Below are 228,798 nucleotides of genomic sequence, written 5' to 3'. Positions count from 1 at the left end.
GCGGTGGTGGCCTACAAGAACGGCCGCCCGGTGATGCTGACCGACGTGGCCAAGGTGATCGCCGGCACCGAGAACACCAAGCTCGGCGCCTGGGTCGATTCCGAGCCCGCGATCATCGTCAACGTGCAGCGCCAGCCGGGCGCCAACGTGATCCAGACCGTCGACGCGATCAAGGCGATCCTGCCCAAGCTGCAGGAGACGCTGCCGGCCGCGCTCGACGTGCAGATCGTCACCGACCGCACCACCATGATCCGCGCCGCGGTGCGCGACGTGCAGTTCGAGCTGGCGCTGGCGGTGGTGCTGGTGGTGCTGGTGATGTACCTGTTCCTGGCCAACATCTACGCGACCATCATCCCGAGCCTGTCGGTGCCGCTCTCGCTGATCGGCACGCTGGCGGTGATGTACCTGGCCGGCTTCTCGCTGAACAACCTCTCGCTGATGGCGCTGACCATCGCCACCGGCTTCGTGGTCGACGACGCGATCGTGATGATCGAGAACATCGCGCGCTACGTGGAGGAGGGCGAGGGGCCGCTGGAGGCCGCGCTCAAGGGATCGAGGCAGATCGGCTTCACCATCATCTCGCTGACGGTCTCGCTGATCGCGGTGCTGATCCCGCTGCTGTTCATGGGCGACGTGGTGGGCCGGCTGTTCCACGAGTTCGCGATCACCCTGGCGGTGACCATCGTGATCTCGGCGGTGGTCTCGCTGACCCTGGTGCCGATGATGTGCGCGAAGCTGCTGCGCCACACCCCGCCCAAGGGCGAGCACCGCTTCGAGACGCGCGTGCACGTGGTGATCGACAAGGTGATCGCGCGCTACGGCACGGCGCTGCGCTGGGTGCTGGAGCGCGAGCGCTCGACCCTGGTGGTGGCCCTGCTGACCCTGGCGCTGACCGCCCTGCTCTACGTGTACGTGCCCAAGGGCTTCTTCCCGGTGCAGGACACCGGCGTGATCCAGGCCATCACCCAGGCGCCGCAGGCGGTCTCCTACGGCTCGATGGCCGAGCGGCAGCAGGCACTGGCCGCCGAGGTCCTGAAGAATCCGAACGTCGACGGCCTGACCTCCTTCATCGGCGTGGACGGCTCGAACATCACGCTCAACAGCGGGCGCATGCTGATCAACCTGAAGAACCGCGACGACCGCAGCGAATCGGCCACGCAGATCATCCGCGACCTGCAGAAACAGGTGGCGAACCTGCCCGGCATCCAGCTCTACATGCAGCCGGTGCAGGATCTGACCATCGACTCGACGGTCAGCCCGACCCAGTACCAGTTCCTGCTGACCAGCCCGAACCCCGACGACTTCGCCACCTGGGTGCCCAAGCTGATGCAGCAGTTGCAGAAGGAGCCCTCGCTGGCCGACGTGGCCACCGATCTGCAGGCCAACGGCAAGTCGGTCTATGTCGAGATCGACCGCGCCACCGCGGCGCGCTTCGGCATCACGCCGGCCACCGTCGACAACGCGCTCTACGACGCCTTCGGCCAGCGCATCGTCTCGACCATCTTCACGCAGTCGAACCAGTACCGCGTGATCCTGGAAGCCGAGCCGCAGATGCAGCACTACGTGGAATCGCTCAACAGCATCTACCTGCCGGCCTCGGGCGGCGGCCAGGTGCCGCTGTCCTCGATCGCCACGTTCCACGAGCGCCCCGCGCCGCTCCTGGTCACCCACCTCGGCCAGTTCCCGGCCGCCACGGTGTCCTTCAACCTCGCGCCGGGCGCCTCGCTGGGCGAGGGCGTCAATGCCATCACCGCCGCCGAGAAGGCGATCGGGCTGCCGGCCTCGTTCCAGACCCGCTTCCAGGGCGCGGCGCTGGCCTTCCAGTCCTCGCTGTCGAACCAGCTGTTCCTGATCCTGGCCGCGATCGTGACCATGTACATCGTGCTGGGCGTGCTCTACGAGAGCTACATCCACCCGATCACGATCCTCTCCACCCTGCCCTCGGCCGGGGTGGGCGCGCTGCTCGCGCTAATGATCACCGGCCACGACCTCGACATCATCGGCATCATCGGCATCGTGCTCCTGATCGGTATCGTCAAGAAGAACGCGATCATGATGATCGACTTCGCGCTCGAGGCCGAGCGCAACGAAGGGAAGTCGCCGCGCGAGGCGATCTACCAGGCCTGCCTGCTGCGCTTCCGGCCGATCCTGATGACCACCCTGGCCGCCCTGCTCGGCGCGGTGCCGCTGATCGTCGGTTCGGGCGCGGGCTCGGAGCTGCGCCAGCCGCTGGGGATCGCGATCGCCGGCGGCCTGATCGTCTCACAGGTGCTGACGCTGTTCACCACGCCGGTGATCTACCTCGGCTTCGATTCGCTGGCGCGCCGTGTGCGGCAGGCCTTCGAACGGCGCCGGCCGGCCGCCGGCGGCAACGGAACGGGCGCGTAAATGAACCTGTCGCGCCTGTTCATCGAGCGCCCGATCGCGACCACCCTGCTCGCGCTCGGAATCGCGCTCTCGGGCCTGTTCGCCTTCGTCCGGCTGCCGGTCTCGCCGCTGCCGCAGGTGGACTTCCCGACCATCTCGGTGTCGGCCTCGCTGCCCGGGGCCAGCCCCGACACGGTCGCCACCAGCGTGACCAGCCCGCTGGAGCGGCACCTGGGCTCGATCGCCGACGTCACCGAGATGACCTCGACCAGCTCGGTGGGCAGCGCGCGCATCATTCTGCAGTTCGGGCTGGACCGCGACATCGACGGCGCCGCGCGCGACGTGCAGGCCGCCATCAACGCGGCCCGCGCCGACCTGCCCGCCAGCCTCAAGAGCAACCCCACCTACAAGAAGGTCAACCCGGCCGACTCGCCGATCATGGTGCTGGCCGTCACCTCCGACACGGCCTCGCCGGCGCGCCTGTACGACGCGGCCTCCACCGTGCTGCAGCAGGCGCTCTCGCAGATCGAGGGGATCGGCGAGGTGGACGTGTCGGGCTCGGCCAACCCGGCGGTGCGCATCGAGCTCGAGCCGCACGCGCTGTTCCACTACGGCATCGGCCTGGAGGACGTGCGCGCCGCGCTCGCCTCGGCCAACGCCAACAGCCCGAAGGGCGCGATCGAATACGGGCCCGCCCACTACCAGCTCTATACCAACGACCAGGCCTCCCAGGCTTCGCAGTACCGCGACCTGGTGATCGCCTACCGCAACAACGCGGCGGTGCGGCTCGACGACGTGGGCAGCGTGGTCGACTCGGTCGAGGACCTGCGCAACGTGGGCCTGGCCAACGGCAAGAAGGCGGTGCTGGTGATCCTCTACCGCTCGCCGGGCGCCAACATCATCGACGCGGTGGATCGCGTCAAGGCCTCGCTGCCGCAGCTCACCGCCGGCATGCCGGCCGACGTGGACGTGGCGCCGGTGCTGGACCGCTCGCGCACCATCCGCGCCTCGCTGACCGATACCGAGCACACCCTGCTGATCGCGGTGGGCCTGGTGGTGATGGTGGTGTTCCTGTTCCTGCGCAACTGGCGCGCCACCCTGATCCCGAGCGTGGCGGTGCCGATCTCGATTATCGGCACCTTCGGCGCGATGTACCTGCTCGGCTTCTCGCTCGACAACCTCTCGCTGATGGCGCTGATCGTCGCCACCGGCTTCGTGGTCGACGACGCGATCGTGGTGCTGGAGAACATCTCGCGCCATATCGAGAGCGGCAAGCCGCGACTGCAGGCCGCCTTCGAGGGCGCGCGCGAGGTGGGCTTCACGGTGCTGTCGATCAGCCTGTCGCTGGTGGCCGTGTTCCTGCCGATCCTGCTGATGAGCGGCATCGTCGGGCGGCTGTTCCGCGAGTTCGCGTTGACGCTGTCGCTGGCGATCTTCGTCTCGCTGTTCGTCTCGCTCACGCTCACGCCGATGATGTGCGCGCGCCTGCTGCCCGAGCACGATCCCAAGCGCGAGGAAGGGCGCGTGGGACGCTGGCTCGAGCGCGGCTTCGCGCGCCTGCAGCGCGGCTACGACGTCACCGTGGTGTGGGCGCTGCGCCATCCGCGCCTCATCATCCTGTCGCTGGTGGCCACCGTCGCGCTGAACGTGCTGCTCTACGTGAAGATCCCCAAGGGCTTCTTCCCGCAGCAGGACACCGGCATGCTGATCGGCGGCATCCAGGCCGACCAGTCGACCTCGTTCCAGGCGATGAAGCTCAAGTTCACCGAGATGATGAAGATCGTGCAATCGGACCCGAACGTGGCCACCGTGGCCGGCTTCAGCGGCGGACGCGCGACCAATGCCGGCTTCATGTTCATCACCCTCAAGGACAAGCCCGGCCGCAAGCTCTCGGCCGACCAGGTGATCGCCCAGCTGCGCCCGCGCCTGGCGCGCGTGGCCGGCGCGCGCACCTTCCTGCAGGCCGCCCAGGACCTGCGCGTGGGCGGCAGGCAGTCGAACGCGCAATACCAGTTCACGCTGTTCGGCGACTCCACCGCCGAACTCTACCAGTGGGGGCCGAAGCTGACCGAGGCGCTGCAGGGCAAGCCGCAGTTGGCCGACGTCAACTCCGACCAGCAGCAGGGCGGCCTGGAGGCGATGGTCAACATCGACCGCGCCACCGCCGCGCGCCTGAACATCCAGCCGGCCGAGATCGACAACACGCTGTACGACGCCTTCGGCCAGCGCCAGGTCTCGACCATCTACAACCCGCTGAACCAGTACCACGTGGTGATGGAGGTCGCGCCGCGGTATTGGCAGGACCCCGAGATGCTCAAGCAGATCTGGATCAGCACCACCGGCGGCTCGGCCAGCGGCTCGTCCTCCACCAACGCCACGGCCGGCACCTTCGTGGCAGGCAGCGCGGCGGGCACCGGCACGGCCGGCACCAGCACCAGCAGCGCGGCGGCGATCGCCTCCGATTCGGCGCGCAACGCGGCGCTCAACTCGATCGCGGCCACCGGCAAGTCGAGCGCCTCCTCGGGCGCGGCGGTCTCGACCTCGAAGTCGACCATGGTGCCGCTCTCGGCGATCGCCAGCTTCGGGCCGGCCACCACGCCGCTGTCGGTCAGCCACCAAGGTTTGTTCGTGGCCACCACCATCTCCTTCAACCTGCCGCCGGGCGTGGCGCTGTCGGACGCCACCCGGGTGATCTACCAGACCATGGCCGAGCTCGGCATGCCGCCCACCATCACCGGCAGCTTCCAGGGCACCGCGCAGGCCTTCCAGAAGGCGCTGCAGGACCAGCTGCTGCTGATCGCGGCGGCCATCGCGGCGATCTACATCGTGCTGGGCATGCTCTACGAGAGCTACATCCACCCGGTGACGATCCTCTCCACCCTGCCCTCGGCCGGGGTGGGCGCCCTGCTCGGCCTGCTGCTGTTCAAGACCGAGTTCGGCATCATCGGCTTGATCGGCGTGATCCTGCTGATCGGCATCGTCAAGAAGAACGCGATCATGATGGTGGACTTCGCGATCGAGGCCACGCGCCAGGGCCGTTCCTCGTTCGACGCGATCCACGAGGCCTGCCGGCTGCGCTTCCGGCCGATCATGATGACCACCATGGCCGCCATGCTCGGCGCGCTGCCGCTGGCCTTCGGGCACGGCGACGGCGCCGAGCTGCGCGCGCCGCTGGGCATCGCGATCGTCGGCGGGCTGATCGTCTCGCAGGTGCTGACGCTCTACACCACGCCGGTGGTCTACCTGTACATGGACCGCATCCGCGTGGCCGCCGAGCGGCGCCGCGCGCGCCGCATGCCGCCGCCGCGGCCGGCCGGCGCGAGCGAATGAGGCGCGCGCCGCGATGAGCCAGCGGGAAACCGCCCGCGCCGCGACGCACCTCGAAGCGGACGCGCTGACGATGCGCGCGCTCACGCGCGAGGCCGACGAGGCCGCCGTGCTGCGCCTGTTCCTGGCCGCCCCGGTCTATACGCTGGCCGTCGAGGGCCGCATGCCTTGCCAGGACGATGTCGACGACTTCTTCGAGGGCATGCCGCCCGGCAAGCGCGCGGCCGACAAGTTCATGCTCGGCTTCGAACTCGGCGCCGAAACCATCGGCTGCGCCGACCTGATCCGCGCCCACCCCGAGCCCGACTGCGCCTTCCTCGGCCTGCTGCTGTTCGACCAGGCGCGGCAGGGCCGTGGCCACGGCCGCGCCGCGCTGGGCCTGATCGAGACGCTCGCGCGCGGCTGGGGCGCGACGCGGCTGCGGCTGGCCGCCGTGTCGAGCCATCCGCGCGCGGTGGCGTTCTGGCAGCGCGAGGGCTTCGCGCTGTGCTCGCGCGTGAGCCAGCCGCGCTTCACCGGCGAACTGCTGGTGATGGAACGCGCGATCGGCTGAAGACGCGGCGCCGTCGTCCTCTCGCCTGCTGCTCGCATCCCATTGCATCGCGGCGCCCTTCTCCGCTGCCGCGCCGCCGCTTCCTCGCCATCGCCTTGCCGTGGGCATTCTGTAAGATATCGGTCGATCCACCGCCCTCGGCCATCCGGCCGGGCGCCACCGCCCACGCCTGCGTGCGGGGACGGATTCGGCATACACTGGTGGATCCTGCGTCGCCCGGCGCGGCCGGCGAGGACGCGGCGTCACGAAGGAGCGGTTCCATGTCGATGAAGGTATTGCTGATCGGCGCGACCGGCCGGACCGGCCATGCGCTCGCGGACCTGCTGCTCAAGCAGCGGGATTTCGAACTGACGGCGCTGGCGCGCCGGCCCGGCTTCGCCCTGCCCGGCGCGAAGCCGGTGGTGGCCGACCTGAACGGCGATTTCTCGGCCGCGTTCCAGGGCATCAGCCATGCGATCTACGCGGCCGGCTCGGCCGAATCGGAAGGCGAGGCCCAGGAAGCCGCGATCGACCGCGACGCGGTCGGCCGCGCCGCCGAATACGCCAAGGCCGCCAACCTGCAGAAACTGGTGGTGATCAGCTCGCTGAGCGCCTACGAACCCGAGCGCGGCCCCGCCGAGCTGGCCCATTACTCGCGCATGAAGCGCGAGGGCGACGATCGCGTGATCGCCTCCGGCGTCGACTACGTGATCCTGCGCCCCGGCCCGCTGTCGGACCAGCCCGGCGTCGGCAAGATCGCGCTGACCGACCGCTGGCAGGAAGACGCCACGCCGGTGGCCCGCCAGGATGTCGCCTGGGCCGCCGTCGAGGCGATCAAGCTCGGCATCTCGCGCAAGATCATCGGCTTCATCGGCGGCGGCAGCCCGATCGAGCAGGCCTTGCGCGCCTGAAGCGCGTCGCCTGCCCTCCATGAAAAAAGCGCCCGAAGGGCGCTTTTTTGTCCGGCTCGCGGCCGCGCTTACTGCGTCTTGTGGGCAGCCGCCCAGGCCTTGACCGCGTTCATGGTGTTCTCCACGTGCTTGTCCGGCGACATGCTGGTGTACTCGTAGAGCACCTTGCCTTCGGGCGAAATCACGTAGGACACGCGGTTGGCGCGGTCCACGGCCGGCAGCTTGGCGTCGTACTCGCGGATGATCTTCGCGTCCGGGTCGGCGGCCACCGGGAATTTGCTGCGGCACTCGCTGACCGAGAACTTGGTCAGCGTGTCGATCTTGTCGGCCGACACGCCGATCACGGTCGCGCCGTACTTCTTGTAGTCATCCACCGCATCCGCGAAGGCATGAGCCTCGATGGTGCAGCCGGTGGTGAAGGCGGCCGGGTAGAAGTACAGCACCACCGGGCCCTTCTTCAACTGGTCGGCCAGCGAATAGTCGTAGGTCTTGCCGCCGATCGAGGCCTGCGTGGTGAAATCGGGCGCCGCGTCGCCCGCCTTCAGCACCGCCTGCGCGGCCAGCGCGTGCATGGCCAGCGCCGCCACGGCCAGGGTCGACAGAATTTTCCGCTTCATTTTGTTCCTCGTTTTCAATAAAGTCCGAGAGTGTCCCGCCCCCGCTCGTTCGCCTGTCGAACGAATCGCCAGCCAAATCAAGCGATTTGCATACCAGTACCGCACCACTGGCTAAAGAATCGGAGCCGATAGCCGTTATTGCAACCGAACCAACGGTTCCAGCCTCACCAGCCAGCGAGAAACATGGAAGCCAACAGGAACACGTCGCCGCACAAGCGCACCTGGCGTCACGCCCTACGCGCGCTGCGCCGACTCGCCTGGTCCGGCGGCGCCTTGATGCCAGCCCGGGCCAGCGCGCCACGCGACGATGATACCGTCCGCCACTGGCTCGAACAGACCGTCGGCGCGGTCGATTTTCTTGCCCACGTCGACCGCGACCTGCGCTTCCTCTACGTCTCGGAAGCCAGCCTGCGTTTCATCGGCTATCACCGCGACTACCTGCGCACGCTGACCCTGCGCGACCTGATCCCCGAGCAGGATACCGCGACGCTGGAGGCCTTGCTCGCCCGGGCGAGCCAGACCGGCCATGTCGAGAAGGCCACGGTCTGCATCGTCAAGTCGCTGACCTATCCGCTCGACGTGGAACTGCGCGCGGTGCGCAGCCATCACGCCGGCGTCGACGGCTACGCGATCGCCGCCTTCGACGTGTCGGCCTGGCGCGCGCTGGAGGCGCGCCTCACCTACGAGATGCACCACGACCCGATGACGGGGCTCGACAACCTGTCGGCGCTGATCCCCGGGCTGATGGAGGCGCAGCGCGCGGCTGACGAGGACGGCCGCTGCGCGGCCCTGCTGCTGCTCGACCTGGACGACTACCAGCGCATCAACCGCGGGCTCGGCTACGACGCCGGCGACATGCTGCTGCGCGACACCGCCCAGCGCCTGCGCGGCGCGATCGCCGACGAGGAGCGGCTGGCGCGGGTGGCCAGCGACAAGTTCGCGATCGTGTTCAACGCGCCCGACCGCGAGGCCGCGCGCGAGCGCGCCCAGACGCTGGCGCGGCGCCTGCAGGCGGCGATCCAGCCGCCCTACCGCTACGACGGCCAGTCGGTGCACCTGTCGGCCAGCATCGGCATCGCGCTGTACCCGGACGAGCGCCCGGCCGCCACCCGCCCGCATCATCACAGCCCGCTGCTGCGCCGCGCCGACCACGCGCTGACGCAGGCCAAGGCGCTCGGCGGCAATACCCTGGCCTTCCACCAGAGCGCGGCCGACCCGACCGACGCCGAGCGGCTCAAGCTCGAATCCGATCTCTACGACGGCGTGCGCAACGGCGAATTCTCGCTGCACTTCCAGCCGATCACGGAAAGCCGCAGCGGCGCGGTGGCCGGCGTGGAGGCGCTGATCCGCTGGCACCACCCGGTGCACGGGCTGGTGCCGCCCGCCACCTTCATCCCGCTGGCGGAATCAATCGGCCTGATTCATTACCTCGGCAACTGGGTGCTGAAGGCCGCCTGCATGCAGCTGGTGTCCTGGGACGACCAGGGCATCGTGCTCGAATACGTGGCCGTCAACGTCTCGCCGCAGCAGTTTCGCGACCCGCGCTTCGTGCAGGGCGTGCGCGAGGCGATCGCGCTGACCGGCATCAGCCCGCAGCGCATCGTGCTGGAGATCACCGAGAGCCTGCTGATGCACGACCCGGTCGGCGCCAAGGCCCTGCTCGAGGAGGTGGCCGCGCTGGGGATTCGTTTTGCCGTCGACGACTTCGGCACCGGCTACTCCAGCCTCGCCTACCTGCAACGTTTTCCTCTTGCGCGCCTGAAGATCGACCGCAGTTTCGTCGAAAATTTGTTGACGTCGCGCAATGATCGCGCGATCGTGTCGGCCGTCGTCGGACTTGCGCAGACGCTCGACCTCGAACTCGTCGCCGAAGGCGTCGAGACCGAGGCCCAGCGCGCACTGCTGACGGAAATGGGTTGCGACCATATCCAGGGCTGGCTCGTGTGTCGTGCGCTACCATCCGACGAACTCGCCCAGCGTTTCGAGGCTCGTCTGCTTCACCTGCGCGAAACGGCCTGAGGGCCGGCACCGAGCCATTAACCGTATGACGACATACACCGAACACCTGCCGAAAGCGGCGCTGCTCGACAAGCTGTGGGCGCGCATGAACGACCGCGGCGATTTTCCGATGCTGTCGGATTCGCTGCGCGCGACCATGGCCGCGATCGACAACGACAACCTCGACTTCACCGCGCTGGTGGGCGTGGTGCTGTCCGATTTCGCGCTCACGCAGAAGGTGATCCGGCTCGCCAACTCGGCGATGTACATCGCGTTCGGCGGCAACATCACCACCGTGACCCGCGCCCTGATGGTGCTGGGCATGGACGCGGTCGGCCACCTGGTGGTCGGCCTGAAGCTGGTCGACCACTTCCATCAGGGCGCCTCGCAGCGCATCGACGCCAAGCTGGAGCTGAACCGCGCGCTGCTCTCGGGCTGCGTGGCGCGCAGCCTGACCGAGGATGCGGAGCTGCGCGCCGGCGAGGAGGCGATCGTCTGCACCCTGATGCGCCAGGTCGGCAAGCTGCTGGTGGTGTTCTACCTGGACAGCGAGTGGGACGCGATCCGCCGCCGCGCGGCCGAACTCGGCGGCAACGACGCCGCGGCCTGCGTCGACGTGCTGGGCGTGGGCTTCGACGAGATCGGCCGGGAGGCCGCGCTGCGCTGGCGCCTGCCCGAGTCGATCCGCGCCAGCATCGCGCCGTTCGACCCGGCCGACGAAACCAGCACGGAAAGCATCCAGTGGCTGCGCGCGGTCAGCGACTGCTCGACCGAGGTGGCCGCGGTGATGACCACCCCGGGCCTGAGCGCCGGCCAGCGCGACACGCGCCTGCTGGCGCTGGCCCAGCGCTTCGCCGCCACGCTCGAGATCGAGCCCGACGAATTGGTGCGTATCGCCCGCGAGCTGGCCCACGACGAGGCCAGCGACACGGTGCTGCGCGAGATCGTGGCGCTGCGCGCCAACGCGGCGGCGCTCGAACGCGCGGCCGCCGAGCCGCAGGCCACGCTCGACACCGGGCTGGCCGACCTGCGCGCGCTGCCCACCGAGAACCAGCAGGAACACGTGCTGGCGCTGGCCTCCGAAAGCGTGCTGGCGGGCCTCGCGCTGTCGCGCACCATCATGTTCGTGCGCGATGCCGACGGGGTGTTTTTGGCCAGGCTGGGTTTCGGTTTCGGCGTGGAGGCCGCGCTGCCGCGCATGCGCTTTCACGAGACCTTCGAGCCCGACGTGTTCCACCTGGCGATCTCGAACTCGGTCGGGATCTTCATCGAGGACGCGCACGAGCCGAAGATGCGCCGCCGCCTGCCCGCCTGGTACCGCGACGCGCTGCCCGACGTGCACGGCTTCGTGCTGCTGCCGGTGCGCAGCGGCGATCACTGCGCGGCCCTGCTCTACGGCGATTGGTCGGGCCCGCAGCGCACCCAGCGCATCGCCCATCGCGAGATGGCGGTGCTCAACAATATCGGCGCCGAGCTGAGCCGCTTCTTCTCGCTGCGGGACGGCGAGGCGCACTGAGCCGCGCCCGCTGCCCGCGACAGACAAAAAAAACGGCCGCCCCCTGACGGGAGCGGCCGGTTTTTTCTTGTCGCTGGCTGCGGCGGCTTACTTCAGCACCACCGGCACGCTGAAATACTTCTTCGCCAGGTTGTCGATCGTGCCGTCGGCCTTCAGGTCCTTCAGCGCGCCGTTGATGGCGTTGCGCAGGTCGGTGTCGTTCTTGCGCAGGCCGAAACCGACGCCCGAGCCGAGGATCTCGGCATCGACCACCTGCGGGCCCGCGAACGCGAAGCCGGCGGCCTGCGGCTTGGCCAGGAAGCCCTTGGCGGCCGCTTCCGAATCCTGGAAGGTGGCGTCCAGGCGGCCCGACTTCAGGTCCTCGTAGGCCAGGTCCTGGGTCTGGTAGGGCACCACCTCGACGCCGGCCGGGGCCCAGCGCGCCTTGGCGTAGGACTCCTGGATCGTGCCCTGCAGCACGCCGACGCGCTTGCCCTTGAGCGAGGCGGGCGTGGGCAGCAGGCCGCTGCCCTTCTTCGCGATCAGCTGGTTCGGGATCGAGTAGATCGGATCGGTGAACGCGACCGCCTTCTTGCGCTGGTCGGTGATCGTCATGTCCGAATTGATCGCGTCGAACTTGCGGGCCTGCAGCGCCGGGATCAGGCCGTCGAAGTCGTTCTCGACCCACACGCACTTGACCTTCAGCTTCGCGCACACGGCATTGCCGACATCGATGTCGAAACCGGCGAGCTTGCCGTCGGGCAGCTTGTACTCGAACGGCGCATACGAGGCCTCGACGCCGAAGCGGATCTGCTTCAGGTCGGCGGCGCTCGCGCCGGACAGGGGGGACATCGCGGCGGCCGTCGCCACCGCGCCCGCGGCCATCTTTCGCCAGTTCAACTTCATCGGAAGGTTCTCCTCGAGATACAGATCGGTTCTTGGACAAACGGGCGCGCGCCCTCGTGGGACGGGCGCCCGGACACTACGCACGGGTCAAGCCGTGATGCGGCGGAAAACGCCGCAAGGGCGCGATTGTACCGCCGAGCGCGCCGCGCCCCGCCGCGAGCGGGCCGGCTTGCCGCGCGACGCGGCGCGCGAAGGGCCGCGCCGCATCGAGCCAAACCGCGCCGGGCCGCCTTCAGCCGAGCGAGGCCAGCGTGGCCTCGGTGGTCTCCACCACCATCAGCCCAGCTCGCAGGCCCGGCTTGACCGCCGGGTTCGGGAACACGATGCGCTCCTCGTCGTGCGAGACCAGGTAGCGATAGTCGCCGTCGCGCGCGACCAGGGTGCCGCGCGCCAGCGGCGTGAAATTCGCCACGTCGCCGGCCACCAGCAGCTCGAAAGCCTCGCTCTGCTTGGTGAGCTGGCCGATCACGGTGAACACGCGCGGCAACAGGGGCGCCGCGGCGGCGGCGTCCCCGGCTGCGCTGCCGACTTCACCCGCGACCAGCGCGCGCACCGCCGCGTCGGCGCCGGCGAAGCGCGACAGATCGTTCTGGCCGAACGGGCGCACCTTGCCGAGCTCCAGCGTGCAGGCCAGCGCCCCGCAGGCGCTCGCGCAGAACTGCGAATAGGTATTGCCGGGCTCGGTATGCAGCAGCACGGCCGCGATCCGCGCGCGCGCCAGCCAGTCGATCATGGCGCGCGCCGGCGGCTCGCCGATATGCGGCAGCAGCGCGAACTGCTCGAAGGCCGAGGCGCGGATCGCCGTGTGCATGTCGAGGTGCCAGCGCGCCTGACGCGACTCGGGGGCGGCGGCGAAGAACTCGCGCGCCGCGGCCTCGAGCGCGGCCGCGCGCGGTGCGTCGCGGCTGCCTTCGCGCTGCGCGTGGCGGCCGTTGAACAGGCGGTTCAGGTCGTCGTCGAGGTAGCGCGTGCCGGCACGCATCGCCGCTGGGTGGCCCAGCACCACCAGCAGGCGGTTCGCCAAGGGCAGCGCGCCGCGCGCCAGGTCGCGCACCATCATCGACAGCAGTTCGATCGGCGCGGTTTCGTCGCCGTGCACACCGGCCGATACCAGCAGGCTGGCCGACGCCGCGGCCCCCGCCGCCGAAGCTGCCGGACCAAGTTCCAGCAGGCCCTCGCCTCGCCAGGCGTAGCGCACCGCCCCGCCGGCGCAGACGCCCTCGCGTGTGTCCGGCGTCCCGCCGGCCAGCGTGAAGGCCAGGAAATCGTCGAGCCAGGCGGACGCGCCGCCGCGATCAGCGCTGGAAGTCATACAGCGAACCGAGCTTGAGGATCTGCGTCAGCTCGTCGAGCGCGGTGCGCGACTCGTCGAGCAGAGCCGGGTCGGTCAGGTCGGACGGCGCGAGGCGGTCGCGATAGTGCTTCTCGATCCAGGCGTCGAGCGAGCCGAACAGCGCGTCGTCGATCCACACGTTCGGCCGCACCGCGGCGCGCTCGGCCTCGTTCAGTACCACGCGCAGGCGCAGGCAGGCCGGGCCGCCGCCGTTCTTCATGCTCTCGCGCAGGTCGAACACCAGCACCTCGCCGATCGGCCCGTTGCCGGCCGCCAGCGCGTCGAGATAGCGTCCCACGCGCTCGTTCTCGCGGCATTCCTGCGGCACCACCAGCACCTGCGAGCCGTCGGCGCGCGACAGCAGCTGGCTGTTGAACAGGTAGGAGCCGACCGCGTCGGCCACGCTCACCGCCGCCTCGGGCACCTCGATCACGTTCAGACGCGCGCCGCGCGCCGCGAGCGAGGCGGTCAGCGTGTCGTACACCGACTTGCGCTCGGCGAAGGCCAGTTCGTGGCAGAACAGCGTGTCGCGATTGCCGACCGCGATCACGTCGTTGTGGAACACGCCCGCATCGATCACATCGGGGTTCTGCAAGGCGTAGACGGTCGCGTCCTCGGCCAGGCCGTGGCGCTGCGCCACCGCGCGGCTCGCCTCGAAGGTCTGGCGCGCCGGGAAGCGCTTGGGCTCGGGCCCGCGCCGGTATTCGCTGCGGCCGTAGACGAAGAACTCGACGCCGGCGCTGCCGTATTCGGCACAGAAGCGCGTGTGGTTGGCCGCGCCCTCGTCGCCGAGCGCCGGCGTGCCGGGCAGCGCGTCGTGCACCATGAAGCGCGACTCGTCGGCGAAGATCGCCGACAGCGTGCGGCGCGTCGATTCGTGCTCGATCGCGCGATGCAGCTTGCTGCACAGGTTGGCCGGCGTGAAGTGGACCCGCCCGTCGCCGGTATCGGCCGAGGGGCTGACGGTGGCCGCGTTGGCGGTCCACATCGCCGAGGCCGAGCTCGCGGCCGCCAGCAGCTCGGGCGCTTCCCTGGCGGCCTTGGCGATCACGTCGGCGTCCTTGCCCGAGAAGCCCAGCTCGCGCAGCAGGCGCAGCGACGGGCGCTCCTGCGGCGGCAGCACGCCCTGCGCGAAGCCGAGATCGGCGAGCTGCTTCATCTTGCGCAGCCCCTGCTTGGCGGCGGCCTTCGGGTTGGCCGCCGACTTCTCGTTGCTCAGCGAGGCCACGTTGCCGAACGACAGCCCCGCGTAGTTGTGGGTCGGGCCGACCAGCCCGTCGAAATTCGCCTCGATGGCGTTGCGCGTTGCGTTCATGGTCGTTTCCTGCTCAGAAATGGAGGCCGGGCGAGAGGCTTGCCGGCATGTTCAGCCGTTCGCTCTCGACCGAGGCCATCGGGTAGGCGCAGTAGTCGGCCGCGTAATAGGCGCTGGGCCGATGGTTGCCCGAGCGGCCGGTGCCGCCGAACGGCGCGGCGGAAGACGCGCCGTTGGTCGGCCGGTTCCAGTTGACGATGCCGGCGCGGATGCTGCGCTGGAAATGCGCCCAGGCATCGGCGTCGTCGGACAGCAGCCCGGCCGACAGGCCGTAGGCGGTGTCGTTGGCCAGCGCGATGGCCTCGTCGAAGCTGCCGTAGCGGATCACCTGCGCGAGCGGGCCGAAATATTCGGTGTCCGGCAGATCGCGCACCGCCGTGACGTCGAGAATCGCCGCGTTGACAAAGCCGAGCTTCGGGTCGCGCTGCTCCATGGCGATCAGCGCCTGCGCGCCGGCGCCCAGCAGTGAGGCCTGCGCCTCGACCAGGCGCGAGGCCGCGCGCGCCGAGATCACCGCGCCCATGAAGGGCTGCGGCTCGGCGTCGTAACGACCGGCGCGGATCCGCGCCGTGACCTCGACCAAGCGCGCCAGGAAACGCTCGCCATCCGCGCCTTCCGGCACGAAGATGCGGCGCGCGCAGGTGCAGCGCTGCCCGGCCGACAGGAAGGCCGACTGGATGGTGTGATGCACGGCCGCATCGAGATCGGCCACTTCGCCGATCACCAGCGGGTTGTTGCCGCCCATCTCCAGCGCCAGCACGATCTCGGGCCGGCCGCCGAACTGGCGATGCAGCAGGGTGCCCGTGTCCGAGCTGCCGGTGAAGAACAGCCCGTCGATCTGGCGATGATTGGCCAGCGCCACGCCGGTATCCTTCTCGCCCTGCACCATGTTCAGCACGCCGGCCGGCAGCCCCGCGTCGCGCCAGGCCTCGACGGTGGCGCGCGCCACGCCCGGCGCCAGCTCGGAAGGCTTGAACACCACCGTGTTGCCGGCGATCAGGGCCGGCACGATATGGCCGTTGGGCAGGTGGCCGGGGAAGTTGTACGGCCCGAACACCGCCACCACGCCATGCGGGCGATGCCGCAGCACGGCCGTGCCGTCGGCCATCGCGGTGCGCTTCTCGCCGGTGCGCTCGTGGTAGGACGTGATCGAGATCTCGACCTTGGCGGCCATGGTCGCCACCTCGGTGCGCGCTTCCCACAGCGGCTTGCCGGTCTCGCGGCCGATCGCGGCGGCGATCGTCTCCTTGCGTTCGCCGAGGATCGCGGCGAAGCGCTTGACGATCGCCACCCGCGCCTCGAAGTCGAGCGCCGACCAGGCCGCGAAGGCGCGGCGCGCGCTGGCCACGGCGAAGTCGACGTCGGCCGGCGAGGCGCCGGCGCCCTGCCACACCACCTCGTCGGTGCCGGGGTTGCGCGAGGAGAATTCGGGACCGCTGCCGGCGACCCAGTCGCCGTCGATGAAGAGTTCGGACATGGTGTTATCTCGGTTGTGACTTCAGCGCGTAGACCCGCAGCGTCTCGCCCGCGGCCACGCCGAGCGCGGCGGCGTCCTCGGCGCTCAGCACGAAGCGGCCCGCCTCGGTGACGGCGCCGCTGGCCATGCCGACCCGGAAGTCGGCCAGCGAGGTGTTCGAGACCAGCGCGCGCGGCGCGCCCTCGCCCGCCTCGGGCGTGCCGATCTCGACCGGCACCAGCACGCTGTCGCGCACCGTGCGCAGGTCGCCAACGTGGCATTCGAGCACCGGGCCGGCGTCGAAGATGTCGACGTGGTTCTGGTAGCGCAGGCCCTCGGCCTCGAGCATCTTGCGCGCCGGCAGCGTGTCGCGATGGGTCAGGCCGATGCAGTCCTGCGCGTCCTGCGGCAGCAGATCGACATAGACGGGAAAGCGCGGCATCAGCTCGGCCAGGAAGGACTTGCGGCCGTGCGAGCTGAGGTAGTCGGCGGCGTTGAAATCGATCTGGTAGAAGTGCGAACCGACCGCGCGCCAGAACGGCGAGCTGCCGTGTTCGTCGAAATGGCCGCGCAACTCGGCGCAGATCCGCTCCGGGAAGCGCTCGCGGAACTGCGCGATGAACATGAAGCGCGAGCGCGAGAGCAGCCCGCCCACGCCGGCGGTGCGATAGCGCGGGCTCAGGAACAGCGAGCAGACCTCGGCATAACCGGTCAGGTCGTGCGAGATGTTCAAGAGCGACATGCGGGTCCACACGCCCAGGTCCTGGCTGGCATGCACCACCGTGCTGACGCGATAGTTGTAGAAGGGCTGGGCCAGGCCGACCTCGGTCTCGATCCCGCACACGCCGGCGATATCGCCGCTGGCGGTGTCCTCCATCACGAAGAAGTAGCCGGCCTCGGCGGGCGAGGCCGCGCCGTCGATGGTGCGCCGCGCGCGCTCGATGCGCGCGGCCAGCGCCTCGCGGTCGGGCTTGAAGGTGGTCAGACCCGGGCCGGTTTCCTGCGCGAGCGCGACCAGCGCATCGACGTCGCCGGTCTGTACCACGCGAACCACGATCATCGTGCGTCTCCCGAAAGCGTGTTGGTCTCGTCGCGGCGATGCAGCGGCACGCAGCGCACGGTGTCGCCGTCCACCACGCCGAGCGCGGCGCGCGCGGCCGCGTCGAGCGGCGCGTCGATCGCATTGCCCGCGGCCGCGTCGGGCAGGTCGGCCAGCACACAGCGGAACGCGTCGCCCTCGCCGGTGGCCACCAGGTGGGTGAGGCCGGCGGCATCGGCATCGGCGCTGCTGCCGGCTTGGCCGGCATTGCGCACGGTGCGCGCGCCGTTATGCGTGACGCAGGCGGTGCGATCGATCTGCGCGGTCAGCACCGGGCCCGCATCGAAGATGTCGACGTAGCGATCCGGCTCGAAACCTTCCTCGAGATGGATGTCGTAGGCCAGCAGGCCGTGCTGGTTGGGCTCGCCGAGCACGCGCTGCGCCGCTTCCGGCAGCAACGGCACGTAGACGGGATAGACCGGCATCACCTCGGCGATGAAGGTGCGGCTGCGGCCGCCCGATTCGACCTCGATGTCGGCGAAGTCGCGCCGGAAGAACTTGCGGCCCACCGCCTCCCAGAACGGCGAGGCGCCGTTCTCGTCGGTCACGCCGAGCAGCAGCGAGAACACCTCGGGCGTGAAGCGGCGGCGATGCGCGGCGATGTACATCATGCGCGCGCGCGACACCAGGTGCGCCGCCGCGTCGCCGCGCAGGGAGGGATCGACGTAGAAGCCCGCCAGCCGGCTCTTGCCGGTCAGCTCGTGCGACATGGTCAGCGCGTGGATCTTGCGGTTCACGTGCAGTTCGCGCGAGGCGTGGATCAGCGCGTCGTTGCGGAACGCGTAGAACGGCTCCGAATAGCCCGCCGCGGCGACGATGCTGGCCGTGCCGAGCAGGCGCCCCGTCTCGCTGTCCTCCAGCACGAACAGGTAGAACTCCTCGCCGGGGAAATCGGCGTCGGCGCGAAACGAATCCTCGGACAGCGCCACGCGCGCCTCCAGTGCGCGACGGTCGTGCGGCAGCGAATGCAGCACCGGCCGCGCGGTGCGGGCCATCTGCGCGAGCGCGTCGAGATCGGCAAGCCTGCCGGGGCGTACGAATAGCATCGTCGTTCCTGTGGACGGAGGAAGGCGGGACTCAGCGGCCCGCGGCGATCGCCGCAACCACCGCGTCGACCGCGCGCGCGAAGCGCTCGAGGCCCTCGTCGAGCACCTCGAGCGGGATCACCAGCGAGGGCACGAAGCGCAGCACGTTGGGCCCGGCAATCAGCATGATCACGCCGTGCTCGGCGGCGGCCGTGACGAAGTCCTTGGCGCGACCCTCGAAGGCCGGGTTCAGCTCGGCGCCGAGCAGCAGGCCCTTGCCGCGGATCTCGCTAAACAGGCCGTGCCTGCCGTCGAGCTCGCGCAGCTTGGCGCGGATCCGCTCGCCGCGCTCGGCCACGCCGGCCAGCAGCTTCGGGTCGCTGACCAGTTCCACCACCTTGTCGGCAATCGCCGAGGCGAGCGGGTTGCCGCCGTAGGTGGTGCCGTGCACGCCCACCTTGAAGTGCGCGGCCAGTGCCTCGGTGGTCAGCATCGCGCCGATCGGGAAGCCGTTGCCGAGCGCCTTGGCGGTGGTCAGGATGTCGGGCGTCACGCCCGTGTCCATGTAGGCGTAGAAGTGGCCGGTGCGGCCCACGCCGGTCTGCACCTCGTCGAAGATCAGCAGCGCGCCGTGCGCGTCGCAGGCCTCGCGCAGCGCCTTCAGGAAGGCCGGATCGGCCGGGATCACGCCGCCCTCGCCCTGCACCGGCTCGACGATCACCGCGCAGGTGCGCGGGCCGATCGCGGCGCGCGCGGCCTCGATGTCGTTGTAGGGCAGATGGTGGATGCCGGCCGGCTTCGGGCCGAAGCCGTCGGAATACTTCGGCTGGCCGCCCACGCTGACCGTGAAGAAGGTGCGGCCGTGGAAGGACTGCGCGAACGAGACGATCTCGTATTTGTCCTCGCCGAAGCGATCGAAGGCGACGCGGCGCGCCAGCTTCAACGCGGCCTCGTTGGCCTCGGCGCCGGAGTTCGCGAAGAAGGCGCGATCGGCGAAGGTCAGGCTCTCGAGGCGCCGGGCCAGGCGCAGCACCGGTTCGTTGGTGTAGCCGTTGCCGATGTGCCAGAGCTTGCGGCCCTGCGCCTCGAACACCTTCAGCACTTCCGGGTGGCCGTGGCCGAGCGCGGTCACCGCGATGCCGCCGGCGAAATCGACGTAGTCCTTGCCGGCGGTGTCCCAGACGCGGGAACCCTCGCCGCGGTCGGGCACGAACGGGGCCGGCGAGAATACCGGCACCATCACGTCATCGAAAGTCTGTCGGGTCACGTTCTCGGAGGTCATGGCGGTTCCTTGGTCCAGAAATCACAGCGTTCAGTGTAGGCAACGGGGCGCGATACGTCTTGCGCAATTGCGACGGGTTCTATCGGCTTGGCCGGGGGCGCCTCGCGCCGGGCGCGCGGCGCCGGCCGGCATCACGAAACATGCCCCGGCGGCGACGCCGCAAGCCTGGCGGCATCGGCCCCCGCCGCGTCAATCCTCGTCGCCGCGCTCCACCAGCGCGCCGGCGCGCGGCTCGCTCGCGCCGCCATGCTGCTTCTCCAGCCAGGCGCGGCGATCCTCGCGCGGCGTCACGCCGAAGCGCTCGCGGTAGGCGTTCGAGAAATGCGCGGCCGAGGAGAAGCCGCAGGCCAGGCTCACCTGCACCACCGACTTGCTGGTGCGCTGCAGTTGCGTGCGCGCCTTCAAGAGGCGCAGGTTCAGGTAGTACTTGGACGGCATCGCGCCGAGATACTGGCGGAACAGCCGCTCGAGCTGACGTCGCGAGATGCCGACCAGGGACGCGATCTCGTCGGTGGTGAGCGGGTCCTCGACGTTCGCCTCCATCAGCTGCAGCGCATCGTTGAGGCGCGGATGGCGCTCGCCCGGCGCGGTCACGAAGGGAATCCGCTGGCGCGACTCGCCGCTGCGCGGCGTGCCGCAGCCGAGCGCGTCGGCGATCCGCTCGGGCAGCTCGGGACCGTGGTCGCGGCCGATCATGGCCAGCATGAAATCGATGCTGGCCTGGCCGCCCGCGCAGGTGGCGCGATCGCGGTCGATCTCGTAGATCTGCTGGGTGACGATGGTGCGCTCGAACTGCTCGGCGAACTGCTGGTAGGTCTCCCAGTTCACGGCCACGCGATAGCCGGCCAGTTGCCCCGCCATCGCCAGCCACCACACGCCGTGATGGATGCCGCTGACCAGCGGCGTGCGCTGGCCCACCCGCGCCAGGCTGGCGAGGAACAGGCGGTAGTCGGCGAACTGCTGGAAGCGCTCGCTCACCACGATCAGCCAGTCGCAGGCGACAGCGTCGTTGAAGGCCGCGTCGGCGTGCCAGCTCGCGCCGCCCGCGAGCGGCACCGGCTTGCCGTCCCAGGAGCAGACCTGCCAGCGATAGAGCGCCCGGCCCTCGATCTCGTTGGCCAGCGCGAGTGCATCGACGATCGGGCCCACGCCCGACATCGACACGGGCGGCAGCGCGACGATCGCGACCTGCGTCGCGCGCGCCGCGCCGCCGGGACGACCGATCGCTGCCACCACCGCGCCGCCCCTTACTTGAGGCTGCCCGACAGGAATTGCCTGAGGCGCTCGCTCTGCGGACGCGACAGCACCTCGGCGGGATCGCCCTGCTCCTCGGTGCGACCCTGGTGCAGGAACATCACGTGGTTCGAGACGTTGCGCGCGAAGCCCATCTCATGCGTCACCACGATCATGGTGCGGCCTTCCTCGGCCAGCTTCTGCATCACCTTCAGCACCTCGCCCACCAACTCGGGATCGAGCGCGGAGGTGGGCTCGTCGAACAGCATCACGTCGGGATGCATGGCCAGCGCGCGGGCGATCGCCACGCGCTGCTGCTGGCCGCCCGACAGATGCGAGGGATACTGCTTCTCGACGCGCGGCGGCAGGCCCACCTTCTCCAGGTACTCGCGCGCGCGTTCCTCGGCCTCGCGACGGGAGAGGCCCAGCACGTGCAGCGGCGCTTCCATCACGTTCTCGAGCACGTTCATGTGCGCCCACAGATTGAAGTGCTGGAACACCATCGCGAGCTTGGTGCGGATGCGCTGCAACTGCTTGTGGTCGGCCACCTCCAGCGCGCCGCTCTTGTCGGCCCTGGTGCGCACGGTCTCGCCGTCGACCACGATCTGCCCCGCATTGGGCCGCTCGAGGAAATTGATGCAGCGCAGGAAGGTGCTCTTGCCCGAGCCGCTGGCGCCGATGATGCTGATCACGTCGCCGGCCTTGGCGTCGAGCGAGACGCCCTTGAGCACCTCGTTGTCGCCGTAGCGCTTGTGGATGTCGTGGGCCGCCAGCTTGCTGGCGGCGTTCGGCTGCGTGGTCTCTACCAACTGGCGTCTCCCGGGATGAGGTCGATTCAATGACGGCCGGCCGCGAGATACGCGAGCCAGTGGCGCTCGGCCCGGCGAAACGCCGCGACGAGTGCGAACGATACCGCAAGATAGATCAGCGCGGCGATCCCGAACGACTGGAACGCCATGTAGGTGGCGGAGTTCGCGTCGCGCGCCACCTTCAGGATGTCGGGCACGGTGGCCGTGAAGGCGACCGTGGTGGCATGCAGCATCAGGATCACCTCGTTGCTGTAGAGCGGCAGCGCGCGGCGCAGCGCCGAGGGCAGGATCACGCGGCGATACAGGGTCCAGCCGCCCATGCCGTAGGCGCGCGCGGCCTCCACCTCGCCGTGCGAGGTGGCGCGGATCGCGCCGGCGAAGATCTCGGTGGTGTAGGCGCAGGTGTTCAGCGCGAAGGCCAGGATCGCGCAATGGAAGCCGCTGCGGAAGAAGGCGTCGAGCAGCGAGTGCGATCGCACGAACTCCAGGCTGTACATGCCGGTGTAGATCAGCAGCAGTTGCACGTAGAGCGGCGTGCCGCGGAACACGTAGGTATAGGCGCGCACCGGCATCGACAGCCAGCGCTTGCGCGAGACGCGCGCCACCGCCAGCGGAATCGCGCAGACGAAGCCGATGCCGATCGAGGCGACCAGCAGCCACAAGGTGACGGCCAGGCCCGAGAGCCGCTGGCCGTCCCAGAACAGGAAGGCCTTGCCGAATTCCTGGAGGATCTCGATCATAGTTCCGCGTGCCTCACGCCCAGCGAGTAGCGCCGCTCGAGCTGCCGCAGCACCAGGTTGGAGACCGTCGTGATCGCCAGGTAGATCAGCGCCGCGACGAGGATGAAGAAGAACATGTTGAAGGTGCTCTTGCCGGCGTCCTGCGCGGCCTTCACCACGTCGGCCAGGCCGATGATCGAGACCAGCGCGGTGGCTTTCACCAGCACCTGCCAGTTGTTGCCGATGCCGGGCAGCGCGAAGCGCATCATCTGCGGGAACAGGATCCGCGTGAACACGCGCAGGCCGCTCATGCCGTAGGCGGCACCCGCCTCCAACTGGCCGCGCGGCACCGACAGGAAGGCGCCGCGGAAGGTTTCCGTGAAGTAGGCGCCGTAGATGAAGCCGAGCGTCAGCACGCCGGCCACGAACGGGTCGATGTCGATCTGGTCCCAGCCCAGCAGGTCGGTCAGGTCGTTGAGCCAGATCTGGATGCTGTAGAACAGCAGCAGCATCAGCACCAGGTCGGGCACCGAGCGGATCAGGGTGGTGTAGGCGGTGCCGATGCCGCGCATCACGCGGTTGGCGGACAGCTTCGCGACGGCGCCGAGCAGGCCCAGGATCACCGCGGCGGCCAGCGACAGCACCGACAGCTCGATGGTCTGCACGGTGCCCGCCCAGATGACGGGGCCGAATCCGTAAAGGAACACGCGCGTCTCCTGAGATTGTCGAGTCGAATGGGGCCGTCGCGCGGACGGCTTCGGAATGGGGCGGATACTCGCAAGCGAAAAAAACCGGCTCAAATGGAGCGCGGCCGGAATGCTGCAGCGCAGCAACGGCTTGCGATGAGCTTGCGGGAAGCCGGGGCGCCCGCAATCAGGGGAACCGGGCGAGCGCGTGGGCGGGCGCGCCGGCTGCGGGCGCTGTTGCCGCCGCGCGTGTTTTTGCAAGTTTCGGGTCGCTTTTTCGATAGCGGGCGCGGCATGATCCGGCGACGCATGACGCATTTCGTCTTGACAGAGTTGCGGAGCGCAACCAATACTGTTGCGACTCGCAACCATTGGACGCCAGCATGGATTTCATCGACCTCCCCGAGCAGAGCCGCGACGCGACCATCCTCGAATTGCGGGACTTCTCCCGCAAGCTGGTGCGCGAGCTGGGCTTCATGCGCACCACGCTGGCCGACAGCGAACTCGCGCCCTCGGCGGTGCACGCGATCCTGGAAATCGGCATGGCGCCCGGCATCAGCGCCAAGGACCTCGGGCAGCGGCTGCGCCTGGACAAGTCCAATACCAGCCGGCAGCTCGCCCGCCTGGAGGCGGCAGGCTACGTGGAGCGACACGCCGACAGCGAGGACGCGCGCATCTCGGCGCTGAGCCTGACGGCCGAGGGCAGGAGGCTGCGCAGCCGGATCGACCGCTTCGCCACCGAGCAGGTGTCGAACGCGCTGCGCCACCTGGCACCGGCCGACCAGCAGAACCTGCTGCGCTCGTTCGCGCTCTATGCCGATGCGCTGGCCCGGGACAACGACGCCAAGCCCTCCCCTACCCGCGCCGAGGCCTCGAGGATCGTCGAGGGCTACCTGCCGGGCTGCATCGGCGACATCGTCGGCCTGCATGCGCGCTTCTACGCCGAGCATTACGGCTTCCCGGTGTTCTTCGAAAAGCTGGTGGCCACCGAGCTGGCGGCATTCGCCAACCAGTTGCCGGCCGCGGGCAAGGCGCTCTGGCTGCATGTCGAGCAAGGCCGCGTGCTGGCCTCGCTCGCGATCGACAGCGATCTCCAGACGGGCATCGCGCGCCTGCGCTGGTTCATCGTCGACGAGGCGCTGCAAGGCAGCGGCGTGGGACGCGAGCTGATGACGCGGGCGATGCGTTTCGTCGACCAGCAGGGCTTTCGCGAAACCTGGCTCAGCACCTTCAAGGGGCTGGACGCGGCGCGCCATCTGTACGAGTCCTTCGGTTTCGTGCTGAGCGAGGAACACGAGGGAACGCAATGGGGCAGCAGGACCATCGAGCAGCATTTCACCCGCGCCAGGACGGCATCGTGATGCGCGCGACCGAGCCCTTGCCGCCGTCTGTCGAGGAACTGCTGGCGTTCGATACGCTGACGCTGCGCGAGCATACCGAGCAAGCCGGCGACGCCTTCGATCCCGATGCCCAGCGCGAACGGCTGCGGCAGGCACTGGCCGCCTACGAGATCCGTTCAGTGCGACGCGACGGCGAGCTGGTGGCCTACGCGATGCTGCGTCCGGAATCGGCGAGCTGCTGGTTCGTCGGCGCGTTCGGCATCCACCCCCGGCATCGCGGTTATGGGGTGCTCGGCGAGTTGCTGGCGCAGCTGGCCGAGCTGGCCGGCGCGCGCGGCATCCGCGAATTCAGGAGCCACGTCTACCGCACCAACCGCCTGTCCATCGCCTTCCATCGCAAGCTGGGATTTCGCGTCACGCGCGAGAACGACAAGGGCTTCGAATTCGTCGTCACGCTGGACGAGCTGGCCAATCACGCCGCCATCCTGCGCGCGACCCGCGCGTGAGCACCCGCCGGTTCCCATTCAGGCCGTGCCGACCGGGAGTTCGACGAGGTTCGGCAGGCCCGAGGCGATGCCGTGTTCGACGGCCGCCGCGATTTCGCCGGCGCGCTCGATACGACGTGCCGGCAGGCCCCAGGATGCCGCCAGCGCCAGGAAATCGATCGGCGGTTCGTCGAGGTCCATGCCGATGAAACGGCCGGCACGCACGCTGGCGAAGTGATGCTGCGATTTCATGAAGTTCTTCAGGATGTCGTACGAACGGTTGTTGACGATCACGAAGGTCACCGGCAGGCGCTCGTGCGCGGCCGTCCACAGGGCTTGCGGCGCGTAGAGGGCGGAGCCGTCGCCGATCACCGCCACCACCGGCTGCCGGCCGAGCCCCAGCGACACGCCGACCGCCGCGCCCATGCCCCAGCCGAGGATCGCCCCGCGATTGCCGTAGTACTGCCGCGTCGCGTCCGTGTCGAGCATGCCGCGGATCAGCGGCATCGTCGCGGGCGACTCGTCGACCAGCGGCGTGCCGCTTCCCAACGCCCTGGCCAGCTCGTGCGCCGCCGCCCAGGGCGTCGTTTCGGGCCGGCGCAACTCGGATTCGGCACGCGCGCGAATCTCGCCGCGGCGCCGCGCGCGCTGGTCCGCCGCGCGGGCCAGCACGGCTTCGATCTCCTGACGCCGGCCCTCCAGGCTATGGGACAGCAAGGGCAACAACGCGCGCAGCGATTCGCGGATGCCGCCGACGCAAGCCAGCTCGCATGCATGGGTGCGGCCCGGCTGGTGCGGATCGGACGTCAGTTGAAACAGCCGGCAGGAGGACGGCACGGCCGGCCCTTCGGTGTAGAGGATGGAAATCGAGAAATGGCCGCCCAGCACGAGCATCGCGTCGAAGGGCGCGAGAGCCTGGCGGATCGCCGATGCCGTGCCGGGCAGGTTGCCGGCCCACAGCGGATGCGAGCTCGGGAACGGCAGATGAGTGGGCCAGGACGAGCCGAACACGGTCGCGCCGAGCGCCTCGGCAAGCTGCGCCACCTCGTCGCTCGCGCCCGCCACGAACACTTCGTCGCCCGCGAGTATCGCGATCCGCCCCGGCGCGACGGATGCCAGCGCCTGCGCCAGCTCGGGCAGCGCGGCCGCGATCGCGCCGTGGTGGATCACGGAAGCCGCCGGCGGCACGGCGGTGCCGGTGCGCTCCATCACATCCATCGGCAAGGACAGGAACACCGGCCCCGAAGGCGCGGCGCAACTGTCCTGGAACGCCCGCCTGGCGAACACGGCGATCTCGTCGGGATGCCGGATTTCATGCCCCCACTTGACCGCCGGCCGGGCGATATCGAGCAGCTCGCCATGCAGCAGCGGCCCGGTATGCACGTGCCGCGTGTCCTGCTGGCCGGCCGTCACGACCAGGGGCGTGTTTGCCTGCCTCGCGTTGAGCAGCGCGCCCATCGCATGGCCGAGCCCCGCCATCGTGTGCAGATTGACGAAACCGGGACGCCCGGAAGCCTGGGCGTAACCGTCCGCCATCGCCACCACCGCGGCCTCCTGCAGGCCCAGTATGTAGGACAGGCCATCGACGCCGGTCAGCGCGTCGACAAAGGACAGCTCGGTCGTGCCGGGATTGCCGAACACATACTCCACGCCTTCGCTGCGCAGCACCTCGACGAGGATGTCGGCGCCGCGACGCGACTTGCCGGGTTCGGGCGCGGCAGGGCTGCCGCCGGTGGATGGGATCCCCGTCATGGGGCCGGCCTGCTGATTCACGGTCATGGTGTCCTCCTGTCGAAGCGAGGGTAGACCGCGATCCGCGACGGCCGCTTGAACGTTATTGCGCTGCCTCGGCCGGCCCGTTCAGCGCGACCGGCTCCAGCGGCCCGGCGATACGCCGTGGACCTTCTTGAAATGGCGGCTGAAATGGCTCTGGTCGGCAAAGCCGAAGGCGACGGATACCTCGGTGGCCGATGCGCCCGAGCGCAGCGCGTCGCTGGCCCGGGACAGGCGTACCTGGTTGCGCCAGGCGTGCGGGGCCATGCCGACCTCGCGCGTGAAGATCCGCAGCGCATGAAACTTCGACAGGCCGACGGCCTCGGCCAGCACCGACAGTTCGAGCGAGGCCGTCAGGTCGTCGAGCATGCGCGCCTTCATGCGCGCCACCCGCGCCCCATCCTGGCCGATCGGCCGTGAAGGGGGCCGCGCCTGCGCGTACCGCACCAGCAGCGTCGAGACCGCGTCGAGCAGCATGGATTCGGCGGCCAGCCGGTCCGCGCCGGCTTCCAGCGCGCGATGCGCGCGCAAGGCACGCCTCGCCAGATCGGGGTCCCTGATGATGTCCGAGCCGAACCAGGGCGGCTCGGTGCCGGCCAGCCCGGCCTCGTCGGCGACCTGCCGGACGAAGCCGGTCGGCAGATAGAACGTGCGGCACTGCCAGCCGGCATCGGCCGCGCTCGACCCGGTGTGGATTTCGCCGGGATTGATGATCGGCAGCGAGCCGGCATCGGCCACGTGGCGCGTGCCGCGGTAGTCGTAGCGCTCCGCGCCGCCCTCGATCAGCGAAATCGTGTAGGCCTCGTGCCAGTGAGGCGAATAGGCGTGATCGGTGAAGCGGGCCGTCACCATGTCGGCGCCGGGAATCAGCGCCGAGCGCCAGTAATGGGCATCGTTTCGGGGGCCAGCCTTCATCGTCGTCACCATCAGCGTGCCTCGCTCAGCGCCCCGTTGGCAGGTCCGAGCGCGAGGTCGTCGATACCAGCCCGTCGGGACCGAAATGCGCGTTGAAGAACGCGTCCTGGTTCACGCCGTCCTCGCGCCAGCGCCAGCTCCAGACCGTTTCCGGCTTGAGCGGATACTGGGCGACCTCGGTTGGCTTGCCCAGCAACTGGCGCACCTCGTCCTGCGTCATGCCGGGGCGGATCATCGCGAAGTTCTCGGCCGTCAGCACCTGGGTCGCGCCGAGGAACAAGCCGTTGCGGTCGATATCGACCATGTAGGTCTCGTCGCCCATCGGCCCGCGCGGATACTCGAGCCGCTTCGAGCCGTCGATCGCCTGCCGCTCCGTCTCCGGCTTGCCCAGGCGCGAGCGCACCTCCTCCTCGGTCGACACGCCGGGCTTCAGGCCGCGCAGCAGCAACGGTGCCGGCTGGATCGCACGAAAGAATTCCTTGAGTCGATGCACGACCACCTCGTTCTCGTGGCTGTCGCAGCCGCCGAGCAGAAACGTCGCGGCAAGTGCCGAGGCGAGCAGCCAGGGCCGGGCCGGCCGGATTACCGATTCCATCATCGATTGCGGGCGCGCGGTTCGCGCGGGGAAAAGGACAAGCTGGAAGGATACGCGCCTATGGGGGCGTGCAACAACATCGGTCGCCGGATTCGGACCGGGCCGGGCGATCAGGACTGCTTCGGTCCGGGTCGCCCATGCTGCGACCGCGCTCGGGTGGGGCGGCCTTCAGGCATTCCCGGTCGAGCCGCCTCGTCGGTCGCGATTGGCGGTCTCGTGCCTGGCTTCGTGCTTTGTCTCGTGCTTTGTCTCGTGCTTTGCCTCGTGTCTGGCCTCGCGACGCGCCACGACGATCTCCGCGCCCTGCCACGACACCAGCGCCAGGGCGCCGAACAGCAACTCGCGGGCACGCTTGACCAGCGCCAGCGACAGCGCCGTCTCGCGATCGACGCCGAACATCTGCGCGAGCAGCACCACCGTCGCCTCCTGCACGCCGAGCCCGCCCGGCACCATGAAGGCCGCGTGCCGCACGGCCTGCACCATGGCCTCGATGGCGATCGCCCCGCCCGTGGACACGGGATGCCCGAGCAGGGCCAGCGCCCAGTAGATTTCCAGCGCCCCGCTCACGTAGCCGGCCAACTGCCAGCCGAAGGCGCGCAGCAGCAGGCCGCTGCGCGACATCAGCGCCTCGATGGCCGCGTCGAGCCGCTTGCCGTCGACGCCCTGCAGCAGCGCGCCGGTGTCGCCGAGCAGCCGGCCGGCGAAACGCTCGATCGCGTGGAAGATCCCGCCGCGCCGCAGCAGCGCGAAGGCCAGCACGGGTACCGGCACCGATAGCACGAGCGCCAGTGCGATGGTCCTCGCGCCGCCGCCGAGGCCCGTGCCGGCCAGCAGCAGCACCAGCCCGAGCGCGGAGAACGCGTACTGCACGGCCACCGTGACCAGCACCTCGACGATCACCGAGGCGCTCACGAGCGCCACGTCCGGTACCCGCCAGCGCGCGAGCCGGATCCCGACGATCTCGCCGCCCACGCCGACCACCGGCAGCAGGCGATTCACCGCCTCGCGCACCGTGGCGACCCACCAGAGGAAGCCCAGCGGCGCGCGCCGGTCGAGCAGCAGGCGCCAGGCATGCGCGTCGAGCAGCAAGGGAAATGCGTGGAAGGGCACCAGCCAGAGCAGGGCGAAACCGGCGCGTCCGATGATGCGAACCACGTCGCCGACGCCTTCGTGGGCCACCAGCCCAAGCAGCAGCGCGATGCCGAGCGGCCAGCCCAGCCGCCGGACCCACTTCGTCATCGCGAGCTCGCGCGGGAAGCGCGCTCCGCATTCGCCTGCGCATCGCCCTGGCGCGATGCCGCGCCCCGCCCTGCCCCGTTCGCGCCGCCCGCTTCGCCGAACACGGCCGCGAAACCGCCGCGCGCCACGCCGGCCGCCTCGAGCGCGGCCGCCACGCGCGGCGACAGCAGCGCCGCGAGTTCCTCGCCGGGACGGTAGTCGTGCATCGAGGGCGTGATCGGGCCGTCGCCGGGCTCGGCCGGATGCGAGTAGATCTCGCCGACGCCCGAGGGCGGCAGCGCCGCGATCGCATCGAGCAGCGCGCGCTCGTCCATGTGCCCGGTACGCTCGATCCCGACCACGTAGTCGTTGTGCGCGATTCCCGCCCGGTCGAGCCTGGCGCGCACCAGCGCGATCCAGGGGCGCAGCCAGGCCGGCGCGGAACGCTCGAAAGGCAGGCGCACCGCGCGCAGCCCATAGTCGCGCCCGATCTCGACGATCATCGACAACACGGTGGGATGCAGGTGGAAATGCTTGTGCGCGTTGACGTGATCGAGCGGCAGCCCGCTCGCCGCGAAAGCCTCGAATTGCGCGCGGATCTCGCGACGCAGTTGCGCGCGCACCCGCGGCAGGAAGAAGAAGCGGCAGCCGTCCCTCGCCATCGCGTCGCCGAAGCGGCCGTCGGCCCCCACCAGCGCCGGGATCTCGCGCGCCGGCAGCATCGCCGCGCCATCGGCCAGCACCAGGTGCAGCCCGACCGCCAGCGAGGGCAGCCGCCGCGCGCGCGCTACCGCGTCGTGCGCGGCGGGCGCCGCCACCATCAGGCTCGCGGCCGTCAGCACGCCCTCGCGATGCGCGCGCTCGACCGCCGCGTTGACGCGCGGATGCAGGCCGAAATCGTCGGCGGTGAAGATCAGCGCGCGCGGCGGCGACGTGGCCATCGCGTTCAGGCCTCGTGCGCGCGCAGGAAGCGGAAGAACTCGACGCCTTCGCGCAGGCGCCGCTTCATCATCTCCCAGCTGCCCAGCATCTCGCGCACGATCTCCCAGATCTTCGCGGGCCGGAAGTAGAAGGCCCGATAGAAGTGTTCGAGCTCGTGGTAGATGTCTTCCCTCGATAGGTGCGGATAACCGATCGCGGCGAGCTGCACGCCTGCCTTGCTGACCAGGTTGATGGTCTTGTTCTCCTCCAGCCAGCCGTTCTCGATCGCCTGCTCGTAGAGCCGCGTGCCCGGATAAGGCGCCGCCAGTGAGACCTGGATCGTGTGCGGATTGATTTCCTTTGCGTATTCGATGGTCTTACGAATGGTGTCCCTGGTCTCGCCGGGCAGGCCCAGGATGAAGGTGCCGTGGATCTTGATGCCGAGCTTCCTGCAGTCCTCGTTGAAGCGGCGCGCGATATCGGTGCGCAAGCCCTTCTTGATGTTCAGCAGGATCTGGTCGTCGCCCGATTCGTAGCCCACCAGCAGCAGGCGCAGCCCGTTCTCCTTCATGATCTTCAGCGTCGCGTACGGCACGTTCGCCTTGGCATTGCAGGACCAGGTCACGCCCAGCTTGCCGAGCCCGCGCGCGATCTCCTCGACGCGCGGCTTGAAGTCGGTGAAGGTGTCGTCGTCGAACATGATCTCCTTGACTTCCGGCATGTTGTCGCGAATCCACTTCACCTCGGCCAGCACGTTCTCGACCGAGCGCACGCGATAGCGATGGCCGCCCACCGTCTGCGGCCACAGGCAGAAGGTGCACTTCGAGCGGCAGCCGCGGCCGGTATAGATCGACACATAGGGGTAGTTCAGATAGCCGATGAAGTAGTTGTCGATCTTCAGGTCGCGCTGATACACCGGCGCCACGAACGGCAGCGCGTCCATGTCCTCGATCATCGGGCGCGCGCCGTTGTGCTCGATCGCGCCGTCGGCGGCGCGGTAGCTCAGGCCGAGGATGTCGGCGAAGGGCTTGCGCTCGGCCACGTCGCGGCAGGTGTAGTCGAATTCCTCGCGGCAGACGAAGTCGATCGCGTTGGAGGCCACCAGCGAGTTGTGCGGATCGACGGCCACCTTGGCGCCGACCATGCCGATCAGCACCGAGGGATTGCGCTGCTTGAGGTCCTGCGCGAAGGCCGCGTCGGTCGGGAACGAGGGCGTGCTGGTGTGGATGATCACCAGCTCGTAGTCGGCGGCGATCTCCAGCGTTTGCGCCACCGACAGATCGTCGGCGGGCGCGTCGAGCACGCGGCTGCCGGGCACCAGGGCGGCGGGCTGGGCCAGCCAGGTGGGATACCAGAACGAGCGGATCTCGCGCTTGGCCTGGTAGCGCGAGCCGGCGCCGCCATCGAAGCCGTCATAGGACGGCGCCTGCAGGAACAGCGTCTTCAGTGGGGTTGCGTTTGCTTGCATGACTCGTCTCGATACGATCAGGTTCGTCAATCCGCGCGGCGGGCCGCGCGCCCGTTCAGTCCAGTTCCGTCGAAACGCGTCGCGCCGGGCGCGCGCCGCGCCGCTCTCATCGTCCGTCGCCGCCCTCGCCGAAGCTCGCGCGCGCGCCGCCGGCCACCGCGATGCGCGCGCCGCGCCAGATCACGTGGGTGCCGAACGCCGCCGCGATCCAGACGCAGAACAGCAGCGCGTCGCGCACCGGCACCAGCGGCAGGTCGCGCCAGAACACCAGCCGGCTCGGCGAGCCGCGCGCATGCAGCACCAGCCGCGCCAGCACGCCGGCACTCGCCGCGCAGGCGGCGATCAGGCCGGGCAGCGTGGCTTCCAGGCGCACCGCCAGGTGCGCGCCCACCAGCAGCCAGGGCGCCGTGAAGGTGATCAGCAGGCTGGCGAAGCCACCGCCCTTCAGCGAGCGGATGGTGCGCAGCCAGCGCGTCTCGCGCGCCCACAGCGCGGCGAAGCTGGCCTCGATCACGTCGGTCCTCACGCTCACCTCGGACAGCACGGTGCGACGCCCCACGCGGCGCGGCAGGGCGGCCAGCCAGTAGTCGTCGGCCAGCTCGTCCTTGAGCGCGGCGAGGCCGCCGATCCGATCGAGCGTGTCGCGGGTGAGCGCCAGTGTCGCGCCGAAGCCGAAATCGGACGAACCGCCCAGGTGCGCGACGCGCACCGAGGGCGCGAACCAGGCGTCGACGAACTGCGCGCCGATGCGCGCCCAGAAACCGCCGACATCGCGTGCGTGATAGAGGCAGGTGACCACGCCGATCGACGGGTCGGCCAGCGGCGCGCTCACGCGTTCGAGATAGTCGGGGCCGACGGCGATGTCGCTGTCGGCGATCACCAGGCGGTCGTAGCGCGCGCGCTGGGCGATGTTGATCAGGTTGCTGACCTTGAGGTTCTTGCCGTGCACGCGCGAATCGATCACCAGTTCAAGATCGCAGCCGGGGAAATTGGCCTGCACGCGACGCACCACGGCGATCGCCGGATCGGTGGGCGAAGCCACGCCGCAGACGATCTGGTAGCGCGGATGGCGCTGCGAACAGAAGGTGGCGAGGTTCTCGTAGAGACGCGGCTCGGCGCCATAAAGCGGCTTGAGCACGCTGACCGGGGCGCGCCAGCCCTCGCGTGCCGCCGACGAGGGCGTGCGCGGCGCGGGCGCCAGCGCCGCGAACCAGGCATAGGCGCAGGCCGCGCAGGTCAGCGCGACCAGCAGCCAATCCACCACGCAGGACAGGCCGGTCATGATGCGCTCCGGGCGGCGGCACGGCCGGTTCGGAGCAGGAAGAAACGCGATGCGGTAACGACGACTGCGACTGACACGGTCCCGACTCCTGGCGCCCGGGACGAGGCCCCAGGCGATGGTGGTATCGATCGTGAACGCCGCCGATTCAGCGATTGCGACTTGATCCGGCCATCGCTTTTCAGGAATCCCGCGGCGTGTCTTGAATATCGGGACCGAGTGTATCAGCGAACTCCGAAACCCTGCCCGGAGCCACTCACGACACGGCAAAAACTGCACATATCGACACAGATGGTCGACTTTTCGACGCAATAACGAGGGCGATAACGTAAGCGATTCGCATGTCGATTGCCAGCTTTCTTGTCAGACTTATGTAGCATTTCAACTAAAAATCTGTCGATTCAAATGGATTTCGACAAATATTTCGGCGCATTACCGCTGATTCCGCGCACGTTATCGAAGAAATATGACAGTCGCATATCGTGCAATTGATGTGCTGTTCTGTCGCACTTGCGGAACCTTCAGCGCCGAGCGTCACGTCGCTGCCGCCGGCAGGCTCACCCTGCGCGCGACAGGGTTATCGGCGCGCCGTCAGCGGGCTCGACAGGGCTTTGGCACAATCGGCGGCACCCGACGTCACGCCGCGCAGCACGGCAGTCGCATCGCCAGCAGGCCGCGCCCGCGCCGCCCGGCAGCCGTGACGCCCCACTTTCCGATACCCACCCGCCCATGATCCCGTTCTCCGTTCTCGATCTCGCGCCGATTCCCCAAGGCGCCGATGCCGGCCAGGCGTTCCGCAACTCGCTCGATCTCGCCCAGCACGTCGAACGCTGGGGCTACCAGCGCTACTGGCTGGCCGAGCACCACAACATGCCCGGCATCGCCAGCGCGGCCACCGCCGTGGTGATCGGCCATATCGCCGGGGGCACCAGCACGATCCGCGTCGGCTCGGGCGGCATCATGCTGCCGAACCACGCGCCGCTGGTGATCGCCGAGCAGTTCGGCACGCTCGCCTCGCTCTACCCGGGCCGCATCGAGCTGGGCCTGGGCCGCGCGCCCGGCACCGACCAGACCACCGCGCGCGCGTTGCGGCGCGACCTGGTCGGCAGCGCCGATTCGTTTCCCGACGACGTGGTGGAGCTGCAGCGCTATTTCGCCGAGCCGGTGGAAGGCCAGCGCGTGCGCGCGGTGCCGGGCGCGGGGCTGAACGTGCCGCTCTGGCTGCTCGGCTCGAGCCTCTTCTCGGCGCAGCTGGCCGCCATGCTCGGCCTGCCCTTCGCCTTCGCCTCGCACTTCGCGCCCGACTACCTGATGCGCGCGCTGGAGATCTATCGCGCGCAGTTCCGGCCATCGGCCACGCTCGACAAGCCGCATGCGATGGTGGGCATCAACGTGTTCGCGGCCGACACCGACGACGAGGCGCGGCGCCTGTTCACCTCGCTGCAGCAGCAGTTCCTGAACCTGCGGCGCGGCGCGCCGGGCAAGCTGCCGCCGCCCGTCGAGGTGCTCGAGGGCAGCGAGTTCGAACTCGCCAACGTGGCGCAGGCGCTGTCGTTCGCGGCGGTGGGCTCGCGCGACACGGTGCGCGAACGGCTCAAGCGCCTGATCGCGCAGACCGGCGCCGACGAGCTGATCGTCGCCGCGCAGATCTACGATCACGCCGCGCGCGTGCGCTCCTACGAGATCACCGCGCAGGTACGCGACGAGATCGCGGCGCAAGGCGCCTGATCCAGAGGAAGGGAAATCGCGCGCGACGGCCGCTCGGGCGCCGCGCGCGGGGCGAACGCCCCTTATTTCGCGGCCTGGCCGCCCGCGGGCGCGGCTGCCGCGTGCGGTGCCGCGAGCCAGCCCAGCAGCGCCTTGTGGAAGGCCGCCGGATCCTGCATCTGCGGCGCGTGGCCGAGCGCGGGAAACTCGATCAGCGTCGAGCCCGGAATCGCCGCGTGCGCGCGCTTGCCGAGCTCGGGATAACGGCCCAGCCTGGCGTGCACCTCGGGCGGCGCGACATCCTTGCCGATCGCCGTGGTGTCCTTGTCGCCGATCATCAGCAGCGTCGGCACGCGGATCAGGCCGAATTCATATACCACCGGCTGGCTCAGGATCATGTCGTAGAGCAGGGCCGAATTCCAGGCCACGATATCGCGGCCCGGGCCGCGGTACATGCCGGCCAGCATCTGCACCCAGCGCTCGTAGTTCGGCGACCACTCGCCCGCGTAGTAGGTGCTCTGCTCGTAGCGGCGAATACTGTCGGCGGTGGTCTTCAGCTCGCGCGCGTACCAGTAGTCCACCGTCAGCGGCGGCACGCCCAGCGCCTTCCAGTCCTCCAGGCCGATCGGGTCGACCAGCACCAGTTGCTGGGTCGCCTTCGGATACATCAGCGCGTAACGCACGGCGAGCATGCCGCCGGTGGAATGGCCGATCACGGTCGCCTCCTTCACGCCCAGCGATTCGAGCAGCGCATGCGTGTTGTGCGCGAGCTGCTGGAAGCTGTACTGGTAGCGCTCGGGCTTGGTCGACTTGCAGAAGCCGATCTGGTCCGGCGCGATCACGCGATAACCGGCGCGGCTCAGCACCTCGATCGACCCTTCCCAGGTGGCCGCGCAGAAGTTCTTGCCGTGCAGCAGCACCACCGTGCGGCCGTTCGCGTGCTCGGGCTTGACGTCGAGATAGGCCATCTGCAGCGGCTCGCGCTGCGAGGTGAAGGCGTAGCGGTGGACCGGGTAGGGATACGCGAAACCCTCGAGCTCGGGGCCGTAGGCCGGCCCCTCGTTGCCGGCCGCGGCCGAGGCGCCCGCTGCCAGCGAGGCGGCCGGCAGCGTGACCGCGCCCGAGGCGAGCGCCTCGGACTCGGCGGCGAGGCTCGCCGAGGCGGGCGCGAGCAGCGCGGCGGCAAGCGCCGCGCCGCCGAGCATGCCGGCCGCGACGCGGCGCGCCGGGAAGCGTGCCGACGAGCACGCCGATAGGCGCGAGGAAACAATCGTGCGGATCGAAAACATCGTGGGATACCGGACAAGAGGAAGGGAACGGCGCGACGTTCGCGATTTTACGTTCAGTAAGCCAGGGCTGCCGCGAGGCGCGCCGGCGCCCGTATTACCGCGTGTTTCCGCGCGGCTGCGACTTAATGTATCGTTCATGACAGCCCCGAACCCGCGACGAGCCGCCGACCATGAAGAACGTCCTCAGCATCCAGTCGCACGTGATCTACGGACATGCGGGCAACAGCGCGGCCGTGTTCCCGATGCAGCGCCTCGGCGTCAACGTCTGGCCGCTCAACACGGTCCAGCTTTCCAACCACATGCAGTACGGCAACTGGGCCGGCAGCGCGATCGACGCGGCCAAGATGGAGCAGTTGGTGGACGGCATCGCCGCGATCGGCGCGCTCAAGCGCTGCGACGCGATCCTCTCGGGCTTCCTCGGCTCGCCGGCGCAGGCGCATGCGGCGGTCGACATCGTGCGCACCGTCAAGTCGATGAACCCGAACGCCTGGTATTTCTGCGATCCCGCGATGGGCCAGACCGGCGGCATCCGGCCCGAACCCGGCGTGGAGGAGTTCATCGTCACCGAACTGCCCGCGCTCGCCGACGGCATGGCGCCCAATCACAGCGAGCTGCAGAAGCTGGCCGGGCGCCGCGTCGAGACGGTGCGCGAGGCGGTCGACGCCTGCCGCGAGATCATCCGGCGCGGGCCCAAGGTGATCCTGGTCAAGCACCTGCACGATCGCAACAGTCCCGCCGATCGCTTCAACATGCTGGCCGTCACCGAGCACGAGGCCTGGATCGGCCAGCGCCCGCTGTATGCCTTCCCGCGCCACCCGGTCGGCGTGGGCGACCTGACCAGCGCGGTGTTCGTGGCGCGGCGGCTGCGCGGCGACTCGGTGCGCGCCGCCTTCGAGCACACGCTGGCGGCCGTGCACGCCGTCGTCAAGGCCACCTACGACGCGCGCCGCTACGAGCTCGAGCTGGTCGCCGCGCAGGACGAGATCGCCAATCCGAGCGAGTGGTTCGGCGCCTGGGTCACCGATATCGAGTGAGGCGCCGGCTGTTGGCCGCGCTTTCATCAACCGCCTGATCCGGCTTCGCCGCGCCGCCGGCTCGTCCACCCTGCCTCGCCCCTCCCGTCCCGATTCCCACGCGATCCACCCCGCTCGACCAGTTGGATCCCGTCGCGTCGCAAATGTGTCATTTTTAGGCAATACGATGCGTTTTGTTGCAATCGACCGAAACTCGCGATGACCGCCTCCCGCTCCGCCCTTCCCTCCCATGCCCGCGTCGTGATCATCGGCGGCGGGATCATCGGCTGCTCCACGGCCTACCACCTGGCGCGCGCCGGCATCACCGACGTGGTGCTGCTCGAACAGGGCCAGCTCTCCTGCGGCACCACCTGGCACGCCGCCGGCCTAGTCGGCCAGTTGCGCACGCAGCGCAGCCTGACCCAGCTGGTGCGCTACTCGACCGAACTCTATGCCTCGCTGGAAGCCGAGACGGGGCTGGCCACCGGCTGGAAGCGCTGCGGTTCGCTGTCGGTGGCGCGCACCGCCGAGCGACTCACCCAGCTCAAGCGCAGCGCCGCCACGGCGCGCGCCTACGGCGTGGAATGCGAGCTGATCGACGCGCAAGCGGCCGGCGAGCTGTGGCCCGCGATGCGCAGCGACGATCTCGCCGGCGCGGTCTGGCTGCCCGGCGACGGCAAGGCCAATCCGACCGACCTCACGCAGTCGCTGGCGCGCGGCGCCCGCCAGCGCGGCGTGCGCATCGTCGAGGGCGTGCGCGTCACCGAACTGCTGAGCGAGCGCACCGGCACGCGCCGCCGCGCGAGCGGCGTGAGTTGGCGCGACAAGGATGGCCAGGGCGGCACGCTGGCCGCCGAGATCGTGGTCAACTGCGCGGGCCAGTGGGCCAAGGGCCTGGGCCGGCTGGCCGGGGTCACGGTGCCGCTGCACTCGGCCGAGCACTACTACATCGTGACGGGCCGGATTCCCGGCGTGCATCCCGAGCTGCCGGTGATGCGCGACCCCGACGGCTACATCTACTTCAAGGAGGAAGTGGGCGGCTTGGTGATGGGCGGCTTCGAGCCCGACGCGAAACCCTGGGGCATGGACGGCATCCCCGAGGACTTCGAATTCCAGCTGCTGCCCGACGACTGGGACCAGTTCGAGATCCTGATGCGCAACGCGCTGCATCGCGTGCCCGAGCTGGAGACGGCCGAGGTCCGGCAGTTCTACAACGGCCCCGAATCGTTCACGCCCGACAATCACTTCATCCTCGGCGAGGCGCCCGAGCTGGCGAACTTCTTCGTCGGCGCCGGCTTCAACTCGATGGGGATCGCCTCGGCGGGCGGCGCGGGCCGCGCGCTGGCGGAATGGATCGTCGGCGGCGAGCCGGGCATGGACCTGTGGTCGGTCGACATCCGCCGCTTCGCGCGGCTGCACGGCAACGACGCCTGGCTGCACGACCGCGTCAAGGAAACGCTGGGGCTGCACTACGCGATGCCCTGGCCGAACCGCGAGCTCGACAGCGCGCGCGGCGTGCGGCGCGCGCCGATCCATGCGCGGCTGGCGGCGGCCGGCGCCTGCTTCGGCAGCCGCATGGGCTGGGAGATCGCCAACGTGTTCGCGCCGCCGGGCCAGGCGCCGCGCATCGACTACCGCTTCGGCCGGCAGAACTGGCACGACTGGAGCGCGGCCGAGCATCGCGCCGCGCGCGAGGGCGTGGCGCTGTTCGATCGCAGCGCGCAGGCCAAGCTGCTGGTGAAGGGGCGCGACGCCGAACGCGCGCTGCAATCGCTGGCGGCCGCCGACCTGGCGGTGGCGCCCGGCACCGTGCTGCGCGCGGCCATCCTCAACGCGCGCGGCGGCTACGAATCGGATCCGGACGTCGCGCGCCTGGCCGACGACCAGTTCCTGCTCGTCACGGGCGTCGCGCAGGTCACGCGCGACCTCGACCTGCTGGAGCGGCATCTCGATGCCACCGGGCTGCACGGCGTCGCCGTCGACGTGACGGGCCAGTACGCGCTGTTCTCGCTGCTCGGGCCGCGCTCGCGCGCGCTGCTGCAAAGCGTGTCGAAGGCCGCGCTCGACGCGGCGGCCTTCCCGCTCGGCACGATGCGCGAGATCGACCTGGGCCATGCCACGGTGCGCGCGCTGCATCACCCGATCGTCGGCGAGCCGGGCTGGGACCTGCTGGTGCCGGTCGAATCGGCGCTGCTGGTGTTCGACACGCTGCAGGCGGCCGGCGCCGCCTTCGGCCTGGCCTGCGCGGGCGAGTACGCGCTCGAGTCGCTGCGCATCGAGAACGGCCGCGCGAGCTGGGGCCGCGAACTGTCGCCGGGGCTCGACCCCTTCGAGGCGGGTCTAGCCGGGCTCTGCAAGCATGCCGCGCCGGGCGCCTTTCCGGGCGCGGCCGCGCTCGCGACCAAGGCGGGGCAGCCCTGCGCGCGGCGGGTGGTGGCGCTCAGTGTCGACGGCCGCCCCGACGTCACGCTGTGGGGCGGCGAGGGGATCCTGCGCGACGGCCGCCCGGTCGGCACGCTCAGCTCGGCCGCGTTCGGCCACACGCTCGGCGCGCCGGTCGCGCTGGGCGTGGTCGCCTGCGATCCAAGGCAGCCCGACCCGAGCCTGGACCGCTACGAAATCGAGCTGGCCGGCGAGCGGCTCGCCGCGAGCCTGCGCTGGTTTTCCCCGACTGCCGGACATTCCGGGGAAAAGTGAAAATAAGCCGGCTTTCAGGCGATTTTTATTTTGTTTCCTGCGTCGCAAACGTTATCGTCATTCACGCGAATGACACCGTTTGATCGCTATTCTCGCCACCACATTCGCGGCGCAAGGGCACGCCGCGATCGTAGCCTTTCCCAGCGGCCGTACTGGCACGGCCGTCCCTCACCGCCGCACAGGAAGAAACAAATGACGACGAAGCATCGCCGTGACTTTCTGCGTTTGGCCGCCGGCACCGCCGGCGCCGCCGCGCTCAGCGTATTTCCCCCCGTGATTCGCAACGCGCTCGCGATCCCCGCGAACCGCCGCACCGGCACTATCCGCGATATCGAACACATCGTGATCCTGATGCAGGAGAACCGTTCGTTCGACCATTACTTCGGCACGCTGCGCGGCGTGCGTGGCTTCGGCGATCCGCGCCCGCTGGCGCTGGCCAGCGGCAAGTCGGTGTTCCACCAGCCGGCCGGCACGGGCGAGCTGCTGCCCTTCCACCCGAGCGCCGCGAACCTCGGCATGCAGTTCATCCAGGATCTGCCGCACGGCTGGCAGGACATGCACGCGGCCTGGAACCACGGCCGCTACGACCAGTGGGTGCCCAACAAGGGCACCACCTCGATGGCCTACATGCAGCGCGGCGACATCCCGTTCCACTATGCGCTGGCCGATGCCTTCACGATCTGCGATGCCTACCACTGCTCGATCCCGAGCTCGACCGACCCGAACCGCTACTACATGTGGACCGGCTACGTCGGCAACGACGGCCAGGGCGGCGGCCCGGTGCTCGGCAACGAGGAAGCGGGCTACGGCTGGACCACCTATCCGGAAGTGCTGGAGAAGGCCGGCGTGTCGTGGAAGATCTACCAGGACATCGGCGAAGGCCTGAATGCGGCGGGCTCGTGGGGCTGGACCAGCGACAACCCCTACATCGGCAACTACGGCGACAACTCGCTGCTCTACTTCAACCAGTACCGCAACGCGCAGCCGGGCAACCCGCTGTACGACAAGGCCCGCACCGGCACCGACATCAGCGCGGGCGGCACGCTGTTCGACGTGCTGAAGGCCGACGTGGCGAACGGCACGCTGCCGCAGGTATCGTGGATCTGCGCGCCGGAAGCCTATTCCGAGCACCCGAACTGGCCGGCCAACTACGGCGCCTGGTACGTCGAGCAGGTGCTCGCCACGCTCACCTCGAACCCGGAGGTCTGGAGCAAGACCGCGCTGTTCGTCACCTACGACGAGAACGACGGCTTCTTCGACCACGTGCCGCCGCCGTTCGCGCCGCAATCGCGCGACAACGGCCTGTCGACGGTGGCGACCACCAACGAGGTGTTCCCCGGCGATGCCACCCACGTGGCCGGCGCCTATGGGCTCGGGCCGCGCGTGCCGATGATCGTGGTCTCGCCCTGGACCAAGGGCGGCTGGCTGTGCTCGCAGACCTTCGATCACACCTCGCTGCTGCAGTTCATCGAGGCGCGTTTCGGCGAGCAGTACGACATCCCGGCCTCGAACGTGTCGCCGTGGCGTCGCACCGTCTGCGGCAACCTGACCAGCGCCTTCGACTTCCGCGATCCGGACGCGCGCCTGCCGCAACTGCCGGACACCAGCGGCTACGCGCCGCCCGATCGCAACACGCACCCGAGCTACACGCCGATCCCGCCGAGCACGCAGGCGGTGCCGAAGCAGGAATCGGGGCTGCGTCCGGCGCGCGCCCTGCCCTACGAGCTGTTCGTGTTCGGCCGCGTCGATTCCACCACCGGCAAGTTCAAGCTGTGGTTCGCCAACACCGGCCGCGCCGGCGCGGCGTTCCAGGTGCAGGCCGCCAATCGCACCGACGGCCCCTGGGCCTACACGGTCGACGCCTATCGCCGCTTGTCGGACAGCTGGAGCACGGCCGCCACGCTCGGCCTCTACGACCTGTCGGTGCATGGCCCGAACGGCTTCTTCTGCCAGTTCCGCGGCACCACCTCGGCGGGCGAGGGGCGCACGCCGAACCCGGAAGCGCTGTACGGCTACGACGTGATCAACGGCAACCTCACGCTGCGCCTGTCGAACCGCGGCCGCACGGCGGTGCGCCTGACCGTGTCGAACGGCTATGGCGGCCATACGCGCACCTACGAGCTGTTCCCGGGCCAGCGCATCGACGACTACTGGGACCTGCGCGGCAGCCACGGCTGGTACGACCTGACGGTCAGCGACGGCACCTCGGCGGGTTTTCTGCGCCGCTTCGCCGGCCACGTCGAGACCGGCCGCGCGAGCACCAGCGATCCGGCAATCGCCACGCTGTAAACGGCAACGGCGAGCGTCGCGTGATGCGACGCTCGCCGTCTGCCGGGTCTCTCGCGCCGCCGCGGCGATCGTGCTGTCGATCGATCGCCGCGAGCGCCGCCCCGCTACCCCGCCGGCCCATCGATGGCCGCCGGGGCAGCGGCTTTTCCGCGGTCCTTACCGGGTGATCTTCGGCTCGCCCATCGGCTCGCCGACCACGAAGGCGCCGCCCTGGTAGCGCTGCGCCGGATCGTCGAGATTGCGGTCCGGGCCGCTGGCGGGGAACAGGTGCTCGAACGGCGCCGAGCTGTCCTGCGGGCGAAAGCCGAGGAATTGCGCCTTGCCGTTGTCGATCCACTTGGTGCGATTGTCCGACACGCCGTAGACGATCGCATGGCCGACGCGGTTGGTCATCAGCGAGCAGCGCACCAGCTCGATGAAGTCGCGGAAGCTCAGGAAGGTCACCAGCATGCGCGGGTTCTTCGGCACGTCGAACGAGGAGCCGATCCGCAGGCACACCGTCTCCAGGCCGAAACGGTCGTAGTAGTAGCGCGACAGCGATTCGCCGAAGCACTTGGTGACGCCGTAGAGCGAGTCGGGGCGCATCGGCGAATCGATGTCGACCACCTCGGTGACGGGGTGGAAGCCCACCACGTGGTTCGAGCTGGCGTAGACCACGCGGCGCACGCCGAACTGGTGGGCGGCGGCGTAGAGGTTGTAGACGCCGCGGATGTTGGCTTCGATCAGCGCATCGAAGGGCGCGTCGACCGAGATGCCGCCGAGGTGGATGATCGCGTCGACGCCCTCGACCAGCGCGTTGACGGCCGCGCGATCGGCCAAGTCCGCCACCACCACTTCCTCGTGCGGGGCCGCGTCGCCGAGCGGGGCGATGTCGCTGACGCGGACGATGTCGGCCCAGTCGCCGAGCGCGGCGCGCAGCTGGCGACCGAGATTGCCCGCCGCGCCGGTCAGCAGCAGGCGGCGGAACGGCTTGGCGGTCGTGGAAGTCGGCGAAGTCACGGCGGGATCCTCTCTGAAGGTCGGTGTCGATACGGTGGCAAGGCGGGCCGCGAACGCAGCCGAACGCCAGAACCGCGATCTTATACGATGACTGACGTTTTGGACACTGAGCGAGAACCCGTAGCCGGAACCGCGGCCGGCAATGGCCGCCCGCGATTCACCTCAGCAGCGGCTTGGGAGCGACGCCGTGACGGCCTGGGCGCCGCCAGCCGGCTCACTCGTGGCCGTCGCGGCCGGCTTCAGCCGCTTCGTGCGCGCGGCGCAGGCGCTCACGGCTATTGGTCAGGTGGGTGCGCATCGCCGCGCGCGCCGCTTCCGGATCGCGTCGCGCGATCGCCTCGAAGATCGCCTCATGCTCGTGGTTCAGACGTCCGACGTAGCGCTCCAGGTCGTCGCCGGCGAAGCGCGCCGAATTCACCCGCGCGCGCGGGATGATCGAGGTGCCGAGCTGGGTCATGATGTCGACGAAATAGCGGTTGCCGGTGGCTTGCGCGATCTGCAGGTGGAAGTGGAAATCGAGCTGGGCGGTGTCGCGCCCGCTCGAGGCGCTCTGCGCGATCGCGTCGAGCGCGCGGCGCAGCGCGACGAGATCGGCCTCGTTGGCGCGCTGGGCAGCCAGGCTGGCACATTCGCTCTCCAGGCTGATGCGCAGCTCGAGCACGGCGAGCACGTCGCGCAGCGTGGTGATGGTGGCCGGGTCGATGCCGAGCGCGCGGCGGCGCTCCGGCGCCAGCACGAAGCTGCCGATGCCGTGGCGCGTCTCGATCAGGCCGCTGGCCTGCATCCGCGAGATCGCCTCGCGCACCACGGTGCGGCTCACACCCTGGCTGGCCATCACCTCGGTCTCGGTCGGCAGCTTGTCGCCGGGCCGCAGGGTGCCGTTCTCGATCTGCGACGTCAGTGCGTCGACGACGTCTTGCGCGAGGCTGCGAGCGCGGCGACGCGGGGGCACGGGAAGCGCGGGCACGGACATGGGGCCTGTATCCTTAAAATGATGATCCGATCGTGAGCGGATGAGGTCGAATTGGCGCGGCCATTATACTGCCTCGCTAGTCGTCCGATGACTGATGTTTCCCCCAATCCTTTGTCGACGGGGATCTGGCGGGATCGCGCTGCACGCGGTCGGATGTCGAATCATCGCACTTCTGGAGCGGCCTATACAAGCCAGTCTCGGGAACGTGCCGTGCTCACTCCTGGGCTTGAACCGCGGCGTGGCGGAGGCGAAAACAACGCCATCGCGCAGCCCGAACGGAAAGCCCGTCGAAAGAATCGTCGACCTGCCCCGTCGCGGTTCAGCCCGCGAACACGCCGCGCGCCATGCCGGCCGCCGCGAACACGATGACGATGATCAACGCGGCCTGCGCGTGGCAGATCCGCGAATAGCCATGGGCACGCGAAACGTCGGGCATGCCGCCGCGTGCCACCGCGCCGCGCCAGCGGATCAGCGCCAGCATCGGCCGGATCTCCAGCAGCAGGATGATCACCAGGGCCGTCATCTTCAGGTGGAACAGGGGCGCATGCAGATAGTAGGCGCTGCCCTTCTCGAAACCGCCGAAGGCGCGCATCAGGCCCGTGACGATCAGCACCAGGGCCGTCAGCCCCCAGCCCGTATCGGCCCGGAACAGCGCGCGCAGGTCGGCGACCTGCGGCGAGTCGGTCGCCGCGATGCGCTTGAAGGCACGATTGCGCGTGGCGATCGCGGCCAGGGCCAGGCCGAATGCGCTGAGATGGATCGCGGCCAGCAGCCAGTGGGTGATCATGCTCGTCTCCTCGGGGCCGGTGCGAACGCGTTCAGACGAACTGCCTGAGCGTGGCGTCCAGCGCGCGGGCGGCCGCCCGATCGCCTTCGGTGGCGAGCGGCGCGCGCATCACGCTCTTGCGGTTGTGGCCAACCGCCGCCGGCGAATTCCACAGCAGCTCGACCTTGGGCCGCGAGAACGGCCGGCCGCGCGGGATATCGCCGGCCAGCGGCACGCCGGGGCGGCCATAGGCGGCCTGGGAGTTGGGCGGCGTCGCGGCAGTGTCGGCGCTTGGGGCCGAGGCGGAAACGTCGATCGAAGCGGTATCGATCGGAAGATCGGGCTGCGCCGAGGCGGCCTCGACGGTTGCGGCCGGCGCGGAGGTTTCGACATCGGCGGGCTTGTCGATCGGCAGCGCCTGCTCCGTCGCGGAAGAATCGATCGCGGGCGCGGCGGCGGCTTGCGGTGCGATCGCGCCCGGCTCCGGCTGGATCGCCGAGGACGCGTCCAGCGGCACCGCAGTCGAAACCGCGGCCTGGGCCGCCGTTGCGGGCGGCTCGGCGGATTCCGCCCGTGCCCCGCCCTCGCTCATCGGCGACTCGGCCGGAAGCACCGCCTCGGCTGCCATCGCAGAATCAGCCACCGGCACGGCGGTACTGACCGCCGCACCACGATCGCTTGCCCCCGCCGGCATGCCCGGCACGAAAGGCTCGGCCGCGCCCGCCGGGGCCGGCACGAAGGCCGCCGCCGGCGGCAGCATCGTGCCGCGCGGCCAGCGCACCGCCAGCTCGCGCGCGTCGTACTGGCCGACCTTGCGGCTCTCCATCCAGACCACCACGGTGCGCGTCAGCACATCGATCGAGATCGCGTAGCGGCCGATGGCGAAACGGCGCGCGGCGATATTGGTACGCCACAGCGGCTGCGGCCGGCAGATCCAGACCACCGCCGCATACAGCAGCGGGGCCGCGACCAGCCAGCCGTTGCTGGCCACCACGGCATGCATGCCGCGCCGCCAGCCGGCGAACCAGATGAAGGCGCCGACCGACCAGGCGGCGAACAGGAAACCGAGCAGGGCGAACAGTCGCAAGGCCTGGCGCAGCCATTGCGGCAGCGGATGGGCGGGCCGCTCGGCGCGCGCGACGGCGCCGGGCAGGGTCAGCAGCAGGAACAGGAATACCAGGTTGACGCAGGCCCAGGGCGAGGATGCCATGGTCGAGACCGTCGACCAGTCCATCTGGGCCATCGCGTGCAACCAGCGAACGAGCAGCACGAGACCGATCGCGCGCAACGCGAAGATGACGCCGGCACCGGGGGCCGGACTTGCGCGCGTGGTTTTCGTTCTCGCCAAAACAACTCTCCTGTCGATCTGCCTGCGGGTGCCGGATTTTACGGCACGGCCATTATAGGGGCATGACCTGCTCGCCCATGCGGAAACCCCGCGGCTCGACGGCGTTTCGCCGGGTCGCGCGGCGCGGATACAACACCGCCCGCACCGGTGCGGGCGGGGTGCCCCGCCCGGCGCCGGCGTGGCCCGAAGGCAGGCACCGGGCGAGCCTGGCGCCCGCTCCCGCCGCCGTGCGCGGGCCGCCCAAAAACACGACGCCCCGCAGGGCAAACCCTGCGGGGCGTCGAGACCGGCGTCGAAAAGCGCGCGCTTAGTTGGCGTTGACTTCGCGCAGCACCGTGCGACGGCTCTGGCGCAGCAGCTCTTCGTAGACCTTGATGTAGTTGGCGGCCATCACCTTCGACGAGAAGCGCGACTCGAACGCGCCGCGAACCTTCTCGCGCGGCAGCGTGTCCAGTCGCTTGACGGCGGCCACCGCCGAGATCTCGTCCTCGACCACGAAGCCCGACACGCCGTTGTCGATCACTTCCGGCACCGAACCGCGATTGAATGCGATCACCGGCGTGCCGCAGGCCATCGCCTCGATCATCACCAGGCCGAAGGGCTCCGGCCAGTCGATCGGGAACAGCAGCGCGTGCGCGTTGCCGAGGAACTCGGCCTTCTGCGATTCGTTGATCTCGCCGATGTACTCGACGTGCGGCAGCGCGAACAGCGGCTTGATCTTCTCTTCGTAATAGGCGCGGTCGGCCTTGTCCAGCTTGGCCGCGATCTTGATCGGCAGGCCGGCCTGCTCGGCGATGCGGATGGCCGTGTCGACGCGCTTTTCCGGCGAGATGCGACCCAGGAAGGCCAGGTAGCTCGGCTTGGCGTCCTTCGGCGGCGTCAGCAGGTTTTCCGGCAGGCCGTGATAGACGGTCGGCTGCCAGTTCGCCTGCGGCAGCGGGATGCGCTGGTTGTCCGAGATCGACACCACCGGCACGGTGTTGAAGGTATTGAAGATCGGTTGCAGTTCCGGCAGGTCCAGGCGGCCGTGCATGGTCGTGACATGCGGCACCGGCTGGCGCGAGAACAGCGAGAACGGGTAGTAGTCGATGTGGAAATGCAGCACGTCGAACTCGTCGGCGCGGCGACGCACTTCTTCCAGCAGCAGCATGTGGGGCGCCATCACGTCGCGGATGGTCGGATCCAGGCGCAGCGCCTGCGGCCAGAAGGCTTCGAGCTTCGCCGAGGTCTGCGAATCGCCGCTCGCGAACAGCGTCACGTCATGGCCCATCTCGACCAGTGCCTCGGTCAGGTAGGACACCACGCGTTCGGTGCCGCCGTAGAGCTTGGGGGGAACCGCCTCGTGCAACGGAGCGATTTGAGCGATTCGCATCTGGGAAACTCCTAAAAAATCAGACTAAGTGGGCCGTAAGCCCTGCCGTCCGGCGAGCCGGACATGGTTCAAAAAGTGGGAAGACCCACCACCGGCTCGCGGCATCGAGGCACCATCGGCTGACGGCGCACTTGCATTCAACGGATCTCGACGTCCCGCGTTGACAGCATCCCGTAAAAATTCCTGCGTACTCCGGAACCGCTGCCGGCCCGCCCTGTAAAAATGACTCAGGGTTAGCCCGAGGCGCATTATCGGACCGAAAGCTGGGTCCGGCGCGGAACATTTCAAAGAATTTACCTTGTTACAAAGGCGCAACATTTTGCAACCCTTGGATTTTCAAGGCGGAATTAGAGTAGGACCATCACGGGCGGCGCTGCGGCACCATTAGGGTCGGCGTCGCCTTTCGTTTTGCCGACTGACCGACGTCCGCGCAAGCCGCGCGGAAAGAGTGCGAGCCGCCGGATTTTATCCCAAAATGCAGCGCGGACTGCAGATCGGATGCGATCCGGTGCGGCACAAACGTCGGGCTTGTTTACAATGCCGGCTTTCGTCCGCATCGCGGACCATCGCGGCGCGCGACGCACCCACGCCCCGCTCAACCTCCGTTCGACCACACGCACACATTTTGGAAGCTCTCACACCTGCCCAGCGCAACGCCCACAACGCGAAGCTCTCGAGCTATGCGAGCCGTCCCCTTGCGTTTCTGTTCCGCTATATCCGCAAGCATCCCGTCGCCCACCTGATCGTGCTGGCCAGCGTGCTGGCCGCGGTCGGCTGCGCGCTCGGCTCGCAATACGCGATCAAGCACCTGATCGACGTGCTGGCCGGCGGCCGCCATCATCCGGGCCCGCTGTGGGGCGCGTTCGCGCTGCTGGTCGGCCTGATCGCGGCCGACAACCTGCTCTGGCGCGTCGGCGGCTGGTTCGCCGCGCATACCTTCGTGGCGGTCACCGGCGACCTGCGCCGCGACCTGTTCCAGTACCTGAGCGGCCACTCGCCCACCTACTACGCGGAGAAACAGCCGGGCACGCTCGCCAGCCGCATCACCGCCACCTCGAACGCGGTCTACACGTCCGAGAACACCATGGCCTGGAACGTGCTGCCGCCGTGCATCGCGGTGATGGGCGCGATCGTGATGATCATCGTGGTCAACCCGCTGATGGCGCTGGGCCTGTTCACCGCCTCGGCGATCCTGGCCGTGGTGCTGTTCAAGCTGGCCGGGCGCGGCTCGGCACGCCATCACACGTTCGCCACCAAGGCCGCGGCGGTGGACGGCGAGCTGGTCGACGTGATCGGCAACATGGCCCTGGTGCGCGCCTTCGGCATGACGCTGCGCGAGCAGAAGCGCTTCGGCCAGACCGTCAAGGCCGAGATGGACGCGCGTCAGCAGAGCCTGCTCTACCTGGAGAAGCTTCGCCTGCTGCACGCGGTGATCACCGCCATGCTGTCGGCCGGCCTGCTGGGCTGGGCGCTGCTGCTCTGGGACCAGGGCAAGGCCACCTCCGGCGACATCGTGCTGGTCAGCTCGCTCGGTTTCACCATCCTGCACGGCACGCGCGACCTGGCGGTGGCACTGGTGGACGTGACCCAGCACATCGCACGTCTGGCCGAGGCGGTGCAGACCATCCTCGAGCCGCACGGCATGCCGGACCGCTCGGATGCCGTCGAGCTGAAGTCGCGCGGCGGGCGCGTCGAATTCGACCGCGTCACCTTCGCCTACCCGCATCGCCGCCCGATCCTCGATCACTTCGACCTGCGCATCGAGGCCGGCCAGCGGGTCGGCCTGATCGGCAAGTCGGGCGCCGGCAAGTCGACAGTGCTGGCGCTGCTGCAGCGCTTCTACGACGTGCAGGACGGCGCGATCAAGATCGACGGCCAGGACATCGCCGCGATCACCCAGGACAGCTTGCGCCAGCAGATCGCCCTGGTGCCGCAGGACATCTCGCTGCTGCACCGCTCGATCTACGAGAACATCGCCTACGGCCGCCCCGAGGCGAGCCGCGAGCAGGTGCTGGCCGCGGCGCGCGACGCGCGCTGCAGCGAGTTCATCGAGGCCATGCCGGATGGTTACGACACCGTGGTCGGCGACCGCGGCGTGAAGCTCTCGGGTGGCCAGCGCCAGCGCATCGCGATCGCGCGCGCGATCCTCAAGGACGCGCCGATCCTGCTGCTCGACGAAGCCACCTCGGCGCTCGACAGCGCCTCCGAGGAAGCGATCCAGGCCGCGCTCGACCGGTTGATGGTGGGCCGCACCGTGATCGCCATCGCGCACCGGCTCTCGACGCTGCGCAACTTCGACCGGATCATCGCGATGAGCACCGGCAAGGTGATCGACGACGGCTCGCCCGAGGAACTGCGCAACCGCCCGGGTCTCTATCGCGACCTGCTCGCCAAGCAGCACGGCCGCGACCTGATCGACGACGACGGCGACGACGAATCGCGCAGCGACGAGCGCGTGGCCTGAGCGCCCCTGCCCCTCGCCCCCAAAGAAAAACCGCCGGCTGGACCGGCGGTTTTTCATGTCTGCCCGAGGCTCGCGGCAACGCGGGCCGATGTTTCAGTGCGTGCCGCCGCCCGCCTGCTGCAGGTCGCGCAGGAAGTTGTCGCGCCACACCGAGACATTGTTCTCGCGCAGTTGCGCGATCATGTCCTCGTAGCGCGCGCGCCGCTCGGCCACCGGCATCGACAACGCGCGGGCCAGCGCCTCGGCCATCCCGTCGATGTCCATCGGATTGACGATCAGCGCGCCGGTCAGCTCGCGCGCGGCGCCAGCGAAGCGCGACAGCACCAGCACGCCCGGATCCTCGGGATCCTGCGCCGACACGTATTCCTTGGCGACCAGGTTCATGCCGTCGCGCAGCGGCGTGACGAACCCGACGCGCGCGAGCCGGTACAGCGCGGCCAGCAGCGGACGCTCGTATTGCCGATGGATGTAGAGGATCGGCGCCCAGTCGAGTTCGGCATAGCGGCCGTTGATGCGCCCCGACTCGCCCTCGAGCTGCAGGCGGATGTCCTGGTAGGCGCGCAGGTCGGCGCGCGTGGACGGCGCGATCTGCAGGAACGACACGCGGTTGCGGTAGGCAGCCTCGTGTTCGAGCAGCTTCTCGAAGGCCCGGAAGCGCTCGACCAGCCCCTTCGAATAGTCGAGCCGGTCGACGCTCATCACCAGTTGGCGGCCATGCAGCGAGGTGGCCAGCGTGCGCACCGCGCGGCCGTTGGCGCCGGCCTGCGCGAGCGAGGCGATCTCGTCGGGATAGATGCCGATCGGATAGGCATGCGCGCGCAGCCGGCGGCCGAAGGCCTCGATGGTGGCCGGGCCGCCGCCCTCGCGCCGCGCCGTGCCGCCCGCCTCGGCGTCGATGTAGTCGCAGAAGGCGCGCAGGTCGGGATCGGTCTGGAAGCCGAGCAGGTCGTAGGAACACAGCGCCTCGACCAGCTCGCGGTGCGGCGGCACGTTGACCAGCACCTGCGCGGCGGGAAACGGGATGTGCAGGAAGAAGCCGATGCGGTTCTTCACGCCGGCCGCGCGCAGGGCCTGCGCGAACGGGATCAGGTGGTAGTCGTGGACCCAGATCACGTCGTCGTCGCGCAGCAGCGGCACCAGTTGCTGCGCGAGCCAGACGTTGACGCGCGCGTAACCCTCGAATTCGTGGCGGTCGTACTGGATCAGGTCGGTGCGGTAGTGGAAGGCCGGCCACAGCGTGGCGTTCGAGAAGCCGCGGTAATACTGGTCGTAGTCGCGGCGCGCCAGGCCGATGGTGGCGAAGGTGACGGGCCCGCGCTCCTCGACGCGGATCTGCGGCGCGCCCGAGGCCACCACTTCCCCGCTCCAGCCGAACCACATGCCGCCGGTTTCCTTCAGCGCGTCGTAGACGCCGATCGCGAGACCGCCCGCCGCCGGTTCGCCCTCGGAAATCGGCGCGACCCGATTCGATACGATGATCAGTCGGCTCATGCCTGCGCGCGCCCCGCCGCGATCCATTGCGCGATCTGCGCGCGCATCGCCTCGACCGAATCGAGGCGCGTCTTCGCCGAAGTATCGCCGGCGCCGATCTTGATCGACAGCCCGCCCGCCGCGTCGACCACCGCGAAGCCCTTCTCGTCGGTCAGGTCGTCGCCGGCGAACACCGGGCGGCGCCCCGCGAAGGGCGGCTCGCCGAGGAAGGCGGTGATCGCGCGGCCCTTGTCGACGCCCTTGGGCTTGATCTCGAACACCATCTTGCCGGGCTGCAGCACATAGGCATCGGGATACTCGGCCACCAGCCGCTCGGCCGCCTCGCGCGCCACGCCCTCGCGTTCGGGCGCATTGCGGAAATGCAGCGCGACAGCCGCGCCCTTGATCTCGAGCAGGGTGCCGGGATTGCGCTCGACCACCGCGGCCAGCTCGCGCTCGATGCGCAGCAGGCGTTCGTCGTTGAAGCCGACGCGCATCGTGTCGCCGTTGGCGTCGCGCCGCTCCGCGCCGTGCAGGCCCGCCACCGGCAGGTCGGCCAGGCCGAGGAAGCTGTCGATGCTGTCGATGCCGCGCCCCGAGACGATCGCCACCGCGCCGCGCGCGAGGGTGCGCAGCTCGCTGAGCATGGCGGGCAGCGAATCGGGTACGTGGATGCCGTCGGGGGTGGGCGCGAGATCGACCAGCGTGCCGTCGAAGTCGAAGAAAAAGGCGGTGTCGGTCAGGGAGAGGGAAGCCGGGACAGGTTGCATCGGTTCTCTGATGAGGGTGGCGGCTGGCGGCAATCTTGCCGAAAGAATGTGCGCATCTTACCGCGCCCGCGCGGCCGAGCGCAAAAGGCGCCGGCCGGCTGCGCGTGCATGGATAAGGGTTCGCATGGATGCGGACGGTGCGTCCGGGATGATTTTGTCGGCCGATTGCAAGCCCGCCGCGCGCGCGGCTATCGCCGGCATGCGGCGGTGCACATCCCTCGTATGAGGAATTGCGCTACAGTCGGCGCGTTCAGGTGCGGCCGCGGGATTGCCGGATCCGCCGCCGCGACACCGGATCGAACGCCCTGCCGACGAGCCGATCGATGCCCTTCCCGTTCCCGTTCCCCTTCCTCGCCGCCGCCGCGCGCCGCGCCTGGCCCCGGCCGCGCCTCACCGCGCCGCCAAGACCGCTCGGCCGCCTGGCGAACCTGCTGGCCGCCAGCGCGGCCGTCCTCGCGCTGGCCGGCTGCGCGCCGCGTGGCGGCCCCTACACGCTGACCGACGTGAGCGGCCACCTGCCCGACCTGGCCTTCTCGCTGACCGGCGAGGACGGCCGGCCGATCGATGCCGCGGCGTTCCGCGGGCGCCTCGCGCTGGTCTATTTCGGGTACACGCATTGCCCCGACGTCTGCCCCGAGACCATGGCACGGCTGATGCAGGTGCTGGCCCGGCTCGGCCCCGCGGCAAGCCGGGTGCGCATCCTGTTCGTCTCGGTCGACCCGGCCCGCGATACGCCGGCGCTGATGCGCGCCTATGTCGGCGCCTTCGATGCCGAGCACGCGGTTGGCCTGACTGGCAGCCAGGGCGAGATCGAATCGCTGGCCAAGCGCTATCGCGTCGCCTACCAGATGGAGCAGCGCGATGCGAGCGGCGGCTACGAGGTCACCCACAGTTCGGCCGTCTATGTGTTCGACACCGGCGGCCATGCCCGGCTGCTCGCCACCGAGCAGGACCAGCCCGAGGCGATCGCGATCGACCTGCGCCGGCTGATCGAGGCCGGGCCCGCCTGAGCCCGCCGCCGCGCATCCCTTCATTCGCCGATATCCGACCATGAACCCGCTCTACTGGCTCGATCCCTGGGAACCCTCGCCAACCGTGGTGATCGCGATCCTGGCCGCCGCCGTGCTGTTCCTGCGCGGTGCCCGCAAGGCGCGCGTCACGCCGCTGCGGCGCCTGTCGTTCTGGTTCGGGCTCGGCGCGCTCTACGTGGCGCTGCATACGCGGCTCGACTACTACTTCGAGCACGAGTTCTTCATGCATCGCGCCCAGCACCTGGTGCTGCATCACCTGGGGCCCTTCTTCATCGCGCTGTCCTATCCCGGCGCCGCGCTGCGCGCCGGCATCCCGTTCGCCTGGCGGTGGCGCTGGCTGCGCCCCCTGCTCGCGGCCGCGCCGACGCGCCTGGCGCTGCGCGTGCTGTTCCACCCGGTGGTGGCGGTGCTGCTGTTCGTCGGGCTGATCTATTTCTGGCTGCTCTCGCCGATCCACTTCGTCGCGATGCTCGACTGGCGGCTCTATCGCGTCATGAACTGGAGCATGGTGATCGACGGGCTGCTGTTCTGGTGGCTGGTGCTCGACCCGCGCCCCGCGCCGCCGGCGCGTCTCGCGCCGGGGCGCCGGATCCTGGTCGCGATCGCCGCGATCCCGCCGCAGATCCTGCTCGGCGCGCTGATCTTCTTCACCTCGCACGAGCTCTATCCGATCTACTCGATCTGCGGGCGTGCCTTCACCTGGCTGAGCCCGATGCGCGACCAGCAGATCGGTGGGCTGCTGCTGTGGATTCCCGGTTCGATGATGAGCGTAATCGGCGCGCTGGTCGCGTTGCGTCACTGGATGCGGCTGTCGGCGCGCGGCCGGCTGCGCGAGCGGGCACGGCCCGGGCCGCGGCGCGCGGCCTCGCCGGCCGATGTCGCGGCGCGCCAGGCCGCGCGGGGGGAAGGTGCGGGGAATTAAGCCGAGCGCATCCAGATGTGCGGGATGCCGTCGTCGTCGTGGACCTCGGAGCTCGGCGAGAAGCCAAAGGCACCGTAGTACTTCTGCAGGTGCGCCTGCGCATGCAGGCTGATCGGCGTACCCGGCCACTGGGCGCGGATCCGTTCGAGCGCCTGGGCCAGCAGCGCGTTGCCCAGGCCGATGCCGCGAAACGGCGCGGTGGTCAGCACGCGGCCGATGCGGATATCGGGCGAGCCGGCATCGGGCAGCAGCACGCGCAGGTAACCGGCGAGCCGGCCATCGGCGTGATGCGCGCCGAGATGCCAGGCAGCCTGGTCGGCATCGTCGATGTCCTTGTAGATGCATTGCTGCTCGACTACGAACACGGCGCAGCGCGCCTCCAGGATCGCGTAGAGATCGCGCGCGGACAGCGCCTCGAAGGCGCGCCAGCGCCAGTCGAGTTCGGCGAGGGAAACCGGCGAGGACGCGGCGGGGGTGGAGGCAGAACCGGAAGCGATGGAAGGCGTGACAGACATGCGGCGGGCCCGAATCAAACGCGCGCCCGGGCGGGCGCGCTCAATCCGGACATTATGCCCGCCGCGCGGCTGCCTGGGCAGGCCGCGCGGCGGAACCGGGCTCAGGCGGGCATGCCGCCGAAACGGCCGCTGTTGAAGTCGTCCACGGCCTGGCGGATCTCGTCCTCGCTGTTCATCACGAACGGGCCATAACCGACCACCGGCTCGTCGATCGGCTCGCCGCTCAGCACCAGCAGGGTGGCGTCGTTGTTCGCCTCGATCTCGACGCCGCTGCCCTCGCGCGCCAGATGCACGACCTGCGCCTCGCGCGCCACCTCCTTGCCGTTCACCAGCACCGTGCCGTGCAGCACCGCCAGGGCCAGCGTGCGGCCTTCGGCAATCTCGAAGCGCGCCTGGCCGCCCGCCGCGAGGCGCACGTCCCACACGTCGATCGGCGTGAAGGTGCGCGCCGGGCCGCGATGGCCGTCGAACTCGCCCGCGATCACGCGCACCCGGCCGGCGCCATCCGGCAGCGGCACCGAGGGAATCTCGGCATCGCGCAGCGTCTGGTAGCCCGGCTCGGCGAGCTTGTCCTTGGCGGGCAGGTTCACCCACAGCTGGACCATCTCCAGCGCGCCGCCGCGCCGCGCGAACGCATCCGAGTGGAATTCCTCGTGCAGGATCCCGCTCGCGGCCGTCATCCACTGCACGTCGCCGGGGCCGATATGGCCGCCCGCGCCGGTCGAGTCGCGATGGTCGACCTCGCCGTCGTAGACGATCGTCACGGTCTCGAAGCCGCGATGCGGATGCTGGCCCACGCCGCGCCGCTGCGTGGTCGGCTCGAAACGGGCCGGCCCGGCATAGTCGAGCAGCAGGAACGGGCTCAGGTGCGAGCCGGTGCTGTGATAGCTGAACAGCGAGCGGACCGGAAAACCGTCCCCGACCCAGTGGGAACGCGGTGCGCTGTAGGTGCCGACGATCTGCTTCATCTCGATTCTCCTGATCTGCTTGCCCGAACCGAAACGTCCGGGGCGATAGGAAGTAGCATAGTTGCGCAACGATAACGGCGGTAGTGTGTGAAAATCACACTCAGCGTTCTATCTGGCGAACGATGATGCGAGATCTGAACGACCTTTATTTCTTCGTGCAGGTGGTGGACCACGGCGGTTTCGCGCCGGCCGGGCGCGCCCTGAACCTGCCGAAATCGCGCCTGAGCCGGCGCATCGCCGAGCTCGAGGAGCGGCTCGGGATGCGGCTGATCCAGCGCTCGACGCGCCGCTTCGCGCTGACCGAGATCGGCGCCACCTATTACGCGCATTGCCGCGCGATGCTGGTGGAGGCCGACGCGGCCGACGAGGCGGTCGCGCTGCTGCATGCCGAGCCGCGCGGGATCGTGCGCGTGACCTGCCCGATCGCCCTGCTCGACGCCGAGGTCGGCCAGATGCTGGCGGCCTTCATGGCGCAATGCCCGCATGTCGAGATCCACCTGGAGGAAACCAACCGGCGGGTGGACGTGGTCGGCGAAGGCGTCGACGTGGCGCTGCGCGTCAGGCCGCCGCCGCTCGAGGACAGTGAGCTGGTGCTGCGGCCGCTGGCCGAGCGCGGCCAGTGCCTGGTCGCGAGCCCCTCGCTGCTGGCCGGCCACGAGGCGCCGCGCGTGCCGGCCGACCTGGCGGCGCTGCCGAGCCTCGCGCTCGGCGCGCCGCAGGACGACCATGTCTGGAACCTGCGCGGCCCGGCGGGCGCCAAGGCGCTGATCCCGCATCGGCCGCGCCTGGTCACGCGCGGCATGTTCGCGCTGCGCGCGGCCGCGATCGCGGGGGTCGGCGTGGTGCAGTTGCCGACCATGATGGTCCGGGAGGCGATCGAGCGCGGCGCATTGCAAGTGGTGCTGGCCGACTGGGCGCCGCGCCGCGAGGTCGTGCATGCCGTGTATGCCTCGCGCCGGGGGCTGATGCCGGCGGTCCGCGCCCTGCTCGATTTTCTCGCGGCGCGCTTCGCCGAGCGAGAGGCCGATTGAGGCTCGCGCCGCCCGGCCATGGCCGTTCCGGCCATTGAAACCGTTCGGACGACCGGATCGAGCACCGCGCGCCGATTTCTTTTAGACTGCCGGGACTTCTCGCGGCCCGCGCCGCTTCTCCGATTCCAGTGCAAGCGATCATGTTCGAACTCTCCACTTCCCCGGCCGCCACAAAATCCGAGCTTTACGAGACGCTGGTCGCACAAGCGCGCTCGCTGATCGAATCGGAAACCGACCTGGTCGCCAACGCGGCGAATTTCTCCTCGCTCGTCTATCACACGCTCGAAGGCCTGAACTGGGCCGGGTTCTACCTTTTCGACGGCGCCGAACTGGTGGTTGGCCCGTTCCAGGGCAAGCCGGCCTGCGTGCGGATTCCGCTCGGCAAGGGCGTGTGCGGCACGGCCGCCCGGACGCGCGAGACCCAGGTGGTGCGCGACGTGCACGAATTCCCGGGCCATATCGCCTGCGATTCGGCCTCGCAATCGGAAATCGTGGTGCCGCTGGTGGCGGACGACGGCGCGCTGATCGGCGTGTGGGACGTCGACAGCCCCGAACTCGCGCGCTTCGACGACGAGGACCGGCGCGGCATGGAAGCGCTCTGCCGCGTGTTCGTCGAGTTGGCCTGGGCGCGACGCGCGACACGCTGAATCGAGGGCCGGTTCTCCGGCCGTGGCTCCCTGCTGCCCCGAACAGCCCCGTCCAGGACGGGGCTGTTTCGTTTCCGCCTTTCCCGGCGCGATTTCCTCATATCAAACGCCGCCCCGCTCGATCGACGCGACCGTATTTCGTCGACGCGCCACAATATCCGCCCGCGCCGTTCGTCTTCAGGCGCATGGACTCGCCAACGAACCCGGACCCGATGACCGACCGAGACCGCGACATGAGCGCGACGATCTCGCGCGAACGCACCAAGCTCGGAAACTTCATCCGGCGCCGGGTGCGCGACCCGAGCGACGCCGAGGACATCCTGCAGGACGTCTTCCACGACTTCGTGCAGGCCTACCGGCTGCCCGCGCCGATCGAGCAGGCCAGCGCCTGGCTGTTCCGCGCCGCGCGCAACCGCATCATCGACCGCTTCCGCAAGAAGAAGGAACAGCCGCTGGCCGAGCTCGTCGACCAGGGCGAGGATAGCGACGACTATCGGCTCGACCTCGCCCTGCCCGCCCACGACGCCGGCCCGGAAGCGCTGTATGCGCGCGGCGTGGTGCTCAAGGCCCTGCAGCAAGCGCTCGACGAATTGCCGGCCAACCAGCGCGAGGTGTTCATCGCGCACGAACTCGAAGGACTCAGCTTCAAGGCCATGGCCGCCGACAGCGGCGTGGCCGTCAACACCTTGCTGGCGCGCAAGCGCTACGCGGTCCTGCATCTGCGCGCGCGGCTGCAGGCCACCTATGACGAACTCGATATCTAGGAGTGGAAGGATGAATTGTCGAATCAGATGGATTGCCAAGGCGGTGTTCGCGCTGGTGGCTATCGTCGTGCTCGGCTGGGCCGTGATGATGTTGTGGAACTGGGTGATGCCGGCGCTGTTCGTCGGCGCGCGCAGCATCGATCTTGCACATGCGCTTGGCCTGCTGGTGCTGAGCCGCATCCTGTTCGGCGGCTTTCGCGGCCATGGCGGCTGGCATCGCCGGCGCCACTGGCGCAAATGGGAAGCCATGACCCCCGAGGAACGCGAGCGCTTCCGCACCGCCTGGCATGCGCGCCGCAGCCCGCGCGCGAACGAGGGAGAGTGAGCATGCGCGATACCTTGAAGGTCGTCTGCAAACAGGAGCCGGGCGTGATCGTGCCGGTGGTCGACCTGCGCCGCTGCGAGGGCAAGGGCGATTGCCTGGATGTCTGCCCCGAGGACGTGTTCGAGATCCGGCGCATCGACGAGGCCGATTATCGCGGGCTCGGCATGCTGAATCGCTTCAAGCTGCGCGTGCACGGCATGAAGGTGGCCTATACGCCCAATGCCGATGCCTGCCGCGCCTGCGGACGCTGCGTGGAGGCCTGCCCGGAACACGCGATCAAGCTGGCCCGGGCGCGCTGAGCGCCGGCTGCCCGGCGGCGTGCTATATCGATACGAGGGATGGAGATGACGACATCGAGCCATGTGCTGCTGCAACGCCTGCACGAACAGAATCGCGCCGAGTTGATCGGCCGTGCCCGCGCCCAGTTTCTCGGCGACAGCGCCACGTTCCTGGATCTCGTCAGCCAGTACGAGGCGCTGGCGCCGCGGCTGAAGGGGCAGTTCCTCAGCGATCACGGTTTGTCGGGCGAGGACGACAGCGAGCGCTCGCGTGGCACCAGCCTGTCGCTGGCGATTTCCGCCGAGCTGGGCAGCCTGCTGCGGAATCTGGTGCTATCGCACCGGCCGATGCGGATCCTCGAGCTCGGCAGTTCCTACGGCGTATCGACGCTGTATTTCGCCGACGCGCTGCGCACGCTCGGGCGCGGCACCGTGATCGCCACCGAGCGCGACGCGATGAAGTGCGCGCGCCTGCGCGATCATCTCGCGGCGGCCGAGGTCGAGCGATATGTCGAGTTGCGGGAGGGCGATGCGTTCGAGACCCTTGAACAGCTCGACGGCCCGTTCGACATCGTGTTCATCGACGTCTGGGCCGATCTCTATCTGCGCCTGTTCCAGCGCGTCGAACCGCTGCTGCGGCCCGGCTCGATCGTGCTGGCCGACAATATGTACACGGCCGGCGAGGCGGTGCAGCCGTTCAAGCGCTATCTCGATGCGCATCCGCGCATCTCGAGCACCACGCTCGATTTCGAGTCGGGGCTGGAGTTCGCGGTGGTGACGAGGTGATGCGGCGCGGAGAAGGTGCCCGGGTTAAATGTCGATGAAGCGTGGCAGCAGATCCATGGAAATGAGCCGCACCTCGATATCGTGCGCCGCTACCAGGTGCGCTTCGTTGTCGATCGAGAACGGCTCGTCCTCGATGCTGACGATGATCGTGCCAAGGCGTCGCCCGCCATCGGCCGAGACGACCGGGATCAGTTCCCGTGCCTCCGGAATCTGTTGCGCAGTCAGCTCGACAGGGAGGTATAGCATCCAGCCCACGCCGGGGCGATCGTCGAATGCCTGTTGTGCTTCGTAGTCGTCGGGCGCCGCAGTAATCGCCACCGGTGCAAACTCCTGCGCGCTCCGAGCCACGATGCTCGCGACGATGTTTTTTCGATCGAGAAATGCGCCCCGGGCATCGACCGAAACGGTGTCGGGGAAGGTGCCGCCGCACGCCATGATCTCGATCGACGCACCAAGGCCCTCGCGCCTGCCGTCCGACCATATCCCGATACTCGACACATCTTTTCCACGATACTCATCCTCCAGCTCCGCAAGCCTCGTCCGGTTGACGCCCGAGTCAAGCGCGTAGACGGCACGTGCCTGGGCCTCTTCGAGCGTATAACCCTTCATGCGCCAGTTAGGGCGTGCAAGCAACGGCTCGGCCATCGACATCACATCGATGATCGCCCCGATCCGGGCGAACATCCCTGAGAAATCCGTCGGAGCGATTCCTCCACTCTTGATGATGCAATCGATTTTCATGGCGGCATGATCACGGAAAGTATTCGGATTCGATTCTCAAAAAACGTAGGTGCCGAGCCATCTTTTTATACATCAACCGCCCTTGGAAATAGTATCGAAGTCGAGTCGGCGGATTGTCGTTCACCACCTTTGACCGGTTGATAGCCGACTCGATCATCGGCGCCCATCCCTGGAAGAAGTCCTGCGCCCGGGGAATCGCCCCGTCCAGGAATTGATCATAGTTCCCCTTCGCCTCCTGCAGCAGGCACTCCCCCGGCCTGAAACCATCGTAGTCGTTCCCCAGCCACTTCCACTCGTCGCTCCAGCGGCAGGCTTCCGTGTCGAAGGCGAAGCCGGTCACTCGTGCCTGATATTCATAGGCCGGCCAATTCACACCGTGATTATTTCGGACCTTCGTGCCGCTCGTCGCGGGTGGACACGGTTTGCAGGATTCCTGAGAATCGACGATCGTCCTTGATGCGGCTTGTGCATCGTCCTTCGTTCGCGCCGTACTCCCCCCGATACTAGCCACGCCTGCCGCCGCCGAAACGCCCAACAAGGCGCCGCCAATAGCCGCCAAGACCGGGCCGGCTTCCACCGCTGCCGCTGCCAGCAAGGGGATCAATGGAAGCGCCATGCGGGACTCCTTTCAGACTATCCGGATGTTTGGATCGCCAGGTGATTTCCTGGACGTAGACGTGGAAGCGCTCGTCGGCGCTTCGACCTGGCTTGGACAGCCAGGCCCGCGTCGCAGGTTTGTCGTAAAAGCCATCACGCGAATAAGCCTCGATCGCCAGAAACCGGACGAGATGTTCGCTGTCTTGAATGCCGAGTGTCCAGGCTGCTCGATACGCATGCCAAAGACGGCTATCGAGATCGATGTCCCGCTCCAAGGCAGGATCGTCCCTGGTCAGGTCTCGACGCACGCCATCAACGAAGTTGCGGGCTTCGCCTTCGGCCAGTGCCGATAGATGTGCCGGCGTGAGCTCAAGCCGCATAAGGATGCGCCCTGGACAACTTCCCGTCGATCTCGATCAACCAGTCGAACGTCGGGGAGAAGAACATCGTCCCTTCGCTCGAACCGAGCGCCGGCGCGAGATATCGCATGACGCGGGCGTCGTAGTAGCGGAGCATGGCGTGTCTGCCGTCAGGCAAGGTCGCGTCCAGGCGCTGACGAAGCTCCGATGCAAGCTGTCGCACCTGATATGCGCTGACGATCCAGCTGACGCCATATTCGCTCCGCGCGAGCCTTGCCAACGCGGCTTGCGTATCGCTGTCGATCCGTTCGCAGTCGAACATCCACGGGCCGGCATCCGCAAGTGATGCATCAGGCGTTGCATCGAGCAAGGCCATGGTCGATTCCCCGGTGCGATTCGGGAATGCGCCTGACACTTCGGAATACAGCAGGCCGTCGGCGAGCCCGAAAAGACGTACCGGCAAACGCGCGCGCGCTCGCCATGCCTCGAAAACGATCCGAATGCTCACGGTCGATCACTGCCGCACGATCATCGACGCGGCACACCTGGCGGCGACAAGCATGCAGGAGAGGCAGATGCCGCTGGAAGGCTGGGCAACCTCGGGATCGAGCGCCCGTTGAAGGCCCGGTGAAGTGAAACCCATGCGGCGCAGTTCGTTCGACTCGAACGATTGAAACATCGAGCATTGCGACGCGACCATCGTCGGGCGCGGATCACATCCGCATGCGACCTCATCACCTTCCAGCGCTGCCTGGCGGCCCATCAAGTCATCCGCCCAGCGTGGCCCTGCGGCAACGATGATGCCGGTCTGGCGGCACGCCGGGCAGCTGACCCCGGCGCCTACATAGGTCAGTTCGATACCGTCGCAAGTCATGGACGCAATGCCGTCGACAACCCTCCCGCCGCTGGTCGAACAATCGCCCACCCGGAGATAGTTTCGCTTCATTTGCTGGCCCCTCGGTTGCTGAGGATCCGATTAATAACCGAGGAAGAATGGAGCGTCGAGCGACATAAGGTTACGGGTGCCCGTTGTGGAGACGTGGCCGCTTGCCCCTCTCGAAAAAGACCAGCGCGATCGGGCCGCGCGAATCAGGCGCGTCATCCGGACGCGGACGCTTCCTGCTGGTACTGGGTCCGATGGAGCCGCGCATAACGGCCCCCGGCCTGCAACAACACCGCATGACTGCCCTGCTCGACGATGCGCCCAGCTTCGAGCACCAGGATCCGGTCGGCACGTTCGATGGTCGAGAGCCGATGCGCGATCACGATCGTCGCGCGCCCTGCCATCAAGCGCTCGAGCGCGTCCTGCACCAGACGCTCCGACTCGGAATCGAGCGCCGATGTGGCCTCGTCGAGAATCAGCACCGCCGCGTCCTTGTAGATGGCCCGCGCAATCGCGAGGCGCTGTCGCTGGCCACCCGACAGGCGCATGCCGTCGCCACCGATCATCGCGTCGAGTCCGTCTGGCATGGCCGCCACCGTGTCGGCCAGATTGGCGGCACGCAGCGCCGCCCAGACCCTCTCGGGATCGGGCGTGCTGCCATAGGCGACATTGGCCGCGATGCTGTCGTTGAACAGCACCACGTCCTGGCTCACCATCGCGATCTGGCCACGCAGATCGTGCATGTCCAGCTCCGTGATCGGCACGCCGTCGAGCAGTATGGCGCCGCCGGTCGGATCGAAGAAGCGCGGCAGCAGGTTGGCCAGCGTCGTCTTGCCGCCGCCGGAAGGTCCAACCAGCGCCACCATGTCGCCAGGCCGGATCGTGAAGGAGATGCGCTCCAGCGTCGGCCGCGCCGCGCCTTCGTAGGCGAACGACACCTCGCGATACTCGATCTCGCCACGCGCCTTCTCGATCCGGCGGCCGCCCTGGATCGCCTCGGGAGGTTCGTCGATCAGCCGGAAGATCAGTTCGGCCGCGGTCATCCCGCGTTGCAGCGGCTGGTTGACCGACATGAGCTGCTTGAGCGGCGAGATCGCCAGCAGGGTCGCCAGGATGTAGGTCATGAAATCGTTGCCGTTGCCGTGCCCGTGCAAGGCCTGGTAGATCGAGATGGCGATCACCACGGCGATCGCGATCGACGCCAGCAGTTGCGTCAGCGACTGGGCCAGGCCGCCCGAGGCGATGCCGCGGATCGCATACCCCTTGAGACGGCGGCTCATGGCCATGAAGCGATCGATTTCATACTGCTCGCCGCCATGGATCTTGACCACCTTGTAGCCGGACACGATCTCCTCGACGACGTAGGACAAGTCGTTCGTCATCGCCTGCTGTTCGCGGTTCAAGCGGCGCATGCGCCGGTTGATCTGGCCGGCCAGCCAGCCAATGCCGGGCAGCACCACCGCGATCACCAGCGTCAGGCGCCAGTTGAGATAGAACAGGTAGGCGAGGTAGCCGATCACGGTCAGCGCGCCCTGGACCGAGGTGACGAGCGCGCTGGTCACGATCAGCAGCACCTGGTTGGCTTCGGACACCACGGCATTGATGATCGTGCTGGCGGTCTCCCGCTGGAAGAACGGCGCGCCGGCGCGCACCACTCGCTCGATCATGGCCTCGCGAATCCGGATCACCACGTTGTTCGATACATAGCCGAGCAGGTAGCTGGAGGAGAACTGCGCGACCCCGCGCAGGCAGGCCAGCCCAAGGAAGGCAAGCGAAATGCTCCACCAGGCGGATTGCGGTGCGTGCGGGCTGAATCCCTCGTCGAGCAAGCGCCGCAGGAAAGCGGGCACATAGGCCTCGGTCGCCGCCACCAGGGCCGTGGCGAGGAAGCCGAGTGCGGTGATCCCCGCTACCGGACGCACATAAGGCCATAACCGTTGAAACGCGCTTCTTGCCGAGAGACTCATGATGACCTTGTCGATGCCGCGCAATCCGCGCCTGCCAGGCGGCATCGCGCGACGGGGCGTGACCCTGTCGTGAACGGGCGCGTATTTTAGTACGGCGACTCGCGCGTCAAGGCGCCGGCTACAGGGCTGCAAGGGAGAAACAAGGACGGAAAAACGAAAAGCCCCGCGAACGCGGGGCTTTTTCTGGAGGCGCGAGCCGGAGTCGAACCGGCCTACACGGCTTTGCAGGCCGCTGCATAACCGCTTTGCTATCGCGCCATAAGCGGACTTACGACCGTCGCGATACCGATGCAACGACCGCAGATTTTTATCCGGCGAAACCCGGCAAGCCGGAAAATTCGCCAAACAAAAAGGGAAGCCTGGCTTCCCCTTGTTTTGGAGCGGGAGACGAGTCTCGAACTCGCGACCTCAACCTTGGCAAGGTTGCGCTCTACCAACTGAGCTACTCCCGCATGTCCTGCAAAATCCAGCCCTTGCCGAACCACTACTGCTTCAACAAAACGCTGCTTGAATCTGGAGCGGGAGACGAGTCTCGAACTCGCGACCTCAACCTTGGCAAGGTTGCGCTCTACCAACTGAGCTACTCCCGCGTTTTGCTTCCTGCTGCCATCGCCACATTACTTGCTGGCATCTCCGCGCTTCTGCTTCGTTCGCTGCTGCGTTCGTTTCAGTGCAGCGGAGAAATAAGATTATGTAGAAGCTGTTTCAGTGTGTCAAGCGTTTTTCGCACCCTTTTTCTCGACACCTGCAAAATCTCACATCGCACCGCCTCGCTCGCGGATCTGCGGCCAAGCCAGCTTCATGTAGTACAGCATCGACCAGATCGTCAGCACCGTCGCGAGGTAGATGAGCCAGAGCCCCCACACGCGGGTGTCGATCGCGATACCGCCCCCAATCGGCAGCGCGCCATAGTACAGCAACATCGGGATCGCGACCATCTGGCAGGCGGTCTTGAACTTGCCGAGCGAATTCACCGCCACGCTCTTCGAGGCGCCGATCTGCGCCATCCATTCGCGCAGCGCCGAAATCGCGATCTCGCGACCGATGATCACCAGGGCGATCGCCGCGTCGATGCGCGCGAGCTGCACCAGGATCAGCAGCGCGGCCGTCACCATCAGCTTGTCCGCCACCGGGTCGAGGAAGGCGCCGAACGCCGAGGTCTGGTTCCACTTGCGCGCCAGGAAGCCGTCGAACCAATCGGTCAGCGCGGCCAGCACGAATACCAGCGCGGCCGCGAGGTTGCGGTGCTCGACGCTCATCATCACGTCCGGCAGGTAGAACAGGCCGACTACGAGCGGAATCAGCACGATTCGCACCCAAGTCAGGAAAATCGGGAAATTGAACGGCATGACGGGCTGGACGTGTAAAGGATGTGCAATTGTGCCGCGCCGCCCGGCCTGCCACAAGCCGAGCGGAATCCGCGGCCCGAAGGCCCCGCGCCGCCTCAGTGCAACTGGCGGTAGATCTGCTCGGCCAACGCGTGCGAGATGCCCTCCACGCTGGCCAGCTCCTCCACGCTCGCGGCCACCACGCCGCGCAAGCCGCCGAAGCGCGCCAGCAGGCGCTGGCGCCGCTTCGCGCCAACCCCTTCGAGCTCCTCCAGCCGCGAGGTCTGGCGCGTCTTGGCACGCTTGGCGCGCATGCCGGTGATGGCGAAGCGATGTGCCTCGTCGCGAATCTGCGCGACCAGCATCAGGGCCGCGCTTTCCTTGCCGAGCTCGAGCGGGGGGCGGCCGTCGACGAACACCAGCGTCTCCAGGCCGACCTTGCGCCCCTCGCCCTTGGCCACGCCCACCAGCATCGACACGTCGAGCCCGAGTTCGGTGAACACCTGGCGCGCCACCTCCACCTGCCCCTTGCCGCCGTCGATCAACACGATGTTCGGCAGCAGCGCGGCGGTGGCGCTGGCGCGCGTCGCGTCGCCGTCGATGCCGGCAGCCGCATCGGCCGCGGCCGTCTCGGCCGCCTGCTCGACCATCTTCTCGTAGCGGCGCGTGAGCACCTGGCGCATCGCCGCGTAGTCGTCGCCGGGCGTGATGCCGGTGATGTTGTAGCGGCGATACTCGCCCGACTGCATCTTGTGGTGATGGAACACCACGCAGGAAGCCTGCGTCGCCTCGCCCATGGTGTGGCTGATATCGAAACACTCGATGCGCAACTGGGCCAGGTCCTCGGCCTCGAAACCGAGCACCTCGGCCAGCGCGCGCGTGCGCGCCTGCTGCGAACCCTGCTCGGACAACAGCCGCGCCAGCGCGAGCCGCGCATTCTGCTCGGCCATCGACAGCCAGGCGCGCTTCTGGCCTTGCGGCTGGCGCAGCACCGCCACCTTGTGGCCAGCCTGCTCGACCAGCAGGTCGATCAGCTCGCGATTGGCCGGCGCGTGGCTGACCACCAGCACGGGCGGCACGCGGTTACCGAGATAGTGCTGGGCGATGAAGGCCTCGAGCACCTCGGTCTCGATCGAGATGCTGGCCGGATCGGCTTCCGTTTCCGCTCCCGTTGCTTCGGCTGCCTCGGTCAATTCATCGGCCGGAACAGCGGCATCGTCATCGGCCGCCAAGGGCGCCGGCACCTCGACGGCCGGCGCCGCGCCCGCCGCATCGGCTTCGGCCGCGGCCGCCTGCGCATCGACATCGCCGGGCAGGGTGCCGACCGCCGCCGCCAGATCCTCGACGATCGTCGCCTCCTCGCCGCCGGGCTCGCCGGCGCCTTCCGCCTGCTCGTCGCGCCCCGCCGCCAGCGCGATCGCGCTGTCGGCATGCGCCGGGAAATAGGCCTTGTCGCCGAGATGCCGGCCGCCGCGCACCATCGCCAGGTTCACGCAGACGCGCCCGCCATGCGCCACCACGGCCAGGATGTCGACGTCGCTCTCGCTGCCGACCTCGATGGCCTGCTGGTGCAGCACGGTCGACAGCGAGCTCATCTGGTTGCGCACTGCCGCGGCCTGCTCGAACTTCAGCTCGGCCGCGAAGGCGTGCATCTTCTGCTCGAGCTCTTTCATCACTTCGTTCTGCCGACCGAGCAGGAAGCGCGAGGCGTTCGAGACGTCGCGCGCGTAATCCTCCGCCTCGATCGCGCCGACGCAGGGCGCCGTGCAGCGGCCGATCTGGTGCAGCAGGCAGGGCCGCGTGCGATTGTTGAACACCGAATCCTCGCAGGTGCGCAGCTGGAACACGCGCTGCAGGATCTGGATGCTCTCGCGCACCGCCCAGGCGCTCGGGAATGGCCCGAAATACTGGTTCTTGCGATCGACGGCACCGCGGTAATAGGCCATGCGCGGAAACGCATGGCCGGTCAGCTTCAGGTAGGGATAGGACTTGTCGTCGCGAAACAGGATGTTGTAGCGCGGCGCCAGGGCCTTGATGAGGTTGTTCTCGAGCAGCAGCGCCTCGGCTTCCGAGCGCGTCACGGTGGTCTCGATCTTGCGGATGCGCGTGACCATCATCGCGATGCGCGGCGACAACTGGGTCTTGTTGAAGTAGCTCGAGACGCGCTTCTTCAGGTTGCGCGCCTTGCCGACGTAGAGCACCGCGCCACCGGCGTCGTAGTAGCGATAGACGCCTGGCAGGTGCGGCAATTGCGCGAGGATCGGCTTCGGCTCGAACGGCACATCGGCCGGGGCGGGCACGGGCGGCGATTCGGACTGGCTGGGCGAGGAGGACGGGTCGGACTGATCGGGGGCTGTCATGCGTGATCCGGGCGCCGTGGCGCGCGAACAGGTCATTTAGAATCGCCAGTTTAGAGCATTCACCCCGGTTTCTTCGATGCCCCCGATCCCTGACGCTGCCGCCCTTCCCGAGCCGATCGCCTGCGATATCTTCTGCACCGTGGTCGACAACTTCGGCGACATCGGCGTGTGCTGGCGCCTGGCCACCCAGCTCGCGCGCGAGCACGGCTGGCAGTTGCGCCTGATCGTCGACGACCTGCATACCTTCGCGCGCCTGGCACCGGCGGTCGATCCCGCCGCCAGGCGCCAGCATGTCGAGGGCATCGCCATCGAACACTGGGGCGAGCCCGTCCATGCCGGCGACACGCTGGCGATAGCCGACGTGGTGATCGAGGCCTTCGGCTGCGAGCTGCCGGCCGAGTACGTGGCCGCGATGGCGCGCCGCGAACGCGCGCCGGTCTGGATCAACCTCGAATACCTGAGCGCCGAGGACTGGGTCGCCGATTTCCACCAGCGCCCCTCGCCGCATCCGCGCCACGCCTTGCTGAAGAGCTTCTTCTTCCCCGGGCTCGGCCCCGGCACCGGCGGCGTGCTCAAGGAAGCCGGCCTGGATGCGCGCCGCGAGGCCTTCGAGGCCTCGGCCGAGGCGCGCGAGGCCTGGTGGCGGCGCGCCACCGGCGCTTCGGCGCCGGCGCGCGAGGCCTGCGTGATCTCGCTGTTCGCCTACGAGAATCCCGCCTTGGGTCCGCTGCTGGAACAATGGCGCGACGGCGAACTGCCGATCGTGCTGCTGGTGCCGGAGGGCCGGATCTGCCCGGAAATCGCCGCCTTCTTCGGCCTGGAGCGCTTCGGCGCGGGCAGCCGGGCCACGGCGGGCAGGCTCTGCGCCCACGGCCTGGCCTTCGTCGCCCAGCCCGACTACGACGCCCTGCTCTGGGCCAGCGACCTGAACTTCGTGCGCGGCGAGGATTCCTTCGTGCGCGCGCAATGGGCGCGCAAGCCATTTGTCTGGCATATCTATCCACAGGGCGACGACGCGCACCTGCCCAAGCTCGACGCCGCGCTCGCCCATCTCGTTGCCGGCCTGCCCGAGCCCGCGCGCGAGGCCGCCGCGCGCTTCTGGCACGCCTGGAACGGCGCGGGCACGCCGGATTGGGCCGATTTCATCGCCCATCGCGCCGCCTTCGAGGCGCGCGCCGGCGCCTGGGCGGAAGAACTGGCGGCGGTCGGCGATCTCGCTGGAAATCTGGCGGAATTCACAAAAACTCAGTTAAAATAAGCGGTTATCCAACGGCGGACCACGCAAGCGCGTTCCAGCCCCGGCGCTTCGAGCTACCCGGCGCTACCCGGGCCGGATCGGTCAAGCCCGGGCCCCACCGCCCTCGCTTGCGTTGTCGGCCGTTGCGCAACGTCAGGACAAATTTTTTGCACAGGACAGTTTTGATATGAAAACCGCACAGGAACTCCGCGTAGGCAACGTCGTGATGGTCGGCAGTGACGCGTGGGTCGTCGCGAAGGCCGAATACAACAAGTCGGGCCGCAATTCCGCCGTCGTCAAGATGAAGCTGAAGAACCTGCTGACCAACGCAGGCCAGGAATCGGTCTACAAGGCAGACGACAAGTTCGACGTGGTGGTGCTCGACCGCAAGGAAGTGACCTACTCGTACTTCGCCGATCCGATGTACGTGTTCATGGACGCCGACTACAACCAGTACGAAGTCGAAGCGGAAATGATGGGCGACGCGCTGAACTACCTCGAAGACGGCATGGCTTGCGAAGTCGTGTTCTACAACGAGAAGGCCATCTCGGTCGACCTGCCGACCGTCATCGTGCGCGAGATCACCTACACGGAACCGGCCGTCAAGGGCGACACCTCGTCGGGCAAGGTGCTGAAGAACGCCAAGATCGCCACCGGCTACGAGCTGCAAGTGCCGCTCTTTTGCAACACCGGCGACAAGATCGAAATCGACACGCGCACCAACGAATACCGCAGCCGCGCATAAGTTCGCGCAAACGGCTTGAAAAAGCGCCCTTCGGGGCGCTTTTTCTTTTCCGGAGCCAGATTATTGCGCCAAAGCCGCGATGCACAAAAGCCGATGCGTCGTCATACAGAAAAGGCATCAATTTGTATCTTCGGTAACTCTTTTGCTTTCAACCGCAAATACCGTACGCTAGCGGCGCCGAGGGACATAAAATTCCGACTCTAATCGAACAATAGGGCGCACACGCCCGTCACGTACGGCCGGCCCTTTGAACATTCCGCACACCATGCCACACGCCCTCATAGTCGAAGACGATCCCAACAGCTTGTCCGGCCTGACGGCGCTGCTCGCCGCGGACGGCTTCACGGTCGACACGGCCACCTCGCTCGCCGAGGCCCGCGCCGCGCTGGCGCGGACCATCCCCGACGTGGTGCTGGTCGACCTGAACCTGCCGGACGGCAGCGGCTTCGACCTACTCCAGCACCTGCCCCAGCCGCAGCAGCCGAACGGCGGCCTGCCGGTGATCGTGCTGACCGGCAATGCCACGGTCGAGAGCGCGATCGAGGGGCTGCGGCATGGCATCTGGGATTACCTGCTCAAGCCCGTCAACATCCCGCGGCTGCGCAGCCTGCTGGCGCGGATCCCGCGCCCCTACGAGCTGATCGAGGAAGTGCAGTCGCTGCGCACCACGCTGCGCCGGCTCGGCCGCTTCGGCCCCCTGATCGGCCGCAGCGACGCGATCCAGCACACCTACGACATGATCGAGCGCAATGCGCGCAGCGAGGCCGCGGTGCTGCTGTGGGGCGAAGCCGGCACCGGCAAGGAAGCCGCCGCCCGCGCGCTGCACGACCTGAGCCGGCGCCGCAAGGGCCCGTTCATCAAGTTCGACTGCCGCGCCGCGCTGCAACTGCCGCGCGTGCTCGAACTCGGCAGCATCGTGATCGAGAGCATGCTGTTCGGCCGCGAACGCGGCACCTACGGCGGCGCCGAGCGGCGCGAGCCGGGCCTGTTCGAGCAGGCCAGCGGCGGCACCCTGCTGCTCAAGGACATCACCTCGCTGCCGCTGTCGATCCAGGAAGCGCTGCTGCGCGCGCTCGACTCGCAGTCCTTCATGCGCATCGGTGGCTCGGCCGAGATCGCGACCGACTTCCGGCTGATCGCGACCTCGCGCCGCCCGGCCCGCGAGGCGCTCGACAACGGCACGCTGCGCGAGGACCTGTGGCTGCGTCTGGACGCCGCCTCGATCGCGCTGCCGCCGCTGCGCGAACGCGACGACGACATGCTGCAGATCGCCGAATCCTTCGTCGACGATCTCAACCGCGAAGCGCGCCAGGCCGGCCTGGGCGCGGTCGACAAGCGCATCGCGCCCGACTTCGTGCGCGAATGCCTGGCCTACGAATGGCCCGGCAACGTGCGCGAGCTGCGCGAACGCGTGCGGCTGGCCTACGAGGCCTCGGGCGATTTCATCGAGACGCTGCGCGCCAACGACGGCGTGTTCGTGCCGGGCGCCGCACTCAACGGCAGCAGCGTGCAGGTGCGCGTCGGCACGCCGCTGTCGGACGTCGAGGACCTGCTGATCCGCGCCACGCTCGACGCGGTCGGCGGCACGCGGCACCGCGCGGCCGCCCTGCTCGGCATCAGCCCGAAGACGCTCTACAACAAGCTGCAGCGCATGAAGATGAATTGAGCGAACCGGGCGGCGAAGCCGCTCCGTGCCGCTGGTTAACGACAAAGGCCGCGCCCAGCGCGGCCTTTGTCGTTGATGACGCGAGGCGAGACCAATCAGCCGAGCGTCTCGCGCAGCAGGGCCGAGGCACGCTGGTACTCGGACCGGCGCATCAGCTTGTCCCAGCTGGCGGGCTTGCCGCGCGGGCGCAGGCGGCGGATACGGCGCGCCGACTCGGCCGACACCTCCGCCTGCATCTCGTCGAGCACCTTCTCGGCCTGCTCGGGCTGGTTGCAGACCAGCACCATGTCGCAGCCGGCCTCGAGCGCCGCGTCGGCGGCCTGCGCGAGCGTGCCGCCGGCGCGCGCCGCCTCCATCGAGAGATCGTCGCTGAACACGGCGCCGGTGAAGCCCAGCCGCTCGCGCAGCACGCGCTGCAGCCAGATCGACGAGAAACCGGCCGGGCGCGCATCGACCTGCGTGTAGATCACATGCGCCGGGATCACCGCCGACAACGACAGGCCGAGCCAGTCATAAGGCGCCGCGTCGAGCTTGAGGATCTGCTCGAGCGGGCGGTCGTCGGTCGGCAGCGCGACGTGGGAATCGGCCTCGGCGAAACCGTGGCCGGGGAAATGCTTGCCGCAGTTCGCCATGCCGGCCAGCGCGAGCCCGTGGTTGAGGCTCTTGGCCAGCAGCGTGACCACCCGCGGGTCGCGATGGAAGGCGCGATCGCCGATCACCTTCGAGCGGCCGTAGTCGAGATCGAGCACCGGCGTGAAGCTCAGGTCGATGCCGCAGGCGCGCAACTCGGCGGCCAGCACATAGCCCACCGCGGTGGCGAGCTTGGTGGCGTGCAGCACGTCCTTGTCCCACAGCTCGCCCAGGCGCCGCATCGCCGGCAGCACCGTGAAGCCGTCGGTGCGAAAGCGCTGTACGCGGCCGCCTTCGTGGTCGACCGCGATCAGGATGTCCTCGCGCACCGCGCGGATCGCGTCGGTCAGCGCGCAGAGCTGGGCGCGGTTCTCGAAGTGGCGCGCGAACAGGATCACGCCGCCCGTGCGCGGATGCGCGAGGCGGCGCGCGTCGTCGCGCGTGAGCGTGGTGCCCACCACATCGAGCATGACGGGGCCGGGAGTCGGTTTCATCGAATCGGGTCCGTGGAAAAAGGAAGTTCAGTCGCGGGCGGCAACGGCGGCAGACGCGCCGTCGTCGGGCACCTCGGCGACCACGAACGACACCGCGTAGTCGCGTTCGTCGCTGACCGTCACGCGGGCCGTGATGCGCCGCTCGGCCAGCCACGCGGCGAGTTCGCCGGAAGCCAGCACATAGGGTTGGCCGCTCGCTTCGTTGAGGGTCTGCAGGGCGCGCCAGGTCATCGGCCAGCGCATGCCGAGGCCGATCGCCTTCGAGAACGCCTCCTTCGCCGAGAAACGCGTGGCGAGGAAGGCGATGCCGCGCGCCTCGGAGCGCTTGCGGCGCGCCGCGAACACGCGCAGCTCGTCGGGGCCGAGCACCTTCTCGGCGAAGCGGCCGCCGGTGCGTTCGAGCACCGCCGCGATCCGGCTCACCTGGACGATGTCGGTGCCGATGCCGTAGATGGCCATGAGCGCGGCCCGGGCTCAGCGGCCGCCGTGACGCGCGGCCACGCGCGCGGCGACCATGATCGCCTTCATCTCGCGCACCGCGTTGTCCCAGCCGGTGAAGATCGACTGCGCGACGATGGCGTGGCCGATGTTCAGCTCGACGATGCCGTCGATCGCGGCGATCGCCTGCACGTTGGTGTAATGCAGGCCGTGACCCGCGTTGACCTTCAGGCCCAGCGCGACGCCGGCGTCCACGCCGGCCACCACGCGCTCGAATTCGCGCTGCTGGCCGGCCGCGTCGTGCGCCTCGGCGTAGGCGCCGGTATGCAGCTCGATCACCGGCGCGCCGGCCTCGTGCGCGGCACGAATCTGCTCGGCATCGGGATCGATGAACAGCGACACGCGCACGCCCGCCTCGGCGAGCTGCCGGCAGGCGGCACGCACGCTCTCGAAATGGCCGGCCACGTCGAGGCCGCCCTCGGTGGTCAGCTCCTCGCGCTTCTCGGGCACCAGGCAGGCGTCGTGCGGCTGCACCTCGCAGGTGATGTCGAGCATCTCCTGGGTAATCGCGCATTCGAGGTTCATGCGCGTGGTGAGCAGCGGGCGCAGCGCGCGCACGTCGGCGTCGCGGATGTGGCGGCGATCCTCGCGCAGGTGCAGCGTGATCGCGTCGGCGCCGGCCTGCTCGGCGGCCAGCGCGGCGCGGATCGGGTCGGGATAGGCGGTGCCGCGCACGTTGCGCAGCGTCGCGACGTGATCGATGTTGACGCCGAGATCGATGACGGTCGGCGCGGTCAGGAAGAAGCTCATAGGTTTTGCAGGTCGATCAGGATCTGGCGCGTGGCGAGCGGCGTGCCGCCCAGATAGGTGTTGAGCAGGAAGCGCATCAGCGTCTTGCTTTGCGCGACGGTCTGGGCACGATGGTAATCGTCCTCCTCCATGTCGAGCAATGTCTGGCCCGCGACCACCGGCCAGTGGGCCGGCAATTCGTCGCTGGCCTCGCGCACGCCGCGCTCGGGGTCGAACACGTAGCGCCCCTCGGGCTGCACCGCGCGCCGCGCCGTGGTGCGGTTCAGCGCCCGCGCATAACCGGTCTCGCGCAGCAGCACGCGCTCGAACGAGCGCAGCACCTGCACGGCCGGTTCGTCGTGCGCGAGCCGCGCCAGCGTCACGAGGTAATGCTGGAACAGCGGCGGGAACGGATCCTCGCGTGCGCAGAACTTCACCAGCAATTCGTTGACGTAGAAGCCGCAGAGCAGCGCGTCGCCGCCCAGCGGCAGCATGCCGCCGACCCACTCGGCACCGGTCAGGGTGCGCATCTCGGACTTGCCGGACCAGGACAGCGAGAGCGGCTGGAAGGTCTGCAGCACACCGCGCAGCGCCGAGTGCGGGCGCTTGGCGCCCTTCGCGACCAGCGCGACGCGACCGTGGTCGCGCGTCAGCACGTCGATGATCAGGCTGGTTTCGCGATAGGGATAGCTGTGCAGCACGAAGCCGGGCTGCTCGGAGACGCGGAAGTCGGAAGCGCGCGCGGAAGGACGGCGCGGCTTGCGCGCCGGCGCCGGCTCGGCGGCCGGGGCGGGAGCAGCGGAAGCGGCCGGCGCGGAGGAAGCCGCCGACGCTAACGGCGGCGCCGGATCGACGACGGACACGGGAAGCTCGTCGGCGCCGTGCGTGTCCTCATTCGTACCCATAGGCACGGAGCCCTGCTTCGTTGTCGGCCCAGCCGCTCTTCACCTTGATGAAGGTTTCGAGATAGACCGGTCCATCGAACAGCTTCTCCATGTCGAGCCGCGCCTCGGTGCTGATCTGCTTGAGCTTGGCGCCCTTCTTGCCGATCACCATCGCCTTGTGCGAATCGCGCTCGACCAGGATGGTGGCGAACACGCGCGTCAGGCGCCCTTCCTCCTCGAACTTGTCGATGATCACGGTGCTGGTGTACGGCAGCTCGTCGCCGGTCCAGCGAAACACCTTCTCGCGCAGGATCTCGGCGGCGAGGAAGCGCGAGCTGCGATCGGTCAGGTCGTCCTCGCCGTAGATCGCCTCGCCTTCCGGCAGGTAGGGCTTGACCGTTTCCATCAGGCGGCTGATGTCGTCGACATGCTTGGCCGACAGGGGCACCACCTCGGCGAACTCGCGCAGCTCGCCCATCTGCTTCAGGAACGGGAACAGCGAGCTCTTGTCGGTGATCCGGTCGAGCTTGTTGAGGATCAGCAGGGTCGGCACGCTCTTCGGGATCAGGTCGAGCACCTTCTGATCGTCGGGACCGAAGCGGCCCGCCTCGATCACGAACAGGATCGCGTCGACGCTGGTCAGCGTCGAGGTGACGGTGCGATTCAGCGAGCGGTTCAGCGCGGTGCTGTGGCGGGTCTGGAAACCGGGCGTGTCGACGAAGATGTACTGCGCGTCGGGCAGCGTGTGGATGCCGGTGATGCGGTGGCGCGTGGTCTGCGCCTTGCGCGAGGTGATGCTGATCTTCTGGCCGACCAGCGCGTTCATCAGCGTCGACTTGCCGACGTTGGGCCGGCCGACGATGGCGATCATGCCGCAACGGAAACCGGCGGGGGTGGCGGGTGCGTTCATATCAGGCTGCTGCAATTCGGGGCGGGCCGCACGACGCGGCTCGCGGATGGATCAGGGATTCAATGGCCGGCATCGGCCACGCGCAGGGGCGCGGCGGCGAGATCGGCGTCCGGCTCGCCGGACAGCGTCGCGGCGGTGTCGCGTGCACGCAACGTCCGATCCGGGGCGCCGGCGCCGCGCGAGGCGGCTTCGGGCTTGTCGGCGGCCGGCGCGGTCTTGTCGCCGGCAGGTTTTTCCGTGGATTTCTCGGCGGGCTTGTCAGCAGGCTTGTCGGCGGGTTTGTCGCTGGCGACCAGCTTCTCGGCCACGGCCGGCGCCGGCTTGTCGGCAGGTCTTACCGCACGTTCCGCGCGCTCGCCCTTGTCGGCGCCAGCTTCGGCATGCGCGCCGGCACGGATCACGGCCACCGGCGCGCCGCGCTCGGCAGCCGTTTCCGCCGGTGCCTTGGCGGCCTCGCCCGGCGCGGCGCTCGCCGCGGCAGCGGCGCGCTCCTTGCGTTCCGGCGTCGAGCGCAGGTCCAGCGCTTCCTGCACGCCCTTCACGCCCGGCACGATCTCCGGCTCGGCCTTGGAGGCCCGCGCGCTCTTCGAGCGCTTCGGCTTGGCGGCCGCCATCGGCCGCGCCATCACCTCGTCGAGCGCCTTCTTCGCGGCGGCCTGCTCGGCCGCGCGGCGGCTCGCGCCCGAACCCGATACCTTGATATCGAGCTTGGGGACCGTGCACTCGACCTCGAACTGCTGATTGTGCGCCGCACCATGCGTAGCCACCACGGTATAGGTGGGCAGCGCGATCTTGTGGCCCTGCAGATACTCCTGCAGCAGCGTCTTGGCGTCCTTGCCCAGCGTGCGTGGATCGATGTGGTCGAGGATCGGGATATAGAGGCGCTTGATCACCCCCTGGGCGGCTTCGAAGCCGCCATCGAGGAAGACCGCCCCGATGATGGCTTCGAACGCGTCCGCGAGGATCGACGGGCGGCGGAAGCCGCCGCTGCGCAGCTCGCCCTCGCCGAGCCGCAGGCCTTCGGAGATATTGAGGGCCTGAGCGATCTCGTACAGCGACTGCTGCTTGACGAGATTGGCCCGCACGCGCGACAGGTCGCCTTCGTCCAGCTTGCTGAAGCGCTGGAACAAAAGGGCGGCCACCGCGCAATTGAGAACGGAATCGCCGAGAAACTCGAGCCGTTCGTTATGCGTGGCGCTGTGGCTACGATGGGTCAAAGCCTGACGCAGCAATTCCGCATTGCGAAATTCGTAGCGCAGCCGGCTTTCCAACTGGGACTGAGGCATGTGCAGGAGTATAACGCGGGCGCCGGTGCCGTCGAGTGACGGATGCCGGGCACGAAAAGGCGTGTGGCAGCGGTGTTACCGCCGGTTCTTGAAGTGATTTGCCAGCATTGCGCCCGGCCGTGGCGCAATGCTGGCGAGGATTGCGACGTTCAGTGGAACAAGCCGATGCGCTTGAGATCGCTGAAGTTCATCCAGATGAAGAAGGCGCGGCCGACCAGGTCCTTGTCGGGCACGAAACCCCAGTAGCGGCTGTCCGCGCTGTTGTCGCGGTTGTCGCCCATCATGAAGTAGTGGCCCGGCGGCACCTTGCAGGTCACGCCGTGCTCGTTGTACTCGCAGTTGCTCTTGTAGGGAAAGTCGTCGGCGCCCATCACGAAGGGCGGCACGGCCGGGTTGTTGAGGATCGCGTTCTTGCGGCCGTCGATGCTCTCCTCGTACTGCTTCGCGTAGTTCATGCGCTCTTCGTCGAAGTAGTCGGCCAGCGGCGTTTCGGGCACGGGCTGGCCGTTGATGGTCAGCTTCTTGTCGTAGTACTGGACGGTGTCGCCGGGCAGGCCGATCACGCGCTTGATGTAGTCGACCGACTCATCCTTCGGATAGCGGAACACCACCACGTCGCCACGCGCCAGCGGCCGGCCGGCGGTGATCTTCTGGTTGGTGATCGGCAGGCGCAGGCCGTAGTCGAACTTGTTGACGAGGATGAAGTCGCCCACCAGCAGGGTGGGCACCATCGAGCCCGAGGGGATCTTGAACGGCTCGACCACGAAGGAACGCACCACGAACACCGCCAGGATCACCGGGAAGAAGCTCGCCGTGTACTCGAGCCACCACGGCTGGCGCAGCTTATCGTCGCGCAGCTTGGCGCGCGTCTCGGCGGCGTTCTCGTCGGCGAAGCGCTCGCCGACGCGTGCCTGCTGGCGGTCGAATTCGGCGGCGGCCTCGTCGGCGGCCTTGCGACGGCCCGGCAGGAACACCAGCTTGTCCAGCACCCACGCAATACCCGTCAAGACGACGAGCACAAAAAGAATCAATGCGAAATTCATAAAAGGATCAGTCCTGTTATTTGTCTTCGACACGCAAGATCGCGAGGAACGCCTCCTGCGGGATCTCGACCGAACCCACCTGCTTCATGCGCTTCTTGCCGGCCTTCTGCTTTTCGAGCAGCTTCTTCTTTCGCGAGATGTCGCCGCCATAGCACTTGGCCAGCACGTTCTTGCGCAGCGCCTTGATGTTCTCGCGCGCCACGATGTTCGCACCGATCGCGGCCTGGATCGCCACGTCGTACATCTGGCGCGGGATGATCTCGCGCATCTTGGCCGCCACCTCGCGGCCGCGATACTGCGACTGCGAACGGTGCACGATGATCGACAGCGCATCGACCTTGTCGCCGTTGATCAGCATGTCGACCTTGACCACGTCCGAGGCGCGGTACTCCTTGAACTCGTAGTCCATCGAGGCATAACCGCGCGACACCGACTTCAGGCGATCGAAGAAGTCGAGCACGATTTCCGCCATCGGGATTTCGTAGGTCAGTTGAACCTGGCGGCCGTGGTACTGCATGTTGATCTGCGAGCCGCGTTTCTGCTCGCACAGCGTGATGACCGAGCCGACGTAGTCCTGCGGCATGTAGAGGTTGACCGTGACGATCGGCTCGCGGACTTCCTCGATGCGGCCCGGATCCGGCATCTTGGCCGGGTTCTCGACCACGAGGGTTTCGCCGTTGCTCTGCACCACCTGGTAGACCACGGTGGGCGCCGTGGTGATCAGGTCCATGTCGAACTCGCGCTCGAGACGTTCCTGCACGATCTCCATGTGCAGCAGGCCGAGGAAGCCGCAGCGGAAGCCGAAGCCAAGCGCCTGCGAGACTTCCGGCTCGTACTGCAGCGCGGCGTCGTTGAGCTTGAGCTTCTCGAGCGATTCGCGCAACGCGTCGTACTGGTTCGCCTCGACCGGATAGAGGCCGGCGAACACCTGCGGCTTCACTTCCTTGAAGCCCGGCAGCGGCTCGGGCGCGGCCTTGGCCGCGTGCGTGACGGTGTCGCCCACCTTGGCGGCCGTCAGCTCCTTGATGCCGGCGATGATGAAACCCACCTGGCCGGCCGACAGCGATTCGAGATTGCGCGACTTCGGCGTGAACACGCCGATGTGCTCGACCGGGTACTGCGCGCCGGTCGCCATCAGCTTGATCTTTTCCTTGGGACGCAGGGTGCCGTTGACGATGCGCACCAGCATCACCACGCCGACGTAGCTGTCGAACCAGGAATCGATGATGAGCGCCTGCAGCGGCGCGTCGACATCGCCCTTGGGCGCCGGCACCTTGGCGATCAGCGACTCCAGCACGTCCTCGACACCGAGGCCGGTCTTGGCGCTGCAGCGCGTCGCGTCGGTCGCGTCGATGCCGATCACGTCCTCGATTTCCTCGATCGCGTTTTCGGGGTTGGCTGCGGGCAGGTCGATCTTGTTCAGGACCGGCACCACCTCGACGCCGAGCTCGATCGCCATGTAGCAGTTCGCGACCGTCTGCGCCTCGACGCCCTGGCTGGCGTCGACCACCAGCAGCGCGCCCTCGCAGGCCGACAGCGAACGGCTGACTTCATAGGAAAAGTCGACGTGCCCCGGGGTATCGATCAGGTTCAGGTTGTAGACCTTGCCGTCGCGCGCGCGGTACGACAGCGCGGCGGTCTGCGCCTTGATCGTGATGCCGCGCTCGCGCTCGAGATCCATCGAGTCGAGCACCTGGGCTTCCATCTCGCGGTCGGTCAAGCCGCCGCATACCTGGATGATGCGATCCGCGAGCGTCGACTTGCCGTGGTCGATGTGCGCGATGATCGAGAAATTGCGAATATGATCCATTCAGTGCCGATCAAGCGAAAAAGGCGCGCTCGACGACTGCGGAGCACGCCTTGTGTAAGTCGGTGAAAAAACAGCCTATTTTAGCCGAAAAGGCCTGGCCGGGGCGGCATTTTGGCTGGCTGGCCGCGCCGACGGCACGAAACCTGCTGGGCCGGCCGTGACGGCCTCGCTCTCCGGGCCCCGGCGCCCGGGGCCCGATCGGCCCATGCCCAGCCGGCATCAAGCGCCTGAGCCGGCCGGCCGCCGCGACAGCGCGGTGCGTACCGCGCCTTCGTCGAAGCGATGCCGGCACACTTCCACGCCATCCAGCAGCAGCACCGGCACGTCCTCGTCGTAACGCTCGACGAGCGCCGGATCGGTGTCGATGTCGATCACCGTCACCGGCAGACGGAACTCGGCCGCGACGGGCGCCAGCGCGACCTGCATCTCGTCGCACAGATGGCACCAGCCGCGGCCGTAGAGCGTGAAGGCCACGCGCGCCCTACTTCTGGGCCGCGCGCGGACGCAGCGGGATGAACTGCGTGTTGTCGCCGCGCCGCACCAGCACCGCGACCATCTTCTGCGGGTCCAGCTTCGAGGTGACCTCGACGAATTGCCTGGCGCTGGTGATGTCGGTATCGCCGACGCGCACCACGATGTCGTCGCGCTTGAGGCCCGCGCGCGCGGCCGGGCCGTCGGCGGCGTCGACATGCACGCCGTTGGGCACCTTGGCCGCCTTCAACTGCTCGGCCGTCAGGTCGCTCACGGTCAGCCCCAGCGCATTGCTCTGGCGCGGCTTGGCCGGCTGGCTCGGCTTGCCGCCGTCGGCGCGGGCATTGCCCTTCTCGGCCGGCACCTCGGCGATCGTGATCGGCAGGTCGCGCGCCGCGCCCTTGCGCCAGATCGTGACGGTGGCCTTGCTGCCCGGCTTGGTATCGCCCACCATGCGCGGCAAGTCGGTGGCCTCGTCCACGTCGCGGCCGTTGAACTTCAGGATGATGTCGCCCGGCTGCACGCCGGCCTTGTCCGCCGGCCCGCCCGCCTCGACGCTGCTGACCAGCGCGCCTTCCGCGCGCGGCAGCCCGATCGAGTCGGCGACGTCCTTGGTGACCTCGCCGATCGCCACCGCGATGCGCCCGCGCGTGACCTTGCCGCTGGCCTTGAGCTGCTCGGCCACGCGCATCGCCTCGTCGATCGGGATCGCGAACGAGATGCCCATGAAACCGCCGGTGCGGCTGTAGATCTGCGAATTGATGCCGATCACCTCGCCGTTCATATTGATCAGCGGGCCGCCGGAGTTGCCGGGATTGACGGCCACGTCGGTCTGGATGAACGGCAGGTAGTCGCCGGTGTTGCGCCCCTTGGCGCTGACGATGCCAGCCGTGACGGTGTTGTCGAGCCCGAACGGCGAGCCGATCGCGACCACCCACTCGCCCACCCGCACCTTGTTCGAATCGCCGATCGCCACGGTCGGCAGGTTGGTGGCGTTGATCTTGACGATCGCGATGTCGGTGCGCTCGTCGATACCGATCAGCCTGGCCTTGAACTCGCGCTTGTCGGTCAGCGTCACGTAGATCGTGTCGGCATCGTCGACCACGTGCGCATTGGTCATCACGTAGCCGTCCTGGGACAGGATGAAGCCCGAGCCGACGCCGCGGTTCTGTTCCGTGTCGGGCGCATCGGGCTGCGCGTTCTTGGGCGCGCCCGGCGCCTGCGGCAGCGGGATGCCGAAGAAGCGGCGGAAGAATTCCGACATGTCGCCGTCATCCGGGCCTTGCGGGAAGACGCCGCGCGGATCCGCCGGCACCGTCGCCGTGGTGCGGATGTTGACCACCGCCGGGCCGGCCTTCTCGACCAGGTCGGCGAAGTCGGGCAACGCGGCGCGTGTCGCCGGCGCCGAGGGCGGCGCCACGGGCACCGAGGCGGCGGCCGGCGCGGAGGCGCCCGGCACGATCGAAGCGGGTTGCGCGGCGAGCGACGCGAGCGGCAGGCAGGCCGTCAGCGCCACCGCGGCCATCCAGGTAGGCAGCGTGGTGGTGGTCATGTCGAGGAACCGGAGCTTACTTCGAAGGCTTGTATTCTATGGCAGCCGCGAACTGCTGCAAGGTGGCCGGCGGGACTTCGCCGAGCAGGGTGATCCAGAAATCGCCGCGGCGCTTCACCAGCACGTGGGTGGCGCCGGTGCTGCCCGCCCCTTCCTTGCGCGAGCCCTTCTCGACCGGCTCGAGGAACACCGAGACGGTGGCCAGCCCGTCGGTGAAGACGGCCTGGTCGACGGCGATCGGCGGCTCGCCCGGATCACGCGCGGCCATCGGGCGGCGCACCTCGCGAATCTTGCGGAAGCCCGCCACGCTCGGCCCCAGCTTCCAGCCCTGCCCCTCGATGTCGACGCTCGCCACCGGCGGACGCACCACCGTGCAGTCGGCGGGATTGCGCACGCCATTGGCGATGGTGGTCTTCAGGTTGGGGTTCGCCGTGCCGATCTGCAACTGCGAGAAGGCGACCTGCTCGAGCACGTGATCGTCGGCGTCGAGCGTCTGCGTGCGCAGCAGCAGCCCGGTCCTGGCATCGGTCCAGAGCTTGTAGGCGTAGCGGTAGCCATCCTTCGGCACCAGCTCGACCACTTGCGCATCGATGCCGGCCACCCGGTCCTGCCCGAGCGGCTTGGCGTCATAGACCGACAGCACCTGCTCGCCGCTCGCGCCGAGCAGCGACGGGAAGGCATCGCGGTTCTGGCGCCGCTCGACCACGCAGAGATGCCGCTCCGGCACCAGCGTGACGAGGTCGTCGTTGTGGCGCAGCAGCGTGCGCGGCTTGCCGTCGAGGCTCTCGATCTGTTCGAATTCGCCGCCCTTGGCGGCGATGTGGGTGATCCGCGAGGACTGCACGTAGGTGCCGCGCTGGAACACGAAGGTGCCGTCGTAGCTTTGCTGCTGGGCGGCCTGCTGGATCCGGTCGAGCCAAGCGGCCGCGGCCTGCGGGCCGGCGGCCGGGTCGACCGGCTGCTGCGCGATCGCGCGCGATTGAACGGAAATCAGGGCGGCCGCGCAGAGCACGAGCGCAGGCAGCCGCGTCCAGCCGGAGGTGGCGCGATTCAACAGCAGTGTCCGCATCGAGTTTATTGGCCTTGCGTCGCGACGGCAGTACGAATGAGCGGCATCGAGCCCGACACGACGGGCTGCTGCGCGAATTGCTGGTGCGCCTCGAGGTATTGATCGAGGCTCGCGTCGCGGATGATGTTGAGATCCTGGTGGGAGGAGGCGGCCACGCGCTGCAGGTCCTGCGGCGCGACCGAGGCGACCTGCACCGGCGAGACGCCGGGCTGGCCGGCCGTGCCCTGCAGTTGCGGGACCACGATCCAGGTCAGGGTGGCGGCCGCGGCGGCCACCGCCAGCGCTGGCACGAAGCGGCGGCGCAGCGCGCGCTTGAGCGGCGAAGCCGGGCTGTTCGCCGCGACGGTGATCGCGGCCGGGGCGATCAGGTGGGGCTCGGCTGCGAAGGCGGCGGAAAACCGGGCCGTGAAGGCCTGGCTGACGGCCGGTTCGATCGCGAGTTCGTCGGAACGCAGCGCGTCGCCGATCGCGTGAAATTCGGACCAGGCACGCCGTTCCGTGTCGCCGAAACCAGCCAGGATCTGAGCGAACGGCAGGCCGTCAGGCGACTCGCCGTCGATCAGTGCGGACAGACGCTCGCGTTGCGAGCTCGGTTGCGATTGCGTAGAGACCGACCCCATGATGCTCCCCATCTTCGATACCCCGTCGTGACACACGACTCTATCTGTAACTAGACCCCGTGCCGTTTCCGTACGCCGGCCAGGCTCACCAGCGCCTGCCTTCCGGCGTGTCCAGAAGCGGACGCAACTTGTTCGCAATCGCCTCTCGGGCCCGGAAAATACGGGAACGGACGGTGCCGATCGGGCAATCCATCATTTCCGCGATTTCCTCGTAGCTCAGACCCTCGATTTCCCGCAGTGTGATGGCCGTGCGCAATTCCTCGGGCAACAGCGCCATCGCCGCGTTCACCGTTTCGGCGATCTGCTTGCTCATCAACATCGACTCGGGCGTGTTGATATCCCTTAGTTGGTCCGCGTCGGAGAAAGTTTCAGCCTCTTCGGCATCCGCTTCAGTCGAGGTCGGCGCGCGGCGCCCCTGGGTCGCAAGGTAGTTCTTCGCCGTATTCACGGCAATCCGGTACAACCACGTGTAGAAGGCCGATTCGCCGCGAAACTGCGGCAGCGCGCGGTAGGCCTTGATGAAGGCGTCCTGGGCCACGTCCTCGACCTCGGCGGGATCCCGCACGAGGCGCGAGATCAGCCGGATGATCTTGCGGTGGTATTTGGAGACCAGGAGTTCGAACGCTGCCTTGTCGCCTTTCTGTACGCGCTCGACCAGGGCCTGATCGATTTCTTTTTCACTCACCTGACAAATCCGTTAACTAGGGATGCAACGCGGAGCGCCATTGTAGCAACGCCCTGCGACCTGCCGCGAAACCGCGCGGCGCGCGCCCTCAGCCTCGTCCGGCCCGCCCCGGGCGCCTGCCGAGCACCGACAGGGCGCGGAACGCCGCCATGTCGAGCGCATCGGCCGGTACCAGCAGCGCCACCGGGGCGCCGCGCTCGCGAGCGATCGCCAGCACCAGCAGCCAGTCCGCCCAATGCGTGCAGCGGACCACGGCACCGTGCGCCACCCGCCGGCCCGCGTGATCGTAGGCGGCGAGCGTGCCGGTGGCCGGCTCGATACGCAGCGCGGCCGGGATCCGGCGCGCGCAGGTTTCACGCGCGACCGACGCGAGACTCGCGGCGGTCAGCAACCCGACGAACACCGCTCCGATCTTCCCGGCGAACTGGCCGTCGGCCAGTTGCAGCGCGGTACCGCCAGCCGCCGCCGCGCATAGCGCGACGAAGGCCGCCAGCACGACGCGCAGCGTCGCCGAGGCACGCAGCGCGACAGGCTGCGTGCCGGAGGAAGACAGGAGGGAGGGACCCGTCAAGCGATCCCGCTTCAGGCACGCTTGAAAACCAGCGTGCCGTTAGTCCCGCCAAAGCCGAAGGAGTTCTTCAGCGCGACGTCGATCTTCATGTCCCGCGCTTCGTTCGCGCAGTAATCGAGATCACATTCGGGATCCTGATTGAAGATGTTGATGGTCGGCGGCGAGACCTGGTTGTGCACGGCCAGCACCGTGAACACCGACTCGAGACCGCCCGCGCCACCGAGCAGGTGACCCGTCATCGACTTGGTCGAGTTGACCACCATCTGCTTGGCGCGATCGCCGAAGGCGCGCTTGATGCCGATCGTCTCGGCCAGGTCGCCGAGCTGCGTCGAGGTGCCGTGCGCGTTCAGGTAGTTGACCTCGTCGGGATTGACACCGGCGTTGCGCAGCGCGGCCAGCATGCAGCGGCGCGCGCCATCGCCATCCTCGACCGGGGCGGTCATGTGATAGGCGTCGGCGCTCATGCCGTAGCCGGACACTTCGGCGTAGATCTTCGCGCCGCGCGCCTTGGCATGCTCGTACTCCTCGAGCACCATCACGCCGGCGCCCTCGCCCAGCACGAAACCGTCGCGGTCCTTGTCCCACGGACGGCTGGCGGTGGCCGGATCGTCGTTGCGCTGCGACAGCGCGCGGGCGGCCGCGAAACCGCCGATGCCCAGCGGCGAGACGGTCGCCTCGGCGCCGCCCGCGATCATCAGGTCGGCGTCGCCGTACTCGATCAGGCGCGCGGCCTCGCCGATGCAGTGCAGGCCGGTGGTGCAGGCCGTCACGATCGCGAGGTTCGGGCCCTTCAGGCCGAACTTGATCGACAGGTGACCGGAGATCATGTTGATGATCGAAGCCGGCACGAAGAACGGCGAAATGCGGCGCGGGCCGCGATTCAGCAGTTCGGTCTGCGTGACCTCGATCATCGGCAGGCCACCGATGCCGGAGCCGACGACCACGCCGAAGCGCTCCGCGTTCTCCTCGGTGACCTCGATGCCCGAATCCTTCATGGCCTGCATGCCCGCCGCGATGCCGTAATGGATGAAGGTATCCATGTGGCGCGCTTCCTTCGCGGGCAGGTATTCCTCGACATTGAAGCCCTTCACCTCGCCCGCGAAGCGGGTCGAATAGTTCGTTGCGTCGAACTTGGTGATGTTGGCGATGCCGGATCGACCGGCGACCAGATTGGCCCAACCGTCGGCAACATTATTGCCAACAGGCGAAATCAGCCCAAGGCCTGTAACGACAACTCGACGGCGGCTCACGGTACCCTCTTTTCCATTGGATGACAAAAACAAAAGCCACAGGGGCCGCAGGTACCAGCCCTGCGAGCCCTGTGGCTGTTAGCGCGGCCGGCAACGAGGCCGGCGGCGAGATCTGGCGCCCACGCAGCGTTCCGAAAAACGTTGCTGACGGCGTGCCGGGTCTTAGGCCTTGACGTTCGCGCGAGCGTAGTCGATCGCTTGCTGAACGGTCGTGATCTTCTCGGCCTCTTCGTCCGGGATCTCCATGCCGAACTCGTCTTCGAGCGCCATGACCAGCTCGACCGTGTCGAGCGAGTCGGCGCCGAGGTCGTTCACGAACGAGGCTTCGTTCTTGATTTCGCCTTCGGCGACGCCCAGTTGCTCGGCGACGATCTTCTTGACACGTTGTTCGATGTTGTCCATTACCCCTCCGAGGGAAAGTTCAGATTTACAAGTGCGCGCATTTTATCAGGTTTGATGCCGCCAAAAATGCGCGCCGGCGTTGCGGTTCGAGAGGCGCTCGAGGCGCCTCCATCCGACGTACGGCGCGGATGGTAAACGAATTCCGTTACGACATGTACATGCCGCCGTTCACATGCAGCGTCGTGCCAGTGATATACCCGGCAAGCGGCGAGGCGAGGAACGCGACGGCGTGAGCGATATCGTCGGTGCTGCCGAGGCGCCCGAGCGGAATCTGGGTTTTCAGCGCGGCCTGTTGCTCCTCGGGCAGCGACTTGGTCATGTCGGTGTCGATGAAGCCGGGGGCCACGCAGTTGACGGTGATGCCGCGGCTGCCGATCTCGCGCGCCAGCGCGCGGGTGAGGCCCGCCACGCCGGCCTTGGCGGCCGCGTAGTTGGCCTGGCCCGGATTGCCGAGCGAGCCGACCACCGAGGTGATGTTGATGATGCGCCCGCCGCGGGCCTTCATCATCGGGCGCAGCACGCCGCGCGAGAGGCGGAACACCGACTTCAGGTTGGTGTCGATCACCGCGTCCCAGTCGTCGTCCTTCATGCGCATCGCGAGCTGATCCTGCGTGATGCCGGCGTTATTGACGAGGATGTCGAGACGGCCGAATTCCTTGACGGTCGAATCGATCAGCGCCTCGGCCGAGGCCGCGTCGTTGACGTCGAGCACCGCGCCGCGGCCGGCCAGGCCGGCTTCGGCCAGCGCCGCGCCGATGCCCTGGGCACCCGCTTCGCTGGTCGCCGTGCCGATCACCGTGGCGCCCTGGCGCGCGAGTTCGAGCGCGATCGCCCGGCCGATGCCGCGCGAGGCGCCGGTCACGATCGCCACCTGTTTGTCGAGAGTCTTGTCCATGTTGGTCCGTGAGTCGGATGAATCGTGGCTCGCCGCGGCGCCGAGGCACCGCGCGGCCGCTCAGGCCGTGACGAGCTTGAGCACGTCGTCGAGCGTGGCTGGATCGTACACGGCCGCGCCCGCCAGCTCGCCGTCGATGCGCTTGGTCAGGCCGGTGAGCACCTTGCCTGGGCCGCATTCGACCAGTTGCGTGACGCCGGTGCCGGCGATATGACGCACGCATTCGACCCAGCGCACCGGGCCGGCGGCCTGGCGAACCAGCGCGTCCTTGATCGCGGCGGGGTCCGACACGACTGCCACGTCGATGTTGTTGACCACCGGGATGCGCGGCGCGTCGATCGTGACCGTCGCCAGGTAGTCGCGCAGTTGATCGGAAGCCGGCTTGAGCAGCGAGGAATGGAACGGCGCCGACACCGGCAACGGCAGCGCGCGCTTGGCGCCCTTCGCCTTGGCGATCTCGCAGGCCTTCTCGACCGCGGCCTTGGCGCCGGCGATCACCACCTGCGCGGGCGCATTGAAGTTGACCGCCTCGACCACGCCGGCCGCCGCGGCTTCCGCGCAGACCGCGCGCACCGTGTCGTCGTCCAGGCCGAGGATCGCGGCCATGCCGCCCTCGCCGACCGGCACCGCGTTCTGCATCGCCTGGGCGCGGAATCGCACCAGCGGCACCGCATCGCGGAAAGCCAGCGCGCCGGCCGCCACCAGCGCCGTGTATTCGCCCAGGCTGTGGCCCGCGACGATCGACGGCGCCGGGCCGCCCGCCTCTTGCCAGGCGCGATAGCAGGCGTAGGCGGCGGTCAGCATCACCGGCTGCGTGTTGGTGGTCAGGTTGAGTTCTTCGGCCGGCCCCTCGGCGATCAGCTTGCCGAGATCCTGGCCCAGTGCATCGGACGCCTCCTGCACGGTCTCGCGCACCACGGCGAGCTCGGCGAATGCGTTGAGCATGCCGACCGCCTGCGAACCCTGCCCGGGGAAAACAAATGCGAATTTCATCTCGTCCTCTTTTGAAACGTTCAGACCGCGCGCCGATCGGGCGCGCCTGCCGGCAAGGCGCGGCCGCTCAGAAGCGGAATACCGAAGCGCCCCACGTGAAGCCGCCGCCGACGCCTTCGATCAGCACGGTCTGGCCGCGCTGGATGCGGCCGTCGCGCACCGCCACGTCGAGCGCGAGCGGGATCGAGGCGGCCGAGGTGTTGCCGTGCTCGCCGACGGTGACGACCATGCGCTCCTGCGGCAGCCCGAGCTTGCGGCAGGTGCTGGTCATGATACGGATATTGGCCTGGTGCGGAATCAGCCAATCGACCTGGTCGGCCGTGAGGCCGGCCTTCTCCAGCGCCTCGACAGCGACCTTCTCCAGCACGTTCACGGCGAGCTTGAACACCGCCTGGCCGTCCATGTGCAGGAAGGCGCTGCCCGCGATCACGCCGCCGTTGACGTTGCCGGGCGTGCAGAGGATGTGCGAGTAGCTGCCGTCGGCATGCAGCGCGCTGCCCAGGATGCCGGGCTCCTCGGAGGCCGACAGCACCACCGCGCCGGCACCGTCGCCGAACAGCACGCAAGTGGTCCGATCCTTGAAATCGAGGATGCGCGAGAAGGTTTCCGCCCCGATCACCAGCGCGTTGCGATGCTGGCCACTGCGGATGAAGCTGTCGGCCGTGGCGATCGCGTAGGCGAAGCCCGAGCAGACCGCCTGCACGTCGAACGCGGCACCGCCGTTGCGGATGCCGAGCTTATTCTGCAGCAGGCAGGCAGTGCTGGGAAAAACGAAATCAGGGGTGGACGTGGCGACAATGATCAGATCGATCGACTGCGGATCGATGTCGGCCGCCTCGATGGCGCGCTGCGCGGCGATCAGCGCGAGATCGCTGGTGGTCACGTCGGGATCGGCGAAATGGCGCGCATGGATGCCGGTGCGCGCCACGATCCATTCGTCGCTGGTTTCGATGCCGTCCTTCGCGAGACGCTCGGCGAGCGCCTGGTTCGTGACTCGGTTGGGCGGCAGGTAGCTGCCCGTGCCGAGCACGCGGGAATAGAGAGTCGATTGGGCCATTTAAGCTTTAGAGGATAAAGCGGCGGAAGGCTCGGCCTGCTGGCCTGCAGACGGACCTGCCTGACCGGCACCGCCCGCGTCGTGACCGCTTTCGCCAAGCGGCATCGCGTTTTCCGCCATGGCCCGGGAAAGGCGCTCCAGCACGCCATTTTTGACCGCATCATACCCGCGTTTGATGGCCCACTCAAACGCGTAGGCATCGGCCGAACCGTGGCTCTTGATCACCAGGCTGCGCAGGCCCAGCAAGGCCGCGCCGTTGTACTGGCGGTGATCGACGCGGCGCTTGAAGCGCAGCAGCACCGGCAGCGCGAGCACGGCCATCAGCTTGCTCATCAGCGAGCGGCTGAACTCTTCCTTGATGATGTTGGCGAGCATCTGCGCCAGGCCTTCCGAGGTCTTGAGCGCGACATTGCCGACAAAGCCGTCGCAGACGATCACGTCCACCGTACCCTTGTAGATGTCGTCGCCTTCGACGTTACCGCGGAAGTTCAGCGTGCTGGCGCGCAGCAGTTCGCCGGCGCGCTTGATCGTGTCGTTGCCCTTGATCATCTCCTCGCCGATGTTGAGCAGGCCGATCGTCGGACGATCCTTGCCCTCCAGGGCCGCGACCAGCGCATGCCCCATTTCGGCGAACTGCAGCAGATGCTGAGGCTCGCAATCGACGTTGGCGCCGAGGTCGAGCATCATCGTGTAGCCGGTCGGATTCGGCAGCGCGAACGCGATCGCCGGCCGCTCGATGCCGGGCAGCGTCTTGAGCACGTAGCGCGACACGGCCATCAGGGCGCCGGTGTTGCCGGCCGAGACGCAGGCCTGCGCCTCGCCGTCCTTGACGTGGTTCAGCGCGACGCGCATCGAGGAATCTTTCTTCCGGCGCAGCGCGACCTCGACGGAATCGTCCATCGCGACGACTTCCGTGGCCGGAACAATCGACAGCGAGGGATCGTCGAGCGCCTTGAGTTTCTTGAGCTGGGCGCGGATCGCGGTATCGATGCCGACCAGCATCAGGTGCGCATCGGGATGCGCACGCACAAACTTGACTGCCGCGGGAACGGTCACGGACGGGCCGTGGTCGCCTCCCATGCAATCGATCGTGAGCTTTACTGTCATGGAGTGCGACGAATTTCAGGCACAAAAAAGCGGCAGTTGAATGCCGCCTTCTTGTTGAGCCAGGAAAGTGTCAAGCGAACCGGTCGTCACGCTGGATGAGCCCGAAAGCATGCGGGCGAGCGCGACGAAACGTGCTTAGTCGTTCTTCGTCTTGACGACTTTCTTGCCGCGATAGTAGCCGTTCGGGCTGATGTGGTGACGCATATGCACTTCACCCGTGCTCGGCTCGACGGCCAGCGGGGTGGTCGTCAGGAAATCGTGCGAACGGTGCATGCCGCGCTTGGACGGCGACTTCTTGTTTTGCTGAACTGCCATGACTAACTCCTAAAAATTTTCCGGATTCTAACACAGCCCGATCCGGCGCCATCCTACCCGGGCACTACCGCCCGACGCCTTCCCGTGCTCCAACCTACCTCAGTGTTTCTTGTCGCCGTCCCGCTTGAGCGCCTCGAGCGCCGCGAACGGGTTGGGGCGCGCTTCGCCGCTTGCTTCACCGGCCGGTTCCTCGGCTTCATCGAAGGCCTCGGCATCGGCGGCGGGACCGCTGACCCCCGATGTCAGGCTTTCGTGGACCGAGGGACAGACCTCGTGCTTCGGTACCAGCGGCAGCGAGAGCAACAACTCCTCTTCGATCAAGTCGACGAGATCGAACTGGCGCGAGCCCACGATCACATCGACTTCATCGTTCTCGTCGAGGGGAATCGCTTCCGCTTCCTCTTCGGTCGCGACGATCCGATACACCATGTCGATATCGAAGGCCTGCGGGTACGGCGTCATGCAGCGCTGGCATTCGAGCCACGCGGTGCCGTGCAGCGCGAGCCGCAGATACGGCTGCTGACCTTCGGTCCCGTCATCCTGCAATTCGGACTGGGTCGACCCTTCCGCCTGCCACGTGAACGCGGCATCGCGATCTGGCGCGTCGGCCGGCACTTCGTTTAACATGCGCGGCAGTTGCGAGAGCCGCACCGCGCCTGCCGATTGCCGGGCACTGCGGGCGAATTCGAACAGGTCGACCAGATGCGGATCCAGCGATACCGCAGGTTTGCCAGAAGAAGGATTCATGTGCGCTCCTGCGTGTGATTCAGCACCCGGTTCCACTACCCGGCATTATCCGGCAGCGCCCAGTTTTCGCCGCGCCGGCCGCCAGTACCGGGCCGTCGGGCCCCGTGCGCCGGGGTGGAGCCCCGGCCTGCAAGGGTCTTGCGGGCCTTTCGACGAAGCATCGGCGTCGCTGCCGATGAAAAGCGCAAAACTATATCCGTTTTATCTTTTCGAGTCAATTACTTAACCGGCGGCGTCGCGCCGAGCCGCGACGCCCCTCCCGACATCCCGCCATGACCACGTTTTCCCGTCCGCCCAGGCTGATCCTGGCGTCCAGTTCCCGCTATCGGCGCGAGTTGCTCGAGCGCCTGCGGCTCGCCTTCGAGGTCGTCACGCCCGATCTCGACGAAACCCCGCTGGCCGGCGAATCGCCGGCCGACACCGCGCTGCGCCTGGCCGCCGCCAAGGCGCGCGCGGTCGCGGCCCGGGTCGAGGCCCCCGAGGGCGTCGTGGTGATCGGCTCCGACCAGGTCGCGACCTTCGACGGCCGCCAGGTCGGCAAGCCCGGCACCCACCAGCGCGCGCTCGAGCAGTTGCAGGCGATGCGCGGCCGCGAGGTCGAATTCCACAGCGCGCTGTGCGTCTACGACAGCCGCAGCGACCTTGCCCAGGTCGAGGACGTGGTCACGCGCGTGCGGTTCCGCTGCCTGTCCGACGCCGACCTGGACGCCTACCTGCGCGCCGAAACGCCTTACGACGTGGCCGGCAGCGCGAAATCCGAGGGGCTCGGCATCGCCCTGCTGGAGGCGATCGACTCGAACGACCCAACCGCGCTGGTCGGCCTGCCGCTGATCGCGCTCACCCGCATGCTGGCCGAGGCCGGCATCTCGCCGTTCGCCACGGAGGCACGCGCATGAAGGCCGGCACGCTCTACCTGATCCCCAATACCCTCGGCGAGGGCGAGGCCGCGATGCTGGCCGCCGTGCTGCCGGCCGCCGTGCAGGCCCGCGCCGCCTCGCTCGGCTACTACATCGGCGAAAACGCCAAGACCACGCGCGCCTTCCTGAAGAAGGTCGGCACCGAACGGCCGATCCAGGAGATCGAGATCCGCGAGCTGAACGTGAAGACGCCGTCGGGCGAGATCGACCGGCTGCTGGCGCCGATCCTGGCCGGCGCCGACGGCGGGCTGGTATCCGAGGCGGGCTGCCCGGCGGTGGCCGATCCGGGCGCCCTGCTGGTGCGCCGCGCCCACGAGCGCGGCGTGAAGGTGGTGCCGCTGGTCGGGCCGAGCTCGATCCTGCTGGCGCTGATGGCCTCCGGCCTGAACGGCCAGACCTTCGCCTTCCACGGCTACCTGCCGGTGGACCCGGCGGCCCGCGCCAAGCGCCTGCGCGAGCTGGAGCAGCAGTCGCGCAAGGCCCGCGAGACGGAAATCTTCATCGAGACGCCGTATCGCAACCAGGCCATGCTGGAGACGCTGGTGGCGACCTGCGCGCCGTCCACGCTGATCTGCGTGGCGGCCGACCTGACGCTCGAGACCGAGACCATCCTCAGTCGCAGCGCGGCCGACTGGAAAAAGGCGCCGGCGCCGAACCTGCAGAAGCGCCCGGCGATCTTCCTGTTGCTGGCCAACTGAGGCCGGCAACGCGGACCAGGGCGGCAAATGAAAAACGGGGCGCCGCTGGCGCCCCGCTCGCTCAGTGCAGCCTGACCCCGCTTTCCGACAAGGCCGACTTCACCGCGCCGCCGCCGATTGCCGCGCCGAAGCGCCGCGCCACGCGGTTGCTGAGGCTTTCCTTGACCGTGTAGTCGACGATGTCGGGCGCCTTCAGCACGTCGCGCGCCACCGTGTCGGTGGTGCCGAAGCCGTCGGCCAGCCCCAGCTCGACGCTCTTCGCGCCGGTCCAGAACAGTCCCGAGAAGATCTCCGGCGACTCGTGCAGGCGCTTGCCGCGGCCGTCCTTGACGGCCTGGATGAACTGCGCGTGGATCTCGTCTAGCATGGCCTGCGCGTGCTCGTCCATCTTCGGCGTTTCCGGCGAGAAGGGATCGAAGAAACCCTTGTTCTCGCCCGAGGTGTGCAGCCGGCGCTGGACGCCTAGCTTGTCCATCAGCCCGGTGAAGCCGAAACCGTCCATCAGCACGCCGATCGAACCGACGATGCTGGCCTGGTTCACGTAGATCTTGTCGGCCGCCGAGGCGATGTAGTAGCCGCCCGAGGCGCACATGTCGCTGACCACCACGTAGAGCGGCTTGGACGGGTACTTCTTGCGCAGCCGGCGGATCTCGTCGTAGACGATGCCGGCCTGCACCGGGCTGCCGCCCGGGCTGTTGATGCGCAGCACCACGCCCACCGTGCCGGAATCCTCGAAGGCATCGTCGAGCGCGGAGTTGATGTCCTCGGCATTGGCATTGGTGCCGGCCGCGATCTCGCCGTCGATCGTCACCAGCGCCGTGTGGCGGCTGCTCGAGAGCTTGCCGTCGCCGGAGAAATCGAAGATCGCGAACACCAGCACCACGAACACGATCAGCCACAGGAAGCGGAAGGCGATCCGCCAGCGGCGCGCGGCGCGCTGCTCGACGATCGCCGCCATCGCGATCCGCTCGAGCGCGGCGCGCTCCCAGTTGGGCTCGCGGCCGGCTTGCGGCGCGGCCGGCGGGTTCGACTCGCGCTCGGTGCCGGTTGAATCGGGAGAAGTCGGTTGGTCGGACATGCGAAGGCCAGTGAGGAGGAGAAACGGATCAGGCCGCCTGCGGGACCAGGTCCGCGTCGGGCAGCCAGTAGACGGCGCGGCCGTCCGGCGTGTCGCGCTCGTCCACCTCGACGGCGCGCAGGCGCGCGCCGCGGCACGGGCCGCCGACGCACTTGCCGGTATCGGGCGCGTAGATCGCGCCGTGCGTCGCGCACATCAGGTAGAGGCCGGAGGATTCGAAGAACTGGCCCTCGTTCCAGTCCAATTCCATCGGCACGTGGGCGCAACGGTTCAGGTAGCCGTAGGCACGGCCGTCGTAGCGCACGAAGAACACCACCACGTCCTCGCCGCGCAGCGTCGCGGCGCGGCGGACGCCGGCGCCGCCGTCGACCAGCGCCTCGGCGGCGCAGACGAACACCGGCTCGCTCATGCGTGCTCGCGCAGCCAGCCGGCCAGCGCCTCCACGTCGGCGGCGATGTAGCGCGGCTCCAGCGTGGCCAGCGATTCGGACGAATGCGCGCCGTAGGCCACGCCCACGCCGGCCGCGCCGGCGCTGGCCGCCATCTGCAGGTCGTGGGTGGTGTCGCCGATCATCACGGTGCGCGCCAGATCCTGCCCCAGTTCCCGGCTCAGCTCGTGGAGCATGGCCGGATGCGGCTTGGAGAAGGTTTCGTCGGCGCAGCGCGTGCCGTCGAAAAAGCGCGTCAGCTTGGTTTCGTCGAGCGCGCGATTCAGGCCGACGCGCCCCTTGCCGGTCGCCACCGCCAGCAGGTAGCCGGTATCGCGCAGCTCCTCGAGCATCTCGCGCACGCCGGCGAACAACTCGATCAACTGGTCTTTCACCAGGTAATGGAAGCGGTAGCGCTCGGCGAGCTTGGCGTAGTCGGCGGGGTCGAGCGAGGGCGCGGCGATCGCCAGCGCGTCGCGCAATCCCAGGCCGATCACGTAGCGCGAGGCCTCGTCGGATGGCGTGGGCAGGCCGAGGTCGCGGCAGGCCGCCTGGATGCTGCGCGCGATGTGCGCGGTCGAATCCATCAGCGTGCCGTCCCAGTCGAAAACGATCAGGTCAAATTGCTGTCGGGCCATGCGGTTCACGCGCCGGACGCGCGCAGTTCGTTGAGTTGATCGAGGAAGCGCCGGCATTCGTCGGGCAGCGGCGCGTCGAACTGCAGCGTCTCGCCCGACAGCGGATGCGCGAGCTTCAGGCGATACGCGTGCAGGAACATCCGTTTCAGCGACGGGCGCGCGTTCGCGCGGGCCAGCGCCTTGTTCAGGGCGAAATCGCCATACTTCGCGTCACCGACGATCGGCAGCCCGAGATGCGCCAAGTGTACGCGTATCTGATGGGTCCGACCCGTTTTGAGTTCCGCCTCCAGAAATGCGTAGTCGCTCCAGCGGTCGATCAGGTTGAAGACGGTATGCGAGGGCAGCCCGTCGTCCTGGACCCGCACGCGGCGCTCGCCGTCGGGGGTCGAATACTTGAACAGCGGCACCTTGACGGCGCGCCGGCGGCCCCAGTCGGCGGCCCACTCGCCATGCACGGCGGCGTAGTAGCGCTTGTCCATGCGGTTGTCGCGGATCTGCTCGTGCAGCCCGACCAGGGCCGAGCGCTTCTTGGCGATCATCAGGATGCCCGAGGTCTCGCGGTCGAGGCGGTGCACCAGTTCCAGGAAGCGCGCCTCGGGCCGGGCCTCGCGCAATTGCTCGATGACGCCGAACGACACCCCGCTGCCGCCATGCACGGCCACGCCGGCCGGCTTGTTGATGACCAGCATCGCCTCGTCCTCGAACACCACCGCGAATTCGGCCGCCGGCACCGGCACGGATTCGCGCGAGGGATCCGCGGCGGCGATCCGGATCGGCGGGATGCGTACCACGTCGCCATAGGCGAGCCGGTACTGGGCATCGATCCGCCCCTTGTTCACACGGACTTCGCCGCTGCGCAGGATGCGATAGATGTGACTTTTTGGCACGCCCTTGCAGACGCGCAGGAGGAAATTGTCGATGCGTTGACCGGCGGCTTCCTCGCCGACCTCGACCATGGAAACCTGACCGCTTGCGACCGTTTTCTGAGAAATTTTGCCTAACTCATTCATACTGAATATAATTTTGCCCAGCATTCCGCTGCGGGCGGCCGGATCGGCCAGGTTCGGGCGGATTGCATGAGGCGCAAGCGCAAACCGCTATTTTACTTGCGCCGGGGGGCTGCTGCTCACCCCTGCACAAAAGAGAGGCAGCAAGTTGCACGCACGGCACTCGCGCCGGCAAGGATCGCGCCCACAGGCGGATTCGGTCGGCGACATGCCGCGGTAACGGAAAGTTGGACAAAAAGAATTCAATTGGCAGCGGCGGTACGGCACGAGGTGTGCCACCCGCGCTGTCGGTTGCGAATATGTCGGCGTGCGCCCGGCACGGTTTCGCGAAACGTGCGAAGCCGGAGGCGACGTCAAACCAAGGTAGAACACCCCAGGCGGGAAAGTCGGGCTGGATTCGATACTCCCCGCTGCGGCCAGGCCGCAGCACATGCCACTCAGCGACGTCGCGCGCATCCTGCGCCGCGCGCTGCGGCATTGCCCGGTAACAGGCTTAGCGCGCCGCATGGCGCGCGGAGTGAACCATCCGTGCTTTGAAGCCGCGTTCGCAGGTGCCCATGGCAGCCGGCCGGTCGTATCGGTCCGCGCCTCTTCAGGCAATTCTCCCGCCAGCCTTCCCGCTCCAGCGTGCTTGTGACAACACAACAAGGCGCGGCCTGCCTTCGTCCACGTTCCGCCTGACAAGCGGAACGCGCCGCCGGTAGGGCCGCCTGGAGTCGTTCAATGAAACGCATGCTGTTCAATGCGACACAGCAGGAAGAACTGCGTGTCGCCATCGTCGATGGGCAGAAACTCATCGACATCGATATCGAAACCGCCGGCCGCGAACAGCGCAAAGGCAATATCTACAAGGGCGTGGTCACCCGCATCGAGCCCTCGCTCGAAGCCTGCTTCGTCAACTACGGCGAAGACCGCCACGGCTTCCTGCCGTTCAAGGAAGTCGCCCGCCAATACTTCCGCGACGGCGTCGACATGCGCTCCGCGCGCATCCAGGATGCGCTGCGCGAGGGCCAGGAGCTGATCGTCCAGGTCGAGAAGGAAGAGCGCGGCAACAAGGGCGCGGCCCTGACCACCTTCATCTCGCTGGCCGGCCGCTACCTGGTGCTGATGCCGAACAACCCGCGCGGCGGCGGCGTGTCGCGCCGCATCGAGGGCGACGAGCGCCAGGAACTGCGCGAGACCATGGCGCAGCTCGAGATCCCGGAAGGCATGAGCATGATCGCCCGCACCGCGGGCATCGGCCGCAGCGCCGAGGAACTCCAGTGGGACCTGAACTACCTGCTGCAGCTCTGGCACGCCATCGAGGCCGCCTCGAAGAGCGGCCACAACGGCCAGCCGATGCTGATCTACCTGGAATCGAGCCTGGTGATCCGCGCGATCCGGGACTATTTCCAGCCCGACATCGGCGAAATCCTCATCGACACCACCGAGATCCACGACCAGGCGCGAGCCTTCATGGACATCGTGATGCCCGACAATGTCGGCAAGGTGAAGCGCTACCACGACGACGTTCCCCTGTTCTCGCGTTTCCAGATCGAGCACCAGATCGAGACGGCCTACTCGCGCACGGTGCCGCTGCCCTCGGGCGGCGCGATCGTGATCGATCACACCGAGGCGCTGGTCGCGATCGACGTGAACTCGGCGCGCGCCACCAAGGGCGCCGACATCGAGGAAACCGCCACCCGCACCAACCTGGAAGCCGCCGACGAAGTGGCGCGCCAGTTGCGCCTGCGCGACCTGGGCGGCCTGATCGTGATCGATTTCATCGACATGGAATCGGCCAAGAGCCAGCGCGAGGTCGAGCAGCGCCTGAAGGACGCGCTCAAGCATGACCGCGCCCGCGTGCAGATGGGCAAGATCTCGCGCTTCGGCCTGATGGAGCTGTCGCGCCAGCGCCTGCGCCCCGCCCTCTCCGAAGGCAGCCACGTGACCTGCCCGCGCTGCAACGGCACCGGCCACATCCGCGATACGGAATCCTCGGCGCTGCAGGTGCTGCGGATCATCCAGGAAGAGGCGATGAAGGAGAACACCGCGGCGATCCATTGCCAGGTGCCGGTCGAGGTCACCGCCTTCCTGCTGAACGAAAAGCGCCAGGAAATCAACAAGATCGAGTCGCGCTTCAAGGTCGGCATCGTGCTGATCCCGAACAAGCACCTCGATACGCCGCATTACAAGCTCGAGCGCCTGCGTCACGACGACGCCCGTCTCGACGATCCGCGCGCCTCCTGGAAGATGGCCGAGGAAGCCGCCCGCGAGCTCGAATCGGAAACCGGTTACAGCAAGCGCGCCGCCGACGCGAAGCCGAAGCAGGAAGCGGCCGTCAAGGGCATCACGCCGGCCAGCCCGGCACCGAGCGCGGCACCGCAGCGCGAGGCGGCCCCCGCCCCGGCGGCCGCACCGGCTCCGGTGGCCGCGGCGCCTGCCGCCGGTGGCCTGTTCGGCTGGCTCAAGCGCCTGTTCGGCGGTGCGCCGGCCGCGCCGGCTCCGGCGCCGGAACCGGTCAAGGAAGCCGCCTCGACGGGCCGCCCGGCCCGTGGCGAGAAGTCCGAGCGCGGTGAGCGCGGCGGCGATCGCAATCGCAACAACGGCAATCGCCGCGGCGGCCAGCAAGCCGGCGCGCGCGACGCGCAAGCCGCCGTCGCCGGCGCTCGCCAGCCGCAGCAGCCGCGTGGCGAACGCGAAGGCAAGGAAGCGCGGGAGCCGCGTGAGAACCGCGAAGGCCGTGGCAACCGCGAACCGCGCGAGGCACGCGAAGGCCGCGAGGGTCGTGAAGGCCGCGAACTTCGGGAAGCCCGCGAGCCGCGCGAGAACCGCGAAGGCCGCGAGCCGCGCGAACGCGACAACCGCGAGCCGCGTGAAGCGCGGGAAGGCCGCGAGGCACGTGAAGGTCGCGAGCCGCGCGATCGCGCCGTGACGGCAGAAGGCACGGCAGAAGCGCCGCGCCAGGAACGTCGCGAACGCGGCGAGCGCGGTGAACGCCGCAAGGCCGTGCCGCACGCCGCCACGCTGGAAACCGTCAATCGTGGTGAAAACCATGCCGAAACGGCCGAGGACGCCGAACGGCTGGCGCCGGGCGCCGAGCAGGCCGGCACCGACGCGGAAGCCGGTGCGCGTGACGGCGAGGAACGCCGCCGTCGCCGCCGCGGCCGTCGTGGTGGCCGTCGCGATCGCGAGGAAGGCACCGGCACCACGCCGGAAGGCGTGGAAGGTGCGGAAGGCGTCGACCATGAGGCCACCGCAACGGCCGATCATGGCGCGGACGCCCCGGTCGTGGCAGCCGTCGCCACGGTGACTGCCGCTACCGCTGCGGTGGCCGTCGAAGCGGTCGCCGCGCATGCCGAGGCGTCGGCGCAAGCCGTCGCCCCGAACGCAGCGGAAACGGCGCCGGAAGCGCCGGCCGCCGAAGCGGCACCGGCAGCCCCGGTCGCCACGCCGGTGGTCGAGCCCGTGGCCCATGCCACCCCGGCAGCCGAACCGGTCGTGATCGCCACGCCGGCTCCGGTCGAAGCGCCGCAGGCCGTCGAATCGGCACCGGTGGCGAGCGAACCGGCTCCGGTCGAAGCCACTCCGGCAGTCGAGCCCGTGGCGTATGCCGCGCCGGTCCAGGTCGAGGCCAGCCCGGCCGAAGCCGAACCGGCTCCGATCCAGGAAGCAGCACCGGCGGTCGAACCCGCGCCGGCAGTCGAACCGGCCCCGGTCGCCGAAGCGGCGCCTGCCTCCGCGGTGGAACCGGCCCCGGCTCCGGCCGTCGAACCCGCGCCGGTCGCGGTGGAAGCGGCTCCGGCCGTGACCGCCGAGCCGCAAGCGGCAGTCGAGCCCGAGCCGGCCAAGCCGGTCCCGGTGCCGCAGGCACCGGCCGCCGCCCCAGCTCCGGCCGCGGCCGGCGTCGAAGCCGCACTCGATGCCGCCGGCCTGATCTGGGTGAACACGGATGCCGACAAGCTCCGCGCCGCCCAGGAAGCCGCCGCCCGGGTCGTGCCGCAGGCACGTGCCCCGCGTGAGCGCAAGGCCCTGCCGCCGGTCGATTCGACGCCGATGCAACAGGTCGAAACCCGCTCGCAGCACTGAGCGAGCGTCTCGCGCCAGGCAGCACCGGGCTTCGTCCCGCGCCGAAACCCGCCCTCCCGAGGGCGGGTTTTTTCATGGCGCGGGCTTTCCGGCACCCCATCGCTGCCGGTGGCGCCGGTACAGCCTCGGCCGAGCTTCCCGCACAGTACGCGTCTGTGCTCTTTTTCTACGGGTTTCCGTGCGCCGGCCCGATCGGCGTCTTGTCGTTAAAATAGACGCCTGTCCGTTCCCATGAACCCGAACCGCCCCGCCATGTCCCGACGCATCATCCCGGTCACCGATGTCAGCGGCATCCCGGACCTGTCCGGCGCCCTGCTCGTGCCGAGCGGCACGCTGCGCGATACCTTCTCGCGCCCGCTGCGGGACCTGCGCATCTCGGTCACCGACCGCTGCAACTTCCGCTGCGTCTACTGCATGCCGCGCGAGGTATTCGACAAGGACTATCCGTTCCTGCCCCACAGCGCGCTGCTCTCGCTCGAGGAGCTCGAGCGCACGGCGCGCATCTTCGTCGCGCATGGCGTCGAGAAGATCCGCATCACCGGCGGCGAGCCGCTGCTGCGCAAGAACCTGGAATTCCTGATCGAGCGGCTGGCGCGGATGGAAACCGTCGACGGCCGCCCGCTCGACCTGACCCTGACCACCAACGGCTCGCTGCTGGCGCGCAAGGCGCGCAGCCTGCGCGATGCCGGCCTGACGCGCGTCACGGTCAGCCTCGACGCGCTCGACGACACCCTGTTCCGCCGCATGAACGATGCCGATTTCGCCAGCGCCGACGTGCTGGAAGGCATCTTCGCCGCGCAGGACGCCGGGCTCGCGCCGCTCAAGGTCAACATGGTGGTCAAGCGCGGCACCAACGACGCCGAGATCGTGCCGATGGCGCGCCGCTTCCGGAACACCGGCGTGGTGCTGCGCTTCATCGAATACATGGATGTCGGCACCTCGAACGGCTGGAACATGACCGACGTGCTGCCCTCGGCCGAGGTGCTGGCACGAATCGACGCGCAGTTCCCGCTGCTGCCGCTCGAGGCCCACGCGCCGGGCGAGACCGCGCAGCGCTGGGCCTATGCCGACGGCGGCGGCGAGATCGGCCTGATTTCCAGCGTGACGCGCGCGTTCTGCGGCGAATGCACGCGCGCGCGCCTGTCGACCGAGGGCAAGCTCTACCTGTGCCTGTTCGGCAGCCAGGGACACGACCTGCGCGCCCTGCTGCGCAACGGCGCCTCCGACGCGCAGATCGCCAGCGCCGTGGCGCGGATCTGGCAGGCCCGCGACGACCGCTATTCGCAACTGCGCGGCACCGCGCAGGCCGAGACGCAAGCCGCCGACGGCGCGCGCCGGGTCGAGATGTCCTACATCGGCGGCTGAGCCTCGCGCCGCTGCCACGCTCGAAAGCCCGCTCCCTTGAACTTCCCCGATCACGCCACGCCGCCCCCGCGCGACGCAGCCCCGCACGCGGGGCTGACCGGCCTGCTGCTGGCCGGCGGCCAGGGCTCGCGAATGGGCGGCGTCGACAAAGGCCTGCAGCCGCTGCACGGCGAGCCGCTCGCGCTGCACGTGCTGCGCCGGCTCGCGCCGCAGGTCGGCGCGATGGTGATCAGCGCGAACCGCCATCTCGATCGCTACGCCGAGCTCGGCCAGCCCTATCGCGCCCAGGTGGTGGCCGACATCCGGCCCGGTTTCGAGGGCCCGCTGGCCGGGCTGCTGGCCGGCCTGCGCGCGGCGCCCACGCCGCTGGTGCTGAGTTCGCCCTGCGACACGCCATTCCTGGCCGAGGATCTCGCCGAGCGCCTCCAGGCCGCGCGCGAGGCGCAGGCCGCCAAAATCGCGGTGGCGGTATCGGTCGACGCGCAGGGCCAGCGCCATCCGCAGCCGACCTTCGCCCTGGTGCCTCGCGCCCTGGCCGAGGATCTGGAGGCCGCGCTGGCCGCCGGCGAACGGCGCGTGCGCGCGTGGTACGCACGCCACAAGACCGTCGAAGTGCCATTTCATGACGAGCGCGCGTTTTACAATGCCAATTCTTTGCAGGAATTGACCCGCCTAGAACGGGACTGAGGCCGGCGCGGCCAGACCGCCCGCCGCCCATCGCCGCCCAGGCCTTGCGCCGATGCGGCAGCCGTCGCACCGGCGCGACTCCGATCCGCCTAGCGGCGCCTCTTCAGCCATGACCACGCACTCGTCGCCAGCCCAAATCCATCCCGAAATCCTGTCCGTCGACGCCGCCCGCGCGCTCGCGCTGCGCGAACTCGTGCCGGTGACGGAAACGGAAACGGTCGCGCTCGGCGAGGCGCTCGGCCGCGTGCTGGCCGAGGCGGTCGCCTCGCCGCTCGACGTGCCGGCCTACGACAATTCGGCGATGGACGGTTATGCCTTCGACGGCGCCGCGCTGGCCGCCGCGAACGAGGGGGAACTGTGCCTGGCGGTGGCCGGCATCGCCCTGGCGGGTCATCCGCATCCGGGCGGCACGCCGGCCGGTGCCTGCGTGCGCATCATGACCGGCGCACCGATGCCGCTCGGCTGCGACACGGTGATCCCGCAGGAACGCGTGAAGGTGATCCCGCGGGAACACACGAGCGACACGCTGGTGAAATTCGAGGCGCAAGCCGTCGCGCCGGGCGCCAATTGCCGCCGTGCCGGCGAGGATCTGGCGCGCGGCGCGACCGTGCTCGAGGCCGGCCGCGTCGTGCGGCCCGCCGATCTCGGCCTGCTGGCCTCGCTCGGCATCGGCCAGGTGACGGTGCGCCGCCGCCTGCGCGTGGCCTGCCTGTCGACCGGCGACGAACTGCGCGCGCCGGGCGAGCCGCTCGGCGCGGGCGGCCGCTACGACAGCAACCGCGCGACGCTGTTCGGCATGCTGGCGACGCTCGGCGTCGAGGCGATCGACGGCGGCATCGTGCGCGACGATCCGGCCGCGCTGGAAGCCGCGCTAAGCGACGCGGCCGCGCGCGCCGACGTGGTGATCACCTCGGGCGGCGTCTCGGTCGGCGATGCCGACTTCACGCGCGAGCTGCTCGGCCGGCTCGGCCGCATCAGCTTCGCGAGCCTGGCGATGCGCCCGGGACGCCCGCTGGCCTGCGGGCACCTGGCGCCGGCCGCGCCGGGCGCGCGCGCGGCGCTGTTCTTCGGCCTGCCCGGCAATCCGGTGGCGGTCGCGGCCACTTTCCAGGTGATCGTGCGCGACGCCTTGCTGACACTGATGGGCGCGCGCCCCGAACCGGCGCCGCGCTACCCGGCGCGCACCCTCGCGGCGATCGACACGCGCGCGGGCCGCACGGATTTCCTGCGCGGGATCGCCTCGCGCGACGCCGACGGCAACTGGCAGGTGAGCCCGGCGGACTCACAGAGCTCGGCATCGCTGAAGGGCCTCAGCGACGCGAACTGCTTCATCGTGATCGGCGCGGAGCTGGCCCGCGTCGAGGCCGGCGCGAGCGTGGAGATCCTCCCGTTCGCCGGCGCACTCTGAGATTCACCACTATCAGCACTTACGGGGCAACTCGATTATGAAAAAGCAAATTTCCTCGATCGCGGCAGGGCAGACGGCCAAGGCGCTGATCCTCGTCTACCTGACCTTCAGCGTGCCGATCGTGCTGCTGGGGATCGTGGTCGCGTTCGTGCGTTTCGGCTCGGTCGAGCTGAGCACCATCTTCAGCGCCCTGCTGCTGAACGCGATCCTCGGCTTCGTGCTGCTGTGGATCGCCTGCCACGCCTACAACTGGGTTGCCTCGCGCTTCGGCGGCATCGAGATCGTGCTGTCGGACGTGCAGGAGGAGGCATGAACTTCGAGATCCGCGACGCGCAGCCCGACGACGTCGCCGATCTCGTCGCGCTGACGCGCGAGCTGGCCCAGTTCGAATCGCTCACGCACCTGTTCGTCGCCACCGAGGCCGATCTCGCCGACGCGCTGTTCGGCCTGAACCCGGCGGCCGGCGCGCTGGTCGCGACGCTCGACCACGAGGTGGTGGGCTACGCGCTCTACTTCCAGAACTACTCGACCTTCGTCGGCAAGCGCGGCCTCTATCTGGAGGATCTCTACGTCAAGCCGGCCTGCCGCGGCACCGGCCTCGGCACGCGGCTGCTGCGCGCGGTGGCGGCGCTCGCGGTCGAGCGCAAGTGCGGCCGCTTCGAGTGGACCGTGCTCGACTGGAACCGCCAGGCGATCGATTTCTACGAACGGATGGGCGCCACCGTGCTGTCCGACTGGCGCGTGGTGCGCGTCACGGGCGAGGCGCTCGATGCGCTCGCCCAGCCGGCGCCCGGCGACGAATAAGCCGCGCCGGGTGCGCCGTCCCTGGGCGGGCGGCTTCCCGGCGGCGACACCTCAGGCCTCGTCGGGATCGGCCTCGCCCGAGGCCGCGCCGAGCAGCCCCGCGGCCTGATCGCCGGGCAGCGCCTCGACATCCTTGAGCTTGCGATTCATCACCCGCGTGCGTTGCTCGGCCGATTCGATCGAGCGCGTGACGGTCTCCAGTTGCGCCTTGGTGCGCGCCAGCACCTCGCCGAACTTGCCGAACTCGGTCTTCACCGCGCCCAGCACCTGCCACACCTCGCTCGAACGCCGCTCGATGGCGAGCGTGCGGAAACCCATCTGCAGGCTGTTGAGCAGGGCCGTCAGGGTGGTCGGTCCCGCCACCGTGACGCGATAGTCGCGCTGCAGCTGGTCGGTCAGCCCGGGCCGCCGCAGGATCTCGGCATACAGGCCCTCGGTCGGCAGGAACAGCAAGGCGAAATCGGTGGTGTGCGGCGGCGACACGTATTTCTCCGCGATGCTCTTCGCCTCCGCGCGGATGCGCAGCTCCAGCGCGCGCGCCGCCTCCTCCACCGCCGTGACGTCGGCACGCTCCTGCGCATCGATCAGGCGCTCATAATCCTCGCGCGGGAATTTCGCGTCGACCGGCAGCCAGACCGGCTGCGCATCGTGCTCGCGGCCCGGCAGCCGGATCGCGAACTCGACGCGCTCGCTGCGCCGCGGCACCGTGGCGACGTTCTTCGCGTATTGATCCGGCGTCAGCATCTGTTCGAGCAGGGCCTCGAGCTGGACCTCGCCCCAGGTGCCGCGCGTCTTCACATTGGTCAGCACCTTCTTCAGGTCGCCCACGCCGGCGGCCAGCGTCTGCATCTCGCCGAGCCCGCGATGGACCTGCTCGAGCCGCTCGGAAACCAGCCGGAACGATTCGCCGAGCCGCTGCTCGAGCGTGGCATGCAGCTTCTCGTCGACGGTGCGGCGCATCTCCTCAAGCTTCACGGCATTGTTGGCCTCGATCTCCTTGAGGCGCTGCTCGAGCGTGGCGCGCACCTCGCCCAGCCGCCGGTCGTTGGCCTCGCTCAGTTGCGCGAGCTGCTGGTTCAGCAGCGTGCCGAAATGGCGAAGCGAGGCGCCCTGCTCGTCGCGCGCGAGCTGCGCCTGCTGTTGCAGGCCCTCGCGCACCGCCTCGAACTGCTGCGTGTTCGCGGCGACCAGCTTGGCGAGCTGCTGCGCGAAGCCGTCGATCTGCTGGTTCTGCACGGTGGCCACGCTCGTCATCTGCGCGGCCAGGGTCTGCTGCAACTGGGCGAAGCTGCCCGACAATTCGCCGCGCGAGGCCCGCGCGCTGTCGGCGAGCTCGCCGCGCAGCGCGCGCTCGAGCCGCTCCATCGCATGCGCCTGGGCATCCTGCACGTCGTCGAGGCGCTCGCCGAGCCAGCCCTCGCCCTCGGCGCCGCGGCCCGCGCCGCGCCAGATCACCAGCAACGCGACCACCAGCGCCACCGCCAGCACCACCAGCGCGCCCAGCAGAAGCGGCATCGTCATGCGCGCGCCTTGCCGATCACGTCGGGGTTGATCGGATTGGGCGGACGTCCGGCGCGCGGCCCGACGCCGAGCGCCGCGATCAGGTTGTCGGCCGCGAGGTTCGCCATCGCGCGGCGGGTCGCCTCGGTGGCGCTGGCGATATGCGGCGTGAGCACCACGTTGGGCACCGCCAGCAGCGCCGGATGCACGCTCGGCTCGCCCTCGAACACGTCGAGGCCGGCCGCCGCGATACGCCGCTCGCGCAGCGCCTCGGCCAGCGCCGCATCGTCGACGATGCCGCCGCGCGCGATATTGGTCAGCGTCGCGCTCGGCTTCATCAGCGCGAGTTCGGCCGCGCCGATGGTGTGATGGTTGTCCTTCGTGTAGGGCAGCACCAGCACCACGTGATCGGCCTGCCGCAGCAGCGCCTCCTTGCCCAGGTACTCGGCGTTCAGTTCGGCCTCGATGTCGGGCGCGACGCGCGAGCGGTTGTGATAGACCACCCGCATGTTGAAGCCGCGCGCGCGCCGCGCCAGCGCCTGGCCGATGCGCCCCATGCCGATCACGCCGAGCGTGGCGCCGTGGATGTCGCCGCCGAGGAAGCTGTCGAACGACCATTTGCGCCACTGGCCGGCCCGCAGCCAGTGCTCGGATTCGGCGATGCGCCGCGCGGTCGCCATCATCAGGGCCCAGCCGAAATCGGCGGTGGTCTCGTTGAGCACGTCCGGCGTATTGGTGCCGAGCACGTTCGCCGCATTGAAGGCGGCCATGTCGAAGTTGTTGTAGCCGACCGCCATGTTGGCCACCACCCGCAGCTTCGGCGCGGCCGCCAGCGTGGCCGCGCCGATCGGGTCGCCCGCGGTCAGCGCGCCGTCCTTGTCGGCCAGGCGCGCCGTCAGCGCCTCGGGCGCGAGCGCGTCGCCGTCGTTCCAGTCCACCTCGAAATGCTGTTCGAGCCGCTCGATCACGTCCGGAAAGATCGAACGCGCCACCAGGATTTTCTGCATTGCCTGCCTCCGTCAAGCGCGCGCGACCGGCGCGCTACCTGTATTGAAACCCTTCCCGAAACCCTCGCTCAGCCGGCGAAGAACAGCCACGTCGCCAGCGCGAACACCGGCACCAGGATGCCGAACGACCAGCCCAGATAGGCGAAGAAGCTCGGCATCCGGATCCCGCGCGATTCGGCGATCGCCTTCACCATGAAGTTCGGCGCGTTGCCGATATAGCTGTTCGCGCCCATGAACACCGCGCCGGCCGAGATCGCCGCGAGCGCGGCCGCGCCGCTCGTCATCAGGGTCGGCGCGTCGCCGCCGGCGAGGTTGAAGAATACGAGGTAGGTCGGCGCATTGTCGAGGAAGGACGACAGCAGCCCGGTGGCCCAGAACAGCATCGGCACCACCGGCTCGCCGTTGTCCGCCGTGACCAGGTGGACGATCGGCGCGAAGGCGCCGTCGGCGCCCGCGCGCAGGATCACGATCACCGGCGCGATGGTCACGAAGATACCGGCGAACAGCTTGGCGACCTCCTCGATCGGCGCCCAGTCGAAGGCATTGCCCTCGCGCGCCGAGCGCGGCGTGATCGCCAGCGAGAGCAGCGCGAGCGCGGCCAGGGCCAGGTCGCGCACGGCGTTCTGCAGGGCCACCTCGGTGCCGAACACGTCGAAGCGGATGCCGGGTTTCCAGATGCCGCTCATCAGCACCAGCGCGACGATCGCGCCGAGCAGCACGAAGTTGCGCTTGCCGTCGATGCGGATCGGCTCGGCCGCGGCGGTCAGTGCCGGGTCGCGCGGCAGCGTGACGGCACCGCCGCCGTCGCGGCGGAAGCGCCAGGCGTCCAGCACGTAGAACAGCGCCAGCAGCACGCCGCAGACGAACAGCGTGGGCAGCGCGAGATGCACCGTGGTCCAGAAGAAATCGACGCCGTTCAGGAAACCGAGGAACAGTGGCGGATCGCCGAGCGGCGAGAGCGCGCCGCCCGCGTTCGCGACCAGGAAGATGAAGAACACCACCACGTGCACCACGCGCGGCCGTGCCGCGTTGGCGCGCAGCAGCGGCCGGATCAGCAGCATCGCCGCGCCGGTGGTGCCCATCAGGCTCGCCAGCACGGTGCCCAGCGCGAGCAGCGCGGTGTTGCGCGCCGGCGAGGCGCGCAGCTCGCCATGCACGCAGATGCCGCCCGCCACGGTGTAGAGCGCCGCCAGCAGCACGATGAAGGGGATGTATTCCTCGAGCAGCGCATGGACCAGGGTGGCGCCGGCGGTGGCCGCGCCGAACACGGCCGCGAACGGCAGCAGGAACAGCAGCGCCCAGGCCGCCGCGATCTTGCCGTAGTGGTGATGCCAGAACGAGGCCGCCGCCAGCGGCAACAGCGCGATCGACAGCAGCATGCCGGCGAACGGCAGGCCCCAGAGCGCGGACAAGGTGGCGCCGTCGAGCGTGGCCGCCGAGGCCGGCGCGGGCGCCGCCGTCAGCAGCAGCATGAACAGCGCGAGCCACGGTGCAACGCGGCGCGGTGCGCCCCGGACGGCGAAGGAATCGGGTCGGTGGAAAGTCATCGGATCGAGAACGCGGCCACTCGCTGCCGCCAGCGGCAGGTTCGAGGCACCGGGAAAGGAATGGGAAACGCGCGCGGCAAGCCTCATGCGCCGCGCACGATGATCGCGTGCACGCGATACGGGCCATGCGCGCCGAGGATGATGGTCTGCTCGATATCGCCGGTGCGCGACGGCCCCGATACGATATTGACCGCGCGCGGCAGCTCGCCGCGTTCGGCGCGGATCAGCGCGAAGGCATCCTCGTGGCCGGCGACGATGCGCGAGGCCGGTACCACCACGAGATGGGTTTCCGGCAGCAGCGCCGCCGAGGCATAGGTATCCGGGCCCGACAGCAGCACCAGCGAGCCGGTCTCGGCGCTCGCGCAGAAGCAGCCGGTGATGCCGACCAGGTCGCCCTCGACGGGCTTGCGCAAGTCGACCTCGAGGCCGGCCGAGGCCCAGTCGATATCGGCCAGGGTGCGCCAGGCGATCGCCCGCGCGGCCAGCGAGCGCGCCTGCAGGTAGCGCGCCGCGGCGGCCGGTACCTCGGCGAGCGTGTCGACGGCCTCGACCGTGGTCGACATCCGCTCGGCTTCCTCGGTGAAGCGCGCGAGCAATCCGGCGGCATCGTCCGGCATCGGCGGGCGCGGGCCGGCCGGATGACGCGCGAGGTAGTCGGCGGCCTGCTCGCGCTCGAGCGCATCGGGTTCGGCCTGGCGTCCCTGGGCGGCGCGGATGCGCGCGAAGATGTTGCGGCGGGCGGCCGACGTGTCCATGGGCGATCCTCGTGAGCGTGGCGGTGGCAAGGGCCGATTATAGCGGCGCCCTGTCGCGCCGAATCATGCCGGGCCGCCCGGCCCGGCATCGCCCGACCTGCCGCGCGCCTACTTGCCGGCCTCTTCCTCGGCCGGCTGGGCGATCCCGAACACCTGGCGCAGATAGGCCAGGTAGTTCTTGTCGTCGCACATGCTCTTGCCCGGCGAATCGGACAGCTTGGCGACCGGCTGGCCGTTGCAGCGGACCATCTTGATGACGATCTGCAGCGGCCGATAGCCGAGGTCGTTGGTCAGGTTGGTGCCGACGCCGAAGGCGAGCCGGCAGCGATCGCGGAACCGCTCGTAGAGCTGCAGCACCTTCGGGATGTCGAGCGCGTCCGAGAACACCAGCACCTTGGTGCGCGGGTCGCAGCGGTTCGCCTCGTAGTGGCTCAGCATGCGCTCGCCCCATTCGAAGGGATCGCCCGAATCGTGGCGCGCGCCGTCGAACAGCTTGCAGAAGTACATGTCGAAGTCGCGCAGGAAGGCGTCCATGCCGTAGACGTCGGACAGCGCGATACCGAGGTCGCCGCGATATTCCTTGGCCCACATCTCCAGGCCGTAGATCTGCGAATCGCGCAGCCGCGGGCCGAGCGCCTGGCAGGCCTGCAGGTACTCGTGCGCCATGGTGCCGAGCGGCGTGATGCCGTGCTTCATCGCGTAATAGACGTTGCTGGTGCCGGCGAACTGCGCGCCCAGCCCGTTGCGCAGCGTCAGCGCCACCTCCTCGTGCCAGACCTTCGAGAAGCGGCGGCGCGTGCCGTAGTCGGCGATCTTGCAGTCGGCGAACTCGGGCTTCGCGCCGAGCAGTTTCATCTTCTCGCGCAGCCGCTCGCGGCCCTCGCCGTAGTCGGGCTCGCTCTGCGTGTTGCGGAAATAGACCTCGTTGACGATCGCCAGCACCGGGATCTCGAACAGGATCGTATGCAGCCAGGGGCCGCGGATCGCGATGTCGATCTCGCCGTTGCCCTTGGGCGAGGGCGAGATCTCGATGTACTTCTCGTTGAGATGGAACAGCGCCAAGAATTCGACGAAGTCGCCCTTGATGAAGCGCATCTGGCGCAGGTAGTCGAGTTCGGCCTCGGTGAAGCGCAGATGGCACAGGCCGCGCACCTCGTCCCGGATCTCGTCGATATAGGGAACCAGGTCGACGCCGGGAGTCCGGCAGCGGAACCGGTATTCCACGTTGGCGGCCGGGAAGTGATGCAGCACCACCTGCATCATCGTGAACTTGTACAGGTCGGTGTCGAGCAGCGAAGTAATGATCATGATTCGGTGCCGCCGGGGGCAGCTTCAGCAAAATCGCGGGATCGGACGAGACCGAGCCGGCTACCTGCGTCGGCGCGCCGCCCCGTCTGCCTGCCGCATGTTACCCGAATGCGGGACCGACCATGCTCGCCGCCGCCTGCCGTCCCGGGCCTCGGGGACGCGTCGCGGACTCGACATAAACTAATCACGAAACAATATAAGACCGGCTGCGGGGTGCTGGATGCGGGTTTTCCTCATCAGTTACAATGCCGCATTTGGCGCAAAGCCTACCCCACACAGATAATCGCCAAGCAGGAGCGTTTTGAATGACTCACGTTGTGACCGAAGGCTGCATCAAGTGCAAGTACACCGATTGCGTCGATGTGTGCCCGGTGGATTGCTTCCGTGAAGGTCCCAATTTTCTCGCGATCGACCCGGACGAATGCATCGACTGCGCCGTGTGCGTGGCCGAGTGCCCGACCAATGCGATCTATGCCGAGGAAGACGTTCCCGGCGACCAGCAGCAATTCACGCCGCTCAATGCCGAGTTGGCCAAGCTGTGGCCGTCGATCACCAAGACCAAGCCCGCTCCCGGCGACGCCGACGAATGGAAGGACGTGCAGGACAAGCTGCATCTGCTCGAGCGCTGATCGCACCCGGCGGGCCCGCTGCTGCCGGCTCGCCGTTTCCGCAGAAAATTCGCGCAAAGCCTTGACACCCTCGTCATAGCCTCATAGAATCTCGTTTCTCTGCTGTTTGTTCCCCGATAGCTCAGTCGGTAGAGCGCCGGACTGTTAATCCGTAGGTCCCTGGTTCGAGCCCAGGTCGGGGAGCCAAGAATGCTGGTACGTCGTTTCAGACGCGTCGGCAACGAACAAACGCAGTACCGATTTATTCCCCGATAGCTCAGTCGGTAGAGCGCCGGACTGTTAATCCGTAGGTCCCTGGTTCGAGCCCAGGTCGGGGAGCCAGATAGCGAAAGGCCCGTCATGCGACGGGCCTTTTTGCTTTTCGGCGCCAGCTCGCTTCTCCCCTCGTCGCAACCTCACCCTCCCCGCGCGATTCAGCCACCGGCGCCCGAATCGCGAGGCGCGATTGGCCCGTGCCGGCCGTGCTAGAGTCGTCTTCCTCGCTCCTGCCCTGGCCATCGCCCATGAATCGTCTCGCCCTTGCCGTCGCCGCCTGCCTGGCCGCGCCGCTGCTTCCCGTGTCCGCGCACGCGGAGGAAATCGCCAGCGTCAACACCAACTTCCGCCTGACCGGGTCCGATCGCGTGGTGGTCGAAGCCTACGACGACCCGCTGGTGCAAGGCGTGACCTGCTATGTCTCGCGCGCCCGCACCGGCGGCATCAAGGGCAACCTGGGCCTGGCCGAGGATCCGACCGAGGCCTCGATCGCCTGCCGCCAGGTGGGCACGATCGGCTTCACGCAGCCACTCAAGCAGCAGACCGACGTGTTCAGCGAGCGCCTGTCCTTCGTGTTCAAGACCCTGCACGTGGTGCGGGTGGTCGACAAGAAGCGCAATACCCTGGTCTACCTGACCTACAGCGACCGGATCGCCACCGGCAGCGCGAAGAACAGCGTCACGGCCGTGCCGGTGCCCGCGGGCACGCCGATCCCGCTCAAGTAAGGCCGCGCGCCCGATCCTCACGCCCGCCTCGCGATGCGCTCCGCCCACCTCCCCGACGCCGCCCGCTACTGGCGCACGCCCCTGCTGCCGGATGCCGATCTCGTCACGGCCAGCTACCGCGAGCACCGTTTCGCGCCGCACTGGCACGAGGCCTACACCGTGCCGGTGATCGAGAGCGGCGCCGAGCGTTATGCCTATCGCGGCGGCCGACGCCTGGCCGACACCGGCAGCGTGCCGATCATCAATCCCGGCGAAGTGCACACCGGCTCGCGTGCGACCGAGGACGGCTGGCGCTATCGCGTCTCCTACGTGCCGGTCGCGTTCCTGCACGCGCTGGCCGACGAGATCGCCGGCTCGCCGCAGCCCGAGCCCTGGTTTCCTGACGATGCCATCCACGACGCCGACTGCGCGCGGCGCCTGGTGATCGCGCACCGGCTGCTCGAGGCCGGCGGCGTCGCCACCGAAGCTCACGACCATGACGGCGAACTGGCCGACGTGGCACTCGCCGCCGCGCCCTTCGCATCCGACGGCGCCGATCCGCTGGCCGCCGAAACGGCCCTGCTCGACGCGCTCTCGACCCTGCTGGTGCGTCATGCGCTGAGCCGACCCCGCGCCGGTGCGCCAGCCGCGGACGAACCGCGCGTGGCACGCATGCGCGAGCGGCTCGCCGCCGACCTGCTGGGCCCCGCCACGCTCGCCGAGGTGGCGCAGGCGGCCGGCCTGTCGCCGTTCCACGCGGCGCGCCTGTTCACGCGCAGCACCGGCATGGCGCCGCATGCCTGGCGCAACCAGCTGCGGTTGCAGCGTGCACTCGCGCCGCTGCGCGCGGGTGTGGCCGTCGCGCAGGTCGCGGCCGCCAGCGGCTTCGTCGACCAGAGCCATTTCACGCGCCACTTCAAGCGGATGTTCGGCGTGCCGCCGGGCCGCTGGCAGGGCGAGCGCAGCTAGCCGGGGCCAGGGCTCCGCCCTTTCGTCGCGCAAGAACGTACAAGACCCGCCTGCGGCGCCCCGTTATGCTCGGCGCTCCAGGAGGATTTCCCGTTGAACCCGCCCCATCCCAGCCCAATCGACTCCGCCGCCACGCGGCGCCCGCTGCGCGAATTCGCCGACGGCGCGCGCGACACCTTTCCGATGATGGTCGGCGCCGCGCCCTTCGGCGTGATCTTCGGCACGCTCGTGACGGCCGGGCCGCTTGCCTGGTGGCATGGCGAGCTGATGTCGCTGGTGGTGTTCGCCGGCTCCGCGCAGTTCATCGCGGCCGGCCTGCTGGCGGGCGGCGCCGGCGCGCTGGTGGTGATCGCCACCACCCTGGTGGTGAACCTGCGCCACCTGCTCTACTCGGCCACGCTCGCTCCCTATGTCGCCCATCTGCCGCTGCGCTGGCGCGCCACGCTCGGCGCGCTGATGACCGACGAGGTGTTCGCGGTCGCCTACGCACGCTACCGCCACACGCGCCCCGGCGAACTCGGCCCGCATTACTTCTTCGGCTCGGGCCTGGCGATGTACCTGAACTGGCAGGCCTGGACCCTGGTCGGTTTGCTGTTCGGCGCGGCCTTCCCGGGCCTGCAGGCGCTCGGGCTCGATTTCGCGATGGCCGCGACCTTCATCGCGATCGTGGTGCCGCAGTTGGCTGCCTTGCGCTACCTGGCCGCGGCCGTCACCGCCGGCGTGGTGGCCCAGCTCTGCCACGCGCTGCCCTACAAGCTCGGCTTGCTGGCCGCCGTGGTGGCGGGCGTGGCGGTGGGCGTCGCGCTCTCGCTGCGCGACCACGGACGTGCGCGCCGTCGCGTGGAGGCCGCCTCGTGAACTACCTGCTGATCCTGCTCGGCATGGCCGCCGTCACCTACGCGATCCGTACCACGCTGTTCCTGTTCGGCGAACGGCTGGTGTTTGCGCCGCTGGTGCGCACCGCGCTCGGCTTCGTGCCGGTCACGGTGCTGACCGCGATCGTGGTGCCGATGACCCTCGCGCCGCACGGCGGCGGCCTGGAACTCTCGCTGCGCAATCCGCAACTGGTCGGCGGCGTCGCCGCCGTGATCGTCTCGGCCGCCACGCGCCGGCCCTTGCTGACGATCGCGGTCGGGCTCGCGGTTTTCTTCGCCTGGCAGGGCCTGGTGATTCCGCGCTGGCTGCCGGCCTGAGCGCTGGCGCTGGCGCTGGCGCTGGCGCTGGCGCTGGCGCTGGTGCTGGTGCTGGTGCTGGTGCTGGTGCTGGTGCTGGTGCTGGTGCAGGGTGCCAGCCGCGCCGGCCGGCGCGGCCTCAAGTTTCCCCGCCCGCTGCCGATATAGGAGGAAAACCCTCCTGGCGCCGATCGCGACGCAGCCGGGGCAGCCGCACGCGCGAACGCCCCGCCGGCACGAACGGCGCATGCCGGCGCCCACTCGGCGCCGGTAGCCACCGCGTACCGAGAGATTCATGGGCCACATCACGCTGTCGATCAAGGACGACACCATTGCGTCGCTACGCAAGGACTTCGACGCGTTCGTGCGTGTCTCGCTGAAACTCGATCCGCAGTTCGCGACCCCGTCCTTCGAGGACTTCCTGCGCGCCAAGCTGCTCGACAACATGGTGCCGCTGACCGAGCACGCCGTGCAGCGCATGCTGCAGGGTGGCCAGTACGCCTGGGCCAAGCGCACGCTGGACAAGGAATTCCCGAACGTCGTCGAGATCCTGATGCGCCAGGCCGAGACCTTCGGCTTCGGCTTCGCCTCGCGCAGCGAATGGACCCCCGAGGAACTGGCCAAGGCCTGCCACGACTGGGCCGCCGCGATCGTCTCGGAGGCACAGGGCGACGCCGCCCTGGTCGACCCGCTCGCAGGCCAGATCAAGTCGGCGGTGCACGACATCCAGACCCTCGAGGAGCGCATGCAGACACCCGCCTGGCGGCTCGCGGAATCGCTGCGCCAGCGCGTCTACGAGGCCAAGCTGGCCTGCGAGACGAGCGTGGGCAGCACCGCACGCGAGAAGCTCGGCGAGCTGCGCGGCCTGCTGCGGCTCGGGCTCGCGCATGGTTCGTTCCAGAAGCAGGAAGCCCAGCAGATCATGGAATACCTGCGGCTGCTCAAGCCGGAGATCTTCGTCGAGGAGCCCTACGACGTGTTCTCGCGGCTGGCCGCCTGGCTGCGCGGCATCTTCATGGTGGCCACGCCGCCGAAGGCGCCGACCACGCAGAATCCGCCGCGCCAGCCGCAGCAGCGGCCATAGACGAGAGCGGGCGCGCGGCGCCCGTCGCCACGACAACGGGCCGGAACCCGTTCCAGACGGCTCCCGGCCCGCGCCGCGCAAGCGGCTTGCAAGCGGCCTAATCGGCGAGGCTTACTGGCCGCCCGAGCCGGGGCTGCCGTTACCAGCCGGCGACATGCCGTTGGTATTGCCGTTCACGGCGTCGCCCGCCTTCGAATTGGCACCGTGCGCGGAACTGTTGGCGCGCGTCTTCGAGTGCGACTTCGTCGAGTGATGCATGCCGGTGCTGCCCTTGCCGTTCATGCCGCTCATGCCATTGGTCGAACCATTACCCGGCGCGGTCGGCGCCGCGTCGGTACCGCCCGTCTGGCCGCCGGAATTGGCGCCTTGCGAGCCGCCGCCCATTCCACCACCGCCAGCCGCACCGCCGCCGGCACCACCAGCGGCCGCGCCGCCGCCGCCCCCCGCTCCGCCGGCCGCGCCACCGCCGCCGGCCTGGGCCATCGCGGAAGTCGCCGCGAACACGGTGGTCGTCACCAGTGCGGCACCCATCAGCATCTTGCGAATCCTGGACATGAGATTTCTCCTCGGGGAAAGTGTTCGACGCGGCTTCGAACCCGGCCGCGCCGCCTTGCCGCGACATGCGGCAGGCTTCAGGAAAGACCGGCCCTCACGACAGCCGGTTCGCCGCGAGCCCCGACTGTTACCCACCGTTTCATTTGCTTGCGGCTCGTCCACATCTGCTTACAGTGGCGGGCGCGAAAGCGGAAACGGCAGGTCGCGCCGGGGTTTGCGCGATCTGCATGACGCAGCGAACGTGCCCGTCGCGAGCGCCCGCGCGCGCACCGCCGCGCAAGGCGCTCGCCGCCGCCGGCGCGCTGGCTTATGATGCGAGCCTTGCTTTTTTACATGGGCGCGTCATCGGCGCCCCGAACGATGCCCAACCTCGATTTCACCCTGACCGGCGATTACGTCGAACTGCACAACCTGCTCAAGATCACCGGCGTGGCCGACAGCGGCGGCTCCGCCAAGGTGCTGGTCGCCTCGGGCGCGGTGCGCGTGGACGGCGCCGTCGAGCTGCGCAAGACCTGCAAGATCCGCGCGGGCCAGGTGGTGCTGTTCCAGGACACGCGCATCGCCGTGCACGGCGCCTAGGCGCTTCGCGCCGCCGACACGGGCGCCGCGCGCGGCCGCGTCGGCAACCCGCTTGCGCGCGACGCGTCCGCGGCCGGCACCAAGGCGAGCCGCGCGCGTCGCTCATCCGGCCCCGCGCGCGAAGCCACGCCGCCGCCAAGCCCCCACGCGCGACGCGCCCTCTGGCGCCGATTCGACAGTCGCGCAGGAAAAACGTAAGCTGCTCGCTTCACTACAACAACAGAGCGCGGGCACGTACCCGCGGTCCGCCCATGTCGCTTCCCGGCTTCTCGCGCGCGGCCAGCGCGCCGCCCTCCTTCTCTCGCCACGCCGCCGACACCGCCCGTCTCGCCGCGCCGCTCGCGATCGCGCAGCTCTCGCAGATGGCGATGAGCGTCACCGACACGGTGCTGCTCGGCTCGCTCGGCCCCGACTCGCTCGCCGCCGGCGGGCTCGGCGCGACGCTGTTCTTCGTGGTGGTCACGGTGCTGCAGGGCGTGCTGACCTCGGTGAGCGTCAGCGTCGCGCATGCGCGCGGCGCGCAGGCCGACGAGCGCATCCCGCACATCTACTGGACCGGCGTCGCGCTGGCCCTGCTGCTGGCGCTGCCGGCGATCCTGGTGCTGCTGTTCGTCGAGCCGCTGCTGCTGATGTTCCACGAACCCGCCGAACTGGCCCGCCATATCGGCGAATACTGCCGGGTGCTGTGCCTGGCCGCGCCGGGCAGCCTGATCGGGGTGGGCCTGATGCGCTCCTTCCTGCCGGCGATCGGCGCCGCGCGCCGGCTGCTGTGGGTCTCGATCGCGGGCGTGGGCGTCAACGCGGTGCTCAACTACGGGCTGATCCACGGCGCCTTCGGCCTGCCGCGGCTCGGTTTCCTCGGCTCGGCGGTGGCCACCACCATCACCATCTGGCTCACCGCGATCGCGCTGGTGCTGCTGCTGCACGGCCGCCCGGCGTTCCGTCACTTCGTGGCCGCCTCGCGGCCCAAGCTGCCGATGATGGGCGAGCTGGTCGGCATCGGCTGGCCGGTCGCCATCACCTACGGGGTCGAATCGACGCTGTTCCTGGCCACCGGCCTGACCATCGGCGTGCTCGGCGAATCCTCGCTGGCGGCGCACCAGATCGCGCTGAACGTGGCCTCGGTCGCCTTCATGGTGCCGCTGGCGATCGGCCAGGCCGCCAACGTGCGGGTCGGCTACTGGATGGGTGCCGGCCAGCCGCTGGCGGCGCGTCACGCGGGGTTCGCCGCGATCGGGCTGGGCGTGGCCTTCATGTCGCTGTCGGGGCTGCTGCTGATCGTTGCGCCGCATGCGATCGTCGGCCTCTACCTGCACCTGGACGACCCGAAGAACGCCGGCACCATCGCGCTGGCCACCAGCCTGCTCGGCATCGCGGCGATCTTCCAGATCGTCGACGGCATGCAGACGGTAGGCTCGGGCTGCCTGCGCGGCCTGAAGGACACGCGCGTGCCGATGATCGTCGCCACGCTCGGCTACTGGGGCGTCGGCTTCCCGGTCGGCTACTGGTTCGCGTTCCACGTCGGGCTGGGCGCGCGCGGGCTCTGGTGGGGGCTCGCCGCGGGCCTGGCCAGCGTGGCCGTGCTGATGACCTGGCGTTTCCACAAGAAGACCCGGGCCGTGATCGACGCGCATCACCGCACCGCCCGCTGAGGCGAACCACCGGCGGGCGCGCCCGGCATTGCCCTGCCTTCTTCCCGCCGCGCCGCCAGCCGACGTAAAATCGCGCGCGGCGCTATGCTTGTCGCCTCTGGACGCCGTCGACAGAACGGCGCCCGTCCCTACCTACGCTTTCGTGCCGCGCCCGATGCGCGCGGCGTGGCTGTTTTCTTGTGACGGAGTCAAAGATGAGCGAAGCAGTACGGATGGAACGCGACACCTTCGGTGAGATCGCGGTGCCGGACGCCCGCCTGTGGGGCGCGCAGACGCAGCGATCGCTGCAGAACTTCAAGATCTCGACGGAAAAGCAGTCGCCCGAGCTGATCCACGCGCTCGCGCTGATCAAGCGCGCGGCCGCCACGGTCAACCGCGAGCTCGGCGTGCTGGCCGAGGACAAGGCCAACGCGATCGTCGCGGCCGCCGACGAGATCATCGCCGGGCGCCATCCCGATGAATTCCCGCTCGCGGTCTGGCAGACGGGTTCGGGCACGCAGACCAACATGAACCTCAACGAGGTGATCGCGAACCGCGCCAGCGAGCTGCTCGGCGGCGTGCGCGGCGAGTCGCGCAAGGTCCACCCGAACGACGACGTGAATCGCGGCCAATCCTCGAACGACGTGTTCCCGACCGCGATGCACATCGCCGCCGCGTTCGCCATCCACACCCAGTTGCTGCCCGCGCTGAAGCGCCTGCGCAGCACGCTCGACGAGAAGTCGAAGGCCTTCGCCGGGATCGTCAAGATCGGCCGCACCCACCTGCAGGACGCCACGCCGCTCACGCTCGGCCAGGAGTTCTCGGGCTACGTGGCCCAGCTCGACCAGGGCATCCGCCATCTCGAATCGACCCTGCCGCATCTGTACGAGCTGGCGCAGGGCGGCACCGCGGTGGGCACCGGCCTGAACGCGCATCCGAAGTTCGCGGTGGCGGTGGCCGCCGAGATCGGCCGGCTCACCAAGCTGCCCTTCGTGAGCGCGCCCAACAAGTTCGAGGTGATGGCCGCGGCCGACGCGCTGGTGTTCGCGCACGGCGGGCTGAAGACGGTCGCCGCCAGCCTGATGAAGATCGCCAACGACGTGCGCTGGCTGGCCAGCGGCCCGCGCTGCGGCCTGGGCGAGCTGTCGATCCCCGAGAACGAGCCGGGCAGCTCGATCATGCCGGGCAAGGTCAACCCGACGCAGTCGGAAGCCGTCACGATGCTGTGCTGCCAGGTGTTCGGCAACGACGTGGCCGTCAACTTCGGCGGCGCGAGCGGCAACTTCGAGCTGAACGTGTTCCGCCCGATGATCGCGCACAACGTGCTGCAGTCGGTGCGCCTGCTGGCCGACGGCGCGCTGAGCTTCAACGATCACTGCGCGGTCGGCATCGAGCCGAATCATTCGCGCATCGACACGCTGCTCAACGAATCGCTGATGCTGGTGACGGCGCTCAATCCGCATATCGGCTACGACAAGGCCGCGCAGATCGCCAAGAAGGCGCACAAGGAAGGCACCACGCTGAAGGCTTCGGCGCTCGCGCTCGGTTATGTCACCGACGCGCAGTTCGACGAGTGGGTGAAGCCAGCCGAGATGATCGGCAAGCAATAAGCGCATGGGCCGGCGCCGCCGGCCCTCGATGCCAACGACAAGGCCGGCAGGACGTCTCTCGCGTCCTGCCGGCCTCGTTCATCATGGCTGGCGCCGGCAGGCAGCCGGCGCGCGGCTCAGACCACGCCCTTGGCCACCTCTTCCGGCTTCAGTTCGACGAGCTTGTCGAGCGCCTCACGCACATCCAGCGCGTATTGCTGCAGGCGCTTGTCCTCGTCGGTGACGGGCACCAGCGGCGGCACCGGCAGCGGGTTGCCGTTCTCGTCGACGGCCACGAACACCACCATGCAGTCGGTGGTCTGGCGCAGCACGCCGCCCTTCGGGTCGCCCGCGTGCACGGTCACGTGAATATGCATGCTGGTGCGGCCGGTGGCCACCACCCGCGCCTTCAACTCGACCAGGTTGCCGACCAGGATCGGCCGCTTGAAACGGATATTGCCGACGCTGACGGTCACGCAGTAGCGGCTCGACCAGATCGCCGCGCAGGCGTAGGCGGTCTCGTCGATCCATTTCATCAGCGCACCGCCGTGGACCTTGCCGCCGAAATTCACCGAGGTCGGCTCGGCGAGGAAACGGAACACGGTCTCGGTGCGATCGAGGGGCGCGGTGGGCGTGGGGTTCGACATCTTGGCTCCGTTTCGGGCGGTATCGTGTGGGTGAGGCCGATTATACGGTTCGCCATCGCGATCCTGCGTCGCAGCCGCCCCGGGCTCAGTTGTGGACCGTGATGCCCTGGTCGAGCGTGCCGTACATCTCGATGCTGCCCTGGCCGCCGCCGGCCGATCCCGCGCCGCCGTTCGCGCAGCCGGCGCACAGGCAGGCCGCCGCGAACACGGCCAGCAGCAGTTTGCTCAATTCCCGCATGATCGCCCGTCCTCGAAATCCGATCCGCGCATTCTACGCGGCGCGGCACCGGGCACGCTGCCGCGCGATCGACAGCCCCGCATTCGATACTTCGCGCTGCCCTGAACCATCGAATGCGAGCGGCGCCTACACTAGCCTGACCCGTTTCCCACCGAGGCCCGACCATGATCGCCACCGACCCGCACTTTCCCGGCCTGAGCCGGCTCGGCGCCCTGCTCGCCGATCCGGGCCGCGCGGCCATGCTGTGGGCGCTGATGGACGGCAGCGCGCGCCCGGCCGGCGAGCTGACGCTGCTGGCCGGGCTCTCGCCCTCGGCCGGCAGCGCGCACCTGGCGCGCCTGACCGACGGCGGCCTGCTCTCGCTCGAGGTGCGCGGGCGGCATCGCTATTACCGGATCGCCTCGCCCGAGGTGGCCGCCTCGATCGAGACGCTCGCCAACCTCGCGCAGGCCACCGCGCCGCTGCGGCCGGTGCCGGCCGTGGCGCGCACCGTGCCGCTCGAGATGCGCCATGCGCGCACCTGCTACGACCACATGGCGGGCGAACTGGCGGTGCGCGTCTACGACCGCATGCGCGAACGCGGCTGGTTGGCCCCCGCCGATGGCGAAGCCGACGGCCCGCACGACCTGGAGGTCACGCCGCTGGGCGCCGACGAGCTGGCGAGCCGCTGGCGGATCGACATCGGCACCCAGCGGCGGCGCCGGCGCCGCTTCGCCTGCACCTGCCTGGACTGGAGCGAGCGGCGCGCTCACCTGGCCGGCGCGCTCGGCGCCGCGCTGCTCGATGCCTGGCTCGCGCAGCACTGGATCGAGCCGGCCGGCAAGCCGCGCGTGCTGCGCATCACGCCCGACGGGCAGCGCCGCTTCGAGGCCTTGCTTACCGACGCTTGACGCCTCGATTGCAAATGCTTGACGAAAACGGGGACAGCGACATGCTTTGTTACAGCCGCGCATGAGCGCATTACAAAAGCGTCGGCCCGGAAACACGGCGCGCGGGTAGAGTGAATTCAAACGGCGCAAGCATGCGCCGCGCCACCGAATCACGAGTTCGCCATGACCCCGCTTCGCGTTCCGTTCTCCCTCACCGCGCTGGCCGCCTCGGCCCTGCTGGCGCTCGCCACGCTGGCCCCGGCCGCCGCGCTCGCGCAGACCGAACCGGCGCCGCCTCCCGAGGTCACGCCCTCGGCTCCCACCACGCAGCAGGCCGGCGGCGATCCGCCCTCGCGCGTGGCGCGGCTCGACTACCTGTCCGGGCCGGTGACCACCGAGCCGGCCGGCGCGAGCGACTGGTCCTACGCCGCCGTCAACCGGCCGCTGACCAGCGGCGACCAGCTCTGGAACGACCAGGGCGCGCGCTCGGAACTCCATATCGGCTCGACGGCGGTGCGGCTTGACCAGTCCACCGCGCTGGCGATCCTCGCTCTCGACGACCGCAACACGCAGCTGAAGGTGGGCCTGGGCAGCCTGTCCACCCATGTGCGCGAGTTGCCGGCGGGCAGCGCCTACGAGATCGACACGCCCAACCTCGCGCTGGCCGTCGACGGCGCCGGCGACTATCGCGTCGACGTGGCCCCGGACGGCACCTCGACCACCGTCACGGTGCGACGCGGCAGCGCCACCGCCTTCGGCGACAACGGCCAGATCCCGATCGCGGCGGGCCAGCAGCTCAGCTTCACGGGCACCAACCTGCAGCTGAGCGCCAACAACGCCGCGCCGGGCCCCGATCCGTTCGACCAGTGGAGCGCCTCGCGCGACGCGGCCGAGGACCGCTCCATCTCGGCGCGCTACGTGTCGCGCGAGATTCCCGGCTACCAGGACCTCGATGCGAACGGAAGCTGGCGCGATTCGCCCGACTACGGGGCGATCTGGATCCCCAACGACGTGCCGGCCGGCTGGGCGCCCTATCACACCGGCCACTGGATCTGGCAGGCGCCCTGGGGCTGGACCTGGGTCGACGACGCGCCCTGGGGCTTCGCGCCGTATCACTACGGCCGCTGGGCCTATGTCGACGACAGCTGGGCCTGGGTGCCCGGCCCGATCGTGCCAGCCGAGCCACCCTGCTACGCGCCGGCGCTGGTGGCCTTCGTCGGCGGCGGGGGCGGAGGCTTCGACTGGAGCGTCGGGCTGGCCGTGGGCGGCGCGGTGGCCGCCGGCGTGGCCTGGTTCCCGCTCGCTCCGCACGAGGCCTGGCATCCCGGCTGGGGCGGCTGGAGCCCGCGCTATTACGATCGCGTGAATCGCACGGTGATTGTCAACAACACCCGCATCACGAACATCACCAATATCCACAACACCTACGTCAACTACCACGTGCGCAACGCGGTGACGGCGGTGCCAGCGCAGGCCTTCGTGCATGGCCAGCCGGTCGCGCGCTTCGCGCAGCACGTCGATCCGCGGCAATGGCACGACGCGCGGATCGGCGCGGGCGCGCCCGGCATCGCGCCGGTCCGCCAGAGCTTCTCGGGCGGCCTGCGCAACGCCAGCTATCGGCCGCCACAGCCGGCGCTCTCCCACCCGATCGTCGCCACCCGCAACCCGGCGGTGCCGGCCGCGTTCCACGACCGGCAGGCGCAGCAGTTCGCGCAGCACGGCGGCCGGGTGCCCGGCGCCGGCGCGCCGGTGGTACGCAGCGCGACTCCGCCGAACTACGCGCCGCGGCCGACCCACCTGGCCGGCACCAGCCCGGGCGCGCCGAACCAGTGGGCGATGCGCAACGTGCAGCTCGTCAATCCGCGCGGACCGGTATTGCAGCCGGGCCGACCGGTGCCCGCCGTGAGCGCCACCGCCGGCGGCCAACGGATGCCGCGTGAAGAGCCCGGCCGGATGCAGCAGGAGCCCGGGCAGCGCTCGGTGCCGGGTGCGCCCGGTGCGCCGGGCGTGGCCGTGCCGGGCAACCGGGCGCCGGGCGCCGTGGCACCGGGCAATGGCGTGCCGCGGCCGCCCGCCGAAATTGGCCGGGAAGGAGTGCCCGGGGGACGTCCCGGCGCGGGCGCGCAGCCGGCCTGGACGCAGCCGCACGCGCCGATCGAACAGCAGCGCGCGGCCGGCCAGTTCCGGCCAAACGAAGCACCTGGCGCGCGAGAGAACGCGCAGCCGCATGCCGCGACACCGGGCGCGCCCGCCATCTTCGGCGGCGGTCGCCCGGCCGGTCAGCAGACGGAGCCATCACGCGCGCCGGGCTTCGTTCCGCAACCGCATACGCAGCCCGCGCAACCGCGAGTGGAAGGAGCGCGCGCCGAACCGGCCCGGCCTCGTACCGAATCCCGCATCGAACCCCGTGTGCCGACGCCGCAACCGACCTTCGCGCGCCAGCCCGAACGCCAGCAGGCGCCGCCGGTCGAGCGGCCCCAACCGCACTTCGACGCACCGCAAGCTCCGCGAGTCGAGGCGCCTCGCATCGAACGGCCTCAGCCTCATTTCGAAGCGCCGCAGCAGCCTCGTGTCGAACGCCCCGCCGCGCCGCCGCCGGCACCGCATTTCGAACGCCCGGCGGCACCGCCCCCGCCGCCGCGCGTCGAGGCGCCGCGGCCGGCGCCGGCGCAGCACGAGTCGCCAGGACAAGGCAGGCAAGAGCATCATTGACGCGCACCATCGGCATCGCCGATGAAAACCGTCATGCAGAAAACCCGCGCCTCGACAGCGCGGGTTTTTCGTTGATACGGCCATCGGTATCACGGCCGGCGAGCACGAACCGATTACAAAAACACCCTCGCGGGCATTACAAAATCGGCAGACCAATTGCCGGCACACGGGTAAAGTGCGCGATGCGGCGCGAGGGCGCCGACATCGAATAACGACATCACACATGACACCACACCGCGTTCCCCTGCTCCTCACTTCGGTGACGGCGGCGGCGCTGCTCGCGTTCGCCAGCCTCGCCGCCGCATCGGCCCACCCCGCGCAGCCCCGCCCCCAGACGCCTGCCCCCGCCGATCCGCCCACGCTGGTGGGCCGCATCGACGACCTGAGCGGGCCGGTTACGCTGCTGCCCGCCGGCGAAAGCCGGTGGGTCTATGCCGAGCTGAACCGCCCCGTGACCACCGGCGATCAGCTCTGGAACGACAAAGGCGCCAGCTCGGAGATGTATATCGGCTCGACCTCGGTTCGGCTCGCGCCGTCGAGCGCGCTATCGATCCTGAACCTCGACGAAAGCGCGGCTCAGTTGAAGCTCTCGCTCGGAACCTTGATGGTGCACGCAGCGCAGTATTCCGTGATCAATCCCGAGGTCGACACGCCCAACGCGGCGCTCGCGCTCGAGAATCCGGGCAACTATCGGATCGACGTGGCCCCGAACGGCACCTCGACGACCGTCACGGTACTGAAAGGAAGGGTAACCGCCTACGCTGATGGCGGTCAGATGGAAATCGGGGAAGACCGGCAAATCACCTTCATGGGCACGAACCTGCAGACCACGGGTAGCCATGTCGCGAAGGCGGACAACACGTTCGTGACCTGGATCTCGCAACGCGATTTCGCGGAAGCGCAATCGCCCACGGCACGCATCGTGTCGAGGGAAATGCCGGGCTACCTGGATCTCGATGCGAATGGCACCTGGCGACAGACCGACGAGTACGGCACGGTCTGGACGCCGAGCCACGTGGCAGCCGACTGGGCACCGTACAAGAAAGGCCATTGGATCTGGCAGGCGCCCTGGGGCTGGACCTGGATCGACGATGCGCCCTGGGGCTTCGCCCCCTATCACTATGGTCGCTGGACCTACATCGACAACGGCTGGTCCTGGGTCCCGGGCAAACGCATCGACCGCGACGACACGCCAGCCTATGCACCGGCGCTGGTCGGATTTGCCGGCGACGCGGACAACGACTTCGACCTCGGGGTGGATCCCGACTTCGATGCAACGAATCCGACAAACACACCGCGAGCCGCCTGGTTCCCGCTCGCTCCGTCCGAGGCCTGGCGCCCCGCCTGGGCGCGCTGGAGTCCGGGTTACTTTCAGCGCGTGAATGCCCTGGCGCTCTCCAGCCGTCGGCTCCTGGTCACCCAGGTACGCAATACCTACATCAACTACGCCGTGCCGAACGGCTTGACGGTCGTGCCGGCGCAGGTCTTCCTGCTCGGCCAGCCTACCGCGCGACACACGCAGCACGTCGATCCGCGGCAATGGCGCAACGCGCGGCTCGACGTCGGCGCACCGCGGCTCGCGCCGGTTAGCCAGAGCTTTGCGAGCACGCTGCACGGCGCGCCCTACCAGCCGCCCGCGCAAGCTCTCGCGCATCCGGTCATCGCGATCCACAACCCGGTGGTGCCGGCCGCGTTCCAGGACCAGTTGGCCCGGCAATTCGCTCAGCGCGGCAGCGTGCCCGGCATCGGCGCGCCGGTGGTTCGCGTCGACACGCCGCCGAGCCTCGCCACACGGCCCTCCCGTGCCGCGAAGAGCCAGCCCGGCGCGACAGACCAGCCGAATCCGTCGAGCCTGCTGGCGGCGCGACCGGGGCAGGTCGTGCATCTCGTCAGCACGCGCAGCTACGTTTACCCGCTCGACCAGCCCGTGCCGGCACGCCCGACGCCGCCCCAACCGCCGACGGCCGGCGACAAGGCCGCGGCCCTGCATGCCGATGCGGCAACGCCGAGCCCCGGCGCGGTCCCGCATCCGCCCGCCGAGGCGGGGCCTGCCGCCGGCGCCAGGCAGCCGGCCTGGACCCAGCCGCACGCGGCGATCGCCGCGCAGCATGCCGGCGATGCAGCAAACGCCGATCCGGCGCTGCATCACGACAGTGCATCGCATCTCGCGCAATCGGGCGCGAGCGATGGCGGTCATGCGCACAAGATGGCGATGGCGGCGCTCGCCGTGGCGGGCGCGCGCGGCCTCATCGCCGCCCAGCCGGGCGCGAAGCTCGCCTCGGCACGAACCGTACCACCAACCCCGGGCGCACGCGCCGCGACGCTGCCGAATTACGCACAGGCGTCGACTTATGCGGCCACCTCGCGCGCCGCGACGGCGTCGCGTCAGGATGCGTCGCCCTCGTATGCGTCCTCGCGTGGCTCCCCATCGCCCTCGTATGCGCCGACACGGAGCTCGTCGGGCTCTTCCTCGTCGGGCTCATCGTCCTCGTCGCCAGGCGCTTCGTCACGCTCGTATGCGCCGTCGTGGTCCTCGTCGAGCTACGCGTCGGGCTATTCCTCATCGAGCTCCTCGTCCTCGTCTTCGAGCGGCTCGTCGCGCTCGTATGCGCCGTCGCGATCCTCGTCGAGCTATTCGTCCGGCTACTCCTCGTCGTCGAGTTCGTACTCGTCTTCGTCATTGAAATCCTCGTCGTCGGGATCGAGCCGCTCCAGCCGTCGCTGAAACCCCGGCTCCCCCAAACGACAAGGCCCGCGCCATCACGGCGCGGGCCTTGTCGTTCAAGAACCGGGAGGATGTCGCCCGGCAGCCGCGTTCAGACCGCCATCGGCGCGGTCAACGGCGCGTGGTGCCGATAGCCTTCCAGCGAAAAATCGGCGGGCTCGATGCGCTCCAGCCACTCCGGCTCGTAGACGCCCGTCTTCGCGTATTCCGGCACGCGATCGGCGATCGCCAGGCGCGGGCTTTCATAGGGCTCGCGCTCGAGCTGCTGGTTCAGCATGTCGAGCTGGTTCTCGTAGATGTGCGCGTCGCCGATGAAGTAGGTGAACCAGCGCGGCGTGTAGCCGGTCAGCCGGCCGACCAGCGACAGCAGCGCGGCGCCCTCGGTGAGGTTGAACGGCGTACCGAGGCCGACGTCGTTGCTGCGGATATACAGGCACAGAGAGATCTCGCGCGTGACCGGGTTGGGCAGGAACTGGTAGAGCAGATGGCAGGCCGGCAGCGCGATCTCGTCGAGCTTCACGGGATTCCAGCCATGGAACAGGATGCGGCGGCTCGACGGGTCGCGCATGATGGTGTCGAGACAGTCGCGTAGTTGGTCGATCGCCTTGTACAGCAGCACCTGCTGCGCGCCCTCTTCCTCGAAGCGCGTGACGATGCGATAACCGCGCGCCAGCGCATCCTCGAGCTGCCCGGTGGCCTGCGCGTCGAGCACCTTGTAGCCGGGCCAGCGCCGCCATTGCACGCCATAGACGTCGCCGAGATCGTCGACGCCGCTGCGATAGGGATTGGCCAGCCAGGCGGCATTGTCGTTGGCGTTGGCATCCCAGACCTTGCAGCCGAGCGCGCGGAACTCGGCCGCGCTGCGCGAGGCGCGCAGGAAGCCGACCAGCTCGCCGATCGCCGACTTGAACGCCAGCTTCTTGGTCGTGACGGCCGGAAAGCCTTGCTGGAGGTCGAAGCGCAGCATCGCGCCGGGCATGCTGATGGTGCGGATGCCGGTACGATTTTCCTGCCAGGTGCCGGTGTCGAGGATGGAGCGGACGAGATCGAGATACTGTTTCATGCGGGTTCCTTCGGCCGCGAGCGCGGCCGCATCCCGCAATTCTAGCAAGCCTCTGGCCGCCGGGTCGGCGGCCGGCTCAGCCGACGGCCGGCACCGCCAGCCCGACCAGGTCCTGCTCGCGCTCGCGCATGCCGTGCGCGACCATCAGCCGGTACAGCGTGACGCGCGACACGCCCAGCTCGCGCGCCGCATCGGCGAAGCGCCCGCGATGACGCAGCAGCGCGATCTCGATGGCGCGCCGCTCGGCGGCCTCGCGCGCGGCCAGCAGGGACACCGGCTCGGAGGCGACGAACTCGCCCAGCTCGAGATCGGCCGCCGTGATGGTGCGCCCTTCGGCCATCACCACCGCGCGCCGCACCCGGTTGATCAGCTCGCGCACGTTGCCGGGCCAGCCGTAGTTGTGCAGGGCGGCGATCGCGTCGGGCGCGAAACCGCGCAGGCGCCGGCTCGCATCGCCGCGAAAGCGCTCCAGCATATGGCGCGCCAGCACCTCGATGTCCTTGCCGCGCTCGCGCAACGGCGGCTCGACCACCTTCAGCACGCACAGCCGATGAAAGAGATCCTCGCGGAAGCGCCCGGAACGCAGCGCGGCTTCCATGTCGACATGGGTCGCGCAGATCACCCGTACATCGACAGGAATCGAGACATGGCCGCCCAGCCGCTCGATCCGCCCTTCCTGCAGGAAGCGCAGCAGGCTGGCCTGGCTCTCCAGAGGAAGATCGCCGATCTCGTCGAGGAACAGCGTGCCGCCATGCGCGGCCTCGACCCGGCCGATCTTGCGCTGGGTCGCGCCGGTGAAGGCGCCGCGTTCGTAGCCGAACAGTTCGGACTGCAGCAGATGATGCGGGATCGCGCCACAGTTGATCGCGACGAAGGGCGCCTCGGCACGCGCGGAACGCTCGTGGATCGCCACCGCGGTGAGCTCCTTGCCGGTGCCCGATTCGCCCGCGATGAACACCGGCGCATTGGTGGAGGCGACCTTGCGGATGGTGCGGAACAGCGCCAGCATCGCGTCGCAGGCGCCCACCATCTCGCCCTCGCCGCGCGCCGGCGAATGCGGCGGCTCGGTCAACCGGATCATGCCGTAGGCGTGCCCGACCGATTCGACGATGCGCTCGCGATCGCAGGGCATCGTCACGTAGTCGAAGCAGTAGTCGCGCACCAGCCGGCGCAGCGCCAGGTCCTGCATCTGGCCGGGGCCGGTGGCCGCGATCCAGCCGACGTTCGGCGTGGTCAGGCAGGTCTCGACGTCGCCCAGGTCGTTGGCCGCGACGCCGCCCGAGACATCGAGCAGCCCCCCGGCCGTGCCGCCGCGCGCCGCGGCGCGCCGCAACTCGCGAGCCGAGTCGACCACGTCGACGCGCCAGCCGCGCGCATCGAAGCAGCGTTGCAGTTCAGCGCTTGGGTCGCGCGAAAAATAGATCAAATGCCTAGTGCCGATTTCCATCGCACCATCCTTCGTCCGATTCCAGCACGCGTGGCGACGCGTGCATCCACGGGATCGAACGAAACCTCACGGGATGGGGGGTCGTACGATCCACGCGTCCTGTTGCAGACATTGAAGTCTCCCCGGCAATAAGGCGCATATCTTCTGTCGGCCGCGACCCGTCGGCCTTGATAGGTCCTGCATTGTTCTTGTGCTGCTGCCCTGCCGGTGCGAGTCAATCTACGCCGACTCCATCCGCCACAGCTTTAATTTTTGTCAACGATTCCCGCGATTTTTTTTGGTGTGCACGCTGGCGATTCGTCTATCGAAATCTCGCTCTTCGCGACAAGGCCGCGAACGCGTCCGAATCAGTGTCAGCGCTTTCGCATCCCTTGAGTATCCGAAGTAATCCGTACGAACCGTGTTTCAGAACTGAAACACTTTCGCGAATCCGCCGGCACTCCACGCCTGCCTTTCGCGACGGGAGCCTTGCGCGGCGCCCCTCGCGCGAAGGTGGCACGCATTTCGCTCCATCAGCGGCATGCCAGGACACGAGATCCGCTCCATGAGACGACATCCCCGAACCCAGGCCGGCCTTGCGGTGCTGATGGCCCTGCTGTCGTTCGCGGCGCTGGCCGAGACGGACGGCGACGCCGATCCGGCCGCGCCGCTGGTCCGTGCCTGGTCCGCGGCGATGCCGTTGCGGCTCGGCCAGGCGCTCGACGATACGACGCTGGCCGCGCAGCACGGCCGCGCGGTCGGAACGTCGATGCTGGCCACCCTGCGCACGGGCGGCGGCGCGGTCACGCTGTGGGACGAGATCGCGCCGCCCAGGCCGCCGGTGCCGTTGCCCGCCGGCGCACCGCGTCCGATGCAGGGCAGCCGCATCAGCTACCTGCGCCGCTGAACCCGGCGCGCGATCGCAGTTCGATATCGAGGGAGTCGAGATGAAGTGCGCCGCAACCTGGCCGAGCCGCATCGATCATTTCGTCATCCGAATAATTTTATCGGGCGCCGACCGGCTGCCCGTCGCGGTTCGTATCGTCGATCGCAGCTCGGCGATACCGCTTTTCGTGTCTTGTCCCCCGGCAGGCACGCTTTTTATTCCGCAGTCCCTTCCAACCTGGAGATCCGCATGAAGCGCACCGTCATCGCAGCAGCCATCCTCGCATCCACGGCCGGCTCGGCCTACGCGGCCGACGCCCACCTGTACGACCTGACTGCCGTGACCGAGGCGGTCGGCGTGTTCGGCGTGGTCGGCCTGTACGGCGCCGTCCATGTCACGAGCAGCGCCGGTGCGCTCATCAACAACAACCAGGCGGTGGTGCTGAACCACGTCTCGCTCGAACCGCTCGCGCAAAGCTATACCAAGGGCGCGGTGACCACCAGGGTCGACAACGTGTCGGCCAGCACCCGTGTGCAGGGCTCGTCCTATCGTGCCTCGGCGCAGAGCGCCTCGTTCGATGCCTCGATCCAGACGGCCTCCTCGCAATCGAGCTCGCGCAGCGGCAGCAGCTGGATCGCGGGCGGCGCGTACAACACCGCGTCGGCCCAACAGAGCACGACGCTCGACCAGTCGTCGAGCCTGCATCAATCAGGCAACAGCGGCGGCTCGGCCTTCATCGCCGGCGGTGCGGCCGGCGCGGCCGGTACCAGCCAGTCGGCGCAGCTCAGCGGCTACTTCCTGCCGGGCCTGTTCGGCTTCGTGGCGGGCGGCAGCGCCTCGCAGAACGAAAGCGGCTACATCGTCGGCGGCGCCGGCGCGATCTGGGGCGGCACGTCCTATGCGAATGCCTCCGGATCGGCGCAGCAGCATGCCGACGCGAGCAGCAGCAGCACGCAGGCCCGCTTCGGCACGGCCTGGAGCGCGGGCGCGACGCGCAGCGAGGCACATGACAGCTCGAGCGCCTCGATCTCGCGACAACAAAGCTCGGAGTCGGTACGCGCCGCGGCCTGGGGCTACAGCAACACCTACGACTCGACGCGCGTGGCCACCACCGGCAGCGTCACCCAGGTCGTCGACACCGAACAGCCCGGCACGCTGACGGCCACCACCGGCAACAGCGCCGCCACCGGCGTGAAGGGCAACCTCGGCATCAACCTCGCCGAAGGCATCGACAACGTGCAGAGCAACGACGTGTCGCTCGCCTCGGTCGACATCGGCAACGTGTTCGGCAATGCGCAGATCTTCAGCAACCAGTCCTCGGCCGGCCATGCGCGTATCGACAACTTCGTGCTCAATGCCTCGCTCGGCGACGGTTCGCTCGCGCAGGCCTCGGGCAACGTGGGCGTGAACGTGACGGTCGGCATCGGCAACGTGCAGAACAACAGCCTGGCCGGCTCGATGACCACCGCTAACGCGGCCCATGCCAGCACGGTCGCGATGCTCGCCACCGACGACAACACCCAGGTGGCGGGTGCCGCCATCAACGGCCGCTTCGTCGGCACGGCGATGCTCGGCGCCAACACGCTCACTGGCGCGACCGGCAACATCGGCGTGAACATCGCCGGCGGCGCAGGCAACCTGCAGCACAACGGCCTGGCGATCGCCGCGCTCAACAGCGGCCACTGAGTGCCGCCGCGGCGTCGCGCACCGCGTGACGCCGCTGCATCGAAACCGGCCCGGGTCGCGCGCAGGCGCGTCACGGGCCGCCTCGTCGCGACGGCTCCCGGGCCGCGTGCGGCGAGGCATTCCATAACGGGAGCACCGCCATGGCCATGGCACGCCGCAAGGCATTCGCGCGTATCGAGCCCCGCTCTCGCGGGCGGGCCACGTCGCACCCGCTCCCTGGCCGCCGGAACCGATGATGCTCGACTCCGACACCTCGCTGTCGGCCGGCCCGTTCATCGCGCCGCCGCCGATCGTTCCCGCGGAGTCCGTGATGCGTCCGCTCGTCTATCTGTCGCGCACGCCCGATGCCGCGCTGGTCGCCCACCTGCGCGCGCGCGGCTGGCAGGTCCAGGTCTGCCGCTCCGCGCAGGACACCGTCCGGCGCCCAGGGCAGGACGCCACCAGCGCCGGCATTGTCGACCTCGATGCCTTCGCGCCGCGCGAACTGGCCGCGCTCGAACGCGCGCTGCGCCAGCCGCGGATCGGCTGGATCGCCCTCACCGGCGAGGCCCGCCTGGACGAGCCGGCCGTCAGGCATCTGATCCGTCAGTACTGCTTCGATTACGTCAGGCACCCGGCGCCGCCCGCCACGCTCGACTATCTGGTCGGCCATGCCTACGGCATGATCGCGCTGGGCGAATCCGAACCGCCGACGGCCGCGGCGGCGGGCGGCGACGAGCAGATGGTGGGCAGTTGCGAAGCCATGCAGCAGTTGTTCCGCACCATTCGCAAGGTCGCCTCGACCGATGCACCCGTGTTCATCGCGGGCGAATCGGGCACCGGCAAGGAGCTCACCGCGGTGGCGATCCATGAGCGCTCGGCGCGCAGCAAGGCTCCCTTCGTCGCCATCAATTGCGGCGCGATCCCCCACACGCTGCTGCAATCGGAACTGTTCGGCTATGAGCGCGGCGCCTTCACCGGCGCGACCCAGCGCAAGATCGGCCGGGTCGAGGCCGCGCATGGCGGCACGCTGTTCCTCGACGAGATCGGCGACATGCCGGTCGACAGCCAGGCCGGCCTGCTGCGTTTCCTGCAGGAAGGCCGCATCGAGCGGCTCGGCGCGCGCGAGTCGATCGCCGTCGACGTGCGCGTGCTGTGCGCCACCCATGTCGATCTCGAGGCGGCGGTGCGCGACGGACGCTTCCGCGCCGACCTCTATCATCGGCTGTGCGTGCTGCGCGTCGACGAACCGCCGCTGCGCGAGCGTGGCGGCGATATCGACCTGCTGGCGCGCCATGTGCTGCGCAAGTTCGGCGGCGACGGGGTGCGGCGCATCCACGGCTTCACCGAATGCGCGCTCGACGCGATGCGCCGCTATCCCTGGCCCGGCAACGTGCGCGAGCTGATCAACCGGGTGCGGCGCGCGATCGTGATGGCCGACGGGCGGCTGCTGTCGGCGATGGACCTCGATCTCGGCGCCTACGCCTCGCAGCAGGCCGTCACGCTCGCCGACGCGCGCGAGAGCGCCGAGCGCCGCGCGATCGAGGCCGCCCTGCTGCGCCATCGCCATCGGCTGACCGACGCGGCGCTCGAACTCGGCATCTCGCGCGCCACGCTGTACCGGCTGATGGACGCCCATGGCCTGCGCGAGATGGCTCATGGCGACCTGCCGCGCGGGGCGAACGACGACGGCCACGAGGCGCCGGGGCCGGGCGAGACGACGGGCGGCGTGAAGGCCGATGGGATGGCCGACGACGCAACGGCTTGCGGCCAGGGAGGCCTGGACGCGTCTCGCGAAGACGACGGCGGGGACGACGGCCCAGGGGAACCGCCTCATCGCTGAGCGGACCCTGCGGTCGATGAAGCCCGAACAGGCCGCGCGAGCCTTGCCGCGGCAGGCGATCCGGTAGAATCGCTCGCTTTGCAGCCTGCTCCGGATATCGTCATGACCACCCTGACCCTGATCGTCGCGCGCGCCCGCAATGGCGTGATCGGCCGTGACAACCAGCTCCCCTGGAAGCTTCCCGAGGACCTGGCCTTCTTCAAGCGCACCACCATGGGCGCGCCGATCGTGATGGGCCGCAAGACCCACGAATCGATCGGCCGCCCCCTGCCGGGGCGCCGCAACATCGTGGTCACGCGCGATGCGGCACGCCGTTTCGAGGGCTGCGACACGGTCGGCTCGCTGGCCGAGGCGCTGGCCGTGGCCGCGCGCGACGGCGCGGCCGAGGCTTTCCTGATCGGCGGCGCGCAACTCTATGCCGAAGGGCTCGGCCAGGCCGACAAGCTGATCGTCACCGAGATCGACGCCGATTTCGAGGGCGACGCAGCCTTCCCGGCACCGGATCCGGCCCGCTGGCGCGAAGTCTCGCGCGAGGTGCATCATGCCGGCGCGCCTAACGATTTCGACTACGCCTTCGTCAGCTACACGCGCCTGGCCCCGGCCTGAGGTCGCGGCCACTAAAAAACGGCGCCGCATCGAGCGGCGCCGTTTTCGTTCAAGGCTGGCGGGCGGCTGCCCGCCGCGGGCTCACTGCCCCGCGATCGTCATCTGCTCGATCAGCACCGAACCGATTTCCTTGGTGCCGCGCACGATGGTGTCGGCACCGATCGCGACGATGTGGCGGAACATCTCCTGCAGCGTGCTCGCCACCGTGATCTCCTCCACCGGGTACTGGATCACGCCGTTCTCGACCCAGAAGCCGGCCGCGCCGCGCGAGTAGTCGCCCGTCACGTAGTTCACGCCCTGCCCCATCAACTCGGTCAGCAGCAGGCCGGTGCCGAGCTTCTTGAGCATCGCGTCGAAATCGTCGCCGGCGCGCGTGTTCGTGCTGCGCAGCGCGAGGTTGTGCGAGCCGCCGGCATTGCCGGTGGTCTGCGTGCCGAGCTTGCGGGCCGAGTAGGTCGACAGGAAGTAGCCTTCCACCACGCCGTCCTTGACCACGCTGCGCGCGCGCGTACGCACGCCTTCCTCGTCGAACGGCGCGCTGCCCATCGCGCGCGGCACGTGCGGATCCTCGACCACCTGCACGTGCGGGGCGAACACCGGCTTGCCGAGGCAGTCGACCAGGAAGCTGGTCTTGCGGTACAGCGCGCCGCCGCTGGTGGCCTGCACGAAGGCGCCGAGCAGCCCGGCCGCGAGCGGCGCCTCGAACAGCACCGGCACCTTGCGCGTATCGAGCCGGCGCGAGCCCATGCGGGCCAGCGCGCGCTCGGCGGCGTAACGGCCGACCGCCTCGGGCGCGGCGAGATCGTCGGCATTGCGCTTGGAGCTGTACCAGTCGTCGCGCTGCATGTGGCGGCCGCTGCCGGCGATCGGCGCGCAGGCCACGTAGTGGCGCGAATAGGGATAACCGGCGAGGAAACCGCGCGAGGTGGCCAGCACGAACTGCGAATGCTGGGCCGAGACGCTCGCGCCCTCGGAATTGCGGATCTGCGGGCTCACCGCGAAGGCGGCGTCCTCCGAGCGGCGCGCGATCTCGACGGCCTCGTCGGCCGACAGCGCCCAGGGATGGTAGAGATCGAGGTCGCGCGGCTCGGTCTCGAGCAGTTCGGCCTCGGCCAGACCCGCCGCCTCGTCCTCGGCCGTGAAGCGCGCGATGTTGTAGGCGGCCGCCACGGTGTCCTTCAGCGCGGCCGGGGAGAAGTCCGAGGTGCTGGCATTGCCGCGCTTCTTGCCGATGAACACCGTGACGCCGACCATCTTGTCGCGATTGTGTTCGATGGTCTCGACTTCGCCGCGCCGCACCGACACCGACAGGCCATCGCCTTCCGAGATTTCGGTCGCCGCGTCGGACGCGCCGAGCGCCTTCGCGTGCCGCAGGATGTCCGAGGCGATTTCTTTCAGTTGCTCCTGCGTGTGCGGGAAATGGCGCGCGGGTGCGTCGGTGTGAGCAGGCATCGTCGTGTTGTCCGGTGGCGGGCGGGTCGCCCGCGTGGTTCGAAATAGGCGTATCCCGCGATCATAGCAAGGTCCGGCGCCGGCTACCTATCCAGGCCCCGCCCCTGCCCGGAACGATCGCGCGACCGGCCGGGGCCCGCGCCGCGATACAATCTCGCCCATGAACCGCAAAACCCGTATCCAATCGATCGAGCATGGCGACGACGACGCCGACCATGGCTACGATCGCCCCAGCAAATCCCAGCTGAAACGCGAGATGCACGCGCTGCAGCAGCTTGGCCGCGACCTGGTCGAACTGCCCAAGGACGCCCTCAAGCGCATGCCGATGCCGGAAGATCTCAACGATGCCGTGCGCGAGGCGCGCCGCATCACCGACCACGAAGGCAAGCGCCGCCAGATGCAGTACATCGGCAAGGTGATGCGCTCGCTGACCGAGCCCGAGATCGAGGCGCTGCGCACCGCGCTCGACACGCAGCGCGGCGTGAACAAGGCCGCCACCGCGCGCCTGCACTGGATCGAGCGCACCCGCGACCAGTTGCTCGCCGACGACGAGGCGCTCACGCGCTTCATCCGCGACTACCCGGCCGCCGACGCCCAGGAAGGCCGCACCCTGATCCGCAACACCCGCAAGGAAGCCCAGCTCGGCAAGCCGCCGCGCTATTTCCGCGAGCTGTTCCAGTGGATCAAGACCGTCAGCGGCAAGCCCGGCGAGGATGCCGAGGGCGAAGGCGAGCATGACGACGAAGCCGAGCACGATGACGACGAATCGTAAGCACCCCGACGAACTGATCGTCGGCCTGGTCTCGATCAGCGACCGCGCCAGCCGCGGCGACTACCAGGACCAGGGCATCCCGGCGCTGGAGGCCTGGCTCGGCGGCGCGCTGACCTCGCCCTGGCGGGCCGAGACGCGCCTGATCGCCGACGAGGCGCCGCTGATCTCGGCCACCCTGGTCGAGCTGGTCGACGTGGCCGGCTGCGACCTGGTGCTGACCACCGGCGGCACCGGCCCGGCGCGCCGCGACGTGACGCCGGAAGCCACGCTGGCGGTGGCGACCCGCGAAATGCCGGGTTTCGGCGAACAGATGCGCCAGATCAGCCTGCGCTTCGTGCCGACCGCGATCCTGTCGCGGCAGGTGGCGGTGATCCGCGAGACGGCCGACCATGCCGCGCTCGTGATCAACCTGCCGGGGCAGCCGAAATCGATCAAGGAAACGCTGGAAGGCTTGCGCGACGAGGCCGGCAAGGTAGTGGTGCCGGGCATCTTCGCCGCCGTGCCCTATTGCATCGACCTGATCGGCGGCCCCTACATCGAGACACGCGCGGACGTGACGGCCGCATTCCGGCCCAAGAGCGCGCAGCGGCCGCCGCGCGAAGCCTGAAGGCCGGCCAGGGCCGGCTGAATCCGGCTCAAAGGCCGGCAAAGCGGCCCCTTCGGCCGCCCCGCCGGGCTCAGGCGTCCGCGGTACCGGCGCTGGCCGCCGGAATCAGGAAATGCTCGCGGTAGTACTTGAGCTCGTCGATCGACTCGTGGATGTCGGCCAGCGCGGTATGCATCGCGCGCTTCTGGAAACCCTTGTAGATCGCCGGCTGCCAGCGGCGGCACAGCTCCTTGAGGGTGCTGACGTCGAGGTTGCGGTAATGGAAGAAGCTTTCCAGCTCGGGCATCCAGCGCGCCATGAAGCGGCGGTCCTGGCAGATCGAGTTGCCGCACATCGGCGACTTGCCCGGCGACACGTATTGCGCGAGGAAGGCCTGGATTCGTGCGGCCGCCTCGGCCTCGCTCACGGTGGAGGCGCGCACGCGGTCGATCAGGCCCGAACGGCCGTGCGTCGACTGGTTCCAGGCATCCATCCTGGCGAGCGTCTCGTCGCTCTGGTGGATCGCCAGCACCGGGCCTTCCACGGCCTTGTCGAGCGTCGAGTTGGTGACGACCACGGCGATCTCGATGATGCGGTCGCTATCCGGGTTCAAACCCGTCATTTCCATGTCGAGCCAGACGAGATTGAGCTCGTTGCGCACGAGCGTGGCCTGGCCGGCGGATTCGGGGAGTTCGGTCATACGGTTTTCCTGGAAGATCGGCAGCGGCGAGCGCCCTGCCATGGCGGCCGAAGCCTGTTCGAGGTCCGATGAGCGGGCCCCGACCGCAAGAACATATAATTCTCGCATAGATACCACTGGCCACTGGCCTCCCCCGATGTCCGCCTACCCGTTCACCCTGCTGTTCGCCGCCGCCATCCTCGCGATGGTCGGCACCAAGCTCTGGCTCGCCACGCGCCAGATCCGCTTCGTGGCCGCCCATCGCGGCGCGGTGCCCGCCCAGTTCCGCGACACCATCCCGCTCACGGCGCACCAGCGCGCCGCCGACTACACGGTCGCGCGCACCCGGCTGACCATGCTGCAGATCGTCGCCAGCGCGGTGCTGCTGATCGCGCTGACGCTGTTCGGCGGCGTCGGCGCGATCGACCACGCGCTGCGCGGCTGGCTCGGCGGCGGCTACGGCCAGCAGATCCTGCTGATCGCGGCCGTGCTGCTGATCACCAGCGCCGTCGAGATCCCCTTCGACTACGTGCGCCAGTTCGGCATCGAGGGCCGCTTCGGCTTCAACCGCATGACGCGCAAGCTGTTCTTCGCCGACCTGGCCCGCAATACCGCGGTCGGCGCCCTGCTCGGCCTGCCGCTGCTGTTCGTGGTGCTGTGGCTGATGAACCGCGCCGGCCCGCTCTGGTGGCTGTGGACCTGGATCGTCTGGGTCGCCTTCCAGATGCTGGTGCTGGTGCTGTATCCGAGCTTCATCGCGCCGCTGTTCAACAAGTTCGAGCCGCTCGGCGACGAGGCGCTGCGCGCGCGCATCGAGGGCCTGATGAAGCGCTGCGGCTTCGCGGCCAAGGGCCTGTTCGTGATGGACGGCAGCCGCCGCTCCGCGCACGGCAACGCCTACTTCACCGGCTTCGGCGCCGCCAAGCGCATCGTGTTCTTCGACACGCTGCTGGCGCGCCTGTCGGGCAGCGAGATCGAGGCGGTGCTGGCCCATGAGCTGGGCCACTTCAAGCGCCGCCACATCGTCAAGCGCATGCTGGTCACCTTCGTGCTGAGCCTCGCGCTGCTGGCCCTGCTGGGCTGGCTCGCCGGGCGCACCTGGTTCTATACAGGGCTGGGGGCCCTGCCCTCGATGGCGGGCAGCAACGCCGGCCTCGCGCTGACGCTGTTCTTCCTGGCGGTGCCGGTGTTCCTGTTCTTCGTCACGCCGCTGAGCAGCATGAGCTCGCGCAAGCACGAGTTCGAGGCCGATGCCTTCGCGGCCAGCCAGACCGACCGGCAGGACCTCGTCAATGCGCTCGTGAAGCTCTACGAGGACAACGCCTCGACGCTGACGCCCGACCCCGTCTATACCGCCTTCTACTACTCGCATCCGCCCGCCTCGCAGCGGATCGACCGACTGCTGCGCCCGGCATGACGCGGGGCCGTCAGCAAACGCCGGCTCGTCCGGCCAAGGGCGGCGCCGAGCGCCTCGGCGGCCGCGTGATCGCCGCGCACGGGCGCCATTACCTGGTCGCGCCGGCCGACGGCGGGCCGATGCTGCAGTGCTTCCCGCGCGGCAAGAAGAGCGAGGTGGCGGTGGGCGACCGGGTTGTCTACGAGCGCAGCTCGGCCGACCAGGGCGTGATCGTCGAGATCGAGACGCGCCGCAACCTGCTCTATCGCTCGGATCAGTTCAAGTCCAAGCTGTTCGCGGCCAACCTCGACCAGTTGCTGATCGTGCTGGCCACCGAACCGTATTTCAGCGAGGACCTGCTCGGCCGCGCGCTGATCGCGGCCGAGGCGAACCAGCTCAAGCCGATCGTGGTGCTCAACAAGATCGACGTCGAGGCCGCGCTGCCGGTGGCGCGCGAGCGGCTCGCGCCGTATCGCGAGCTCGGCTACGACGTGCTCGAGCTGTCGGTGAAGGGCGCGCCCGAGGCAACGCTCGAGCAGTTGATGCCGCGCCTGGCCGGCCATTCGACGATCCTGCTGGGCCAGTCGGGGATGGGCAAGTCGACCCTGGTGAACCTGATCGTGCCCGAGGCCGAGGCCGCCACGCGCGAGATCTCGGCGGCACTGAACAGCGGCCGCCACACCACCACCTTCACGCGGCTCTACCCGCTCGCCGACGGCGGCGCCCTGATCGATTCACCGGGTTTCCAGGAGTTCGGGCTTTACCACCTGACCGAAGGCCAGTTCGAGCGCGCCTTCCCGGAATTCCGGCCGCTGCTGGCCGATTGCCGCTTCTACAACTGCCATCACCTGCACGAGCCGGGCTGCGCGATCCTGGCGGCCGTCGAGGATGGGCGGATCGCGAAATCGCGTCATGCGCTGTACGCGCAACTGGTCCACGAGGCCAGCCAGATCGTGCGCTGAAGGCGCACGCTGCCCGCCCCGCCCGCCTCGCGTCGATGCGCTTTACCGCCCCCGACCTCGCCACCGCCCACCACTGGGTCAATGTGCTGGACGCGGCCGGGATCGGCTGCGAGTTGCACAATCGCTTCGCGACCGGCGCGCTGGGCGGGCTGCCACCCGATCAGTGCGCGCCCGAGATCTGGCTGCACGACGAGCGCGACACGGCGCTGGCGCGGCGCATCCTCGAGGCAGCGCGCTCGGGGCCGCCGGCGGGCGCGACGCGCTGGCGCTGCGGCGGCTGCGGCGAGGTGCTCGACGCACAGTTCACGGCCTGCTGGCATTGCGGGCGGACCCGCGATCCGCGTGACAAGGAAGCCGGGCCTGCGGATTGAGCGCCGGCTCGACCGGCGGCCCGGAAACGAAAAAGCCGGCTTCGCGTGAGCCGGCTTTTTCGTTGGGGAGGCGCTGCCGCCTCCCGGCCATCGTCGTCCTGGTGATCAGGACACCCAGACGGCGAGCGTGAGCATCAGCAGCAGGATCATCCACAGGATCACGGCGCGCCAGACCAGGCCGACCGCCGATTGCAGGGTGCGCGGCGTGCAGTCGTCGCCGACCGACAGCGGGCCGCTATCGCCCACCGACAGGGCGTCGACGCTGGACGGCTCGGCCAGCGGACCGGCCAGCCGCGCGCCCAGCGCGCCGCTGCCGGAGGCCAGCAGCACGCCGTCGTTCGAGTCGGGCCATTGGCGCGTATGGTTGCGCCAGGCGTAGACCGCATCCTCGAAATTGCCGACGATGGCGAAACCCAGCGCGGTCAGCCGCGAGGGAATCCAGTCGATCACGAAGAAGGCGCGCTGCGCGAAATTCGAGAACGCCTCGGTGCGATCGTCGGTCGGCACCGACCAGCTGCGCGACAGGTATTCGGCGATCCGGTACAGCACCGCGCCGGCCGGGCCGAACGGCAGCACGAACCAGAAGAACACGCCGAACACGTGCCGGTGCGAGGCCACCACGGCGTGGATCAGCGTATGGCGGACGATCTCGCCGACCGGCATGTCGACCGTGTCCAGGCCGGTCCATTCGGCCAGCACCTCGCGCGCGCGCGGCACGTCGTCGTTGTTGAGCGCGAGATGGATGTCGGTGAAGTAATGGCTGAACTGGCGGAAGCCGAGCGTGAAATAGACCACCACCACGTTCCAGACGAAGGCGAACGCGAAGCTGAGCTTGAACAGCAGGTAGTAGACCAGCGCGACCGCCAGCACCCAGGGCACCACCACCACCAGCCAGGCCAGCACGCCATGCTTCTTCTTGCCGGCGTCGAAACCATGCGCCGCAGTTTCCGCATGGAACTGGAACAGCGCGAAGACCGGGTTACCCGGCGACAGCGCGCGCACCTGCTCGATGATGAGGGCGAGGAGAACCGAAAAGAAAGTCATGCGAAAGGCCGTGCCGTTCTGGGTTATACGATTTTTCGCATAACGATAGCACAGCGGACCCGCGCGAGGGTTCGGGTCCGCCTCGTCGGTTCGGCTCGTGCGGGCATCGGTTCAAGGCTGCGCGGCAAGGAAACGGTACAGATTGCGCAACATGCCGGCGGTTGCCCCCCAGATGAAGTAATGGCCGTCGTCGCGCCCGTTCGGATAGGGCATCGCAAAAAAACGACGCTCGCCGCCTTCCCACTTGAACAGGCGCACTTCATGACGCTCGGGTGCCATCAGGAAGGCCAGCGGCACCTCGAAGATCTCGGCGACCTCGAGCGTGTCGGCTTGCACGGTGAAGGGCGGATGCACGATGCCGACCACCGGCGTCACGCGGTAGCCGGTGCCCGTCAGGTAGTCGGGCAGCGCGCCCAGCACCTCGACGTGCTCGCGGTCGAGCGCGATTTCCTCGCGGGCCTCGCGCAGCGCGGTGGCGGTCGAATCGGCGTCGCCGGGTTCATGGCGCCCGCCCGGGAAACTGATCTGCCCGGGATGGTCGGTCAGGTGATCGGCGCGCTGTGTCAGCAACACGGTAAGGCCGTCGGCACGCGCCACCAGCGGCACCAGCACGGCGGCGATGCGCGGATCGCCCTGCTCGCCCAGGCGCGCCTCGGCCGGCTCCTGCGTCCACGCGTGATGTTGCGCGAAACGCTCGCGCAAACCCGCCGGCGTCAGCACCGAATCGGAAACGCGCGGCAGGCCGGCGCCCGTCGATTCGACGGGCAGCACTTCGGGGTCGATGATCGGGCGACGTATCACGGGGTGCTCGCGGAAAAGTCTGACGGAAACCGTATTGTCGCGCCGGAATAAAAAAAGCACCCGGGTGGGTGCTTTTTCCTTACAGCATTTACGCCTGCTCTTGCTGGGTAGCTGCCGTGCGATCCTTCGACACCAGCTTTTCCTTGATTCGAGCCGACTTGCCCGAACGCTGACGCAGGTAGTACAGCTTGGCACGGCGGACATCGCCGCGACGCTTGACGACGATGCTCGCGAGCAGCGGCGAGTACGTCTGGAACGTACGCTCGACGCCTTCGCCCGACGAAATCTTGCGGACGATGAAAGCCGAGTTGAGGCCACGGTTGCGCTTCGCGATCACGACGCCTTCGTAAGCCTGAACGCGCTTGCGGTTACCTTCCACCACGTTCACGTTCACGATCACCGTATCGCCGGGGGCGAATTCGGGGATCGTCTTGCCTGCGAGCGCGCGCTCGATCTCTTCCTGCTCAAGTTTTGCGATCAGATTCATTACTGACTCCCAATGCCATCTTGTCGGCGTTTGCGCCCGTCCGTTCCCAGACTCGGCCCCGATAGAGGATGGATTCACAACTGGTGTCGCGCACGCGTGCGCGACACCGCCTTGGTTCCCGGAGCGCCGCCGGAACGCCTCAGGTCGAGGCCTTCCTCGCGGCCTTCGCGAGACTTGCGAGCCAGACCTCGTCGGCCCGACTCAACAACTGCTGGCTGCGCGCCCGTTCGATCAGGTCGGGGCGCTTCAACCACGTATTGCGCAACGCTTCCTGGCGCCGCCACTTCTCGATTTCCGCGTGATGGCCGCCGAGCAGCACATCGGGCACGCGCACGCCGTCGTACTCCTCGGGACGCGTGTAATGCGGGCAATCAAGCAGGCCATCGACGAAGCTGTCCTGCACGGCCGATTGCGCGTCGTTCAGCACGCCGGGCAAGAGCCGCACCACCGCATCCATCAAGGCCATCGCCGGCAGTTCACCGCCCGACAGCACGAAATCGCCGAGGCTGATTTCCTCGTCGACGCAACGATCGAGCAGACGCTGGTCGATCGCCTCGTAGCGGCCGCAAAGCAGCACCACGCCAGGCTCGTCGGCCATCCGCACCACCCGTTCATGGGTGAGCGGCGCGCCTTGCGGCGACATCATCACGACCCGCGTGGACGCGATCCCCTGCTCCGCCTGCGCGGCCTTCGCCGCGCCGATCGCCGCTTCCAGCGGCTTGGCCAGCATCACCATGCCGGGCCCGCCGCCGTAGGGACGATCGTCGACCGTGCGGTAATTGTCGGTCGTGAAATCGCGCGGGTTCCACGTGCGCAAGCCGAAACGCCCCTGCTTGACGGCCCGGCTGGTGATACCCCAGTCGGTCAGCGCATGGAACATCTCGGGAAAGAGCGTGACGACATCGAACTGCATCGCGCGCTCCTTTGCGTCGTTCATTTCAGTAATCGGCTTCCCAATCGACGACGATACGCTTCGCCGCCTGATCGACCGTCTTCACGTACACGCCGACGAACGGGATCAGCCGCTCGCCGCGCACGGGCTTGCCATCCTTGCCGCTGGCCGGATAGTCGACCCGCATGATCGAGTGCACGCCGTTGTCGATCATGTCGCCGACGCGGCCGAGTTCGACACCCGCCTCGTTGACGACATCCAGGCCGATCAGGTCGACCCAGTAGAATTCGTCCGCGTCGAGCGCCGGGAAATCCTCGCGACGCACGTAGACGCGGTAGCCACGCAAGGCCAGCGCCTGATCGCGATCGGCCAGGCCGGCCAGATGCGCGACGACGGTATCGCTGTGGAACTTGGATTGCGTGATGCCGACTGCCAGGCGCTCGGCGCCCTTCTCGAACCACCAGGTACGGGCCTTCAGCAGCGCATCGCCGCCGCGACCGGCACCGGCATGCGGTGCGATCTTGACCCAGCCCTTCAGGCCGTAGGCATCGACGATCGCGCCGACCTCGACCGCATCGTCGGGCCAGGACTGCGCCGCGGCGAGGCGTTCCGAACTCGGGACCGGCTTGTCACCTGCTGCCTCCGGTTTCGCGCCACCCTTGGCGGGTGCGCGCTCTGCCGGCTTGCGGACGAACACGCCAAACGTCGAGGCTTCGCGTGTGCCGCGCTTTGCATCACCGGATGAATCGTGACCGGACATTCAGACCACCTCGCGGCCGCGACCACCGGAAAACGGCGCCATATGACTTAGGCGGCCGGTTGTGCCTTTGCCGCTTCCTTCACGAGGCGGGCGACGGTCGGCGACAGTTGTGCGCCAACGCCTTGCCAGTACGTCAGGCGATCCTGGGCGATACGCAGCGATTCGCCCTTGGTGGCGACCGGGTTGTAGAAGCCGACGCGCTCGATGAAACGGCCGTCACGACGGTTGCGCGAATCGGTAGCGACGATGTTGTAGAACGGGCGCTTCTTCGAGCCGCCGCGAGCCAGACGGATGATAACCATATGAAGTCCTTCGGAAAACCGGGTTCGAAACTGCTGAAACACGCGATTATAGCTGGAAACCGACGGCATAACAAACACTTACCGTACAAAAAAGCGCGGGGCCCCGAAAAACCGGCCGGCTGCCGATTCCCGCCCGAGCGCCTACACTTGCTGGACCGTGCCGCCGCGCACGCTCTTCCCGGATCGTCCATGCGCGCTCCAGCCCCCCGCCTCGTCCCACGTGTCACCTCACGCCTCTCGCCGCGTCTCGCGCCTACCAGCCGCCGCTTCGCCGCCGCGCCGCGGCGCCTGCGGGCCGCCGGTGCCGCCTGCCTGGCCGCCTGTCTGGTCCTGGCAACAAGCCTTGCCGAAGCCGCGCCGCCGCCCGTCGAACGGCTCAAGCTGCCGCCGGGCTTCCACGCCGAGGTGTTCGCGGCCGATCTCGCCAATGCCCGCGAAATGGCCTGGTCGCCGCGCGGCATCCTGTACGTGGGCTCCACCGAGGGCAGCGTGCATGCGCTGACGGTTCGCGACGGCCGCGTGGTCGCGCGCCACGTGGTGGCCAGCGGGCTGGAGATGCCGGTCGGCGTAGCCTGGCGCGACGGCGCCCTCTATATTTCCGCGATCTCGCGGATCCTGCGACTCGACGGCGTCGACGAGCGGCTCGACCAGCCGCCCAAGCCCGTGGTCGTCACCGACAAGTTGCCGAGCGAACGGCAGCATGGCTGGAAATTCATCGCCTTCGGGCCGGACGGCAAGCTCTACGTTCCGGTTGGCGCGCCCTGCAACATCTGCGAACCGGATCGCGACCGCTACGCGATGATCGGGCGCATGAACGCCGACGGCAGCGACTACCAGCGCTTCGCGCGCGGCGTGCGCAATACGGTGGGCTTCGACTGGCACCCCGTCACACACGAACTCTGGTTCACCGACAATGGCCGCGACATGCTCGGCGACGACGTCCCCGACGATGAACTGAACCACGCCCCGCGCGCCGGCCTCGACTTCGGCTATCCCTATTGCCACGCCGGCGACGTAGCCGACCCGCAATACGGCAAGGGCCACCCCTGCAGCGGCTTCACGCCGCCGGCGCTGAAGCTGGGCGCGCACGTCGCCGCGCTCGGCATGCGTTTCTATACCGGCTCGATGTTCCCGGCCGACTATCGCAACACGATCTTCATCGCCGAGCATGGCTCCTGGAACCGCAGCAGCAAGTCCGGCTACCGCGTGGTGCGCGTGAGCACCGGCCCGGACGGCGGCAAGCCACGCATGGAGGTGTTCGCGCAGGGCTGGCTGCAGCCGGGCGAGCAGGTCTGGGGACGCCCGGCCGACGTGCTGCCGCTGCCCGACGGCTCGCTGCTGATCAGCGACGACTACGCCAACGCGATCTACCGGATCACTTATACCGGACACTGAGCGCGGCCGGGTGACCGACCCTCCATCGCATCGTAGAATGGCTGACGGCATCGCCCCGGTGGCGATGCCGCCCTGAACCTCGAAAGCCCCATTCGCGCCGCCCCTGCCCCGGTCCGCCATGCCATCCCAGTCGCCGCGTTTCCGCTCGAAGACCCTCGCCGCCGCCCTTGCCTTCCTGTTCGGCTCGCTCGGCGCGCATCGCTTCTATCTATATGGACAGCGCGACCCGGTCGGCTGGGCGCACCTGCTCGGCATCGTGCTGGGCGTGCCGGGCCTGCTGCTGCTCGTCGCCACCGCGCGCGCCTCGCTGCTCGGCTGGTGCCTGGCGGTGCCCGGCGCGATCTCGCTGTTCGCCGCCTTCCTGACCGCGATCGTCTACGGGCTGCGCGCCGACGAGAAGTGGGATGCGCAATTCAATGCGCAAAGCGAGCAAAGCAGTCGCTCGGGCTGGACCGTGATCTTCGTGGTGATCTTCTCGCTGCTGATCGGCGCCTTCCTGCTGATGACGGCGCTGGCGCTGTCGTTCCAGACCTACTTCGAATCGCAGGTACAGGCCGCCAGGGAGCTATCGCAATAAGCGGCCGAGACAAGCTGCCTAGAACAGGCTCAGTTGCGGCGTGGCCGGCGCCTTCGGCTGCTCGGGCGCGCGGAACTGCGTGAAATCGAGGATGCCGCGCGTGCGCTCGTTGAGCCCGAGACGCTTGACCGCCTTCTGGAAGCGCTGCTTCAGCAGGTCGGCCCACAATCCTTCCCCCTTCATCCGGCTGGCGAAATCGGACTCGTAGTCCTTGCCGCCGCGCATGTCGCGCACCCGCGCCATCACACGCTCGGCCCGGTCGGGGAAATGCGCGCCCAGCCACTCGCGGAACAGCGGCGCCACCTCCCAGGGCAGGCGCAGCACGATGTAGCTCGCATGGGTGGCGCCGGCCTCGAAGCAGGCCTCCAGCACGCGCTCCATGTCGGGCTCGGTGACGAACGGGATCACCGGCGCGATGCTGACCCCGACCGGCACGCCCGCCTCGGCCAGCGCGCGGATCGTGCGCAACCGACGCGAAGGCGTGGCCGCGCGCGGCTCCAGCGCGCGCGCCAGGTCGGCGTCGAGCGTGGTGATCGTGACTGCCGCCATCACCTGGCCGCGTTCTGCCATCGGCGCGAGCAGGTCGAGATCCCGCTCGATCAGCGAGGACTTGGTGATCGCCGCGAAGGGCTGGCCGTGATCGTGCATCACCTGGATCACCTCGCGCGTGATGCGACGCTCGCGCTCGCAGGGCTGGTAGGCGTCGGTATTGACGCCGAGCGCGATCGGCTCGGGCACGTAGCCGCGCTTGCCGAGCTCGCGCTCCAGCAGTTCCGCCGCATTGACCTTGGCGTAGATCCGACTCTCGAAATCGAGGCCCGGCGACAGGCCGAGGTAGCTGTGGGTCGGCCGCGCGAAACAGTAGATGCAACCATGCTCGCAGCCGCGATACGGATTCAGTGAGACATTGAAGGGAATATCGGGCGAGGCGTTGCGCGTCAGGATGCTCTTGGCGCGCTCGTCGAACACCTGGGTGCGCAGCGCGGGACGCGCCTCGTCGTCCTCGCCGAGCCAGCCGTCGTCGACACCTTCTCGCTGGTCGGTCTCGTAGCGGCCCTGCAGGTTGCCCACGGCGCCGCGCCCCTTGCGCGGCACGGGCGGCGCCACCGGATATTCGGTATCGGATCGATCGCTCATCACGCCTCTTCGTCACGGCAGGCGCAAGCGAAATATTGCCGCGCCAGATACTGTGTATTTATACAGTATTCCGACGCGCGCTGCCAAGCCGGATTCCGGCCGTTCGACGATTCGGGCGCGGGCCGGCCGCGATCAGTCGTCGACGGCGATGCTCAGCGTTTCCTTGATCTCCTCCATCACCACATAACTCTTCGACTGCACGGCCCCAGGCAGTTGCAGCAGGATGTCGCCGAGCAGCTTGCGGTAATCTGCCATCTCGCCGATGCGGGCCTTGATCAGATAGTCGAAATCACCCGACACCAGGTGGCACTCGAGCACTTCGTCGATCTTCATCACCTCGCGACGGAACTGCTCGAACATGTTGCCGCTCTTGTGGTCGAGCGTGATCTCGACGAACACCAGCAGCGCCGCGCCAAGCTGGGCCGGGTCGACGCGCGCGTGATAGCCGGTGATCACGCCGTCGCGCTCCATGCGGCGCACGCGCTCGATGCAGGGCGTGACGGTCAGGCCGACCTGCTCGGCCAGGTCCTTCATCGCCATGCGGCCGTCCTGTTGCAGCAGGCGCAGGATCCGGCGGTCCAGCTTGTCCAGCGCGCGTACCGGTTGACGTTGAGTTCTCATGCTGTTTTTTCTGAAAATCGAAAAAATACAATAACAAAAACTGGGACGTCGACAATACCATAGCGAAAAAAACCAGGTCGGAACGTGCAGGCAGTGGCGTGGCAACGCCCCCGGCGGGTTCCGCTTTTTTTCGTCTGGAGCAGCTATGCGTGTGGTGATTCTGGGAAGCGGCGTGGTGGGCGTGACGAGCGCCTATTATCTGGCACGCGCCGGCCATGAGGTGACGGTGATCGACCGCGAGGCGGGCCCCGCGCTCGAGACGAGCTTTGCCAACGCTGGCCAGATCTCGCCCGGCTACGCCGCCCCCTGGGCCGCGCCCGGCGTGCCGCTGAAGGCCGTCAAGTGGATGTTCGAGAAGCATGCGCCGCTGGCGATCCGTCTGGACGGCACGCGCTTCCAGTTGCAGTGGATGTGGCAGATGCTGCGCAACTGCACCGCCGAGCGTTATGCGGTCAACAAGGGCCGCATGGTGCGCCTGGCCGAATACAGCCGCGACTGCTTCCAGGCGCTGCGCGCCGACACCGGCATCGCCTACGAAGGACGCACCGGCGGCACGCTGCAACTGTTCCGCACCCAGGCGCAATTCGACGGTGCCGCGAAGGACATCGCGGTGCTGCGCGACGCGAACGTGCCGTTCGAACTGCTGACGGCCGACCAGTTGAAGAATGCCGAGCCGGCGCTCGCCGCGGTCTCGCACAAGCTGACCGGCGGCCTGCGCCTGCCCGGCGACGAAACCGGCGACTGCCAGTTGTTCACCACGCGCCTGGCGGCGATGGCCGAGGAGCTCGGCGTGCAGTTCCGCTACAACACGCCGATCGACGCACTGGCGATCGCCGGCGGCCGGATCGCCGGCGTGCAATGCGGCGGCGAGCTGGTGCGCGGCGATGCCTACGTGGTCGCGCTCGGCTCGTATTCGACGCGCTTCCTGTCGAACATCGTCAAGATCCCGGTCTACCCGCTCAAGGGTTATTCGATCACGGCGCCGATCGTCGACGCGGCCGCCGCGCCGGTGTCGACCGTGCTCGACGAGACCTACAAGATCGCGATCACGCGTTTCGACTCGCGCATCCGCGTGGGCGGCATGGCCGAGATCGCCGGCTTCGACAAGCGCCTGAACCAGGCCCGTCGCGAGACGCTCGAAATGTGCGTCAACGACCTGTTCCCGGGCGGCGGCGATACCTCGAAGGCCAGCTTCTGGACCGGCCTGCGCCCGATGACGCCGGACGGCACGCCGATCGTCGGCCGCACCCCCGTGCCGAACCTGTTCCTGAACACCGGCCACGGCACGCTGGGCTGGACCATGTCCTGCGGCTCGGGCCAGTTGCTGGCCGACCTGATGTCGGGCAAGAAGCCGGCGATCCAGGCCGACGACCTGTCGGTCCACCGCTATCTCGACGAGACCGTCGGCAAGCCGCGCCCCGCCTACGCCTGAGCACGGCATAGCACCGGCTCGATGCAAGAAGGGCACCCGCAAGGGTGCCCTTCTTCATTTTTGCGTCCCGCCGAGCCGCCGGCCCCGGCAGGACGAAACAGCCTTCCTCAGAACTGGTCCTCGGTCAGCGCCAGCACGCTGTCCTGGCCGGTCGCGCTGACGATCGACGCGGCGATCGCCGGCGCCTGCACCAGCACGTGCTGGGCATAGAACTGCGCGATCGCGATCTTCGCGTCGTGGAAGGCCGGATCGTCCGCGCGCCGTGCCTGCGCGGCGAGCAACGCGCGTCCCATCTGCCAGCCGCACAGCACGATGCCGGCCAGCTTCAGGTAGGGAACGCTGCCGAGGAACACCGCGTTCGGATCGCCCTTGGTGTTGGCGACCACGAACTCGACCGCGGCCGCCAGCGACTTCGCGCCGTCGGCGAGATGGCGGCGCATCGCGGCGAAGGCCGGCGTGTCCTGCGCGCCGAGCGCCTCGACGGTTTCATCGATTCCGGCGAGCAACGACTTCGCGACGGCGCCGCCGTCGCGCACGGTCTTGCGGCCCACCAGGTCGTTCGCCTGGATCGCCGTGGTGCCTTCGTAGATCGCCAGGATGCGCGCGTCGCGATAGTACTGCGCCGCGCCCGTCTCCTCGATGAAGCCCATGCCGCCGTGCACCTGCACGCCGAGGCTGGCGACCTCGTTGACCATCTCGGTGCTCCAGCCCTTCACGACCGGCACCAGGTACTCGTAGATGGCCTGGTGACGCGCGCGCTCGGCCGCGTCGGGATGCGCGTGCGCCTGGTCGCTATGCGCGGCGGCGACATAGGCCAGCGCGCGCGCGCCTTCGGTCATCGCGCGCATGGTGCCGAGCATGCGGCGCACGTCGGGATGATGAATGATGGTGACCGACTGCTTGGCCGAGCCGTCCACCGGGCGGCTCTGCACGCGCTCCTTGGCGAACGCGGCGGCCTTCTGGTAGGCGCGGTCGGCCACGCCGATGCCCTGCATGCCGACGCCGAAGCGCGCAGCGTTCATCATGATGAACATGTATTCGAGGCCGCGGTTCTCCTCGCCGACCAGGTAGCCGATCGCGCCGCCGTGGTCGCCATATTGCAGCACCGCGGTCGGGCTCGCCTTGATGCCGAGCTTGTGCTCGATCGACACGCAATGGACGTCGTTGCGCTCGCCGAGGCTGCCGTCTTCCTTGACCAGGAACTTCGGCACGATGAACAGCGAGATGCCCTTCACGCCCTCGGGTGCGCTCGGCGTGCGCGCCAGCACCAGGTGGACGATGTTGTCCGCCATGTCGTGCTCGCCCCAGGTGATGAAGATCTTGGTGCCGAACACCTTGTAGCTGCCGTCGCCCTGCGGCTCGGCGCGCGAGCGCACCAGCGCGAGGTCGGAGCCGGCCTGCGGCTCGGTCAGGTTCATGGTGCCGGTCCACTCGCCCGAGATCAGCTTCGGCACGTAGCGCGTCTTCTGCTCGTCGGTGCCGGCCGTCAGCAGCGCCTCGATCGCGCCGTCGGTCAGCAGCGGGCACAGCGCGAAGGACAGGTTCGAGGCGTTCAGCATCTCGATGCAAGGCGTGGCGATCAGCTTGGGCAGGCCCTGGCCGTCGTACTCGGTGGGATGCTGCAGCCCCTGCCAGCCGCCCGCCACGAACTGGCGGAAGGCTTCGCCGAAACCGGCCGTCGCCGTCACGGCGCCCTGGCTCCATGAGCTCGGCTGCTTGTCGCCTTCGACGTTCAGCGGCGCCAGAACCTCGCCGCAGAACTTCGCCGACTCGTCGAGCACGGCCTGCGCCGTGTCGAAGCCGGCATCCTCGAAGCCGGGCAGCTTCGCGACGTCGTCGATGCCGGCCAGCTCCTTCATCACGAACAGCATGTCCTTGACGGGCGCGATATAGCTCATGGTGCTCCTCTCCTCTGTCTGCTTATGGGTAAAAAAAGGGGCGCTTGCCGCGCCCCTTGGTCGTGGTGCTCAGCGCCTCGTCACCGATGCGCGATGCCGCTCGCGGCTCAGCCGAGCGCGGACACCAGCTCCGGCACCACCGTGAACAGGTCGCCGACGATGCCGTAGTCGGCCACGCTGAAGATCGGCGCTTCCTCGTCCTTGTTGATCGCCACGATCACCTTCGAGTCCTTCATCCCGGCCAGATGCTGGATCGCACCCGAGATGCCCACCGCGATGTACAACTGCGGCGCCACGATCTTGCCCGTCTGGCCCACTTGATAATCGTTCGGCACGTAGCCCGCGTCGACCGCCGCGCGCGAGGCGCCCAGCGCCGCCGACAGCTTGTCGGCCAGCGGCTCCAGCACCTTCGTGTAGTTCTCGCCGCTGCCCAGGCCCCGGCCGCCCGACACGATGATGTTCGCGCTGGTCAGCTCCGGACGATCGAGCTTGGTCACTTCACGGTTCACGAACTGCGACTTGCCACTGTCGGCCGCCGCCTCGATCTTCTCCACCGATGCGCTGCCGCCTTCGGCCGCCACCGGATCGAAGCCCGTCGAGCGCACCGTGATCACCTTGATCGCATCGCTCGACTGCACCGTCGCGATCGCGTTGCCGGCGTAGATCGGGCGCTCGAAGGTATCGGCGCTGTCCACTGCCGTGATGTCCGAGATCTGCGCCACGTCCAGCTTCGCCGCGATGCGCGGCGCCACGTTCTTGCCGTAGGCCGTGGCCGGCGCCAGGATGTGCGAATAGTCCTTCGCGATGTTCAGCACCGTGGCTTCCACGTTCTCCGCCAGGCCCTCGGCCAGTTGCGGCGCATCGGCCAGCAGCACCTTCGCCACGCCGGCGATCTTCGCCGCCGCGTCGGCCGCGCCCTGCGCGTTGCCGCCCGCCACCAGCACGTGGATGTCGCCGCCGATCTTCTGCGCGGCCGCCACCGTGTTCAGCGTCGCCGCCTTGATCGTGGCGTTGTCGTGTTCGGCAATGATCAGAATCGTCATCTTCTCGTCTCCCCTTACAGCACTTTCGCTTCGGTCTTCAGCTTCTCGACCAGCGTCTTCACGTCGGCCACCTTCACACCCGCCGCGCGCTTGGGCGGCTCCGACACCTTCAGCGTCTTCAGGCGTGGGCTCACGTCCACGCCCAGGTCTTCCGGCTTCACCGTCTCGAGGGGCTTCTTCTTCGCCTTCATGATGTTGGGCAGCGTCACGTAGCGCGGCTCGTTCAGGCGCAGGTCGGTGGTCACCACCGCCGGCAGCGTCAGCGCCAGCGTTTCCGAGCCGCCGTCCACTTCGCGCGCGACGGTGGCTTTACCGTCGGCCACCGTCACCTTCGAGGCGAAGGTCGCTTGCGGCAGGCCTGCCAGCGCCGCCAGCATCTGGCCCGTCTGGTTCGAATCGTCGTCGATCGCCTGCTTGCCGAGGATCACCAGTTGCGGCTGCTCCTTGTCCACCAGCGCCTTCAGGATCTTCGCCACGCCCAGCGGCTCCACGCCTTCGCCGGCTTCCACCAGGATCGCGCGGTCCGCGCCGATCGCCAGCGCCGTGCGCAGCGTCTCCTGCGCCTGCGCCACGCCGATCGACACGGCGATCACTTCCGTCGCCGTGCCCGCTTCCTTCAGGCGCACCGCCTCTTCCACCGCGATCTCATCGAACGGGTTCATCGACATCTTCACGTTCGCGATATCGACGCCCGTTCCGTCCGACTTCACGCGAACCTTCACGTTGTAGTCGACCACTCTCTTTACCGGCACCAGGATTTTCATGCACACGCTCCAAAGTTACGAATACGACCGACGGCCATTTTATAGTGTCGCCCACCTCCGAGGCGGCAACCCGGGCCTCGCGGCCCCTCGACCGACGAGGATAACGGCATTCGGCGACACGCCGGCAATAGCGAACGATCGTTCTATTTTAAGGGAGAAAAAACCCGGACGCCAAGCCCGGGTTTTGGACCCCCGCCTCTAATCGCCGGCACGCACGATGCTCCACCGCGCGCCGGTCACCACGACGCGATCACCGCGCCGCCGAATTTGCCTTCCAGATAGCGCTTCACCTCGGGCGAGCGGTAGGCGGCCACCAGCTTGGCGACCCAGGGCTTGCCCCGATCCGCCTCGCGCACCGCCAGGATGTTCACGTAAGGGCCGTCCGCGCTCTCGATCGCGATCGCGTCGCGCCTGGGCTGCAGGCCCGCTTCCATCGCGAAATTGGTGTTGATCACGGCCGCGTCGACATCGGCCAGCGAGCGCGGGATCTGCGCCGCGTCCAGTTCGACGATCTTCACGCCGGACGGATTGCCGACGATATCGAAGCGCGTCGCGGCCAGCCCTGCGCCATCGCGCAGCTTGATCACGCCCTGCTTCTGCAGCAACAGCAGGGCCCGCCCGCCATTGGTGGGATCGTTCGGAATCGCGATCCGCGCGCCCTTGGGCAGCGCCGACAGCGACGCAATCCGCTTCGAATAGATGCCCATCGGGAAGGTCACGGTATCGGCCACGCGCACGATCCGGTAGCCGCGATCCTTGACCTGCGCGGCCAGATACGGCGCGTGCTGGTAGCTGTTCGCGTCGAGGTCGCCCGCCGCCAGCGCCGCATTGGGCTGCACGTAGTCGGAGAACTCGACGATACGGATCTCGAGCCCCTGCGCGGCGGCCACCTTCTTCACCGCCTCCATCACCTGCGCATGCGGGCCGGCCGTCACGCCGACGCGGATCGTCTCGGCCGCCGCGCGCGCGGCACCGAAACCGAGCACGACGGCAGCCAGCAGCGCGCCGGCGACAAGCTTGCGTCTTTGCATCGGGACAGGCTCCGTGATGAGGATCGCCCGGCATCAAGCCAGGCGATCGGGTCGGCAAGGGCGACGGGCCGCGCGAGGGCCCGACGGGGAATCAGCAATAGCGGCGTCGACCGCCGGCCAGGGCTTCAACGCAGGTTCAGCGATGACTGAGCCGACGCACCAGCCAGTCGCCGAACGACTGCACGATCTGCACGAACACGATCAGGATCACCACCACGGTCCACATCACCTCGGGCTCGTAGCGCTGGTAGCCATAGCGGATGCCGAGATCGCCGAGCCCGCCGCCGCCGATCGCGCCGGCCATCGCCGAGTAGCCGACCAGCGACACGAAGGTGATGGTCAGCCCCGCCACGATGCCGGGCCAGGCTTCGGGCAGCAGCACCTTGAACACGATCTGGCGGGTGGTGGCGCCCATCGCCAGCGCGGCCTCGATCAGCCCGCGGTCGACCTCGCGCAGCGCGGTCTCGACCAGCCGCGCGATGAACGGCGCCGAGGCCAGCGTCAGGGGCACCACGGCGGCGGCGGTGCCGATCGACGAACCGACGATCAGGCGCGTGAACGGAATCACCGCCACCAGCAGGATGATGAAGGGAGTCGAGCGCACCGCGTTGACCAGCCCGCCCAGCGCGCGATTGACGCCGAGGTTCTGCAGCACGCCCTGGCGATCGGTCAGGTACAGCAGCACGCCGAGCGGCAGCCCGACCAGCGCGCCGACCACGCCCGAGATGCCGACCATGATCAGCGTCTCCCAGAACGACTGCACGAACATATCCAGCATTTCACTCAACATGCGACAACTCCTCGACCACCACGCCCTGCTCGCGCAGATACGCGAGCGCCTCGCCGACCTTGCCGGGCTCGCCGCCCGCCAGCACCGCCAGCGAGCCGAAGGCCTGGCCCTGGATCTCGTCGATCTGGCCATGCAGGATGTTGAAGTCCAGCTCGTAGCGGCGGATCGTCTCCGACAGGATCGGCTGGTCCACACCGCTGCCGGTGAAGGCCAGGCGCAGCAGGTGGCCGCGGCCGCTCTTCAGGCGCTCGGCCACGCGTGCCTTCAGCGCCGGCGGCAATTCCTGCGCGATCACGTCGCCGATCAGCGCGCGCGTGACCTCGTGGTGCGGCTGCATGAAGACCTCGATCACCGGCCCGGTCTCGACCACGCGGCCGGCATCGAGCACCGCCACGCGATCGCAGACCTGCTTGATCACCTCCATCTGGTGCGTGATCAGCACGATGGTGAGGCCCAGTTCGCGGTTGATCCTGCGCAGCAGGTCGAGGATCGCACGCGTCGTTTCCGGGTCGAGCGCCGAGGTCGCCTCGTCCGACAGCAGCACCTTGGGCTTGCTGGCCAGCGCCCGCGCGATGCCCACGCGCTGCTTCTGGCCGCCGCTGATCTGGGCCGGGTAGCGATCCTTCTGCGCCGTCAGCCCCACCAGCTCCAGCAGGGGCAGCACGGTCGCCTCGATTTCCGCTCGCTTCACGCCGGCCAGCTCGAGCGGCAGGGCCACGTTCTCGTAGACGGTGCGCGAGGACAGCAGGTTGAAATGCTGGAAGATCATGCCGATGTCGCGGCGCGCGGCGCGCAGATCGGCCGCCGACAACGCGGTCAGGTCGCGGCCGTCCACCACCACGTTGCCCTCGCTGGGGCGCGTGAGCAGGTTGATGGTGCGCACCAGCGTGCTCTTGCCGGCACCGCTGCGGCCGATGATGCCGAACACCTCGCCGCGGGGAATCGTCAGGTTGACGTCGTGCAGCGCCTCGATCCAGCCTTGCGGCCCGGCGAATCGCTGCGACAGGTTGCGAATTTCGATCATGTAAACAAAACGGCGGAAGCTGCGAAGCCGATCGTGTCGGGCCTCGCCGGCGGCCGCCGTCATATCCGGGAATAGCCGCGCATTTTAACGCAAGGGCCTCATTTCCCTTAATAATCGATTTCGCTGCTTTCATAACCAGGCGAAATTAGAGGTGCGTTCCCGCGCAGGCCGGTCGCGGCGCGACTATGATCCTCGGCAACCCAGAACGATTAATGGAGACACCGCCGATGAACGCGACAGCCTCTTCATCCGGGCCCGAGGCCCGGGCCGGCCGCCCGGCGCGCGCCCAGGTGCGCAGCGCCGACGGCCTCGGGCTGGTGGCCTTTCGATGGCAGGGCTGGGCCGCGGCCGATGGCGGCCGCCAGGCGCCCCGCGCCACCGTCGCCCTGCTCCACGGTCTGGCCGAGCACGCGCGCCGCTACGACGCGCTGGCCGCGCGGCTGGCGGCGGCCGGCATCGAGCTGGTGGCCATCGACCTGCGCGGCCACGGCTGCTCGCCGGGCCGGCGCACCTGGGTCGATCGCTTCGACCAATACCTCGACGACGCCGATGCCCTGGTGAGTTTCGCCAGGCGCGAGGGCGTGCAGCTGTTCCTGATGGGCCACAGCATGGGCGGCGCGATCGCCGCGCTGTATGCGATCGAGCGCGCGCCGGCACGTGGGCAGCCCCTCGCCGGATTGGTGCTGTCGAGCCCCGCGCTGGCGCCCGGCCGCGACGTGCCGCGCTGGATGCTGGCGGCCAGCCGCTTCATGAGCCGCGCCTGGCCGCGTTTTCCGGCCTTGAAGATCGATGCTGCCCTGCTCTCGCGCGACCCCGAGGTGGTGGCCGCCAACCGCGCCGATCCGCTGGTCCAGCACGGCGCCGTGCCCGCGCGCACCGGCGCGGAAATCCTGGTCGCGATGGAGCGCATCGCGCGCGGGCGCGCCTCGCTGGCGCTGCCGACGCTGATCTACCACGGCACCGCCGACAAGCTGACCGAGCCGGAAGGCAGCCGCGAGTTCGGCGCGCAGGCCGGGCCGGCCGACAAGACCCTCACGCTTTACGAAGGCAACTACCACGAGACCATGAACGACCTCGAACGAGAGCGCGTGATCGGCGCGCTGATCGACTGGATCGTGGCGCGCAGTTGAACTCGTAGAAGAAAATCGGGAAAGGCCGCGCCGACAACACGGCGGGCAGGCGTCGAGGAGACGCCGTCGCCAAGGCACACGCCGGCCGGCGGCGCGCCTCCGGCGCTCAGACGCCGGCCAGCACGCGCAGGTGCGCGACCACGCTGCGGCCCAGCGCCGACAGGTTGTAGCCGCCCTCGAGGCAGCTCACCACGCGCCCCTGCGCATGCTTGCGGGCGATCTCGCAGATCTGCGTGGTCAACCATTCGTAGTCGGCCTCGACCAGACCCATTCGGCCGAGATCGTCCTCGCGATGCGCGTCGAAGCCGGCCGACACGAACAGCATCTGCGGGCGGAACGCCTCCAGCCGCGGCAGCCACAGCATGTCCACCGTCTCGCGGATCGCCATGCCGCTGGTGCGCGCCGGCACCGGCACGTTGAGCATGTTCGGCGCCGGATGCTCGGTGCCCGAGAAGGGGAACAGCGGGTGCTGGAAGAAGCTGCACATCAGCACGCGCGGGTCGTTCGAGAAGGCGGCCTCGGTGCCGTTGCCGTGATGCACGTCGAAGTCGATCACGGCGACGCGTTCGAGCCCGTGCACGTCGAGCGCGTGACGCGCGGCGATCGCCACGTTGTTGAAGAAGCAGAAGCCCATCGCACGCGCCGGCTCGGCATGATGGCCGGGCGGGCGCACGCTGCAGAAGGCGTTGTCGTAGCGGCCCTCGAGCACCGCGTCGGTGGCCGCGATCGCGGCACCCGCGGCGCGCAGGGCGGCCTGCCAGGTATGGCGGTTCATCGAGGTGTCGGGATCGAGCTCGCAGTAGCCTTCGGCCGGCACGTTCGACTTGATGTAGTCGATATGGGCCCGAGTGTGCACGCGCGCGAGGGCGGCCTCGCTGGCGAAGGGCGCGCTTTCGTGCTCGATCAGTTCGTCGATGCGGCTCGCGATCAGTTGATCCTGGATCGCCGACAGCCGCGACGGACATTCCGGATGCCATTCGCCCATCTCGTGCAGCAGGCAGTCGGGATGCGTGTAAAAGGCGGTTGCCATGACGTGTTTCGCGGCCCCGGCGCGTCCGGGCCGCGAGTCTCCTTCGATGATGATGACGCGTTTGGCCGCGTGCGAATCCGCCGCTAACTTACCACAGCGGCCGGCATGCCGAGCCGGGGCGCGGGATGCCTCAGTTATACTGGCCCGAACTCAACCGCGTCGTCCTCTCCCCCGGTTCCCATGACTTTCCGATCGTCCGCTGTCTCCTCCCCGCTTCGTTTCCGCTCACGTTTCCCGCTCACGAGCCTCGCGCTCGCGGCGGTGGTCGCGACGCTGGCCGCATGCGCGCAGACGCCGGCCGGCCCGCAAGCCTCGCAGGCAAGCCCGGCGATCGCGACCACGCCCGCCCCGGCCCCCGTGCCGGCCCAGCCGGCGGCTCCGCAGCCCCTGCCGGCTGCCGGCCTGTCGCCGTCCGAGGAACAGATCGTGCCGCGGCAGTACGCGAACAATCCCAAGGTCGATGCCTTCATCCACGAGGTCGCCGCGCGCGACGGCCTGGACCCGGCGCGCCTGCGCGCATTGTTCGCCACTGCGAACTATTCGGCCACCGCGGTCAAGCTGGTGCGCCCGGCGCCCTCGCCCTCGGTAAAGAACTGGCGCGTCTACCAATCGCGCTTTCTCGACACGATCCGCATCAACGCCGGCGTGAAGTTCTGGCGTGCCAACCAGGCCACGCTGCAGCGCGCCTCGGCCGAGTTCGGCGTGCCGCCCGAGGTAATCGTCGGCATCATCGGCGTCGAGACCATCTACGGCCGCTACATGGGCAACTTCCCCGCGCTCGACGCGCTGACCACGCTCGCCTTCGACTATCCGGACACGCCGAACCGCGCCGACCGGCAGGCGACCTTCCGCAAGAACCTGGAGGACTTCCTGGTCTGGACACGCGACAGCCAGATCGACCCGACCAGCGTGGTGGGTTCGTACACGGGCGCGATCGGCATTCCTCAGTTCCTGCCGAGCAGCATCCGCGCCTATGCGGTCGACTACGAGGGCAATGGCCATATCGACCTGCGCGCGAGCACCGCCGATGCGATCGGCAGCGTCGCCAACTACCTGAAGCAGCACGGCTGGCAGCCGGGCCGTCCGGTGGTCTGGGAGATCGCGCCCGATGCGGGCAGCCAGGGTGTCGCGCAGGCCGCGGCCGACGGCAAGCCCGAGCCGCACCTGAGCCTGTCGCAACTGACGCAGGCCGGCCTGGCGCTCGACGAGCCCTCGGTCGACGTGCGCGCCGAGGCCGGCACGCCGGTGACGGTGGTCGACCTGCCCAGCCCCAACCGCGCGACCGAGTACAAGCTGGGGCTGCAGAACTTCTACGTGCTGACGCGCTACAACCGCAGCTTCTTCTACGCCCTGGCGGTCTACCAGCTCGGCGAGCGCGTCAAGCAGAAGATGCTGGCCACGCAGTAGGCAAGATCCCGCGATTGCCGATAAAAAAAGCGCTGCCTCTTCGGAGCAGCGCTTTTTTCATGGACGCGCCGCGCGGCGCGTTTCATCGCGACATCGGCGATCAGGCCGGGAACACGCCCGTCGACAGGTAACGATCGCCACGATCGCAGACGATGAAGACGATGGTCGCGTTCTCGACCTGGCGCGCGATCCGCATCGCCACCTCGCAGGCGCCGCCCGAGGAGATGCCGCAGAAGATGCCCTCGACGGCCGCGAGCTTGCGCGCCATCGCTTCCGAGGCGGCCTGGCTCACGTTCTCGACGCGGTCGACCCGGCTGCGGTCGAAGATCTTCGGCATGTAGGCCTCGGGCCACTTGCGGATGCCGGGGATGCGCGAGCCTTCCTCCGGCTGCGCGCCGACGATCTCGATACGCTCGCTCTTCTCCTTGAGGAACAGCGAGGTGCCCATGATGGTGCCGGTGGTGCCCATCGCCGACACGAAGTGCGTGACGCGGCCTTCGGTGTCGCGCCAGATCTCGGGGCCGGTGGTTTCGTAGTGCGCGAGCGGATTGTCGGGATTCGCGAACTGGTCGAGGATCACGCCCTTGCCTTCGCGCTGCATCTGGTCGGCCAGGTCGCGCGCGAACTCCATGCCGCCCTTGACCGGCGTCAGCATGATCTCGGCGCCATAGGCGGCCATGCTCTGGCGGCGCTCGACCGAGAGATCCTCGGGCATGATCAGCACCATCTTGTAGCCGCGGATCGCCGCGGCCATCGCCAGCGCGATGCCGGTGTTGCCGCTGGTCGCCTCGATCAGCGTGTCGCCCGGCTTGATGCGCCCGCGTTCCTCGGCCTTGCGGATCATCGACAGCGCGGGCCGGTCCTTCACCGAGCCGGCCGGGTTGTTCCCTTCGAGCTTGGCCAGGATCACGTTGTTGCGAGCGCGAATCTCGTCGTCCGGCAGCCGGACGAGTTGCACGAGCGGCGTGTTGCCGATCGTGTCTTCGATAGTTTTGTAAGCCATGGACGTAATGTGATTGCGATGCCGGTGAATCCGCCGATTGTAATCCAGCGCCGATTCGACCGCGCGGGGCGGGATCGGCACGCGACGGCGCGCTGGTTCACGGCAGGCGCGAACCTCGGTCGGCATCACGCAAAAAACCCGCGGCAGGGCCGCGGGAAACCGTCGGGCCGCCGACGGCTGAAGGAGTCGTCAGGCATCGCCTGGCCGGGCGTGCCTCATGCGGCACGCCTGCGCCTCACTTGCCCGCTGCCTTGGCGGGCGCCGCCGCGCCGCGTGCCGCCGCCGCGGGAGGAGTCGCGCCCGGTGCCTTGGCCGCGCCGACCGTCAGGCCCTCGGCCACCAGCCGCTCGACCGATTTCTCGCCGATGCCGCTCACGCGCCGCGCGAGATCGGCCGTGTCCTTGTACGGGCCATGCGCCTCGCGCTCCTCGACGATCGCGCGGGCCTTGGCCGGGCCGATGCCCTTGATGCCGCGCAGCGCCTCATCGTTGGCCTGATTGACGTCGACTGCCGCCCACGCCTGCGCGAGCCCCGCAAACCACATCGCCACCACCAGAATCTTCTTCAGCATCCGGATCTCCCCATCAAGAAAAACGGCCGGCGGCTGCCGACCGTGAGACCCAGTCTAGGGATGATTCGGGCTGCTTTATAGCTGGCCGAACAGCCAGCGCACGTAACGGTCGACCCCTTCCTGGACGGTCAGGAACGGCGCGTCGTAGCCGGCCGCGCGCAGCTTCGACTGGTCGGCCTGCGTGAAGCACTGGTACTTGCCGCGCAGCGCATCGGGGAACGGCACGTACTCGATCAGCCCCTGCGCGACCTGCTCGGCCAGCGTCAGCGGCGGCTGGCCGTCGAGCGCGCGCAGCGTGTTGACCACCGAGCTGGCGATGTCGTTGAAGGGCTGGGCGCGGCCCGTGCCGAGATTGAAGATGCCCGACTTCTCCGGATGATCGAAGAAGAACAGGTTGACCTTCACCACGTCCTCGACCGAGACGAAATCGCGCGTCTGCTCGCCGGCCGCGTAACCGTTGTACTCGCCGAACAGCTTGACCTTGCCCTCGGCGCGGAACTGGTTGAAGTTGTGGAACGCCACCGAGGCCATGCGACCCTTGTGCGTCTCGCGCGGGCCATAGACGTTGAAGTAGCGGAAACCGGCGATCTGGCTCTTCGCGTCCGGCAGCACGCGGCGGATCACCTGGTCGAACAGGAACTTCGAATAGCCGTAGACGTTGAGCGGCGCCTCCACTTCGCGTTCCTCGACGAAGCGCGTCGAGCCGCCGTAGATCGCCGCCGACGAGGCATAGAGGAACTGCGTGCCGTTCGCCAGGCAGGTGTCGAGCACCGCGCGGCTGTAGCGGAAGTTGTTGTCCATCATGTAGCGGCCGTCGGTCTCCATCGTGTCAGAACAGGCGCCTTCGTGGAACACCGCGCGCACCTTGCCGAAATCGCCGCGCTGGAAGCGTTCGACGAATTCGGTCTTGTCGAGATAGTCGTCGATCTCGCAATCGACCAGGTTCCTGAACTTGTCGGCGCGGCTCAGGTTGTCGACCGCGATGATGCGCGTCTCGCCGCGCTCGTTGAGCGCCTTGACGAGATTCGCGCCGATGAAGCCGGCTGCGCCGGTGACGATGAGGGTCATGATCGTCCTGCTGTCAGAAGATGTAAGTACGAAGCGGCGCGCATCGCGCGCGTCGCTCAGTTGAACAGTTCGCCATATTCGACGGTGGCCGTGCCGAGCTTGCCGACCACGATGCCGGCCGCGCGATTGGCCAGCATCACGGCCGCGTCGAGCGAGAGCCCCGCGCCGAGCATGGCCGCGACGGTGGCGATCACCGTGTCGCCCGCGCCGGACACGTCGAACACCTCGCGCGCGAGCGCCGGCACGTTCAGCTCGCCGGCCTCGGAGAACAGCGTCATGCCCTCTTCCGAGCGCGTCAGCAGCAGCGCGTCGAGCGCCAGCGAGGCGCGCAGCTCGCGCACCCGCGCGCGCAGGTCGTCCTCGGAATGCCAGCCACCCACTACTTCGCGCAGCTCGGCCCGGTTCGGCGTGATCAGCGAGGCACCGCGGTAGCGCGCCCAGTCGGCGCCCTTCGGGTCGACCAGCACCGGCAGGCCCGCCGCGCGCGCCTTGGCGATCATGGTGGTGACATGCGTGAGGCCGCCCTTGGCGTAGTCGGACATCAGCACCACGCCGTGCGAGGGCAGCAGCGTGTCGAAGCGCGCCAGCCCCGCCAGCAGCACCTCGTGCTGGGGCGAGGCCTCGAAGTCCACGCGCAGCAACTGCTGCTGCTGAGCCAGCACGCGCAGCTTGATGGTGGTGGGCAGTTGCGCGTCGCGCTCGAGGTGGGTTTCCACGCCGCTCTCGCCAAGCAGGCCGACGATGCGCTCGCCCGGCTCGTCGGTGCCGACCACGCAGAGCAGGCCCGCGTTCGCGCCGAGCGTGACGATGTTGCGCGCCACGTTGGCCGCGCCGCCGAGCCGCTCTTCCTGCCGCTGCACATGCACCACCGGCACCGGCGCCTCGGGCGAGATCCGGTTGACGTTGCCGAACCAGTAGCGGTCGAGCATCACGTCGCCGACCACAAGCACGCGCGATGCGGCGAGCCGTTCGCGCGGCACCGTCGCGACGCTGGCGGCGGCCTCAGCCGCGCGCGGAGGATTGGGCTGCGACATGCGGACGTCCGATAGCGTGGTAGTCGATCCCGAGTTCGGCCATCGCCTCGGGTTCGTAGAGATTGCGCCCGTCGAAGATCACCGGCGCGTTGAGCACCGACTTCAGATGCGCGAAGTCGGGACTCTTGAATTCCTTCCATTCGGTGACCACCACCAGCGCGTCGGCGCCCGTGACGGCCTCTTCCTTGCTCGGCACGAAGGCCAGGCCCGCCTGCGCGGCGGCATCGTCGCCCAGGTCGAGCGCGAACACGCGGCGCGCCTCGTCGATCGCGACCGGATCGTAGGCGCGCACCGAAGCGCCGCGCGCCAGCAGCGAGGCGATCAGGGTTCGGCTCGGCGCCTCGCGCATGTCGTCGGTATTGGGCTTGAAGGCCAGGCCCCAGACGGCGAAGGTGCGCCCCGACAGATCGGTGCCGAAGCGCTGCTCGATCTTGGCCAGCAGCACGCTCTTCTGCGCGTGGTTGACGGCCTCGACCGCGTCGAGGATCCGCAGCGGCTGGCCGTTCTCGGCCGCAGTGCGGATCAGCGCCTGCACGTCCTTCGGGAAGCACGAGCCGCCGTAGCCGACGCCGGCATAGAGGAAGTGATAGCCGATGCGCGGATCGGAGCCGATGCCGCGGCGCACCGCCTCGATGTCGGCACCCACGCGCTCGGCCAGGTTCGACATCTCGTTCATGAACGAGATGCGCGTGGCCAGCATCGCATTGGCGGCGTACTTGGTGAATTCGGCCGAGCGCACGTCCATGTAGATGGTGCGCTCGTGATTGCGGTTGAACGGCGCGTAGAGCTTCTTCATCTTCTCGCGCGCCACGTTGCCCACCTCGTCGTCGTCGACGCCGATCACGATGCGGTCGGGCCGCATGAAGTCCTCGACGGCCGCGCCTTCCTTCAGGAATTCCGGGTTCGAGACCACCGAGAAACGATGCGCGGGACTGTTGCCGAGCCCGCGCGCCGCGAGCGCCTCGGCCACCACGCCATGCACGCGCAGGGCGGTGCCGACCGGCACCGTCGACTTGTCGACGATCACCTTCGCCTCGGTCATGTGGCGACCGATATTGCGGGCCGCCTCGAGCACGTATTGCAGGTCGGCCGAGCCGTCCTCGTCGGGCGGCGTGCCCACCGCGATGAACTGGATCTCGCCATGCGCGACGCTGGCCGCGACGTCGGTCGAGAACGTGATCCGGCCGGCCGCGCGCGTGCGCGCGATGATTTCCTTGAGGCCGGGTTCGTGGATCGGGATCCCGCCCTGGTTCAGGATCTCGATCTTGCGCGGATCGACGTCGAGACAGAACACGTCATGGCCGATCTCGGCGAGACAGGCGCCCGTGACGAGACCGACGTAGCCGGTGCCGATGATGGTGATTTTCATAGGTTTCCCGGTGATTCGTTCCGGAGGTTAAGCATGATTCTGCGCCGCATTCGTGACGGAGTGTGGTGCGCCTAGTTGGCGACGCCGGCCTCGACACGCCGCGGTGCGTAGGTCTCCCAGCCGCTGCAGCCGGGGCACTGCCAGTAGAACAGGCGTGCGCGGAAACCGCAGTCGTGGCAGGTGTAGCGCGGCAGGTTCTTGGTCCGTTGCTTGACCAGCGCGCGCATCATCTCGAGTTCGCCGCGACGCGGCTCGTCGGCCGTGGCGATCTGCGCATCGAGCAGGTGCAGCATGCCGGACAGGTTCGGCGCCTTCTGCATCTGGGTGCGCGCCAGCGTGTGCGCGGCATCGGCGCCGCGCAGCTCGGCCACGTACTGGAAGGCGACGTCGAGCAGATCGTTCGAGGGATAACGATCGGCATAGTCGGTCAGCAGTTCGGCGCCTTCGGCCGCCTGCCCGCGCGCGATATAGGCCTTCATCAGCTTCTCGGCCACCAAGGGCAGGTAGGCGGCGTTCTGCTGCTCGACGCGACGCCAATGGGCGATCGCCGCCTGGTGATCGCCGGCGGCCTCGGCCGCCTCGCCCGACAGGATGGTGGCGCGCACGTTGTGCGGATTCACGGCCAGCGCCTCGCGCAACTGCTGGGCCGCTGCCGCGCCATCCTTCCTGGCCAGCGCCTCGCCGGCCAGCTCGCAATGGAACTGCGCGATTTCGGTCGACAGCGAACTGCCGCTCATGGTCTCGATCTTGCGCGCCGTCTGGATCGACTTGTTCCAGTCCTTCTCGATGCCGTAGATGGTCAGCAGCGCGCGCTGCGCGCCGAGCGCGTAATCGCCGTCGGCGAGGCGGTGGAAGGATTCCTCGGCGCGATCGAGCAGCCCGGCCTTAAGGAAATCCTGGCCCAGCTCGTACAACGCGTGATCGCGCTCGTTGACGGGCAGGTCGTCGCGGTTCAGCAGGTTCTGGTGGACGCGGATCGCGCGATCGGTTTCGCCGCGCCGGCGGAACAGGTTGCCGAGCGCGAAGTGCAGCTCGACCGTCTCGGGATCGAGCTTGGCGACCTCGATGAAGGCATCGATGGCCTGGTCGGGTTGCTCGTTGAGCAGGAAATTGAGGCCGCGAAAATACGAGCGCGGCAGGTTCGCATTCTCCGACAACAGCTTCTTGAGGTCGTAGCGGGACGCCGCCCAGCCGAAGGCGAACGCGACGGGGATGGCCAGCAGCCACCAGAAATCCAGATCCATGAGGTATCGAGGCTAGGTCGGGGCCGCGCGTGCGGCGGCCCGACGATCGTTAAATGACGGGCGGCATCGGCGGCTGGTCGACTACCACCGGGGTCTCGCGGGCCGAACGCAGGTCGCGCTTGAGGCGTCCGTTCTCGAGACGCATGCGCAGCACGGCCGGCAGCGCCGAGAGCAGGCCGGCGATCAGGCCGACGCCGAAGAATGCCAGGCCGATCAGGATCAGCGGTGCCTGCCAGTTATAGCCGGCGAGGAAGTTGAGCGTCGCGGTTTGCGTATTGGCCAGCGCCAGCACCAGCAGCAGCACGAACACCAGCACACGGATCAGCCAGACGACGAATTTCATGGAGCCCTCCTGTCAACTTGTTGCGCGTGCGTGCTCTCGCTGCGCCGCGCCTGAAGTGCCCGTATTGTAATGGAAGCGTTTCGCCAACCGCGCATCCGATCCGCGCAGGCGGCGGCAGGCATAAAAAAAGCGCCCGCTAGGGGCGCTTTTCACAGCCATGCCGGTTGGCAGGGCTTCGGGCAACGAGACGATCACTCGTCGTCGTCGCTGTCGTTCTTCAACGGTTCGCCGGCGCGGCCATCGACACGTTCGCGCAACTCCTTGCCGGGCTTGAAATGCGGTACGTACTTCTCGGGTACCTGCACCTTCTCGCCCGACTTCGGGTTGCGGCCCACGCGGGCCGGACGGCGGTTGAGACCGAAGCTGCCGAAGCCGCGAATTTCGATGCGATGCCCTTTGGACAAAGCGTCCGACATCGCATCGAGCATCGTTTTCACCGCGAAATCCGCATCCTTGAGGACAAGTTGCGGAAATCGCGTTGCCAACTGGGCGACCAACTCGGATTTGGTCATACTTCAGCAGACCTCGCGAGGCTTACTGGTTCTGGCCGTCGAGCTTTGCCTTCAGCAGAGCGCCGAGGTTCGTCGTGCCGGTGGCAGCCGAGCTGCTGTCGGATTGCAGACCGCGGATGGCTTCTTGCTGCTCAGCCGAATCCTTGGCCTTGATCGACAGGTTGATACCGCGCGACTTGCGATCGATGTTGATCACCATCGCGTTGACCTTGTCGCCTTCCTTCAGCACGTTGCGTGCGTCTTCGACGCGATCCTGCGAGATTTCCGATGCGCGCAGGTAGCCTTCGACGTCGCCCGTCAGCGTGACGACGGCACCCTTCGCGTCGACCGTCTTCACGACGCCGTCGACGATCGAGCCCTTGTCGTTCATCGCGACGTAGTTGCTGAACGGATCGCCTTCGAGCTGCTTGATGCCCAGCGAGATGCGTTCCTTCTCGACATCGATGCCCAGCACGATGGCTTCGACTTCGTCGCCCTTCTTGTACTTGCGAACGGCTTCCTCGCCCGACTCGCTCCACGACAGGTCCGACAGGTGGACCAGGCCATCGATGCCGCCAGGCAGACCGATGAACACGCCGAAGTCGGTGATCGACTTGATGGCGCCGGTGATCTTGTCGCCCTTCTTGAAGTTGCGGCTGAAGTCATCCCACGGGTTCGGCTTGCACTGCTTCATGCCGAGGCTGATACGACGACGGTCTTCGTCGATCTCGAGGACCATGACTTCGACTTCGTCGCCCAGCTGGACAACCTTCGAGGGTGCGACGTTCTTGTTGGTCCAGTCCATTTCCGACACGTGAACCAGGCCTTCGATGCCCGATTCCACTTCGACGAATGCGCCGTAGTCGGTGATGTTGGTGACCTTGCCGAACAGGCGCGTGCCCGACGGGTAACGGCGCGAGATGCCTTCCCACGGATCGTCGCCCAGCTGCTTGATGCCCAGCGAGACGCGGTTCTTTTCCTGGTCGAACTTGAGGATCTTGGCGGTGACTTCCTGGCCAACCGAGAGGACTTCGCTCGGGTGACGCACGCGACGCCATGCGATGTCGGTGATGTGCAGCAGGCCGTCGATGCCGCCGAGGTCGACGAACGCGCCGTAGTCGGTGATGTTCTTGACCACGCCGTTGACGATCGCGCCTTCCTTCAGCGTCTCGAGCAGCTTGGCGCGCTCTTCACCCTGGGTGGCTTCGATGACGGCGCGGCGCGACAGCACCACGTTGTTGCGCTTGCGATCGAGCTTGATGACGCGGAACTCGAGCGTCTTGCCTTCGTACGGCGTGGTGTCCTTGACCGGACGCGTATCGACCAGCGAACCCGGCAGGAAGGCACGGATGCCGTTGACCATCACGGTCATGCCGCCCTTCACCTTGCCCGTGATGGTGCCGGTGACGAGTTCGTTGTTGTCGAGTGCCTTTTCCAGCGACAGCCACGAAGCCAGGCGCTTCGCCTTGTCGCGCGACAGGATCGTGTCGCCATAGCCGTTTTCCAGCGCGTCGATCGCGACGGAAACGAAATCGCCCGACTGGACCTCAACCTCGCCCTGATCGTTCAGGAATTCCTCGATGGGAATGTAGGCCTCGGACTTGAGACCCGCGTTGACGACCACGAAGTTGTGGTCGACACGCACGACTTCGGCGGAGATCACTTCGCCGGCGCGCATGTCTTGACGGGTCAGCGACTCTTCGAACAGGGCCGCAAAGGATTCGGTATTCGGGGTGGAGGTTTGCAGGTCGGACATAAAAATCGGATTGTGCATGGTGCCGCGCCGTCTCTCTTGCCTGGGCCACCTGGCCTGGCTGGCGGTGCGATCGCCACACGGGGTTAAGGGTTGAAACACGCTTCGGGAACCGGCCCGCGCCGGACGCCTGAAGCACCTACTGCCACTGCATGCTGCGGGTACTGCCTGATTCGTTGCGCCACCGCCAGGTTCAGGCCGGCTGGCCCGAGGCTTCCCGGTACCAGGCCAGAACCTGCTCGACCGCTTGTTCGATCGTCAGGCCCGAGGTATCGAGCAGCTTCGCATCCTCCGCGGGCTTGAGCGGCGAGGCCGCGCGATTGCTGTCCCGCGCGTCCCGCTCACGCAAATCCTGGAGCAAGTTGTCAATATTAGCAGAAAAACCTTTTTGCATCAATTGCTTATACCGGCGCGCCGCGCGGGCCTCGACACTCGCCGTCAGGAACACCTTGAGGCCGGCGTCGGGGAAGATCACGGTGCCCATGTCGCGGCCGTCCGCGACCAGCCCCGGAGTCTTGCGGAATGCCCGCTGGCGCGCCACCAGCGCGGCTCGCACGCCGCCGTGCACGGCGATCGCCGAGGCGCGGTTGCCGACCGCCTCGGCGCGGATCTGGTCGGAAACATCGACCCCGTCGAGCTGCGCGCAGCCCTCGCGGAAGGTGATGTGCAGGTCGTCGACCAGCTTCGCCAGCCCCGCCTCGTCGTCGGGCTCGATCCCGTAGCGCTGGCTCGCGAGCGCAGCGAGCCGGTACAACGCGCCACTGTCGAGCAGGTGGAAACCGAGGTGGGCCGCCACCAGCGCGGCGACGGTGCCCTTGCCGGAGGCGGTCGGGCCGTCGATCGTGATGACGGGGGTCGGATGGAATGGTCGGGTCGATTTCATCTGGACAAACGGCTCAGCGCCCGGCGAGCGCGGTGAAACGGTCGAAATAGTCGGGGAAGGTCTTGGCCACGCACTTCGGGTCGTTGATGCGCACCGGCACGCCGCCTAGGCTGACCAGCGAGAAGCACATCGCCATGCGGTGGTCGTCGTAGGTGTCGATCGCCGCGTTCGGCAGCAGTTGCGCGGGCGGCGTCACCACCAGGTAGTCGGTGCCCTCCTCCACGGTCGCACCGACCTTGCGCAGCTCGGTCGCCATCGCGGCGATCCGGTCGGTTTCCTTGACGCGCCAGCTGGCGATGTTGCGCAGCGTGCTGGTGCCGTCGGCGAACAGCGCGGCGACCGCGATCGTCATCGCCGCGTCGGGGATCAGATTGAAGTCCATGTCGATCGGCTCGAGCTTGCCGTGATCGTGGCCGATCCCGCGCACCTCGATCCAGTCGTCGCCATCGAGACGTTCGCGCCCATGCGCATCAGCGCCGAGGCGAAACCGACGTCGCCCTGGATGCTGGCGCGGCCGACGCCCTCGACCCGCAGCGGGCCGCCGCCGAGCGCGCCGGCCGCCAGGAAGTAGGAAGCCGAGGAGGCATCGCCCTCCACCATGATCGAGCCCGGCGAACGGTAGCGCGTGGACGGCACCGTGAAGCGCTGCCAGCCGTCGCGCTCGACCTGCACGCCGAAGCGCGCCATCAGCTTGATGGTGATCTCGATATAGGGCTTGGAGATCAGCTCGCCCTCCACCTCCAGCACGCTCGCGCCGCCCGGCTGGCCGACCAGCGGCAGCGCCATCAGCAGCGCGGTCAGGAACTGGCTGGAGACATCGCCGCGCACCCGGATCGGGCCGTCGATCGCGATCGCGGCCGGGCGGATCCGCAGCGGCGGGAAACCTTCGTTCTGCTCGTAGTCGATCGCGGCGCCGATCTGGCGCAACCCGTCGACCAGATCGCCGATCGGCCGCTCGTGCATGCGCGGCACGCCATGCACGCGGTAATCGCCGCCGTTCACGGCCAGCGCGGCCGTCAGCGGGCGCACCGCGGTGCCGGCATTGCCGAGGAACAGGTCGGCCGTCTTGGCGGGGAACGCGCCGCCCGCGCCGGTCACCACGCAGGTGTCGCCGTCGCGCGACAGCGTCACGCCCAACGCGGCCAGCGCGGCCAGCATCACGCGCGTGTCGTCGGAGTCGAGCAGGTTGGTGATCGTCGTCACCCCCTCGGACAACGCGGCCAGCAGCAGCACGCGGTTCGAGATGCTCTTCGAGCCGGGCAGGCGCACCGTGCCCGAAGCCTGGGAATACGGACCGAGATCGAGGAATTCCATAATGATCCTGTTAAGACTGAACCGGGCCGGAGGCGGGCTTGCCGCCGCGCTCCTGCCATGCCGTGCGCGCCGCGCGCGAACGGACGAACACTGCCTCGAGCGCCGCGCCGTCGCCGGCCTCGATCGCCTCGCGCAGGCGTGCCAGCACGCGCGTGTAGGCGTCGAGCTCGTCGAGCAGCGCGCTGCGGTTGGCGACACAGACATCGCGCCACATCTCGGGGCTGGAGGCCGCGATCCGCGTGAAATCGCGGAAGCCGCCGGCGGCAAACGAGAACTTCAGTTCCGCGTCGGCCTCGCCGAGGATCTGCTCGACCAGCGCGAACGACAGCACGTGCGGCAGGTGGCTGACGGCGGCGAACACGCGGTCGTGCTGGGCCGGGTCCATGGTGCGCGTCACCGCGCCGGTGGCGCGCCACATCGCGTCGACCCGTTCGACCGAGGCGGCCGGGTTCTCGGGCAGCGCGCAGATCACCACGTTGCGGCCGACGTAGAGATCGGGCAGCGCGGCCTCGACGCCGCTCGATTCGCGCCCGGCGATCGGGTGGGCCGGCACGAACTGGGCGATCTTCTCGCCGAGCGCGGCGCGCGCGGCCGCCACCACGTCGGACTTGGTACTGCCGGCGTCGGTGACGATGGTGGCGGAATCGAGCAGCGGCGCGATGCGCGCCAGCAGCGGCCCGGTCTGCGCGACCGGCACGGCCAGCAGCACCAGGTCGGCGCCATCGAGCGCGGCGCGCAGTTGCGCCTCGTCGTCGAGCGAGGCGATCGCGTCGACCACGCCCAGCTCGCGCGCGCGTTCGACCGAGGCCGGCGAACGGCCGACGCCGATCACGCGGCCGGCCTGCGCGGTGCCGCGCTCGCGCAGCGCGCGCGCCAGCGAGCCGCCGATCAGGCCGACGCCGAAAATCACCAGTTTGTTGAACGAAAAATCAGACACGGCAGTGGCCAGGTTAAACGCGCGAGCCGAAGCCCGCGCGGGGATGGACATAGCGATGCGGCGCCGGGCCGTGGCCGCAGCGCCCCGGGCTTCAGCGCGCGCGCGGATACGAACCGAGGATCTTCAGGAACGCGGCCTTGCCGCCGAGCTCCGTCAGGGCCGCCGCCACCGACGCGTCGTCGCGATGGCCCTCGATGTCGATATAGAAGTAATACTCCCAGGTGCCGACTCGCGCCGGCCGCGACTCGAAGCGCGTCATCGACACGCCGTGCCGCGCGAGCGGCTCGAGCAGCTTGAACACGGCGCCCGGCTCGTTCTTGACCGACACGATCAGCGAGGTCTGGTCGCAGCCGCTGGGCCCGGTCGGCGCGCGGCCGATGGTGACGAAGCGGGTGCGGTTGTGCGGATCGTCCTGGATCATCGAATAGGCGATCTGCAGGCCGTAATGGATCGCCGCGCGGTCGCCCGCGATCGCCGCCACGCTGGGATCGTCGGCGGCCAGGCGCGCCGCCTCGGCGTTGCTCGCCACCGCCTGGCGCTCAAGGTGCGGCGCGTTGGCGGCCAGCCAGCGCTGGCATTGCGCGAGCGACTGCGCATGCGCGCAGACGCGCTTCACGCCGTCGAGGCTGCCGCTTCGCGAGAGCAGGTTGTGGTGGATCGGCAGCGACAGCTCGCCGCCGATCAGCAACTGCGTGTGCAGCAGCAGGTCGAGCGTGCGCGAGACCGCGCCCTCGGCCGAATTCTCGACCGGCACGATGCCGAATTCCGAGGCGCCGGCCTCGACGCCGCGGAACACCTCGTCGATCGACGGGCAGGGCAGCCCCTCGATCGATTGCCCGAAGTATTCGAACATCGCCTGTTCGCTGTAGGTGCCGATCGGCCCGAGGAAGGACACGCGGATGGTCTTTTCCAGCGAGCGGCTGGCGGCCATGATCTCGCGCCAGATCGCATTGATGTGCTCGCCGACCAGCGGCCCCTCGCTCATCTCCTGCAGACGCGCGATCACCTGCTGCTCGCGCTCGGGGCGGAACACCGGTGCCTTGAATTCCTTCTTGACCTCGCCGACCTCGAGCGCCACCGCGGCGCGCTGGTTCAGCAGCGCGATCAGTTGCGTATCGATCGCGTCGATACGCTCGCGCAGGGGTTTGAGTCGGGAGTTGAGTTCGTCGTCCATGCTGAATAGCCGTGCTTGATGAACGCGCCCGAAGCCGTCAGGCCTGGCCGCGCTCGAAATCCTTCATGTACTCGACGAGCGCCTTCACGCCCGCGAGCGGCACCGCGTTGTAGATCGACGCCCGCATGCCGCCGACGGACTTGTGGCCCTTCAGCTGCAGCAGCCCGCGCGCTTTCGCGCCGGCAAGGAAGTCTTCGTTGCGCGTTTCGTCGGCGAGGAAGAACGGCACGTTCATGCGCGAACGCGCGTTTTTCTCCACCTTGTTGAGATAGAAGCTGCTGGCGTCGATCGCGTCGTAGAGCAGCGCCGCCTTCTCGACGTTGCGCGCCTCGATCGCCTCCAGGCCGCCCTGCGCCTTCAGCCACTTGAACACCAGCCCGGCGATGTAGATCGCATAGGTGGGCGGCGTGTTGTACATCGAATTGTTGGCGGCCACCGTCTTCCATTCGAAGGCCGATGGGCAGATCGGCAGCGCACGTTCGAGCAGGTCCTCGCGCACGATCACCAGCGTGACGCCCGCCATGCCGATGTTCTTCTGCGCGCCGCCGAACAGCGCGCCGTAGCGGCTGATGTCGAGCGGGCGCGACAGGATGTGCGAGGAGACATCCGCCACCAGCGGCACGCTGCCGGTATCGGGGATGTCGAAGGTCTCGACGCCGTCGATGGTCTCGTTGGTGCACAGATGCACATAGGCCGGATCGGCCGACATCTGCCATTCGGAGAAGGCCGGCACGCGCGTGAACCCGTCCTCGGTTCGGCCGGTGGCGGCCAGGTGCGAAGTGCCGTACTTCTGCGCTTCCTTGAACGACTTCTGCGACCAGGAGCCGGTCACCACGAAGTCGACGTTCTGGCGCGTGCCGAGCAGGTTCATCGGCACGATCGCGTTCTCGGCGATGCCGCCGCCCTGCAGGAACAGCACGCGGTAGTTGTCCGGCACGGCCAGCAACTCACGCAGGTCGGCCAGCGCGGTTTCATGGATCGAGGTGAACTCGCGGCCGCGATGGCTCATCTCCATCACGCTCATGCCGCTGCCATTCCAGTCGAGCATCTCGTCGGCTGCCTGGCGCAGCACGTCCTCGGGCATGGCCGCGGGACCGGCGGAGAAATTGAAAACGCGCATCTTGGAACCTCGGGAGGGACGCGGCGCACCCGGAACCCGCCGGATGCCGCGCCAGAAAAGGAATGGCCGCTTGCGCTCACGCGCAAACGGCCATTATCGCACCGACGTTGCCGCCCCGCCAAACCGGCGCGCTCGCGCCGGCGGGGGCAGGAACGCGTGCTTACTTGCCCGGCTTGACGGCCGCGACTTCCTTGTCGGCCTGGGCGCGGGTTGCCTGGATCGCTTGCGGCATGTACTTCTGCATCAGGCCGTTGACCACATCGCGGCCGACCTGGTCCTGCACCTGGATGAACTTGCGGCCCGTCGGGCTCTTGTAGAACGTCGTCAGGTCCTTGATTTCCGAGGTGCTGTAGTACTTCGCGTAAGCGTCGTACTGAGCCTGCATCGCGTCGTTCTTGAAACCTTGCGAATCGAACACCTTGCCAGCGCCGTCAACCAGCTTCTGCACCGAGTTCTTCTGCAGGCTCGGCACGGCGGCTTGCTTCTGCGCGTCCGTCAGCGTCTTGTTTTCCGACAGCGCGTCCGACAGGATCGCCGGCACGAGCTGCTTCGACTGCATTTCCGCGCTGTTGGCGATCGCGCCAACCAGCTTCGGTGCGTCGATGGCGTTCAGCAGGTCGCTGATCGCCGCCTTCTTGTCGGCGTCGATCGGTGCTGCTGCCACGGCCGAAGCAGCCGGCGCCTGGTTCGACAGCGACTGCGCCATGGCGAACGTCGGCACGATGGCTGCCAGCAGCACCAGTTGCTTGAATTGTTTTTGCATCATCACTCCCTCATGGAAATATGAACGATTTCTTGCACCGCCCGCCCCGGCCGCTCAGCGGCTCGGGTACGGGCGGCGGGCAGCCGCCTCAGGCGTCGCCGCCCTCCGATTCGGAGGCGTCGTCGGCGTCGATTTCGCTATCCGCATCCGCCTCGGCGATCTGCTGCAGGCCCGAAAGCCTGGTGCCCTCATCGAGACTGATGAGTGTAACACCTTGCGTAGCCCGTCCCATCTCGCGGATCTCCGAAACGCGCGTGCGGATCAGCACGCCCGCCGTGGTGATCAGCATGATCTCGCTTTCCGGCTCGACCAGGGTGGCGGCCACCACCTTGCCGTTGCGCTCGGAGGTCTGGATCGCGATCATGCCCTTCGTGCCGCGGCCGTGGCGCGTGTACTCGGTGATCGGGGTGCGCTTGCCGTAGCCGTTCTCGGTGGCGGTCAGCACCGACTGCTCCTCGCCGCCGGCCACCAGCATGGCGATCACCTGCTGGCCGTCCTCGAGCTGCATGCCGCGCACGCCGCGCGCCTCGCGGCCCATCGGGCGCACGTCGTTCTCGTCGAAGCGCACCGCCTTGCCCGAATCGGAGAACAGCATCACGTCGTGCTCGCCGTCGGTGATCGCCGCGCCGATCAGGAAATCGCCCTCGTCGAGGCCGACCGCGATAATGCCCTTCTTCAGCGGCCGGCTGAAGGCCTCGAGCGGGGTCTTCTTCACGGTGCCGAGCGAGGTGCCCATGAACACGTACTTGTCGGCCGAGAATTCCTTGACCGGCAGCACCACGTTGATCTTCTCGCCGTCCTGCAGCGGGAACATGTTGACGATCGGCCGGCCGCGCGAGTTGCGCGAACCCTGCGGCACCTCGTAGACCTTGACCCAGTAGACACGGCCGCGGTTCGAGAAGCACAGGATGTAGTCGTGCGTGTTGGCGATGAAGAGCGTCTCGATCCAGTCGTCTTCCTTCATCTGCGTGGCCTGCTTGCCGCGCCCGCCGCGCTTCTGCGCCCGGTACTCGGACAGTGGCTGCGACTTCACGTAGCCGGCATGCGACATGGTCACCACCATGTCCTGCGGCGTGATCAGGTCCTCGGTGTTCAGCTCGGTGGCGTTCAGCTCGATGCGCGAACGGCGCGCGTCGCCGAACTCGCTCTTCACCGCCGTCAGCTCCTCGCCGATGATGGTGGTAATCCGCTCCGGGCGCGCCAGGATATCGAGCAGGTCGGCGATCTGCGCCATCACCTCGCGGTACTCGCCGATGATCTTGTCCTGCTCGAGGCCAGTCAGGCGCTGCAGACGCATCTGCAGGATTTCCTGGGCCTGGGTCTCGGACAGGTTGTACTTGCCATCGGCCTGCATCCCGAAGGCCGGGTTCAGCCCTTCCGGACGATAGGCCTCGCGCCCGCCCGCCGCGGCGTTCTCGGCCTCGGCACGCGCCAGCATCTCGCGCACCAGCGACGAATCCCAGGAACGCGCCATCAGTTCCTGGCGCGCGATCGGCGGCGTCGGCGCGGCCTTGATCAGCTCGATGAAGTCGTCGATGTTGGCCAGCGCGACAGCCAGGCCTTCCAGCACGTGGCCGCGCTCGCGGGCCTTGCGCAGTTCATAGATGGTGCGCCGCGTCAGCACCTCGCGACGATGCGCGAGGAAGCATTCGAGCATCTCCTTCAGGTTCAGCAGCTTCGGCTGGCCGTCGACCAGCGCGACCATGTTCATGCCGAAGGTGTCCTGCAGCTGCGTCGACTTGTAGAGGTTGTTCAGCACCACCTCGGGCACTTCGCCGCGCTTGAGCTCGATCACCACGCGCATGCCGCTCTTGTCGGACTCGTCGCGGATGTCGGAGATGCCCTCGAGCTTCTTCTCGTTGACCAGTTCGGCGATGCGCTCCAGCAGCGAGCGCTTGTTCACCTGATAGGGCAGCTCGTCGACGATGATCGCCATGCGCTGGCCGCGATCGATTTCCTCGAAGTGCGTGGTGGCGCGCATCACCACCCGGCCGCGGCCGGTGCGGTAGCCGTCGCGCACGCCGGCGACGCCGTAGATGATGCCGGCGGTCGGGAAATCGGGGGCGGGAATGATCTCGATCAGCTCGTCGATCGAGGCCTGCGGATTGGCGAGCAGGTGATGGCAGGCATCGACCACTTCCGACAGGTTGTGCGGCGGGATGTTGGTGGCCATGCCGACCGCGATGCCCGACGAACCGTTGATCAGCAGGTTCGGGATGCGCGCCGGCAGGATCAACGGCTCGCTTTCGCTGCCGTCGTAGTTGGGCCCGAAGTCGACCGTTTCCTTGTCGATGTCGACCAACAGCTCGTGGCCGATCTTCGCCATGCGGATTTCGGTGTAGCGCATCGCGGCGGCATTGTCGCCGTCGACCGAACCGAAGTTGCCCTGGCCGTCGACCAGCATGTAGCGCAGCGAGAAATCCTGCGCCATCCGGACGATGGTGTCGTAGACGGCGCTATCGCCGTGCGGGTGGTACTTACCGATCACATCGCCGACGATACGCGCCGACTTCTTGTAGGCCCGGTTCCAGTCGTTGTTCAGTTCGTGCATCGCGAACAGCACGCGCCGATGCACGGGCTTCAGGCCGTCGCGGACATCCGGGAGGGCACGTCCGACGATCACGCTCATCGCGTAATCGAGATACGAACGGCGCATTTCCTCCTCTAGGGAGATGGGCAGGGTCTCTTTGGCGAATTGATCCATGTATCCGTATCGTTTCGGAGCGAAGACGGGACCGCCTTTCGCGTAAACGCCGTAGTTACGACGTAACGTGCGATTCTACCATGCGGCAAATCTGCCCCGACGCCCTTGCCCCCTCTATATAGATATAGCGATTTTTTGCCGCTGGGCCGCCGCGCCGAGGCAGGACGCCGGGTGCGGCTGAATCATGCCCGTCGCGCACCCACATCGAGCCGATCCCGGGCATGCATTTCGCTGGCACTGCCCGGCGCGATTTCGCCGGATCGACACACCGCTGCCATCGCCGCCGACCATCATCGACGGTTTTGCCAGAATCGCTCACGCGCAACGGAACCGAGGATTGTGTCGAAAGCGTGTCACCTCCTGCGGTTTTTCTTGACAATCCTTGAAACATCCTGCAAGCGCCTGTTGCACTGGAACCACAATCGCCAGGGGCTTCTTAGGGTGGGGAGGATTTTTTTTCGTGGGACGGGAACGATATGGCAAAATGCCGAAGCACTGAAATTCAGACGCTGCTCCCAGGGAGTGGCGGCGCGTTTTTTGTGTCGCACCAATGTTATACTCCGAGCAATGTATGACTTGTCATCGTCATCAGGCTCGCAGTAAACCTGCGGTAATCTCAATTTCGAGAGGAGAAATATGAATAAATTTTCAAAGCTCGCGTTCATTGCAGCTACCGCAGTAGTGGCTGCATCCGCTTCGGCACAATCGGTGCCGGCATCGCGACAAGCCGTGAATGACAACTGGGTGAATGGCACGGGCGAATACGTGTGGATGAACGGCACGAACGAGCTTTGCTGGCGCGACGCGTTCTGGACGCCGGCCACGGCGAACGCGAAGTGCGATGGCGCGCTGGTCGCGCAGGCACCGGCTCCGACGCCGGTCGCTCCGGTTGCTCCGCCGGCCATCACGAGCCAGAAGATCACGTATCAAGCTGACGCACTGTTCGACTTCGACAAGGCTACGCTCAAGCCGCTGGGCAAGCAGAAGCTGGACGAACTGGCAGCCAAGATCCAGGGCATGAACGTCGAAGTCGTGGTCGCAACGGGCTACACCGACCGCATCGGCTCGGACAAGTACAACGACCGTCTGTCGCTGCGCCGCGCGCAAGCCGTCAAGTCGTACCTGGTCAGCAAGGGTGTCGAGTCGAGCAAGGTCTACACGGAAGGCAAGGGCAAGCGCAACCCGGTCACGACTGGCTGCAACCAGAAGAACCGCAAGCAGCTCATCGCCTGCCTGGCTCCGGACCGCCGCGTGGAAGTCGAAGTGGTCGGCACGCAACAAGTGCAGAAGTAAATGGGCAGGCAGTAACCTCTCGGGTTACCGCAGCCTTGAAGCCCCGCCTCGGCGGGGCTTTTTCATTCCGGCGGCCGGCGCCGGCCGCTTGCTGGCAGCCGCCAACCGCCGCTTATATACTCGGGGCTCGCTCCCTTTCCGCGCTATTCGCTTGCCGACATGACCAACGCCGACCCGCACGAACTACAGAAATTCAGCGATCTCGCCCATAAGTGGTGGGATCCGAACGCCGAGTTCAAACCGCTGCACGACCTCAATCCGGTCCGTCTCGGCTGGATCGACGCGCATGCGCACCTGGCCGGCAAGCGCGTGCTGGACATCGGCTGCGGCGGCGGGATCCTGTCCGAATCGATGGCGGGCCTGGGCGCCCAGGTCAAGGGCATCGACCTGTCGACCGAGGCGCTCGGGGTGGCCGACCTGCACAGCCTGGAGAGCGGCGTCACGGTCGACTACGAGGCAATCGCCGCCGAGGCGATCGCCGAGCGCGAGCCCGGCAGCTACGACGTCGTCACCTGCATGGAGATGCTCGAGCACGTACCCTCGCCGGCCGGCGTGATCGCCGCCTGCTCGGCACTGGTCAAGCCGGGCGGCTGGGTGTTCTTCTCGACCCTGAACCGCAACCTCAAGTCCTACCTGCTGGCCGTGATCGGCGCCGAGTACATCGCGCAGTTGCTGCCCAAGGGCACGCACGATTACGCGCGCTTCATCAAGCCGTCCGAGCTGGCCGGCTTCATCCGCGCGACCGACCTGCACGTGGCCGAGATTCGCGGCATCACCTACCAGCCGCTGAGCAAGCGCTTCTCGCTGTCGAACGACACCGACGTGAATTACCTGGTCGCCTGCCGCCGCCACGCCTGATCGATCCACCCTGCCCCGCCTACCGAACGCATGAGCACGCCCGCCTCCCCGCTTGCCCCGGCCACTGCCGCCGCCGATCTCTCCCACTGCGAGGCGGTCCTGTTCGACCTCGACGGCACGCTCGCCGATACGGCGCCCGACCTGGCCGGCGCGGTCCACAAGATGCAGCGCGAGCGCGGCCTGGCCGAAACGCCGCTCGAGCTACTGCGCCCGCTCGCCTCGGCCGGCGCGCGCGGCCTGCTCGGCGGCGGCTTCGGCATCACGCCCGAGGCGCCCGGCTACGAGGCGATGCGCCAGGAGTTCCTGGCCAACTATGCGGGCGCGCTCTGCGTGAAGACGGTGTTGTTTCCCGGCATCGCCGAACTGCTCGACGAGCTCGACGCGCGCGGCGTGCGCTGGGGCATCGTCACCAACAAGGCAACGCGGCTGACCGAGCCGCTGGTGGCCCTGCTCGGGCTGGCCGCGCGCGCGGCCAGCGTCGTCTGCGGCGATACCACGCCGCACGCCAAGCCCCATCCGGCGCCGCTGCTGCATGCGGCCGCGCAGATGAGCATCGCACCGCCACGCATCGTCTATGTCGGCGACGACCTGCGCGATATCCATGCCGGCGCAGCGGCCGGCATGCCGACCATCGCGGCCGCCTACGGCTATTGCGGCGACGGCGTGCCGCCCGAGCGCTGGCAGGCGCAGCATTTCGCCGCGACCACGAAGGGATTGCGCGAGCTGCTGCGCAATGTTGCGCTATAATGTTGGGTCCGTGGGGGCGACCTGGTTTCGACAGGGGTTGCGAAGCGGCTAGGGCATGTCGAGGACCCGTCACCTCGTTAATCAATGGGAAAAACGTAACTGCAAACGACGAAACGTTCGCACTGGCAGCCTAAGGGCCGCCGTCCTCTGCCTAGTTCACTGACGGGCTAGTGTCGCAAGACCGGTAGCAATACCGCCAGAGGTCATTTACGTCAGTTAAGCCCTGTCGGCGCCGCGACGACAGGGTCGAAAACCTAGCGGATCGCCGTCCCGCAGCGTGTTCGTCCGCGACGTGGCGGTTAAATCAAAAGACAGAACTAAACATGTAGAACTGGTCGTGGACCGCTTCTGGACGCGGGTTCGATTCCCGCCGTCTCCACCACCGAATACCCTGAGCATTACCGGCATCAAGCAAGAAACCCGCGTCGGCCCCTGGCTCCGCGGGTTTTTTGTTGCGTCCTCGCCTGCCGTATCGCCGAGCCTGGCGCCGCGCCGCCCGTCAGGCTCCGACGCGGAACACCCGATCGCCGCCGATCACGTAGCGCCGCTCGTCCGCACGAGGCGCCCCCACATCATGCCCGCCCGTGAACGCGCCGAACGCCGGCAACACGCCCGCGCGCGCGCCGAAGCGAAAACACGGCAGCCGCAGGCGGTCGCCCTGCCCTTTTAGCGCCAGTACCGGATGCTCGTGGCCGGCCAGCGCGTAGGCGCCGTCGATTTCCCCCGGGTGATGGCACAGCGCCCATGGACCGAGCCGATAGGGCTCGGCCACCGTCTCCACGCCGAATTCCGCGGCCAGCGCGCCCGCATGCCGATCGTGGTTGCCCTCCACCAGCACCAGCCGCAAGCCCCGATGTGCACGCCGCCATGCCCGCAGCGGTGCCAGGGTGTCGTCCGCATGCGATTCGCGCGCGTGCAGCAGATCCCCGAGAAACACGATCGATTCCGGCAGATAGCTCGCGATCAAGCGATCGAGCCGCGCCAGCGTTTCGCCGGTCGAGCCGGCCGGCACCGGAATGCCGCGCGCGCGAAACACCGCGTCCTTGCCCAGGTGCGCATCCGCGACCAGCAGGCAGCCGCGCACCGGATCGAAGGCCGCGCGCTTCGCGCTCAACATCAGCGGATGGCCGTTCAGCTCGATGGTCAGCGCATCGGCGCTCATGATCCGCGCCCGCCGCGCGCCGCGGTTTTTTCGAGATCCGCGAGCATCCTCGCGACCCGATCGGCGAGCGTCTCGGTGCTCAGCTTCTCGCGCAGCCGCCCCACGATCAACGGAAACGCGAACGGCGTCGGCTTGTCGGGCGTGCTCAAGGCCAGCCGGCTGGTGCTCATGCGTTCCAGCGCCGCACGCATCCGCTCCAGCTCGAGCTCCTGCTCCAGCACCTCCTGGTCGGCCTGGGCGAGCAGCAGGTTGCCGCTGTCGTGCCGGCGAAACACCTCGTAGAACAGGCCGCTCGAGGCCTGCAGTTGCCGCGCGCTTTTCTGTTGCGCCGGATGTCCCTGGAACACCAACCCCGACACCCTGGCGATCTCGCGAAAGCGGCGCGCCGACAGCTCCGACGCATTCAGGCTCGCGAGGATGTCGTGCTCCAGTCCATCCGGCGAAAACAGGCCGCCGTCGATCAGCGCGCCCCAGTCGAACGGCTGCGCGGACAGCAGCTCGAAGCCGTAGTCGTTCATCGAGATCGAGAAGGTGCTCGGCCGCTCGCGCGCGACCCGCCAGGCGATCAGCGAGCCGAGCCCGACATGCGCGGTGCGGCCCGCGAACGGGTAGCAGAAGAAATGATGTCCTTCGCGGCTGCGGACGGCCTCGGCGACCAGCACGCCGGGCGCGGGCAAGGCCGACCAGGCGGCCTGCAACTCCAGCAGCGGACGCACCGCGCGCATTTCCGGCTCGTCGAAGATGCCGTCGGCGGCCCGCGCGAGCATCGCGAGCGCGGCCTCGGCCAGTTCCGACGACAGCGGCATCCGGCTGCCGGCCCATTGCGGGATCGCGCCGCGCGTCGAGCTCGCGCGCTTCACGTAGGCCGTCATGTCGCGCACGCGGACGAGTTCGAGCGCCCGGCCGCCGAAGGTGAACACGTCGCCCGGTTTCAGCCGGGCCACGAACGACTCCTCCATCGCCCCGATCCGGCCGCCGGACAGGAACGCGACCTGGATCGTCGCGTTGCCGACGATGGTGCCGATATTGTTGCGATGCCGGCGCACCAGTTCCTCGCGCGGCACGCGATAGACCCCGTCGTCGCCGACGACCACGCGGTGATAGTCGGGATAGGCGCCCAGCGAGGTGCCGCCGCGCTCCACGAAGGCGAGCGCCCAATCGAACTCGGCCTCGCCCAGATCCCGGTAGGCATAGGCGCGTCGCACCTCGGCGAACATCGCGTCGCGCCGGAAGCCGCCGCCGATCGCGATCGTCACCAGGTGCTGGACCAGCACGTCGAGCGGTTTCAGCGGCATCTCGCGCGCCTCGATCCGGCCGCCCTCGATGGCCCAGCGCGCCGCCGCGGCCTCCACCAGTTCCAGCGCATGGGTCGGCACGATGGTCACGCGCGAGGTGCGCCCCGGCGCGTGACCCGAGCGGCCGGCGCGCTGCATCAGGCGCGCGACGCCCTTGGGCGAGCCGATCTGGAACACGCGCTCGACCGGCAGGAAATCGACGCCGAGATCCAGGCTCGAGGTGCAGACAACCGCCTTCAGCCGCCCCGCCTTCAGGCCCTGCTCGACCCAGTCGCGAACGCTCTTGTCGAGCGAGCCATGATGCAGCGCGATCAGGCCGGCCCAGTCCGGGCGCCGTTCGAGCAAGGCCTGGTACCAGAGTTCGGCCTGCGAGCGCGTGTTGGTGAACACCAGCGCGCTGGCGGCCGCGTCGATCCCGTCGGCCACCGCGCCGACCTGGCGCGTGCCGAGATGGCCGCCCCAGGGGAAGCGCTCGATGGTGTCCGGGATCAGCGTATCGACGACGAGCGGCTTCGGCAGCGTGCCGCGCACCAGCGCGCGCGGCGTGCGCACCGCGTGCAGCAGCGCGTCGCTGGCCAGCGGCAGGTTGCCGAGCGTCGCCGACAAGCCCCATACCTGCAGATCCGGCCGCCACGCCGCGAGCCTCGCGATGGCGAGCTGGACCTGCGTGCCGCGCTTGCTGCCGAGCAGTTCGTGCCACTCGTCGACCACCACCAGCCGCAGCTGCGCGAAGGTGTCGCCCGCGTCGACGCGCGTGAGCATCAGCGAGAGGCTTTCCGGCGTCGTCACGAGCGCCGACGGCATGCGGCGATCCTGCCGCGCCCGCTCGCTCGACGGCGTGTCGCCGGTGCGCAGGCCGACCGTCCAGGGCACCGACAAGTCGAGCACGGCGCCCTGCAGGGCACGCGCGCTGTCGGCGGCCAGCGCGCGCATCGGCGTGATCCAGAGCACGGTCAGCGGCGCCGGCAACGGGCCGCGGCGGGACGATGCCGCGCCCGGCCACGCCGCGTTCGCCTCGGCGTAGGCGGCCAGCGCGCCGAGCCAGACCGCCAAGGTCTTGCCGGCGCCCGTCGTGGCATGCAGCAGGCCGCTGGCGCCGCGTGCGATCTCGTGCCAGACCTGCCGCTGGAAGTCGAACGGCTCGCGGCGCCGCGACGCGAACCAGGCGGCAATCCGCCCGGCGATCGGCTCGGCGGCACGCGCCGCGTCGAATTCGAAGGTGGCCGGCACAAACGCTTCGGCGGCCGCATCGTGTCGCGCCTGTGCCGCCCGGCTCAATGGAATCCGGCGCCCGCGCGGCGCGCGGCGGCCGGGCGGCGCCGTCTCGGCCCGCCCGGAATCGCCGCCGGCAGGCGCGGCGTGCCCCGTGTCGACTCTGCCTGCCGACCCGCCGGCGGGTTCGACGTCGACACCGTCGCCGAGCGCCCCTGCCTCGCGCCGATCGCGCCGTCGCGCCGCGCTCATGCCGGCGCCTCGTCCAGGAAGCCCTTCAGCATCGCCAGCGTGTCCGCGTCCTCGATCGATTTGTCGGTGCGCCAGCGCAGCATGCGCGGGAAACGCACCGCGATCCCCGATTTGTGCCGCGTGCTGGCCTGGATGCCCTCGAAACCGATCTCGAACACCAGGCTCGGCGTCACGCTGCGCACCGGGCCGAACTTCTCGATCGTGGTACGCCGCACGATGGCGTCGACCTGGCGCATCTCCTCGTCGGTCAGCCCCGAATACGCCTTGGCGAACGGCACCAGGGTGCGCACGCCGTCCATCTCGTCCCACACCGCGAAGGTGAAGTCCGTGTAAAGGCTCGCGCGCCGGCCATGGCCGCGCTGCGCGTACAACAGCACCGCGTCGATCGCGTAGGGATCGATCTTCCACTTCCACCAGGTACCGGCGGCCTTGGTGCGCCCGACGCCGTACATCGAGGCGCGCTGCTTCAGCATCAGTCCTTCGACGCCGCGCGCGCGGCTCTGCTCGCGCAGCGCCGCCAGCGCCGGCCAGTCAGCCGCCTCGACCAGCGGCGAGACGCGCAGCGCCACGCCGGCCTCGCCGGCCGGCAAGGCTTCGGCCAGCGCCTCCAGCCGCGCGCGACGCCGCGCGAGCGGTTCGGTGCGCAGGTCGCGGCCGCCCTCCTCGAGCAGGTCGTAGGCGCGCAGCGCGGCCGGCGAATCGGCGAGCACGCGCTTGCTGAGCGACTTGCGCGTGATGCGCGGCTGCAGCCTCGCGAACGGCAGCGGCGTGTCGGCTCCCGGCTCCCAGGCAAGGATTTCGCCGTCGACCACGGTGCCCTCGGGCAAGGCCTCGCCGAGCGCCGCCAGCTCCGGAAAGCGCTCGGTCAGCAGGTCCTCGCCGCGCGACCAGATCCACACGCGCCCGGCGCGCTTCACCAGTTGCGCGCGGATGCCATCCCATTTCCACTCCACCAGCCAGTCGCCGATCGGGCCGAGCGTGGCCGGATCGGCCTGCAACGGATGCGCCAGGAAGAACGGATAGGGCAGCCCGAGATCGCTCTCGTGCGTGGCGACGGCGACGGCATCGCCCTGCGGCTCGGCCGCGATCAGCCGCAGATAGCGCGCGGCGTCGGGCGCCTGGCGGGAATCGGTCCAGCCGACCATGCGCTGCGCGATGCGCTTGTGATCGACGCCCGCGACGGCCGCCAGCGCGCGCACCACCAGTTGACGCGACACGCCGACGCGAAATCCGCCGCCGATCAGCTTGGTCAGCAGGAAACGCTCGCTCCAGTCCAACTCGTCCCAGTAGCCGACCAGGCGCTCGCGCAGGGCCTCGGGCTCGCTGCCGCGCAAGGTCAGCACGCGCGTCTCGATCCATTGCGCCAGGCCCAATGACGAGGCGCGCGTGGCGGGCGGCAGCACGTGCGCGATGGTCTCGGCCAGATCGCCGACCGCCTGATACGACTCCTCGAACAGCCAGTCGGGCAGCCCGGCGCGATCGCGCGCGCATTGCGCGAGCAGGCGGGTCGGCACCGACTGGCGCGGCTTGCCGCCGGCGAGGAAATACGAAGCCCAGGCGGCATCCTCGGGTTCGGCCGCCGAGAAATAGGCGACCAGCGCCTCGAGCTTCACCTGGGTCGAGGTGGTCGCATCGAGCGCCGCATACAGGGCCGCGAATCGTTTCATCGCCGGGGCTCCGCGCTCTCGTGCTCGCCGGCGTCCGGGGCCGACGGCGGCGTCCGCCGCGAGGGCGACGTATCGGCTGCCGCGCCCACCGCCGCGCTCGGCGCGGCATCCGACGCCGCCTCCGGCGCGGGTGCGCCTTCATCGGCCTCGTCGCCGTACTCGGTCGCGAACGCGCCCGCCTGCTTGCCGTGCTCATTGAGCCAGCGCACCATCGGCTCGACCTGTCCATGCGTGACGATCACGCGAGCGGCGCCCGTCGCGTCGATCGCCTGCAGCAGCCCCGGCCAATCCGCGTGATCCGAGAGCACGAAGCCGCGATCGACGCCGCGCCGGCGTCGCGTGCCGCGCAAGCGCATCCAGCCGGAGGCGAAGGCATCGCTGTAGTCGCCGAAACGGCGCATCCAGGCGCTGCCCTGCGCGGACGGCGGCGCGATGATCAGCGCGCCGCGAAACGCGGCCTTGTCGCGCGCGGGCACCTCGGAGACCAGGCGCGTGTCGGGCAGATCGACGCCCGCCTCCCGGTACGCGCGATTGAGCGGCTCGACCGCGCCGTGGCAGAAAATCGGGCCGATGCCGCGATCGATGCCGGCCAGCACGCGCTGCGCCTTGCCGAACGCATAGCAGAACAGCACCGAGGCCCGGCCTTCGGCCGCATTGTGGCGCCACCACGCGTCGATGCCGGCGAGGATCGTCGCGGTCGGCTCCCAGCGATAGATCGGCAGGCCGAAGGTGGACTCGGTGATGAAGGTGTCGCACCGCACCGGTTCGAACGGCGCGCAGGTCGGATCCGGCTCCAGCTTGTAGTCGCCCGAAGCGACCCAGACCCGGCCGGCATGCTCGACGCGCACCTGCGCCGAGCCCAGCACGTGGCCGGCGGGATGCAGCGACACGCGCGCATCGCCGAGCGCGATCGCTTCGCCATACGGCAGGGCCTGCACCTGAGCCTGCGGCAGCCGCGAGCGCAGCACGCCGACACCGGGCCGGGCAGCGAGATATCGGCCATGCCCGGGGCGCGCGTGGTCGGCATGCGCATGCGTGATCACGGCGCGCTCGACCGGGCGCCAGGGGTCGATGTAAAAATCGCCGGCCGGGCAGTACAGGCCCTCGGGGCGGGCGACGATCAGATCGGAGGATGAATCCACGCCACTTCCTTCGTCGGATTGCGGGACGGCAGGCGCGAATCGGGCGGAACGGGCCCAGGCATGGGCCGGAGACGCCGTCCGGCGGTACTGCCGCTTGCGGTTTACGGGCCCGGTGCGCCAGCGCCGCCGCACCGCTTGGGCGGGCAGCGCGGACGCGACGGTTTCGGACACGCTCATCATGCCCTAGCCAGATGCATGCCCGCCGCGCTCGGGTTCGACCGCGGCATGCGGATCGGGGCGCCAACGGCCAAACCGTCGACGACGGCACCGCGCGGCTCCCGTCGCTCCGCCGCGCATGTCACGGCCCGGATCGAAGCGCCTGGCCGCAAAAAGAAAACCCCGCCGGGCACGCCGGCGGGGTCGAGAAACGCGGCCGGCCGGTTCGCCGGCTGCCGTCAGGACGCGTCGGACAGCACGATGTTCGCGGTCTTGCTGGGGTCGCCCGCCAGGCCCATCGAGGCGGCATCGTCGGTCGAATACGCGTAGGCGTGGATCGCATCGCCGTCGCCGGCGCTCTTGCCGTCCGACAGCGTGACCGTCATGTTGGTCGCGTTGCCGCCGAAATCCTTGTTGCCGTCCACCTTGCTGATATCGGGATTGCCGGCGCCGCCGGGCTGGCCGTTGTCGGCGCCGCCGTCCTCGTACAGCACCTCGTCGGGATGCGTGTTGCCGCTCGCGTCCGACGGCGAGATCCGCACGCCGATATCGCCCGAGCCGGCCACGAAGGTCCCCGTCTGCCCCGGCTGCAGCGTGATGGTCCCCTTGTTCTGCCCCTGCACCGAATAGGTGAAGGACTCGGGGCGATTCGTGTCGTTGGTGACGTTGAAGGTCTTGTCGTTGCCGGTACCGGTGTTCACCACCTTCACCGAATCGGGGCTCACGCCGTTGCTGGCGGCCGCTTGCGGCACGCCGCCGGCATTGGTGCCGAGCCCTGCGGCACCGGGGGCGGGGGCGGGGGCGGGACCGCCGCCGGACGTGCTCGCATCGGCGCCGGCCGGCGGTGCTGCCACGGCAGACGGGGTCGCCGCGGCAGGCGTCGCAGCCGCCGGTGCACCGCCGCCGCCCGCCGCGCCCGAAGGATCGGCGGCGAGCTGCGGAAACGAACCGGGCGAACCGCCACCGCCCGCGCCTGATGCCCCGCCGACCTTGTTGTCGTCGTCGGAGCTCATCCGCGCCAGCAACTGGTGGATGGCGTTGTCGAGCTGCTGCAGCAACTGGATCAACTGGCTTTGCGCGCCGTTGGCGCCGCCGAGCGCGTCGATGCCGTTGCTGCCATTCACGTTGCCGATCGCAAGGGACATGTCGAACCCCGAGGAAGGTGAGATTCCCCAAGCCTAAAGGCGAGCGGCACGGCGAGGCCGTGCCGGCGGAAACGATGTACGCCGATCCGAAGCAGGCGATGAAAATTCGCGCCGCGCGACCTCCCGACGTGCAAGGGGCCGGATCCTCACTCGCCGCGTTCGCCGATCGGCAAGGGCTGGCCCCGCTCCAGCGCGGTGAGGCGCCCGCCCGCGCCGAGCTTGGCGAAGCTGTCCTCGAGCTGGGCCTGGGTCTCCTTGAGATGCACCCAGCCTTCGTTGTGGACAGCGACCAGCCGTGCCTCGGGAAACGCCTGCGCCGCCGCGAGCGCATCCTCGCTGCCCATCGTCATGCGGAAATGCCCCCGAGGCTCGACTGCCCCCGTGAACAGCACCACCACGCGCGGCGAGCAGCGCCGCGCGACTTCCGCCGTGCCCTGATACCAGACGGTGTCGCCCGTCACGTAGACCAGGTCGCCCGGCTCGTCAATGCCGAGCACGAAGCCGATCACGTCGCCCGAATACGGCTCGATGCCGACCGGCCCGTGGCGCGCCGGCGTCGCCGTGACCAGCAGGCGCAGGCCGTCGCGCGTCGGCAGCGTGCGCGTCTCGAAGGGCGCGAGACCAGGCGCATTGCCGCCCAGCCGCCGCGCCCCGGCCTGCGTCGTGTAGACCAGCGGCACGCGCGGCAGGCATGGTCGAGATTGTCGAAATGGCGGTCGTGGCTGAGCAGCACCGCGTCGAGCGCGCCGATCTCCTCGACCGACAAGGCCGGCCCGGTGGTCTTCTCGAAGCGAAGCGGCTGCTCCTGGTAGCGCCCGGGCGGATCGAAGGTCGGATCGGTCAGCAGGCGCACGCCGTCATTCGATCAGCACCGTCGGGCCGCCGATCAGCGTCAGGGTCAGGTCTGGCGCCTTCATCGCGAGTTTCCTGTTCGGTTGGTGGAGGAAGCCATGCTAGGCTGCCGTTCCATGTTCGAAAATTCCCAAACTCTCGACAATGGCTGATCAAATTCGTCCAACGCCCGACTGGGAGGACATCCGCGTATTCGTCGCGCTGGCGCGTCACGGCAGCCTGTCGGCGGCGGCACGAGCCCTGTCGGTGTCGCATGCCACCATCTCGCGGCGCCTCCAGTCGCTCGAACAGGCGCTGGGCGAACGGCTGGTCGAGCGCCGCCCCGACGGCTACGTGCTGACGGCGGCCGGCACCCGCACGCTCGGCTCGGCCAGCGAGATGGAAGCCGCCGCCGCGCAACTGGGCCGCGGCGGCCCCGACGACAGCCCGCGCGGCCTGGTGCGGATCAACGCGCCGCCCAGCCTGGCCCAGCACTTCCTGATCGCGCGGCTGGCGACGCTGACCGCCCGCCATCCCTCGCTCGATATCGATCTCGCCTCGGACTTCCGGGCAGTCAGCCTGGAGCGGCGCGAAACCGATATCGCGCTGCGCTTCGGACGGCCCGAGGACGGCGACGTGCTGGCCCGCTGCGTCGCGACCCTGGGTTACGGGCTGTTCGCCGCGCCGTCGCTGGCCGCCGGGCTCGCGGCAGGCGCCGCGCCGGTGTTCGTCGGCTTCGACGAGGCCAATGCGCACCTGCCGGAGGCGGCCTGGCTCGCCCGGCATTTCCCGAAGGCCCGGCTGGCGCTGCGCGGCGGCAGCTACCTGGCCCAGGCCAGCGCGGCCGGCGCGGGCGCGGGCGTCGCCCTGCTGCCGAATTTCATCGGCCGCGCCGATCCGGCGCTGGTGCCGTGCCGGCTGGCCCATGCGCCGCCGGCGCGCGAGATCTGGCTGCTGACGCGGCGCGAGGCCCGCAAGGACCTGCCGACGCGGACCGTCGCCGATCATCTCGGGGAAGTGTTCGCGGATGCGGCCGACGAGCTGGCCTGAGCCGGACGCACGCAGCCGTGCCCCGTCGCGAACCAGGCAGGAATGGGAATTAACGCGGGGAACGGAAAAACAGACGGGAAGATCGAGCAAGACGCCAGCGGCGGCGCCTTCCTTCTTGCGCGAGATGCGCGCGGCCCGCAAGGGGCCGTGCCTCGATCCGACAGTGACGGCGGGATCAGTTGTCCTGCGGACACTGCAGGTTGCAGCCGTCCGGATCGCCCAGGTCGCCCTTCTTGCGGGCTTCCGTGCGCTTGCCGGTCTGGTACTTCTTCGACGGCGCCGAGGCAGCGAACTGCATCTGCGGATGCTCGTTGAACTTGAACTGGTCGGTCAGGATGCCGCCCGGCACGCCCGGCGCATTCTGCGCGAAGGACACCGAGGCGACGGCGGACAGCACGCCGACCGTGAGGCCCACGGCGGCAAGATTGGCGAGGAGTTTCATGACGTCTGGCGCCGTGTCGCGGCGCGATGGCTGGAATTGTTGGCTAAACGAAAAGCGTAGCGCAAATGCGCGCCGCTTGCATTGGCCACGGCTTGCCTCGCGTTACCGGCGGTTTCGGGGACAGGCGAATTCCCGTCCCCCCGACGGCCCTCTCGCCCCGCTCAAACCGCCGTGGTGCCCGACAGGCCGTCCGCCACCGACAGCAGCGTGCCGCAGGCGGCGGGATCGTAGCCGTCGAGCCCCGCCACCGTCTCTCGATAGGGTTCGTCGCGCAGCAGCGACAGCGCGCCCGCCAGCGGCGGATCGCCGAGCCGCCCCTGCTCGCAGGCGAAGTAATAGTCCTCGTCGACCACCGGGATGAAGGCCAGCCCGAAGTGATGCGCGGCCGGCTCGACGCCGAAGCCCAGATCGGCCATCCCGCTGGCCACGAAGGCCGCGATCGCCGAATGGGTCAGCTCGGCCGAGGCATAACCGTTGATCCGCTCGGGATCGACGCCGATCTCGCGCAGCGCCAGGTCGAGCAGCATGCGCGTGCCGGAACCGGGCTGGCGGTTGACGAAGCGCACGTCCTCGCGCGCCAGGTCGGCCAGCCCCACCACGCCCTTGGGATTGCCGCGCGGGATGAACAGGCCCTGTTTGCGCCGCGTCAGGTGGATCAGCACGTGGCGCGTGTCGTCGAGCCAGGGCCGGTAGATCTGCGCGCAATTGGCGCGGAACGCGCCGCGCGGCAGATGGAAGCCCGCCATGTCGCACTCGCCGCGCGCCAGTGCCTTCACGGCCTCGACGCTCTCGCGGTACTTGATGTCGACCTGGGCATGTCCGTCCACCAGGGCCGACACCAGGGCCGCCACCGCGTAGCCGTGCGAGGCGTGGATCCGCAGCGCGCCGGGATGCTGGGTCAGGCGGCGATTCAGCTCGCTGGCCACCTCGGCCGCCAGCGCCCGCAGATTGCCGCCGAGCCGCTCGCCCACCAGCCGCTGCGCGCCGATCACGGCCGCGCCCAGCTCCGAGAGCGAGGTGCCCTTGCCGCGCGCGGTCTCGATCAGCGCGCCGCCGACGCAGGCTTCCAGCGCCCGCAGCAGGCCCCAGGCGTGCCGGTAGGACAGCCCCTTGGCCTCCGCGGCCTGCGCGATGCTGCCGGTGGTCGCGACCAGCTCGAGCAACGGCACCACATCGGACAGGCTCGCCGTCCGCCCTTCGCTGTCGCGCACGATCAGATGTGCGTCGCATTCGACTCGAATCATTTATGCAGCCTCATTTCTTATTGCGACCTGAATTCTAACGGCTTATCGTCTTCAACACTCGATCAAACAGCAGTGTCAGTGCCCGGTTATATGCAGTAGCCGTGCATATAGACCTGGAGGAGCTCAGGATGTCCCCATCCCCCGTTTCAGCGGACGCGCTGGTGTCCCGGCACGCGCGCGCCGATCAATCGCTGGTCGCGATCCTGCACGCGATCCAGGACGAAGCCGGCTACGTGCCCGAGGGCTGCGTGCCGCTGCTGGCCAAGACCTTGAACCTGTCGCGCGCCGAAGTCCATGGCGTGTTGACCTACTACCACCACTTCCGCACCACCCCGCCCGCGCGCGTGACGATCCAGCTGTGCCGCGCCGAAGCCTGCCGCAGCCTCGGCGGCGAGGCGCTGGTCGAGCACGCGCAGGCGCGCACCGGCTGCCGCATCGACCAGGGCGCTCAGGGCGACGTCGAACTGGAATCGGTCTACTGCCTCGGTTTCTGCGCGCAGTCCCCATCCGCGATGATCAATGGTGAACCTCACGCGCGCATGACAGCGGCGCGTTTCGATGCGCTGCTCGCCGCGGCCGATCTCAAGGAGCCCGCATGAGCCAGGCCGCAGTCCGCATTTACGTTCCCCGCGATTCGGCCGCGCTGGCCGTCGGCGCCGAGGCGCTGGCGCGTGCCATCGCGGCCGAGGCCGCCGCGCGCGGCCTGGCGATCGAGCTGGTCCGCAACGGCTCGCGTGGCCTGCTCTGGCTGGAGCCGCTGGTCGAGGTGGCCACGCCGGCCGGTCGCGTCGGCTACGCGAATCTCGACGCGGCCCAGGTCGGCGCGCTGTTCGACGCCGGCTGGCTCGAGGGCGGCGAACATCCGTCGCGCGTCGGCCTGGTCGATGAACTGCCCTACCTGAAGAAGCAGCAGCGGCTGACCTTCGCGCGCATCGGCATCACCGATCCGCTGTCGATCGACGACTACCTCGCGCACGGCGGCCTGGAAGGGCTGCGCCGCGCGCTCACGCTGGACGGCGCCGCGGCCTGCGAGGAACTGATCGAATCGGGCCTGCGCGGACGCGGCGGCGCCGCGTTCCCGGCCGGCATCAAGTGGCGCACCGTGCGCCAGGCGCAGGCGACGCAGAAGTACGTGGTCTGCAATGCCGACGAGGGCGACTCGGGCACCTTCTCCGACCGCCTGGTCATGGAAAGCGATCCCTACTGCCTGATCGAAGGCATGATCATCGCCGGCGTGGTGACGGGCGCCACGCAAGGCCATATCTACGTGCGCAGCGAATACCCGCACGCGATCGCCACGCTGAACCACGCGATCGAGCGAGCCCGCGCGGCCGGCTGGCTCGGCGCCGACGTGCTCGGCTCGGGCCGAGCCTTCGAGCTGTTCGTCGCCAAGGGCGCCGGCGCCTATGTCTGCGGCGAGGAAACGGCCCTGCTCGAATCGCTGGAAGGCAAGCGCGGCGTGGTGCGCGCCAAGCCGCCGCTGCCCGCGCTGCAGGGCCTGCACGGCCAGCCCACCGTGATCAACAACGTCATCACGCTGGCCACCGCGCCGATCATCTTCGCGCGCGGCGCCCAGTTCTACCGCGACTACGGCATGGGCCGCTCGCGCGGCACCCTGCCGTTCCAGCTGGCGGGCAACATCCGCCAGGGCGGCCTGGTCGAGCTCGCGTTCGGCGTCACGCTGCGCGAGCTGCTGTTCGAGTTCGGCGGCGGCACCGCCAGCGGCCGGCCGGCGCGCGCCGCCCAGGTGGGTGGGCCGCTCGGCACCTACCTGCCGGACAGCCAGTGGGACATCCCGCTCGACTACGAAGCCTATGCCGCGGTCGGCGCGGTGGTCGGGCACGGCGGCATCGTGCTGCACGACGACACCTCCAATCTCGCCGAGCTCGCCGAATACGCGATGCAGTTCTGCGTGCACGAGTCCTGCGGCAAGTGCACCCCGTGCCGGATCGGCTCGACGCGCGGCGTCGAGACCATCGCCCGGATCCGCGCCGGCGACACCTCCGAGCGGCAGGTGCACCTGCTGCGCGAGCTCTGCGACACCATGATGGCCGGCTCGCTGTGCGCGATGGGCGGCATGACGCCGTACCCGGTGCTCTCGGCGCTCGACCACTTCCCGGAAGATTTCGGACTCGGCGGCGCCCATGCGGCAGCCAAAGCCGCGGCCTGACAGGAGACAAGCGATGTCCACCCAAGCATTCGATTCCTCGCGCGCCGGCGGCTGCGGCTCCGGCAACTGCGCCTGCAAGAGCGCCGCGCAAGCGCGGCGCGATCCCTTCGACGATACCGACTACGGCACCCCGTTCCGCCACGCCGACACCGACGTCACGCTCGAGATCGACGGCCAGTCGGTGACCGTGCCGGCCGGCACCTCGGTGATGCGCGCGGCGGTGGAAGCCGGCGTGCACGTGCCCAAGCTGTGCGCCACCGATTCGCTCGAACCCTTCGGCTCGTGCCGGCTGTGCCTGGTCGAGATCGAGGGCCGGCGCGGCACGCCGGCCTCCTGCACCACGCCGGTCGAGGCCGGCATGAAGGTGCGCACCCAGAGCGATCGGCTGCAGGGCCTGCGCCGCAACGTGATGGAGCTCTACATCTCCGATCACCCGCTCGACTGCCTGACCTGCCCCGCCAACGGCGACTGCGAGCTGCAGGACATGGCCGGCGTGGTCGGCCTGCGCGAGGTGCGCTACGGCTTCGAGGGCGACAACCACCTGAAGGCGAAGAAGGACGAGTCGAACCCCTACTTCAGCTACGACCCGTCCAAGTGCATCGTCTGCAACCGCTGCGTGCGCGCCTGCGAGGAAACCCAGGGCACCTTCGCGCTGACGATCGCCGGGCGCGGCTTCGAATCGCGCGTGGCCGCCGGCGAGGGCGGCAGCTTCATGGAATCGGAATGCGTGTCCTGCGGCGCCTGCGTGGCGGCCTGCCCGACCGCGACGCTGCAGGAAAAGACCGTCAGCTTCATGGGCCAGGCCGAGCACTCGGTGGTCACGACCTGCGCCTACTGCGGCGTGGGCTGCTCGTTCAAGGCGGAGATGAAGGGCTCGCAGGTGGTGCGCATGACGCCCCACAAGAACGGCCTGGCCAACGAGGGTCATGCCTGCGTGAAGGGCCGCTTCGCCTGGGGCTACGCCACCCACAAGGACCGCATCACCAAACCGATGATCCGTGAAAAGATCACCGACCCGTGGCGCGAGGTGAGCTGGGACGAGGCACTGAACTACGCCGCCTCGCAGTTCCGCAAGCTGCAGGACAAGTACGGCCGCGACTCGATCGGCGGCATCACCTCCTCGCGCTGCACCAACGAGGAAACCTACCTGGTGCAGAAGCTGGTGCGCGCCGCGTTCGGCAACAACAACGTCGACACCTGCGCGCGCGTATGCCACTCGCCGACCGGTTATGGCCTGAAGACCACGCTCGGCGAATCGGCCGGCACCCAGACCTTCGCCTCGGTCGCGAAGGCCGACGTGATCGTGGTGATCGGCGCGAACCCGACCGACGGCCACCCCGTGTTCGGCTCGCGTCTGAAGCGCCGCGTGCGCGAAGGCGCCAAGCTGGTGGTGATCGACCCGCGCCGCATCGACATCGTCGACAGCGCGCACGTGAAGGCCGCGCATCACCTGCAACTGCGCCCCGGCACCAATGTCGCGATGATCAATTCGCTGGCCCACGTGATCGTCACCGAGGGGCTGCTCGACGAGGCCTTCATCGCCGAGCGCTGCGAGACGCGCGCCTTCGACGAATGGCGCGCCTTCGCCGCGCGCGAGGAGAACTCGCCCGAGGCCAACCAGGCGATCACCGGCGTGCCGGCCGAGCAGGTGCGGCTGGCCGCGCGGCTCTACGCGAACGGCGGCAACGCGGCGATCTACTACGGGCTCGGCGTGACCGAGCACGCGCAGGGCTCGACCATGGTGATGGGCATCGCCAACCTGGCGATGGCTACCGGCAACGTCGGCCGCGAAGGCGTGGGCGTCAACCCGCTGCGCGGCCAGAACAACGTGCAGGGCTCCTGCGACATGGGCTCGTTCCCGCACGAGCTGCCCGGCTACCGCCATATCGGCGACACCACGGTGCGCGCGCAGTTCGAGGCGGCCTGGCAGGCGACGCTGCAGCCCGAACCGGGCCTGCGCATCCCGAACATGTTCGACGCGGCGCTCGACGGCAGCTTCAAGGGCCTCTACTGCCAGGGCGAGGACATCGTCCAGTCGGATCCGAACACGCAGCATGTGGCGGCCGCGCTGTCGTCGATGGAATGCATCGTGGTGCAGGACATCTTCCTGAACGAGACCGCCAAGTACGCGCACGTGCTGCTGCCGGGCTCGACCTTCCTCGAGAAGGACGGCACCTTCACCAACGCCGAGCGCCGCATCTCGCGCGTGCGCCGCGTGATGCCGCCGCTGGCCGGCTACGCCGACTGGGAAGTCACGCTGCTGCTGTCGAAGGCGCTCGGCTACGAGATGCAGTATTCGCATCCGTCCGAGATCATGGACGAGATCGCCGCGCTCACGCCGACCTTCTCGGGCGTCTCCTACGAGAAGCTCGACCAGCTCGGCAGCATCCAGTGGCCGTGCAACGAGGCGGCCCCGGAAGGCACGCCGACCATGCACATCGACGGCTTCGTGCGCGGCAAGGGCCGCTTCGTGATCACGCAGTTCGTGGCCTCGCCGGAGAAGGTCAACGCGCGCTACCCGCTGATCCTGACCACCGGCCGGATCCTCTCGCAGTACAACGTCGGCGCGCAGACGCGCCGCACCGAGAACGTCCACTGGCACGACGAGGACCGGCTCGAGATCCATCCGCACGATGCCGAGGAGCGCGGCATCCATACCGGCGACTGGGTCGGCATCGAGTCGCGTGCGGGGCAGACGGTGCTGCGCGCGCTGGTGTCGGACCGCATGCAGCCGGGCGTGGTCTACACCACCTTCCACTTCCCGGAATCTGGCGCCAACGTGATCACCACCGACAGCTCGGACTGGGCCACCAACTGCCCCGAGTACAAGGTCACGGCGGTGCAGGTGCTGCCGGTCACGCAGCCGTCCGAATGGCAGCAGCAGTATTCGCGCTTCAACACCGAGCAGATCGGCCTGCTGCAGCAACGCGAAACGGCCGTGCCGGCCGGTTCGGGCAAGTGAGGAGGCGCGCGTCATGAAGGTCGAACACCTGGTCACGATGGCCAACCAGATCGGCACCTTCTTCGCCTCGATGCCCGATCGCGGCGAGGCGGTGAACGGCGTCGCCGATCACATCAAGCGCTTCTGGGAGCCGCGCATGCGCCGCACCCTGCTCGCGGTGCTCGACGAGCCCGAGGGCGAGGTGTTCCACTCGCTCGAGCCGATCGTGCGGGAGGCGCTGCTCACGCATCGCGCGCTGCTCGAACCGGCGGCCTCGCCGGCCGTCTAGGCGGGCCGCGGCAGGCAGGCGGCGCGACTCGACGGGCCGCATACGACAAGGCGCCGACATGCGAGATGCATATCGGCGCCTTTCTCTTTGGATCCGCCCTTTCCCGCCGTCACGCGCGCCGGTCGACCGCCGCGAACCACGTCTCGCAATGCCTGAGCAGCGCGTTCGCGTCCGACGCGGATCGGCCGCGCGCGGCCAGGTAACCATCGGGCCGGATCAAATAGAAACAGGGCCGCGTATGACCATAGGCCTCGTCGAGCGGCGGCGCGCCGTCCTCGTCGGTATCGATCACGCGCCAGGTGCGGATCGCACCCGGCATCAGCCGGTCGAGCGCCTGCGCCAGGCGGCTGCCGTCCGGGTCGCCGGCCTGCACGGCATCGCCCGCCTCGCCGGCCGGCCCCGCCTCGAGCAGCAGCAGGGTGAAGTGCGCGGGGTCGTGCAGGTCGAACACGCGCGCCACGCCGGGCGCGCCGCCCAGGGGGCCGTCCAGCACTCGCAGCAGCGCGTCGGGGGCGCGTTCGCCCGCGCGCGGGCCGCCGTCCAGCACGCGTTCGAGCGTCAGCGGGCTGCGCCGGTACTGCACCGCCAGTTCGCTGACCGAGCGGCGCAGCGCATCGCGCACCGGGCCCAGCGAGGCCAGCACCGGCACGACGTGCTCGCGCAGCAGCTTCAGCGGCCCGTGATCGGCCTCCACCACCTGGGTGATGAAGCTGGTTTGCCGCAGCACCTCGCGTTCGATCGGATGGCGCTCGGCGTGATAGGTGTCGAGCAGCCGCTCCGGCGCCCCGGCCGTCAGCACGCGCGCGAGTTTCCAGCCGAGGTTGAAGGCTTCCTGGATGCCCGTGTTCATGCCCTGCGCGCCGGCCGGGCTGTGCACGTGCGCGGCGTCGCCGGCGAACAGCACGCGGCCGATGCGCAGATGCTCGATCATGCGGCTGTGCAGATGGAAGTAGGACGACCAGCCCAGTTCGTCGATCGCCAGATGCGGATCGATGCGCTCGCGCACCAGGGCACGACAGGTTTCGAGGGAAGGCGCATCGTCGTCTGCACCGCCCTTGCCAAGCTCGCTCGAAGCCTGCGCCGCGGGTGCGCCTTCGCGCTCCGCCCCTTGCGCATCCCGCGGCGGCCGATCGGCGACGATCCGGTAGCGCCCATGCCCCAGCGGCAGCATCCCCGCCAGGCCGTCGTGCGTCGCATGCAGGTGGATCTCGTCGTCGGGCCAGCCCGGTTCGGCGGCGACGTCGGCCAGCAGGAAGGTCTGCTCGAAGGCATGGCCGGCGAAGCTCGCGCCCAGCAGGTGCCGCAGCGTGCTGTGCGCGCCGTCGGCGGCAACCAGCCAGGACGGCGCCAGTGTTTCCTCGCGCCCATCCTCGTGTTCCAGCAGCACGCGCAGCGTCTCGCCATCCTGGCGGCAGCGCGAGAGCTTGACGCCGCGCTCGATCAGGATGTCGAAGGAAGCGAGATGCTCGGTGAGGATGCGCTCGGTCTCGGTCTGCTCCAGCATCAGCAGATAGGGATAGCGCGTCTGCAGCGGATCGAAATCGAGCTCGGCGATTCGGCGCCCGGCCGATACCAGGTGCGCGACGCGCGCGCGATGCCCGAGCTCGAGGAAGGGCTCGACGATGCGGTGCTGTTCGAGCAACTCCAGCGTGCGCGCCTGGATCCCGATCGCGCGCGAATGCGGGGCCGGCCGGCGGGCCTGGTCGACGATGCGCACGGGCAGTTTGGCCTTCGCCAGCGACAGCGCGGCCGCCAGGCCGGTGGGCCCGGCGCCGACGATCAGCACCGGCGCGATATCCAGCGGGACGGCAAGCATCTCGACCTCCGCGATCCAGGACGGTCCCCAAGTCTACGCCCGCCGCCGCACGCGTTCCAGACGCCCATTCGTAAATGGACGGGCCCGGCGCGCGCTGTGGGAAAATGCGTCTTTCTCGCCAGTCTTGCGTCATGGAATCCGTTTTCGATCGCGCGTTCGCGGCGCATCGGGCAGGCCGCCTGGCCGAGGCCGAGCGCGACTACCGCGCCGCGCTCGCGGCCAACCCGTCCGATGCCGATGCACTGCATCTGTTCGGCGTGCTGCGCCATCAACAGGGGCAGAACCAGGAAGCGGCCGATCTGGTCGGCCGCGCGGTGGAGCTGCGCCCGAACGATGCCGCGCTGCACCTCAATCTCGGCAATGCGCTGAAGGCGCTGGGCCGGATCGACGACGCGATCGTGCGCTTTCGCAACGCGCTGACGCTGGCCCCCGACTTCCCGCTCGCGCACTACAACCTCGGCAATGCCTATGCCGCGCAGGAGCGTCACGAGGATGCGGTGGATGCCTTCGAGCGCGCGCTGCGGCTCTCGCCCGGCGATGCCTCGATCCACAACAACCTCGGCAACGCGCTCAACGCGCTGGGCCGCCACGAGGCGGCCTTCGCCGCGTTCCGCCGCGCGCTGGCGCTGCGACCGGGCCATGCCGGCGCGCACAACAACCTCGGCATGGCGCTGGCCGCGCTCGGCCAGGCCGACGAGGCCGTCTCCCACTTCCAGGCGGCGATCGCCTCCGAGCCGCGCTTCGCGGCCGCGCATTTCAATCTCGGCAATACGCTCGACGCGGTGGGCCGCCACCAGGAAGCGGTGCAGGCCTTCGAGACGGTGCTGGGCCTGCACCCGGCCTTCCCGCTCGCCTTGCTCGGGCTCGGCAATGCGCTGGCCGCGCTAGGCCACCACGCCCAGGCACGCGCGCGCTACGAGCGCGCGGTCGGCCTCGATCCCTCCCTGGTGCTGGCCTGGCTCAACCTCGGCACCGCGCATCATGCGCTCGGCGCGCACGAGCTGGCGCTGCGCGCCTTCGACCAGGCGCTGCGCCTGGCGCCCGACCACACGCTGGCGCGCATGCATCGCGCCGTCACCCTGCTGACGTTGCGCGACTTCCGGCGCGGCCTGCCCGAATACGAGGCGCGCCACGCGTTGCCCGGCGCGCCCGCGGCAGGCGAGCCGCGCTGGCATGGCGAGCCGATCGAAGCGCGCACGCTGCTGGTTCGTGCCGAACAGGGTTTCGGCGACACGCTGCAGTTTGCGCGCTTCGTGCCGCTGGCGCGCGAGCGCTGCGCGCGGCTGGTGTTCGAGGTGCAGCCCGAGCTGCTGTCGCTGTTCGCGCCGCTGGCCAAGGCCTGGCGCGTCGGCATCGTGGCGAGCGGGCAAGGCCGTCACGGCGCCGATCTCGGCTGCTCGCTGCTGAGCCTGCCCTTCGCGCTCGGCCTGGACTTCGACGAGATCCCCTCGCGCACGCCCTATCTGTCGGTACCCGACCACGCGCGACGCCGCTTTCGCGGCTCGCTCGGCGGCCAGTCCAGGCGCAAGCTCGGCATCGTCTGGTCGGGGCGGCGACAGGTACAGGAGAATCGCGCCGCGCCGTTCGCCGCGCTCGCGCCGCTGTTCGAGATTCCCGGCGTCGACTGGATCGTGCTGCAGCCGGAGCTGTCGGCCGAGGATCGCGCCGCGCTCGCGGCGCACCCGCAGCGCGCGCGCATCCATCGTGCCGAGGGGCTCGACGATTTCGCCGCCACCGCCGCGCTGATCGACCGGCTCGACGGCGTGGTGGCGATCGACACGGCCGTCGCGCATTTGACGGGCGCGCTCGGCAAGCCGCTGTGGCTGATGCTGGCATTCGCCGCCGACTGGCGCTGGTTCACCGGCGAGGACAGCCCCTGGTACCCGCGCGCCGAGCTGTTCCGCCAGCGCGAGCCGGGCGCCTGGGATCCGGTGGTCGCCGCGGTGGCGGCGCGCATCCGGGCCGGCTAAGGCGGCGCATGCGGGCCGGCTTCATGCCGCCCGCCTCGCAACGCAAAAGGGAGCGCCGAGGCGCTCCCTTTTTCCTTGTGCCGCGCCGGCGCTGCCCGCGGCAGCGCCGTGCTCAGACCGCCTTGTATTGATTGCGCGATTCCGGCGTGCGATACAGCACCAGGGTCGCGATCAGGCCGCAGATCGCCGCCACGCCGAGCCACAGCCCCGGCGCCGCCTTGTTGTGGGTCTCGTGGATCAGCAGGGTCGAGATCGCCGGCGTGAAGCCGCCGATGGTGGTCGCCAGGCTGTAGGCCAGCGAGAAGCCGGCGGTGCGCACCTCGGCCGGCATCACCTCGGTGAGCGCCACCACCATCGCGCCGTTGTAGGAGCCGTACAGGAAGGACAGCCACAGCTCGACCAGCAGCAGGCGCAGGAAGGACGGCTCGGCCACCAGCCATTGCACGGCAGGATAGGCCGTCAGCAGGGTCAGCACGGTGAAGGTGATCAGCACCGGGCGGCGGCCGATGCGGTCCGAGATGCTGCCCCAGACCGGCAGCCAGACCAGGTTCGACAGGCCGACGCAGACCGTCACCACCAGCGCGTCGATCGAGGACAGGTGCAGTTCCTCCTTGCCGAAGGTCGGCGTATAGGCCGTGATCATGTAGAAGGACACGGTGGTCATGATCACCATGCCCATCCCGGCCAGCACCACGCCCCAGTTCTTCAGCATCGACTGCATGATCTCGCCCATGCTCGGGCGATGGCGGCGCGCCAGGAACTCGTCGGTTTCCTTCAGCGAACGGCGTACAAAAAACAGGAACGGCACGATCAGGCAGCCGATCAGGAACGGCACGCGCCAGCCCCAGCTCGTCATCTGCTCGACCGGCAGCACGCTATGCAGCACCACGCCGACCAGCGCCGCGAACACCACCGCCACCTGCTGGCTGCCCGACTGCCAGGCGGTGTAGAAACCCTTGTTGCCCTTGGTGGCGATCTCGGACAGGTAGACCGACACGCCGCCCAGCTCGACCCCGGCCGAGAAACCCTGCAGCAGGCGCCCGAGCAGCACCAGGATTGGCGCGAGCATGCCGATGGTGCTGTAGCCGGGCACGACGGCCACAGCCAGCGTGCCGAGCGCCATCAGGCCCAGGGTCAGGATCAGGCCCTTGCGGCGGCCGTGGTGGTCGATATAGGCGCCCAGCACGATCGCGCCGACCGGCCGGATCAGGAAGCCCGCGCCGAACACCGACAGCGCCAGCATCAGCGAGGCGAACGCGTCGCCGCTCGGAAAGTAGGTCTTGGCGATCGCCGAGGCGTAATAGCCATAGACCATGAAGTCATACATTTCCAGGAAGTTGCCGCTGACCACGCGGAATACGGTCCTGGCCTTCGATTCCGACTGGACGGAGGTGTGGGTCGCTGTAGACATTGTGTTATCTCATCTAGCTTTCGCGCGAAGCTCGCGCAGCGTGTGGTGTCGCCGCACCGGGGCCGGCCGTAGGGCGGCCGACCGGCGCCCGCAGACTGTACCGCAGTGTCGCGCAATTCGCTGCGCCAAGGTATGCGGGGAAGTGATGAGAAGCGCGACGTTTCTTGCAAATCCATTACATATCGAGCAAGAAGACGGCTTGGTGAGAAAGGAAATTGTCAGGAAGGATGCGGGCGGGCGCCCGCATTCCTCATTTCGCTGCCGGCGACAGGCCGCGTTCGTTCTGCTGCTGGAGCTGCTGCACCTGCCGTTCGAGATCGCGCAACTGCAGCCGCGAGGCACGCTGCTCCACTTCGAGCGCCCGAGCCTGGTCCTGCGCGGCCTGCTGGCGGGCGTCGATCTCGCTGCGCTGCTGGCGCGCCAGGTCGAGGTCGGTCTGCAGGCGCTTGGCGTGATCCTCGGACAGGCCGATCACGCGCTCGAGGAAGGTTTTCTGCGCGGCCAGCTCGGTGCGGCGCAGCTCGATATCCGATAGCTGCACGGTCTGGTCGGCAAAGTTCTGGTAGACCATCTCCGCGCGCGGCCGCTCCTGCGACTTGACCACGCGCCAGAAATGCTTGTCCTGGAACAGCGCCACGTAATAGGTCATCTCGGGCGGATAGAACAGCAGGCTCGCGCCGTAGCTGCCGTTGTAGGTGGTACGCATCTCCGTGAGGCGATGCTCGCGCAGCATGCCCATCAGCTCCGCGACATTGCCCTGCGCCTCGCCCGCCACCGGCGAGGACGAGGCGGCAGCGCCCTGGCCGTCGTCGGGCGTCAGGGTGGTCACGTCGGGGCGCGTGCCGGCCACCGGCGGCGCGGATTCCGGCATGGCCTGGGGCACCTCGGCAGGCGCCTGCGCCGCCGTGTTATCGGCCGATGCGACGCCCGCCGCGTCGGCCGCGCTGGCCACGCCGGCCGCCGACACGATCATGGCCAGCGCCAGCCACGATGCCGCGCGACCGAGGCCGGCGAGCTTGCTCCGCTTGTTCAAGCTGAGGCTCCTGATGGATGGGAAGACGCGCGATTATCGCCTGAAAACGCCAGGCGGCCGCCAGCGGAAACCGCAGGACGGCCGCCTGGCGCAAGATGCACGGCGCGATCGGATGCGACTCGGTCAAGGACGCGCTTCGGCGCTGCGCCCCGCGACTGCTCTTCAGGGTCGTGCTTAGAGCCGTGTCTCGCGCGCGGCCCGCAGGAAGGTGTCGAGCAGCGGCGTGCAGTCGAGCAACTCGGCGCCGCCCGCGCGATGGAACTCCGGATGCCACTGCACGCCCACCACGAAGGGCGCGCGGCGATAGCGAATGGCCTCGATAATGCCGTCCTCGGCCGACACGGCCTCGATATTGAGATCGCGGCCGAGATCGCGGATCGCCTGGTGGTGGATCGAGTTGACCAGGGCATCGTGACGGCCCGGGAACATGTTGGCCAGCGTCGAGTTGTCGGGGAAGCGAATCGCGTGGCGATGCTGGTCGTAATGCTCGCTGACGTGCACGCCCGCGGTCGGCACGTCGGTGGCGATGTCCTGGTAGAGCGAGCCGCCGAACGCGACGTTGATCAACTGGCAGCCGCGGCACACGCCGAGCACCGGCTTGCCCGACTCGACGAACTCGTGCAGCAGCTCGAGTTCGTACATGTCGCGCACGCGATCGCCGGGCCATTCCGGGCGCGCGTCCGAGGCCGCGTAGGTTTGCGGCGAGACGTCGGCGCCGCCCTGCAGCAGCAGCCCATCCAGGTGTTTCGCGTAGTCGCGCAGGCGGATGTTGCTCGGGTGCAGCATGCCCTGGTGGCCGACCGTCGGGATCATGAACACCAGCACGTCGCGCGACATCACCCAGTGCGCGATCGACTCCTCCAGGTATTGAAGCGTCTTGCCGCGCAGGCCGCTGGCGCCGGGTTCGGGATGGAAGATGCGGGCCGACACGCCGATGCGCAGCGTGCGCTGCGTGATGCGCTGGCCGGCGCGATCAAACAGGCGCCGGGCGCGCGCCGCTATGATGCGGCCGAACACCGACCAGGGCGTATCGCTCTGCTTCAGGTAGGCGGGTGGTGCCGCCGGCTGCGCCGAGGCAGGCGGCGGACGAGCGGTCTCGAAGTCGGGCGCGGCGCCGAAACCGGGCGGTGGCGCGCCGGGCTTGGCACCGGCCGGCTCGCTCGCCGCACCCGCGGCTGCGGGCGCAGGCGGTATCCCGGCCGCGGCCGCGGCCGTGGCAGCAGCGGCCGCGGCCGGATCGGGCGGCGCGATCGCCGGCTCGACGGCCACGTCCTGGGCGGCCGGCACCTGCGCGGCAAACGCCGCCGGCGAAGGTTTCGGCGGTTCGGGAGACGGTGCTGCGGCGGGATTCGGATCGGCCGCATCGGCAGCCGGGGTGAGGTCCGGGCGAACTCCGGACGGCGGTGCGGAAGGCGTGTTTTCGCTCATGACGAGGGTCTGGCGCGTCTGTCACGCGTGGGTTCGACGAAGGTCCATTATCCTTCAGACCCGCATCAGCGGCAAATCGGCCCACCCGCGCTGGACGCCCGCCGGCGATGCCCCTACCATCGTCTGCCTGCACCTCGCCCGTCGGCAGGCCCGGCGTCGCCTGGCTTTGCCGGCGGCGCAGGGTGCGCCGCCCTCGCCGCTCCATCCGACTCCCGCTCCGAAGCCGAACCCGCCATGACGACCTTCGCTCCGTTCCCTCCGCTTGCCACCCTGGCCGCCGATCTCGCCGCCGGCCGCACCACCAGCCGCGCGCTGGTCGATACCGCGCTCGAGCGCATCGCCGCGCCCGATGGGCAAGGTTCGATCGCCTTCACGGGCGTCGATGCCGAGGCCGCGCGCACCGCCGCCGACGCGCACGACCGCCTGCGTGCGGCCGGCACCGTGCTCTCGCCGCTGGCCGGCATCCCGATCTCGGTGAAAGACCTGTTCGACATCGCCGGCCAGCGCACGCGGGCCGGCTCGCGCGCGCTCGACGACGCGGCGCCCGCCAGCGCCGACGCGCCCGCCGTGGCGCGGCTGCGGCGCGCCGGCGCGGTGATCGTCGGACGCACCAACATGAGCGAGTTCGCCTTCTCGGGGCTCGGCCTCAATCCGCACTACGGCACGCCGCGCTCGCCCTACCGGCGCGAGGTGGCAGGCGAGGCGCGCATCACCGGCGGCTCCTCGTCGGGCGCGGCCGCCTCGGTCGCCGACGGCATGGCCGCGGTCGCGCTGGGCACCGACACCGGCGGCTCGATCCGCATCCCCGCCGCGCTCTGCGGCCTGACCGGCTTCAAGCCGACCGCCAGCCGCGTGCCGCGCTCGGGCGGCGTGCCGTTGTCGACCACGCTCGACTCGTTCGGGCCGATCGGCGTCTCGGTGGCCTGCTGCGCGCTGGTCGACCGGATCCTCGCCGGCCTGGCGCCGCGCGTGCCGGCCGCGCGGCCGCTCGAAGGCGTGCGGCTCGGGGTGCTCAATCATTATGTGACGGACGGCATGGATGCCGAGGTCGGCGCCGCCTTCGACGCCGCGCTGCGCCATCTCGAGGCGGCCGGCGCGATCGTCTCCGACCTGCGTTTCGCCCCGCTCGACCGCCTGCCCGAGATCAACCGCTTCGGCTTCTCGCCGATCGAGGCCTATGCCTGGCACCGGCCGCTGCTGGCCGATCGGCGCGACCAGTACGATCCACGCGTGCTGGCGCGCATCCTCAAGGGCGAGACGGCCAGCGCGGCCGACTACCTGGACCTGATCGCCGCGCGCGCCGCCATGCTCGACGAGGCCGAGCAGACGCTCTGGTCGCGCGTCGACGCGGTGCTGGCGCCGACCGTGCCGGTGGTGCCGCCGCGCATCGCCGAGCTGGAAGCCGACGACGAGGCCTTCGGGCGCACCAACGCGCTGATCCTGCGCAACCCGAGCGCCTTCAACTTCCTCGACGCCTGCGCACTGTCGGTGCCCTGCCATCCGCGCGACGCGGCGCCGGTCGGGCTGATGCTGGCCGCCGGCCCGCATCGCGACGATGCCCTGCTGGCGATCGGCCAGGCGGTCGAGGCGGTGCTGGCGGCGATTCGCTGAATCCGCGAGGCGGGCGGCATGCAGGCCGCGGCTGGAGCCGCGCCCGCCGCCTTGGCGGCGACGGCCTCGACCGCCGCGCACGAGCCTGACGCCCGGCCAACCGCCGCGCCAGCTTTCGCGCCCGGCACTGCCACCGCGAGCCAGCTTCCGCCCGGGAATCCCGCCCAGCGCACGAAAACAGCGGCCCGTTCGCGATAAAATCCGACCACTCCATTTTCGGGACCGACCACCGATGAACGATTTCTCGCTGTCGCAGCGCCGCGAGCGCCGCCTCCTGACGCTGCTCGGCGTCGTCTGCGTCGCCTTGCTGGCGGGCGCGCTGTACCTGCAGTTCGTCAAGGGCGAGGATCCCTGCCCGCTGTGCATCATCCAGCGCTACTTCTTCGCGCTGATCGCGATCTTCTCCTTCCTCGGCACCGGCCTGCGCAGCTGGCGCAGCCTCGCCGTGATCGAACTGCTGATCGTGATCGCCGCGCTGGCCGGCGCCGGCACCGCCCTGCACCACCTGCAGATCCAGCTGCACCCGGGCTTCAGCTGCGGTTTCGACACGCTGCAGCCGATCGTCGACAGCCTGCCGCCCGCGCACTGGCTGCCGAGCGTGTTCAAGGTGGCCGGCCTCTGCGAGACGGCCTACCCGCCGATCCTCGGCATCCTGCTGCCGGGCTGGGCCGCGATCGGCTTCGTGGTGATCTTCCTGGCCGTGGCCGGCAGCCTGGTGCGCAATCGCCGCCGCATCGCGCGCGGGGTCTGAGCCCGTTCCACGCGCCTCGCGCGGCGGCCCCGGGCGCGCCGCGCACCCCGTTCGGCGTAAACACCTAAGTCACGCCGGGGCCCGCCGGGCCCCGTCCCTCCAGTCGCATCGCGGCCCGCCCCGGCGGCCGCGCCTGCCCCGCGCGGCGGCCTTCGCCGCGCGTCGGCAGGGTCCGTCGACGCCGCCCGCGCGCTCGACGTACTAGGATCGACATGATCGCCTCCAAATAGCCCGCATCAGCCAGGGAAAATATTTCCCGGAATTTGCGGTGCTATCGTCAAAACCGGATGGCGATCTACGTGCGCGAGGCTGGAGTCCTCGAAGCTTGTCGACCCTGCGTAACGCGCGCCTGATCCGCAATGTCTGTTATCGACCATGACAACGCAAACCATCCGTATCCGTCCCCCAGGCAGCACGCCCCGCGTGCGGGCCATCCCCCCGAACCGGCCGTTTGACGCCGTGCGCCAGCCCGCGCCGGTCCGAGACGCGCCGCAACGGGCCAGCACCGGCGCCGCCCAGGGCCTGCCCAGGTACGCTGCCCGGGCGCCCCGTCCCGCCGTCCCATCCATCCCGCCCACGCTCGCGCCCCAAGCGGCCGCGGCGGCGCGCTGACGACGGAGGCCCACACCATGGAAACCTGGTTGACCGACGTCCAGCAGTTGATCGCGCACGGCGAGGCCGCGGTGCTGGTCACGGTGGCGCGCGCCGAGGGCTCGGTGCCGCGCGAGGCCGGCACCAAGATGCTGGTCACGCGCGACACGGCCCGCCATACGATCGGCGGCGGCCATCTCGAATGGAAGGCGATCGAGATCGCACGGCAATTGCTCAAGGACGGCTCGCACCTGTCGCACGCGCGCCGCCTCGAGCGGCTGCCGCTCGGCCCGAGCCTGGGCCAGTGCTGCGGCGGCGCGGTGACGCTGGCCTTCGAGCGGCTCGACATCGCCGACCTGGGCTGGATCACCTCGCTGGCCAAGCGCGTCGCGGCCGGCCACGCGACGGTGCGCAGCATCGCCTTCGGCCCCTCGCCCGACCCGGTGATGCTCAGCGAGCCGGAAGCCGACGTGACGCGCGCCGACTGCCTGCTGTGGAGCACCGGCGACGTCTCGCTGATGACCGAGACGATCGCGCCGCACACCTTCGCGGTGGAGCTGTTCGGCACCAGCCACGCGGCGCTCGCGCTGGTGCGCGTGCTGGCCACCCTGCCCTGCCGGGTGCGCTGGATCGACGCGAGCGACGCGCCGTTCCCGAGCGCCGAGGCGCTGGCCGGCATCGGCAACCTCGCCGTGGACGCGCGAGAGGCGCCCGAGCAGGCGGTGGCCGAGGCCGCGCCGCACAGCTACTTCGTGGTGATGACGCATGATCACGCCTTCGACTTCGTGCTGGCCCAGCACGTCCTGCGGCGCGCCGATTATGCATACTTCGGGATGATCGGCTCGAAGTCGAAGCGCGTGCAGTTCGAACAGCGCCTCGCCGCGAGCGGCATCGACCCCGCGCAGACCGCGCGGATGCGCTGCCCGATCGGCGTCGAAGGCATCGTCGACAAGGCTCCCGAGACCATCGCGATCTCGGTGGCCGCGCAGATCCTGCAGGTCGTCGACATGCACGCCGCCCCGGCGGCCGGCGTGCCGGCCTCCCCTCAAACCTGACCGACCAAGAAGAACACCATGACCCCGAATCTGCAGAACAAGATCGCGCTCGCGCCGAAGGCCGAGCTGCACATCCATATCGAAGGCTCGCTGGAGCCGGAACTGATCTTCAAGCTCGCCGAGCGCAACGGCGTGAAGCTCGCCTACGAATCGGTCGAGGCGCTGCGCGCGGCCTACGCGTTCACCGACCTGCAATCCTTTCTCGACATCTACTACGCGGGCGCGAGCGTGCTGCTCCAGGAGCAGGACTTCTACGACATGACGGCCGCCTACGTGGAGCGCGCGCTGGCCGACAAGGTGGTGCACACCGAGATCTTCTTCGATCCGCAGACGCACACCGAGCGCGGCGTGCCGATCGAGACCGTGGTGGCCGGCATCGATCGCGCGCTGGCCGACGCCGAGGCGCGCGGGCTGTCCAGCAAGCTGATCCTCTGCTTCCTGCGCCACCTGTCCGAGGAGGACGCGCTGGCCACCTTCGAGTCGGCGCTGCCGCTTTTCGAGAAGTATTCGCACCGCCTGATCGGCGTCGGCCTCGACTCCTCCGAGCAGGGCCACCCGCCCTCGAAGTTCGAGCGCGTGTTCGCCCGCGCCCGCGCGCTGGGCCTGAAGCTGGTGGCGCACGCCGGCGAGGAAGGCCCGCCCGCCTACGTGATCGAGGCGCTCGACCTGCTCAAGGTGGACCGCGTCGACCACGGCGTGCGCAGCATCGAGGACGCGGCCCTGGTGGCGCGCCTGGCCGATTCGCGCATCGCCCTGACGGTCTGCCCGCTGTCGAACCTGAAGCTCAAGGTATTCGACGACATGACCAAGCACACCCTGAAGGTGCTGCTCGACAGCGGCGTGGCGGTCACCATCAATTCCGACGATCCGGCCTATTTCGGCGGCTACGTCAACGACAACTACTTCGCGACCGTGGCCGCGCTCGCCCTCGAGGACCAGGACGTCTATACCGTGATCCGCAATGGATTCGAGGCGTCCTTCGTCACCGAGGCCGAGCGCGCCGCGCTGATCGCGAAGCTCGATTCGCACTGGCAACCGGCATGACGCCCACGTCCTGTCGGGAGCGCCGGTGCCTTGAGCGCATGCGCTCGACGCATGCGCACGGTGGTTCCCATAACAGAGACTGAGGAGAGCTTTTCCGATGGACACGTACAACGGCAGCAAGGCCCCGGCTTCGAGCTCGATGCTCGACCGTTTCTTCGGCATCCGCGAATCCGGTTCGCGGTTGCGCACGGAGATCGTCGCGGGCATCACGACGTTCCTGACGGCGATGTACATCATCGTCGTCAATCCCGGCATCCTGTCCCAGGCAGGCGTGCCGTTCGCGTCCGCGCTGACCGCCACCGTGATCGTCAGCTTCCTCGGCAGTTGCGCGATGGGCCTGTACGCGCGCAACCCGGTGCTGGTCGCGCCGGGCATGGGCATGAACGCGCTGTTCACCTTCGTGATGGTGCACGGCGGGCGCATGCCCTGGCAGACCGCGCTCGGCTGCGTGTTCTGGGCCGGTGTGATCTTCGCCGTGCTGGCCGCCTTCAACGCGCGCAAGCTGGTGGTGGACGCGATCCCGCCCAACCTGCGCCATGCCGTGTCCTGCGGGATCGGCCTGTTCATCTGCCTGATCGGCCTGGTCAACGCCAAGTTCGTGGTGGGCGACCCGGTCACCGTGGTGCACGCCTCCTCGCTGAACCCGGTGATCGTCACGTTCCTGATCGGGCTGGCCGTCACCACCGTGCTGGTGGTGCGCCGCGTGACCGGCGCGCTGATGATCGGCATCGTGGTGACCACCGTGCTGGCGATCCCGATCGGCCGTGTCTGGGGCGACGGCACCGCCTACTGGCCGGCCGCTATCGCCACCAGGACGCTGGTCAACTGGAACGGCCTGGTGTCCGCGCCCGACTTCTCCGGCATCGGCCAGCTCGACCTGATCGGCGCGCTGAAGGTGGCCTACTGGCCGTTCATCTTCGTGATGCTGTTCACCGCCTTCTTCGACGCGCTGTCGACCTTCATGGCGATCTCGGAAGCCGGCAACCTGATCGATCGCGACGGCAATCCGCGCAACATCCGCCAGTCGATGATGGTCGACGCGTTCTCGGCGGTGGTCTCGGCGCCGCTGGGCACCAGCCCCGCCAACGCCTACATCGAATCGGCGGCCGGCATCTCGGCGGGCGGGCGCACCGGGCTGGTGGCGGTGGTGGCCGGGATCTGCTTCCTGCCCTTCCTGGTGCTCTCGCCGCTGCTCTCGCTGGTGCCGGCGATCGCCACAGCCCCGGCGCTGATCCTGGTGGGCGTGTTCATGATGGAGTCGATCACCAAGATCGAGTGGCATCGCTTCGACGAGGCGATCCCCGCCTTCATCGCGATGGTGCTGATCCCCCTGACCTACTCGATCACCGACGGCATCGCCTACGGCTTCCTCGCCTTCGTGGTGCTCAAGCTGTTCACCGGCAAGCGCCACGAGATCAAGCCGGCGATGTGGATCGTCGCCGCGTTGTCCGGCGTGCTGCTCGCGCAGCTTTGATGCCGCGCCTCACCCTTTCGATGCTGGAGTTCCGCTCATGACCCAAACCGCCTTCCGCGCCCGGCTGCTGACCTTTCGCGCAGACCCGGCCCGCGACGCCGACGCCGCCGTGCTCGAGGACGACGGCCTGCTGATCGTCGAGGACGGCCGGGTGGTGGCCGCCGGCGCCTACGCGGCGCTGGCCGGGCGCCTCGCGCCCGACGCCCACCTCACCACGCTGCGCGACAAGCTGATCGTGCCCGGCTTCATCGACACGCACATCCACTATCCGCAGACTGACATGATCGCGTCGCCGGCGCCGGGGCTGCTGCCCTGGCTGGAGACCTACACCTTCCCGACCGAGCGGCGCTTCGAGGATCCGGAGCATGCGCGCGAGGTGGCGGGCTTCTTCGTCGACCAATTGCTGGCCAGCGGCACCACCACGGCGCTGGTCTACTGCACGGTGCACAAGCAGTCGGCCGATGCCTTCTTCGAGGCCAGCGAGGCCAGGAACCTGCGGATGATCGCCGGCAAGGTGCTGATGGACCGCAATTGCCCGGCATTCCTGCGCGATACCGCGCAATCGGGCCACGACGACAGCGCCGAGCTGATCACGCGCTGGCACGGGCGCGGCCGCCAGATGTACGCGCTCACGCCGCGCTTCGCGCCGACCTCGACGGTGGAGCAGCTGGAAGCCTGCGCCGAGCTCGCGCGCCGCCATCCCGACGTGTTCGTGCAGAGCCACGTGGCCGAGAACGTCGACGAGGTGAAGTGGGCGGCCGAGCTGTTCCCCGGCCATCGCAGCTACCTCGACATCTACGATCGCCACGGCCTGCTGCGCCCGCGCGCCGTGTACGGCCATTGCATCCACCTCGACGACGAGGACCGGCGCCGCATCGCCGAGACCGGCACGGTGATCGCCCATTGCCCGACCTCGAACTTCTTCCTCGGCAGCGGCCTGTTCGACTTCGACCGCGCCACCGAGCAGCGCGCGTCGCTGTCGCTGGCCACCGACGTGGGCGGCGGCACCTCGTTCTCGATGCTGCAGACCATGAACGAGGCGCACAAGGTGGCGCGGCTGTCGGGTTATCACCTCACGGCCACGCGCATGTTCTGGCTGGCCACGGCCGGCGCCGCGCAGGCGCTCGCGCTGGATGACCAGGTCGGCACCCTGGCGCCGCGCTCGGAAGCCGACTTCGTGGTGCTCGACCCACGCGCCACGCCGCTGCTGGCGCGCCGCACCGCGCGCGCCGAGACGCTGGAGGAGCTGCTGTTCGCGCTTGCCATGCTCGGCGACGACCGCGCCGTGCACAGCACCTACGCGGCCGGCCGTTGCGTGCACGAGCGCGATGCGGCACGGCAAGCGGAGGCGGCGCTCGCCTGATGCGGGATCGGACGCCGGCGCAGCCGGCGTTCGCTGAGGAATCCGGATGAAGACTGGGCCCGACGCGACATCTCGCGTCGGGCCCTGCTTTTTGAAGATCGGATTTCGACGATCGGGGTTTGGAGCAGCGGGCCGTATCGGCGCCCGGCCGGGCGCCGCCGCGCCGCCTTGCGCCGTGCCGCCTTATTTCGCGGCGGCCGCCGGCGCGGCGCCGGAAGCCGCGGCAGCCGGCACCGCGCGCTCGTTCGAGGCCGGCGCGGCCGGGCCGCCGCCGTTGCGGTCCACCGGCAGGCGCACGGTGCGCGTCGAGCCGTTGCCGAGCGGGAAGTCGGCCAGCGCCGAGCGGGCCAAGTAGGGCATCGCCGTCACCAGCGAACCGCCGCCGCCCGAATTGCGCGCGCTGACGTTGTAGACCTCGCGGCCGGTGCCGCGCTCGGTGATGCGGATCGTCAGCGAGCGTTCGTAGACGCGGTAGGTCTGGCTCACGTAGCCGGCCGGGAACGGGCCCCAGGGACCGAAGCCGCCCCAGGCGCCGGCGCCGCGCCAGTAAGGGCCAGGCCCGATCCAGGGATCGTAGTAGACCGGCTGCGGCACGTTCACCAGGTCGCCCTTGATGCCGTAGGCGAGCGCCACCAGGTAGCGCGCCTGGGCGGCCGGCACGCGCCGGAACGCGAGCGTCGACAGTTCGTTGGCGACGATGTTCTCGTAGGTGGCCTGCTCCAGGCTGTTCTGCTCGTCCTGGTCGCGCGTGAAGGCGTAGGTACGGGTCGCGTCGCTGCCGCTCCAGTCGGAGAAGGCCGTGACCTGGGTGCTCACATAGCTCGCGCAGCCCGACAGCAGCACGACACAGGCGCTCGCGAGCCACAGGGCGGCGCGGAACGTACGATTCGCTTTCATCTGGATCCTCGTGTTCGATGACGCCCGGCGGGCGCACCGCGATCATACGCTGCGCGCCGCCCACCGGGACATCAGGCAGACCCGCCGGCCGGCGGAAAGTTCGGTCCGCGCAACATCCGAACCCTTTGTACAATGCACGCACGCCCCCGTCACGAGCGGGTCGGCGCATTTCCCGGTTTACGAACTCCTACGCCCACGCACGACATGTCCGATACAGCTGCCCAATCCACCGTGATCCGCCGCGCCGACTACACGCCGCCCGCGTTCCTCATCGACAGCGTCGAGCTCGAATTCGACCTGGTGCCCGAGCGCACGGTGGTGCGCAACACCATGCGCGTGCGCCGCAACCCCGACGCCGCGCCCACGCCGCATCTCGAACTGCTCGGCGAATCGCTGGAATTCATCGCCGCGCGCGTGAACGGCCAGCCGGTGGACGCGGTGCGCGCCCACGAGCACGGCCTGACGGTCGAGAACCTGCCGGACGCCTTCGAGCTGTCGATCGACAGCGCCTGCGCGCCGGCCGGCAACACCACGCTGTCGGGCCTCTACGTGTCGAGCGGCAACTTCTTCACGCAGTGCGAGGCGGAAGGCTTTCGCCGCATCACCTACTTCCTCGACCGCCCCGACGTGATGGCGACCTACACGGTCACGCTGCGCGCCGACAGGCGCGCCTACCCGGTGCTGCTGTCCAACGGCAACCTGGTCGATTCGGGCGAGCTGCCCGAGGGCCGTCACTTCGCCAAGTGGGAAGACCCGTTCCGCAAGCCCAGCTACCTGTTCGCGCTGGTGGCGGGCAAGCTGGTCGCGATCGAGGAGACCATCACCGCCGCCTCGGGCGCGAAGAAGCTGCTGCAGGTCTGGGTCGAGCCGCATGACCTCGACAAGACCCGCCACGCGATGGATTCGCTGATCCACTCGATCCACTGGGACGAGCGGCGCTTCGGCCTGGAGCTCGATCTCGACCGCTTCATGATCGTGGCGGTCGGCGATTTCAACATGGGCGCGATGGAGAACAAGGGGCTCAACATCTTCAACACGAAGTACGTGCTGGCCAATCCCGAGACGGCCACCGACGTCGACTTCGCCAATATCGAGGCGGTGGTCGGCCACGAGTACTTCCACAACTGGACCGGCAACCGCGTGACCTGCCGCGACTGGTTCCAGCTGAGCCTGAAGGAAGGCCTGACGGTGTTCCGCGACCAGGAGTTCTCGGCCGACATGTCGGCCGGCGAGGCCGACGACGCCGGCGCGCGCGCGGTCAAGCGCATCGAGGACGTGCGCGTGCTGCGCCAGTTGCAGTTCGCCGAGGACGCGGGCCCGATGGCGCATCCGGTGCGTCCCGAGAGCTATGTCGAGATCAACAACTTCTACACGATGACGGTCTATGAAAAAGGCTCGGAAGTCGTGCGGATGTACCAGACCCTGTTCGGCCGCGACGGCTTCCGGCGCGGCATGGATCTCTACTTCGAGCGCCACGACGGCCAGGCCGTCACCTGCGACGACTTCCGCCACGCGATGGCCGACGCCAATGGCCGCGACCTGGCCCAGTTCGAGCGCTGGTACAGCCAGGCCGGCACGCCGCGCGTGACGGTCAGGACCGCCTACGACGCCGCCGCCAAGCGCTACACGGTGACGCTGCGCCAGGGTTACGGCGAGGCCTCGCCGGCCGCTCGCGAGACCCAGACCGGGCCGCTGCTGATCCCGTTCGCGATCGGCCTGATCGGCCCCGACGGCCAGGACCTGCCGCTGCGCCTGGACGGCGAGGCCGCCGCCGGCGCCACCACGCGCGTGCTGGAGCTGACCGAGACCGAGGCCACGTACACCTTCGTCGACGTGCCGGCCGCGCCGCTGCCCTCGCTGCTGCGCAACTTCTCGGCGCCGGTGATCGTCGAGTACGACTATCGCGAGGAGGAGCTCGCCTTCCTGCTGGCCCACGACAGCGATCCGTTCAACCGCTGGGAAGCCGGCCAGCGCCTGGCCACGCGGGCCCTGCTCACGCTCGCCGAGCAAGCCGCCGCGGGCGCCGAACTCGCGCTCGGCGACGCCTTCGTCGAAGCCTTCCGCCGCGTGCTGAGCGACGACACGCTCTCGCCGGCCTTCCGCGAACTGGCGCTGACCCTGCCCTCCGAGGCCTACCTGGCCGACCAGATGCGCGAGGCGAACCCGGCCGCCGTGCACCGCGCGCGCCAGTTCGTGCGCGGCCGCCTGGCCCAGGCGCTGCGCGCCGAATGGCTGGCGATCCACGAGCGCCATCGCACGCCGGGCGAGTACGCGCCGACGCCCGAGGACGCCGGCCATCGCGCGCTGAAGAACCTCGCGCTGGTCTACCTGGCCGAGCTGCCGGAACCCGCCGAGGCGGTGCGCCTGGCCACCGCGCAGTACGAGGGCGCCAACAACATGACCGACCGCGCTGCCGCGCTCGGCGCGCTGCTGTCGGCCTCGGCCGGCTCGGCCGCCGCCGAGGCGCCGGCCCGGCAGGCGCTGGCCGATTTTTATCAACGCTTCGAGAAGGAAGCGCTGGTGATCGACAAGTGGTTCTCGATGCAGGCCACGCGCCGCGGCACGGCCGAGCATCCGACGCTGGACACGGTACGCGAGCTGCTCGCGCATCCGGCCTTCAACCTGAAGAACCCGAACCGCGCGCGCTCGCTGATCTTCGGTTTCTGCGCGGCCAACCCGGCGCAATTCCACGCCGCCGACGGCTCGGGTTATGCGTTCTGGGCCGACCAGGTGCTCGCGCTCGATGCGCTGAACCCGCAGGTGGCCGCGCGCCTGGCGCGTTCGCTGGAAAACTGGCGCCGCTTCACGCCGGCGCTGCGCGAGCGCATGCGCGAGGCGCTCGAGCGCGTGGCGGCAGGCGTCAAGTCGCGCGACGTGCGCGAGATCGTCGAGAAGGCGCTCGCCTGATCCGGCGTCCCTCTCTTCGCCCGCCATGCAGAACGGCCGGGCCGCTCACGCGGTCCGGCCGTTTTTTATCGGGTCGCGCGGCGGGCATGGTTCCCGCTGCTGCGTGATCCGCTTCCGCCGCTCGGCAATGGGCCGCAGCGACTCAGCTCGACAGGCATGGCGTGAGCGCCTGCCCGGTGCCGCACGCCGACGGCTCGAGGCCGTCGGGCGAGCTTTACGCGGCAAGGCTGACGGGTTTCTCGCAGCGCCCCCGCCTGGTCGATTTCGTGCGCGCCATGCACTCGAGCGCCGCCGCCGCGCTTCCCGAGATCGCGCTGCCGTGACATCGACATGACAGCAGCCTGATCGCCGCGATTGCTGCTGCGCCACAAAAAGCCGGGGGCGGCACCGGGCGAGGCGGGTAAAATTGCGGCAAACAACGGTTTTCCCGCCTCTCGGAGCTCAGCAATGTCCATTTCCCGACGTACCACGCTGTCGAAATACCTGATCGAGCAGCAGCGTGAGAATCACAACCTCCCCGCCGACCTGCGCCTGTTGATCGAAGTGGTCGCGCGCGCCTGCAAGGCGATCAGCTACCACGTCTCGAAGGGCGCGCTCGGCGAGGCGCTCGGCACGGCCGGCAGCGAGAACGTGCAGGGCGAGGTGCAGAAGAAGCTCGACATCCTCTCCAACGAAATCCTGCTCGACGCCAACGAATGGGGCGGCAACCTCGCCGCGATGGCCTCCGAGGAAATGGAGACCTTCTTCCCGATCCCCGAGAACTACCCGCGCGGCGAATACCTGCTGGTGTTCGATCCGCTCGACGGCTCCTCGAACATCGACGTCAACGTCTCGATCGGCACGATCTTCTCGGTGCTGCGCTGCCCGGACGGCCAGCAGGCCACCGAGCAGTCCTTCCTGCAGCCCGGCACCCAGCAGGTCGCGGCCGGCTACGCGGTGTATGGCCCGCAGACGGTGCTGGTGCTGACCACCGGCAACGGCGTGAACTGCTTCACGCTCGACCGCGAACTCGGCTCCTGGGTGTTGACGCAGAGCAACATGCAGATCCCGGCCGATACGCGCGAATACGCGATCAACGCCTCGAACGCGCGCCACTGGTACGAGCCGGTCAAGCGCTACGTGGACGAGCTGAACGCCGGCAGCGAAGGCCCGCGCGGCGAGAACTTCAACATGCGATGGATCGCCTCGATGGTGGCCGACGTGCACCGCATCCTGAACCGCGGCGGCATCTTCATGTACCCGGCCGACGCCCGCACGCCGGACCGCCCGGGCAAGCTGCGCCTGATGTACGAGGCGAACCCGATGTCCTTCATCGTCGAGCAGGCGGGCGGCGCCGCGACCACCGGCAGCGAGCGCATCCTCGAGGTCCAGCCGACCGGCCTGCACCAGCGCGTGCCGGTGATCCTCGGCTCGCGCAACGAGGTCGAGCGCGTGACCCGCTACCACCAGGAAGCGGCCGCGAAGTAAGCGCTTCGGCACCGCCGGAAGGCTTGCGGCGGTGCCGCAAAAAATCATTCCGGGAGGCCCGCCAGGGCTTCCCTCCCGAAGCGCTCCAACGTAGAATTCGCCGCGTCGTGAGACGCAGGGCCAGATGACCGGCGACGGACATCGCGAGCCCGGGGCGATCAGCGGCCGAGGTGGCGCCGGTGGTTTGGCAGGCAAGGAGACGCGAGTGCTGCAGGATCAAGCACTTAGTCGACGCCAGCGTGGATTTTGAAAATTTTCTCGCCAGACCTCTTGTCAGCCTTGCAGAAATCACCCTATAATTTCACTTCTTTGTTGCCGGTGTAGCTCAGTTGGTAGAGCAGCGCATTCGTAATGCGAAGGTCGTAGGTTCGACTCCTATCTCCGGCACCATCAGAATCAAGCAAAAAGCCCGATCCTCGTGATCGGGCTTTTTGCTTTCCGGCTTCCGCCGTTCTTCTCCCGCCCCCCTGCCTTGCGGCCGTCCAGAAAGGCTGCCGAAAGATCGAGAAATATCGTCCGGACCGGCCGTTCCGGCCGAAAAAACCTTTGGTAACTCCCTCGCGCGCTGTCTAACATTACTTAACGCTCCTGACCCGTCTATTGCAGTACATTGCGTGGGCAACGGGCCGGAGCCGACAGCCCACGGCTGTCACCCGCATCTCGATGCCCGCGGCCGGTTCGTTTCGCAGCAAACAATCCAACAGGAGAGAACCACCATGGCTCATGGCTTGATTATGTGGCTCATCATCGGCGCGATCGCCGGCTGGCTCGCCGGCCTGCTCGTGAAGGGCGGCGGCTTCGGGCTGATCGTCGACATCATCGTCGGCATCGTCGGTGCCGTGATCGGCGGCTGGCTGGCCGGCGTGCTCGGCATCAGCGTCGGCAGCGGCTTCTTCGCCTCGATCATCGTCGCGGTGATCGGCGCCGTCATCCTGCTGTTCATCATCCGGCTGTTCAGGCGCGCATAAACTGCCTGCCTCGCCGCCCGGCGCCCGATCGATCGGCGCGCCGGGCCGGCGCCTCCACCGCCGGCCGCGCAAGGCCCGGCGATCCTCCCCGATTCCGCCTCCGCCGACTCCCGATTGCCTCTCCCACCTCCGCGAGCCGAGGGCACGTCGCTTGCGCCCGACCTCACGCGCGTCGCGTTCGCCCAATCCGGCCTCGGGCCGCAGCGCCTTGCGGCAGCGCGTTTACCCGGAGATCCGCCGGGCGTGACCAGACGAATTCGATGCGCGCGCATCGAATTCGTCCCTGCAGGCCTGGGCCTGATCCGACAAAATCACGGCGTGTGTGCGGTTTAAGCAACATCGACAAAATGAAACGATTCCCCGCTGGAAAAAATCGAGATAAGCGATCGATAATCGAGTCACCGCAAGGAGATTGATCATGGATGAGAAACCACTTCGCATGCCACCTCCCGAGAAAGTGATGAGCCCGGACCCGGAGCCGGTGGCCGTCGAGTTTCTCGCTGAGTTGCCCGATCATGTGCGCGCGTTCTTCGACGAGCAGCACAAGCTCGGCTCCCCGAAGTAAGGGCCCGTTCAGCATCGTGACGCGTCGCCTCGCGACCGCTTCCTTGCGCCTGCACCGCCTCCCCCTTCGGCACGCCTCGCGCCGCCCCGGCCACAACGGCCGTGAGGGCGCGCTCGCCCTGGCGCGCTGATCTTCGCCTCGCGCCGCTCGCGCGCGACGTCTTCGTTTATCCTCGTACTTTTCCGCTTCGTCCGGCCCATGCCGGCGCTCGTCGATTCCATGACTTCCTCGTTCCGCACAGCCATCGCCTCGGCCTCGCTTGCCGCCCTGCTCGCCTGCCTGCCGCTGTCGGCCGCCGCCGACGGCGACGACACCCCGCTGACCAACCTGGTCGCCCTCGCCTCGCAGCGCATCGCGCTGGCCGAACCGGTGGCGCAGTGGAAGTGGGCCAACCACAAGCCGATCGAGGACAAGCCGCGCGAGGCCCAGCTGCTCGCCGACGTCGAGCGGCGCGCGGTCGGCGCCGGCATCGACCGCGATTACGCACATGCCTTCTTCGCCGACCAGATCGAGGCGAGCAAGATCATGCAGAACGCGCTGTTCGCGAGCTGGCGCGCCAGTCAGGCGCCCGCGGGCACGCCGCCCGATCTCGCCACCACCACGCGCCCGCAGTTCGACAAGCTCACCCAGTCGATGATCGCCGCGCTCGCGCGCGTCGCGCCGCTGCGCGAGGCGCCCGATTGCCAGGCGCGCGTGGCGCGCAGCATCGCCAACTGGAAAACCTTGACGCGCTATGACTCGCGGCAGTCGCCGGCGCTCGACACGGCGCTCTCGCACGTCTGCTCGGGTGGCGGCGCGAGCGCCATCGGCTGAAGAACGCGGCCGCCCGGCCGAAGCGGACCCGGGGCGGTGCCGGCCTAATCGTCGACCGATGCGACGGCCGCCGCGCTCGGCGCCAGGAGCACCGTCGCCAGGCCGCGCGCCAGGTGCGTCTGCAGGATCCGGCACAGGCTGGCGTTGAAGGGATCGTCGCCGGCGGAAGACGCCGCCGCCAGCGCCGCTGCCTTCGACAGATCCGGGGTCGTACCGAGATAACGCCAGCGGTCGATCACATGATAGACGGCGCGCTCGCCGCCCTCGACGATCGCGACCGGCCCGTCGAACGGCCAGGGCGTGCCCGCCGAGCTCAAGCCGCGGCGGGCGTCGGCGGCCTTGCTGCCCGCCTTGCGATTGAAGGCCGGCGACAGTTCGGCGATCCAGGCCGTCTCCGCCAGCATTGCGCCCAGCTCTCCTCCCGTTTCACGCCATTCGACGCGCCGCACCTGCTCGGCGAGCCGCCGCTCCCTGGCCGAACGCCGCTCGCCGCCCAGCAACGCGCGCAGGCGGTTGCGCACGCGCACGCTGCGCCCGACGAACAAGGGCGCATCCCCCTCGCCGAACAGCGCGTAGGCACCGAAGCCGGCCGGCGCCCGCTCGAGATCGTCCTCGGTCAGGTCGCCCGTCAGGCGGAAACGCCGCGTGGTCAGCGCGATCTGTTCGTCGAGCCGCTCGGGCGGCACCAACGACGGCAGGCGCTGCCAGAACTGCCAGACCAGGTCCGCATCGGCCAGTGCGCGATGGCGCGCATTCGGCACCAGCGCATGCCGCTCGATCAGCGCGTCGAGCCCGTGGCGCGACTCGCGCGGAAACAGCGCGCGCGACAGGCGCACGGTGCAGAGCATGTCGGGATTGAAGGCGAATCCGGCCCGCTCGAACTCCGCGCGCAGGAAACCGCGATCGAAGCTGGCGTTGTGGGCGATGAAGAGCCTGCCCTCGAGCCGCGCGAACAGCTCGGCCGCGATCGAGGCGAAAGTGGGCGCGCCACGCACCATCTCGTCGCTGATGCCGGTGAGCTGCTGGATGAAGGCGGGGATCGGCTGCTGGGGATCGATCAGCGAGGTCCAGGTGGACACCCCTTGCGGCCCGACCTCGACCACGCCGATCTCGGTGATCCGGTGATCGGCGGCGGATCCGCCGGTCGTTTCGAGATCGACGAAGGCGAGCGGGCCGTCGATGGCGGGGTATGACGAGGACGAATCGAGCATGTCTGCGGAAAACGATACCGGGTGGAAGAAGCGCGAGCATGCGCACGGTGTCGATTCTACCCGCCAAAAACAAAGCCCCCGCCAAAGGCGGGGGCTCGATATCGGATCGACCTGAGAATCAACTACCGGAAAATACCGGGTTAACCCGTCAGGGGACAACCCGAATCAGACAGCCTGGATATTGGCAGCCTGCTTGCCCTTCGGGCCGGTCTTGACGTCGAACGAAACGCGTTGGTTTTCCTTCAGCGTCTTGAAGCCGTCCATCTTGATTTCCGAGAAGTGCGCGAACAGATCTTCGCCACCGTTGTCGGACGTGATAAAGCCGAAGCCCTTAGCATCGTTAAACCATTTCACGATACCGGTATCCATATTCCTGATTCCCCAAACGATTTTAAATAAAACGAGCAACCCGTGAGTGCCGTCACCGAAAGCCCCGGCCCCGCCAAACCTTGTGGACAATGAGCAGTAAGCACCGCAGACTTCGTGGTGCTTTTATAAATGGGACGATCCAGGCTCGTCAAGAAAATTCTTCACATCTTCTTATTCGGCTTGACGTCGATCCGGATGGAAACGATACACCCCCGGCAAAATGCACCAATTAGCCGATGAAAACCTGTCATTATTACTAGGAAAACACAGGCCCATTAACAAAAAAGCAAAAAATACCGAAGCAGTAAAAAATCCATGGCTTGGTATTTTTCCGGGTTGTTGCTCTCATTCTGTTTTGCGAAGCTGAGGATGCCATGGAAGTACAGGGGGTGAATATGTTGCTCGACCAAATGAAACGACTGGTACATCGACTCGGCATGCTGCGACGCCATAAAACAATCACTCCGGCAGCAACCTCGGCTCAGTCATTCGGCGTCGAATTCGATACGACCTGGCACGGCGACCATTGGCAGAACCTGCTCGCCTCGCCGCTCGATGCACGTCACTACGTGATGGAAGACTGGGCGCAGCCGCTGTCTATGCCGCAGGACGACATCCGCGACACAAGTTCGCCGAAGCGGCGCCGCCACTGAGCTACGCCTCGCCAGGATACGAACAAAAAAAAGCGCGACCGGAAAGTCGCGCTAACAAAGGTTTGGAGATCTTTTCCGTCAACGAAAAAGTCTGCTTCGAAAAGCAGAGGTCTCAGTATAGCGATTGCATCGCGCGCCATTATCGGTGGTCTTCACAAACCTCTATTGTCGAAGCCTCAACAATCATCAGCGCCGATGATTGCCTCCACTTCCCTCCCCCATTTTGTATCCATCGCGCAACGTAAAAATCGCTTCGCGCTCCTCGCCGTTTTCCCGCAACGGCCGCTGAGCCTTGCCTGACAACGGTTTGCGGACGATCCCCGACCATTTCTCAAACTTAAATTCATTATTGCTTAAAGTGCAATCGACGCGAGCCGGTCGCTCGCTCGACACTGCGCTCGGGTTTGGAGATTTGCGGCGCCCTGTGGCGCCACCCTCGACATGCCACGCCGCCTACGGTGATGGCCACTATCTCGATGAATCAGGGGGAGCTTGCCTCCTCTATCTGATGGAGAGGAATCAATGAAAAAGACTCTGATCGCAGCGGCGCTCACCGGTGTCTTCGCGACCGCCGCCCATGCGCAAAGCAGCGTGACCCTGTACGGCCTGATCGACGCCGGCATCACCTATACCAACAACCAGGGCGGCCACAGCTCCTGGTCGGAAACCAGCGGCTCGGTCAACGGCAGCCGTTGGGGCCTGCGCGGCAACGAGGATCTCGGCGGCGGCCTGAAGGCGATCTTCGTGTTGGAAAACGGCTTCGGCATCAATAACGGCACGCTCAAGCAGAACGGCCGCGAGTTCGGCCGCCAGGCCTTCGTTGGCCTGGGCCACACGCAGTTCGGCTCGGTCACGCTTGGCCGCCAGTACGACAGCGTGGTGGACTTCATCGGGCCGCTGTCGCTGACCGGCACGCAGTACGGCGGCACGCAGTTCGCCCACCCGTTCGACAACGACAACCTCAACAACTCGTTCCGCGTCAACAACTCGGTCAAGTACACCAGCGTCAACTGGAACGGCCTGAAGTTCGGCGGCTTGTACGGGTTCTCGAACAGCAGCCAGTTCTCGAACAACCGCGTGTTCAGCGGCGGCGTGTCGTACAGCTACCTGGGCTTCAACCTGGCAGCCGGCTACATGCAGCTGAACAACGACATCAACGGCCTGACCGCGCCGGCGGTGTCGAACGCGGCCGGCGCCGTCGCCGGCGACAACACCTTCGTCGGCAAGCGTCAGCGCGTGTTCGGTGGCGGCCTGACCTACACCTTCGGTCCAGCCACGGCGGGCTTCGTGTTCACGCAGACGCGCGTGAATCGCGCGCTCGGCATCGGCGGCGGCGCTTCGGGTACCTCGGCCGGCATCACGCTGGACGGCACCTTCGCCCGCTTCAACAACTACGAAGTGAACGCGCGTTACGCGCTGACGCCGGCGCTGTCGGTGGCGGGTTCGTGGACCTACACGGCCGGCTTCCTCGACGGCCGTCATCCGGGCTGGAACCAGTTCAACCTGCAGACCTCGTACGCGCTGTCCAAGCGCACCGACGTGTACCTGCAGGGCGAATACCAGCACGTCAGCACCGATGGCCTGGCGCTGGGCGCCTACGTCAACGGCCTGGGCGGCGCTTCGTCGACCAACAAGCAGATCGCCGTCACGGCCGGCCTGCGCCACCGCTTCTGATACGAAGCGGCTCCGCAATCACAAAAGCGCCCCGCGGGGCGCTTTTGTTTTTTTGCATGCCGGAGGAGGCTCGATGCCAAGCCGAACGCGGTTCAGGCAGCTGGCGCCGGGTAGCGCACGTCGAGCACGTCGATCGGCTGCGGGCCGGCCGGCGTCATCAGCGTGACGGTGTCGCCGATACGCGCCTTCAGCAGCGCCCGCGCGATCGGCGAAACCCAGCTGACGTGGCCGTGATCGAGGTCGACCTCGTCGACGCCGACGATCGTGATGGTGTGATCCTCGCCGTCCTCGGTGGCGTAGTCGACGGTCGCGCCGAAGAACACCTGGTCGGCGCTCTCCTGCCGGCTCGCGTCGACCACCTCGGCGAGATCCAGCCGCTTGGTCAGGAAGCGGATGCGGCGGTCGATCTCGCGCAGCCGCCGCTTGCCGTAGATGTAGTCGCCGTTCTCGGAACGGTCACCGTTGGACGCAGCCCAGGAAACCAGCTTGACGACCTCGGGACGCTCCTCGTCGATCAGGTGCAGCAGCTCGTCACGCAACCGCTTGTGGCCGGCCGGCGTGATGTAGTTCTTCGCGCCGGCGGGGATGGCCGGCTGCGCGTGGTCGAGATCGTCGTCATCGCCGTCCGATTCCTTAACAAACGCCTTGTTCATGCTGTTTCCGACTCGGCTCCAGGCCTGCGTAAGGGAATCTCCAAGGGTACACGAAAGGGACATAAAACCCGCTCGTGAAGAAATTGTGGCCAATCCCTTCCCTTTCCCCAAAATCCTTGCTATATTCTCACTTCTGCGTGCGGCTGTAGCTCAGTTGGATAGAGTACTTGGCTACGAACCAAGGGGTCGTGGGTTCGAATCCTGCCAGCCGCGCCACCTTTTCAAACGAGCAGTCCTACGGGGTTGCCCGGCAGTAACAAAGCAGTACCGTTTTGCGTGCGGCTGTAGCTCAGTTGGATAGAGTACTTGGCTACGAACCAAGGGGTCGTGGGTTCGAATCCTGCCAGCCGCGCCATCTTTGAAGGGCCTTCCTCCGGGAAGGCCCTTTTGTTTTCCTGGCCGTCTTTCCGTATCCCTCGGCGCCGAGCCATAAAAAAGCGGCACGACGTCGGATACGTGGTGCCGCCCTTGCCTCGCGATCACGCGCCATGCGCGGGCGCGCCTGCCTCAGTAATCCTGCCGTTCGCGATCGATCCGCATGCCGCCGTCATGGCGCGTATGCGCCGTGTCGTCGCTCGAACGCTCTCGCATGATCCGCATCACGTCGGGATTGGTCCGCACGCGCCGCATCACGTTGGCGAGATGGACGCGGTCGCTGACCTGGATCACGAAGCGCAGGACCGTCGATTCGTGCGACAGATCCTCGTCCATCGCGATATGGACGATGTTCGCGTCGGCCGAGGTGATGTCGGCCGCGACGCGCGCGAAGATGCCCTTGGTGTTCTTGACCAGCACCTTGACCGTCACGTCGAACAGGCGGCCCGGCTGGGGCGCCCAGGCGACGTCGATCCAGCGGCCCGGATCGCGGCGATGGATGCGCTGCGCGACCCGGCAATCGGTCGTATGGATCGCCATGCCCAGGCCGATGCCGATATAACCCATGATGCTGTCGCCGGGAATCGGCCGGCAGCAGGCCGACAACTGCACCGACATGCCCTCGGTGCCGGTGATCGCCACCGGCGGCGCGTGATGGACCGGGCGATCGCCGCGCGCGAGTTCGTCGTCGGCATCGCGCCCGCTCATCAGCACCTCGATGCGCTTGGCCATCACCTGGGGCACGCGACGGCCCAGGCCGATGTCCGCGAAGATCTCCTGGCGGCTCTTGTTGCCGGTCCACTGCACCAGCTTGTCCCAGACGTCCGGCTCGATCTCGGCCAGCGACAGGCCATACCCCTTCAGGCTCTGGTCGACCAGGCGCTCGCCGAGCTGCACCGACTCGTTCAGGCGCATCGTCTTCAGGTAATGGCGGATCGCCGAGCGGGCCTTGCCGGTGCGCACGAAGCCGAGCCAGACCGGGTTCGGCTTCGAATATGGCGCCGTGATCACCTCGACGATATCGCCGCTCTTGAGCTCGGTGCGCAGCGGCAGCAGCTCGTTGTTGATCTTCACGGCCACGCACTGGTTGCCGAGGTCGCTGTGCACCGAATAGGCGAAGTCGAGCGCGGTGGCACCGCGCGGCAGCGCCATAATCTTCGACTTCGGCGTGAACACGTAGACCGCGTCCGGGAACAGGTCGATCTTGACGTGCTCGAGGAACTCGCTCGAATCGCCTGCCTCGCTCTGGATGTCGAGCAGCGACTTGAGCCACTGGTGCGCGCGCATCTGCACGTCATTGAGATCGGCGCCGCCGTTCTTGTAGAGCCAGTGCGCGGCCACGCCGGCCTCGGCGATCTCGTGCATCTTGCGGGTGCGGACCTGGAACTCGATCGGCGCGCCGAAAGGACCGACCACCGTCGTGTGCAGCGACTGGTAGCCGTTCATCTTCGGGATCGCGATGTAGTCCTTGAACTTGCCCGGCACCGGCTTGTAGAGCGCATGCAGCGCGCCGATGCAGGTGTAGCACTCGAGCGCATGCTCGACCACCACGCGAAAGCCATAGACATCGAGCACCTGCGAGAACGACAACTGCTTGTCGCGCATCTTGCGGTAGATGCTGTAGATCGTCTTCTCGCGACCCATGATCTCCGCTTCGAGCTTCGCCTCGCCCACCGCGCGCTGCGCCGACTCGAGGATCTTCCCGATCACCTCGCGGCGATTGCCGCGCGCGGCCTTCACGGCCTTCTCGAGCGTCGCGTAGCGATGCGGATTGAAGTTCGCGAAGCTCATGTCCTGCAGCTCGCGATAGGTATTGTTCAGACCAAGGCGGTGCGCGATCGGCGCATAGATGTCGAGCGTCTCGCGCGCCACGCGGCGGCGCTTTTCCATCGGCACCGCGCCGAGCGTGCGCATGTTGTGGAGCCGGTCGGCCAGCTTCACGAGGATCACGCGCACGTCGCGCGCCATCGCCAGCAGCATCTTGCGGAAATTCTCCGCCTGCGCTTCCTCGCGGCTGCGGAACTCCATCTTGTCGAGCTTGGAGAGCCCGTCGACCAGTTCGGCGACCTTCGGGCCGAAGCGCTCGGCCAGCTCGCTCTTCATCACGCCCTGGTCTTCCATCACGTCGTGCAGCAGCGCGGCCATCACGGCCTGGGCATCGAGCTTCCAGCCGGCGCAGATTTCCGCGACGGCGACGGGATGGGTGATATAGGGTTCGCCGCTTTGGCGATATTGACCGAGGTGGGCTTCGTCACTGAAGTGGAACGCCGCCTTCACCTCCTTGATTTCCTCCGGAGGAAGGTACTCGGCAAGCGCGGCCGTCAGCTTCGCGATCGAAACGACGCCGTGCTTGCGAGGTTGCTCCGGGGTGGCGGTCGGCCCGAACAGATGGCGAAACGATTGTTCGAGGACCGCATCGATATACTGCCGCGCCGGCGAGTTCGCCGTCGCTTCGGTGGCGTCCGCCCCTTCGGCGGGGCCGGCTTCCGCGGAGGCGGACGATGGTGTGTTGCTCATGTTCGCCTCCTTGGGTTGGCACGTCGGTTGAGCGGACTACATGGCTGAAGGATCGAGTGTGCCTTAAACAGGCACTTTCTTCAGCATCTCGATGCCGACCTGGCCCGCCGCGATCTCGCGCAGCGCAACCACGGTGGGCTTGTCGCGGCTTTCGATCTTCGGCGTATGGCCTTGCGCGAGCTGCCGCGCGCGGTAGGTGGCGGCGAGCGCCAGTTCGAAGCGATTCGGGATTTGCTTCAGGC

The 228,798-nt window shown here is 68.6% G+C and carries 203 protein-coding genes, 8 tRNA genes, 1 other RNA gene and 3 pseudogenes (2 of these 215 running past the window's edge); 88 read left to right on the top strand and 127 right to left on the bottom strand.

The genetic code is table 11. From position 1 onward, the window contains the following. From BM43_RS29195 to BM43_RS29180, 4 genes are all read left to right on the top strand, one after another. On the top strand, positions 1-2,388 hold the 3' portion of the coding sequence (locus tag BM43_RS29195) for an MdtB/MuxB family multidrug efflux RND transporter permease subunit (RefSeq protein ID WP_036052217.1). The gene continues 729 nt to the left of window position 1, outside the view; 2,388 of the gene's 3,117 nt are visible here — the last part of the coding sequence; the start codon falls outside the window, past its left edge; the stop codon is at positions 2,386-2,388. Then, a complete protein-coding gene (locus tag BM43_RS29190) occupies positions 2,389-5,697 on the top strand; it encodes an efflux RND transporter permease subunit (RefSeq protein WP_036052219.1) in 3,309 nt (1,102 codons plus the stop codon). 13 nt (positions 5,698-5,710) lie between these two features. Then, a complete protein-coding gene (locus tag BM43_RS29185; RefSeq protein WP_052409167.1) occupies positions 5,711-6,247 on the top strand; it encodes a GNAT family N-acetyltransferase in 537 nt (178 codons plus the stop codon). A 260-nt stretch (positions 6,248-6,507) separates the two neighbouring features. Beyond that, a complete protein-coding gene (locus BM43_RS29180) occupies positions 6,508-7,137 on the top strand; it encodes an SDR family oxidoreductase (protein WP_036052222.1) in 630 nt (209 codons plus the stop codon). Positions 7,138-7,205: 68 nt separating this feature from the next. On the opposite strand, the gene BM43_RS29175 is transcribed toward BM43_RS29180, so the two are convergent. Next, positions 7,206-7,754: a peroxiredoxin gene (locus BM43_RS29175; RefSeq protein WP_013697190.1), complete on the bottom strand. Its 549-nt coding sequence runs from the start codon at positions 7,752-7,754 to the stop codon at positions 7,206-7,208. Between the two features lie 276 nt (positions 7,755-8,030). Here BM43_RS29175 and cdpA point away from each other — a divergent pair, with 276 nt between their 5' ends. After that, positions 8,031-9,773, top strand: a complete 1,743-nt coding sequence (gene cdpA / locus BM43_RS29170; RefSeq protein ID WP_196251368.1) for a cyclic di-GMP phosphodiesterase CdpA — start codon at positions 8,031-8,033, stop codon at positions 9,771-9,773. A gap of 25 nt (positions 9,774-9,798) precedes the next feature. After that, positions 9,799-11,268 carry an HDOD domain-containing protein gene (locus BM43_RS29165; protein ID WP_036052225.1) on the top strand — a complete coding sequence of 490 codons (1,470 nt, stop codon included), beginning with the start codon at positions 9,799-9,801 and terminating at the stop codon, positions 11,266-11,268. Between the two features lie 87 nt (positions 11,269-11,355). Here BM43_RS29165 and BM43_RS29160 read toward each other — a convergent pair whose 3' ends face one another. The 11 genes from BM43_RS29160 to BM43_RS29110 all read right to left on the bottom strand — a co-directional run bounded on the left by BM43_RS29160 (position 11,356) and on the right by BM43_RS29110 (position 23,131). Continuing rightward, on the bottom strand, positions 11,356-12,153 hold the full coding sequence (locus BM43_RS29160; RefSeq protein ID WP_036052228.1) for an ABC transporter substrate-binding protein: 798 nt from the start codon (positions 12,151-12,153) through the stop codon (positions 11,356-11,358). A 232-nt stretch (positions 12,154-12,385) separates the two neighbouring features. Further along, positions 12,386-13,465, bottom strand: coding sequence for a succinylglutamate desuccinylase (gene astE / locus BM43_RS29155; protein WP_036052231.1), 1,080 nt, complete (start codon positions 13,463-13,465; stop codon positions 12,386-12,388). Beyond that, entirely contained in the window at positions 13,449-14,801 is a 1,353-nt protein-coding gene (gene astB, locus BM43_RS29150) for an N-succinylarginine dihydrolase (protein WP_036030150.1), read from the bottom strand. The genes astE and astB overlap by 17 nt, the downstream gene beginning before the upstream one ends. A 13-nt stretch (positions 14,802-14,814) precedes the next feature. Next, positions 14,815-16,278, bottom strand: a complete 1,464-nt coding sequence (gene astD, locus BM43_RS29145) for a succinylglutamate-semialdehyde dehydrogenase (RefSeq protein ID WP_036052233.1) — start codon at positions 16,276-16,278, stop codon at positions 14,815-14,817. A gap of 4 nt (positions 16,279-16,282) precedes the next feature. Further along, the gene (gene astA / locus BM43_RS29140) at positions 16,283-17,317 is read right to left on the bottom strand and encodes an arginine N-succinyltransferase (protein ID WP_017919320.1); all 1,035 of its coding nucleotides are present in this window, start codon (positions 17,315-17,317) and stop codon (positions 16,283-16,285) included. Beyond that, positions 17,314-18,402 (bottom strand): arginine/ornithine succinyltransferase subunit alpha, encoded by a 1,089-nt coding sequence (aruF, locus tag BM43_RS29135; RefSeq protein ID WP_036052235.1) that lies wholly within the window; start codon positions 18,400-18,402, stop codon positions 17,314-17,316. The genes astA and aruF overlap by 4 nt, the downstream gene beginning before the upstream one ends. Positions 18,403-18,433: 31 nt before the next feature. Then, positions 18,434-19,663: an aspartate aminotransferase family protein gene (locus tag BM43_RS29130; protein WP_036052237.1), complete on the bottom strand. Its 1,230-nt coding sequence runs from the start codon at positions 19,661-19,663 to the stop codon at positions 18,434-18,436. A gap of 189 nt (positions 19,664-19,852) precedes the next feature. After that, entirely contained in the window at positions 19,853-20,899 is a 1,047-nt protein-coding gene (locus BM43_RS29125; RefSeq protein WP_013697180.1) for a GlxA family transcriptional regulator, read from the bottom strand. Between the two features lie 11 nt (positions 20,900-20,910). Further along, positions 20,911-21,705: an ABC transporter ATP-binding protein gene (locus BM43_RS29120; protein ID WP_036052239.1), complete on the bottom strand. Its 795-nt coding sequence runs from the start codon at positions 21,703-21,705 to the stop codon at positions 20,911-20,913. Positions 21,706-21,731: 26 nt separating this feature from the next. Further along, positions 21,732-22,445: an ABC transporter permease gene (locus tag BM43_RS29115; RefSeq protein WP_013697178.1), complete on the bottom strand. Its 714-nt coding sequence runs from the start codon at positions 22,443-22,445 to the stop codon at positions 21,732-21,734. Then, entirely contained in the window at positions 22,442-23,131 is a 690-nt protein-coding gene (locus tag BM43_RS29110; RefSeq protein ID WP_013697177.1) for an ABC transporter permease, read from the bottom strand. The genes BM43_RS29115 and BM43_RS29110 overlap by 4 nt, the downstream gene beginning before the upstream one ends. Positions 23,132-23,493: 362 nt before the next feature. Here BM43_RS29110 and BM43_RS29105 point away from each other — a divergent pair, with 362 nt between their 5' ends. Together BM43_RS29105 and BM43_RS29100 are read left to right on the top strand one after the other, a co-directional pair. Then, entirely contained in the window at positions 23,494-24,471 is a 978-nt protein-coding gene (locus BM43_RS29105; RefSeq protein ID WP_036052241.1) for a bifunctional helix-turn-helix transcriptional regulator/GNAT family N-acetyltransferase, read from the top strand. After that, positions 24,471-24,956, top strand: coding sequence for a GNAT family N-acetyltransferase (locus tag BM43_RS29100; protein WP_036030166.1), 486 nt, complete (start codon positions 24,471-24,473; stop codon positions 24,954-24,956). The genes BM43_RS29105 and BM43_RS29100 overlap by 1 nt, the downstream gene beginning before the upstream one ends. Before the next feature lie 18 nt (positions 24,957-24,974). Here the strand turns inward: BM43_RS29100 and BM43_RS29095 are convergent, their stop codons facing one another. From BM43_RS29095 to hpnI, 7 genes are all read right to left on the bottom strand, one after another. Further along, complete coding sequence (locus BM43_RS29095) at positions 24,975-26,714, bottom strand: thiamine pyrophosphate-binding protein (protein WP_230676293.1); 1,740 nt, start codon at positions 26,712-26,714, stop codon at positions 24,975-24,977. 81 nt (positions 26,715-26,795) lie between these two features. Further along, the gene (locus BM43_RS29090; protein ID WP_036053654.1) at positions 26,796-27,623 is read right to left on the bottom strand and encodes a helix-turn-helix domain-containing protein; all 828 of its coding nucleotides are present in this window, start codon (positions 27,621-27,623) and stop codon (positions 26,796-26,798) included. Between the two features lie 25 nt (positions 27,624-27,648). Next, positions 27,649-28,221 carry an outer membrane protein assembly factor BamE domain-containing protein gene (bamE, locus tag BM43_RS29085; RefSeq protein ID WP_036030168.1) on the bottom strand — a complete coding sequence of 191 codons (573 nt, stop codon included), beginning with the start codon at positions 28,219-28,221 and terminating at the stop codon, positions 27,649-27,651. 165 nt (positions 28,222-28,386) lie between these two features. Next, positions 28,387-29,457 (bottom strand): lysylphosphatidylglycerol synthase domain-containing protein, encoded by a 1,071-nt coding sequence (locus BM43_RS29080; protein ID WP_036052243.1) that lies wholly within the window; start codon positions 29,455-29,457, stop codon positions 28,387-28,389. Further along, a complete protein-coding gene (hpnK, locus tag BM43_RS29075; RefSeq protein ID WP_036052245.1) occupies positions 29,454-30,377 on the bottom strand; it encodes a hopanoid biosynthesis-associated protein HpnK in 924 nt (307 codons plus the stop codon). Before hpnK ends, BM43_RS29080 begins: the two co-directional genes overlap by 4 nt. Positions 30,378-30,382: 5 nt before the next feature. After that, the gene (gene hpnJ, locus BM43_RS29070) at positions 30,383-31,804 is read right to left on the bottom strand and encodes a hopanoid biosynthesis associated radical SAM protein HpnJ (RefSeq protein WP_036053656.1); all 1,422 of its coding nucleotides are present in this window, start codon (positions 31,802-31,804) and stop codon (positions 30,383-30,385) included. Between the two features lie 127 nt (positions 31,805-31,931). Next, a complete protein-coding gene (hpnI, locus tag BM43_RS29065) occupies positions 31,932-33,107 on the bottom strand; it encodes a bacteriohopanetetrol glucosamine biosynthesis glycosyltransferase HpnI (protein ID WP_036052246.1) in 1,176 nt (391 codons plus the stop codon). Between the two features lie 726 nt (positions 33,108-33,833). Between hpnI and BM43_RS29060 the strand changes: the two genes are divergently transcribed. Continuing rightward, positions 33,834-34,832, top strand: a complete 999-nt coding sequence (locus tag BM43_RS29060; protein WP_036052248.1) for an LLM class flavin-dependent oxidoreductase — start codon at positions 33,834-33,836, stop codon at positions 34,830-34,832. A 62-nt stretch (positions 34,833-34,894) separates the two neighbouring features. Here BM43_RS29060 and BM43_RS29055 read toward each other — a convergent pair whose 3' ends face one another. Further along, positions 34,895-36,100 carry an alpha/beta fold hydrolase gene (locus BM43_RS29055; RefSeq protein WP_036052250.1) on the bottom strand — a complete coding sequence of 402 codons (1,206 nt, stop codon included), beginning with the start codon at positions 36,098-36,100 and terminating at the stop codon, positions 34,895-34,897. Positions 36,101-36,270: 170 nt separating this feature from the next. Here BM43_RS29055 and pdxY point away from each other — a divergent pair, with 170 nt between their 5' ends. The 3 genes from pdxY (at position 36,271) to BM43_RS29040 (ending at position 42,099) form a co-directional block, all read left to right on the top strand. Further along, on the top strand, positions 36,271-37,134 hold the full coding sequence (gene pdxY / locus BM43_RS29050; protein WP_013697166.1) for a pyridoxal kinase PdxY: 864 nt from the start codon (positions 36,271-36,273) through the stop codon (positions 37,132-37,134). A 198-nt stretch (positions 37,135-37,332) separates the two neighbouring features. Further along, positions 37,333-39,810, top strand: coding sequence for a GcvT family protein (locus tag BM43_RS29045; RefSeq protein ID WP_036052252.1), 2,478 nt, complete (start codon positions 37,333-37,335; stop codon positions 39,808-39,810). A 192-nt stretch (positions 39,811-40,002) separates the two neighbouring features. Beyond that, positions 40,003-42,099: a phosphocholine-specific phospholipase C gene (locus tag BM43_RS29040; RefSeq protein WP_036052254.1), complete on the top strand. Its 2,097-nt coding sequence runs from the start codon at positions 40,003-40,005 to the stop codon at positions 42,097-42,099. A 156-nt stretch (positions 42,100-42,255) separates the two neighbouring features. Here BM43_RS29040 and BM43_RS29035 read toward each other — a convergent pair whose 3' ends face one another. From BM43_RS29035 to BM43_RS29015, 5 genes and pseudogenes are all read right to left on the bottom strand, one after another. Beyond that, a complete protein-coding gene (locus tag BM43_RS29035) occupies positions 42,256-43,098 on the bottom strand; it encodes an NAD-dependent epimerase/dehydratase family protein (protein WP_036052256.1) in 843 nt (280 codons plus the stop codon). A gap of 214 nt (positions 43,099-43,312) precedes the next feature. Next, positions 43,313-44,071: a FadR/GntR family transcriptional regulator gene (locus BM43_RS29030; protein WP_013697162.1), complete on the bottom strand. Its 759-nt coding sequence runs from the start codon at positions 44,069-44,071 to the stop codon at positions 43,313-43,315. A 319-nt stretch (positions 44,072-44,390) separates the two neighbouring features. Beyond that, positions 44,391-44,858: a DUF2214 family protein gene (locus BM43_RS29025; RefSeq protein WP_036052259.1), complete on the bottom strand. Its 468-nt coding sequence runs from the start codon at positions 44,856-44,858 to the stop codon at positions 44,391-44,393. Between the two features lie 511 nt (positions 44,859-45,369). Then, a pseudogene (locus BM43_RS42730) lies at positions 45,370-46,185 on the bottom strand (hypothetical protein); the annotation flags it as partial. 307 nt (positions 46,186-46,492) lie between these two features. Next, positions 46,493-47,557 carry a glycosyltransferase family 4 protein gene (locus BM43_RS29015; RefSeq protein ID WP_036030205.1) on the bottom strand — a complete coding sequence of 355 codons (1,065 nt, stop codon included), beginning with the start codon at positions 47,555-47,557 and terminating at the stop codon, positions 46,493-46,495. 625 nt (positions 47,558-48,182) lie between these two features. Here BM43_RS29015 and BM43_RS29010 point away from each other — a divergent pair. Further along, positions 48,183-50,021 (top strand): ABC transporter ATP-binding protein, encoded by a 1,839-nt coding sequence (locus BM43_RS29010; RefSeq protein WP_036030206.1) that lies wholly within the window; start codon positions 48,183-48,185, stop codon positions 50,019-50,021. A 93-nt stretch (positions 50,022-50,114) separates the two neighbouring features. On the opposite strand, the gene otsA is transcribed toward BM43_RS29010, so the two are convergent. Further along, positions 50,115-51,512, bottom strand: a complete 1,398-nt coding sequence (gene otsA, locus BM43_RS29005) for an alpha,alpha-trehalose-phosphate synthase (UDP-forming) (RefSeq protein ID WP_036053658.1) — start codon at positions 51,510-51,512, stop codon at positions 50,115-50,117. Next, complete coding sequence (gene otsB / locus BM43_RS29000; RefSeq protein ID WP_036030209.1) at positions 51,509-52,261, bottom strand: trehalose-phosphatase; 753 nt, start codon at positions 52,259-52,261, stop codon at positions 51,509-51,511. The genes otsA and otsB overlap by 4 nt, the downstream gene beginning before the upstream one ends. Before the next feature lie 323 nt (positions 52,262-52,584). Between otsB and BM43_RS28995 the strand changes: the two genes are divergently transcribed. After that, positions 52,585-53,271: an SCO family protein gene (locus BM43_RS28995; RefSeq protein WP_036052265.1), complete on the top strand. Its 687-nt coding sequence runs from the start codon at positions 52,585-52,587 to the stop codon at positions 53,269-53,271. Between the two features lie 40 nt (positions 53,272-53,311). Further along, positions 53,312-54,214 carry a cytochrome c oxidase assembly protein gene (locus BM43_RS28990; RefSeq protein WP_036052269.1) on the top strand — a complete coding sequence of 301 codons (903 nt, stop codon included), beginning with the start codon at positions 53,312-53,314 and terminating at the stop codon, positions 54,212-54,214. On the opposite strand, the gene BM43_RS28985 is transcribed toward BM43_RS28990, so the two are convergent. Beyond that, entirely contained in the window at positions 54,211-54,729 is a 519-nt protein-coding gene (locus BM43_RS28985; protein WP_036052272.1) for a GNAT family N-acetyltransferase, read from the bottom strand. The genes BM43_RS28990 and BM43_RS28985 overlap by 4 nt on opposite strands. Before the next feature lie 101 nt (positions 54,730-54,830). Next, positions 54,831-55,697 (bottom strand): pirin family protein, encoded by an 867-nt coding sequence (locus tag BM43_RS28980; RefSeq protein ID WP_013697153.1) that lies wholly within the window; start codon positions 55,695-55,697, stop codon positions 54,831-54,833. A 125-nt stretch (positions 55,698-55,822) separates the two neighbouring features. On the opposite strand from BM43_RS28980, the gene BM43_RS28975 reads away from it, so the two are divergent. The 6 genes from BM43_RS28975 (at position 55,823) to BM43_RS28950 (ending at position 59,528) form a co-directional block, all read left to right on the top strand. Continuing rightward, a complete protein-coding gene (locus tag BM43_RS28975; RefSeq protein WP_036052275.1) occupies positions 55,823-56,728 on the top strand; it encodes a LysR family transcriptional regulator in 906 nt (301 codons plus the stop codon). A 140-nt stretch (positions 56,729-56,868) separates the two neighbouring features. Next, on the top strand, positions 56,869-57,375 hold the full coding sequence (locus BM43_RS28970; protein WP_036053661.1) for a GAF domain-containing protein: 507 nt from the start codon (positions 56,869-56,871) through the stop codon (positions 57,373-57,375). A 212-nt stretch (positions 57,376-57,587) separates the two neighbouring features. Next, positions 57,588-58,139 carry an RNA polymerase sigma factor gene (locus tag BM43_RS28965; protein ID WP_088555437.1) on the top strand — a complete coding sequence of 184 codons (552 nt, stop codon included), beginning with the start codon at positions 57,588-57,590 and terminating at the stop codon, positions 58,137-58,139. A 10-nt stretch (positions 58,140-58,149) separates the two neighbouring features. After that, complete coding sequence (locus BM43_RS28960; protein WP_036052280.1) at positions 58,150-58,464, top strand: hypothetical protein; 315 nt, start codon at positions 58,150-58,152, stop codon at positions 58,462-58,464. Between the two features lie 2 nt (positions 58,465-58,466). Then, on the top strand, positions 58,467-58,763 hold the full coding sequence (locus BM43_RS28955) for a 4Fe-4S dicluster domain-containing protein (RefSeq protein WP_025098859.1): 297 nt from the start codon (positions 58,467-58,469) through the stop codon (positions 58,761-58,763). A gap of 45 nt (positions 58,764-58,808) precedes the next feature. After that, positions 58,809-59,528: an O-methyltransferase gene (locus BM43_RS28950; RefSeq protein WP_036053663.1), complete on the top strand. Its 720-nt coding sequence runs from the start codon at positions 58,809-58,811 to the stop codon at positions 59,526-59,528. A gap of 24 nt (positions 59,529-59,552) precedes the next feature. Here BM43_RS28950 and BM43_RS28945 read toward each other — a convergent pair whose 3' ends face one another. From BM43_RS28945 to uvrC, 11 genes and pseudogenes are all read right to left on the bottom strand, one after another. After that, the gene (locus tag BM43_RS28945) at positions 59,553-60,269 is read right to left on the bottom strand and encodes an Imm52 family immunity protein (RefSeq protein WP_036052282.1); all 717 of its coding nucleotides are present in this window, start codon (positions 60,267-60,269) and stop codon (positions 59,553-59,555) included. A 10-nt stretch (positions 60,270-60,279) separates the two neighbouring features. Beyond that, positions 60,280-60,885 carry a restriction endonuclease fold toxin 5 domain-containing protein gene (locus tag BM43_RS28940; RefSeq protein ID WP_036052284.1) on the bottom strand — a complete coding sequence of 202 codons (606 nt, stop codon included), beginning with the start codon at positions 60,883-60,885 and terminating at the stop codon, positions 60,280-60,282. Next, a complete protein-coding gene (locus tag BM43_RS39505) occupies positions 60,773-61,246 on the bottom strand; it encodes a hypothetical protein (protein WP_080742115.1) in 474 nt (157 codons plus the stop codon). The genes BM43_RS28940 and BM43_RS39505 overlap by 113 nt, the downstream gene beginning before the upstream one ends. After that, positions 61,236-61,733 (bottom strand): DUF4123 domain-containing protein, encoded by a 498-nt coding sequence (locus BM43_RS28930; protein ID WP_036052288.1) that lies wholly within the window; start codon positions 61,731-61,733, stop codon positions 61,236-61,238. Before BM43_RS28930 ends, BM43_RS39505 begins: the two co-directional genes overlap by 11 nt. Before the next feature lie 6 nt (positions 61,734-61,739). Next, positions 61,740-62,171, bottom strand: a complete 432-nt coding sequence (locus tag BM43_RS28925) for a PAAR domain-containing protein (protein WP_052409177.1) — start codon at positions 62,169-62,171, stop codon at positions 61,740-61,742. 152 nt (positions 62,172-62,323) lie between these two features. Next, a complete protein-coding gene (msbA, locus tag BM43_RS28920; RefSeq protein WP_042285308.1) occupies positions 62,324-64,075 on the bottom strand; it encodes a lipid A export permease/ATP-binding protein MsbA in 1,752 nt (583 codons plus the stop codon). Positions 64,076-64,259: 184 nt separating this feature from the next. After that, positions 64,260-64,333, bottom strand: a tRNA-Cys gene (locus BM43_RS28915). Positions 64,334-64,451: 118 nt separating this feature from the next. Next, positions 64,452-64,527: transfer RNA gene (locus BM43_RS28910), tRNA-Gly, on the bottom strand. 62 nt (positions 64,528-64,589) lie between these two features. Next, positions 64,590-64,665 (bottom strand) — tRNA-Gly (locus tag BM43_RS28905). A 165-nt stretch (positions 64,666-64,830) separates the two neighbouring features. After that, on the bottom strand, positions 64,831-65,424 hold the full coding sequence (gene pgsA, locus BM43_RS28900; protein ID WP_013697096.1) for a CDP-diacylglycerol--glycerol-3-phosphate 3-phosphatidyltransferase: 594 nt from the start codon (positions 65,422-65,424) through the stop codon (positions 64,831-64,833). A gap of 95 nt (positions 65,425-65,519) precedes the next feature. After that, positions 65,520-67,781 (bottom strand): annotated as a pseudogene (gene uvrC, locus BM43_RS28895) (excinuclease ABC subunit UvrC); the annotation flags it as partial. 58 nt (positions 67,782-67,839) lie between these two features. On the opposite strand from uvrC, the gene earP reads away from it, so the two are divergent. The 3 genes from earP to BM43_RS28880 all read left to right on the top strand — a co-directional run bounded on the left by earP (position 67,840) and on the right by BM43_RS28880 (position 71,411). Beyond that, positions 67,840-69,021: an elongation factor P maturation arginine rhamnosyltransferase EarP gene (gene earP / locus BM43_RS28890; RefSeq protein ID WP_036052291.1), complete on the top strand. Its 1,182-nt coding sequence runs from the start codon at positions 67,840-67,842 to the stop codon at positions 69,019-69,021. Positions 69,022-69,187: 166 nt separating this feature from the next. After that, positions 69,188-69,745 carry an elongation factor P gene (efp, locus tag BM43_RS28885; protein ID WP_013697093.1) on the top strand — a complete coding sequence of 186 codons (558 nt, stop codon included), beginning with the start codon at positions 69,188-69,190 and terminating at the stop codon, positions 69,743-69,745. 265 nt (positions 69,746-70,010) lie between these two features. Further along, positions 70,011-71,411: a sigma-54-dependent transcriptional regulator gene (locus BM43_RS28880; protein ID WP_013697092.1), complete on the top strand. Its 1,401-nt coding sequence runs from the start codon at positions 70,011-70,013 to the stop codon at positions 71,409-71,411. Positions 71,412-71,506: 95 nt separating this feature from the next. Here BM43_RS28880 and nagZ read toward each other — a convergent pair whose 3' ends face one another. The 22 genes from nagZ to BM43_RS28770 all read right to left on the bottom strand — a co-directional run bounded on the left by nagZ (position 71,507) and on the right by BM43_RS28770 (position 91,429). Further along, positions 71,507-72,535, bottom strand: a complete 1,029-nt coding sequence (gene nagZ, locus BM43_RS28875; protein WP_036052293.1) for a beta-N-acetylhexosaminidase — start codon at positions 72,533-72,535, stop codon at positions 71,507-71,509. A gap of 27 nt (positions 72,536-72,562) precedes the next feature. After that, complete coding sequence (gene acpS / locus BM43_RS28870; RefSeq protein ID WP_036052295.1) at positions 72,563-72,994, bottom strand: holo-ACP synthase; 432 nt, start codon at positions 72,992-72,994, stop codon at positions 72,563-72,565. Between the two features lie 15 nt (positions 72,995-73,009). Beyond that, positions 73,010-73,783: a pyridoxine 5'-phosphate synthase gene (gene pdxJ / locus BM43_RS28865; protein WP_036052296.1), complete on the bottom strand. Its 774-nt coding sequence runs from the start codon at positions 73,781-73,783 to the stop codon at positions 73,010-73,012. Beyond that, the gene (recO, locus tag BM43_RS28860) at positions 73,780-74,667 is read right to left on the bottom strand and encodes a DNA repair protein RecO (RefSeq protein ID WP_025098846.1); all 888 of its coding nucleotides are present in this window, start codon (positions 74,665-74,667) and stop codon (positions 73,780-73,782) included. Before recO ends, pdxJ begins: the two co-directional genes overlap by 4 nt. After that, positions 74,654-75,556: a GTPase Era gene (gene era / locus BM43_RS28855; RefSeq protein WP_036052298.1), complete on the bottom strand. Its 903-nt coding sequence runs from the start codon at positions 75,554-75,556 to the stop codon at positions 74,654-74,656. Before era ends, recO begins: the two co-directional genes overlap by 14 nt. Before the next feature lie 59 nt (positions 75,557-75,615). Next, complete coding sequence (gene rnc, locus BM43_RS28850) at positions 75,616-76,842, bottom strand: ribonuclease III (RefSeq protein ID WP_036052299.1); 1,227 nt, start codon at positions 76,840-76,842, stop codon at positions 75,616-75,618. A gap of 149 nt (positions 76,843-76,991) precedes the next feature. Continuing rightward, positions 76,992-77,885, bottom strand: a complete 894-nt coding sequence (gene lepB, locus BM43_RS28845; protein ID WP_013697085.1) for a signal peptidase I — start codon at positions 77,883-77,885, stop codon at positions 76,992-76,994. A gap of 16 nt (positions 77,886-77,901) precedes the next feature. Further along, positions 77,902-79,695, bottom strand: coding sequence for a translation elongation factor 4 (gene lepA / locus BM43_RS28840; protein ID WP_013697084.1), 1,794 nt, complete (start codon positions 79,693-79,695; stop codon positions 77,902-77,904). A gap of 219 nt (positions 79,696-79,914) precedes the next feature. Next, positions 79,915-80,169, bottom strand: coding sequence for a glutaredoxin family protein (locus BM43_RS28835; protein ID WP_036052300.1), 255 nt, complete (start codon positions 80,167-80,169; stop codon positions 79,915-79,917). A gap of 7 nt (positions 80,170-80,176) precedes the next feature. Next, positions 80,177-81,718, bottom strand: coding sequence for a DegQ family serine endoprotease (locus BM43_RS28830; RefSeq protein ID WP_036052301.1), 1,542 nt, complete (start codon positions 81,716-81,718; stop codon positions 80,177-80,179). Positions 81,719-81,734: 16 nt separating this feature from the next. Continuing rightward, positions 81,735-82,787 (bottom strand): MucB/RseB C-terminal domain-containing protein, encoded by a 1,053-nt coding sequence (locus tag BM43_RS28825; RefSeq protein ID WP_013697081.1) that lies wholly within the window; start codon positions 82,785-82,787, stop codon positions 81,735-81,737. A 5-nt stretch (positions 82,788-82,792) separates the two neighbouring features. Next, a complete protein-coding gene (locus BM43_RS28820; RefSeq protein ID WP_013697080.1) occupies positions 82,793-83,407 on the bottom strand; it encodes a sigma-E factor negative regulatory protein in 615 nt (204 codons plus the stop codon). 85 nt (positions 83,408-83,492) lie between these two features. Next, entirely contained in the window at positions 83,493-84,092 is a 600-nt protein-coding gene (rpoE, locus tag BM43_RS28815; RefSeq protein WP_013697079.1) for an RNA polymerase sigma factor RpoE, read from the bottom strand. Between the two features lie 88 nt (positions 84,093-84,180). Beyond that, on the bottom strand, positions 84,181-84,663 hold the full coding sequence (locus tag BM43_RS28810) for a hypothetical protein (RefSeq protein ID WP_036052302.1): 483 nt from the start codon (positions 84,661-84,663) through the stop codon (positions 84,181-84,183). Positions 84,664-84,674: 11 nt separating this feature from the next. Beyond that, positions 84,675-85,913 (bottom strand): beta-ketoacyl-ACP synthase II, encoded by a 1,239-nt coding sequence (gene fabF, locus BM43_RS28805; RefSeq protein ID WP_036031771.1) that lies wholly within the window; start codon positions 85,911-85,913, stop codon positions 84,675-84,677. 162 nt (positions 85,914-86,075) lie between these two features. Further along, positions 86,076-86,315 carry an acyl carrier protein gene (acpP, locus tag BM43_RS28800; protein WP_012735022.1) on the bottom strand — a complete coding sequence of 80 codons (240 nt, stop codon included), beginning with the start codon at positions 86,313-86,315 and terminating at the stop codon, positions 86,076-86,078. Between the two features lie 145 nt (positions 86,316-86,460). Beyond that, positions 86,461-87,210, bottom strand: coding sequence for a 3-oxoacyl-ACP reductase FabG (gene fabG / locus BM43_RS28795; protein WP_013697076.1), 750 nt, complete (start codon positions 87,208-87,210; stop codon positions 86,461-86,463). Positions 87,211-87,270: 60 nt separating this feature from the next. Continuing rightward, positions 87,271-88,203 carry an ACP S-malonyltransferase gene (gene fabD, locus BM43_RS28790; RefSeq protein WP_013697075.1) on the bottom strand — a complete coding sequence of 311 codons (933 nt, stop codon included), beginning with the start codon at positions 88,201-88,203 and terminating at the stop codon, positions 87,271-87,273. 67 nt (positions 88,204-88,270) lie between these two features. Continuing rightward, positions 88,271-89,260 carry a beta-ketoacyl-ACP synthase III gene (locus tag BM43_RS28785; protein WP_036052303.1) on the bottom strand — a complete coding sequence of 330 codons (990 nt, stop codon included), beginning with the start codon at positions 89,258-89,260 and terminating at the stop codon, positions 88,271-88,273. Further along, a complete protein-coding gene (gene plsX, locus BM43_RS28780) occupies positions 89,261-90,367 on the bottom strand; it encodes a phosphate acyltransferase PlsX (RefSeq protein ID WP_013697073.1) in 1,107 nt (368 codons plus the stop codon). It abuts the gene before it with no gap. A 135-nt stretch (positions 90,368-90,502) separates the two neighbouring features. Further along, positions 90,503-90,682: a 50S ribosomal protein L32 gene (rpmF, locus tag BM43_RS28775; protein ID WP_010105341.1), complete on the bottom strand. Its 180-nt coding sequence runs from the start codon at positions 90,680-90,682 to the stop codon at positions 90,503-90,505. Between the two features lie 99 nt (positions 90,683-90,781). After that, the gene (locus BM43_RS28770; RefSeq protein WP_036052304.1) at positions 90,782-91,429 is read right to left on the bottom strand and encodes a DUF177 domain-containing protein; all 648 of its coding nucleotides are present in this window, start codon (positions 91,427-91,429) and stop codon (positions 90,782-90,784) included. Between the two features lie 272 nt (positions 91,430-91,701). On the opposite strand from BM43_RS28770, the gene BM43_RS28765 reads away from it, so the two are divergent. Both BM43_RS28765 and BM43_RS28760 read left to right on the top strand, forming a co-directional pair. Beyond that, a complete protein-coding gene (locus BM43_RS28765; RefSeq protein ID WP_042285277.1) occupies positions 91,702-92,325 on the top strand; it encodes a Maf-like protein in 624 nt (207 codons plus the stop codon). Next, entirely contained in the window at positions 92,322-93,044 is a 723-nt protein-coding gene (locus BM43_RS28760) for an SAM-dependent methyltransferase (protein ID WP_013697070.1), read from the top strand. The genes BM43_RS28765 and BM43_RS28760 overlap by 4 nt, the downstream gene beginning before the upstream one ends. 61 nt (positions 93,045-93,105) lie before the next feature. Here BM43_RS28760 and BM43_RS28755 read toward each other — a convergent pair whose 3' ends face one another. The 4 genes from BM43_RS28755 to BM43_RS28740 are packed head-to-tail and all read right to left on the bottom strand — an operon-like array spanning position 93,106 to position 96,197. After that, positions 93,106-94,122: a S49 family peptidase gene (locus tag BM43_RS28755; RefSeq protein ID WP_036052310.1), complete on the bottom strand. Its 1,017-nt coding sequence runs from the start codon at positions 94,120-94,122 to the stop codon at positions 93,106-93,108. A 28-nt stretch (positions 94,123-94,150) separates the two neighbouring features. After that, positions 94,151-94,531, bottom strand: a complete 381-nt coding sequence (locus tag BM43_RS28750; RefSeq protein WP_036052313.1) for a Rieske (2Fe-2S) protein — start codon at positions 94,529-94,531, stop codon at positions 94,151-94,153. Continuing rightward, positions 94,528-95,187, bottom strand: a complete 660-nt coding sequence (locus BM43_RS28745) for an HAD-IA family hydrolase (RefSeq protein ID WP_036052314.1) — start codon at positions 95,185-95,187, stop codon at positions 94,528-94,530. Before BM43_RS28745 ends, BM43_RS28750 begins: the two co-directional genes overlap by 4 nt. Before the next feature lie 5 nt (positions 95,188-95,192). Beyond that, positions 95,193-96,197, bottom strand: coding sequence for an RluA family pseudouridine synthase (locus BM43_RS28740; RefSeq protein WP_025098834.1), 1,005 nt, complete (start codon positions 96,195-96,197; stop codon positions 95,193-95,195). A gap of 720 nt (positions 96,198-96,917) precedes the next feature. Here BM43_RS28740 and BM43_RS28735 point away from each other — a divergent pair. The 6 genes from BM43_RS28735 (at position 96,918) to BM43_RS28710 (ending at position 104,526) form a co-directional block, all read left to right on the top strand. Then, positions 96,918-100,262 carry an Rne/Rng family ribonuclease gene (locus BM43_RS28735; protein WP_036052317.1) on the top strand — a complete coding sequence of 1,115 codons (3,345 nt, stop codon included), beginning with the start codon at positions 96,918-96,920 and terminating at the stop codon, positions 100,260-100,262. A gap of 252 nt (positions 100,263-100,514) precedes the next feature. Continuing rightward, positions 100,515-101,627 (top strand): GTP 3',8-cyclase MoaA, encoded by a 1,113-nt coding sequence (moaA, locus tag BM43_RS28730; protein WP_036052319.1) that lies wholly within the window; start codon positions 100,515-100,517, stop codon positions 101,625-101,627. 36 nt (positions 101,628-101,663) lie between these two features. Then, a complete protein-coding gene (gene mobA / locus BM43_RS28725; protein ID WP_042285280.1) occupies positions 101,664-102,314 on the top strand; it encodes a molybdenum cofactor guanylyltransferase MobA in 651 nt (216 codons plus the stop codon). A 109-nt stretch (positions 102,315-102,423) separates the two neighbouring features. Further along, positions 102,424-103,722, top strand: a complete 1,299-nt coding sequence (gene moeA / locus BM43_RS28720) for a molybdopterin molybdotransferase MoeA (protein ID WP_036052323.1) — start codon at positions 102,424-102,426, stop codon at positions 103,720-103,722. Between the two features lie 37 nt (positions 103,723-103,759). Beyond that, positions 103,760-104,035 carry a hypothetical protein gene (locus BM43_RS28715; protein WP_013697061.1) on the top strand — a complete coding sequence of 92 codons (276 nt, stop codon included), beginning with the start codon at positions 103,760-103,762 and terminating at the stop codon, positions 104,033-104,035. Next, the gene (locus BM43_RS28710) at positions 104,032-104,526 is read left to right on the top strand and encodes a GNAT family N-acetyltransferase (protein ID WP_036052326.1); all 495 of its coding nucleotides are present in this window, start codon (positions 104,032-104,034) and stop codon (positions 104,524-104,526) included. Before BM43_RS28715 ends, BM43_RS28710 begins: the two co-directional genes overlap by 4 nt. Before the next feature lie 51 nt (positions 104,527-104,577). Here the strand turns inward: BM43_RS28710 and BM43_RS28705 are convergent, their stop codons facing one another. From BM43_RS28705 to pncB, 5 genes are all read right to left on the bottom strand, one after another. Then, complete coding sequence (locus tag BM43_RS28705; RefSeq protein WP_017920399.1) at positions 104,578-106,047, bottom strand: DNA recombination protein RmuC; 1,470 nt, start codon at positions 106,045-106,047, stop codon at positions 104,578-104,580. Then, a complete protein-coding gene (locus tag BM43_RS28700) occupies positions 106,044-107,033 on the bottom strand; it encodes a 2-hydroxyacid dehydrogenase (protein WP_036052328.1) in 990 nt (329 codons plus the stop codon). Before BM43_RS28700 ends, BM43_RS28705 begins: the two co-directional genes overlap by 4 nt. A 68-nt stretch (positions 107,034-107,101) precedes the next feature. Next, complete coding sequence (locus tag BM43_RS28695) at positions 107,102-108,505, bottom strand: sodium:proton antiporter (RefSeq protein WP_042285285.1); 1,404 nt, start codon at positions 108,503-108,505, stop codon at positions 107,102-107,104. A gap of 158 nt (positions 108,506-108,663) precedes the next feature. Continuing rightward, positions 108,664-109,335, bottom strand: a complete 672-nt coding sequence (locus tag BM43_RS28690) for a LutC/YkgG family protein (RefSeq protein ID WP_036052331.1) — start codon at positions 109,333-109,335, stop codon at positions 108,664-108,666. Positions 109,336-109,443: 108 nt separating this feature from the next. Then, the gene (gene pncB, locus BM43_RS28685) at positions 109,444-110,643 is read right to left on the bottom strand and encodes a nicotinate phosphoribosyltransferase (RefSeq protein ID WP_036052336.1); all 1,200 of its coding nucleotides are present in this window, start codon (positions 110,641-110,643) and stop codon (positions 109,444-109,446) included. A gap of 305 nt (positions 110,644-110,948) precedes the next feature. Between pncB and fdxA the strand changes: the two genes are divergently transcribed. From fdxA to BM43_RS28645, 8 genes are all read left to right on the top strand, one after another. Beyond that, complete coding sequence (gene fdxA / locus BM43_RS28680; protein WP_012734998.1) at positions 110,949-111,272, top strand: ferredoxin FdxA; 324 nt, start codon at positions 110,949-110,951, stop codon at positions 111,270-111,272. A gap of 110 nt (positions 111,273-111,382) precedes the next feature. Further along, positions 111,383-111,458: transfer RNA gene (locus BM43_RS28675), tRNA-Asn, on the top strand. Between the two features lie 59 nt (positions 111,459-111,517). Next, a tRNA-Asn gene (locus BM43_RS28670) sits at positions 111,518-111,593 on the top strand. A gap of 182 nt (positions 111,594-111,775) precedes the next feature. Continuing rightward, positions 111,776-112,252 (top strand): CreA family protein, encoded by a 477-nt coding sequence (locus BM43_RS28665; RefSeq protein WP_036031801.1) that lies wholly within the window; start codon positions 111,776-111,778, stop codon positions 112,250-112,252. Positions 112,253-112,285: 33 nt separating this feature from the next. Then, positions 112,286-113,200: an AraC family transcriptional regulator gene (locus BM43_RS28660; RefSeq protein ID WP_036052339.1), complete on the top strand. Its 915-nt coding sequence runs from the start codon at positions 112,286-112,288 to the stop codon at positions 113,198-113,200. Between the two features lie 93 nt (positions 113,201-113,293). Then, a complete protein-coding gene (locus BM43_RS28655; protein ID WP_042285289.1) occupies positions 113,294-114,058 on the top strand; it encodes an AzlC family ABC transporter permease in 765 nt (254 codons plus the stop codon). Next, positions 114,055-114,393 (top strand): AzlD domain-containing protein, encoded by a 339-nt coding sequence (locus tag BM43_RS28650; RefSeq protein ID WP_025098986.1) that lies wholly within the window; start codon positions 114,055-114,057, stop codon positions 114,391-114,393. The genes BM43_RS28655 and BM43_RS28650 overlap by 4 nt, the downstream gene beginning before the upstream one ends. Positions 114,394-114,667: 274 nt before the next feature. After that, a complete protein-coding gene (locus BM43_RS28645; protein WP_036052342.1) occupies positions 114,668-115,456 on the top strand; it encodes a DUF4088 family protein in 789 nt (262 codons plus the stop codon). A 111-nt stretch (positions 115,457-115,567) separates the two neighbouring features. Here BM43_RS28645 and BM43_RS41975 read toward each other — a convergent pair whose 3' ends face one another. Then, complete coding sequence (locus tag BM43_RS41975) at positions 115,568-116,011, bottom strand: hypothetical protein (RefSeq protein WP_148270092.1); 444 nt, start codon at positions 116,009-116,011, stop codon at positions 115,568-115,570. Positions 116,012-116,371: 360 nt separating this feature from the next. Between BM43_RS41975 and BM43_RS28635 the strand changes: the two genes are divergently transcribed. The 3 genes from BM43_RS28635 to fumC all read left to right on the top strand — a co-directional run bounded on the left by BM43_RS28635 (position 116,372) and on the right by fumC (position 119,831). Then, positions 116,372-116,590, top strand: coding sequence for an RNA-binding S4 domain-containing protein (locus BM43_RS28635; protein ID WP_013697047.1), 219 nt, complete (start codon positions 116,372-116,374; stop codon positions 116,588-116,590). 251 nt (positions 116,591-116,841) lie between these two features. After that, the gene (locus tag BM43_RS28630; RefSeq protein ID WP_036052349.1) at positions 116,842-118,242 is read left to right on the top strand and encodes an MATE family efflux transporter; all 1,401 of its coding nucleotides are present in this window, start codon (positions 116,842-116,844) and stop codon (positions 118,240-118,242) included. Positions 118,243-118,436: 194 nt separating this feature from the next. After that, on the top strand, positions 118,437-119,831 hold the full coding sequence (gene fumC / locus BM43_RS28625) for a class II fumarate hydratase (protein WP_013697045.1): 1,395 nt from the start codon (positions 118,437-118,439) through the stop codon (positions 119,829-119,831). Positions 119,832-119,947: 116 nt separating this feature from the next. Here fumC and BM43_RS28620 read toward each other — a convergent pair whose 3' ends face one another. Both BM43_RS28620 and BM43_RS41790 read right to left on the bottom strand, forming a co-directional pair. Next, positions 119,948-120,457 (bottom strand): acyl-CoA thioesterase, encoded by a 510-nt coding sequence (locus tag BM43_RS28620; protein ID WP_025098990.1) that lies wholly within the window; start codon positions 120,455-120,457, stop codon positions 119,948-119,950. An 85-nt stretch (positions 120,458-120,542) separates the two neighbouring features. After that, on the bottom strand, positions 120,543-120,695 hold the full coding sequence (locus tag BM43_RS41790; protein WP_013697043.1) for a hypothetical protein: 153 nt from the start codon (positions 120,693-120,695) through the stop codon (positions 120,543-120,545). Positions 120,696-120,859: 164 nt separating this feature from the next. Between BM43_RS41790 and BM43_RS28615 the strand changes: the two genes are divergently transcribed. The 4 genes from BM43_RS28615 (at position 120,860) to BM43_RS41930 (ending at position 127,001) form a co-directional block, all read left to right on the top strand. Then, positions 120,860-121,585, top strand: coding sequence for an ArsR/SmtB family transcription factor (locus BM43_RS28615; protein WP_036052353.1), 726 nt, complete (start codon positions 120,860-120,862; stop codon positions 121,583-121,585). A 162-nt stretch (positions 121,586-121,747) separates the two neighbouring features. After that, positions 121,748-124,276: a DUF6600 domain-containing protein gene (locus BM43_RS28610; protein WP_036052354.1), complete on the top strand. Its 2,529-nt coding sequence runs from the start codon at positions 121,748-121,750 to the stop codon at positions 124,274-124,276. Then, complete coding sequence (locus tag BM43_RS40860) at positions 124,273-124,488, top strand: hypothetical protein (RefSeq protein WP_144417703.1); 216 nt, start codon at positions 124,273-124,275, stop codon at positions 124,486-124,488. The genes BM43_RS28610 and BM43_RS40860 overlap by 4 nt, the downstream gene beginning before the upstream one ends. Positions 124,489-124,499: 11 nt before the next feature. Further along, a complete protein-coding gene (locus tag BM43_RS41930) occupies positions 124,500-127,001 on the top strand; it encodes a DUF6600 domain-containing protein (RefSeq protein ID WP_052409178.1) in 2,502 nt (833 codons plus the stop codon). Positions 127,002-127,092: 91 nt separating this feature from the next. Here BM43_RS41930 and BM43_RS28600 read toward each other — a convergent pair whose 3' ends face one another. Both BM43_RS28600 and BM43_RS28595 read right to left on the bottom strand, forming a co-directional pair. Continuing rightward, positions 127,093-128,064 (bottom strand): thymidylate synthase, encoded by a 972-nt coding sequence (locus BM43_RS28600; RefSeq protein ID WP_036052355.1) that lies wholly within the window; start codon positions 128,062-128,064, stop codon positions 127,093-127,095. A gap of 76 nt (positions 128,065-128,140) precedes the next feature. After that, positions 128,141-129,511, bottom strand: a complete 1,371-nt coding sequence (locus BM43_RS28595) for a sigma-54 dependent transcriptional regulator (protein WP_013697039.1) — start codon at positions 129,509-129,511, stop codon at positions 128,141-128,143. Between the two features lie 544 nt (positions 129,512-130,055). Here BM43_RS28595 and BM43_RS28590 point away from each other — a divergent pair. The 4 genes from BM43_RS28590 (at position 130,056) to BM43_RS28575 (ending at position 134,490) form a co-directional block, all read left to right on the top strand. Continuing rightward, a complete protein-coding gene (locus BM43_RS28590) occupies positions 130,056-130,397 on the top strand; it encodes a hypothetical protein (protein ID WP_144417702.1) in 342 nt (113 codons plus the stop codon). A gap of 228 nt (positions 130,398-130,625) precedes the next feature. Beyond that, on the top strand, positions 130,626-132,062 hold the full coding sequence (locus tag BM43_RS28585) for a hypothetical protein (RefSeq protein WP_036052357.1): 1,437 nt from the start codon (positions 130,626-130,628) through the stop codon (positions 132,060-132,062). Between the two features lie 235 nt (positions 132,063-132,297). Further along, positions 132,298-133,884, top strand: a complete 1,587-nt coding sequence (locus BM43_RS28580; protein ID WP_063769152.1) for a sigma-54 dependent transcriptional regulator — start codon at positions 132,298-132,300, stop codon at positions 133,882-133,884. 102 nt (positions 133,885-133,986) lie between these two features. Further along, positions 133,987-134,490: a dihydrofolate reductase gene (locus BM43_RS28575; RefSeq protein WP_036052363.1), complete on the top strand. Its 504-nt coding sequence runs from the start codon at positions 133,987-133,989 to the stop codon at positions 134,488-134,490. A gap of 81 nt (positions 134,491-134,571) precedes the next feature. Here BM43_RS28575 and pmbA read toward each other — a convergent pair whose 3' ends face one another. Next, positions 134,572-135,942 (bottom strand): metalloprotease PmbA, encoded by a 1,371-nt coding sequence (gene pmbA / locus BM43_RS28570; RefSeq protein WP_013697034.1) that lies wholly within the window; start codon positions 135,940-135,942, stop codon positions 134,572-134,574. 160 nt (positions 135,943-136,102) lie between these two features. Here pmbA and yjgA point away from each other — a divergent pair, with 160 nt between their 5' ends. Both yjgA and mog read left to right on the top strand, forming a co-directional pair. Next, positions 136,103-136,714, top strand: a complete 612-nt coding sequence (gene yjgA / locus BM43_RS28565) for a ribosome biogenesis factor YjgA (protein ID WP_013697033.1) — start codon at positions 136,103-136,105, stop codon at positions 136,712-136,714. Continuing rightward, positions 136,698-137,321, top strand: a complete 624-nt coding sequence (mog, locus tag BM43_RS28560) for a molybdopterin adenylyltransferase (RefSeq protein ID WP_080742116.1) — start codon at positions 136,698-136,700, stop codon at positions 137,319-137,321. Before yjgA ends, mog begins: the two co-directional genes overlap by 17 nt. 70 nt (positions 137,322-137,391) lie before the next feature. Here the strand turns inward: mog and orn are convergent, their stop codons facing one another. Then, complete coding sequence (gene orn / locus BM43_RS28555; RefSeq protein WP_036053682.1) at positions 137,392-138,000, bottom strand: oligoribonuclease; 609 nt, start codon at positions 137,998-138,000, stop codon at positions 137,392-137,394. A 136-nt stretch (positions 138,001-138,136) separates the two neighbouring features. On the opposite strand from orn, the gene BM43_RS28550 reads away from it, so the two are divergent. Genes BM43_RS28550 through BM43_RS28540 form a run of 3 tightly spaced genes read left to right on the top strand, consistent with a single transcriptional unit; the run spans position 138,137 to position 140,708 of the window. Next, positions 138,137-139,396 carry a M48 family metallopeptidase gene (locus tag BM43_RS28550; RefSeq protein ID WP_036031845.1) on the top strand — a complete coding sequence of 420 codons (1,260 nt, stop codon included), beginning with the start codon at positions 138,137-138,139 and terminating at the stop codon, positions 139,394-139,396. Continuing rightward, the gene (rsgA, locus tag BM43_RS28545; RefSeq protein ID WP_036052364.1) at positions 139,393-140,337 is read left to right on the top strand and encodes a ribosome small subunit-dependent GTPase A; all 945 of its coding nucleotides are present in this window, start codon (positions 139,393-139,395) and stop codon (positions 140,335-140,337) included. Before BM43_RS28550 ends, rsgA begins: the two co-directional genes overlap by 4 nt. A gap of 35 nt (positions 140,338-140,372) precedes the next feature. Next, positions 140,373-140,708, top strand: a complete 336-nt coding sequence (locus BM43_RS28540) for a putative signal transducing protein (protein ID WP_036052365.1) — start codon at positions 140,373-140,375, stop codon at positions 140,706-140,708. Between the two features lie 105 nt (positions 140,709-140,813). Here BM43_RS28540 and BM43_RS28535 read toward each other — a convergent pair whose 3' ends face one another. The 6 genes from BM43_RS28535 to rpsP all read right to left on the bottom strand — a co-directional run bounded on the left by BM43_RS28535 (position 140,814) and on the right by rpsP (position 144,994). Next, the gene (locus tag BM43_RS28535; RefSeq protein ID WP_036052367.1) at positions 140,814-141,752 is read right to left on the bottom strand and encodes a CobD/CbiB family protein; all 939 of its coding nucleotides are present in this window, start codon (positions 141,750-141,752) and stop codon (positions 140,814-140,816) included. A 111-nt stretch (positions 141,753-141,863) separates the two neighbouring features. Next, complete coding sequence (locus BM43_RS28530) at positions 141,864-142,553, bottom strand: CoA pyrophosphatase (RefSeq protein ID WP_036052370.1); 690 nt, start codon at positions 142,551-142,553, stop codon at positions 141,864-141,866. 88 nt (positions 142,554-142,641) lie between these two features. Continuing rightward, complete coding sequence (rplS, locus tag BM43_RS28525; protein WP_013697025.1) at positions 142,642-143,040, bottom strand: 50S ribosomal protein L19; 399 nt, start codon at positions 143,038-143,040, stop codon at positions 142,642-142,644. A gap of 139 nt (positions 143,041-143,179) precedes the next feature. Next, on the bottom strand, positions 143,180-143,977 hold the full coding sequence (trmD, locus tag BM43_RS28520) for a tRNA (guanosine(37)-N1)-methyltransferase TrmD (protein ID WP_036052372.1): 798 nt from the start codon (positions 143,975-143,977) through the stop codon (positions 143,180-143,182). A 1-nt stretch (position 143,978) separates the two neighbouring features. Beyond that, positions 143,979-144,692 (bottom strand): ribosome maturation factor RimM, encoded by a 714-nt coding sequence (gene rimM / locus BM43_RS28515; protein WP_036052374.1) that lies wholly within the window; start codon positions 144,690-144,692, stop codon positions 143,979-143,981. A 47-nt stretch (positions 144,693-144,739) separates the two neighbouring features. Then, positions 144,740-144,994: a 30S ribosomal protein S16 gene (gene rpsP, locus BM43_RS28510; protein ID WP_013697022.1), complete on the bottom strand. Its 255-nt coding sequence runs from the start codon at positions 144,992-144,994 to the stop codon at positions 144,740-144,742. A 189-nt stretch (positions 144,995-145,183) separates the two neighbouring features. Between rpsP and BM43_RS28505 the strand changes: the two genes are divergently transcribed. Then, a complete protein-coding gene (locus BM43_RS28505) occupies positions 145,184-146,389 on the top strand; it encodes a PQQ-dependent sugar dehydrogenase (RefSeq protein ID WP_036052379.1) in 1,206 nt (401 codons plus the stop codon). A 118-nt stretch (positions 146,390-146,507) separates the two neighbouring features. Continuing rightward, the gene (locus tag BM43_RS28500; protein WP_036052382.1) at positions 146,508-146,966 is read left to right on the top strand and encodes an NINE protein; all 459 of its coding nucleotides are present in this window, start codon (positions 146,508-146,510) and stop codon (positions 146,964-146,966) included. A gap of 18 nt (positions 146,967-146,984) precedes the next feature. On the opposite strand, the gene BM43_RS28495 is transcribed toward BM43_RS28500, so the two are convergent. Continuing rightward, complete coding sequence (locus tag BM43_RS28495; RefSeq protein ID WP_036052384.1) at positions 146,985-148,103, bottom strand: PA0069 family radical SAM protein; 1,119 nt, start codon at positions 148,101-148,103, stop codon at positions 146,985-146,987. A 132-nt stretch (positions 148,104-148,235) separates the two neighbouring features. Then, the gene (locus BM43_RS28490) at positions 148,236-148,724 is read right to left on the bottom strand and encodes an Lrp/AsnC ligand binding domain-containing protein (RefSeq protein ID WP_013697018.1); all 489 of its coding nucleotides are present in this window, start codon (positions 148,722-148,724) and stop codon (positions 148,236-148,238) included. 145 nt (positions 148,725-148,869) lie between these two features. On the opposite strand from BM43_RS28490, the gene BM43_RS28485 reads away from it, so the two are divergent. Beyond that, a complete protein-coding gene (locus BM43_RS28485) occupies positions 148,870-150,156 on the top strand; it encodes a D-amino acid dehydrogenase (RefSeq protein WP_025099010.1) in 1,287 nt (428 codons plus the stop codon). A 107-nt stretch (positions 150,157-150,263) separates the two neighbouring features. Here BM43_RS28485 and BM43_RS28480 read toward each other — a convergent pair whose 3' ends face one another. The 6 genes from BM43_RS28480 to BM43_RS28455 form a co-directional block, all read right to left on the bottom strand. Continuing rightward, positions 150,264-152,054 carry an acyl-CoA dehydrogenase gene (locus BM43_RS28480; protein WP_036052387.1) on the bottom strand — a complete coding sequence of 597 codons (1,791 nt, stop codon included), beginning with the start codon at positions 152,052-152,054 and terminating at the stop codon, positions 150,264-150,266. Between the two features lie 107 nt (positions 152,055-152,161). Continuing rightward, positions 152,162-153,097, bottom strand: coding sequence for an electron transfer flavoprotein subunit alpha/FixB family protein (locus tag BM43_RS28475; RefSeq protein WP_013697015.1), 936 nt, complete (start codon positions 153,095-153,097; stop codon positions 152,162-152,164). A 14-nt stretch (positions 153,098-153,111) separates the two neighbouring features. Further along, positions 153,112-153,861, bottom strand: a complete 750-nt coding sequence (locus BM43_RS28470) for an electron transfer flavoprotein subunit beta/FixA family protein (RefSeq protein WP_036052392.1) — start codon at positions 153,859-153,861, stop codon at positions 153,112-153,114. A gap of 236 nt (positions 153,862-154,097) precedes the next feature. After that, positions 154,098-154,892: a MetQ/NlpA family ABC transporter substrate-binding protein gene (locus BM43_RS28465; protein WP_013697013.1), complete on the bottom strand. Its 795-nt coding sequence runs from the start codon at positions 154,890-154,892 to the stop codon at positions 154,098-154,100. 136 nt (positions 154,893-155,028) lie between these two features. After that, positions 155,029-155,682: a methionine ABC transporter permease gene (locus tag BM43_RS28460; RefSeq protein WP_013697012.1), complete on the bottom strand. Its 654-nt coding sequence runs from the start codon at positions 155,680-155,682 to the stop codon at positions 155,029-155,031. Next, positions 155,672-156,706: a methionine ABC transporter ATP-binding protein gene (locus BM43_RS28455; protein WP_013697011.1), complete on the bottom strand. Its 1,035-nt coding sequence runs from the start codon at positions 156,704-156,706 to the stop codon at positions 155,672-155,674. Before BM43_RS28455 ends, BM43_RS28460 begins: the two co-directional genes overlap by 11 nt. A 290-nt stretch (positions 156,707-156,996) precedes the next feature. On the opposite strand from BM43_RS28455, the gene BM43_RS28450 reads away from it, so the two are divergent. Continuing rightward, positions 156,997-157,836, top strand: a complete 840-nt coding sequence (locus tag BM43_RS28450; protein ID WP_036053684.1) for an alpha/beta hydrolase — start codon at positions 156,997-156,999, stop codon at positions 157,834-157,836. Between the two features lie 106 nt (positions 157,837-157,942). Here the strand turns inward: BM43_RS28450 and BM43_RS28445 are convergent, their stop codons facing one another. Next, positions 157,943-158,866 (bottom strand): histone deacetylase family protein, encoded by a 924-nt coding sequence (locus BM43_RS28445; protein WP_013697009.1) that lies wholly within the window; start codon positions 158,864-158,866, stop codon positions 157,943-157,945. A 180-nt stretch (positions 158,867-159,046) separates the two neighbouring features. On the opposite strand from BM43_RS28445, the gene mltB reads away from it, so the two are divergent. After that, positions 159,047-160,273 (top strand): lytic murein transglycosylase B, encoded by a 1,227-nt coding sequence (mltB, locus tag BM43_RS28440; protein ID WP_036052395.1) that lies wholly within the window; start codon positions 159,047-159,049, stop codon positions 160,271-160,273. Between the two features lie 100 nt (positions 160,274-160,373). On the opposite strand, the gene cysM is transcribed toward mltB, so the two are convergent. The 16 genes and pseudogenes from cysM to gyrA all read right to left on the bottom strand — a co-directional run bounded on the left by cysM (position 160,374) and on the right by gyrA (position 178,044). Further along, entirely contained in the window at positions 160,374-161,276 is a 903-nt protein-coding gene (cysM, locus tag BM43_RS28435) for a cysteine synthase CysM (protein ID WP_036053687.1), read from the bottom strand. Positions 161,277-161,511: 235 nt separating this feature from the next. After that, on the bottom strand, positions 161,512-161,847 hold the full coding sequence (locus tag BM43_RS28430; protein ID WP_036052397.1) for a ComEA family DNA-binding protein: 336 nt from the start codon (positions 161,845-161,847) through the stop codon (positions 161,512-161,514). Positions 161,848-161,922: 75 nt separating this feature from the next. After that, complete coding sequence (gene rfaD, locus BM43_RS28425) at positions 161,923-162,915, bottom strand: ADP-glyceromanno-heptose 6-epimerase (protein ID WP_013697005.1); 993 nt, start codon at positions 162,913-162,915, stop codon at positions 161,923-161,925. Positions 162,916-162,971: 56 nt separating this feature from the next. Then, complete coding sequence (gene rfaE1 / locus BM43_RS28420) at positions 162,972-163,949, bottom strand: D-glycero-beta-D-manno-heptose-7-phosphate kinase (protein WP_013697004.1); 978 nt, start codon at positions 163,947-163,949, stop codon at positions 162,972-162,974. After that, positions 163,918-165,318: a UDP-glucose dehydrogenase family protein gene (locus BM43_RS28415; RefSeq protein ID WP_036037641.1), complete on the bottom strand. Its 1,401-nt coding sequence runs from the start codon at positions 165,316-165,318 to the stop codon at positions 163,918-163,920. The genes rfaE1 and BM43_RS28415 overlap by 32 nt, the downstream gene beginning before the upstream one ends. 71 nt (positions 165,319-165,389) lie before the next feature. Next, positions 165,390-166,562 carry a lipopolysaccharide assembly protein LapB gene (gene lapB, locus BM43_RS28410; protein ID WP_036052399.1) on the bottom strand — a complete coding sequence of 391 codons (1,173 nt, stop codon included), beginning with the start codon at positions 166,560-166,562 and terminating at the stop codon, positions 165,390-165,392. Between the two features lie 49 nt (positions 166,563-166,611). Further along, entirely contained in the window at positions 166,612-166,905 is a 294-nt protein-coding gene (locus BM43_RS28405; RefSeq protein WP_013697001.1) for a LapA family protein, read from the bottom strand. 191 nt (positions 166,906-167,096) lie between these two features. Then, positions 167,097-167,417, bottom strand: coding sequence for an integration host factor subunit beta (locus BM43_RS28400; protein ID WP_013697000.1), 321 nt, complete (start codon positions 167,415-167,417; stop codon positions 167,097-167,099). A gap of 22 nt (positions 167,418-167,439) precedes the next feature. Next, a complete protein-coding gene (gene rpsA, locus BM43_RS28395; protein ID WP_013696999.1) occupies positions 167,440-169,170 on the bottom strand; it encodes a 30S ribosomal protein S1 in 1,731 nt (576 codons plus the stop codon). Between the two features lie 172 nt (positions 169,171-169,342). Next, positions 169,343-170,032, bottom strand: a complete 690-nt coding sequence (gene cmk, locus BM43_RS28390) for a (d)CMP kinase (protein ID WP_036052401.1) — start codon at positions 170,030-170,032, stop codon at positions 169,343-169,345. Between the two features lie 13 nt (positions 170,033-170,045). Then, positions 170,046-171,346 (bottom strand): annotated as a pseudogene (gene aroA, locus BM43_RS28385) (3-phosphoshikimate 1-carboxyvinyltransferase). 10 nt (positions 171,347-171,356) lie between these two features. Then, on the bottom strand, positions 171,357-172,334 hold the full coding sequence (locus BM43_RS28380; protein ID WP_080742259.1) for a prephenate dehydrogenase: 978 nt from the start codon (positions 172,332-172,334) through the stop codon (positions 171,357-171,359). A 40-nt stretch (positions 172,335-172,374) separates the two neighbouring features. Further along, positions 172,375-173,457 (bottom strand): prephenate dehydratase, encoded by a 1,083-nt coding sequence (gene pheA, locus BM43_RS28375; RefSeq protein ID WP_036037632.1) that lies wholly within the window; start codon positions 173,455-173,457, stop codon positions 172,375-172,377. 37 nt (positions 173,458-173,494) lie between these two features. After that, entirely contained in the window at positions 173,495-174,577 is a 1,083-nt protein-coding gene (gene serC, locus BM43_RS28370; RefSeq protein WP_036037630.1) for a 3-phosphoserine/phosphohydroxythreonine transaminase, read from the bottom strand. 160 nt (positions 174,578-174,737) lie between these two features. Then, the gene (locus BM43_RS28365; RefSeq protein ID WP_025100610.1) at positions 174,738-175,340 is read right to left on the bottom strand and encodes a DUF2059 domain-containing protein; all 603 of its coding nucleotides are present in this window, start codon (positions 175,338-175,340) and stop codon (positions 174,738-174,740) included. 88 nt (positions 175,341-175,428) lie between these two features. Further along, the gene (gyrA, locus tag BM43_RS28360; RefSeq protein WP_017918757.1) at positions 175,429-178,044 is read right to left on the bottom strand and encodes a DNA gyrase subunit A; all 2,616 of its coding nucleotides are present in this window, start codon (positions 178,042-178,044) and stop codon (positions 175,429-175,431) included. A 636-nt stretch (positions 178,045-178,680) separates the two neighbouring features. Between gyrA and ompA the strand changes: the two genes are divergently transcribed. From ompA to ssrA, 4 genes are all read left to right on the top strand, one after another. Continuing rightward, entirely contained in the window at positions 178,681-179,337 is a 657-nt protein-coding gene (ompA, locus tag BM43_RS28355; protein WP_013696991.1) for an outer membrane protein OmpA, read from the top strand. A gap of 159 nt (positions 179,338-179,496) precedes the next feature. After that, positions 179,497-180,195 (top strand): bifunctional 2-polyprenyl-6-hydroxyphenol methylase/3-demethylubiquinol 3-O-methyltransferase UbiG, encoded by a 699-nt coding sequence (gene ubiG / locus BM43_RS28350; protein WP_013696990.1) that lies wholly within the window; start codon positions 179,497-179,499, stop codon positions 180,193-180,195. A gap of 30 nt (positions 180,196-180,225) precedes the next feature. Then, a complete protein-coding gene (locus tag BM43_RS28345) occupies positions 180,226-180,942 on the top strand; it encodes an HAD family hydrolase (protein ID WP_017918758.1) in 717 nt (238 codons plus the stop codon). Between the two features lie 12 nt (positions 180,943-180,954). Further along, positions 180,955-181,324, top strand: a transfer-messenger RNA (tmRNA) gene (gene ssrA, locus BM43_RS37870). A 117-nt stretch (positions 181,325-181,441) separates the two neighbouring features. Here the strand turns inward: ssrA and pdeM are convergent. The 6 genes from pdeM to BM43_RS28315 all read right to left on the bottom strand — a co-directional run bounded on the left by pdeM (position 181,442) and on the right by BM43_RS28315 (position 189,653). After that, entirely contained in the window at positions 181,442-182,104 is a 663-nt protein-coding gene (gene pdeM, locus BM43_RS28340; protein ID WP_017918759.1) for a ligase-associated DNA damage response endonuclease PdeM, read from the bottom strand. Further along, positions 182,101-184,863 (bottom strand): ligase-associated DNA damage response DEXH box helicase, encoded by a 2,763-nt coding sequence (locus BM43_RS28335; protein WP_036052409.1) that lies wholly within the window; start codon positions 184,861-184,863, stop codon positions 182,101-182,103. The genes pdeM and BM43_RS28335 overlap by 4 nt, the downstream gene beginning before the upstream one ends. Then, on the bottom strand, positions 184,860-186,530 hold the full coding sequence (locus BM43_RS28330; RefSeq protein ID WP_036052416.1) for an ATP-dependent DNA ligase: 1,671 nt from the start codon (positions 186,528-186,530) through the stop codon (positions 184,860-184,862). Before BM43_RS28330 ends, BM43_RS28335 begins: the two co-directional genes overlap by 4 nt. Further along, a complete protein-coding gene (locus BM43_RS28325) occupies positions 186,527-187,672 on the bottom strand; it encodes a ligase-associated DNA damage response exonuclease (protein WP_036052418.1) in 1,146 nt (381 codons plus the stop codon). The genes BM43_RS28330 and BM43_RS28325 overlap by 4 nt, the downstream gene beginning before the upstream one ends. Before the next feature lie 395 nt (positions 187,673-188,067). Next, a complete protein-coding gene (locus tag BM43_RS41410) occupies positions 188,068-188,973 on the bottom strand; it encodes a hypothetical protein (RefSeq protein WP_036052420.1) in 906 nt (301 codons plus the stop codon). A gap of 146 nt (positions 188,974-189,119) precedes the next feature. After that, on the bottom strand, positions 189,120-189,653 hold the full coding sequence (locus BM43_RS28315; RefSeq protein WP_230676295.1) for an MBL fold metallo-hydrolase: 534 nt from the start codon (positions 189,651-189,653) through the stop codon (positions 189,120-189,122). A 316-nt stretch (positions 189,654-189,969) separates the two neighbouring features. Here BM43_RS28315 and BM43_RS28310 point away from each other — a divergent pair, with 316 nt between their 5' ends. After that, a complete protein-coding gene (locus BM43_RS28310; protein WP_017921567.1) occupies positions 189,970-190,854 on the top strand; it encodes a LysR family transcriptional regulator in 885 nt (294 codons plus the stop codon). Positions 190,855-191,029: 175 nt separating this feature from the next. On the opposite strand, the gene BM43_RS28305 is transcribed toward BM43_RS28310, so the two are convergent. Together BM43_RS28305 and BM43_RS28300 are read right to left on the bottom strand one after the other, a co-directional pair. Next, positions 191,030-191,296, bottom strand: coding sequence for a hypothetical protein (locus tag BM43_RS28305; protein ID WP_013696982.1), 267 nt, complete (start codon positions 191,294-191,296; stop codon positions 191,030-191,032). A 161-nt stretch (positions 191,297-191,457) separates the two neighbouring features. Further along, positions 191,458-192,540: a substrate-binding domain-containing protein gene (locus tag BM43_RS28300; RefSeq protein WP_036037611.1), complete on the bottom strand. Its 1,083-nt coding sequence runs from the start codon at positions 192,538-192,540 to the stop codon at positions 191,458-191,460. A 128-nt stretch (positions 192,541-192,668) separates the two neighbouring features. Here BM43_RS28300 and BM43_RS28295 point away from each other — a divergent pair, with 128 nt between their 5' ends. From BM43_RS28295 to BM43_RS28280, 4 genes are read left to right on the top strand one after another with little or no spacing between them, the layout of a single operon-like run. Further along, positions 192,669-193,139 (top strand): NAD(P)H-dependent oxidoreductase subunit E, encoded by a 471-nt coding sequence (locus BM43_RS28295; protein ID WP_017921565.1) that lies wholly within the window; start codon positions 192,669-192,671, stop codon positions 193,137-193,139. Then, the gene (locus BM43_RS28290) at positions 193,136-194,710 is read left to right on the top strand and encodes a formate dehydrogenase beta subunit (protein WP_036052421.1); all 1,575 of its coding nucleotides are present in this window, start codon (positions 193,136-193,138) and stop codon (positions 194,708-194,710) included. The genes BM43_RS28295 and BM43_RS28290 overlap by 4 nt, the downstream gene beginning before the upstream one ends. Before the next feature lie 13 nt (positions 194,711-194,723). Beyond that, the gene (gene fdhF / locus BM43_RS28285; RefSeq protein WP_036052422.1) at positions 194,724-197,672 is read left to right on the top strand and encodes a formate dehydrogenase subunit alpha; all 2,949 of its coding nucleotides are present in this window, start codon (positions 194,724-194,726) and stop codon (positions 197,670-197,672) included. A gap of 13 nt (positions 197,673-197,685) precedes the next feature. Then, entirely contained in the window at positions 197,686-197,940 is a 255-nt protein-coding gene (locus BM43_RS28280; protein WP_017921496.1) for a formate dehydrogenase subunit delta, read from the top strand. Positions 197,941-198,049: 109 nt separating this feature from the next. Here the strand turns inward: BM43_RS28280 and BM43_RS28275 are convergent, their stop codons facing one another. After that, positions 198,050-199,756: an FAD-dependent monooxygenase gene (locus BM43_RS28275; RefSeq protein WP_036052423.1), complete on the bottom strand. Its 1,707-nt coding sequence runs from the start codon at positions 199,754-199,756 to the stop codon at positions 198,050-198,052. A gap of 131 nt (positions 199,757-199,887) precedes the next feature. On the opposite strand from BM43_RS28275, the gene BM43_RS28270 reads away from it, so the two are divergent. Beyond that, on the top strand, positions 199,888-201,726 hold the full coding sequence (locus tag BM43_RS28270; protein ID WP_036052424.1) for a tetratricopeptide repeat protein: 1,839 nt from the start codon (positions 199,888-199,890) through the stop codon (positions 201,724-201,726). A gap of 112 nt (positions 201,727-201,838) precedes the next feature. Here BM43_RS28270 and tcuC read toward each other — a convergent pair whose 3' ends face one another. The 3 genes from tcuC to BM43_RS28255 form a co-directional block, all read right to left on the bottom strand. Further along, positions 201,839-203,137 carry an MFS transporter gene (gene tcuC / locus BM43_RS28265; protein WP_025100592.1) on the bottom strand — a complete coding sequence of 433 codons (1,299 nt, stop codon included), beginning with the start codon at positions 203,135-203,137 and terminating at the stop codon, positions 201,839-201,841. A gap of 250 nt (positions 203,138-203,387) precedes the next feature. Next, entirely contained in the window at positions 203,388-204,170 is a 783-nt protein-coding gene (locus BM43_RS28260; RefSeq protein ID WP_036052426.1) for a DUF2968 domain-containing protein, read from the bottom strand. Between the two features lie 174 nt (positions 204,171-204,344). Further along, positions 204,345-205,598, bottom strand: coding sequence for a gamma-glutamyl-gamma-aminobutyrate hydrolase family protein (locus BM43_RS28255; RefSeq protein WP_036052427.1), 1,254 nt, complete (start codon positions 205,596-205,598; stop codon positions 204,345-204,347). Between the two features lie 234 nt (positions 205,599-205,832). Here BM43_RS28255 and BM43_RS28250 point away from each other — a divergent pair, with 234 nt between their 5' ends. From BM43_RS28250 to guaD, 6 genes are all read left to right on the top strand, one after another. After that, on the top strand, positions 205,833-207,209 hold the full coding sequence (locus BM43_RS28250; RefSeq protein ID WP_036052428.1) for an amidase: 1,377 nt from the start codon (positions 205,833-205,835) through the stop codon (positions 207,207-207,209). Positions 207,210-207,441: 232 nt separating this feature from the next. Then, complete coding sequence (locus BM43_RS28245; protein WP_036037593.1) at positions 207,442-207,960, top strand: disulfide bond formation protein B; 519 nt, start codon at positions 207,442-207,444, stop codon at positions 207,958-207,960. Positions 207,961-208,589: 629 nt separating this feature from the next. After that, entirely contained in the window at positions 208,590-209,606 is a 1,017-nt protein-coding gene (xdhC, locus tag BM43_RS28240; protein ID WP_036052430.1) for a xanthine dehydrogenase accessory protein XdhC, read from the top strand. An 18-nt stretch (positions 209,607-209,624) separates the two neighbouring features. Then, a complete protein-coding gene (locus BM43_RS28235; protein ID WP_013696968.1) occupies positions 209,625-210,650 on the top strand; it encodes an adenosine deaminase in 1,026 nt (341 codons plus the stop codon). A 97-nt stretch (positions 210,651-210,747) separates the two neighbouring features. Next, positions 210,748-212,124: an NCS2 family permease gene (locus BM43_RS28230; protein WP_036052432.1), complete on the top strand. Its 1,377-nt coding sequence runs from the start codon at positions 210,748-210,750 to the stop codon at positions 212,122-212,124. A 37-nt stretch (positions 212,125-212,161) separates the two neighbouring features. After that, the gene (guaD, locus tag BM43_RS28225; protein WP_036052433.1) at positions 212,162-213,487 is read left to right on the top strand and encodes a guanine deaminase; all 1,326 of its coding nucleotides are present in this window, start codon (positions 212,162-212,164) and stop codon (positions 213,485-213,487) included. A 183-nt stretch (positions 213,488-213,670) separates the two neighbouring features. On the opposite strand, the gene BM43_RS28220 is transcribed toward guaD, so the two are convergent. Next, the gene (locus BM43_RS28220; protein ID WP_036052435.1) at positions 213,671-214,384 is read right to left on the bottom strand and encodes a DUF4136 domain-containing protein; all 714 of its coding nucleotides are present in this window, start codon (positions 214,382-214,384) and stop codon (positions 213,671-213,673) included. 204 nt (positions 214,385-214,588) lie between these two features. Here BM43_RS28220 and pepN point away from each other — a divergent pair, with 204 nt between their 5' ends. From pepN to BM43_RS28190, 7 genes are all read left to right on the top strand, one after another. Next, complete coding sequence (pepN, locus tag BM43_RS28215) at positions 214,589-217,291, top strand: aminopeptidase N (RefSeq protein ID WP_036052437.1); 2,703 nt, start codon at positions 214,589-214,591, stop codon at positions 217,289-217,291. A gap of 161 nt (positions 217,292-217,452) precedes the next feature. Continuing rightward, positions 217,453-217,614 (top strand): hypothetical protein, encoded by a 162-nt coding sequence (locus tag BM43_RS41405; protein WP_155296529.1) that lies wholly within the window; start codon positions 217,453-217,455, stop codon positions 217,612-217,614. A gap of 124 nt (positions 217,615-217,738) precedes the next feature. After that, on the top strand, positions 217,739-218,758 hold the full coding sequence (locus tag BM43_RS28210) for a class 1 fructose-bisphosphatase (protein WP_036037584.1): 1,020 nt from the start codon (positions 217,739-217,741) through the stop codon (positions 218,756-218,758). A gap of 314 nt (positions 218,759-219,072) precedes the next feature. After that, positions 219,073-219,148 (top strand) — tRNA-Thr (locus BM43_RS28205). A gap of 326 nt (positions 219,149-219,474) precedes the next feature. Further along, the gene (locus BM43_RS28200) at positions 219,475-219,726 is read left to right on the top strand and encodes a GlsB/YeaQ/YmgE family stress response membrane protein (RefSeq protein WP_013696962.1); all 252 of its coding nucleotides are present in this window, start codon (positions 219,475-219,477) and stop codon (positions 219,724-219,726) included. Between the two features lie 418 nt (positions 219,727-220,144). Beyond that, positions 220,145-220,291 carry a hypothetical protein gene (locus tag BM43_RS41780; RefSeq protein ID WP_013696961.1) on the top strand — a complete coding sequence of 49 codons (147 nt, stop codon included), beginning with the start codon at positions 220,145-220,147 and terminating at the stop codon, positions 220,289-220,291. Between the two features lie 219 nt (positions 220,292-220,510). After that, positions 220,511-221,104: a chorismate mutase gene (locus tag BM43_RS28190; protein ID WP_036053691.1), complete on the top strand. Its 594-nt coding sequence runs from the start codon at positions 220,511-220,513 to the stop codon at positions 221,102-221,104. 44 nt (positions 221,105-221,148) lie between these two features. On the opposite strand, the gene BM43_RS28185 is transcribed toward BM43_RS28190, so the two are convergent. Then, positions 221,149-222,315, bottom strand: coding sequence for an exonuclease domain-containing protein (locus BM43_RS28185; protein WP_036052438.1), 1,167 nt, complete (start codon positions 222,313-222,315; stop codon positions 221,149-221,151). A gap of 165 nt (positions 222,316-222,480) precedes the next feature. Continuing rightward, on the bottom strand, positions 222,481-222,684 hold the full coding sequence (locus BM43_RS28180) for a cold-shock protein (RefSeq protein ID WP_013696958.1): 204 nt from the start codon (positions 222,682-222,684) through the stop codon (positions 222,481-222,483). 398 nt (positions 222,685-223,082) lie between these two features. Here BM43_RS28180 and BM43_RS39480 point away from each other — a divergent pair, with 398 nt between their 5' ends. Further along, positions 223,083-223,337: a hypothetical protein gene (locus BM43_RS39480; protein ID WP_172535108.1), complete on the top strand. Its 255-nt coding sequence runs from the start codon at positions 223,083-223,085 to the stop codon at positions 223,335-223,337. Between the two features lie 522 nt (positions 223,338-223,859). After that, a complete protein-coding gene (locus tag BM43_RS28175; RefSeq protein ID WP_013696955.1) occupies positions 223,860-225,011 on the top strand; it encodes a porin in 1,152 nt (383 codons plus the stop codon). 92 nt (positions 225,012-225,103) lie between these two features. Here BM43_RS28175 and greB read toward each other — a convergent pair whose 3' ends face one another. Continuing rightward, complete coding sequence (gene greB / locus BM43_RS28170; protein ID WP_013696954.1) at positions 225,104-225,664, bottom strand: transcription elongation factor GreB; 561 nt, start codon at positions 225,662-225,664, stop codon at positions 225,104-225,106. A gap of 139 nt (positions 225,665-225,803) precedes the next feature. On the opposite strand from greB, the gene BM43_RS28165 reads away from it, so the two are divergent. Next, positions 225,804-225,880: transfer RNA gene (locus tag BM43_RS28165), tRNA-Arg, on the top strand. Positions 225,881-225,942: 62 nt separating this feature from the next. Beyond that, positions 225,943-226,019: transfer RNA gene (locus tag BM43_RS28160), tRNA-Arg, on the top strand. Positions 226,020-226,171: 152 nt separating this feature from the next. On the opposite strand, the gene BM43_RS28155 is transcribed toward BM43_RS28160, so the two are convergent. Both BM43_RS28155 and rpoZ read right to left on the bottom strand, forming a co-directional pair. Continuing rightward, a complete protein-coding gene (locus BM43_RS28155; RefSeq protein WP_017919497.1) occupies positions 226,172-228,556 on the bottom strand; it encodes a RelA/SpoT family protein in 2,385 nt (794 codons plus the stop codon). A gap of 63 nt (positions 228,557-228,619) precedes the next feature. Continuing rightward, a protein-coding gene (gene rpoZ / locus BM43_RS28150) for a DNA-directed RNA polymerase subunit omega (protein ID WP_006999799.1) crosses the window boundary here: on the bottom strand, positions 228,620-228,798 show its 3' portion. It continues 25 nt past the right edge of the window; the window shows 179 of its 204 coding nt (coding positions 26-204); its start codon lies beyond the right edge, outside the window — the gene reads right to left on this strand; the stop codon is at positions 228,620-228,622.

The sequence above is a fragment of the Burkholderia gladioli genome, from assembly GCF_000959725.1.
Taxonomy (GTDB): domain Bacteria; phylum Pseudomonadota; class Gammaproteobacteria; order Burkholderiales; family Burkholderiaceae; genus Burkholderia; species Burkholderia gladioli.
The sequence above is the reverse complement of the archived record's forward strand: the minus strand, read 5'-3'. Positions and strand labels throughout refer to the sequence as shown.

Coding starts and splice junctions, on each gene's coding strand:
- BM43_RS29190 (WP_036052219.1), top strand. CDS start 2,389: ATGAACCTGTCGCGCCTGTTCATCGAGCGCCCGATCGCGACCACCCTG.
- BM43_RS29185 (WP_052409167.1), top strand. CDS start 5,711: ATGAGCCAGCGGGAAACCGCCCGCGCCGCGACGCACCTCGAAGCGGAC.
- BM43_RS29180 (WP_036052222.1), top strand. CDS start 6,508: ATGTCGATGAAGGTATTGCTGATCGGCGCGACCGGCCGGACCGGCCAT.
- BM43_RS29175 (WP_013697190.1), bottom strand. CDS start 7,754: ATGAAGCGGAAAATTCTGTCGACCCTGGCCGTGGCGGCGCTGGCCATG.
- cdpA (WP_196251368.1), top strand. CDS start 8,031: ATGCCAGCCCGGGCCAGCGCGCCACGCGACGATGATACCGTCCGCCAC.
- BM43_RS29165 (WP_036052225.1), top strand. CDS start 9,799: ATGACGACATACACCGAACACCTGCCGAAAGCGGCGCTGCTCGACAAG.
- BM43_RS29160 (WP_036052228.1), bottom strand. CDS start 12,153: ATGAAGTTGAACTGGCGAAAGATGGCCGCGGGCGCGGTGGCGACGGCC.
- astE (WP_036052231.1), bottom strand. CDS start 13,465: ATGACTTCCAGCGCTGATCGCGGCGGCGCGTCCGCCTGGCTCGACGAT.
- astB (WP_036030150.1), bottom strand. CDS start 14,801: ATGAACGCAACGCGCAACGCCATCGAGGCGAATTTCGACGGGCTGGTC.
- astD (WP_036052233.1), bottom strand. CDS start 16,278: ATGTCCGAACTCTTCATCGACGGCGACTGGGTCGCCGGCAGCGGTCCC.
- astA (WP_017919320.1), bottom strand. CDS start 17,317: ATGATCGTGGTTCGCGTGGTACAGACCGGCGACGTCGATGCGCTGGTC.
- aruF (WP_036052235.1), bottom strand. CDS start 18,402: ATGCTATTCGTACGCCCCGGCAGGCTTGCCGATCTCGACGCGCTCGCG.
- BM43_RS29130 (WP_036052237.1), bottom strand. CDS start 19,663: ATGACCTCCGAGAACGTGACCCGACAGACTTTCGATGACGTGATGGTG.
- BM43_RS29115 (WP_013697178.1), bottom strand. CDS start 22,445: ATGATCGAGATCCTCCAGGAATTCGGCAAGGCCTTCCTGTTCTGGGAC.
- BM43_RS29105 (WP_036052241.1), top strand. CDS start 23,494: ATGGATTTCATCGACCTCCCCGAGCAGAGCCGCGACGCGACCATCCTC.
- BM43_RS29100 (WP_036030166.1), top strand. CDS start 24,471: ATGCGCGCGACCGAGCCCTTGCCGCCGTCTGTCGAGGAACTGCTGGCG.
- BM43_RS29095 (WP_230676293.1), bottom strand. CDS start 26,714: ATGACCGTGAATCAGCAGGCCGGCCCCATGACGGGGATCCCATCCACC.
- BM43_RS29090 (WP_036053654.1), bottom strand. CDS start 27,623: ATGAAGGCTGGCCCCCGAAACGATGCCCATTACTGGCGCTCGGCGCTG.
- bamE (WP_036030168.1), bottom strand. CDS start 28,221: ATGATGGAATCGGTAATCCGGCCGGCCCGGCCCTGGCTGCTCGCCTCG.
- BM43_RS29080 (WP_036052243.1), bottom strand. CDS start 29,457: ATGACGAAGTGGGTCCGGCGGCTGGGCTGGCCGCTCGGCATCGCGCTG.
- hpnK (WP_036052245.1), bottom strand. CDS start 30,377: ATGGCCACGTCGCCGCCGCGCGCGCTGATCTTCACCGCCGACGATTTC.
- hpnI (WP_036052246.1), bottom strand. CDS start 33,107: ATGACCGGCCTGTCCTGCGTGGTGGATTGGCTGCTGGTCGCGCTGACC.
- BM43_RS29060 (WP_036052248.1), top strand. CDS start 33,834: ATGATCCCGTTCTCCGTTCTCGATCTCGCGCCGATTCCCCAAGGCGCC.
- BM43_RS29055 (WP_036052250.1), bottom strand. CDS start 36,100: ATGTTTTCGATCCGCACGATTGTTTCCTCGCGCCTATCGGCGTGCTCG.
- pdxY (WP_013697166.1), top strand. CDS start 36,271: ATGAAGAACGTCCTCAGCATCCAGTCGCACGTGATCTACGGACATGCG.
- BM43_RS29045 (WP_036052252.1), top strand. CDS start 37,333: ATGACCGCCTCCCGCTCCGCCCTTCCCTCCCATGCCCGCGTCGTGATC.
- BM43_RS29040 (WP_036052254.1), top strand. CDS start 40,003: ATGACGACGAAGCATCGCCGTGACTTTCTGCGTTTGGCCGCCGGCACC.
- BM43_RS29030 (WP_013697162.1), bottom strand. CDS start 44,071: ATGTCCGTGCCCGCGCTTCCCGTGCCCCCGCGTCGCCGCGCTCGCAGC.
- BM43_RS29025 (WP_036052259.1), bottom strand. CDS start 44,858: ATGATCACCCACTGGCTGCTGGCCGCGATCCATCTCAGCGCATTCGGC.
- BM43_RS29015 (WP_036030205.1), bottom strand. CDS start 47,557: ATGCGAATCGCTCAAATCGCTCCGTTGCACGAGGCGGTTCCCCCCAAG.
- otsA (WP_036053658.1), bottom strand. CDS start 51,512: ATGAGCCGACTGATCATCGTATCGAATCGGGTCGCGCCGATTTCCGAG.
- otsB (WP_036030209.1), bottom strand. CDS start 52,261: ATGCAACCTGTCCCGGCTTCCCTCTCCCTGACCGACACCGCCTTTTTC.
- BM43_RS28995 (WP_036052265.1), top strand. CDS start 52,585: ATGCCCTTCCCGTTCCCGTTCCCCTTCCTCGCCGCCGCCGCGCGCCGC.
- BM43_RS28990 (WP_036052269.1), top strand. CDS start 53,312: ATGAACCCGCTCTACTGGCTCGATCCCTGGGAACCCTCGCCAACCGTG.
- BM43_RS28985 (WP_036052272.1), bottom strand. CDS start 54,729: ATGTCTGTCACGCCTTCCATCGCTTCCGGTTCTGCCTCCACCCCCGCC.
- BM43_RS28980 (WP_013697153.1), bottom strand. CDS start 55,697: ATGAAGCAGATCGTCGGCACCTACAGCGCACCGCGTTCCCACTGGGTC.
- BM43_RS28975 (WP_036052275.1), top strand. CDS start 55,823: ATGCGAGATCTGAACGACCTTTATTTCTTCGTGCAGGTGGTGGACCAC.
- BM43_RS28970 (WP_036053661.1), top strand. CDS start 56,869: ATGTTCGAACTCTCCACTTCCCCGGCCGCCACAAAATCCGAGCTTTAC.
- BM43_RS28965 (WP_088555437.1), top strand. CDS start 57,588: ATGACCGACCGAGACCGCGACATGAGCGCGACGATCTCGCGCGAACGC.
- BM43_RS28960 (WP_036052280.1), top strand. CDS start 58,150: ATGAATTGTCGAATCAGATGGATTGCCAAGGCGGTGTTCGCGCTGGTG.
- BM43_RS28955 (WP_025098859.1), top strand. CDS start 58,467: ATGCGCGATACCTTGAAGGTCGTCTGCAAACAGGAGCCGGGCGTGATC.
- BM43_RS28950 (WP_036053663.1), top strand. CDS start 58,809: ATGACGACATCGAGCCATGTGCTGCTGCAACGCCTGCACGAACAGAAT.
- BM43_RS28945 (WP_036052282.1), bottom strand. CDS start 60,269: ATGAAAATCGATTGCATCATCAAGAGTGGAGGAATCGCTCCGACGGAT.
- BM43_RS28940 (WP_036052284.1), bottom strand. CDS start 60,885: ATGGCGCTTCCATTGATCCCCTTGCTGGCAGCGGCAGCGGTGGAAGCC.
- BM43_RS39505 (WP_080742115.1), bottom strand. CDS start 61,246: ATGCGGCTTGAGCTCACGCCGGCACATCTATCGGCACTGGCCGAAGGC.
- BM43_RS28925 (WP_052409177.1), bottom strand. CDS start 62,171: ATGAAGCGAAACTATCTCCGGGTGGGCGATTGTTCGACCAGCGGCGGG.
- msbA (WP_042285308.1), bottom strand. CDS start 64,075: ATGAGTCTCTCGGCAAGAAGCGCGTTTCAACGGTTATGGCCTTATGTG.
- pgsA (WP_013697096.1), bottom strand. CDS start 65,424: ATGCCGTTCAATTTCCCGATTTTCCTGACTTGGGTGCGAATCGTGCTG.
- earP (WP_036052291.1), top strand. CDS start 67,840: ATGCCCCCGATCCCTGACGCTGCCGCCCTTCCCGAGCCGATCGCCTGC.
- efp (WP_013697093.1), top strand. CDS start 69,188: ATGAAAACCGCACAGGAACTCCGCGTAGGCAACGTCGTGATGGTCGGC.
- BM43_RS28880 (WP_013697092.1), top strand. CDS start 70,011: ATGCCACACGCCCTCATAGTCGAAGACGATCCCAACAGCTTGTCCGGC.
- nagZ (WP_036052293.1), bottom strand. CDS start 72,535: ATGAAACCGACTCCCGGCCCCGTCATGCTCGATGTGGTGGGCACCACG.
- acpS (WP_036052295.1), bottom strand. CDS start 72,994: ATGGCCATCTACGGCATCGGCACCGACATCGTCCAGGTGAGCCGGATC.
- pdxJ (WP_036052296.1), bottom strand. CDS start 73,783: ATGAGCTTCTTCCTGACCGCGCCGACCGTCATCGATCTCGGCGTCAAC.
- recO (WP_025098846.1), bottom strand. CDS start 74,667: ATGGGTACGAATGAGGACACGCACGGCGCCGACGAGCTTCCCGTGTCC.
- era (WP_036052298.1), bottom strand. CDS start 75,556: ATGAACGCACCCGCCACCCCCGCCGGTTTCCGTTGCGGCATGATCGCC.
- rnc (WP_036052299.1), bottom strand. CDS start 76,842: ATGCCTCAGTCCCAGTTGGAAAGCCGGCTGCGCTACGAATTTCGCAAT.
- lepB (WP_013697085.1), bottom strand. CDS start 77,885: ATGAATTTCGCATTGATTCTTTTTGTGCTCGTCGTCTTGACGGGTATT.
- lepA (WP_013697084.1), bottom strand. CDS start 79,695: ATGGATCATATTCGCAATTTCTCGATCATCGCGCACATCGACCACGGC.
- BM43_RS28830 (WP_036052301.1), bottom strand. CDS start 81,718: ATGACCACCACCACGCTGCCTACCTGGATGGCCGCGGTGGCGCTGACG.
- BM43_RS28825 (WP_013697081.1), bottom strand. CDS start 82,787: ATGCGGACACTGCTGTTGAATCGCGCCACCTCCGGCTGGACGCGGCTG.
- BM43_RS28820 (WP_013697080.1), bottom strand. CDS start 83,407: ATGGGGTCGGTCTCTACGCAATCGCAACCGAGCTCGCAACGCGAGCGT.
- acpP (WP_012735022.1), bottom strand. CDS start 86,315: ATGGACAACATCGAACAACGTGTCAAGAAGATCGTCGCCGAGCAACTG.
- fabG (WP_013697076.1), bottom strand. CDS start 87,210: ATGGACAAGACTCTCGACAAACAGGTGGCGATCGTGACCGGCGCCTCG.
- fabD (WP_013697075.1), bottom strand. CDS start 88,203: ATGAAATTCGCATTTGTTTTCCCCGGGCAGGGTTCGCAGGCGGTCGGC.
- BM43_RS28785 (WP_036052303.1), bottom strand. CDS start 89,260: ATGGCCCAATCGACTCTCTATTCCCGCGTGCTCGGCACGGGCAGCTAC.
- plsX (WP_013697073.1), bottom strand. CDS start 90,367: ATGACAGTAAAGCTCACGATCGATTGCATGGGAGGCGACCACGGCCCG.
- rpmF (WP_010105341.1), bottom strand. CDS start 90,682: ATGGCAGTTCAGCAAAACAAGAAGTCGCCGTCCAAGCGCGGCATGCAC.
- BM43_RS28770 (WP_036052304.1), bottom strand. CDS start 91,429: ATGAATCCTTCTTCTGGCAAACCTGCGGTATCGCTGGATCCGCATCTG.
- BM43_RS28765 (WP_042285277.1), top strand. CDS start 91,702: ATGACCACGTTTTCCCGTCCGCCCAGGCTGATCCTGGCGTCCAGTTCC.
- BM43_RS28760 (WP_013697070.1), top strand. CDS start 92,322: ATGAAGGCCGGCACGCTCTACCTGATCCCCAATACCCTCGGCGAGGGC.
- BM43_RS28755 (WP_036052310.1), bottom strand. CDS start 94,122: ATGTCCGACCAACCGACTTCTCCCGATTCAACCGGCACCGAGCGCGAG.
- BM43_RS28750 (WP_036052313.1), bottom strand. CDS start 94,531: ATGAGCGAGCCGGTGTTCGTCTGCGCCGCCGAGGCGCTGGTCGACGGC.
- BM43_RS28745 (WP_036052314.1), bottom strand. CDS start 95,187: ATGGCCCGACAGCAATTTGACCTGATCGTTTTCGACTGGGACGGCACG.
- BM43_RS28740 (WP_025098834.1), bottom strand. CDS start 96,197: ATGAATGAGTTAGGCAAAATTTCTCAGAAAACGGTCGCAAGCGGTCAG.
- BM43_RS28735 (WP_036052317.1), top strand. CDS start 96,918: ATGAAACGCATGCTGTTCAATGCGACACAGCAGGAAGAACTGCGTGTC.
- moaA (WP_036052319.1), top strand. CDS start 100,515: ATGTCCCGACGCATCATCCCGGTCACCGATGTCAGCGGCATCCCGGAC.
- moeA (WP_036052323.1), top strand. CDS start 102,424: ATGACCACGCACTCGTCGCCAGCCCAAATCCATCCCGAAATCCTGTCC.
- BM43_RS28715 (WP_013697061.1), top strand. CDS start 103,760: ATGAAAAAGCAAATTTCCTCGATCGCGGCAGGGCAGACGGCCAAGGCG.
- BM43_RS28710 (WP_036052326.1), top strand. CDS start 104,032: ATGAACTTCGAGATCCGCGACGCGCAGCCCGACGACGTCGCCGATCTC.
- BM43_RS28705 (WP_017920399.1), bottom strand. CDS start 106,047: ATGACGATGCCGCTTCTGCTGGGCGCGCTGGTGGTGCTGGCGGTGGCG.
- BM43_RS28700 (WP_036052328.1), bottom strand. CDS start 107,033: ATGCAGAAAATCCTGGTGGCGCGTTCGATCTTTCCGGACGTGATCGAG.
- BM43_RS28695 (WP_042285285.1), bottom strand. CDS start 108,505: ATGCTGCTGCTGACGGCGGCGCCCGCGCCGGCCTCGGCGGCCACGCTC.
- BM43_RS28690 (WP_036052331.1), bottom strand. CDS start 109,335: ATGGACACGTCGGCCGCCCGCCGCAACATCTTCGCGCGCATCCGCGCC.
- pncB (WP_036052336.1), bottom strand. CDS start 110,643: ATGATCATTACTTCGCTGCTCGACACCGACCTGTACAAGTTCACGATG.
- fdxA (WP_012734998.1), top strand. CDS start 110,949: ATGACTCACGTTGTGACCGAAGGCTGCATCAAGTGCAAGTACACCGAT.
- BM43_RS28665 (WP_036031801.1), top strand. CDS start 111,776: ATGAATCGTCTCGCCCTTGCCGTCGCCGCCTGCCTGGCCGCGCCGCTG.
- BM43_RS28660 (WP_036052339.1), top strand. CDS start 112,286: ATGCGCTCCGCCCACCTCCCCGACGCCGCCCGCTACTGGCGCACGCCC.
- BM43_RS28645 (WP_036052342.1), top strand. CDS start 114,668: ATGGGCCACATCACGCTGTCGATCAAGGACGACACCATTGCGTCGCTA.
- BM43_RS41975 (WP_148270092.1), bottom strand. CDS start 116,011: ATGTCCAGGATTCGCAAGATGCTGATGGGTGCCGCACTGGTGACGACC.
- BM43_RS28635 (WP_013697047.1), top strand. CDS start 116,372: ATGCCCAACCTCGATTTCACCCTGACCGGCGATTACGTCGAACTGCAC.
- BM43_RS28630 (WP_036052349.1), top strand. CDS start 116,842: ATGTCGCTTCCCGGCTTCTCGCGCGCGGCCAGCGCGCCGCCCTCCTTC.
- fumC (WP_013697045.1), top strand. CDS start 118,437: ATGAGCGAAGCAGTACGGATGGAACGCGACACCTTCGGTGAGATCGCG.
- BM43_RS28620 (WP_025098990.1), bottom strand. CDS start 120,457: ATGTCGAACCCCACGCCCACCGCGCCCCTCGATCGCACCGAGACCGTG.
- BM43_RS41790 (WP_013697043.1), bottom strand. CDS start 120,695: ATGCGGGAATTGAGCAAACTGCTGCTGGCCGTGTTCGCGGCGGCCTGC.
- BM43_RS28615 (WP_036052353.1), top strand. CDS start 120,860: ATGATCGCCACCGACCCGCACTTTCCCGGCCTGAGCCGGCTCGGCGCC.
- BM43_RS28610 (WP_036052354.1), top strand. CDS start 121,748: ATGACCCCGCTTCGCGTTCCGTTCTCCCTCACCGCGCTGGCCGCCTCG.
- BM43_RS41930 (WP_052409178.1), top strand. CDS start 124,500: ATGACACCACACCGCGTTCCCCTGCTCCTCACTTCGGTGACGGCGGCG.
- BM43_RS28600 (WP_036052355.1), bottom strand. CDS start 128,064: ATGAAACAGTATCTCGATCTCGTCCGCTCCATCCTCGACACCGGCACC.
- BM43_RS28595 (WP_013697039.1), bottom strand. CDS start 129,511: ATGGAAATCGGCACTAGGCATTTGATCTATTTTTCGCGCGACCCAAGC.
- BM43_RS28590 (WP_144417702.1), top strand. CDS start 130,056: ATGAGACGACATCCCCGAACCCAGGCCGGCCTTGCGGTGCTGATGGCC.
- BM43_RS28585 (WP_036052357.1), top strand. CDS start 130,626: ATGAAGCGCACCGTCATCGCAGCAGCCATCCTCGCATCCACGGCCGGC.
- BM43_RS28580 (WP_063769152.1), top strand. CDS start 132,298: ATGCTCGACTCCGACACCTCGCTGTCGGCCGGCCCGTTCATCGCGCCG.
- BM43_RS28575 (WP_036052363.1), top strand. CDS start 133,987: ATGACCACCCTGACCCTGATCGTCGCGCGCGCCCGCAATGGCGTGATC.
- pmbA (WP_013697034.1), bottom strand. CDS start 135,942: ATGCCTGCTCACACCGACGCACCCGCGCGCCATTTCCCGCACACGCAG.
- yjgA (WP_013697033.1), top strand. CDS start 136,103: ATGAACCGCAAAACCCGTATCCAATCGATCGAGCATGGCGACGACGAC.
- mog (WP_080742116.1), top strand. CDS start 136,698: ATGACGACGAATCGTAAGCACCCCGACGAACTGATCGTCGGCCTGGTC.
- orn (WP_036053682.1), bottom strand. CDS start 138,000: ATGACCGAACTCCCCGAATCCGCCGGCCAGGCCACGCTCGTGCGCAAC.
- BM43_RS28550 (WP_036031845.1), top strand. CDS start 138,137: ATGTCCGCCTACCCGTTCACCCTGCTGTTCGCCGCCGCCATCCTCGCG.
- rsgA (WP_036052364.1), top strand. CDS start 139,393: ATGACGCGGGGCCGTCAGCAAACGCCGGCTCGTCCGGCCAAGGGCGGC.
- BM43_RS28540 (WP_036052365.1), top strand. CDS start 140,373: ATGCGCTTTACCGCCCCCGACCTCGCCACCGCCCACCACTGGGTCAAT.
- BM43_RS28535 (WP_036052367.1), bottom strand. CDS start 141,752: ATGACTTTCTTTTCGGTTCTCCTCGCCCTCATCATCGAGCAGGTGCGC.
- rplS (WP_013697025.1), bottom strand. CDS start 143,040: ATGAATCTGATCGCAAAACTTGAGCAGGAAGAGATCGAGCGCGCGCTC.
- trmD (WP_036052372.1), bottom strand. CDS start 143,977: ATGAACGACGCAAAGGAGCGCGCGATGCAGTTCGATGTCGTCACGCTC.
- rimM (WP_036052374.1), bottom strand. CDS start 144,692: ATGTCCGGTCACGATTCATCCGGTGATGCAAAGCGCGGCACACGCGAA.
- rpsP (WP_013697022.1), bottom strand. CDS start 144,994: ATGGTTATCATCCGTCTGGCTCGCGGCGGCTCGAAGAAGCGCCCGTTC.
- BM43_RS28505 (WP_036052379.1), top strand. CDS start 145,184: ATGCGCGCTCCAGCCCCCCGCCTCGTCCCACGTGTCACCTCACGCCTC.
- BM43_RS28500 (WP_036052382.1), top strand. CDS start 146,508: ATGCCATCCCAGTCGCCGCGTTTCCGCTCGAAGACCCTCGCCGCCGCC.
- BM43_RS28495 (WP_036052384.1), bottom strand. CDS start 148,103: ATGAGCGATCGATCCGATACCGAATATCCGGTGGCGCCGCCCGTGCCG.
- BM43_RS28490 (WP_013697018.1), bottom strand. CDS start 148,724: ATGAGAACTCAACGTCAACCGGTACGCGCGCTGGACAAGCTGGACCGC.
- BM43_RS28485 (WP_025099010.1), top strand. CDS start 148,870: ATGCGTGTGGTGATTCTGGGAAGCGGCGTGGTGGGCGTGACGAGCGCC.
- BM43_RS28480 (WP_036052387.1), bottom strand. CDS start 152,054: ATGAGCTATATCGCGCCCGTCAAGGACATGCTGTTCGTGATGAAGGAG.
- BM43_RS28475 (WP_013697015.1), bottom strand. CDS start 153,097: ATGACGATTCTGATCATTGCCGAACACGACAACGCCACGATCAAGGCG.
- BM43_RS28470 (WP_036052392.1), bottom strand. CDS start 153,861: ATGAAAATCCTGGTGCCGGTAAAGAGAGTGGTCGACTACAACGTGAAG.
- BM43_RS28465 (WP_013697013.1), bottom strand. CDS start 154,892: ATGCAAAGACGCAAGCTTGTCGCCGGCGCGCTGCTGGCTGCCGTCGTG.
- BM43_RS28460 (WP_013697012.1), bottom strand. CDS start 155,682: ATGTTGAGTGAAATGCTGGATATGTTCGTGCAGTCGTTCTGGGAGACG.
- BM43_RS28455 (WP_013697011.1), bottom strand. CDS start 156,706: ATGATCGAAATTCGCAACCTGTCGCAGCGATTCGCCGGGCCGCAAGGC.
- BM43_RS28445 (WP_013697009.1), bottom strand. CDS start 158,866: ATGGCAACCGCCTTTTACACGCATCCCGACTGCCTGCTGCACGAGATG.
- mltB (WP_036052395.1), top strand. CDS start 159,047: ATGACTTTCCGATCGTCCGCTGTCTCCTCCCCGCTTCGTTTCCGCTCA.
- cysM (WP_036053687.1), bottom strand. CDS start 161,276: ATGGCTTACAAAACTATCGAAGACACGATCGGCAACACGCCGCTCGTG.
- BM43_RS28430 (WP_036052397.1), bottom strand. CDS start 161,847: ATGCTGAAGAAGATTCTGGTGGTGGCGATGTGGTTTGCGGGGCTCGCG.
- rfaD (WP_013697005.1), bottom strand. CDS start 162,915: ATGACCCTCATCGTCACCGGCGCAGCCGGCTTCATCGGCGCGAATCTC.
- rfaE1 (WP_013697004.1), bottom strand. CDS start 163,949: ATGTCGCAGCCCAATCCTCCGCGCGCGGCTGAGGCCGCCGCCAGCGTC.
- BM43_RS28415 (WP_036037641.1), bottom strand. CDS start 165,318: ATGAAAATCACCATCATCGGCACCGGCTACGTCGGTCTCGTCACGGGC.
- lapB (WP_036052399.1), bottom strand. CDS start 166,562: ATGGATCTGGATTTCTGGTGGCTGCTGGCCATCCCCGTCGCGTTCGCC.
- BM43_RS28405 (WP_013697001.1), bottom strand. CDS start 166,905: ATGAAATTCGTCGTCTGGCTGATCCGTGTGCTGGTGTTCGTGCTGCTG.
- BM43_RS28400 (WP_013697000.1), bottom strand. CDS start 167,417: ATGACCAAATCCGAGTTGGTCGCCCAGTTGGCAACGCGATTTCCGCAA.
- rpsA (WP_013696999.1), bottom strand. CDS start 169,170: ATGCACAATCCGATTTTTATGTCCGACCTGCAAACCTCCACCCCGAAT.
- cmk (WP_036052401.1), bottom strand. CDS start 170,032: ATGAAATCGACCCGACCATTCCATCCGACCCCCGTCATCACGATCGAC.
- BM43_RS28380 (WP_080742259.1), bottom strand. CDS start 172,334: ATGTCCATCCCCGCGCGGGCTTCGGCTCGCGCGTTTAACCTGGCCACT.
- pheA (WP_036037632.1), bottom strand. CDS start 173,457: ATGGACGACGAACTCAACTCCCGACTCAAACCCCTGCGCGAGCGTATC.
- serC (WP_036037630.1), bottom strand. CDS start 174,577: ATGCGCGTTTTCAATTTCTCCGCCGGTCCCGCGGCCATGCCCGAGGAC.
- BM43_RS28365 (WP_025100610.1), bottom strand. CDS start 175,340: ATGCAAAAACAATTCAAGCAACTGGTGCTGCTGGCAGCCATCGTGCCG.
- gyrA (WP_017918757.1), bottom strand. CDS start 178,044: ATGGATCAATTCGCCAAAGAGACCCTGCCCATCTCCCTAGAGGAGGAA.
- ompA (WP_013696991.1), top strand. CDS start 178,681: ATGAATAAATTTTCAAAGCTCGCGTTCATTGCAGCTACCGCAGTAGTG.
- ubiG (WP_013696990.1), top strand. CDS start 179,497: ATGACCAACGCCGACCCGCACGAACTACAGAAATTCAGCGATCTCGCC.
- BM43_RS28345 (WP_017918758.1), top strand. CDS start 180,226: ATGAGCACGCCCGCCTCCCCGCTTGCCCCGGCCACTGCCGCCGCCGAT.
- pdeM (WP_017918759.1), bottom strand. CDS start 182,104: ATGAGCGCCGATGCGCTGACCATCGAGCTGAACGGCCATCCGCTGATG.
- BM43_RS28335 (WP_036052409.1), bottom strand. CDS start 184,863: ATGAGCGCGGCGCGACGGCGCGATCGGCGCGAGGCAGGGGCGCTCGGC.
- BM43_RS28330 (WP_036052416.1), bottom strand. CDS start 186,530: ATGAAACGATTCGCGGCCCTGTATGCGGCGCTCGATGCGACCACCTCG.
- BM43_RS41410 (WP_036052420.1), bottom strand. CDS start 188,973: ATGTCCCTTGCGATCGGCAACGTGAATGGCAGCAACGGCATCGACGCG.
- BM43_RS28310 (WP_017921567.1), top strand. CDS start 189,970: ATGGCTGATCAAATTCGTCCAACGCCCGACTGGGAGGACATCCGCGTA.
- BM43_RS28305 (WP_013696982.1), bottom strand. CDS start 191,296: ATGAAACTCCTCGCCAATCTTGCCGCCGTGGGCCTCACGGTCGGCGTG.
- BM43_RS28300 (WP_036037611.1), bottom strand. CDS start 192,540: ATGATTCGAGTCGAATGCGACGCACATCTGATCGTGCGCGACAGCGAA.
- BM43_RS28295 (WP_017921565.1), top strand. CDS start 192,669: ATGTCCCCATCCCCCGTTTCAGCGGACGCGCTGGTGTCCCGGCACGCG.
- BM43_RS28290 (WP_036052421.1), top strand. CDS start 193,136: ATGAGCCAGGCCGCAGTCCGCATTTACGTTCCCCGCGATTCGGCCGCG.
- fdhF (WP_036052422.1), top strand. CDS start 194,724: ATGTCCACCCAAGCATTCGATTCCTCGCGCGCCGGCGGCTGCGGCTCC.
- BM43_RS28280 (WP_017921496.1), top strand. CDS start 197,686: ATGAAGGTCGAACACCTGGTCACGATGGCCAACCAGATCGGCACCTTC.
- BM43_RS28275 (WP_036052423.1), bottom strand. CDS start 199,756: ATGCTTGCCGTCCCGCTGGATATCGCGCCGGTGCTGATCGTCGGCGCC.
- BM43_RS28270 (WP_036052424.1), top strand. CDS start 199,888: ATGGAATCCGTTTTCGATCGCGCGTTCGCGGCGCATCGGGCAGGCCGC.
- tcuC (WP_025100592.1), bottom strand. CDS start 203,137: ATGTCTACAGCGACCCACACCTCCGTCCAGTCGGAATCGAAGGCCAGG.
- BM43_RS28255 (WP_036052427.1), bottom strand. CDS start 205,598: ATGAGCGAAAACACGCCTTCCGCACCGCCGTCCGGAGTTCGCCCGGAC.
- BM43_RS28250 (WP_036052428.1), top strand. CDS start 205,833: ATGACGACCTTCGCTCCGTTCCCTCCGCTTGCCACCCTGGCCGCCGAT.
- BM43_RS28245 (WP_036037593.1), top strand. CDS start 207,442: ATGAACGATTTCTCGCTGTCGCAGCGCCGCGAGCGCCGCCTCCTGACG.
- xdhC (WP_036052430.1), top strand. CDS start 208,590: ATGGAAACCTGGTTGACCGACGTCCAGCAGTTGATCGCGCACGGCGAG.
- BM43_RS28235 (WP_013696968.1), top strand. CDS start 209,625: ATGACCCCGAATCTGCAGAACAAGATCGCGCTCGCGCCGAAGGCCGAG.
- BM43_RS28230 (WP_036052432.1), top strand. CDS start 210,748: ATGGACACGTACAACGGCAGCAAGGCCCCGGCTTCGAGCTCGATGCTC.
- guaD (WP_036052433.1), top strand. CDS start 212,162: ATGACCCAAACCGCCTTCCGCGCCCGGCTGCTGACCTTTCGCGCAGAC.
- BM43_RS28220 (WP_036052435.1), bottom strand. CDS start 214,384: ATGAAAGCGAATCGTACGTTCCGCGCCGCCCTGTGGCTCGCGAGCGCC.
- pepN (WP_036052437.1), top strand. CDS start 214,589: ATGTCCGATACAGCTGCCCAATCCACCGTGATCCGCCGCGCCGACTAC.
- BM43_RS28210 (WP_036037584.1), top strand. CDS start 217,739: ATGTCCATTTCCCGACGTACCACGCTGTCGAAATACCTGATCGAGCAG.
- BM43_RS28200 (WP_013696962.1), top strand. CDS start 219,475: ATGGCTCATGGCTTGATTATGTGGCTCATCATCGGCGCGATCGCCGGC.
- BM43_RS41780 (WP_013696961.1), top strand. CDS start 220,145: ATGGATGAGAAACCACTTCGCATGCCACCTCCCGAGAAAGTGATGAGC.
- BM43_RS28190 (WP_036053691.1), top strand. CDS start 220,511: ATGACTTCCTCGTTCCGCACAGCCATCGCCTCGGCCTCGCTTGCCGCC.
- BM43_RS28185 (WP_036052438.1), bottom strand. CDS start 222,315: ATGCTCGATTCGTCCTCGTCATACCCCGCCATCGACGGCCCGCTCGCC.
- BM43_RS28180 (WP_013696958.1), bottom strand. CDS start 222,684: ATGGATACCGGTATCGTGAAATGGTTTAACGATGCTAAGGGCTTCGGC.
- BM43_RS28175 (WP_013696955.1), top strand. CDS start 223,860: ATGAAAAAGACTCTGATCGCAGCGGCGCTCACCGGTGTCTTCGCGACC.
- greB (WP_013696954.1), bottom strand. CDS start 225,664: ATGAACAAGGCGTTTGTTAAGGAATCGGACGGCGATGACGACGATCTC.
- BM43_RS28155 (WP_017919497.1), bottom strand. CDS start 228,556: ATGAGCAACACACCATCGTCCGCCTCCGCGGAAGCCGGCCCCGCCGAA.